This is a genomic window from Ruegeria sp. BF12, assembly GCF_056538705.1.
Map to the genome: position 1 here is coordinate 1 of NZ_JBQFTP010000009.1, position 221,604 is coordinate 221,604.

The 221,604-nt window shown below is 58.3% G+C and carries 225 protein-coding genes, 2 tRNA genes, 1 pseudogene and 1 riboswitch; of the genes and pseudogenes, 123 read left to right on the forward strand and 105 right to left on the reverse strand.

What is annotated here, in order from left to right; translation table 11 throughout:
- The coding region (locus tag ACR0J0_RS14410; protein ID WP_480664850.1) for a transposase at positions 1-360 on the forward strand (360 nt) is incomplete at its 5' end.
- A 156-nt stretch (positions 361-516) separates the two neighbouring features.
- Here ACR0J0_RS14410 and ACR0J0_RS14415 read toward each other — a convergent pair.
- Together ACR0J0_RS14415 and ACR0J0_RS14420 are read right to left on the reverse strand one after the other, a co-directional pair.
- A complete protein-coding gene (locus ACR0J0_RS14415) occupies positions 517-2,907 on the reverse strand; it encodes a 1-deoxy-D-xylulose-5-phosphate synthase N-terminal domain-containing protein (protein ID WP_480664851.1) in 2,391 nt (796 codons plus the stop codon).
- Positions 2,908-2,917: 10 nt separating this feature from the next.
- A complete protein-coding gene (locus tag ACR0J0_RS14420) occupies positions 2,918-4,120 on the reverse strand; it encodes a methionine gamma-lyase (protein WP_480664852.1) in 1,203 nt (400 codons plus the stop codon).
- Between the two features lie 114 nt (positions 4,121-4,234).
- Between ACR0J0_RS14420 and ACR0J0_RS14425 the strand changes: the two genes are divergently transcribed.
- Positions 4,235-4,693, forward strand: coding sequence for an Lrp/AsnC ligand binding domain-containing protein (locus ACR0J0_RS14425; protein ID WP_170758992.1), 459 nt, complete (start codon positions 4,235-4,237; stop codon positions 4,691-4,693).
- A 292-nt stretch (positions 4,694-4,985) separates the two neighbouring features.
- Here ACR0J0_RS14425 and ACR0J0_RS14430 read toward each other — a convergent pair whose 3' ends face one another.
- Together ACR0J0_RS14430 and ACR0J0_RS14435 are read right to left on the reverse strand one after the other, a co-directional pair.
- Positions 4,986-5,999: a zinc-binding alcohol dehydrogenase family protein gene (locus ACR0J0_RS14430; protein WP_480664853.1), complete on the reverse strand. Its 1,014-nt coding sequence runs from the start codon at positions 5,997-5,999 to the stop codon at positions 4,986-4,988.
- A gap of 81 nt (positions 6,000-6,080) precedes the next feature.
- Positions 6,081-6,371, reverse strand: a complete 291-nt coding sequence (locus ACR0J0_RS14435; RefSeq protein WP_480664854.1) for a putative quinol monooxygenase — start codon at positions 6,369-6,371, stop codon at positions 6,081-6,083.
- Positions 6,372-6,475: 104 nt separating this feature from the next.
- On the opposite strand from ACR0J0_RS14435, the gene ACR0J0_RS14440 reads away from it, so the two are divergent.
- The gene (locus tag ACR0J0_RS14440) at positions 6,476-7,369 is read left to right on the forward strand and encodes a LysR family transcriptional regulator (RefSeq protein ID WP_480664855.1); all 894 of its coding nucleotides are present in this window, start codon (positions 6,476-6,478) and stop codon (positions 7,367-7,369) included.
- A 136-nt stretch (positions 7,370-7,505) separates the two neighbouring features.
- Here the strand turns inward: ACR0J0_RS14440 and ACR0J0_RS14445 are convergent, their stop codons facing one another.
- Positions 7,506-8,165: a TetR family transcriptional regulator C-terminal domain-containing protein gene (locus tag ACR0J0_RS14445; RefSeq protein ID WP_480664856.1), complete on the reverse strand. Its 660-nt coding sequence runs from the start codon at positions 8,163-8,165 to the stop codon at positions 7,506-7,508.
- A gap of 190 nt (positions 8,166-8,355) precedes the next feature.
- Between ACR0J0_RS14445 and ACR0J0_RS14450 the strand changes: the two genes are divergently transcribed.
- The 7 genes from ACR0J0_RS14450 (at position 8,356) to ACR0J0_RS14480 (ending at position 17,160) form a co-directional block, all read left to right on the forward strand.
- Positions 8,356-9,219 carry an ABC transporter permease gene (locus tag ACR0J0_RS14450; RefSeq protein ID WP_480664857.1) on the forward strand — a complete coding sequence of 288 codons (864 nt, stop codon included), beginning with the start codon at positions 8,356-8,358 and terminating at the stop codon, positions 9,217-9,219.
- A complete protein-coding gene (locus tag ACR0J0_RS14455) occupies positions 9,216-10,010 on the forward strand; it encodes an ABC transporter permease (protein ID WP_480664858.1) in 795 nt (264 codons plus the stop codon). Before ACR0J0_RS14450 ends, ACR0J0_RS14455 begins: the two co-directional genes overlap by 4 nt.
- A gap of 20 nt (positions 10,011-10,030) precedes the next feature.
- Positions 10,031-11,146 (forward strand): ABC transporter ATP-binding protein, encoded by a 1,116-nt coding sequence (locus ACR0J0_RS14460; RefSeq protein ID WP_480664859.1) that lies wholly within the window; start codon positions 10,031-10,033, stop codon positions 11,144-11,146.
- Positions 11,143-12,198, forward strand: a complete 1,056-nt coding sequence (locus ACR0J0_RS14465; RefSeq protein ID WP_480664860.1) for an extracellular solute-binding protein — start codon at positions 11,143-11,145, stop codon at positions 12,196-12,198. The genes ACR0J0_RS14460 and ACR0J0_RS14465 overlap by 4 nt, the downstream gene beginning before the upstream one ends.
- 93 nt (positions 12,199-12,291) lie before the next feature.
- On the forward strand, positions 12,292-14,358 hold the full coding sequence (locus ACR0J0_RS14470) for an oxidoreductase (protein ID WP_480664861.1): 2,067 nt from the start codon (positions 12,292-12,294) through the stop codon (positions 14,356-14,358).
- An 8-nt stretch (positions 14,359-14,366) separates the two neighbouring features.
- On the forward strand, positions 14,367-15,566 hold the full coding sequence (locus ACR0J0_RS14475; RefSeq protein ID WP_480664862.1) for an aromatic ring-hydroxylating oxygenase subunit alpha: 1,200 nt from the start codon (positions 14,367-14,369) through the stop codon (positions 15,564-15,566).
- A 25-nt stretch (positions 15,567-15,591) separates the two neighbouring features.
- Complete coding sequence (locus ACR0J0_RS14480) at positions 15,592-17,160, forward strand: trimethylamine methyltransferase family protein (protein ID WP_480664863.1); 1,569 nt, start codon at positions 15,592-15,594, stop codon at positions 17,158-17,160.
- A gap of 64 nt (positions 17,161-17,224) precedes the next feature.
- On the opposite strand, the gene ACR0J0_RS14485 is transcribed toward ACR0J0_RS14480, so the two are convergent.
- Positions 17,225-18,619, reverse strand: coding sequence for an aminotransferase (locus tag ACR0J0_RS14485; protein WP_480664864.1), 1,395 nt, complete (start codon positions 18,617-18,619; stop codon positions 17,225-17,227).
- Between the two features lie 172 nt (positions 18,620-18,791).
- On the opposite strand from ACR0J0_RS14485, the gene ACR0J0_RS14490 reads away from it, so the two are divergent.
- Entirely contained in the window at positions 18,792-19,394 is a 603-nt protein-coding gene (locus ACR0J0_RS14490) for a TetR/AcrR family transcriptional regulator (RefSeq protein ID WP_480664865.1), read from the forward strand.
- Between the two features lie 36 nt (positions 19,395-19,430).
- Here the strand turns inward: ACR0J0_RS14490 and ACR0J0_RS14495 are convergent, their stop codons facing one another.
- The 8 genes from ACR0J0_RS14495 to ACR0J0_RS14530 form a co-directional block, all read right to left on the reverse strand.
- Complete coding sequence (locus ACR0J0_RS14495; protein WP_480664866.1) at positions 19,431-21,242, reverse strand: BCCT family transporter; 1,812 nt, start codon at positions 21,240-21,242, stop codon at positions 19,431-19,433.
- 269 nt (positions 21,243-21,511) lie between these two features.
- Positions 21,512-21,946: a hypothetical protein gene (locus ACR0J0_RS14500; RefSeq protein ID WP_480664867.1), complete on the reverse strand. Its 435-nt coding sequence runs from the start codon at positions 21,944-21,946 to the stop codon at positions 21,512-21,514.
- Positions 21,947-22,113: 167 nt separating this feature from the next.
- Positions 22,114-24,042 (reverse strand): 1-deoxy-D-xylulose-5-phosphate synthase, encoded by a 1,929-nt coding sequence (dxs, locus tag ACR0J0_RS14505; protein ID WP_480664868.1) that lies wholly within the window; start codon positions 24,040-24,042, stop codon positions 22,114-22,116.
- A 14-nt stretch (positions 24,043-24,056) separates the two neighbouring features.
- Positions 24,057-24,923, reverse strand: a complete 867-nt coding sequence (locus ACR0J0_RS14510) for a polyprenyl synthetase family protein (protein ID WP_480664869.1) — start codon at positions 24,921-24,923, stop codon at positions 24,057-24,059.
- Positions 24,924-25,166, reverse strand: coding sequence for an exodeoxyribonuclease VII small subunit (locus ACR0J0_RS14515; protein ID WP_058272726.1), 243 nt, complete (start codon positions 25,164-25,166; stop codon positions 24,924-24,926).
- A complete protein-coding gene (locus tag ACR0J0_RS14520; RefSeq protein ID WP_480664870.1) occupies positions 25,163-26,089 on the reverse strand; it encodes a histone deacetylase family protein in 927 nt (308 codons plus the stop codon). The genes ACR0J0_RS14515 and ACR0J0_RS14520 overlap by 4 nt, the downstream gene beginning before the upstream one ends.
- Before the next feature lie 69 nt (positions 26,090-26,158).
- Complete coding sequence (locus ACR0J0_RS14525) at positions 26,159-26,860, reverse strand: response regulator (protein ID WP_480664871.1); 702 nt, start codon at positions 26,858-26,860, stop codon at positions 26,159-26,161.
- On the reverse strand, positions 26,857-27,369 hold the full coding sequence (locus ACR0J0_RS14530; protein ID WP_239340233.1) for a MarR family winged helix-turn-helix transcriptional regulator: 513 nt from the start codon (positions 27,367-27,369) through the stop codon (positions 26,857-26,859). The genes ACR0J0_RS14525 and ACR0J0_RS14530 overlap by 4 nt, the downstream gene beginning before the upstream one ends.
- Positions 27,370-27,528: 159 nt before the next feature.
- Between ACR0J0_RS14530 and ACR0J0_RS14535 the strand changes: the two genes are divergently transcribed.
- From ACR0J0_RS14535 to ACR0J0_RS14550, 4 genes are all read left to right on the forward strand, one after another.
- The gene (locus tag ACR0J0_RS14535; RefSeq protein ID WP_480664872.1) at positions 27,529-28,395 is read left to right on the forward strand and encodes a branched-chain amino acid aminotransferase; all 867 of its coding nucleotides are present in this window, start codon (positions 27,529-27,531) and stop codon (positions 28,393-28,395) included.
- 127 nt (positions 28,396-28,522) lie between these two features.
- Entirely contained in the window at positions 28,523-29,473 is a 951-nt protein-coding gene (locus tag ACR0J0_RS14540) for an AraC family transcriptional regulator (RefSeq protein ID WP_480665054.1), read from the forward strand.
- A 109-nt stretch (positions 29,474-29,582) separates the two neighbouring features.
- On the forward strand, positions 29,583-29,948 hold the full coding sequence (locus ACR0J0_RS14545; RefSeq protein WP_480664873.1) for a hypothetical protein: 366 nt from the start codon (positions 29,583-29,585) through the stop codon (positions 29,946-29,948).
- A 126-nt stretch (positions 29,949-30,074) separates the two neighbouring features.
- On the forward strand, positions 30,075-31,643 hold the full coding sequence (locus ACR0J0_RS14550; RefSeq protein WP_480664874.1) for an alkaline phosphatase D family protein: 1,569 nt from the start codon (positions 30,075-30,077) through the stop codon (positions 31,641-31,643).
- 439 nt (positions 31,644-32,082) lie between these two features.
- Here the strand turns inward: ACR0J0_RS14550 and cobO are convergent, their stop codons facing one another.
- From cobO to ACR0J0_RS14575, 5 genes are all read right to left on the reverse strand, one after another.
- Positions 32,083-32,682, reverse strand: coding sequence for a cob(I)yrinic acid a,c-diamide adenosyltransferase (gene cobO / locus ACR0J0_RS14555; RefSeq protein ID WP_480664875.1), 600 nt, complete (start codon positions 32,680-32,682; stop codon positions 32,083-32,085).
- Positions 32,683-32,739: 57 nt separating this feature from the next.
- A complete protein-coding gene (locus ACR0J0_RS14560) occupies positions 32,740-33,675 on the reverse strand; it encodes a DMT family transporter (protein ID WP_480664876.1) in 936 nt (311 codons plus the stop codon).
- 44 nt (positions 33,676-33,719) lie between these two features.
- Positions 33,720-34,382 (reverse strand): HD domain-containing protein, encoded by a 663-nt coding sequence (locus tag ACR0J0_RS14565; RefSeq protein WP_480664877.1) that lies wholly within the window; start codon positions 34,380-34,382, stop codon positions 33,720-33,722.
- The gene (gene aroC, locus ACR0J0_RS14570) at positions 34,366-35,466 is read right to left on the reverse strand and encodes a chorismate synthase (protein ID WP_480664878.1); all 1,101 of its coding nucleotides are present in this window, start codon (positions 35,464-35,466) and stop codon (positions 34,366-34,368) included. The genes ACR0J0_RS14565 and aroC overlap by 17 nt, the downstream gene beginning before the upstream one ends.
- A gap of 94 nt (positions 35,467-35,560) precedes the next feature.
- A complete protein-coding gene (locus tag ACR0J0_RS14575; protein ID WP_480664879.1) occupies positions 35,561-36,001 on the reverse strand; it encodes a 6,7-dimethyl-8-ribityllumazine synthase in 441 nt (146 codons plus the stop codon).
- A gap of 129 nt (positions 36,002-36,130) precedes the next feature.
- A riboswitch (FMN riboswitch) is annotated at positions 36,131-36,330 on the reverse strand.
- A 53-nt stretch (positions 36,331-36,383) separates the two neighbouring features.
- Here ACR0J0_RS14575 and ACR0J0_RS14580 point away from each other — a divergent pair.
- Complete coding sequence (locus ACR0J0_RS14580) at positions 36,384-37,013, forward strand: FMN-binding negative transcriptional regulator (RefSeq protein WP_480664880.1); 630 nt, start codon at positions 36,384-36,386, stop codon at positions 37,011-37,013.
- Between the two features lie 56 nt (positions 37,014-37,069).
- Positions 37,070-37,678 carry a glutathione S-transferase gene (locus tag ACR0J0_RS14585; protein ID WP_480664881.1) on the forward strand — a complete coding sequence of 203 codons (609 nt, stop codon included), beginning with the start codon at positions 37,070-37,072 and terminating at the stop codon, positions 37,676-37,678.
- 54 nt (positions 37,679-37,732) lie between these two features.
- On the opposite strand, the gene ACR0J0_RS14590 is transcribed toward ACR0J0_RS14585, so the two are convergent.
- From ACR0J0_RS14590 to ACR0J0_RS14600, 3 genes are all read right to left on the reverse strand, one after another.
- A complete protein-coding gene (locus tag ACR0J0_RS14590) occupies positions 37,733-38,176 on the reverse strand; it encodes a c-type cytochrome (protein ID WP_480664882.1) in 444 nt (147 codons plus the stop codon).
- 187 nt (positions 38,177-38,363) lie between these two features.
- Positions 38,364-38,897: a GNAT family N-acetyltransferase gene (locus ACR0J0_RS14595; RefSeq protein ID WP_480664883.1), complete on the reverse strand. Its 534-nt coding sequence runs from the start codon at positions 38,895-38,897 to the stop codon at positions 38,364-38,366.
- Positions 38,894-39,454, reverse strand: a complete 561-nt coding sequence (locus ACR0J0_RS14600) for a helix-turn-helix domain-containing protein (protein WP_480664884.1) — start codon at positions 39,452-39,454, stop codon at positions 38,894-38,896. Before ACR0J0_RS14600 ends, ACR0J0_RS14595 begins: the two co-directional genes overlap by 4 nt.
- A 420-nt stretch (positions 39,455-39,874) precedes the next feature.
- Between ACR0J0_RS14600 and petA the strand changes: the two genes are divergently transcribed.
- The 4 genes from petA to ACR0J0_RS14620 all read left to right on the forward strand — a co-directional run bounded on the left by petA (position 39,875) and on the right by ACR0J0_RS14620 (position 43,168).
- Positions 39,875-40,459: a ubiquinol-cytochrome c reductase iron-sulfur subunit gene (gene petA / locus ACR0J0_RS14605; protein WP_170349660.1), complete on the forward strand. Its 585-nt coding sequence runs from the start codon at positions 39,875-39,877 to the stop codon at positions 40,457-40,459.
- Between the two features lie 11 nt (positions 40,460-40,470).
- Positions 40,471-41,802 (forward strand): cytochrome b, encoded by a 1,332-nt coding sequence (petB, locus tag ACR0J0_RS14610; protein ID WP_480664885.1) that lies wholly within the window; start codon positions 40,471-40,473, stop codon positions 41,800-41,802.
- Positions 41,803-41,819: 17 nt separating this feature from the next.
- Entirely contained in the window at positions 41,820-42,605 is a 786-nt protein-coding gene (locus tag ACR0J0_RS14615; RefSeq protein ID WP_480664886.1) for a cytochrome c1, read from the forward strand.
- Positions 42,606-42,754: 149 nt separating this feature from the next.
- Entirely contained in the window at positions 42,755-43,168 is a 414-nt protein-coding gene (locus tag ACR0J0_RS14620) for a nuclear transport factor 2 family protein (RefSeq protein WP_480664887.1), read from the forward strand.
- Between the two features lie 12 nt (positions 43,169-43,180).
- Here ACR0J0_RS14620 and mtaB read toward each other — a convergent pair whose 3' ends face one another.
- The gene (gene mtaB, locus ACR0J0_RS14625) at positions 43,181-44,437 is read right to left on the reverse strand and encodes a tRNA (N(6)-L-threonylcarbamoyladenosine(37)-C(2))-methylthiotransferase MtaB (RefSeq protein ID WP_480664888.1); all 1,257 of its coding nucleotides are present in this window, start codon (positions 44,435-44,437) and stop codon (positions 43,181-43,183) included.
- Positions 44,434-45,276 (reverse strand): diaminopimelate epimerase, encoded by an 843-nt coding sequence (gene dapF, locus ACR0J0_RS14630; protein ID WP_480664889.1) that lies wholly within the window; start codon positions 45,274-45,276, stop codon positions 44,434-44,436. The genes mtaB and dapF overlap by 4 nt, the downstream gene beginning before the upstream one ends.
- A gap of 210 nt (positions 45,277-45,486) precedes the next feature.
- On the opposite strand from dapF, the gene ACR0J0_RS14635 reads away from it, so the two are divergent.
- The 10 genes from ACR0J0_RS14635 (at position 45,487) to ACR0J0_RS14680 (ending at position 53,660) form a co-directional block, all read left to right on the forward strand.
- Positions 45,487-45,562, forward strand: a tRNA-Lys gene (locus ACR0J0_RS14635).
- A gap of 384 nt (positions 45,563-45,946) precedes the next feature.
- Positions 45,947-46,609 (forward strand): lipopolysaccharide biosynthesis protein, encoded by a 663-nt coding sequence (locus ACR0J0_RS14640; protein ID WP_480664890.1) that lies wholly within the window; start codon positions 45,947-45,949, stop codon positions 46,607-46,609.
- A gap of 666 nt (positions 46,610-47,275) precedes the next feature.
- Positions 47,276-47,548: a hypothetical protein gene (locus ACR0J0_RS14645; protein WP_480664891.1), complete on the forward strand. Its 273-nt coding sequence runs from the start codon at positions 47,276-47,278 to the stop codon at positions 47,546-47,548.
- Between the two features lie 58 nt (positions 47,549-47,606).
- Entirely contained in the window at positions 47,607-49,091 is a 1,485-nt protein-coding gene (locus tag ACR0J0_RS14650) for a glycoside hydrolase family 9 protein (protein ID WP_480664892.1), read from the forward strand.
- Positions 49,092-49,295: 204 nt separating this feature from the next.
- A complete protein-coding gene (locus ACR0J0_RS14655) occupies positions 49,296-49,730 on the forward strand; it encodes a hypothetical protein (protein ID WP_480664893.1) in 435 nt (144 codons plus the stop codon).
- Positions 49,727-50,392: a MotA/TolQ/ExbB proton channel family protein gene (locus ACR0J0_RS14660; RefSeq protein ID WP_480664894.1), complete on the forward strand. Its 666-nt coding sequence runs from the start codon at positions 49,727-49,729 to the stop codon at positions 50,390-50,392. Before ACR0J0_RS14655 ends, ACR0J0_RS14660 begins: the two co-directional genes overlap by 4 nt.
- 31 nt (positions 50,393-50,423) lie before the next feature.
- Entirely contained in the window at positions 50,424-50,750 is a 327-nt protein-coding gene (locus ACR0J0_RS14665; protein ID WP_480664895.1) for an ExbD/TolR family protein, read from the forward strand.
- A complete protein-coding gene (locus ACR0J0_RS14670; protein ID WP_480664896.1) occupies positions 50,747-51,124 on the forward strand; it encodes an ExbD/TolR family protein in 378 nt (125 codons plus the stop codon). The genes ACR0J0_RS14665 and ACR0J0_RS14670 overlap by 4 nt, the downstream gene beginning before the upstream one ends.
- Positions 51,121-52,266 (forward strand): energy transducer TonB family protein, encoded by a 1,146-nt coding sequence (locus ACR0J0_RS14675; RefSeq protein WP_480664897.1) that lies wholly within the window; start codon positions 51,121-51,123, stop codon positions 52,264-52,266. The genes ACR0J0_RS14670 and ACR0J0_RS14675 overlap by 4 nt, the downstream gene beginning before the upstream one ends.
- Before the next feature lie 380 nt (positions 52,267-52,646).
- Positions 52,647-53,660: a porin gene (locus ACR0J0_RS14680; protein ID WP_480664898.1), complete on the forward strand. Its 1,014-nt coding sequence runs from the start codon at positions 52,647-52,649 to the stop codon at positions 53,658-53,660.
- A 61-nt stretch (positions 53,661-53,721) separates the two neighbouring features.
- On the opposite strand, the gene ACR0J0_RS14685 is transcribed toward ACR0J0_RS14680, so the two are convergent.
- Genes ACR0J0_RS14685 through ACR0J0_RS14705 form a run of 5 tightly spaced genes read right to left on the reverse strand, consistent with a single transcriptional unit; the run spans position 53,722 to position 57,928 of the window.
- Positions 53,722-54,264: a DUF3833 domain-containing protein gene (locus ACR0J0_RS14685; RefSeq protein ID WP_480664899.1), complete on the reverse strand. Its 543-nt coding sequence runs from the start codon at positions 54,262-54,264 to the stop codon at positions 53,722-53,724.
- Positions 54,261-54,878, reverse strand: coding sequence for a DUF3833 domain-containing protein (locus ACR0J0_RS14690; protein ID WP_480664900.1), 618 nt, complete (start codon positions 54,876-54,878; stop codon positions 54,261-54,263). Before ACR0J0_RS14690 ends, ACR0J0_RS14685 begins: the two co-directional genes overlap by 4 nt.
- Positions 54,875-56,098, reverse strand: a complete 1,224-nt coding sequence (locus tag ACR0J0_RS14695; RefSeq protein WP_480664901.1) for an MFS transporter — start codon at positions 56,096-56,098, stop codon at positions 54,875-54,877. Before ACR0J0_RS14695 ends, ACR0J0_RS14690 begins: the two co-directional genes overlap by 4 nt.
- Complete coding sequence (locus ACR0J0_RS14700) at positions 56,098-56,643, reverse strand: hypothetical protein (protein WP_480664902.1); 546 nt, start codon at positions 56,641-56,643, stop codon at positions 56,098-56,100. The genes ACR0J0_RS14695 and ACR0J0_RS14700 overlap by 1 nt, the downstream gene beginning before the upstream one ends.
- Positions 56,597-57,928 carry an NAD(P)/FAD-dependent oxidoreductase gene (locus tag ACR0J0_RS14705; RefSeq protein ID WP_480664903.1) on the reverse strand — a complete coding sequence of 444 codons (1,332 nt, stop codon included), beginning with the start codon at positions 57,926-57,928 and terminating at the stop codon, positions 56,597-56,599. The genes ACR0J0_RS14700 and ACR0J0_RS14705 overlap by 47 nt, the downstream gene beginning before the upstream one ends.
- A gap of 229 nt (positions 57,929-58,157) precedes the next feature.
- Here ACR0J0_RS14705 and ACR0J0_RS14710 point away from each other — a divergent pair, with 229 nt between their 5' ends.
- Positions 58,158-58,883 (forward strand): SDR family NAD(P)-dependent oxidoreductase, encoded by a 726-nt coding sequence (locus ACR0J0_RS14710; protein WP_480664904.1) that lies wholly within the window; start codon positions 58,158-58,160, stop codon positions 58,881-58,883.
- A 16-nt stretch (positions 58,884-58,899) separates the two neighbouring features.
- Here the strand turns inward: ACR0J0_RS14710 and ACR0J0_RS14715 are convergent, their stop codons facing one another.
- Together ACR0J0_RS14715 and ACR0J0_RS14720 are read right to left on the reverse strand one after the other, a co-directional pair.
- Positions 58,900-60,552, reverse strand: coding sequence for a DUF6504 family protein (locus ACR0J0_RS14715; protein ID WP_480664905.1), 1,653 nt, complete (start codon positions 60,550-60,552; stop codon positions 58,900-58,902).
- 61 nt (positions 60,553-60,613) lie between these two features.
- Entirely contained in the window at positions 60,614-60,901 is a 288-nt protein-coding gene (locus tag ACR0J0_RS14720) for an I78 family peptidase inhibitor (RefSeq protein ID WP_480664906.1), read from the reverse strand.
- Between the two features lie 130 nt (positions 60,902-61,031).
- On the opposite strand from ACR0J0_RS14720, the gene ACR0J0_RS14725 reads away from it, so the two are divergent.
- Positions 61,032-62,144 (forward strand): S-(hydroxymethyl)glutathione dehydrogenase/class III alcohol dehydrogenase, encoded by a 1,113-nt coding sequence (locus ACR0J0_RS14725; protein WP_480664907.1) that lies wholly within the window; start codon positions 61,032-61,034, stop codon positions 62,142-62,144.
- A gap of 63 nt (positions 62,145-62,207) precedes the next feature.
- On the opposite strand, the gene ACR0J0_RS14730 is transcribed toward ACR0J0_RS14725, so the two are convergent.
- The 3 genes from ACR0J0_RS14730 to ACR0J0_RS14740 all read right to left on the reverse strand — a co-directional run bounded on the left by ACR0J0_RS14730 (position 62,208) and on the right by ACR0J0_RS14740 (position 66,692).
- Positions 62,208-63,164: a DMT family transporter gene (locus ACR0J0_RS14730; RefSeq protein ID WP_480664908.1), complete on the reverse strand. Its 957-nt coding sequence runs from the start codon at positions 63,162-63,164 to the stop codon at positions 62,208-62,210.
- Between the two features lie 147 nt (positions 63,165-63,311).
- A complete protein-coding gene (locus ACR0J0_RS14735; RefSeq protein WP_480664909.1) occupies positions 63,312-63,725 on the reverse strand; it encodes a group III truncated hemoglobin in 414 nt (137 codons plus the stop codon).
- A gap of 48 nt (positions 63,726-63,773) precedes the next feature.
- Positions 63,774-66,692: an error-prone DNA polymerase gene (locus tag ACR0J0_RS14740; RefSeq protein WP_480664910.1), complete on the reverse strand. Its 2,919-nt coding sequence runs from the start codon at positions 66,690-66,692 to the stop codon at positions 63,774-63,776.
- Positions 66,693-66,801: 109 nt separating this feature from the next.
- Between ACR0J0_RS14740 and ACR0J0_RS14745 the strand changes: the two genes are divergently transcribed.
- Entirely contained in the window at positions 66,802-67,266 is a 465-nt protein-coding gene (locus tag ACR0J0_RS14745) for a DUF1203 domain-containing protein (RefSeq protein WP_480664911.1), read from the forward strand.
- Here the strand turns inward: ACR0J0_RS14745 and ACR0J0_RS14750 are convergent.
- Entirely contained in the window at positions 67,263-68,255 is a 993-nt protein-coding gene (locus ACR0J0_RS14750; RefSeq protein ID WP_480665055.1) for an ABC transporter ATP-binding protein, read from the reverse strand. The two genes, ACR0J0_RS14745 and ACR0J0_RS14750, sit on opposite strands and share 4 nt — an antisense overlap.
- An 87-nt stretch (positions 68,256-68,342) precedes the next feature.
- On the opposite strand from ACR0J0_RS14750, the gene ACR0J0_RS14755 reads away from it, so the two are divergent.
- Entirely contained in the window at positions 68,343-68,519 is a 177-nt protein-coding gene (locus ACR0J0_RS14755; protein ID WP_480664912.1) for a zinc-finger domain-containing protein, read from the forward strand.
- A gap of 7 nt (positions 68,520-68,526) precedes the next feature.
- Here ACR0J0_RS14755 and ACR0J0_RS14760 read toward each other — a convergent pair whose 3' ends face one another.
- Positions 68,527-69,018, reverse strand: coding sequence for a hypothetical protein (locus ACR0J0_RS14760; RefSeq protein WP_480664913.1), 492 nt, complete (start codon positions 69,016-69,018; stop codon positions 68,527-68,529).
- A gap of 27 nt (positions 69,019-69,045) precedes the next feature.
- Between ACR0J0_RS14760 and polA the strand changes: the two genes are divergently transcribed.
- Complete coding sequence (gene polA / locus ACR0J0_RS14765; RefSeq protein WP_480664914.1) at positions 69,046-71,847, forward strand: DNA polymerase I; 2,802 nt, start codon at positions 69,046-69,048, stop codon at positions 71,845-71,847.
- A gap of 43 nt (positions 71,848-71,890) precedes the next feature.
- Here the strand turns inward: polA and ACR0J0_RS14770 are convergent, their stop codons facing one another.
- Both ACR0J0_RS14770 and ACR0J0_RS14775 read right to left on the reverse strand, forming a co-directional pair.
- The gene (locus ACR0J0_RS14770) at positions 71,891-72,121 is read right to left on the reverse strand and encodes a DUF2798 domain-containing protein (protein WP_480664915.1); all 231 of its coding nucleotides are present in this window, start codon (positions 72,119-72,121) and stop codon (positions 71,891-71,893) included.
- Positions 72,122-72,183: 62 nt separating this feature from the next.
- Positions 72,184-72,939 (reverse strand): hydroxypyruvate isomerase family protein, encoded by a 756-nt coding sequence (locus ACR0J0_RS14775; protein ID WP_480664916.1) that lies wholly within the window; start codon positions 72,937-72,939, stop codon positions 72,184-72,186.
- Between the two features lie 176 nt (positions 72,940-73,115).
- Here ACR0J0_RS14775 and ACR0J0_RS14780 point away from each other — a divergent pair, with 176 nt between their 5' ends.
- Complete coding sequence (locus ACR0J0_RS14780; RefSeq protein ID WP_480664917.1) at positions 73,116-74,060, forward strand: DMT family transporter; 945 nt, start codon at positions 73,116-73,118, stop codon at positions 74,058-74,060.
- Here ACR0J0_RS14780 and ACR0J0_RS14785 read toward each other — a convergent pair.
- Positions 74,057-74,635, reverse strand: a complete 579-nt coding sequence (locus tag ACR0J0_RS14785; RefSeq protein ID WP_480664918.1) for a DUF1285 domain-containing protein — start codon at positions 74,633-74,635, stop codon at positions 74,057-74,059. The genes ACR0J0_RS14780 and ACR0J0_RS14785 overlap by 4 nt on opposite strands.
- Before the next feature lie 64 nt (positions 74,636-74,699).
- Between ACR0J0_RS14785 and ACR0J0_RS14790 the strand changes: the two genes are divergently transcribed.
- The 4 genes from ACR0J0_RS14790 to ACR0J0_RS14805 are packed head-to-tail and all read left to right on the forward strand — an operon-like array spanning position 74,700 to position 81,377.
- Positions 74,700-75,707 (forward strand): AAA family ATPase, encoded by a 1,008-nt coding sequence (locus tag ACR0J0_RS14790; protein WP_480664919.1) that lies wholly within the window; start codon positions 74,700-74,702, stop codon positions 75,705-75,707.
- Complete coding sequence (locus ACR0J0_RS14795; protein ID WP_480664920.1) at positions 75,704-76,579, forward strand: DUF58 domain-containing protein; 876 nt, start codon at positions 75,704-75,706, stop codon at positions 76,577-76,579. The genes ACR0J0_RS14790 and ACR0J0_RS14795 overlap by 4 nt, the downstream gene beginning before the upstream one ends.
- Entirely contained in the window at positions 76,576-79,338 is a 2,763-nt protein-coding gene (locus ACR0J0_RS14800) for a DUF4159 domain-containing protein (protein ID WP_480664921.1), read from the forward strand. Before ACR0J0_RS14795 ends, ACR0J0_RS14800 begins: the two co-directional genes overlap by 4 nt.
- The gene (locus ACR0J0_RS14805) at positions 79,335-81,377 is read left to right on the forward strand and encodes a hypothetical protein (RefSeq protein ID WP_480664922.1); all 2,043 of its coding nucleotides are present in this window, start codon (positions 79,335-79,337) and stop codon (positions 81,375-81,377) included. Before ACR0J0_RS14800 ends, ACR0J0_RS14805 begins: the two co-directional genes overlap by 4 nt.
- A gap of 1 nt (position 81,378) precedes the next feature.
- Here the strand turns inward: ACR0J0_RS14805 and ACR0J0_RS14810 are convergent, their stop codons facing one another.
- Positions 81,379-82,224, reverse strand: coding sequence for a 2-keto-4-pentenoate hydratase (locus ACR0J0_RS14810; protein WP_480664923.1), 846 nt, complete (start codon positions 82,222-82,224; stop codon positions 81,379-81,381).
- Positions 82,225-82,339: 115 nt separating this feature from the next.
- Here ACR0J0_RS14810 and ACR0J0_RS14815 point away from each other — a divergent pair, with 115 nt between their 5' ends.
- Positions 82,340-84,553, forward strand: coding sequence for a response regulator (locus tag ACR0J0_RS14815; protein WP_480664924.1), 2,214 nt, complete (start codon positions 82,340-82,342; stop codon positions 84,551-84,553).
- Between the two features lie 9 nt (positions 84,554-84,562).
- Entirely contained in the window at positions 84,563-85,024 is a 462-nt protein-coding gene (locus tag ACR0J0_RS14820) for a VOC family protein (protein ID WP_480664925.1), read from the forward strand.
- Here the strand turns inward: ACR0J0_RS14820 and yaaA are convergent.
- The 3 genes from yaaA to ACR0J0_RS14835 form a co-directional block, all read right to left on the reverse strand.
- Positions 85,015-85,785 carry a peroxide stress protein YaaA gene (gene yaaA / locus ACR0J0_RS14825; protein ID WP_480664926.1) on the reverse strand — a complete coding sequence of 257 codons (771 nt, stop codon included), beginning with the start codon at positions 85,783-85,785 and terminating at the stop codon, positions 85,015-85,017. The two genes, ACR0J0_RS14820 and yaaA, sit on opposite strands and share 10 nt — an antisense overlap.
- Positions 85,786-85,818: 33 nt before the next feature.
- Positions 85,819-87,858, reverse strand: coding sequence for a DNA helicase RecQ (recQ, locus tag ACR0J0_RS14830; protein WP_480664927.1), 2,040 nt, complete (start codon positions 87,856-87,858; stop codon positions 85,819-85,821).
- A 78-nt stretch (positions 87,859-87,936) separates the two neighbouring features.
- On the reverse strand, positions 87,937-88,224 hold the full coding sequence (locus tag ACR0J0_RS14835) for a YggT family protein (protein ID WP_239343434.1): 288 nt from the start codon (positions 88,222-88,224) through the stop codon (positions 87,937-87,939).
- 130 nt (positions 88,225-88,354) lie between these two features.
- On the opposite strand from ACR0J0_RS14835, the gene ACR0J0_RS14840 reads away from it, so the two are divergent.
- The 10 genes from ACR0J0_RS14840 to smpB all read left to right on the forward strand — a co-directional run bounded on the left by ACR0J0_RS14840 (position 88,355) and on the right by smpB (position 96,571).
- A complete protein-coding gene (locus tag ACR0J0_RS14840; protein WP_480664928.1) occupies positions 88,355-89,722 on the forward strand; it encodes an MFS transporter in 1,368 nt (455 codons plus the stop codon).
- Positions 89,719-90,582 (forward strand): penicillin-insensitive murein endopeptidase, encoded by an 864-nt coding sequence (gene mepA, locus ACR0J0_RS14845; RefSeq protein WP_480664929.1) that lies wholly within the window; start codon positions 89,719-89,721, stop codon positions 90,580-90,582. Before ACR0J0_RS14840 ends, mepA begins: the two co-directional genes overlap by 4 nt.
- On the forward strand, positions 90,555-91,439 hold the full coding sequence (locus ACR0J0_RS14850) for an esterase-like activity of phytase family protein (protein WP_480664930.1): 885 nt from the start codon (positions 90,555-90,557) through the stop codon (positions 91,437-91,439). The genes mepA and ACR0J0_RS14850 overlap by 28 nt, the downstream gene beginning before the upstream one ends.
- A 91-nt stretch (positions 91,440-91,530) precedes the next feature.
- On the forward strand, positions 91,531-92,175 hold the full coding sequence (locus ACR0J0_RS14855; protein WP_480664931.1) for a queuosine precursor transporter: 645 nt from the start codon (positions 91,531-91,533) through the stop codon (positions 92,173-92,175).
- Between the two features lie 264 nt (positions 92,176-92,439).
- Entirely contained in the window at positions 92,440-92,859 is a 420-nt protein-coding gene (arfB, locus tag ACR0J0_RS14860) for an alternative ribosome rescue aminoacyl-tRNA hydrolase ArfB (RefSeq protein WP_480664932.1), read from the forward strand.
- 60 nt (positions 92,860-92,919) lie between these two features.
- Complete coding sequence (locus ACR0J0_RS14865; RefSeq protein ID WP_480664933.1) at positions 92,920-93,666, forward strand: SDR family oxidoreductase; 747 nt, start codon at positions 92,920-92,922, stop codon at positions 93,664-93,666.
- Between the two features lie 81 nt (positions 93,667-93,747).
- Positions 93,748-94,758, forward strand: a complete 1,011-nt coding sequence (locus ACR0J0_RS14870) for a P1 family peptidase (protein ID WP_480664934.1) — start codon at positions 93,748-93,750, stop codon at positions 94,756-94,758.
- Between the two features lie 118 nt (positions 94,759-94,876).
- The gene (locus ACR0J0_RS14875; RefSeq protein ID WP_480664935.1) at positions 94,877-95,290 is read left to right on the forward strand and encodes a c-type cytochrome; all 414 of its coding nucleotides are present in this window, start codon (positions 94,877-94,879) and stop codon (positions 95,288-95,290) included.
- 208 nt (positions 95,291-95,498) lie between these two features.
- Complete coding sequence (idi, locus tag ACR0J0_RS14880) at positions 95,499-96,041, forward strand: isopentenyl-diphosphate Delta-isomerase (protein ID WP_239343416.1); 543 nt, start codon at positions 95,499-95,501, stop codon at positions 96,039-96,041.
- A gap of 47 nt (positions 96,042-96,088) precedes the next feature.
- The gene (gene smpB / locus ACR0J0_RS14885; protein WP_170382128.1) at positions 96,089-96,571 is read left to right on the forward strand and encodes an SsrA-binding protein SmpB; all 483 of its coding nucleotides are present in this window, start codon (positions 96,089-96,091) and stop codon (positions 96,569-96,571) included.
- Between the two features lie 13 nt (positions 96,572-96,584).
- Here smpB and glpK read toward each other — a convergent pair whose 3' ends face one another.
- From glpK to panB, 3 genes are all read right to left on the reverse strand, one after another.
- On the reverse strand, positions 96,585-98,063 hold the full coding sequence (gene glpK / locus ACR0J0_RS14890) for a glycerol kinase GlpK (RefSeq protein ID WP_480664936.1): 1,479 nt from the start codon (positions 98,061-98,063) through the stop codon (positions 96,585-96,587).
- A gap of 66 nt (positions 98,064-98,129) precedes the next feature.
- Positions 98,130-98,972, reverse strand: coding sequence for a pantoate--beta-alanine ligase (panC, locus tag ACR0J0_RS14895; protein ID WP_480664937.1), 843 nt, complete (start codon positions 98,970-98,972; stop codon positions 98,130-98,132).
- Positions 98,969-99,808 carry a 3-methyl-2-oxobutanoate hydroxymethyltransferase gene (panB, locus tag ACR0J0_RS14900; protein WP_480664938.1) on the reverse strand — a complete coding sequence of 280 codons (840 nt, stop codon included), beginning with the start codon at positions 99,806-99,808 and terminating at the stop codon, positions 98,969-98,971. Before panB ends, panC begins: the two co-directional genes overlap by 4 nt.
- Before the next feature lie 170 nt (positions 99,809-99,978).
- On the opposite strand from panB, the gene ACR0J0_RS14905 reads away from it, so the two are divergent.
- From ACR0J0_RS14905 to ACR0J0_RS14930, 6 genes are read left to right on the forward strand one after another with little or no spacing between them, the layout of a single operon-like run.
- Positions 99,979-101,466 carry an ABC transporter substrate-binding protein gene (locus ACR0J0_RS14905; RefSeq protein ID WP_480664939.1) on the forward strand — a complete coding sequence of 496 codons (1,488 nt, stop codon included), beginning with the start codon at positions 99,979-99,981 and terminating at the stop codon, positions 101,464-101,466.
- A 59-nt stretch (positions 101,467-101,525) separates the two neighbouring features.
- Positions 101,526-102,596 (forward strand): ligand-gated ion channel, encoded by a 1,071-nt coding sequence (locus ACR0J0_RS14910; protein WP_480664940.1) that lies wholly within the window; start codon positions 101,526-101,528, stop codon positions 102,594-102,596.
- Positions 102,597-102,636: 40 nt separating this feature from the next.
- The gene (locus ACR0J0_RS14915) at positions 102,637-103,584 is read left to right on the forward strand and encodes an ABC transporter permease (RefSeq protein WP_480664941.1); all 948 of its coding nucleotides are present in this window, start codon (positions 102,637-102,639) and stop codon (positions 103,582-103,584) included.
- Positions 103,581-104,396, forward strand: coding sequence for an ABC transporter permease (locus ACR0J0_RS14920; protein ID WP_480664942.1), 816 nt, complete (start codon positions 103,581-103,583; stop codon positions 104,394-104,396). Before ACR0J0_RS14915 ends, ACR0J0_RS14920 begins: the two co-directional genes overlap by 4 nt.
- Positions 104,393-105,991 carry an ABC transporter ATP-binding protein gene (locus ACR0J0_RS14925; RefSeq protein ID WP_480664943.1) on the forward strand — a complete coding sequence of 533 codons (1,599 nt, stop codon included), beginning with the start codon at positions 104,393-104,395 and terminating at the stop codon, positions 105,989-105,991. The genes ACR0J0_RS14920 and ACR0J0_RS14925 overlap by 4 nt, the downstream gene beginning before the upstream one ends.
- Positions 105,992-106,025: 34 nt before the next feature.
- Positions 106,026-107,477 (forward strand): aldehyde dehydrogenase family protein, encoded by a 1,452-nt coding sequence (locus ACR0J0_RS14930; protein WP_480664944.1) that lies wholly within the window; start codon positions 106,026-106,028, stop codon positions 107,475-107,477.
- Between the two features lie 3 nt (positions 107,478-107,480).
- On the opposite strand, the gene pncB is transcribed toward ACR0J0_RS14930, so the two are convergent.
- Positions 107,481-108,773, reverse strand: a complete 1,293-nt coding sequence (gene pncB / locus ACR0J0_RS14935; protein WP_480664945.1) for a nicotinate phosphoribosyltransferase — start codon at positions 108,771-108,773, stop codon at positions 107,481-107,483.
- Positions 108,774-108,938: 165 nt separating this feature from the next.
- On the opposite strand from pncB, the gene ACR0J0_RS14940 reads away from it, so the two are divergent.
- Complete coding sequence (locus ACR0J0_RS14940) at positions 108,939-109,472, forward strand: hypothetical protein (protein WP_480664946.1); 534 nt, start codon at positions 108,939-108,941, stop codon at positions 109,470-109,472.
- Here the strand turns inward: ACR0J0_RS14940 and pncA are convergent.
- Entirely contained in the window at positions 109,469-110,062 is a 594-nt protein-coding gene (gene pncA / locus ACR0J0_RS14945; protein ID WP_480664947.1) for a bifunctional nicotinamidase/pyrazinamidase, read from the reverse strand. The genes ACR0J0_RS14940 and pncA overlap by 4 nt on opposite strands.
- 96 nt (positions 110,063-110,158) lie before the next feature.
- Here pncA and trhO point away from each other — a divergent pair, with 96 nt between their 5' ends.
- On the forward strand, positions 110,159-111,064 hold the full coding sequence (gene trhO / locus ACR0J0_RS14950; protein ID WP_480664948.1) for an oxygen-dependent tRNA uridine(34) hydroxylase TrhO: 906 nt from the start codon (positions 110,159-110,161) through the stop codon (positions 111,062-111,064).
- Between the two features lie 75 nt (positions 111,065-111,139).
- Positions 111,140-111,643 carry an ion channel gene (locus ACR0J0_RS14955; RefSeq protein ID WP_480664949.1) on the forward strand — a complete coding sequence of 168 codons (504 nt, stop codon included), beginning with the start codon at positions 111,140-111,142 and terminating at the stop codon, positions 111,641-111,643.
- Positions 111,644-111,647: 4 nt separating this feature from the next.
- Here the strand turns inward: ACR0J0_RS14955 and ACR0J0_RS14960 are convergent, their stop codons facing one another.
- Complete coding sequence (locus ACR0J0_RS14960; protein WP_480664950.1) at positions 111,648-111,977, reverse strand: hypothetical protein; 330 nt, start codon at positions 111,975-111,977, stop codon at positions 111,648-111,650.
- Positions 111,978-112,169: 192 nt separating this feature from the next.
- Between ACR0J0_RS14960 and betB the strand changes: the two genes are divergently transcribed.
- The 3 genes from betB (at position 112,170) to ACR0J0_RS14975 (ending at position 117,538) form a co-directional block, all read left to right on the forward strand.
- The gene (gene betB, locus ACR0J0_RS14965) at positions 112,170-113,624 is read left to right on the forward strand and encodes a betaine-aldehyde dehydrogenase (protein ID WP_480664951.1); all 1,455 of its coding nucleotides are present in this window, start codon (positions 112,170-112,172) and stop codon (positions 113,622-113,624) included.
- A gap of 129 nt (positions 113,625-113,753) precedes the next feature.
- Complete coding sequence (locus ACR0J0_RS14970) at positions 113,754-116,198, forward strand: GcvT family protein (protein WP_480664952.1); 2,445 nt, start codon at positions 113,754-113,756, stop codon at positions 116,196-116,198.
- The gene (locus ACR0J0_RS14975; protein ID WP_480664953.1) at positions 116,195-117,538 is read left to right on the forward strand and encodes an MmgE/PrpD family protein; all 1,344 of its coding nucleotides are present in this window, start codon (positions 116,195-116,197) and stop codon (positions 117,536-117,538) included. The genes ACR0J0_RS14970 and ACR0J0_RS14975 overlap by 4 nt, the downstream gene beginning before the upstream one ends.
- A 105-nt stretch (positions 117,539-117,643) precedes the next feature.
- Here ACR0J0_RS14975 and ACR0J0_RS14980 read toward each other — a convergent pair whose 3' ends face one another.
- The 5 genes from ACR0J0_RS14980 to ACR0J0_RS15000 are packed head-to-tail and all read right to left on the reverse strand — an operon-like array spanning position 117,644 to position 122,238.
- Complete coding sequence (locus tag ACR0J0_RS14980; RefSeq protein WP_480664954.1) at positions 117,644-119,779, reverse strand: hypothetical protein; 2,136 nt, start codon at positions 119,777-119,779, stop codon at positions 117,644-117,646.
- Complete coding sequence (gene motA / locus ACR0J0_RS14985; protein ID WP_480664955.1) at positions 119,776-120,645, reverse strand: flagellar motor stator protein MotA; 870 nt, start codon at positions 120,643-120,645, stop codon at positions 119,776-119,778. The genes ACR0J0_RS14980 and motA overlap by 4 nt, the downstream gene beginning before the upstream one ends.
- 46 nt (positions 120,646-120,691) lie before the next feature.
- The gene (locus ACR0J0_RS14990; RefSeq protein WP_480664956.1) at positions 120,692-121,267 is read right to left on the reverse strand and encodes a MotE family protein; all 576 of its coding nucleotides are present in this window, start codon (positions 121,265-121,267) and stop codon (positions 120,692-120,694) included.
- A complete protein-coding gene (locus ACR0J0_RS14995; protein ID WP_480664957.1) occupies positions 121,264-121,731 on the reverse strand; it encodes a hypothetical protein in 468 nt (155 codons plus the stop codon). The genes ACR0J0_RS14990 and ACR0J0_RS14995 overlap by 4 nt, the downstream gene beginning before the upstream one ends.
- A 9-nt stretch (positions 121,732-121,740) precedes the next feature.
- A complete protein-coding gene (locus ACR0J0_RS15000) occupies positions 121,741-122,238 on the reverse strand; it encodes a flagellar basal body-associated FliL family protein (RefSeq protein WP_480664958.1) in 498 nt (165 codons plus the stop codon).
- A 119-nt stretch (positions 122,239-122,357) separates the two neighbouring features.
- On the opposite strand from ACR0J0_RS15000, the gene fliF reads away from it, so the two are divergent.
- From fliF to fliP, 4 genes are read left to right on the forward strand one after another with little or no spacing between them, the layout of a single operon-like run.
- Positions 122,358-123,947, forward strand: coding sequence for a flagellar basal-body MS-ring/collar protein FliF (fliF, locus tag ACR0J0_RS15005; protein WP_480664959.1), 1,590 nt, complete (start codon positions 122,358-122,360; stop codon positions 123,945-123,947).
- Complete coding sequence (locus ACR0J0_RS15010; protein WP_480664960.1) at positions 123,947-124,543, forward strand: FliH/SctL family protein; 597 nt, start codon at positions 123,947-123,949, stop codon at positions 124,541-124,543. Before fliF ends, ACR0J0_RS15010 begins: the two co-directional genes overlap by 1 nt.
- Positions 124,536-124,823: a FliM/FliN family flagellar motor switch protein gene (locus ACR0J0_RS15015; RefSeq protein WP_480664961.1), complete on the forward strand. Its 288-nt coding sequence runs from the start codon at positions 124,536-124,538 to the stop codon at positions 124,821-124,823. Before ACR0J0_RS15010 ends, ACR0J0_RS15015 begins: the two co-directional genes overlap by 8 nt.
- Complete coding sequence (gene fliP, locus ACR0J0_RS15020; RefSeq protein ID WP_480664962.1) at positions 124,823-125,554, forward strand: flagellar type III secretion system pore protein FliP; 732 nt, start codon at positions 124,823-124,825, stop codon at positions 125,552-125,554. Before ACR0J0_RS15015 ends, fliP begins: the two co-directional genes overlap by 1 nt.
- A 4-nt stretch (positions 125,555-125,558) precedes the next feature.
- On the opposite strand, the gene ACR0J0_RS15025 is transcribed toward fliP, so the two are convergent.
- Positions 125,559-127,001 carry a sensor histidine kinase gene (locus tag ACR0J0_RS15025; RefSeq protein WP_480664963.1) on the reverse strand — a complete coding sequence of 481 codons (1,443 nt, stop codon included), beginning with the start codon at positions 126,999-127,001 and terminating at the stop codon, positions 125,559-125,561.
- On the reverse strand, positions 126,998-127,729 hold the full coding sequence (locus tag ACR0J0_RS15030; protein ID WP_480664964.1) for a response regulator transcription factor: 732 nt from the start codon (positions 127,727-127,729) through the stop codon (positions 126,998-127,000). The genes ACR0J0_RS15025 and ACR0J0_RS15030 overlap by 4 nt, the downstream gene beginning before the upstream one ends.
- A gap of 217 nt (positions 127,730-127,946) precedes the next feature.
- Between ACR0J0_RS15030 and ACR0J0_RS15035 the strand changes: the two genes are divergently transcribed.
- From ACR0J0_RS15035 to ACR0J0_RS15050, 4 genes are read left to right on the forward strand one after another with little or no spacing between them, the layout of a single operon-like run.
- Entirely contained in the window at positions 127,947-129,191 is a 1,245-nt protein-coding gene (locus tag ACR0J0_RS15035) for an ABC transporter substrate-binding protein (RefSeq protein WP_480664965.1), read from the forward strand.
- 57 nt (positions 129,192-129,248) lie between these two features.
- Positions 129,249-130,121, forward strand: coding sequence for a carbohydrate ABC transporter permease (locus ACR0J0_RS15040; protein ID WP_170807033.1), 873 nt, complete (start codon positions 129,249-129,251; stop codon positions 130,119-130,121).
- Positions 130,114-131,013, forward strand: a complete 900-nt coding sequence (locus ACR0J0_RS15045) for a carbohydrate ABC transporter permease (RefSeq protein WP_480664966.1) — start codon at positions 130,114-130,116, stop codon at positions 131,011-131,013. The genes ACR0J0_RS15040 and ACR0J0_RS15045 overlap by 8 nt, the downstream gene beginning before the upstream one ends.
- A gap of 3 nt (positions 131,014-131,016) precedes the next feature.
- Positions 131,017-132,114, forward strand: a complete 1,098-nt coding sequence (locus ACR0J0_RS15050; protein WP_480664967.1) for an ABC transporter ATP-binding protein — start codon at positions 131,017-131,019, stop codon at positions 132,112-132,114.
- Positions 132,115-132,171: 57 nt separating this feature from the next.
- Here the strand turns inward: ACR0J0_RS15050 and ACR0J0_RS15055 are convergent, their stop codons facing one another.
- Entirely contained in the window at positions 132,172-132,786 is a 615-nt protein-coding gene (locus ACR0J0_RS15055; protein ID WP_480664968.1) for an MlaC/ttg2D family ABC transporter substrate-binding protein, read from the reverse strand.
- Complete coding sequence (locus ACR0J0_RS15060) at positions 132,776-133,558, reverse strand: MlaA family lipoprotein (protein ID WP_480665056.1); 783 nt, start codon at positions 133,556-133,558, stop codon at positions 132,776-132,778. Before ACR0J0_RS15060 ends, ACR0J0_RS15055 begins: the two co-directional genes overlap by 11 nt.
- 337 nt (positions 133,559-133,895) lie before the next feature.
- On the opposite strand from ACR0J0_RS15060, the gene ACR0J0_RS15065 reads away from it, so the two are divergent.
- From ACR0J0_RS15065 to ACR0J0_RS15080, 4 genes are read left to right on the forward strand one after another with little or no spacing between them, the layout of a single operon-like run.
- Positions 133,896-134,351 carry a RidA family protein gene (locus ACR0J0_RS15065; RefSeq protein WP_480664969.1) on the forward strand — a complete coding sequence of 152 codons (456 nt, stop codon included), beginning with the start codon at positions 133,896-133,898 and terminating at the stop codon, positions 134,349-134,351.
- Positions 134,348-135,115, forward strand: coding sequence for a glycerophosphodiester phosphodiesterase family protein (locus ACR0J0_RS15070; RefSeq protein ID WP_480664970.1), 768 nt, complete (start codon positions 134,348-134,350; stop codon positions 135,113-135,115). The genes ACR0J0_RS15065 and ACR0J0_RS15070 overlap by 4 nt, the downstream gene beginning before the upstream one ends.
- Before the next feature lie 45 nt (positions 135,116-135,160).
- Positions 135,161-136,348 (forward strand): GNAT family N-acetyltransferase, encoded by a 1,188-nt coding sequence (locus tag ACR0J0_RS15075; RefSeq protein WP_480664971.1) that lies wholly within the window; start codon positions 135,161-135,163, stop codon positions 136,346-136,348.
- On the forward strand, positions 136,345-136,638 hold the full coding sequence (locus ACR0J0_RS15080) for a 4a-hydroxytetrahydrobiopterin dehydratase (protein ID WP_239343345.1): 294 nt from the start codon (positions 136,345-136,347) through the stop codon (positions 136,636-136,638). Before ACR0J0_RS15075 ends, ACR0J0_RS15080 begins: the two co-directional genes overlap by 4 nt.
- On the opposite strand, the gene ACR0J0_RS15085 is transcribed toward ACR0J0_RS15080, so the two are convergent.
- The 4 genes from ACR0J0_RS15085 to ACR0J0_RS15100 form a co-directional block, all read right to left on the reverse strand.
- The gene (locus ACR0J0_RS15085) at positions 136,635-136,943 is read right to left on the reverse strand and encodes a hypothetical protein (protein WP_480664972.1); all 309 of its coding nucleotides are present in this window, start codon (positions 136,941-136,943) and stop codon (positions 136,635-136,637) included. The genes ACR0J0_RS15080 and ACR0J0_RS15085 overlap by 4 nt on opposite strands.
- Before the next feature lie 34 nt (positions 136,944-136,977).
- A complete protein-coding gene (locus ACR0J0_RS15090) occupies positions 136,978-137,325 on the reverse strand; it encodes an EF-hand domain-containing protein (RefSeq protein ID WP_480664973.1) in 348 nt (115 codons plus the stop codon).
- A gap of 11 nt (positions 137,326-137,336) precedes the next feature.
- The gene (locus ACR0J0_RS15095; RefSeq protein WP_239343339.1) at positions 137,337-137,582 is read right to left on the reverse strand and encodes a glycine zipper 2TM domain-containing protein; all 246 of its coding nucleotides are present in this window, start codon (positions 137,580-137,582) and stop codon (positions 137,337-137,339) included.
- A gap of 102 nt (positions 137,583-137,684) precedes the next feature.
- On the reverse strand, positions 137,685-138,170 hold the full coding sequence (locus ACR0J0_RS15100) for a redoxin family protein (RefSeq protein WP_480664974.1): 486 nt from the start codon (positions 138,168-138,170) through the stop codon (positions 137,685-137,687).
- Between the two features lie 99 nt (positions 138,171-138,269).
- Between ACR0J0_RS15100 and ACR0J0_RS15105 the strand changes: the two genes are divergently transcribed.
- From ACR0J0_RS15105 to ACR0J0_RS15120, 4 genes are all read left to right on the forward strand, one after another.
- Positions 138,270-139,481 carry an NAD(P)/FAD-dependent oxidoreductase gene (locus ACR0J0_RS15105; protein ID WP_480664975.1) on the forward strand — a complete coding sequence of 404 codons (1,212 nt, stop codon included), beginning with the start codon at positions 138,270-138,272 and terminating at the stop codon, positions 139,479-139,481.
- On the forward strand, positions 139,478-140,038 hold the full coding sequence (rsmD, locus tag ACR0J0_RS15110) for a 16S rRNA (guanine(966)-N(2))-methyltransferase RsmD (RefSeq protein ID WP_480664976.1): 561 nt from the start codon (positions 139,478-139,480) through the stop codon (positions 140,036-140,038). Before ACR0J0_RS15105 ends, rsmD begins: the two co-directional genes overlap by 4 nt.
- A gap of 86 nt (positions 140,039-140,124) precedes the next feature.
- Positions 140,125-140,760: an HAD family hydrolase gene (locus tag ACR0J0_RS15115; protein ID WP_480664977.1), complete on the forward strand. Its 636-nt coding sequence runs from the start codon at positions 140,125-140,127 to the stop codon at positions 140,758-140,760.
- A 23-nt stretch (positions 140,761-140,783) separates the two neighbouring features.
- Entirely contained in the window at positions 140,784-140,963 is a 180-nt protein-coding gene (locus ACR0J0_RS15120; protein ID WP_480664978.1) for a hypothetical protein, read from the forward strand.
- On the opposite strand, the gene map is transcribed toward ACR0J0_RS15120, so the two are convergent.
- Positions 140,951-141,763 (reverse strand): type I methionyl aminopeptidase, encoded by an 813-nt coding sequence (gene map / locus ACR0J0_RS15125; RefSeq protein WP_480664979.1) that lies wholly within the window; start codon positions 141,761-141,763, stop codon positions 140,951-140,953. The genes ACR0J0_RS15120 and map overlap by 13 nt on opposite strands.
- 191 nt (positions 141,764-141,954) lie before the next feature.
- On the opposite strand from map, the gene ACR0J0_RS15130 reads away from it, so the two are divergent.
- Positions 141,955-143,610 (forward strand): tetratricopeptide repeat-containing sulfotransferase family protein, encoded by a 1,656-nt coding sequence (locus tag ACR0J0_RS15130; protein ID WP_480664980.1) that lies wholly within the window; start codon positions 141,955-141,957, stop codon positions 143,608-143,610.
- A 112-nt stretch (positions 143,611-143,722) separates the two neighbouring features.
- Here the strand turns inward: ACR0J0_RS15130 and sfsA are convergent, their stop codons facing one another.
- Together sfsA and ACR0J0_RS15140 are read right to left on the reverse strand one after the other, a co-directional pair.
- Positions 143,723-144,418 (reverse strand): DNA/RNA nuclease SfsA, encoded by a 696-nt coding sequence (gene sfsA, locus ACR0J0_RS15135; protein WP_480664981.1) that lies wholly within the window; start codon positions 144,416-144,418, stop codon positions 143,723-143,725.
- A 39-nt stretch (positions 144,419-144,457) separates the two neighbouring features.
- Positions 144,458-145,213 carry an SDR family NAD(P)-dependent oxidoreductase gene (locus ACR0J0_RS15140; RefSeq protein ID WP_480664982.1) on the reverse strand — a complete coding sequence of 252 codons (756 nt, stop codon included), beginning with the start codon at positions 145,211-145,213 and terminating at the stop codon, positions 144,458-144,460.
- Positions 145,214-145,314: 101 nt separating this feature from the next.
- Between ACR0J0_RS15140 and ACR0J0_RS15145 the strand changes: the two genes are divergently transcribed.
- The 6 genes from ACR0J0_RS15145 (at position 145,315) to ACR0J0_RS15170 (ending at position 149,635) form a co-directional block, all read left to right on the forward strand.
- Positions 145,315-145,878: a TetR/AcrR family transcriptional regulator gene (locus tag ACR0J0_RS15145; RefSeq protein WP_480664983.1), complete on the forward strand. Its 564-nt coding sequence runs from the start codon at positions 145,315-145,317 to the stop codon at positions 145,876-145,878.
- A 69-nt stretch (positions 145,879-145,947) separates the two neighbouring features.
- Complete coding sequence (locus tag ACR0J0_RS15150; protein WP_480664984.1) at positions 145,948-146,670, forward strand: competence/damage-inducible protein A; 723 nt, start codon at positions 145,948-145,950, stop codon at positions 146,668-146,670.
- Positions 146,667-147,395 carry a GNAT family N-acetyltransferase gene (locus ACR0J0_RS15155; protein ID WP_480664985.1) on the forward strand — a complete coding sequence of 243 codons (729 nt, stop codon included), beginning with the start codon at positions 146,667-146,669 and terminating at the stop codon, positions 147,393-147,395. The genes ACR0J0_RS15150 and ACR0J0_RS15155 overlap by 4 nt, the downstream gene beginning before the upstream one ends.
- The gene (locus ACR0J0_RS15160; protein ID WP_480664986.1) at positions 147,392-147,964 is read left to right on the forward strand and encodes a peroxidase-related enzyme; all 573 of its coding nucleotides are present in this window, start codon (positions 147,392-147,394) and stop codon (positions 147,962-147,964) included. The genes ACR0J0_RS15155 and ACR0J0_RS15160 overlap by 4 nt, the downstream gene beginning before the upstream one ends.
- Positions 147,961-148,863 carry an OmpA family protein gene (locus ACR0J0_RS15165; RefSeq protein WP_480664987.1) on the forward strand — a complete coding sequence of 301 codons (903 nt, stop codon included), beginning with the start codon at positions 147,961-147,963 and terminating at the stop codon, positions 148,861-148,863. Before ACR0J0_RS15160 ends, ACR0J0_RS15165 begins: the two co-directional genes overlap by 4 nt.
- Positions 148,864-148,915: 52 nt before the next feature.
- The gene (locus ACR0J0_RS15170) at positions 148,916-149,635 is read left to right on the forward strand and encodes an SDR family NAD(P)-dependent oxidoreductase (protein ID WP_480664988.1); all 720 of its coding nucleotides are present in this window, start codon (positions 148,916-148,918) and stop codon (positions 149,633-149,635) included.
- A gap of 75 nt (positions 149,636-149,710) precedes the next feature.
- Here ACR0J0_RS15170 and ACR0J0_RS15175 read toward each other — a convergent pair whose 3' ends face one another.
- Positions 149,711-150,616 (reverse strand): LysR family transcriptional regulator, encoded by a 906-nt coding sequence (locus ACR0J0_RS15175; RefSeq protein WP_480664989.1) that lies wholly within the window; start codon positions 150,614-150,616, stop codon positions 149,711-149,713.
- 229 nt (positions 150,617-150,845) lie between these two features.
- Here ACR0J0_RS15175 and ACR0J0_RS15180 point away from each other — a divergent pair, with 229 nt between their 5' ends.
- Entirely contained in the window at positions 150,846-151,286 is a 441-nt protein-coding gene (locus tag ACR0J0_RS15180; protein ID WP_480664990.1) for a DUF4399 domain-containing protein, read from the forward strand.
- Positions 151,287-151,293: 7 nt separating this feature from the next.
- Here the strand turns inward: ACR0J0_RS15180 and ACR0J0_RS15185 are convergent, their stop codons facing one another.
- Positions 151,294-152,577: an MFS transporter gene (locus tag ACR0J0_RS15185; RefSeq protein WP_480664991.1), complete on the reverse strand. Its 1,284-nt coding sequence runs from the start codon at positions 152,575-152,577 to the stop codon at positions 151,294-151,296.
- Between the two features lie 86 nt (positions 152,578-152,663).
- Positions 152,664-154,691, reverse strand: a complete 2,028-nt coding sequence (locus ACR0J0_RS15190) for an FAD-dependent oxidoreductase (RefSeq protein WP_480664992.1) — start codon at positions 154,689-154,691, stop codon at positions 152,664-152,666.
- Between the two features lie 138 nt (positions 154,692-154,829).
- Here ACR0J0_RS15190 and ACR0J0_RS15195 point away from each other — a divergent pair, with 138 nt between their 5' ends.
- From ACR0J0_RS15195 to ACR0J0_RS15215, 5 genes are all read left to right on the forward strand, one after another.
- Positions 154,830-155,315 carry an RNA pyrophosphohydrolase gene (locus tag ACR0J0_RS15195; RefSeq protein ID WP_480664993.1) on the forward strand — a complete coding sequence of 162 codons (486 nt, stop codon included), beginning with the start codon at positions 154,830-154,832 and terminating at the stop codon, positions 155,313-155,315.
- A gap of 6 nt (positions 155,316-155,321) precedes the next feature.
- Complete coding sequence (sigZ, locus tag ACR0J0_RS15200) at positions 155,322-155,861, forward strand: RNA polymerase sigma factor SigZ (protein ID WP_480664994.1); 540 nt, start codon at positions 155,322-155,324, stop codon at positions 155,859-155,861.
- 64 nt (positions 155,862-155,925) lie between these two features.
- Positions 155,926-156,636: a glutathione S-transferase family protein gene (locus ACR0J0_RS15205; RefSeq protein ID WP_480664995.1), complete on the forward strand. Its 711-nt coding sequence runs from the start codon at positions 155,926-155,928 to the stop codon at positions 156,634-156,636.
- Between the two features lie 72 nt (positions 156,637-156,708).
- Entirely contained in the window at positions 156,709-158,082 is a 1,374-nt protein-coding gene (locus ACR0J0_RS15210; protein ID WP_480664996.1) for a radical SAM protein, read from the forward strand.
- Positions 158,079-158,918 (forward strand): DUF547 domain-containing protein, encoded by an 840-nt coding sequence (locus tag ACR0J0_RS15215; RefSeq protein WP_480664997.1) that lies wholly within the window; start codon positions 158,079-158,081, stop codon positions 158,916-158,918. Before ACR0J0_RS15210 ends, ACR0J0_RS15215 begins: the two co-directional genes overlap by 4 nt.
- 7 nt (positions 158,919-158,925) lie before the next feature.
- Here ACR0J0_RS15215 and ACR0J0_RS15220 read toward each other — a convergent pair whose 3' ends face one another.
- Complete coding sequence (locus ACR0J0_RS15220) at positions 158,926-159,915, reverse strand: adenosine kinase (RefSeq protein WP_480664998.1); 990 nt, start codon at positions 159,913-159,915, stop codon at positions 158,926-158,928.
- Positions 159,912-160,556: an endonuclease III gene (gene nth / locus ACR0J0_RS15225; RefSeq protein ID WP_480664999.1), complete on the reverse strand. Its 645-nt coding sequence runs from the start codon at positions 160,554-160,556 to the stop codon at positions 159,912-159,914. The genes ACR0J0_RS15220 and nth overlap by 4 nt, the downstream gene beginning before the upstream one ends.
- Before the next feature lie 118 nt (positions 160,557-160,674).
- Between nth and ACR0J0_RS15230 the strand changes: the two genes are divergently transcribed.
- Both ACR0J0_RS15230 and ACR0J0_RS15235 read left to right on the forward strand, forming a co-directional pair.
- Entirely contained in the window at positions 160,675-161,526 is an 852-nt protein-coding gene (locus tag ACR0J0_RS15230; RefSeq protein WP_480665000.1) for a methylated-DNA--[protein]-cysteine S-methyltransferase, read from the forward strand.
- A 53-nt stretch (positions 161,527-161,579) separates the two neighbouring features.
- The gene (locus ACR0J0_RS15235) at positions 161,580-162,488 is read left to right on the forward strand and encodes a cation diffusion facilitator family transporter (RefSeq protein ID WP_480665001.1); all 909 of its coding nucleotides are present in this window, start codon (positions 161,580-161,582) and stop codon (positions 162,486-162,488) included.
- A gap of 32 nt (positions 162,489-162,520) precedes the next feature.
- Here the strand turns inward: ACR0J0_RS15235 and ACR0J0_RS15240 are convergent, their stop codons facing one another.
- Both ACR0J0_RS15240 and ACR0J0_RS15245 read right to left on the reverse strand, forming a co-directional pair.
- On the reverse strand, positions 162,521-162,832 hold the full coding sequence (locus ACR0J0_RS15240; protein ID WP_480665002.1) for a hypothetical protein: 312 nt from the start codon (positions 162,830-162,832) through the stop codon (positions 162,521-162,523).
- A gap of 12 nt (positions 162,833-162,844) precedes the next feature.
- On the reverse strand, positions 162,845-164,284 hold the full coding sequence (locus tag ACR0J0_RS15245; RefSeq protein WP_480665003.1) for an aldehyde dehydrogenase family protein: 1,440 nt from the start codon (positions 164,282-164,284) through the stop codon (positions 162,845-162,847).
- Between the two features lie 205 nt (positions 164,285-164,489).
- On the opposite strand from ACR0J0_RS15245, the gene ACR0J0_RS15250 reads away from it, so the two are divergent.
- Positions 164,490-165,140, forward strand: a complete 651-nt coding sequence (locus ACR0J0_RS15250; RefSeq protein ID WP_170408508.1) for a peroxiredoxin — start codon at positions 164,490-164,492, stop codon at positions 165,138-165,140.
- Positions 165,141-165,196: 56 nt separating this feature from the next.
- On the opposite strand, the gene ACR0J0_RS15255 is transcribed toward ACR0J0_RS15250, so the two are convergent.
- The 4 genes from ACR0J0_RS15255 to ACR0J0_RS15270 form a co-directional block, all read right to left on the reverse strand.
- On the reverse strand, positions 165,197-165,919 hold the full coding sequence (locus ACR0J0_RS15255) for a glycosyltransferase family 25 protein (protein WP_480665004.1): 723 nt from the start codon (positions 165,917-165,919) through the stop codon (positions 165,197-165,199).
- 70 nt (positions 165,920-165,989) lie between these two features.
- Complete coding sequence (locus ACR0J0_RS15260) at positions 165,990-166,679, reverse strand: outer membrane protein (protein ID WP_480665005.1); 690 nt, start codon at positions 166,677-166,679, stop codon at positions 165,990-165,992.
- 140 nt (positions 166,680-166,819) lie between these two features.
- On the reverse strand, positions 166,820-167,341 hold the full coding sequence (locus ACR0J0_RS15265; RefSeq protein ID WP_480665006.1) for a helix-turn-helix transcriptional regulator: 522 nt from the start codon (positions 167,339-167,341) through the stop codon (positions 166,820-166,822).
- A 23-nt stretch (positions 167,342-167,364) separates the two neighbouring features.
- Positions 167,365-167,637 (reverse strand): PepSY domain-containing protein, encoded by a 273-nt coding sequence (locus tag ACR0J0_RS15270; RefSeq protein ID WP_480665007.1) that lies wholly within the window; start codon positions 167,635-167,637, stop codon positions 167,365-167,367.
- Between the two features lie 237 nt (positions 167,638-167,874).
- Here ACR0J0_RS15270 and ACR0J0_RS15275 point away from each other — a divergent pair, with 237 nt between their 5' ends.
- Positions 167,875-168,510 (forward strand): DUF1326 domain-containing protein, encoded by a 636-nt coding sequence (locus tag ACR0J0_RS15275; RefSeq protein ID WP_480665008.1) that lies wholly within the window; start codon positions 167,875-167,877, stop codon positions 168,508-168,510.
- Positions 168,511-168,513: 3 nt separating this feature from the next.
- Here ACR0J0_RS15275 and ACR0J0_RS15280 read toward each other — a convergent pair whose 3' ends face one another.
- The 3 genes from ACR0J0_RS15280 to ACR0J0_RS15290 form a co-directional block, all read right to left on the reverse strand.
- The gene (locus ACR0J0_RS15280; RefSeq protein WP_480665009.1) at positions 168,514-168,903 is read right to left on the reverse strand and encodes a nuclear transport factor 2 family protein; all 390 of its coding nucleotides are present in this window, start codon (positions 168,901-168,903) and stop codon (positions 168,514-168,516) included.
- 93 nt (positions 168,904-168,996) lie between these two features.
- On the reverse strand, positions 168,997-171,147 hold the full coding sequence (pnp, locus tag ACR0J0_RS15285; protein ID WP_480665010.1) for a polyribonucleotide nucleotidyltransferase: 2,151 nt from the start codon (positions 171,145-171,147) through the stop codon (positions 168,997-168,999).
- Between the two features lie 195 nt (positions 171,148-171,342).
- Complete coding sequence (locus ACR0J0_RS15290) at positions 171,343-172,245, reverse strand: LysR family transcriptional regulator (protein ID WP_480665011.1); 903 nt, start codon at positions 172,243-172,245, stop codon at positions 171,343-171,345.
- 149 nt (positions 172,246-172,394) lie between these two features.
- On the opposite strand from ACR0J0_RS15290, the gene ACR0J0_RS15295 reads away from it, so the two are divergent.
- Positions 172,395-173,963: an arylsulfatase gene (locus ACR0J0_RS15295; protein ID WP_480665012.1), complete on the forward strand. Its 1,569-nt coding sequence runs from the start codon at positions 172,395-172,397 to the stop codon at positions 173,961-173,963.
- A gap of 254 nt (positions 173,964-174,217) precedes the next feature.
- The gene (locus tag ACR0J0_RS15300; RefSeq protein WP_480665013.1) at positions 174,218-175,819 is read left to right on the forward strand and encodes a BCCT family transporter; all 1,602 of its coding nucleotides are present in this window, start codon (positions 174,218-174,220) and stop codon (positions 175,817-175,819) included.
- An 84-nt stretch (positions 175,820-175,903) separates the two neighbouring features.
- Here the strand turns inward: ACR0J0_RS15300 and ACR0J0_RS15305 are convergent, their stop codons facing one another.
- From ACR0J0_RS15305 to rbfA, 8 genes are all read right to left on the reverse strand, one after another.
- Positions 175,904-176,554, reverse strand: a complete 651-nt coding sequence (locus ACR0J0_RS15305) for a sulfotransferase family 2 domain-containing protein (protein WP_480665014.1) — start codon at positions 176,552-176,554, stop codon at positions 175,904-175,906.
- A gap of 113 nt (positions 176,555-176,667) precedes the next feature.
- Complete coding sequence (locus tag ACR0J0_RS15310) at positions 176,668-177,306, reverse strand: outer membrane protein (protein ID WP_480665015.1); 639 nt, start codon at positions 177,304-177,306, stop codon at positions 176,668-176,670.
- Positions 177,307-177,634: 328 nt separating this feature from the next.
- Positions 177,635-177,904 carry a 30S ribosomal protein S15 gene (rpsO, locus tag ACR0J0_RS15315; RefSeq protein WP_170613058.1) on the reverse strand — a complete coding sequence of 90 codons (270 nt, stop codon included), beginning with the start codon at positions 177,902-177,904 and terminating at the stop codon, positions 177,635-177,637.
- 143 nt (positions 177,905-178,047) lie between these two features.
- Positions 178,048-179,070 carry a calcium-binding protein gene (locus ACR0J0_RS15320; RefSeq protein ID WP_480665016.1) on the reverse strand — a complete coding sequence of 341 codons (1,023 nt, stop codon included), beginning with the start codon at positions 179,068-179,070 and terminating at the stop codon, positions 178,048-178,050.
- Positions 179,071-179,165: 95 nt separating this feature from the next.
- On the reverse strand, positions 179,166-179,669 hold the full coding sequence (locus ACR0J0_RS15325; RefSeq protein WP_480665017.1) for a DUF1643 domain-containing protein: 504 nt from the start codon (positions 179,667-179,669) through the stop codon (positions 179,166-179,168).
- A gap of 21 nt (positions 179,670-179,690) precedes the next feature.
- Positions 179,691-180,596 (reverse strand): tRNA pseudouridine(55) synthase TruB, encoded by a 906-nt coding sequence (gene truB / locus ACR0J0_RS15330; protein WP_480665018.1) that lies wholly within the window; start codon positions 180,594-180,596, stop codon positions 179,691-179,693.
- 60 nt (positions 180,597-180,656) lie between these two features.
- A complete protein-coding gene (locus ACR0J0_RS15335) occupies positions 180,657-181,394 on the reverse strand; it encodes a phosphodiester glycosidase family protein (RefSeq protein ID WP_480665019.1) in 738 nt (245 codons plus the stop codon).
- A complete protein-coding gene (rbfA, locus tag ACR0J0_RS15340) occupies positions 181,391-181,786 on the reverse strand; it encodes a 30S ribosome-binding factor RbfA (protein ID WP_010438628.1) in 396 nt (131 codons plus the stop codon). Before rbfA ends, ACR0J0_RS15335 begins: the two co-directional genes overlap by 4 nt.
- An 89-nt stretch (positions 181,787-181,875) precedes the next feature.
- Here rbfA and dapB point away from each other — a divergent pair, with 89 nt between their 5' ends.
- Positions 181,876-182,685 (forward strand): 4-hydroxy-tetrahydrodipicolinate reductase, encoded by an 810-nt coding sequence (dapB, locus tag ACR0J0_RS15345; RefSeq protein ID WP_480665020.1) that lies wholly within the window; start codon positions 181,876-181,878, stop codon positions 182,683-182,685.
- 3 nt (positions 182,686-182,688) lie between these two features.
- Here dapB and ACR0J0_RS15350 read toward each other — a convergent pair whose 3' ends face one another.
- The 3 genes from ACR0J0_RS15350 to ACR0J0_RS15360 all read right to left on the reverse strand — a co-directional run bounded on the left by ACR0J0_RS15350 (position 182,689) and on the right by ACR0J0_RS15360 (position 184,622).
- Positions 182,689-183,057: a hypothetical protein gene (locus tag ACR0J0_RS15350; RefSeq protein ID WP_480665021.1), complete on the reverse strand. Its 369-nt coding sequence runs from the start codon at positions 183,055-183,057 to the stop codon at positions 182,689-182,691.
- A gap of 34 nt (positions 183,058-183,091) precedes the next feature.
- The gene (locus tag ACR0J0_RS15355) at positions 183,092-183,949 is read right to left on the reverse strand and encodes a hypothetical protein (RefSeq protein WP_480665022.1); all 858 of its coding nucleotides are present in this window, start codon (positions 183,947-183,949) and stop codon (positions 183,092-183,094) included.
- A 61-nt stretch (positions 183,950-184,010) separates the two neighbouring features.
- Positions 184,011-184,622 carry a TetR/AcrR family transcriptional regulator gene (locus ACR0J0_RS15360; protein WP_480665023.1) on the reverse strand — a complete coding sequence of 204 codons (612 nt, stop codon included), beginning with the start codon at positions 184,620-184,622 and terminating at the stop codon, positions 184,011-184,013.
- Positions 184,623-184,721: 99 nt separating this feature from the next.
- Between ACR0J0_RS15360 and ACR0J0_RS15365 the strand changes: the two genes are divergently transcribed.
- Complete coding sequence (locus ACR0J0_RS15365; RefSeq protein WP_480665024.1) at positions 184,722-185,609, forward strand: DMT family transporter; 888 nt, start codon at positions 184,722-184,724, stop codon at positions 185,607-185,609.
- A 72-nt stretch (positions 185,610-185,681) separates the two neighbouring features.
- Here the strand turns inward: ACR0J0_RS15365 and ACR0J0_RS15370 are convergent, their stop codons facing one another.
- Genes ACR0J0_RS15370 through tmpA form a run of 3 tightly spaced genes read right to left on the reverse strand, consistent with a single transcriptional unit; the run spans position 185,682 to position 188,070 of the window.
- Positions 185,682-186,350 (reverse strand): ureidoglycolate lyase, encoded by a 669-nt coding sequence (locus ACR0J0_RS15370; protein ID WP_480665025.1) that lies wholly within the window; start codon positions 186,348-186,350, stop codon positions 185,682-185,684.
- On the reverse strand, positions 186,347-186,937 hold the full coding sequence (gene tmpB / locus ACR0J0_RS15375) for a (R)-1-hydroxy-2-trimethylaminoethylphosphonate oxygenase (RefSeq protein ID WP_480665026.1): 591 nt from the start codon (positions 186,935-186,937) through the stop codon (positions 186,347-186,349). The genes ACR0J0_RS15370 and tmpB overlap by 4 nt, the downstream gene beginning before the upstream one ends.
- A complete protein-coding gene (tmpA, locus tag ACR0J0_RS15380) occupies positions 186,934-188,070 on the reverse strand; it encodes a 2-trimethylaminoethylphosphonate dioxygenase (protein ID WP_480665027.1) in 1,137 nt (378 codons plus the stop codon). Before tmpA ends, tmpB begins: the two co-directional genes overlap by 4 nt.
- A gap of 98 nt (positions 188,071-188,168) precedes the next feature.
- Here tmpA and ACR0J0_RS15385 point away from each other — a divergent pair, with 98 nt between their 5' ends.
- Positions 188,169-189,023, forward strand: coding sequence for a LysR family transcriptional regulator (locus ACR0J0_RS15385; RefSeq protein ID WP_480665028.1), 855 nt, complete (start codon positions 188,169-188,171; stop codon positions 189,021-189,023).
- A gap of 4 nt (positions 189,024-189,027) precedes the next feature.
- Here the strand turns inward: ACR0J0_RS15385 and ACR0J0_RS15390 are convergent, their stop codons facing one another.
- Complete coding sequence (locus ACR0J0_RS15390) at positions 189,028-189,210, reverse strand: DUF1674 domain-containing protein (protein WP_170326393.1); 183 nt, start codon at positions 189,208-189,210, stop codon at positions 189,028-189,030.
- Positions 189,211-189,300: 90 nt separating this feature from the next.
- Between ACR0J0_RS15390 and ACR0J0_RS15395 the strand changes: the two genes are divergently transcribed.
- The 7 genes from ACR0J0_RS15395 (at position 189,301) to ACR0J0_RS15425 (ending at position 197,765) form a co-directional block, all read left to right on the forward strand.
- Positions 189,301-190,557, forward strand: a complete 1,257-nt coding sequence (locus ACR0J0_RS15395) for an RsmB/NOP family class I SAM-dependent RNA methyltransferase (protein ID WP_480665029.1) — start codon at positions 189,301-189,303, stop codon at positions 190,555-190,557.
- An 88-nt stretch (positions 190,558-190,645) separates the two neighbouring features.
- Complete coding sequence (locus ACR0J0_RS15400; protein WP_480665030.1) at positions 190,646-192,385, forward strand: heparinase II/III family protein; 1,740 nt, start codon at positions 190,646-190,648, stop codon at positions 192,383-192,385.
- A 22-nt stretch (positions 192,386-192,407) separates the two neighbouring features.
- A complete protein-coding gene (gene purH, locus ACR0J0_RS15405; RefSeq protein WP_480665031.1) occupies positions 192,408-193,997 on the forward strand; it encodes a bifunctional phosphoribosylaminoimidazolecarboxamide formyltransferase/IMP cyclohydrolase in 1,590 nt (529 codons plus the stop codon).
- A complete protein-coding gene (lspA, locus tag ACR0J0_RS15410; RefSeq protein WP_480665032.1) occupies positions 193,997-194,467 on the forward strand; it encodes a signal peptidase II in 471 nt (156 codons plus the stop codon). Before purH ends, lspA begins: the two co-directional genes overlap by 1 nt.
- Positions 194,468-194,517: 50 nt before the next feature.
- Positions 194,518-195,036 (forward strand): DUF3035 domain-containing protein, encoded by a 519-nt coding sequence (locus ACR0J0_RS15415; protein WP_480665033.1) that lies wholly within the window; start codon positions 194,518-194,520, stop codon positions 195,034-195,036.
- Between the two features lie 81 nt (positions 195,037-195,117).
- Complete coding sequence (locus ACR0J0_RS15420) at positions 195,118-196,458, forward strand: M16 family metallopeptidase (RefSeq protein ID WP_480665034.1); 1,341 nt, start codon at positions 195,118-195,120, stop codon at positions 196,456-196,458.
- On the forward strand, positions 196,455-197,765 hold the full coding sequence (locus ACR0J0_RS15425) for a M16 family metallopeptidase (RefSeq protein ID WP_480665035.1): 1,311 nt from the start codon (positions 196,455-196,457) through the stop codon (positions 197,763-197,765). Before ACR0J0_RS15420 ends, ACR0J0_RS15425 begins: the two co-directional genes overlap by 4 nt.
- A 20-nt stretch (positions 197,766-197,785) precedes the next feature.
- Here the strand turns inward: ACR0J0_RS15425 and ACR0J0_RS15430 are convergent, their stop codons facing one another.
- The 3 genes from ACR0J0_RS15430 to deoC form a co-directional block, all read right to left on the reverse strand.
- Complete coding sequence (locus ACR0J0_RS15430; RefSeq protein WP_480665036.1) at positions 197,786-198,595, reverse strand: SDR family oxidoreductase; 810 nt, start codon at positions 198,593-198,595, stop codon at positions 197,786-197,788.
- A gap of 24 nt (positions 198,596-198,619) precedes the next feature.
- Positions 198,620-200,953 carry an aldehyde dehydrogenase family protein gene (locus tag ACR0J0_RS15435; RefSeq protein WP_480665037.1) on the reverse strand — a complete coding sequence of 778 codons (2,334 nt, stop codon included), beginning with the start codon at positions 200,951-200,953 and terminating at the stop codon, positions 198,620-198,622.
- Positions 200,954-201,028: 75 nt separating this feature from the next.
- Positions 201,029-202,027, reverse strand: a complete 999-nt coding sequence (gene deoC, locus ACR0J0_RS15440; RefSeq protein ID WP_480665038.1) for a deoxyribose-phosphate aldolase — start codon at positions 202,025-202,027, stop codon at positions 201,029-201,031.
- A 197-nt stretch (positions 202,028-202,224) separates the two neighbouring features.
- Between deoC and ACR0J0_RS15445 the strand changes: the two genes are divergently transcribed.
- From ACR0J0_RS15445 to ACR0J0_RS15470, 6 genes are all read left to right on the forward strand, one after another.
- Entirely contained in the window at positions 202,225-203,178 is a 954-nt protein-coding gene (locus ACR0J0_RS15445; RefSeq protein WP_480665039.1) for a metal ABC transporter solute-binding protein, Zn/Mn family, read from the forward strand.
- Positions 203,179-203,181: 3 nt separating this feature from the next.
- Positions 203,182-203,985, forward strand: a complete 804-nt coding sequence (locus ACR0J0_RS15450) for a metal ABC transporter ATP-binding protein (protein ID WP_480665057.1) — start codon at positions 203,182-203,184, stop codon at positions 203,983-203,985.
- A 3-nt stretch (positions 203,986-203,988) separates the two neighbouring features.
- Positions 203,989-205,194 carry a metal ABC transporter permease gene (locus tag ACR0J0_RS15455; protein WP_480665040.1) on the forward strand — a complete coding sequence of 402 codons (1,206 nt, stop codon included), beginning with the start codon at positions 203,989-203,991 and terminating at the stop codon, positions 205,192-205,194.
- Complete coding sequence (locus tag ACR0J0_RS15460; protein WP_480665041.1) at positions 205,191-206,120, forward strand: metal ABC transporter permease; 930 nt, start codon at positions 205,191-205,193, stop codon at positions 206,118-206,120. Before ACR0J0_RS15455 ends, ACR0J0_RS15460 begins: the two co-directional genes overlap by 4 nt.
- A gap of 282 nt (positions 206,121-206,402) precedes the next feature.
- Positions 206,403-208,253: a DNA mismatch repair endonuclease MutL gene (mutL, locus tag ACR0J0_RS15465; protein WP_480665042.1), complete on the forward strand. Its 1,851-nt coding sequence runs from the start codon at positions 206,403-206,405 to the stop codon at positions 208,251-208,253.
- Positions 208,254-208,305: 52 nt separating this feature from the next.
- Complete coding sequence (locus ACR0J0_RS15470; RefSeq protein ID WP_239343204.1) at positions 208,306-209,535, forward strand: DNA recombination protein RmuC; 1,230 nt, start codon at positions 208,306-208,308, stop codon at positions 209,533-209,535.
- Positions 209,536-209,538: 3 nt separating this feature from the next.
- Here the strand turns inward: ACR0J0_RS15470 and ACR0J0_RS15475 are convergent, their stop codons facing one another.
- Genes ACR0J0_RS15475 through ACR0J0_RS15485 form a run of 3 tightly spaced genes read right to left on the reverse strand, consistent with a single transcriptional unit; the run spans position 209,539 to position 211,319 of the window.
- Entirely contained in the window at positions 209,539-209,943 is a 405-nt protein-coding gene (locus ACR0J0_RS15475) for a hypothetical protein (RefSeq protein ID WP_480665043.1), read from the reverse strand.
- Positions 209,944-210,001: 58 nt separating this feature from the next.
- The gene (locus ACR0J0_RS15480; protein ID WP_480665058.1) at positions 210,002-210,652 is read right to left on the reverse strand and encodes a ChrR family anti-sigma-E factor; all 651 of its coding nucleotides are present in this window, start codon (positions 210,650-210,652) and stop codon (positions 210,002-210,004) included.
- 10 nt (positions 210,653-210,662) lie between these two features.
- Positions 210,663-211,319, reverse strand: coding sequence for a sigma-70 family RNA polymerase sigma factor (locus tag ACR0J0_RS15485; RefSeq protein ID WP_480665044.1), 657 nt, complete (start codon positions 211,317-211,319; stop codon positions 210,663-210,665).
- 149 nt (positions 211,320-211,468) lie between these two features.
- On the opposite strand from ACR0J0_RS15485, the gene ACR0J0_RS15490 reads away from it, so the two are divergent.
- The 4 genes from ACR0J0_RS15490 to ACR0J0_RS15505 all read left to right on the forward strand — a co-directional run bounded on the left by ACR0J0_RS15490 (position 211,469) and on the right by ACR0J0_RS15505 (position 214,180).
- Entirely contained in the window at positions 211,469-212,242 is a 774-nt protein-coding gene (locus ACR0J0_RS15490; protein ID WP_480665045.1) for a DUF1365 domain-containing protein, read from the forward strand.
- 87 nt (positions 212,243-212,329) lie between these two features.
- A complete protein-coding gene (locus tag ACR0J0_RS15495; RefSeq protein WP_480665046.1) occupies positions 212,330-212,647 on the forward strand; it encodes a DUF3775 domain-containing protein in 318 nt (105 codons plus the stop codon).
- Between the two features lie 151 nt (positions 212,648-212,798).
- Positions 212,799-213,878: a hypothetical protein gene (locus ACR0J0_RS15500; RefSeq protein ID WP_480665047.1), complete on the forward strand. Its 1,080-nt coding sequence runs from the start codon at positions 212,799-212,801 to the stop codon at positions 213,876-213,878.
- A 212-nt stretch (positions 213,879-214,090) separates the two neighbouring features.
- Positions 214,091-214,180, forward strand: a tRNA-Ser gene (locus ACR0J0_RS15505).
- Positions 214,181-214,284: 104 nt separating this feature from the next.
- Here the strand turns inward: ACR0J0_RS15505 and ACR0J0_RS15510 are convergent.
- The 3 genes from ACR0J0_RS15510 to ACR0J0_RS15520 all read right to left on the reverse strand — a co-directional run bounded on the left by ACR0J0_RS15510 (position 214,285) and on the right by ACR0J0_RS15520 (position 217,185).
- Positions 214,285-214,638, reverse strand: coding sequence for a PepSY domain-containing protein (locus ACR0J0_RS15510; RefSeq protein WP_480665048.1), 354 nt, complete (start codon positions 214,636-214,638; stop codon positions 214,285-214,287).
- 400 nt (positions 214,639-215,038) lie between these two features.
- Positions 215,039-215,422, reverse strand: a complete 384-nt coding sequence (locus tag ACR0J0_RS15515; protein WP_480665049.1) for a hypothetical protein — start codon at positions 215,420-215,422, stop codon at positions 215,039-215,041.
- A gap of 812 nt (positions 215,423-216,234) precedes the next feature.
- A complete protein-coding gene (locus ACR0J0_RS15520) occupies positions 216,235-217,185 on the reverse strand; it encodes a helix-turn-helix transcriptional regulator (protein ID WP_480665050.1) in 951 nt (316 codons plus the stop codon).
- Positions 217,186-217,263: 78 nt separating this feature from the next.
- Here ACR0J0_RS15520 and ACR0J0_RS15525 point away from each other — a divergent pair, with 78 nt between their 5' ends.
- Positions 217,264-217,761, forward strand: coding sequence for a DUF1579 domain-containing protein (locus tag ACR0J0_RS15525; RefSeq protein ID WP_480665051.1), 498 nt, complete (start codon positions 217,264-217,266; stop codon positions 217,759-217,761).
- Positions 217,762-218,632: 871 nt separating this feature from the next.
- On the opposite strand, the gene ACR0J0_RS15530 is transcribed toward ACR0J0_RS15525, so the two are convergent.
- Positions 218,633-219,184 carry an orotate phosphoribosyltransferase gene (locus tag ACR0J0_RS15530; RefSeq protein ID WP_480665052.1) on the reverse strand — a complete coding sequence of 184 codons (552 nt, stop codon included), beginning with the start codon at positions 219,182-219,184 and terminating at the stop codon, positions 218,633-218,635.
- A gap of 286 nt (positions 219,185-219,470) precedes the next feature.
- On the opposite strand from ACR0J0_RS15530, the gene ACR0J0_RS15535 reads away from it, so the two are divergent.
- Positions 219,471-220,817 carry a leishmanolysin-related zinc metalloendopeptidase gene (locus ACR0J0_RS15535; protein WP_480665053.1) on the forward strand — a complete coding sequence of 449 codons (1,347 nt, stop codon included), beginning with the start codon at positions 219,471-219,473 and terminating at the stop codon, positions 220,815-220,817.
- A gap of 226 nt (positions 220,818-221,043) precedes the next feature.
- Here the strand turns inward: ACR0J0_RS15535 and ACR0J0_RS15540 are convergent.
- Positions 221,044-221,204: pseudogene (locus ACR0J0_RS15540) on the reverse strand (two-component system response regulator); the annotation flags it as partial.
- A gap of 180 nt (positions 221,205-221,384) precedes the next feature.
- Between ACR0J0_RS15540 and ACR0J0_RS15545 the strand changes: the two are divergent.
- The coding region (locus tag ACR0J0_RS15545; protein ID WP_480665059.1) for a DUF2652 domain-containing protein at positions 221,385-221,604 on the forward strand (220 nt) is incomplete at its 3' end.

Sequence of the window (221,604 nt, forward strand, 5' to 3'; positions counted from 1 at the left end):
CACGCCATCTGCGACAGTCAGGGACGCACGCTGAACCTGTTTATAACCGCCGACTACATCGGTGCTCGGGCTCTGTTCAGCGGCATACCGATGTCGATTGGCTACTCGGAGATCGCGGATACGATGCCGATTGGTTCCGAGAAGCGTTACAAGACAAAGGGATACGCTCGTATCCCCGGCCGGAAGCAGCGCAAGACAACGGTGAAGCACGACAAGCGCCGATACAAACGCCGCAACCGGATCGAGATCATGTTTGGCAGGCTCAAGGATTGGCGCCGCGTGGCAACCCGGTACGACAGGTACCCGAAGGTCTTCCTCTCAGCAATCGCCCTCGCAGCTCTCGTCATCTATTGGCTATGAGTCCTGACCCTAGCGCCTGCGTGGCGAGCGCCACATTCCGGACATTCGCTGCGGTCGCTAAATTCGTGCTGTGAGTGAGAGGTTACCTCACGGAAGGTCGGGCAGCCGCCATTCGCCGCACCAGCGTCGAATGACGGCTTTGGTGCGACGTTAGTTTTAGACCGAGGGCACCAAGTTGGCGCGGCACACATGCTTCCCTACCGTCAATCCGTTTACCTTTTCGACGATGGCATCGGCGTCAATGCCGTGATGGCGGTAGAGGTCACCGATCGTGCCGGTTTGACCGAAATGTTCGACACCCATCGGGATGGTCTGATGGCCAGCAACAGAGCCAAGCCAGGACAGCGTCGCCGGGTGACCATCGATGACCGTGATGACTTTGCAGTGGGGCGGAAGGTCCCCCATCAGGGTCTCGATGTGGGACTGCGCGGACTTATTCCCGCGAGACCGGGCACGTTGGGCTGCGGTCCAGCCTGCGTTGAGTCGATCGGCTGAGGTCACGGCCAGCACTCCGACGTCCTTGCGCCCCTCTCCGATCATCCCGGCCGCCTTGATCGCCTCGGGGGCGACGGCGCCTTGATAGGCGATCACGATCTCGCAGTTTGGTCCGGGTTCGCGCAACCAATAGGCCCCGTCGATGGCCCCTTGTTTGAACGCGTCGTCATGGCGCTTGCCGGGTTGCTCGATCGGGTTGGTGGTCAGGCGCAGATACACCGAGCCTCCTGTTTCGTCTCGTAACCATGTGCGCTCACAGGGATCGCCCTCTCCATCGCGCTGAAGATAGTCGAAGGCCCATTTCATGATCACCGCAAGCTCATCTGCATAGGCAGGCTCGAACGAGGCAAGCCCGTCCTGGCTCATCCCGATCAGAGGCGAGCCGACCGATTGGTGCGCTCCGCCTTCCGGGGCCAGCGTGACGCCAGAGGGGGTGCCCACCAAGATGAACCGGGCATCTTGGTAGCAAGCGTAGTTCAGCGCATCGAGGCCGCGCGCCACGAAGGGATCATAGACGGTGCCGATGGGGATTAGCCGCTTACCGAAGATCGAATGTGACAGGCCTGCGGCGCCTAGAAGCAGCATCAGATTCATCTCGGCGATACCCAACTCGATATGCTGTCCTTCCGGCGTGAATTCCCATTTGGCGGTCGACGGGATGCGATGTTCGATAAAAGCATCTGCCTGTTCGGACCGGGCGAAAAGCTTGCGCCGGTTCACCCAAGGTCCAAGGTTGGTGGTCCCCGTTACATCCGGGGACGTGGTGACGATCCGGGCAGCCAAATCACTGTTCCCCTTCGAGAGTTCGTCGAGGATCTTGCCAAAGGCCATCTGGGTCGAGGTCTCACGGGAGGTATCAATTTCGATGGCGGGCACGGCAAGCTTGTCATCGTGATACCGCCGGATGCCTTTGGCAAAAAAGGGAACCTTGGTCAGGAAGTCACGCAGTGCGGAGGGGTTTTCGACCGTGGCCAGAGGCTCCCACTCGTCACCCGTCGCTACACCCATGTGCTTTTGCCAGGCGGCGAACTGCGTGTTGTTCATCAGCCCCCCGTGATTGTCCTTGTGGCCAGCAATGGGCGTACCCCAGCCTTTCACCGTATAGGCCAGGAAGCAGGTGGGGCGGTCGTGATCGATGGCATCAAAGGTTTCCGCCATGGTCTGGACGCAGTTACCGCCGAGGTTTTCCATCAGGGCTGCCAGTTCGTCGTCGCTGTGCCTGTCGATCAGGGCAGAGACATCGCCCTGGTCTCCAAGATCATCCATTAACCGCTTGCGCCAGACTGCTCCGCCCATAAACGTCAGCGCCGAATATTCCTGGTTGGGACAGGCGTCGATCCAGTCGCGCAATTTGTCGCCGCCCGGCTCCTCAAAGGCCGCGCGCTGCAATGCCCCGTGCTTCACCCGCACCACGTCCCATCCGAAGGCATCGAAAATCTTCTCGATCCGTGCAAACAGCCCCTCGCGCACGATCCCGTCCAGCGACTGCCGGTTGTAATCGATGATCCACCACGTGTTACGCAGGTCGTTCTTCCAGCCTTCCTGCAGGGCCTCATAGATGTTGCCCTCATCCAGTTCGGCATCGCCCACCAACGCAACCATGCGCCCCATCGGGGCATCGCTTCCCCAGTTCTTGGCATTGATGTAATCTTGGATGATCGAGGCGAAAGAGGTGATCGCAACGCCTAGTCCGACCGAGCCGGTCGAGAAGTCCACATCGTCTGTATCCTTGGTCCGACTGGGATAGGACTGCACCCCGCCAAAGCCCCGGAAGTTCTCCATTTTCTCGCGTGTCTGGTTGCCCATCAGGTATTGCATTGCGTGAAAGACCGGTGATGCATGAGGCTTGACGGCCACGCGGTCCTCAGGCTTCAGAGCCGAGAAGTAGAGCGCCGTCATTATCGACACCATCGAGGCCGACGAAGCCTGGTGCCCACCGACCTTGATACCGTCCACCTTTGGGCGCACGTGATTGGCGTGGTGGATCATCCAATGTGAAAGCCACAAAAGGCGTTGCTCGATGGTCTTCAGATGGGTGATGTCCGTGGGCATGAGGCTCTCCTTATTCGGCGGCGTGATGCAGGGGGCGAGGCAAGGCTTGATCCAGGTCGGCAATAATATCCGCGACATCCTCCAACCCGACTGACAGGCGGATCAGCCCGTCACTAATACCGTGTTCGGCGCGCTCTTCGGGCGTATAGGTCGAATGGGTCATCGAGGCCGGATGCTGGATCAGCGTTTCGGCATCGCCCAGAGACACGGCCCGCTGGATCATGTTGAGATTGTTCATGAACTCAACGCCAGCCGCCATGCCACCGTCGACTTCGAAGGCAATCATCGCACCGGGTTTGGACATTTGGCGCGTGGCAAGTGCATGTTGGGCAAAGCTTTCCAACCCGGGGAAATGCACGGCCCGCACCGAAGGGTGATTTTGAAGGTAGTCGGCAACGACTTGGGCCGAAACGCAATGGCGCTCCATCCGCAGCGACAGGGTTTTCAACCCGCGCAGGATTAGCATTGCGTTGAACGGCGCCATGACAGCGCCTGTCATGTCTTTCATTCCTATTAGTCGGATCTCGGCGATCTGTTCGGTTTTTCCAGCTACCAGCCCCGCGACCACGTCGCCATGTCCACCAAGGTATTTGGTGGCCGAATGCACAACGAGATCGGCACCCAGCTCAATCGGCCGTGTCAGAAAGGGGGTGGCGTAGGTGTTGTCGACGACCACCTGTGCCCCGGCCTCATGCGCGATCGCGGCGGTGGCAGCGATGTCAACAAGTCGCATATTCGGGTTGGCGGGGGTTTCGAAATAGATCGCTCGCGTCCGCTCCGAAATCGCCGCGCGCAGGTTTTCAGGGTTGGTCATATCCACATGGGTGATTTTCACTCCCCATTTTTCCAGCCCATGCCGCATGAAGGCGAAGGTGCAGCCATAAAGGGTTTTGTCCACGATCACCTCGTCCCCAGGCGACAACAAGGTCCACAGCACAGCGGTGATCGCCCCCATGCCTGATGAAAGCGCAAGCCCGGCCTCGGCTCCTTCAAGTGTTGCAATACGGCTTTCAAGCAGATCACAGGTCGGGTTCGAAATCCGGCTATAGATATGCCCCTGGCGTTCACCAGCGAACATCTCGCCCCCGGCCTCTGCGGTCTCGAACACGAAGGTCGATGTCAGGTGCAGGGGCGGCGTCAGTGCACCATCGTTCTGCTGGGGGTCATAGGCGTAGTGGATGGCTCGGGTGGCGAAGCCTTTGGGTGAGTTCATGGCAACCTCTCTCATAGTGTTTGAGGCAGGATGCGATGTGTTGGCAGGCAAAAGATTGCAAGTTATGCTGAATTTGGTAATGATTTTGGCATTATCTGCCAATGAGTGAGGGAAATGGACGCTAAAGACCGACAGATCATCCGCGCCCTGCAGGCAAACGGGCGTATGACCAATCAGGATCTTGCGGCTGAAGTTAACCTGTCGCCTTCGCCCTGCCTTCGCCGATTGCGCAATCTCGAAGACAGCGGCACGCTCAGGGGTTACAGCGCCGAGGTGGACGCGAAGGCCTATGGTCTGCCGATAACGGTCTTCGTACGTGTTCGGCTGGAACGGCACAACGAAGACGATGTCCGGCGCTTCGAGAGCCGCATTCATGCGATCGATGAAGTGCTTGAGTGTCATGTCCTGACCGGTGCTTCAGATTATCAGTTGCGTGTGGTGGTGCCCGGGCTGGATGCCTATGAGGATTTCATCCGCCATCGCATCCATCCCATCGGAGGCATTGCCTCGATCGATACCAGTTTCGTTTATTCTACCGTGAAGAAGACCAACGTGTTTCCGGCAATCGACTGACTGCCCCTGTACCGTCTGTATTCATTCAATGCAGTTGGCCCGGGGAAGTGAGCACAATCTATTCCGGTAGAAGGCACACCTTTTTTGATCGCGTCTACTTCGGGGCGCAGGTGGGTCGCATAACGGATCATCCGGTGCAACGGCCACCTTGGGCGATGCCAGACAGTGCTCAGGTTCTTTGCGCAGGTCCCCATGTTCGTCGTCTCCGCGGGCGATCGTTTTCGTTCATTCTTTGGCGGCGAAATCGAAGGCCTGTTTCCTTCAGCCTGCCGTCGAACTCCGCACCTGCATTTCAGAAGCCTTCCAGCACGATCTTGCCCTTGGCCTTGCCACTTTCCAGCAGTGCATGGGCGCGGGTCAAGTTGGCAGCATTGATTGTGCCGTAGGTCTCGGTTGCCGTGGACTTGACCTTGCCGATGTCAATCAGCTCGGCGACTTCGTTCAGAATGTCGCTTTGCCGCGCAATATCGCCCGTCTCGAACAACGACCGCGTGTACATGAACTCCCAATGGATCGAGACCGACTTCTGCTTGAATGGCTTGATGTCAAAATTCTCGGGATCGTCGATCAGGCCGAATCGACCCTGGGGGGCAATGAACTCGGCAACTTGCTGGACATAGTTTTCCGAGTAGTTGGTCGAAAAGACAAAGGCTGGCGCCCCAATGCCAAGGGCTTCGATCTGTTCGGGCAGCGGTTTGGAGTGGTCCACTACATAGTCGGCGCCCAAGCCTTTGACCCAGTCCCGCGTTTCAGGGCGCGAAGCTGTTGCGATGACGACCGTATCGGTCAGCGCCTTCAAAAGCTGAATGGCGATCGAGCCAACACCTCCGGCGCCACCGATGATGACAATGGCGTTGAGCGCGCCAGAATTTGGTCGGATGACGTCTAAACGGTCGAATAGCATTTCATAGGCTGTCAGCGTCGTCAGAGGCAGAGCCGCTGCCGACGCCGTATCGACAGAAACTGGTGCCTGCCCAACGATGCGTTCGTCAACAAGATGATATTCGGAATTCGTGCCTGGGCGATTGATCGCACCCGCATACCAAACCTTATCGCCCACATTGAAGCGGGTAACGTCCGCTCCAACGGCAACGACCTCGCCTGCAGCATCCCAACCCAGAATGCCGGGCGTGTCGCCTTCGGGAGCGTGGCGCTGCCGGATCTTGGTGTCCACCGGGTTGACAGAAACCGCCTGCACCTGGACCAGCAGGTCGTGGCCAGCGGCAACAGGGTCTGCAGCTTCGAAATCAATTAGCGCATCGGAGCGGTCTATCGGGCCAGCGCTGTTGTAACCTACGGCTTTCATATTCATTTCCTCTTGAGTGCGGCGTCGGAGTTTGCCGTTGTTTTTTGTTGGCGGAGGGCCTCGCCCGCAGCCTGAGCGGCCTTAGGCGATCACGCTCATTTCGTTCAGCGTGAATTTAGCAACGGCACCCTCTGTGGCTGCCATGTAGGCCGCCAGATGCGGTGCGCTCATGTGGATCTGCCACAGTTCACGGCTCTCCCAGTTTTCATAAAACATGAAATGCGCCGGGTTTTCGTTGTCCTGATGCAGATCGTAGTTGATGCAGCCATCTTCGGCGCGGGTGATATCAACCAGCTTTTCAAGCTCGGCCTTCACAAGATTGATCTGGTCCGGATTGGCTTTGATGTTGGCGACGATGGTCAGTTTCGACATTTAATATTCCTTTCGGTGCGTCGATTGCTTGAGCGGAATATACTGCTGTGATAAATCCGGATAAACGCGTAGATCGAAAAAATATAATCCGGAAATTTCGTATAATGCTGATCGACAATATCCGCTTGTTTTTGAAGATTGCCGAGAAGGGCAGCATGGTCGCAGCTGGCCGGGAAGTTGGGCTGTCGGCGACGACCGTGTCCGAGCGGCTTGCAGCACTCGAAAACCACTATGGAGTTGTTCTGTTCAATCGAACGACGCGTTCCCTCAGCCTGACTGATGAAGGGCGCACCCTCATCGAAGGCGCAAAGGCCGTATTGGCAGAAGTGGATGATCTGGACACACGCATTCGCTATGGCGCGGAGGCCATTTCGGGGCCCATCCGTGTCAGCGCACCCGTTGATCTTGGGCGAAGCATCATTTCCGAGGTTATCGCCCGTTTCACCGAGAAGCACCCGGCGGTTTCGGTCGAGTTGTCCTTGTCAGATGGATACGTGGATATGGTTGGTGAAGGGTTCGATCTGGCCCTCAGATTTGGAACAGTAACCGATAGCACTCTGCGCGCAAGAAGGTTGGGTGAGTACAGGCGCGTTGTGTGTGCAGGTCCGTCATACCTCGAAGCGCACGGTATTCCTCGGAAGCCGTCCGACCTAGCGGATCACAATTGCCTAGTTATGCGGTTTGGTAGAACCTTGGACAATGTTTGGCGTTTCGGGACTGGCAAGGCGTCACAAGTCGTGACGGTGCGTGGAAACAAGATCGTCAATGACGGCTCATTGGTGCGCCACTGGGCCTTGGCGGGGCATGGCATTATCCTGAAGTCGGAGCTTGATGTGGGCGCCGATCTGAAAGCAGGAAAGTTGATCGCCTTACTGGAAGATCATGCCTCGCCCGCGAACCCCTTGCAGATGATGTATCCCCCAGGCCGTGCACAGCCACGGCGTGTACAGGCACTTGCCGAAGAGCTGAGTAATGCCATGGCACGAGTTTCGGTTTAAGCCCTCTGGAACAGACCACAATTGCGATGTTTGCCGCAGTTACACCGAACCATCCCAGGGGCCGGTTGCTTGCCTTGCCTGTTATGGCGGTGCCTTTTCGAAATGTACTTGTCTCATGGCGCGCAAAAGCGTGAACTCAAACCTGCCGCAAATTCTGCGCATGTATCAAGGCGCCGCTCAGGTCAAAATGCTGAGGGAACATTGCGCGCAGAAATCGAAAAACAATTCTCATTGCTTCGTCGCGATCAAATGAATCCGGGTGGAGTAGGTAATCGGTCCACATGCCTTCCAACATGGCGAGTGTGCCGTGCGTAGCGTCCCTAGCAACTTGATTAGGGTGTTCGGTTCCGGCTTCTTTCGCTATTCGAACGAAAGCGTTGAAAACCAGATTACGAAGCTTAGCATCGCGGGTATCTGAAAACGCAGCGATTGCGGCTCTGTTTCGGGCTTCGCCGCGAAATGCGTACCAAATTGACACGTTCTTCTTGTTGAGGATGGCTTCACTTAAGTCTCCTCTAACAATCATCTCAATATGTTCCTGACCCGTTTGTCCGGTCGTTTCCAGCAAAGCGTTGATACCGTTGTAGTATTGCTCGGACGAATAGCGGGCGGCTTCGTCAACCAGATTGTCCTTGCCGCCAAAATGAAGGTGAATCATGCCACGGGACAGCTCGGCGCGTTGAATGATTTCGCTGACTGAGGTCTCGGAAATCCCTTTTTCTGCAACCGAGTCGAGTACTGCCTCGATCAGGGAAAGGCGATTTCGTTCGCGTATTTCTTGGCGTCTTCCAGTCATAGGATTAGGCGGCTCTGTTTGTTTTCAGTCTCTTGCGGTGTCTTCTAGTGGCCAGTGTGAAATTGGCCATCTCCAGATGCGAATTTATCAGTTGACACAGCTAGTCCAAAAATTCCAGATTTAAATGGACGATTGTCCATTTTGTGATCGAAATTGTCGCGCCACCGAAAGTACAGTTAAGCAGGGAAGCATGGCCGGAGTACTACGAAGTGAAACGGGCAAGGGCCTGGCACTGAGCGCGCCTGCGACGCTCTACGTCGGCCTGCTTGTGGCTGTGCCTCTTTGCATTCTTGTCGCCTATAGCTTTTGGACCCAGACCTATGTCGAGATTGACCGCACGCTGACATGGGCGAATTACCAAGAGGCGTTCACTGACCCATTGGTCCGACACCTGATGATCCGTTCCGTTGCGATTGCGGGAGCGGTGACACTAGCGACGGTCTGTCTTGCCTATCCGATCGCCTATTTCATCGCATTTCGGACACAGAAGAAAACCCTCTGGCTATTGCTGATCACCATTCCCTTTTGGAGCAGCTACCTGCTGCGGGTGTTCAGCTGGAAATTGATCCTTGGCTTCAATGGGGTGATGAACTCAGCATTGATTTCGCTGGGGCTGATACAGGAGCCGCTTACATTCCTGCTCTACAATGAATTCGCCGTTGTCCTTACACTTGCACATGCCTGGGCGCCGTTTGCGATCCTGCCGATTTATGTGTCGCTGCAAAAGATCGACCGCAGCCTGTTAGAGGCGGCAACCGACCTTGGTTGCAGCAAGTTGGAACGGTTTGTGCGCGTAACTTTGCCCCTGACGGTGCCAGGGATCATCGCCGCTTGCTTGATTATCTTCATCCCCACGGTTGGCGACTATGTCACGCCAGCCCTGGTCGGCGGATCGCAGGGGAAAATGGTGGCCAATTTGATCCAGGTTCAGTTTGGCGCGGCCAATAATTGGCCATTGGGTGCAACCCTGTCTCTGCTTGCCATGCTTTCGGTCGGCTGCGTCGCAATCCTGTTTGTGGTGGTCGTCACCGCACTGGGGCGGAGGATCAGATGACCAAGGCGTTTCGTATCCCATGGTTGCTTGTTTACGCGATCGCCTATCTGGTGTTTCTGTACCTGCCAGTTCTGCTGTTGCCGCTGTTTTCATTCAATGACGGAACCATCGTGGCTTTCCCGCTAAAGGGGTTCACGTTGAAGTGGTACGCGCAGTTGGGTCAGCAAGACACGTTGCTGCAGGCGATGGTCAATTCGCTGATCGTCGGCAGCGTGACTGCCTTGATGGCGACGTCTCTGGGCCTGTTCGCCGCCCGCGCCTATGTCCGGTACCGTTTCAAGGGTCGGGAATTCTCCGAAGGTCTGGTCATGCTCCCGCTGGTCGTGCCCGGTATCATTGTCGCCAGTTCGATGCTGGTACTGTTCATCAGCGTCGGGCTGAAGCCATCGCTGACGACGGTGATCCTGGGCCATGTCTTTGTGGCTTTGCCCTTTGCCGTATCGATCATGAAATCCGCCTTTGACGATTTCGACCAGTCGTTGGAAGAGGCCGCCTTTGACCTCGGCGAAAGCGTTGTGGGAACATTTAGGCGTGTCACACTACCAATCGTTGCGCCGGGGATCATCGCCAGCCTTCTGGTCACGTTCACCGTGTCGTTTGACGAGTTTGTCCTGGCCTTCTTCCTGTCCGGGAACAGCCCGACATTGCCGGTCTATATCTGGAGCCAGATCCGCTTCCCGGCAAAATTGCCCAACACACTGGCGCTTGGGTCGTTGCTTTTGCTGTCTTCGGTCCTGCTGCTGTTGATTGCCGAATACTTCCGCCGCCGTTCCATCCAATCCTCCGATTGAAGCCAAAGGAAACGAGTAAGATGAGCGAACAGAACATCATCGAAATTCAGGGCGTCGAAAAACGCTTTGGTTCCTTTGTTGCTGTGTCTGATCTGAACCTGACCTTGAAAGAGGGTGAGTTCTTTTCGCTGCTTGGGCCTTCGGGCTGCGGTAAGACAACAGCGTTGCGCATTATTGCGGGTTTTCAAGATCACGAAGAAGGCGAGATCCGGATCGATGGTCGTACGATGGGAGAGGTGCCTGCCAACAAGCGTCCCACTAATATGGTGTTCCAAAGCTATGCGATCTTTCCGCATCTCAATGTCGGCGACAATGTTGGGTTCGGTTTGCGCAAGACAAAGCTATCGCGCAAGGAAATCAAGGAGCGCGTTGCCGAGGCGCTTGAGATGGTTGAGCTTGGCGGCTTGCAGGACCGTAAAGCCAATGAGCTGTCGGGAGGTCAGAGGCAACGTGTAGCGCTCGCCCGAGCGCTGGTCATGCGGCCTAAAGTGTTGTTGCTCGATGAGCCTCTATCCGCATTGGACAAAAATTTGCGCGAAGCGATGCAATTGGAAATGCGCCGTCTTCAGCAGAAGCTTGGAATTACTTTCGTCATGGTCACGCACGACCAGTACGAGGCGATGACCATGTCTGACCGCATCGGCGTCATGTTTGCGGGGCGGCTCAAGCAGGTGGATAAGCCAGAGGTCCTGTATTCCCAACCGTGTAACCGGGAAGTGGCGTCTTTCATCGGTGGAATGAACTTTCTGGATGCCGAGGTGACAACAGAGAGTTCTGAAGTGCTGGAAGTCAATGTTCAGGGCTTTGGGCAGATGAAAATCGGGGTGAACCCCAATGTTCAGGTGCATGACAAGGAACTTCTTGTCGGCGTTCGGCCTGAGCAATTGGAGATCAGCGCCGAAAAACCGGATGGTTACGACGCTCTTGTTCAGGGCGAGGTGTCGGACGTCGCCTTCTATGGTGAGAGCGTCCACTATTATGTGCGCGTCGATGGCCTGAAAGATAGCATCGCCATCGCAGTGCCTAACTACTTTCACACAGTTGATCACAGCCGGGGCGATACCGTCTGGCTTGGCGTTCAAAGCGCCTCGGTGATCGACTTGGGCAAACGTGAATCTTTGGGAGGAGAGAAATGATTAAAACAGCATCACTTACAGCAGCAGTCGTTGCTACCTTTGCCGCCGGCCAGGCTCTGGCAGACGCGGCTGATCTGACTGTCTTCGACTGGTCCGGATATGAGGATCAGGGGTTTTACGGCGACTATGTCGAAAAGTACGGCGGGGCACCCAGCTATACTTATTTCGGCAGCGTGGAAGAGGCGTTTACCAAGCTTCAATCCGGGTTTGAGGCTGATCTGGCCCACCCCTGCACAGACGCCCTGAGAAAATGGGTGGCGGCAGACATGATCAAGCCGATCGACACCAGCAAGCTGGAGTACTGGGACAAGCTGATGCCCCAGATCAAAGAGGTCGATGGCATCACGATCGACGGGCAGACCTACATGGTGCCGTTCGAATGGGGCAACACTGGCCTTATCTATCGAACCGATATGATTTCGGCAGACGATGTTTCGCTACAACTGCTTGCGGATCCTGCTTATCAGGGCAAGGTCGCCGTTCCGGACGCTGCGTCCAGCGCGTTCGCTATGGCCGCATTGGCCACTGGTGCCTCCAGCTATACCGATATGAGCGACGAGGAATTCCAGAAAGCGGCGGACTACCTGCGGGCGATTCATCCAAATGTGCGCTTTTACTGGTCTGACGCTGGCCAGCTGGACCAGGCAATTGCCAGCGGCGAGGTGACACTGGGCTGGGGCTGGAACCAATCGGAACTGAACCTGATCTGGAACGAGACCCCGGCCGTCATGATGCGGGATGTGGACAAAGGCATCGCAACTTGGGTCTGCGGTTACGTGCATCTGAAATCCGCCAAACAATCGGATGAGCAGGTCTATGACATGCTGAACGCGCTCAGCTCCGCGGCAAGCGGCAAATACATCATTGAAAGCTGGGGATACGCCCACGCCAACGAAGAGGCATTTGCACAGGCAGATCCGGAGTTGATTGAAACTTACGGGTTCTCGGATGTGGACAGCTTCTTTGAGGGCAGCCTGTTTTTTGACGCTGTTAACCCTGAGCTGGAAGCTAAAATGTTGAAGGAGTTTGAGCGCATCAAGGCTGGCTTCTAGGCGCACCTGAACAACACAGCCGGGTGTGGAGGGACTAAGAAACCCCTCCGTTCCCACGAAACTATTTCCGATATTTTTGGAGGAAGCGCGGCAATGTCAGGCGCTGACGGATACTCTGTTCTCTTCGAACCGGTTCAGATCGGGCCAGTGACGGCTCGAAACCGGTTCTATCAGGTGCCCCACTGCAACGGATTGGGGCATTTGCGACCTCAAGCCGAAGCCGCCATGCGGGCGATGAAGGCCGAGGGCGGTTGGGCCGTGGTGTCTACCCAGGAGGCCGAGATTCATCCAACTTCGGACCTGTCTCCCTATTCGGAGAACCGGATTTGGGACGATCGGGATATTCCTGCACTGCGTCTGATAACCAACTCAGTTCATGAAAAAGGGTCGCTGGCTGCAATCCAGCTGGCGCATAACGGCCACCATGCGCAGAACCACCTGAGCCGCGCCCCGTTGTTGGCCCCGTCGGAACTCGCCCTGCAAACCGCGTATCCCAAACAGGCTCGGGCAATGGACAAGTCGGACATTCGTGAGTTCCGAAAATGGCACCGTGCGGCGGCCCGGCGCTCGCGCGAAGCGGGCTTCAATATTGTTTATGTCTATGCCGGCCATCACATGACTTTGCCGCATCATTTTCTGCTGCCGCAGTTCAATGACCGTACAGATGAATACGGCGGCTCGTTAGAGAACCGGGTGCGCCTGACTCGTGAGCTTCTGGAGGAAACCAAAGAAGAGGTCGGGGATGATTGTGCCATCGCCCTTCGGTTTGCGGTCGATGAAATGCTCGGGTCAGACGGGATGCAGGCGCAGGAAGAAGGTCGTGCTGTAGTCGAATTGCTGGCCGAGCTTCCGGACCTTTGGGATGTAAACGTGGCGGATTGGAGCAACGACTCTGCAACGACCCGCTTTGAGCCACAAGACGGCTTTCAAACCTCATATATCGAATTCGTCAAACAGGTGACTTCCAAGCCAGTCGTGGGCGTCGGGCGCCTGACTTCTCCGGATTTGATGGTGTCACTGGTCAAGCAAGGCATTCTTGATTTTATAGGCGCGGCGCGACCATCCATTGCTGATCCATTTCTTCCGAACAAAATCAAGGAAGGTCGCATCGAAGAAATCCGCGAATGCATCGGCTGCAATATCTGTGTTTCATCCGATACGTTGGGCGTTCCAATCCGCTGTACCCAAAACCCGACGATGGGCGAAGAGTGGCGGAGGAAATGGCATCCTGAGATCATAGAAAGCCGCGCGAATGAAGAAGCCGCGCTTGTTGTCGGCAGTGGACCAGCCGGACTTGAATGCGCCATGCAATTGGCGCGTCGTGGCTATGAGGTGACGTTGGCCGAAGCCAAGCAAGAGCTTGGTGGACGTGTGTTGCAGGAATCCAGCCTGACCGGTCTATCCGCCTGGAGGCGTGTGACAGATCACAGGATTTATGACCTTCAGCAACGAGGGAATGTCCAACTGTTCACCGACAGCCATTTGTCAACAAGCGAGGTGGTCGAGTTGGGCATTCCAAATGTCTTTCTGGCCACCGGCACGACATGGCGGCGAGATGGTCGCGGAAAATCCGCGTTTCAGGGCGTTTCGATAGATCCAAGCTCTCAAGTATTGACTCCGGACAACATTATGTCGGGCACAATGCCTGGGGACGGTCCGATCATGGTCTACGATGATGACCAAGCTTATCTCGGAGGAGTTTTGGCGGATCATTTGGCTCAGTCCGGTCGAGAGGTCGTCTTTGTGACGCCGGCCTCAATGGTTTCGCCGTTTACCGAATTGACGTTGGAGCAGACCAAAGTGCAACGAAGTCTGTTGGAAAAAGGCGTTCATCTGAACCTGTCGCAGACCTTGGTCAATATCGCGTCCGGTCAGGCGACCTTGCAGTGCGTCTACACGGGACGAGAGAATTTCATTGAATGCGGCTCCGTCGTGCTGGTGACGCAGCGAATGCGAGAAACCACCCTTTACGACGAGCTTTGCGGTTTGACTGCAAGTCCGCTGAATACGTTGGAATTGATCGGAGATGCCGCAAACCCAGGCTTGATCGCGGACGCTGTATATGCGGGCCACATGGCTGCCCGAAATTTCGAACGTAACGCGGAAGACATCGACCGTGAATTCTTCCGCCGGGAAGTCGTTTCCCTTGAATCTGTATGAGGTGCGCTATGCCAAAAGATGACTTGCAAGTAATGCGCGATTTGATGGAAGCACAGCGGAAAGGGTTCGCCTTGCCGCGTCACTTCTATACGTCTCAGGCGGTTTACGAAAACGATATCAGCACGTTCTGGAACCGCAACTGGATCTGGGTCGGCCATGTCAGCCAGATCGCTGAACCCGGTGACTATTTCTTGTTCGACTATGGGACCGAGTCCATCATTGTTGTTCGGGATCGTGAGGGCGAGGTGCGAGCGCATCTGAACGTATGCCGCCACCGTGGATCGCGGGTTTGCATTGAACAGAAAGGCAAGGCGCGCAACTTCATATGCCCTTATCATGCATGGACTTTTGACCTGAACGGCAAGCTACGAAACGGGCGATCGATGGGGCAGGACTTTGATCCAGGCCAGTACGGGTTGTTCCCGGTGCAGGTGAAGATTTTTCAGGGTCTGATATTTGTCTGCGCCGCAGAAGATGCTCCGCCGCTGGATGCTGCCTTGGAAAGGCTGGGCCCACTTTCAAAGCCTTTCGATTTTGAAAACCTGAAGGTCGCGCATGAGGCGTCATACCCGGTTCCAGCGAACTGGAAGCTGGCCCTTGAGAATTACTTGGAATGCTATCACTGCGCGCCGTCCCATCAGGATTATTCGCGCAGCCATTCCCTGAAAGACCCCGCCCAGGTTCTGGAGTTTAGCGGGGCACTTCATGAGCGGATGGAAGAGGTTGGAGTACCTGCTGAGGAGCTGGACCTGACCGGAGAAAATGCGGTCGCGCCAGGTGCGGATGTCTATTGGCGGCGTTACCCGCTGTTCCCGGGGTATCTGACAGGCAGCAAGGATGGTGCGCCACTTGCGCCACCTTTGGGTGAGCTAAAGGGCCATGACGGTGGCGCTACTGATCTGGGGATCGGGACGCTGAACTACTTCCTCGTCTACGCAGATCATGTGGTTGGGTATCGGTTCGTGCCGCGTGCCCTACAGGACACGGATATTCAGATCGTCTGGTACGTGCGCGGCGACGCCAGAGAGGGTCGAGACTACGATAAGGACGCCCTGACATGGCTCTGGCATGTCACGTCGCTCGATGATGAGCGGATCATCCGTCACAATCAGGAAGGCGTGAATTCCCACCATTTCGTCCCTGGACCGCTGTCCGAGATGGAATGGAGTATTCCAGGCTTCTATCGCAACTACTTCAGCATGATCTGACACGCTCAGTATTCGGAGATTAAACATGACAGAATTTACGCAGCGCAGATCAAGGCGGCGCGGGGGCGGGCGTGAAGCACGTGCAGCAGTACGAACCAGCAACGCCGCCTCGCAGGCAATCTGGCCCGGTATCCCGGGTGGTCGGTATAAGCCACTGTCAGACGCCGATATGGTGCGCATTCACGAAGCCGCGCTCAACATTCTGGAACGGACTGGGGTAGGGGACCCCACGCAAGAAGTTCTTGATCTCGTGTTGCCCAAGGGGGCGACGGTGAACGAGCACGGCAGGCTGTGCTTTCCTCGGGCGTTAATGGAAGATCTGTTGGCCAAGGCGGCCAGCGAATTCTATGTCCACGCACGCGGTTCACGAGCCGGCAAGGACGACATGCATTGCACCAAGGACAAAGTGTACTACGCAAATTCCGGTACGGCAGTGACCACGTTCGACGCGCAAACGCGCAGTTACCGACCGTCAACACTAAAAGACATCTACGATTTCACACGTCTGGTAGACCGGCTCGACAACATTCACATGACCGGCGACACGGTTCTGGCAACGGATGTCCCGCAGGATTACGAGCATGACATGAGCATGCTCTACGCCATTCTGGCGGGTAGCGAGAAACCATCCTGTCTGACGTTCCGCACGCGCGAGCACATTAAAGACGCGATCCATCTGTTCGATTTGGCGTCGGGCGGTGAGGGTAAATTCCTCGAGAAACCCTCGGTCATCTTCGGTGGCTGCCCTGTCGTTTCACCGCTCCGTTTCGGGCGAGAAAATCTGGAAATCCTGATTGATACAGCGAGGATGGGCCTTGTCTGCGATCTGGCTGTTCCGCCGCAAGCCGGGGCTACCTCTCCTGCGCCGTTGGCCGGTACGTTGGCGCAGGCGGTGGCCGAGACCCTGTCATGTGTCGCCATTGCCAATTTGATCAATCCGGGAACCCCGGTGGTCTTTGCGGCTTGGCCATTTATCACCGACCTGCGTACCGGCTCGTTCACGGGCGGCAGCGGCGAACAGGCGTTGATTTCGGCTGCGGCCATCCAGATGGGCAATTTCTACAATCTGCCGACCAGCGTCGGATGTGGTATGACGGATTCCAAGATACCCGACGCGCAATATGGTTTGGAAAAGGCGCTGACCTTTGCGTTGGCGGCCCATGCCGGAGCTAACCGGCTCTGCGAGTTTGGTGGAATGCTTGGCAGCCTGATGGGCTGTAGCTTTGAGTCAATGGTCATCGACAACGAGGCTGCGGGCATGATCTCGCGAACGCTCCGGGGTATTGAGGTGAGCGACGACACGCTTTCGGTCGACGTCATCCATGAATGTGCTATCGACCCCGGACATTTCCTCGGGAATCCTCAAACCTTGCAGTACATGGAAACCGAGTATGTCTACCCGACACTGATGGACCGAGAGTTGACCGACACCTGGGAGAAAGCCGGTCGTCAGGACATGTTCGAACGGAGCCGATCCGTTGTGGATGACATTCTGTCCAATCACTACCCGAACTACTTTGGCAGCAAGGTGGACGAAGAGGTTCGGTCCAGATTCCCGATCAAATTGCCCCCCGAGGCAATGCGCGCTGGGTAAGCGCCGCGGAGCGTAGGGCAGGCTTCGTAACGTAAAAAGTTGCGAAGCCGCGCCGAGGTTGTACCTAAGATCTAAACGCGCCCTGGCGCGCAAGGTCGTCGGTCGCCAGCCGGATGCCTTTTTCAAGGATGTCAAACATCTGGTTCAACTCACCTTCCGTGATAATCAGAGGCGGCGAAAACACGCACATATTGATGATGGGCCGCAGGATCAGCCCGTTCTCCTGACAATGCAGGTCAATCAATGCGCCAACGGATTTATCCAGGTCCAATAGGTTCTCAGCCTCGGCGTCCGCAACGCACTCAACGCAGCCAACGAGGCCCATGCCTCGGGCATCGCCGACCAGCGGCAAGTCTGCCAGAGCCTGAAGACGCTCTTCGAACAAGGGCGTGATCGCGCGGACATGTTCCAGAATGCCGTCGCGCTCCATGATTTCGATTGTTTTCAAACCTGCCGCTGCGCTCACAGGATGGCCTGAATACGTGAAGCCGTTTGAAAAAGTAGCGTTCCGCCCGTTGTTTCCGCTCACATCTGCAATCAGTCGATCAGAGATGATACAGGCCCCCATAGGTATATACCCGGACGTCATGCCTTTGGCGCAAGTGATTATGTCAGGCTGAATTCCAAAGACGTCTTCGGACGCAAACCAATGTCCTAGCCGCCCAAATCCGGTTACGACCTCGTCTGAAATATACAGGACATCGTATTTCCGGCAGATTTCCAAACAGCGTTGATGATAACCCTGCGGAGGCACAATGACACCACCTGAGCACAGTATAGGTTCAGCGATGAAGGCAGCGACCTTGTCTGCTCCGGTCTGCAGGATCATGTTTTCCAGATCCGCTATTTTTTCGTCCAGAAAGTCGTCGACAGTCTGATCGCAGCGACGCGTATGCGGATTCACATTCGGCAGGAAACGCGTCAGGTGACTTGCCTGATCCAACCACCCCTTGTCACGTTCCTTTCCAGATACCGAGGCGGCCAGGTACGTCGATCCGTGATAGGCCTTCTGCCGCGAGATCACGATCTTCTTTTCGGGATTCCCCAGCAGGTTGTTTCGGAATTGGACGAAGCGAAGCGCGCTGTCCACCGCTGTCGACCCACCGGTTGTAAAAAACACATGGTTCAGGTCACCCGGGGTTCTCTTGGCAATCTCATGTGCCAACCGGGCCGGGGCCGAGTTGGCATTATTGAAGGGCGAAAAATACGCCATTTCTTTCGCCTGCCGGGCCATTGCGTCGGCAATCTCGGTGTTTCCATAGCCCAGTTGAACGCACCACATGCCGGCAGGCCCGTCTATCAGGCGCTTTCCGTCCTCTGTCACGACGTGGATACCAAGACCGCTTTCGGCAAAGGTTCGGTCATTTTGACCCAGATATGCCATGCCCTCCCACGGGTGCAGAAAGTTCTCGTTGTCCCAATTGCGTATGGATTGAAAGTCGGAGTTCGAAAGGGTCATAGGGCACCGTGATGTAACACATATCACAAAATGAACAATCATTCATTCAAAGTCAATCCTTGAACCCCCGCTCTTTAAAATGCGAGAAGATCAAGATAGAGCACCCCAGCGAAGGACAAGCAAAATTACTCTCGAGCCCGATACTCCGACCAACGCCCGGGAGCTCAGCAGGTTGCAGAACCGAAATCAGCTGATCCACGCGGCTGCAGAAGCTATCCATATATTCGGAATACGCGGAACAACCACGGCAAGAATTCAAGAGTTGTCGGGATTGTCGAGAGGGATGGTGAACCTGCACTTTGGTTCCAAAGAGATGCTGTTGCTTGCGGTGGCTGAGGAACTCTCAGCCCGCTATGCCGGGCAGTGGAAGGCAATCTCAAACGATCCAGAGTTAAGCCCTGCAGAAAAGTTGATTTCCATCGTAGAAGCAGATTTCGACCCCTTGGTCCTTAATGCGAGAGACGTTGCGATATGGTTTTCTTTTAGGGCCGAAGCACTCTCGAACCCACACATATTTCCCTTCATCGACTCTCGAGACAATCGATTCCGGGCGGTAATTCTGAAGCTGTTAGAACAAATAAAGAGCGACGGTGATTACGAGGATGTAGACACCAAACTTGCAACAGATGCATTGATTGCTTTGCTGGAAGGGCTCTGGACCGACTTCCATTTGCATTCGGATACCTTCAAATCCGAAGATGCATTGAAGATCTGCCTGTTTGTCCTGCAGTCAATGTTTCCCAAGCACTTTGTGACACAGTCGTTTCACATGTGACCGCGACTGAAAAGATCGGGAGCGGACAACGGTTAATCACAAACCAGTTCGGGTTTCGCGGTTCAATCGGCGCAGGTCGTTTATCATTGCTTTGGCCAGAGAGATGCACATGAGCAGCAAGACGACACTGAACGGCAGTGCGCCGATTATCATGGAATTGGTCAAAGCCTCTAACCCGCCGCCGCCCGCGATAAGCAAAGTTCCAATGACAAGAGTCAGAAGAACGCCCCAGATGATGCGATGAAGCAAACCGGTCACTTCAGACCCTCCGGACATGATCGTGTTCATCACAAGGATGCCAGAGTCGGCGGATGTAACAAGGAATGTCATAGTTAACAGAACACACATGACGCTCACTACCGTGAGCAAGTCACCCGATATCATTTCCCCTAAGGTGACGAACAGTGTTGCCGTTGTTGATGCGGCAAGGATCGATCCATTGGCATCTCCATTCAATTCCAAATCAATGGCGGCCCCGCCCAGAATGGCCATCCAGGCGAAACAAACGAGGGACGGGGCAATGACCGCTCCAAGAATAAACTCGCGTACGGTTCGCCCTCTGGAGATACGCGCTAGAAAAAGGCCGACAAAGGGTGAAAACGCGATCCACCATGCCCAATAGAATGTAGTCCACCCGGCCTGCCATCCGAACAACCTGCCTCGTGTGCCCGCGTCGTAAGCTGCGGTCTTGGTTGCATCGGGAAGGCCGGCGGTATCGTTACTCAAACCTTCAAGAAAGGCTGCTTTTGTTCCCCAAGGATCAGTTGCACCTGTGAAGAGCTCTCCGACGTAGGGGGCCGCCTCAGCCGGTAAAACTGATGCAAACTCGACTTCGGAAATCGGGCGAAATGTTTGGAAACTAAGGGGGATGAAGTTTTTTATGTAGTCAACCAGCGCCGTAGCATAGGTCGTCGACGCAAAAGCGAATGAGCCATAAACAATGAAAACTGCCAGCAAAACCAGTGAAAATAGAAGATTAATATTGGACAAGTATTTGACACCGCGCCCAACGCCAGAGACTGCAGAAAGTGTCGACATCAACATGACAACTACTAACGCCGAAATCAGGCCGGTGGTCGACGGTTTCTTTGTGGTTGTCGCATTCTCCACAAGCCAATTCGCACCGGTAATCAGAAACGCACCATCCACCAATTGAGAAACGCCATATCCGATTGTTACCGCCACGCCGAGTATCGTCGCCACGACCCCGAGTATATCGATTGCATGACCTGCAACACCGTTTGAGTATTCGCCCAGTAACGGGGTCAGCGCAGTGCGTATCGTAAGCGGCATGCCTCTGGTAAATGCGTAATAGGCAAGGCTCAGACCGGTGACGACGTATATTGCCCAGGCGTGAAAGCCAGTGTGCAAAAACGTATAGCGATAAGCTCCTTCAACCGCCTCCTCGCTCTTGGGTGTGACTTCCCCGGAAACGGTCAATGGATTGGTTTCCCAAAGGCCAAGTGGTTCAGCGGTTGCATAGACCATGAGACCCACGCCAAGCCCCGCTCCAAACATCATTGAAAACCAGGAGAAGTTCGAAAATTCGGGTTTCTCATCTTCTGCGCCCAGCCGCATTCGTCCGGTTGAAGGAATGAGCGCGATAAGAAACAGGAAGATTACAAACAATCCAACGGAAAGGTTGTAGAAGGTATTGAACTCGGCCAACAACCCTGACTTCCAAGATCGCAGTGTATCGTTCGCAGATAGAGGCCACACCAGTGCCCAGAGGATCAGCAGGGAAACCGAAAATTTGCTCACCACCGCAATCGGCAGATTGTATCCTTTGTAAAACCCAGTCCGCTGAGTTTTTATTTTGAGGTCTGTGAAGGGATCCTCAAGCGCCATATTATCCCGGTCTTACAAAGATAGACTGCCTTGCGCGCCTCGCTGCCAGTCGTCAGCATTCGCGAGGACGTTTACGATGCTTTTAGCATCCAAAGAATAGACATGAACTGCAACATTTTTCCACTGCACTGCCTTTGATACGCCGGATGAACCAAATAAGTTTCTGAATGTTTGGCGGTTGGATGTTGCCCGAAACAAGTGGAGTTTGGCTGCCTCAAAGGCGTCGAAATTCTGCCTATGTGTCTGTCACAACCTGAGAGCACAGAGCCCTAAGCGCATTCCTTTATGCCGAGCCCTATCAGGTGCTCTCCGGAAACAAACAAAAGCTCATCCGGTCCCACAAATCTCGCTTTGGACATAAACCAGCTTCGTATCGGATGAGGGTAGTACTGGGAAAGAGACGCGCTTTGTCTGTCGAATTCATCGACCGTCATTTTGGCCCGTTTGAAACGGTGGGGGCCATGGAAGCCAAACATTGTTTCGGGTGAGATGCAGACATCATCCGCGCCCAGCAACATGGTGCAGCTGGAATGGCAATACTCTCCGATGATTTGGAACTGCGCGTTGGTCTTGTTGGCAATTTCAATCTGCACCATGCGGTCCACAATGCGACCGCCGGGATCATCGACAACCTGTATCTCTTTCGATGCCGCCGGCACACTCATCAGGAAGAGCGCTGCCAACGCTGCTATAGTGCCTCTCATCCGCCCGCCTGCTCAAAGGGTGGAGTTTTTTGGTTTTCAGGCCATTTAACAGAAAAATTGAGACACAGAAAGATACGCCAGAGACGAGCAAAAAACCTGTGGGAACAAAACCTCACCCGGCGGATAGGAAAAGCGCGCAGCCCGATTGCGCGCTCTGAACAGGCCTCTTAAGCTCGCTTCTCGCCGATTGTTGCGACACCCAGAACGGATAGCACTTTGGCTTCGATCTGCTCGGCATTCAGGCCTGCGACCGCATACATATCGGCCGGGCTGGCCTGATCGATAAACGTGTCAGGCAGCACCATCGAGCGGTACTTCAGCCCGTGATCAAACACGCCTTCATCCGCCAACAGTTGGGCAACATGGCTGCCGAATCCACCAACTGCGCCTTCTTCGATCGTGATCAGGGCTTCGTGGTTGGCCGCTAGGTCCAAAATCAGGTCGCGATCCAGCGGTTTGGCAAAACGGGCGTCCGCGATGGTGGGGGTGATGCCCCGCGCAGACAGAGCTTCGGCCGCTTTCTGAACTTCGGCCAGCCGTGTTCCAAAGGACAGCAGCGCGACGCGTGCGCCTTTCTGGATGACCCGTCCTTTGCCGATCTCCAGAACCTCACCGCGCTCGGGCAGGTCGACGCCGACGCCCTCGCCTCGTGGATAGCGGAAGGCAATCGGGCCGTCGTTATGCGCGGCGGCTGTGGCCACCATGTGCACCAGTTCGGCTTCGTCCGCAGCGGCCATGACGACCATGCCCGGAAGGTTGGCCAGATAGGCGATGTCAAACGATCCCGCATGGGTCGCGCCGTCTGCGCCAACCAGACCCGCGCGGTCGATGGCGAACCGCACCGGCAGGCGTTGAATGGCCACGTCATGTACGACCTGATCGTAGCCACGCTGCAGGAAGGTGGAATACATCGCACAGAAAGGTTTCATCCCACCGGCTGCCAGAGCCGCGGCGAAGGTCACACCGTGCTGCTCGGCAATCGCCACGTCAAAACAGCGAGATGGATAGCGGTCGGCAAACAGGTTCAGCCCGGTTCCGTCCGGCATGGCGGCCGTCACGGCAACAATCTTGTCATCCCGCGCGGCTTCTTCGACCAGTGTTTTACCAAAGACCGAGGTGTAAGAGGGCGCATTTGACGGTGCCTTCTTTTGCTCACCGGTAACAACGTCGAACTTCGCCGTAGCATGGCCCTTGTCGCGGGCCTGCTCGGCGGGTCCGTAGCCTTTGCCCTTCTTCGTCAGCACATGGATCAGGATGGGTCCGGTCGCCCGCGCCTTGACCGTGCGCAGAACCGGCAGCAGCTGATCCATGTCGTGGCCGTCGATAGGCCCAATGTAAGAGAACCCAAGCTCTTCAAAGAACGTCCCGCCCATCGCCATGCCCTTGAGCATTTCCTTGGCGCGCTTGGCCCCCTCGCGGAAGGGCTCCGGTAGCAATGAAACCGCGCCCTTGGCAGCGGCTTTCAGATCGTGGAACGGTGCCTCGGTGTAAAGCCGGGACAGATAGCTGGACAACGCGCCAACCGGCGGAGCAATGCTCATTTCGTTGTCGTTCAGGATGACGATCAGGCGCTTTTTGAGGTGGCCGGCGTTGTTCATCGCCTCAAAGGCCATACCGGCGGACATCGAACCGTCGCCGATTACAGCAATCGCATCGCCCAATCCTTCGGGCGTGACGCCACCCAGATCGCGCGCGACCGCAAACCCCAACGCAGCGCTGATCGAGGTCGAGCTATGCGCCGCGCCAAACGGGTCATAGGGGCTTTCGCTGCGCTTGGTGAAGCCGCTTAGCCCTTCTTTCATCCGCAGGGTGCGGATGCGATCCCGCCGCTCGGTCAGGATTTTGTGCGGATAGCACTGATGGCCAACGTCCCAGATGATCTTGTCGCGTGGCGTGTCGAATACCGCATGCAGCGCAGTGGTCAGTTCGACCACACCCAGACCTGCGCCCAGATGCCCGCCAGTGACAGACACGGCCGAGATCGTCTCTGACCGCAATTCCTGTGCCACCTGATGCAATTGCGCGTCCGAAAACTGCTTGAGGTCCGCAGGGCGGCTCACAAGGTCCAGCAGGGGTGTGTTCGGGCGGTCAGACATTTGGCGTTCCTGGCTTAGCTGTCCCGGGCAATAACGAAGCGAGCCGCGTCCTTCAAGGTTTCAGCCCCGGAACCGTATCCATCCAGCGCCGCACAGGCCTGATCCACCAGATCAGCGGCGCGGGATTTTGCGGCGTTCAGACCCAAAAGCGAAACAAACGTGGCCTTGCCGGCCTCGGCATCCTTTTGCAGTCGTTTACCGGCCTTCTCGGCATCACCTTCAACATCCAAAATGTCATCAGCGATTTGAAAAGCAAGTCCAAGCGCTTGGGCATATTGGCGCAAGGGTTCAGGGTCGGCCTGCGCCAGACGGGCCCCTGCGCAGGCTGACCATTCGATCAGCGCGCCGGTTTTGCCGGCCTGCAGCTTGGTGATCTGCTCAAGCGTCAGTGGATCAGGTGCCGTCTCGGCCGCAATGTCCAGCGCCTGGCCCAATACCATCCCCTGTGCTCCGCCGGCTTTGGCCAGTGTTAGAGCCAAATCGGCGCGAACGTCGGCATTTCCAACTTCTGGTCGGGTGCACAGTTCAAATGCCAGTGTCTGCAGGGCATCACCGGCCAGAACTGCAGTGCCGTCATCCCACTTCACATGCACCGTCGGGCGTCCGCGTCGCAGATCGTCGTCATCCATGCAGGGCAGGTCGTCATGAACCAGCGAATAGGCATGCAAGGCTTCGATCCCTGTTGCAGGCCAGATCGCTTGCGCGGCGTCGACGCCATGCATCCGGGCGCTTTCCAGCACCAGAAAGCCGCGCAACCGCTTGCCGCCTTCGGTGGCATAGGCCATCGCCTGGGTCACATCCAGATCGTCCAGCGCGCTCAGGACCAGATCGAACTGAGCCTGAATCCGCGCGGCGTCCTGCGCCAGAACTTCCTTGAACATTTACTGACCTTCGACAGGGGTCGTCCCGGTTGGCTGTCCATTAGCGTCCAAAGTGATCGCCGCCACTTTTTCCTCGGCCCGCTTCAGTTCGTCTTCGCAGCGTTTCTTCAACGCGGCACCGCGCTCATACAGGGCAATGGACTGATCCAGAGCCACGTCACCACGCTCCAACTGGCCGACAACGGCCTCAAGCTCTTTCATCGCTTGTTCGAATGTCATCTGATCAACTGGAGTATCGGTCATCGGGCTGCCTTCATCAGTTCTTCCACATGGGCGCGAGTGGCCTCGGCAAGTGCGTTCAGATCATACCCACCTTCCAAAGTCGAGACGATACGGCCTTCACACAGCTCGTCGGCGATTTTGCACAGCTCGGCGGTGATCCAAGCAAAATCGCCTGTGGACCAGTTCAGATTGGCCAGCGGATCGTCCTGATGCGCGTCAAAGCCTGCCGAGATGATGATCAGTTCCGGCTTGAACGCGCGTAGGCGCGGGAAGGCCTGCGCCTCATATGCGGCGCGCATCTCGGCCCCGCCCGAACCGGGGGTAAGCGGGATGTTCAAAACGGTGTCATAAGCACCGGTCTCATCCGGACGACCCGATCCGGGCCATAGCGGCATCTGCTGGCTGGTAACCACCAGAGCGCGGGCTTCGTCCCACAGCAAATCCTGCGTGCCATTTCCGTGGTGCACGTCGAAATCCACGACGGCCACGCGGTTCAAGCCGTGATGATCCAGCGCGTGTTTGGCGGCCAGCGCCGCATTGCCGAACAGGCAGAACCCCATTGCTGTTTCCGTTTCGGCATGGTGCCCAGGTGGGCGAATGGCGCAAAAGGCGTTCGGGGCCTCGCCGCCCAAAACCATATCCACCGCGCGCACAACTGCTCCGGCGGCGCGATAAGCCGCATCGACCGAACCCGGCGACATGAACGTGTCACCGTCAATCTGCGTAAAACCGTCCGACGGCCGGTTGTCACGGATATCCCGGATGTGGCTTTCGGGGTGGACGCGCAGCAGATCGTCATCTGCGGCCAAAGGGGCCGTTATACGGGCAATGTCCAGCCCTTCCAGCGCGTGAAGGATGTGTTCCAACCGCGCTACCCGTTCGGGGTGTCCGTCAGGCGTCACGTGGCCAAGGCAATCGGCGTGGGTCAAAAGGGCGGTCTTCATCGTGATCCCCAGTTCATCTTGCTAAAAATACCTTCGCCGAAAGCGCGAAAACGCCGCGTAGCGGCAGGCTTAATCCGGCGCCAACATATATCCGGCCCCGCGAACAGTCTGCAAATAGCGCGGCTGCTTGGGGTCCTGTTCGATCTTGCGGCGCAGACGCGTGATCTGAACGTCTACCGCGCGCTCCTGCGCCTGACCCTTGTCGCGACCCAGATCCTCGACCAGTTTGGCCCGGCTGATCGGCTCGCCGGGTTGGGCCGAGAAAATCTTCATCAACTGGCTTTCCGTCGCCGTCAGGCGAACCGGTTCCTCGCCCTGCCACATCTCGCCACGCTCGATGTCGTACCGGATCGGACCGAGATGCAAAATTTTTGCAGCCGTATCCTGCGCCGGAGTTTCTGGCATCCGCCGCAGGATCGCGTTGATCCGCAACAACAGCTCTTTCGGCTCGAACGGCTTGGCCAGGTAGTCATCGGCACCGGCCTCAAGCCCGGCAATGCGGTGCTCGGTCTCACCGCGCGCGGTTAGCAGCAGGATCGGTGTGGCATGGGTCTCGCGCAGGGCTTTGGTCAGGCTGACACCATCTTCGCCCGGCATCATCACGTCCAGAACGATCATGTCGAAATCCAGCCCGGACAACACCCGTCGCGCATGAGCAGCATCCCGCGCGGCCGTCACCAAAAAACCGCTCCGCATCAGGAACTTCTTCAACAGGTCACGAATGCGTTCGTCGTCGTCGACGATCAGCAGGTGGGCGTCCATATCGCTCATGAGGTGGTATCCCGCAATTTCGTATATGCATGACGCATATCAGCATCCATCATCGCTTCAAGCACTTTACGAAACCCTGACACCGCCTCAGGACCCGCCTCTTTATAAGCCGCGCGCATCCGCACGCGCTGGGCCTCAGAGAGTTTGGCTTCAAGCGCCTTGCCTTGTTCCGTCAGAAATAGGTGTCTTTCGCGTTTGTCCACCGATCCGACCCGGCTTTCGACAAGACCATCCTCGATTAGCGTGCGCAAAACACGGTTTAGAGACTGTTTTGTGACGCCGAGAATGGCCAGCAGGTTGTTGACCGTTGTCCCCGGCGCACGGTTGATGAAGTGGATCGCCCGGTGATGCGCCCGACCATAGGCCATCTGTGTCAGGATTCGGTCCGGGTCGGCGGTAAAGCCGCGATAGGCGAAGAACATCGCCTCGATCCCCTGTCGCAACTGCTCGTCGGTCAAAAACAGCAGGCTCTCGCCGCCGAAGACTTGGGCGGGGCGCGTATCCGACATATTATGCCTCATTCGTTACACCGAGCCGAGTTTATGTCAGCGTTATTGACATTCCAAGGGTGGACAGGTATCGAATCTCAGTTTTTGCGCAATAATATGTCCGGTTCGGACTTAAGTCGCGCAACAATCGGAAATTGATCCCGGGTCAGGAGGATTCGTATGGCGGGGTATGATGATCGTGATGGAGTCATCTGGTTGGATGGCAAACTGGTGCCCTGGCGCGAAGCCAATGTGCACATCCTGACCCACGCGATGCACTACGCGTCTTCGGTGTTCGAGGGTGAGCGCGCCTATAACGGCAAGATCTTCAAAAGCCGCGAACATTCCGAGCGTCTGATCGCCTCGGCCGAGGCGCTGGACATGCCGATGCCCTATTCGGTTGATGAGATCGAAGCGGCCAAGGAAGAGGCGCTGAAGGCCAGCGGTCTGCAGGATGCTTATGTCCGTGCGCTGGTCTGGCGCGGGTCCGGGGAAGATATGGGTGTGGCATCGGCCAAGAACCCGGTTCGGATGGCCGTCGCCGTCTGGCCCTGGGGGGCCTATTATGGCGATGCCAAGATGCAGGGCGCCAAGCTGGACATCGCGGAATGGAAACGCCCCAGCCCAGAGACCATCCCGGTTCACGCCAAGGCGGCCGGTCTTTATATGATCTGCACGATTTCGAAGCATAAGGCCGAGGCCAAAGGCTGCTCGGACGCGTTGTTTATGGACTGGCGCGGCTACGTGGCCGAGGCCACCGGGGCCAATGTGTTCTTTGTAAAAGATGGCGAGGTCCATACGCCTCTGGCCGACTGCTTCCTGAACGGCATCACGCGTCAGACAGTGATCCAGATGCTGAAAGACAAGGGCATCACCGTCCATGAGCGCCGCATCAAGCCCGAGGAAATGGCCGATTTCGAACAATGCTGGCTGACCGGCACGGCGGCTGAGGTCACTCCGGTGGGTCAGATCGGCGACTACACGTTCGAGGTCGGAGACCTTACGCGCGAGATCGCCGCAGATTACGAGGCTCTGGTCCGCGTCTGATCGCATCCAAAAACGTAAACCAGAACCCTCGCGTATTCGCGGGGGTTTTTCTTTGCCGAGCGTTCAAGTTTCTGTGCAGATCGTTCAGGTGACTGGACGACTGCGCAATCGCGTATACGTTACGACCATGTTGGACCTGCTCAGCGATATTCTCACCCGCCTGTCCCTGCGCGGGACATTCTACTTCCGAACCTCGTTCACGCCGCCCTTTGGCATTCAGGTGCCAGCGTTACAGAACGTCGCCCGGTTTCACTTTGTGCAGCGTGGGGAATTGAAAGTACATGTCTCTAACACAGGCGAAACGCTGCGTTTGAAGCAGGGCGACCTGATCCTGATTCCTCACGGCACCGCCCATGCGTTGCTGTGTAATGAGGTCAAACCGCTGGATGCGTTGCCGCTGGAGCAAGTGCTGGAAGATGCCGGGTATCAGGGTGATGGCGTCCTGATATATGGCGGCGAGGACAAAAGCCGCGACACCCAGCTGATCTGCGGCCATTTCTCGTTCACCGGTCCGCCCGGACGGCAAGGCACCGGGCATATGCTGATCGACCGACTGCCCCCATACATCCTGATCGAAAACTACGGCGAAGAAGCGGGGTCGTGGATTGAGGCCACACTGCGCATGATCGGGTCCGAGATCAACGGCGCACGGATTGGAGGCGACCTGATTGCCCTGAAGCTGTCCGAAGTGCTGTTTGCCCAGGCCATTCGCGCGCATCTAGAACATCAAAGCCCCAGCGACACCGCTTTGGCCGGGTTCGCTGATCCACGAATCTCACGCGCGTTGACCGCCTTTCACAAGGCTCCGGCTGAAAATTGGAGTGTTGAGACACTGGCGCGCGAGGCCGGGATGTCGCGCACTGCTTTTGCACAACTGTTCGCCGAGAAGATGGGGACGACACCGATTCAGTATCTGACCGATTGGCGAATGCAGATTGCCTGCCATGGTCTGACGGAAAGCCGCTGGAACGTCGCCGATGCAGCCGCTGAGGTTGGATACGCGTCCGAGGCAGCGTTTTCACGGGTGTTCAAGAAACAGATCGGCCTGTCGCCGGCCGCTTATCGATCAATGCACTGATCCAACCCGGTTCTGAACGATCTGCAATTTTTTGCGGACGATGCGGAGTTAAACGTTCGGGCTCTCCGACCTAGCTTGAGGCTATGCCAAGCAAGGAAAGGAAATTTAAATGTCCGTTCGTTTCGTTACCCGCTCTGTTCACGCCTATCTGGACTACCCCGTTGCCCTGGCCCTGATGGGGCTACCCTTTGTGCTGGGCTTGGGGCAGTCCAACCCGATAGCCTTGTGGCTGTCCGTCGCTACAGGGGTAGCCGCCTTTGTGCTTACGGTCCTGACAGACCATCACTTGGGGATCTGGAGGGTTCTGCCCTACAAGTTTCACCTGGCGGTCGATCTGCTGGTCGGCGTTGTTTTTCTGGCCGCGCCCAGCCTGTTTGGGTTCTCGGGGTTGGACGCGATATATTACTGGCTGAATGGCGTGGCGGTCGTGGCCGTTATTTCGCTCAGTGCGCCGGAAGAGGGCGTGACAGCCTAAGCCATCCGGTGTCACAAATTCATCGTGATAGTTTCAAGAATCTGAGCCGCTTGTTTTACAAACAGGCGGCTCACTGCCGCTCACCAATCGCGTGACCCCGATGGGTCGCAAGTCAGGAGAGCTTTAATGACACGAATCCTTCGCCCCAACCGCCGTGCCTTTCTGGCCGGCAGCACCGCATTTGCCGCGTCTTTGTCGATGCCTGCGATCAGCCGAGCATCGTCGCGCCCGGTGTTCACCCACGGTGTCCAGTCGGGCGATGTGGATATCACTTCGGGTATGATCTGGACCCGAACAGACCGCCCCGCCCGCGTGACGATGGAGGTGGCGACAACCGAAAGCTTTGCCGATGCCCGCAAGCTGGCTCCGCTGGACGCAATCCCGAACAGCGATTTCGCCGTAAAGCGGCTTGTTGACGGGCTGCCATCCGATCAGGACATATTCTACCGGTTCGTGGCCGCCGATCTGAGCGATATCAACGTCACATCAGACCCTATTGTAGGTCAGTTCCGCACTGCACCGACCTCGCGTCGCAATATCCGCTTTGCCTGGTCGGGTGACACGGCCGGTCAGGGCTGGGGCATTGATGACGAGGGTATGCGCACTTACGCCACAATGGCGCAGCATAAGCCGGACTTTTTCATCCACTCTGGCGACACGGTCTATGCAGATGGTCCGATGAAGGACGAGGTCGAAAAAGACGGGCAGGTGATCTGGAAAAACACCACTCTGATTGACGAGAAACGCAAAGTGGCCGAAACGCTGGACGAATTCCGCGCCCAGTGGAAATACAACATGATGGATGAGCATGTGCGCGCGATGAACGCCGGCTGCCCGACCTTCTTCCAGTGGGACGACCATGAGGTCGTCAACAACTGGTCGGACGCCAAGGATCTGATCTCGGATGACCGTTACACCGAGAAATCGGTGCATGTGCTGCAATCCCGTGCCGGCCGCGCCTTCCATGAGATGACGCCGCTGCGTTTCACACCGGCTGAGCCGGGGCGAGTGTATCGCAAGATCTCGTACGGCCCGATGCTGGACATATTTTTCCTTGATCTGCGCAGCTATCGCGGACCCAACGGGCCGTCCATGGAAGAGGGCATCACTGATCAATCCCGCATTCTTGGGGCCAAGCAGCTGGCATGGCTCAAGCGCGAGCTGGCATCGTCGCAGGCGACATGGAAAGTGATCGCATCGGATATGCCGATTGGACTGATTGTCTGGGACAACTGGAAGGAACAGGCCGGAGCAGAGGCGATCTCGAATGGTGACAGTGGACTGGCTAGGGGGCGTGAGTTGGAGATCGCCGATCTGCTGCAATATATCAAAACAGCCAATGTCACCAATACGGTCTGGTTCACTGCCGATGTGCACTACACAGCTGCGCATTACTATGACCCTAACAAAGCGCAATTTCAGGATTTCGTGCCATTCTGGGAGTTCGTTTCAGGCCCACTGCACGCCGGAACATTCGGTCCGAATGGGCTGGACGGAACGTTCGGCCCCGAGGTGAAATTCATCAAGGCACCGACCGAAGAGCAGGGCGCGAACCTGCCACCAAGCGCTGGTCTGCAGTTCTTTGGTCTGGTCGACATCGACGGAAGGACCCAGCAGATGACCGTGCGCCTGATGGACCGGGCTGATAACGAGCTCTGGTCGATCACTCTGGACCCGCAGACCAAAGCCATCTGATCGTTTTGGTCGATTTCTACGCGCCCCGACAGTTAGGTCGGGGCGTGTCCGTTTTCACTTGAAATTTCCGACAAAAATAATCAGATAATGGCCAGGGCCAGATGTGTTGACATCCAGCACAGGATTTCGAGGCGGTCTGCGGGCTTAGCGCAAATTTGGTGAGGGCGCGCCACCGCCTCGGAAACGACGCAGATAACAGAGGTTGATGATGGGCGATCCGCTCGACGAAATCATGGCGCGACACGAGGCTGCAACCGCGTGCGGATGTTGCTGTGATGACGACTATTGCGCCTATGTCGATACACCCAAAGCCATAGGTCCTGACAAAGAGGATCTGTCGCTACCCCACAGCGCCGCAAGCAGACGCGGGTCGGTTAGGTTTCTCAACGAACATCCGCCGGCATAGCAGCCCCATTTGGGGCTGTTTAGGCTCTGACCTTCAGAAATCCACGCCGCGCTGGGCTTTGATTCCAGCTTGGAATGGGTGTTTCTCTTCGGTCATTTCGGTGACCAGATCGGCATAGTCACGCAACGCCTGCGGGGCGTCTCGCCCGGTCAGGAACACGCTGGTTTTTTCAGAGCGTTCGTTCAGCCCGTCGATCACTTGTTCGATCGACAGGTATTCATAACGCAAGGCGATGTTGATCTCATCCAGCACCACAAGATCGTAGTCGCCGCTGGACATCAGGGCGCGGGCCTTGTCGAAGGCGGCATTTGCGGCGGCGATGTCCCGCTCGCGGTCCTGCGTGTCCCAGGTAAAGCCTTCGCCCATCGTGTGCCAGGTCACCAGATCGCGCTCTTCGAAGAAACGCCGCTCACCGGTTTTCCATTTACCTTTGATGAATTGCACAACGGCGACCTTCTGGCCCCACCCCAGCGCGCGGATCACAACGCCGAACGCGGCCGAGGATTTGCCTTTGCCCTTGCCGGTGTTGATCAGAACAAGCCCGCGTTCCGGATCGACGGCCTCGGACACTTTCTTGCGGTGCTGGGCTTGCACCTTTTGCATCTTTTCCTTGTGATCTTGTGCGTCGCTCATGGGAAACCCTCATCTTTTGTTGGGCACACCCTAGGGGAAGTTCCGCAAAGGTAAAGGTCAGGCTTTGGGATCCGTGACCGCGCGGGCCTTTCCGCGTTCCAACCCCAACTGATGTTCGCGCCAGATCACCACGATGTTGCCTGCGATCACCAGCGCTGCACCGGCCAGCATCACCAGAGTCGGCAACTCGCTGAACCAGACATAGCCAATGATGATGGCAAACAGCATGGATGTGTAGTCATAGGGCGCCAGCATCGAAGCCTGCCCAAAACGATAAGAAGAGGTCACCAGAATTTGGGCAACGCCACCGACCAGACCAGCCAGGATCAAAAAACCAGCTTGCTCCCACGTCGGTAAAACCCAGCCCCAAAAGAAGGTCAGCCCGGACAGAATGGTCGCGGTCATCGAGAAATAGAACACGATAGCGGCTGGATGATCGACCTGCACCAACTGCCGGATATGGATCTGCACAAAGGCGCGGGCGACGGTCGCGCCCAGAATGCACAATGCGCCGATGGTTGCCGCGGCTTCCATGTTGTTGCCGCCCAGTCGAGGCCAAATCATGATCAGAACACCCAACAGGCCGATGGCCACGGCGGCGATTCGGATTGCTCGGATGCGCTCACCCAACATGATTGCTGCCAGGATTAGAGTGAAAATCGGCGTGGCGTATCCAATCGCGGTGGCCTCGGGCAGAGGGATCAGGCCAAGGCCGGTGAAGGTCAGCCCCATCGCGGTGGTCCCCAGCACGCCGCGCCAGAAATGGCCCATGGGTTTGCGCACAACGAATCCCCGCGCCAATTCTCCGCGTGCGATCAGCCAAATCATAATCACTGGAATGGCAAAGAGGGACCGGAAGAACACCATCTCGCCCGGTGGAAAATGATCAGACTGCGCCTTGATTATCGCCGCCATGACCGTGAACAGAAACACCGCGCTCGACTTCAGAGCGACGGCCAATATGGGTCGATGCGATGTTAAGGGTTTTGCCATCGGCGCGAACCTGCGCTTTTGGCCGGGAAAGATCAACGCGTAGTTTACAGATTCGTCCAATCAGGCGGCAGAGGACTGCCGATCTCTTGCGCGAATTCTTCGAGAAACCGGATCATCCGTTGGATCCTCCGCTCGGCGATCTCTTTACCGGTTTCCGTCAGCATGTCGCCGGGCAGGCGCAACAGTTTGACCTTCCAGTGATCGATTGAAAAATGCAGATCGTCCAGCGGGCGATTGGCGGCAAACGGGTCCGCCGGGTCATACAGCGACCGCCCCAATGCTCCGGATACCGAGAAGTTTCTAGCCACCCCTATGGCCCCCAGCGCATCCAGCCGGTCCGCATCACGCAGGATACAGGCCTCGGGCGTTTCCGGCGTGATATTGGCCGAAAAACTATGTGCCTCGATCGCGTGTTTGATCGCTTGGACCTGATCTTCAGAATAGCCGAGATTACCAAGAATAGGCTCTGATTCTTCGGCTGATCGGCGCGATGCCATTTGGCGATCCGGGTCATCTTTGGACAGGTTGACCAGATCATGCAGATAAGCCGCAGCCAGCAGCACAGGCATGTCGGTTTGGTCAGTGGCTATGGCCTGGGCGTTCACCCAGACCCTGTCCAGATGGGCCAGATCATGTGCTGGGTCGGTTTCCATGCGCTGCACGACAACGGCGCGCAGGCGGGTGCGCAGATCAGCCGATCCGTCCACGGTTTTCTCCGATCTGGCCACGGTGCAGCAGCAGGTGGTCTAGGATCACACAGGCCATCATCGCCTCACCCACAGGCACGGCGCGAATGCCAACGCAGGGGTCGTGGCGGCCTTTGGTGATAATCTCGGTTTCTTCGCCGGATTTGGTGATGGTTTTGCGGGTTGTCAGGATCGACGAAGTCGGTTTGACCGCAAAGCGCACGACGATGTCTTGCCCGGTTGAGATACCGCCCAAGATGCCGCCCGCGTGGTTCGAGCTGTATTGCGGGCCGTTCTGACCCATAAAGATCTCATCCGCATTGGCCTCACCTGTTAGTTCGGCGGCGGCCATCCCTTCACCGATCTCAACGCCTTTCACCGCGTTGATCGACACCATCGCAGCAGCCAAATCAGTGTCTAACTTGGCATAAACTGGTGCTCCGATCCCGGCGGGTACACCGCGCGCCACGACCTCGACCACCGCGCCAACCGAGTTGCCGGACTTGCGCAATTCGTCCAGATAAGCGGCCCAGTCCGCAGCAGCCGTAGCATCAGGGGTCCAGAAAGGGTTCTGTTCGATCTGGGACCAGTCGAAATTGCCCCGGTCAATCTTGTGGGGTCCGATCTGAGTCATATACCCGGTGATCTGAACGTTGGGTGCGATCTGCTTGATCGCTTCTCGAGCCAACCCGCCAGCTGCTACACGCGATGCGGTTTCCCGTGCCGAGCTGCGCCCGCCGCCCCGATAGTCCCGGATGCCGTACTTTTGCCAGTAGGTAATATCAGCGTGCCCTGGACGGAACTTGTCCATGATATCGCCGTAGTCTTTCGAGCGCTGATCCGTGTTCTCGATCATCAGCTGCACCGGCGTACCCGTTGTCTGGCCTTCAAACACGCCGGACAGGATTTTCACCTGATCAGGTTCGCGCCGCTGGGTGGTGAATTTGTTCTGACCCGGTTTGCGTTTGTCCAGCCAGTGCTGAATCATGCCCTCGTCGATCGTGACGCCCGGGGGGCAGCCATCGACGGTCGCACCCAAAGCGGGCCCGTGGCTTTCACCCCAGGTGGTAACGCGGAAGAGGTGGCCAAAACTGTTCATCGACATGGGGCATGCTCCTTTGAGCGTCGTGATTAGCGGGCAAGGCCCTTGGCCTCAAGCGGATTTGCAGTTGGGGCGTGTTGGCCCCAACCCAATGAACTTACGCAGCGGTGGCCAGTTGTGCGCGTGTCGCGTTGATTTTCAGCGCAGCTTGAGCAGCTTCGCGGCCTTTCTCCACAAAATGCGCGCGATAGATTGCGTTGTGGTGATCTGTCTCCTGATACTGATGCGGCGTCAGGGAAACAGACAGGACCGGTACACCGGTATCAAGGCCGGCGCGCATTAACCCGTCCACAACGGCCTGAGCCACGAAATCATGCCGGTAAATGCCACCGTCGACGACAAATGCGGCGCAGGCGACAGCCGCATAGCGGCCGGTTTCAGCAAGATCGCGGGCGAGCAGCGGCATCTCGAACGCGCCGGGGACGTCGTATACGTCGACCTGATCGGCAGGGATGAGTTCAAGAAACCCTTCGAGAGCCTGGTCAACGATATCGGAATGCCAGTTGGCTTTTACAAAAGCATAGCGGGTGTGTGTCATCGTGATCTCCTTTCAGTTTGGTGGCCTGCTGGCGGTCGCGAAAAACCGGTTCCCACTTTTCGCTGCCAGCCCGGCATGACACGTCACCCAAGGCGATCACGGGCAAGCGCACGGCAAGGCCGACGCGCTGCACGTTCTCTTTCATCCGGACTGTAACCGTCGGCTCTGGCCTCTCACCAGATCTGCTGACACCCTTCCATGGTTCCACAATTCCTCCGAAAACCGGTTCCCACTTTTCGGATCGTGGATACGGCAGAGCCGCTCGCGGGCTTACGGGTCGTAGCCCGCATACCGCCGGTGGGGAATTGCGCCCCGCCCTGAGAACGGGCGGACCTTGCCAAGGTGCGGGCAGTTCTGCAAGAGATTTTGCAGGAGGATTCCCATGCATCCCAATCCAGCCTTTCGCGCGGAAGAAACCGCGCGCCACATCTCCTTTGCACGTGACCGGGCATTTGGCGTTTTGGCCGTGTCGACAGAGTCCGCGCCGTTGATCAGCCATGTCCCGTTTCTGCTGTCCGAGGATGGGTCACTGGCGGAACTGCATCTTGTCCGGTCTAACCCGATCGTACGCGCGATAGCAGGCTCTAAACAGGCCCGGATCGCCATAAATGGTCCGGATGGGTATGTTTCGCCGGACTGGTATGGTGTCGAAGATCAGGTTCCGACCTGGAACTATGTTGCTGTTCATCTGACAGGCCAATTCGAGCAGCGCCCGCAGGAGGAGCTGTTGGACCTTTTGGATCGCCAGTCGGCGTTCTATGAGGCGCGGCTGTTGCCGAAAACCCCGTGGGTCACCAGCAAGATGAGCCCGGGCGCGCTGGAGCGGATGATGCGTATGATCGTGCCGTTCCGCCTTCGAATAGATGATATTCAAGGCACCTGGAAACTGAACCAGAACAAACCGGATACGGCGCGTAGGAACGCTGCAGAGCATATCGCGCGCGATGGATTCGGCTCTGAACTGCAAGCCCTGCGGGCGTTGATGGCCGCCACCGGACCTGACACCAACTGACGGGTTTTGTTTTGCATTTCGTCGTGTAGAGTTCGGGCAATTCAGGGAGATCGCTAATGAAGCTCTATTTCAGCACAACCTCACCATATGTACGCAAGGTCATGGTTTTATTGCATGAAACCGATCAATTGCAGGACGTGGAGTTGTTGTCCGTGGCGACGACACCCATGACCCCTGCCGAGACATTGCTCGCCAAGGCACCCTTGACAAAAGTTCCGGCGTTAGAGCGCCCGGATGGGCCAACCCTGTTCGACAGCCGCGTTATCTGCGCCTTTCTGAACGACCGCGCGCTGGCCGGGTTGTATCAAGAAGGGGCCGCGCATTGGGACGTGCTGACATTGGAAGCACTGGCTGATGGTATTCTGGATGCGGCGCTTCTAATTACCTACGAAGGCAGGATGCGACCCGAAGACAAACAATGGGACGGCTGGGCCGACGCGCAGTGGGACAAGATCGAACGTGCCTGTGCGGCGTTGAACCAGCGCTGGATGGCCCATCTGTCTGGGACATTGGATATGGGGCAGGTGGCAGTAGCCTGTGCGCTGGGCTATCTCGACTTCAGGCACGATGCGCGCGGCTGGCGCAAAGGAAATGATGCGTTGGCCGCCTGGTACGAGAAATTTTCGGAACGCCCAAGCATGGTCGCGACACAACCGCCAGCCTGATCCGGGTATTTAAGGTGCTTGCCGCTCTGGAATCAGAGCGGCCAACGGACGAAGTTACTCGCTGAAGGTCGCCAGATAGGCCGCGATATCCTCGGCGCCCTTTTTCAGTTTGACGCTCATGTTCGGCCGCGCGGTTTCGTCGTCCAAATACTCCTGAATGAAGCCAATCGGGTTTTTGGAGTAAGTGGCGATGTTCTCCTCGGTCCAGACCAGACCTTCCTGACCGGCCCGGATCATGTCGTCGGTGAACATTCCGACCGGCAGACGCTCGCTTCCGTTCAGGTAATCGTATTCGGTTCCGGCGGCGCGACCGACTACTCCATAAAGATTCGGGCCGGTGATGCCACCTTTGACCAGAACCTCGCCATCTTTGATGATCGCATGGCACGAAGAACAGCGGTTATAGAGCTTTTCGCCTTTCGCCGGATCACCGGCTGCAAATGCCTGAGACGAAACGGCAAGCGTGAAGGTCAGAAATGTTGCACAGAGCTTTGACATGGGTGACGTCCTGCTAAGGTTGTATTACCCTGGGCTTTCGATCATTCGCGTCGAAAGTGCAATCAAAATCAGGCTCGTCTAAGTGCTTGTAAAATATCTATTTTTAACTCAGGTTTTCCGCACCTTTGCGATTTGAGGGCGCTGCAAGCTGCGAAACGTAAATCGCTGTTTCATTTTTGGAACCGAACTAAAGATACCGGTACATGTAGGTCGTCGCGTGGCGGGATTTACCATCGGGGTCGAATGCGAAATCGGGGATGACGCCTGCCGGTTGGAAGCCGACGGACTTGTATAGGGTTTCTGAGACGTCGCCCGTGCGCGTGTCCAAAGTGACGAGCGTCTTTCCCGCTTGTTGCGCGGATGTCAGAGCTTCACTCATCAGTGCCTTTCCCAAACCACGGCGTCTGGCCTGGGGGTGCACGATCATCTTCGAGATTTCTGCCCGGTGGGGTTGATTAGGGGGCATGCTGAGCAAAACCTGAACCGTGCCGATCAGCGAACCCTCCCCAAACGCACCGAACAGATGCCGCCCACCCTTTTCTACGGCGGGTTTGACGTCATCCGTCCAGAATCGTGCGGCGGTCTCGTGGTCGAGGGGCATCATGAAGCTGATCGCGGCGCCGTCGGCAACACTGTCGACAAGCAACCGGCACAGGTCTTTCAAGTTTTCGTCGATGTCCGTTGCGGTAAGGCGGGAAACGCGAGGTGGCTGATATGTCATGACAGGGCGATCATATAAGTGCAGGGCGTTTGGGTCGTTTTGAAAACGGTCTCGCCGAACAGGATGTAACGAAGACAATCCCCTTGGCGAAGGTCATGCGATTTCCCCTCGACCGTGATTTCGATCTGCCCGGACAGGACATACACATGATGCTCTTGCCCCGGGATCGCGGGAGCGTCGTAGGCAATGCGCTGCTGCGCACCCAGAGTGCCTTCGATCAGCTCAACCGAAAGCTGCCCGCTGGGAGGCGACACGTTGCGGCGTTCAAATGCTTGAGCGGGATCCGTCCAAACCGGTTGGTCTTGCCGCCGGACGATCGGTTGGAAACTCTGCTCTAAAGGCGCAAGAAGCTGAGAGATTGGCAGCGCATAGGCTGCGGCCAAACGTCCAAGCGTCTCGGCGGTTGGGCTGACTTCGTTTTTTTCAATACGCGACAGGGTGGCGCGGCTTAATCCCGTTTTGCCGGCCAGCGTATCGAGTGTCATGCTGTGATGCTCTCGCAATCCACGCAAATGTGCAGCCAGTTTCTCTGTGGTGGGGTTTAAAGCGTTGCTCATATATGGGAATATTCCCGAATATGATCGATTGATCAAGAGGCATCAGTGGAGTTTTCAATCAGGAGCTAAAAATCGGAAAGCGGCACACCCTTTACCGCCGGCAAATTTCGCAGAGGGTTGGCATATGCTTGAACTGTAAAGAGCTGGATCACCCCAGCATCCAGGTATCCCGCCGGTGCAAACCGAATCACATTGTCAGCGAGTTGGGTGACCGGCGTGTTTTTCCCGAAATTCAGGTCCGTATCTTGAAATTTTAGCCCCTCGTTGTGACATGAATGCCCGGATGTGGCGCACTGCGCGCCTATGACCGCTGGACGAACCGATTTCTCCCGGCTAGATAGCCGCGATGAGACGCCGCTTTGATGCGGTGCTGATGCATGTTTGCCCGCAACCGCGGGCGCCGGAATCGGAGAAAACCTCGTGTCCCACGCAGAAGACCACGAAGGCACCCGCAGAGATTTCCTCTACTACGTCGCTGGCGGCGCAGGTGTCGTTGCGACGGGTGCAGCCGTATGGCCCCTGATCAACCAAATGAATCCCTCGGCAGACGTTCAGGCGCTGTCCTCGATCCGTCAGGACGTAAGCGGGGTCGAGCCGGGCACGCAGCTGACCGTTAAATGGCTGGGTAAACCCGTATTTATCCGTCACCGCACCGGTGCTGAGATTCAAGAAGCTCAGGAACAGGACGCCGAAGGCGTAGACGCACTGCCTGATCCGCTGGCGCGCAACTTCAACCTGCCCGCCGATGCGCCGGCGACCGACGCCAACCGCGTAATGCCGTCGCCCGAAGGCGAAGCACCAGGTGCATGGATCGTTCAGATGGGTGTTTGTACCCACCTAGGCTGTGTGCCGCTGGGTGATGCCGGGGACTTTGGCGGCTGGTTCTGCCCCTGCCACGGTTCGCACTATGACCTTGCCGGTCGTATCCGCAAAGGCCCCGCGCCTGAAAACCTGCCCGTTCCGCCCGTTGAATGGGTGGATGCGACAACCATCAAGCTCGGCTAAGGGAGACCCAGATGTCCGGAATTCCCCACGATCATTACGAGCCGAAGACAAACGGCGAAAAGTGGCTGAACAGCCGCCTTCCCATCGTCGGCCTGATTTACGACACCATCATGATCCCCACCCCCAAGAACCTGAACTGGTGGTGGATCTGGGGCATCGTCCTGGCGTTCTGCCTGGCGCTGCAGATTGTCACCGGTATCGTTCTGGTGATGCACTATACCCCGCATGTTGACCTGGCCTTCGCCAGCGTCGAGCACATCATGCGCAACGTGAATGGCGGCTACTTTATCCGCTACCTGCACATGAACGGCGCGTCGCTGTTCTTTGTTGCGGTCTACATCCACATGTTCCGCGGCCTGTTCTACGGCTCGTACAAAGCCCCGCGTGAGATCACGTGGATCATCGGGATGCTGATCTACCTGATGATGATGGGCACCGCGTTCATGGGCTACGTTCTGCCCTGGGGTCAGATGTCCTTCTGGGGCGCGACCGTGATCACCGGCCTGTTTGGTGCCATCCCGTTTGTGGGTGACGCGATCCAGACTTGGCTGCTGGGCGGACCGGCGGTGGACAACGCCACGCTGAACCGCTTCTTCTCGCTGCACTACCTGCTGCCGTTCGTTATCGCGGCGCTGGTCATCGTGCATATCTGGGCCTTCCACACTACCGGCAACAACAACCCGACAGGCGTTGAAGTGCGCCGCGGTTCAAAAGCCGAAGCCGAGAAAGACACACTGCCGTTCTGGCCGTACTTCGTGATCAAGGACCTGTTCGCCCTGGCTGTGATTCTGGTCGTGTTCTGGGCCGTTGTTGGCTTCATGCCGAACTACCTGGGCCACCCGGACAACTACATCGAAGCCAACCCGCTGGTGACCCCTGCGCACATCGTGCCCGAATGGTACTTCCTGCCGTTCTACGCGATCCTGCGTGCCTTCACTGGTGAGGTCTGGGTCGTACAGTTCGCCAGCTTCATCACCGGCGGCATCGTCGACGCAAAGTTCTTTGGTGTTCTGGCGATGTTCGGCGCGATCCTGGCGATGGCTCTGGCCCCCTGGCTGGACACCTCGACCGTGCGTTCGGGTAAGTACCGTCCGCTGTTCAAATGGTGGTTCTACCTGCTGATCATCGACTTCTTTGCCCTGATGTGGCTGGGTGCGATGCCTGCGGAAGAGCCCTATGCAACCTTCTCGCTGATCGCGTCCGCCTACTGGTTCGCCTATTTCTTCGTGATCCTGCCGATCCTTGGTGTGATCGAGAAGCCTCTGGCCCAGCCGGAAACCATCGAAGAAGACTTCAACGCGCATTATGGCAAGGCTGACGCCGACGCCACGCCGGCCGAGTAAGAAGAGGGACCGGAAACATGTTCAAGAAACTTGCAATCGGTGCAGCGTTTGCTCTGGCCCTTACCCCTGCTGCGTCCTTCGCAGCGGGCGGCGGCGAACAGCACATCGAAGACTTCCACTTCTCGTTTGAAGGCCCCTTTGGCACCTGGGATCAAAACCAGCTACAGCGTGGACTTCAGATCTACACCGAAGTCTGCGCGGCCTGCCATGGCCTGCGCTATGTGCCTCTGCGTGATCTCGAAGCGCTGGGATATTCGGAAGAAGAAGTCATCGCATATGCGGCGGGCAACTTCGAAGTGTTCGATCCTGAGCTGGACGATTTCCGTCCGGCCATCCCGACCGACCACTTCCCGGTCAACGACGGTGTTGGCGCACCGGACCTGAGCCTGATGGCCAAGGCCCGGGCCGGTTTCCACGGCCCCTATGGTCTGGGGATCAACCAGTTGTTTAAAGGCATGGGTGGTGCAGAATACATCGCCTCGCTGCTGGACGGTTACACCGGTGAGGAAAAAGAAGAAGCAGGCACCATCCTGTATGAGAACAAGGCCTTCCCCGGAGGCTGGATCTCGATGGCGCCGCCGCTGGCTGACGATCAGGTCGAATTCGCCGACGGCCACCCGGCCACCGTCGAAGCTCTGTCCGAGGACGTCGCGGCCTTCCTGATGTGGACCGCCGAGCCCAAGATGATGGAGCGCAAGTATTCCGGCTTCGTCGGCGTCATCTTCCTGACCCTGTTGTCGGTGCTGCTGTACCTGGTCAACAAGCGTCTGTGGGCAGGCGTGAAGGGCAAAAAGACCGTCTGATCGGTCTCTGACCACTACATTCCGAAAGGCCCGGTGCTTAGCGCCGGGCCTTTTTTCGTTCTGAGGCCGCACAGTGTTATACTGGTGCCGCGCCTCTCCTCTGCAGGGGGGCGGATATTTTCACAGAAATCTATTTGGGAGGGCGGGTCATGGACACGCAAAGCAATGTTGAAAAGCTGCGGGCTGCTTTCGAGGCATGGAACGACAGCAAAGCGTCTGACATCGGGATGTGGGAAAAGTACACCACCAAGGATTTGTGCATACGCTCGCTTGGGCGGGGTCAGTATGGGTTGGATTTCAGTTGCTCGCGGGACGGGCACGCCGAGTTGAAGGAATACCTTGAGGACCTGACAAGTGCGTACCAGATGGAACATTGGACCCTGAAGGACACCGTTGCCCAGGATGACCGTGTCGTCGGCATAGGCGTCACTGCCTGGACGCACAAGAAAACCGGTAAGACGGTGGAATCACCGATTGTCATTATCTGCCGATTCCGCGACGGGCTTGTCTGCAAATACGAAGAGTTCTACGACACGGCCGCATTTGCCGCCGCCGCTACCTGATTTAGTTCTGCCTCAGGCCGTCAGCTGGGTCGCGGTTCGGCCCGAGACCGTGGCGGTCACGATCTGACCTTCGGTTTGCGGGCTATCGAATGTGACTTCGGTAAATTGCTCAGTCCGGCCCATATGCGGATTTTCCATCAGAATGTGATGGGTTTTGCCGATCTGCGCTGTCAGGTGCTTTGCCACCTGGGCTTCACCAGCAGCACGCAGGCGGGCGGCGCGGTCCTTGATGATATTGCCATTGATCTGCTGCGGTATCCGGGCCGCTGGCGTACCTTCGCGCTTGGAATAGGGGAAGACGTGCAACCAGGTCAGGTCGCACTCGGAAACCAGCTTCAGCGAGTTCTCGAAATGCGCATCCGTTTCGGTCGGAAAACCCGCGATGATATCAGCGCCAAAGGTCATCTTGGGGCGCAGCTTGCGCGCCTCTTCGGTAAAGCGGATGGCATCGTCACGCAGGTGGCGTCTTTTCATCCGTTTCAGGATAAGGTCGTCACCATGCTGCAGTGACAGATGCAGGTGGGGCATCAGGCGCGGCTCGGTCGCAATCGCCTGCATCAGGTTCTCATCCACCTCGATCGAATCGATCGAGCTGATCCGAAGGCGCGGCAGGTCGGGCACCAGTTTCAGAATCCGCATCACCAGGTCGCCCAGTTTGGGCTGTGCGGGCAGGTCGGCACCCCACGAAGTCAGGTCAACACCGGTAAGCACGACCTCGTTATACCCCCGGTCCACCAACCGCTTGATCTGGTCCACCACCACGCCCGCAGGGACGCTGCGCGAATTGCCGCGGCCATAAGGGATGATACAGAACGTGCAACGATGATCACAGCCGTTCTGGACCTGCACATAAGCGCGTGAACGGGTGCCGAATCCATCGATCAGGTGCCCGGCGGTCTCAGTAACGGACATGATGTCGTCGACCTGCACCGCCTCGGTCTCGCCGATGAAATCTGCCGCCATACCTTTCCAGGTGTCCGGCTGCATCTTTTCGGTGTTGCCGATGACCGCGTCGACTTCATCCATCTGAGTGAATGTTTCAGGTTCGGTTTGCGCTGCGCACCCGGTCACGATCAACCGCGCATTGGGGTTTTCCCGCCGAAGCTTACGAATCTCCTGCCGTGCCTTACGCACCGCCTCGGCTGTTACCGCACAAGTATTCACCACGACCGCGTCGGTCAGGCCTGCCTGCTGCGATAGCTCCTTCATCGCCTCGGTCTCATAGGCGTTCAGGCGACAGCCCAGCGTGGTGAATTTGGGGGTGCTCATCCCAACGACTCCAGAAACGCGGGCGTCAATGTGCCCGAGAAGACATGGCAGGTGGGTCCGGTCATCCAGACACCATCCTCACGCCAGTCGATCCAAATGGTTCCGCCATCCAGCTCGATTTGGACTTTGCGCCCGGTCAGTCCGCGACGGGCCGCGGCGACGGCGGTCGCACAGGAAGACGAGCCCGAGGCCAGCGTGATCCCCACACCACGTTCCCAGACGCGCATGCGGATATGATCCGGCCCGATGACTTGCGCCACCTGCACATTGGTACGCTCAGGATACAGCGGATGGTATTCGTACCGGGCGCCAAACTCGGTCAGTGGGACGGCTTCGGCATCTTCCACAAAAAATGTGCAATGCGGGTTGCCCACCCCGGTTGCCGTAGGCGCACCTTCAATCGGCAGTTCCAGCGTGTCGAATTCTTCGGCCAGCGGAATCTCGTGCCAGTTCAGTTGCGGCTGCCCCATATTGACCGAGGTCAGCCCATCCCCGGCTTCGCGGGCGTAAAGCGTGCCGCGCTCAGTCGTCAGGGTCAGTTCCGATACCCCCGATTCTTCCATCAGGAAGCGGGCAATGCAGCGCGTTGCGTTTCCACATGCAGCCGAGGTCGACCCGTCCGCATTGTAGAACACCAGATGTGCATCCGATTCGCCGTTCTCGATAACCGCTAGCTGGTCGAAGCCGACCCCGAACTGTCGATGCCCGATTCCCTTTGCCAGGGCGGGCGTAATCTCAACAGATTGCGCGCGCGCATCCACAATGACAAAGTCATTGCCCAGCCCGTGCATCTTCATGAAGGGCAAACCGGTGTTCTGTAATCCTTGCATGGCGGGCATATAACCCTGCGCCGGAAAGGAATCCAGCCTGCGGTGAAGATTCCTGAAAAAAGGGGTTGACCCCCCCGCGCCACCTGCCTAATTAGGCCGCCTATCGGGTCGCCTGAAACAAGTTAAGTGACGGTGAAACGAGGTGCAAATAAGGTCTTGAACCTGGTTGGGAAAATGCCTTAAAGAGCGCCACGGATCGACAAGATCCAACAAAAGAGTGGGCCGTTAGCTCAGTTGGTAGAGCAACTGACTTTTAATCAGTGGGTCGCAGGTTCGAATCCTGCACGGCTCACCACTTTTTTAGCTAAAACAATACGTTACACAGACCTCTGAGGTGGGCTTAGATGACGACAGATCCGTGTCCGTCTTGTGTCCGCAGATTCAACGTCGTTGAACATAGTCTCGCGCGGTGGCCGATTTCCCATAATTGGCACTGTTTCATATGCCGGGTATCGAAGTGACACTCTAAGTGTTGCCAATCATGTGAAGCACAAGACCAACTTTTGGACGACCCCAAAACTAAACAGTGATCTCACGTTTTCGATCAGGCATTTGTCAACGCTTGCTAAGAGCGAAGCTGTCGGTCAACCAATAAAGGTCGCTCATGTTACCGCTCCTTTTTACGAGCCGTGAAAATCAATGCATCCTGACCCTAGCACTTCGGCTGTGAAACCTACCTGTGGTTCGGTTTCCCGCTGGCGGTAGTATCGTCCGGCTCGCCCTTCTTTGCGATGTCGACACAGCCCCACTTGCCCTTTTGGACGGAATGAATTTCACCGGGTATTTTGCTGCCGCCCAGTCGCTGGCGACCCGGACACTTAGGCTGCCGATGTCGACCTTGTCGCGCGTTGTAGAACCGTCCGTGTTCCAGGCACAGGAAGTAGAGGGCACAAAGTCTCCGAATGCCGTTTTGCACTGCTATTTTTCGTTTGTGATGCTGATCTCGTTGCTTATTGTCGCCGCGCTGATTTGCGCTGCAGATGTGTTTTCCAGACCGTTGTTTGACCGCGACTTCGCCGGTCAAACGGCAGGGTATCTGCGGGTCATGGCGCTCGCATCCTTCCTTCCGGGGCTGCAGGGCGCGTATTTCAGCTATTCGTTTTCGCGGTCAAGGAAGACCGCATTACAGTTGGGCATCCCACTCTACTCACTGGTCGTGCACATCATATTGTCCTTCGGAATTATCTACCTTTTTGGCGCGCAAGGAGCCTCAATCGCGTTTTTGATCGACGCGGTGCTCAGCTTCATGGCCTATTATCTTATCGGCAGAAAGATCGCCCGATCAGCATTCCGGAAAGGGAAATTCCCAAGGCAGTTGCAGGCGTTATCGCTTCTCGACTGAACTGCCGGTGCAGTTTTCTCTACTTCTCCTGAGGGCGACAGCAATGTTTCTTACTCTTGTCGGAGTTCGCCAAACCGCTGCTGTCGCGGTGTGGCAAAAAACCAAACGAATACTGGTCTAGCGTGAATTAGAAGGTGCGGTTTTACTGCGCGGTAACAGTCAGGTAACAACATTATTGCACCGTTTTTCCCAAAGCGCAGCGATATCTTGCCAAGCGGTATTGTGTTTTCCGACTTGGTACCACAGATATGTCAGTGTCTGGCAGATGTGGCGTTATGGTGAAACTGCGTTCAAATCGATGCGCTGGCAAAAGGCGGATGGAACCAAGCCAACAGGGTTCTGGGATGGCCGCCTAAAAAAGCGCACAATTTGAAAGCAGAGTAGACAAACGCAAGAACGTTGCGAGAAACCGAGAGCAAGAGCTAAGTACGAAATGGTCGTAGTCTATTTACTGTCGGGTCCATTGGTCGCTGCGATTTGTTTTGTGGCACTTTTATATTCCGGAGCAAGCATTGGTACGGCTGTGGTCGGCGCAATGCTTATTAGCAGCTGTGCGTCGGTTTTGATCGCCGGGCTTTACATTGTTTGCGACAGCAAGCTCCGGCCGAAGATCATTAGTAAGTTGCCACTGAAGACTGACGGAACCAGCTGAAAAGCCCGTTTCGGATGGCCTTCAGCGAAGCCCTGCATTTCTGTCAGGCGGGCTACCCGCTGACAGACCCTAAGAAGGCGTGTGTCGGCGGTTGGTGGGGCCAAACCGTGAATGGGCAGGTGGGTGGCACGGATGGCCTATTGTCCGAAGCCACGGGCTGGCGTTTGATTGCAGTTCAGGACGATGCCGAGGTGCTCTCGGGCTCACTGACCTTGGCCAAACCCGCATCGCAAAGACCTGAACTTCAACGGGTGCGATATCTACGAAGCCGATTTCACGGGGCTTGATCTGGAAGGTGAGTTTCGCCTGCAAGCCGACGGTCTTGGCGTATCCTTTCCCTTTGCCGTGTCACCGGCACCCTATGTCGAGCCGCTGAGACTGGCCGCGCGGTGGTACTACCACCAAAGGTCGGGTTGCGCGATTTCCGAACCGTATGGAGAGGGTCGAACGCGACCCCGCAACGGCCATCCCAAAGATGGGCTGACCGTTTGGCAAACAGATGTGCAATTGGGCGAGACCGGTAAGGGTTATGGCAAAAACAATGCCGGGAAACTGTTGACCGAACGTGCCGATGGAACGGCGGAGAACCCTGACGCATGGGGCGGCTGGCATGACGCGGGGGATTGGGACCGGCGCATTCAGCACATGGATGTCGTCTATCACATGGCGGATCTGGTCGAGACCTTCGAACATGTCCGCTTATTGCACCTGAACATTCCCGAAAGTGGAAAACCGTTTTCGCACCCCGACATTGAAGCCCGAAAAAACGATCTGGATCAGGGCGACGGAGAAACGATTCTGCCGGACCTTATTCACGAAGCCCTATGGGGCATTTCCCTGTGGCGCAGAACCCAGGGCGCAGACGGCGCGATCATCGGTGGTGTCGCGTATTCGGTCAGCGGGAATCTGGGGTCTGTTTCCTGGAATCCGGTTCAGACAACCTATGCCTATGGCCCCGAAGCCTGGGCGGCTTACCAGTTTGCCTATGCGGCGGCAAAGCTGGGCTATGTGATCGGGACCGTTTGCGGCGATGTTGCGCTGGGCATTACGCTGACCGCCGAAGCATTGCAGGCATGGCAATGGGCCGAAGGCCAGACGTGGGCGCAGACCGACCCGAACGAGGTGGTCTCGCGAGCCCGAGTTGCGGCGGCGGCCATGGTGTATCGGGCCAGTGGCGACATCAGCGCCGGCGCCGTGTTCGAGGATCACAACCCATTTGCGCCGCAGTCTGAAAACCCGTTGCCGGGGATCAAAAAAGAGGTGCTGTCCAACGCATATCTGGAATATGTCCAGGCAGGCCGCGAGGGGCGCGCGACGATGCCGGTGATCGCCGAGTCGATAAATACATGGATCAAGAACCGCGCTTTGAACAGGAAACGGATGGGGCGCGATTTCGGATTACATAACACCACCGCCTACCCTTGGGGTCGGGGTTGGCTGCGGTTCGGCCCGGGCTCAAACTGGCGCGCAAATCACTTTGCGCTGTATTACGCCGCAAACCGCATGTTGCCGCCTGAGATGCGTGACGCAGCAATTGAAGGCATGTGGTTCGGTCTAGGTTGCAATCCTGCCAATGTCAGCTTTGTGCAGGGGCTTGGTCACGGCAGGTTCGCCGACCCTCTGCTGACGGATGCCCACGGCAATGCGCCTATCCCGGGGCAGATCAGCTTTGGCGTGACCGGGGAGAAGATGCATGGCTGGGAGAAACGAAAGACTTCAGGAGCCTTCTACCCGTTCAAACAGGATGATTGGCCGATTTACACGCAGGTATTTGAAAGCCGCAGCATCGCGATCTCTGCCGAGCACGGCATAAAGTCAAATGCGATGTAATGGCTGATTGCCCGGCCGTGGCCACATCGCGCTGAACCTGTATTGATCGGCGCGTTTCAGGCTTGGCTATGTACGCTGCTGGCCTATTTTCACAAAGGTGTCGGTCCCCCTTTCGCCTGTTTCCTGCATTTACTATGTGTAGCTGAACGCCAGCGGAGCTTCGCCGGCCCTTGATGTCCGTGTTGAACAATCGGGAGCGCGTCAATGTTCTTTCTCCGTCCGGCCCTTGCCGCATTATGTGTTTGCTTATTGCCATTTTCCGCGCTTGCGCAGTCTGAAGAGGCTGCCCCGTCTGGTCTTCTTGTTGAACTGAATACGGTACAGGATGTCGAACAGGCCTGTCGGCTGACCTTTGTCGTCGAAAACGGGACCGGCTCGGCCATCGACGTTGCCAGCTATGAGGCGGTTATTTTTGATACGTCAGGCGGTGTTGTCCGACTTACGCTATTTAATTTTCGCGACCTGCCAGAAGGCCGCCTGCGTGTGCGCCAGTTCGATCTGCCAGGCATCGCCTGTAACACGGTCGGGAAGGTTCTTTTCAACGGTGCAAATGCCTGTACCGTAGCCGAAGCGGACAGTCTGGTCTGTCACAAAGCCCTGAAGCTAAAAAGCCGGACAGAAGTGGAGTTGATCGGATGAGCCCCTTGGAAGCGCTGCGAGAAATTCTTGATCTTGGTGGGCCTGTCGTTGCGATCCTGATCGCGATGTCGGTCGTGACCGTCGCGGTCACGCTTTACAAACTCTGGCAGTTCGCGGCCTCGGGCGTTGGGCGTCACCGGGTGCTGTCGCAGGCGCTTGCGGCCTGGGACGCAGGTGATCCGCAAACCGCTCGTGCGCGGCTGGCCAAAAGCCACAGCTACCTTGCCCCCCTTGTTCAAGTCGCGATGGAGGCACCGGATACGCCCGGTCTGGACCAGAGGCTGGACGCCGAGGCCGGTCTTGCGCTCGCGGGGCTTGAACGCGGTTTCCGGTTGCTGGACACGGTGGCACAGCTTGCACCCTTGCTGGGATTGTTTGGCACGGTTCTCGGCATGATCGAAGCATTCCGAAGCCTGCAGGCGGCGGGATCCTCGGTTGATCCCTCGCTGCTTGCGGGGGGGATCTGGGTGGCGCTGATGACAACGGCCGTGGGCTTGGCGGTGGCAATGCCGACCTCGATGGTTCTGTCCTGGTTCGAAAGCCGCACGGCGCGCGAGCGGGTGTTTGCGGACAAGGCGCTACGGACGATTCTGGTGCCGGGTCAGGCGGTTCCGCAGGCCGAAGACGCCTCAACAATGGTGACCGCGCAAGGACATGCGTAACCCAGCCCCCTTTGTCCGGCGTCCTATGTCGATGACTCCGCTCATCGACGTGATATTCTTGCTGTTGCTGTTCTTCATGCTGTCCTCGACTTTTTCGAAATACGGCGAGATCGAATTGAGCAACGCAGTGGGCGGTGGCGCTGCTTCAGGGGCACGTTCCGAGCGGCTGTTCGTTCAGTTGGGACCGGAACGGCTGGTTCTGAATGGACAGGCCGTTACTCTGAATGATCTGGAAGCCCAATTGGAGACCGGGCAGGTTCTGGTCAGTCTGGACCCCGACACAACGGCCCAACGTGTAATCGACCTGCTTGTGCGGCTGCGCGGGCGGGACGGGCTCAGCGTTCTGGTGCTGGAATGATCAAGTATCGTCGCCCCAAACGCAAACGTGACTCGACGATTGCTCTGATCAATGTCGTGTTTCTGATGCTGATCTTTTTTCTGATCACCGGCACGCTGGCCCCGCCGCTGGACCCTGATCTTGAACTGGTGAACACGTCGGAACTTGAAGGGCGCGAACCGCCGAATGCGCTGGTTCTGCACAAGGACGGAACGCTGACGTTTCAAGGTATTCCGACCGACCCCGAGACCCACATGCTGGGGCGCAGATCGGAAGCCGTGCGCATTGTTCCCGACCGGCAGGTCCCCGGTCTCCGGTTGATCGAAGTGACCGGCGCCTTGCGGCGTCTTGGCGCCACGTCGGTCCTGGTAGTGACTGAGAAAGCTCTGGAATGATCCGGACGTCGGCCATCATCGCAGCAGCGGCCATTCTGGTGTCGCTGATCCTGCACCTCATGGGTCTGAGCTACACTGGCCCGCGGCTGTCCGAAGACTTGCCGGGCAGCAGCGCGCCTGACGCGATTGAGCTGAGCACAACGTTCGAGGATATTGCTGATGTCGTCGCGGATCCTGTTGAGCCCGAACCGGCTGAAGCACCGGAACCGCCATCGGAAACGCCGCCCGAAACGCCCGAAATCCCGGTCAGCGAAGCCCTCGTGGCATCTGATAACCCGCAACAGGTATCTGCACCGGATATCGGTGAGGCCGAAATTGTCGAGCCGGTCGCAACTGAGCCAGTCGAGCCGGATGCGGTGGACACCGACAACACTTCGGAGGGGGATGCTTCGGCCAGCGAAACCGTGGACGAAACGCCTCCGCCGGAAACGGAGACCGCGACTGAAATTCCAGAGGGAAATCCGGACGCTGACACCCCCCTGCCCGAGGTCGCAACCGAGGTTCAGCCAGTGCCCCTCGAGCCGCAAGAGCTTGCGGCGCTGCCGGTCACGCCCTCGCCCGAAGCCGCTGTTCCTGTCGTTCCGCTGGAAACCGAGGCCATCGATCCCGACGCCTCCGTCGCACCGGCCGAACCTGCGCCTGATTCCGACACTGCCGACGAGGGATCAGAGCTGGCTGTAACGTCGTCGATCCGTCCTCGGGTTCCGGACAGGCGACCAACGCCAGAGCGGCAAGGGGTGCTGAGCGGTTCGCGTGATTTCAGCGAATTGGCGTTCCCGGAGGAAATTGAATCGCCGCTTTACGCCTACAGGCGCGAAGGATTGGATGCCTTTACATCGGGCAACAGCGGCAGCCGTTCCGGCGGGCGCGGCCCCGGAAATTCGGACACCACCAATTACGCCGGCAGGGTCTTGGTCCACCTGAACAGAGCGCCTGTGGTTTTTGTGTCCGCCCGGGGATTTGCCAAGGTCTTTTTCGAGATCAACCCTGACGGAACACTGGCCTGGGTGGACATCGTGGACAGTTCCGGATCATCCGAAGTCGATCGTGCCGCCCGTGCACAGGTGCAGGCGGCATCGCCGTTTCCGCTGCCGCCCGGAGGCGTCAGCCGCAAGCTGTCTTTCTTCTACACAAGTAATTGATTGGCGCGCGCTGGTGCTCCATTTGCACTTAAAAAGAGCAGTTTTGAGCGGAAATCCGCCCGAATCCGCGCTTTGGCAATGTCCGGTCATACTCCTTGGGAAGTCTCAATTGTGGACATGTAAGATTTTTGGCATTTAAAGGGGCATCGTTGCATTTCTGTGATCAAATCTTTGTAACGAAACCCGGCTGACTGCGAAAACACACGTAAATACTCGGGAAATTGGGCCACCGGTCGAGTCCTGCATTTGCAAAGATGCAACAAGAAACTGACCCGGCCCCAGAGAAATGCTGCGAAACCATTGCGTGCGCTCGGAAATTGTCCGAGTAGGCCAGCAGTCGCTTTGGCGGCTGCACTCCTCTCAAAGCTTATGGGTTTACCATGAAAAAACTTCTCATTGCATCGACGGCACTGGTCGCAACCGCAAGCGTTGCAGCAGCTGACGTCCGTTTCAGCGGTTACGGCCGTTTTGGTATTGGTTACCAAGAAGACCGTACCGGCACCGTAACAAACATCGACACCGCTACTGGTACAACTGGTACCGCGACCGTTGATACCGACAACACCATTCTGGTTTCGCGTTTCCGCCTGAACATCGACGGCACCGCCGAAACCGATGGCGGCGTTGAGTTCCAGGCACGTGTCCGCCTGCAGGCTGACGACAATTCCGGCAACGGCGAGCAGGAGCGCGCTGGTCTGAACGGTGCACGTTTCTCGGTCATCTACGGTGGTCTGCGTGTTGACGCCGGTAACGTTGCTGGTTCCTTTGACAACCTGGCAAACTACTTCGGTAATGAGCCCGGTCTGGAAGAGTTCCTGGGTCAGTATTCGGGCGTGAACTACGAGTTCCTCGAGTACACCTCGACCGGTTCGGGTGCCAACGCTGTGTTCTTCCAGTACGCAGTCGGCGACTTCGCCTTCGGTGCGTCGTATGACCAAGCGACTTTCGCAGTCGATGGTGTTCCGCAGGATGGCGACCGTTGGGACGTCAGCGCAACCTACACCTTCAACAACATCACCGCTGCTCTGGCCTATGGTGAAACCAAAGCGTCTGTGAATAGCAATAGCGAAAAGCAGTCGCTGACCGTTCTGACCCTGGGTGCCGAGTTCGGCGACTTCTCGGGTACTCTGTTCGTCGCAGACGATGACGTTGTGAACGACGCCGAGAACGGCACTGCATACGGTCTGTCGCTTGCCTACAATCTTGGCGCTGCTACCACCCTGCAGTTTGCTTACGGTGACGGTTCGGCGGATAACGACGAGCGCAACATCGGTATCGGCGCGATCTACGACCTGGGCGGCGGTGCATCACTGCGCGGCGGTGTCGGTGAGATCAAAGAAGGCGACGCGGACGGCAAAATCCGTGCTGACTTCGGTGCTCAGTTCAACTTCTAAGTTGATTTGAACCGCAAGGTACAAGGGCAGGTCTTCGGACCTGCCCTTTTTTGTTGGATGCTCACTTCTTTTCGAAGAACAGAATGACTTCGCCCAGCCGTACGCCATAGCGCGAGACATAGGCCCGGTTCAGCAGGCGGTCATCCTCGAGCAGCCACATCCAGTCATCGAAATTGACCCGCATGGTGCCCTCCTTGACTGGCAAGTCGATCTTGTATTTCCAGTTGAACGTATCGCCCCGTTCGATCCCGGTTGCGGTGCCCAGAACGCCCGGGGCGGAGCCGGTCCACGTATCCTCGCCCGTTTTGGTCAGGGTCCAGACGCGTTGCTCGGTCGCTCCGTCATCGTAAATGAAGTCTTCGACAAGGGTCAGGGTTTCGCCATTCCAGGTGCCGTCGATGTCGACCGTAAAGCGGCGCGGTACATTACCCAATACGTCCTGAAACTGACCGTATGCCACGGTTTTGCCTTCAAAGAACTCTTCGAGGTTCAGTTGCCTGTCAGACAGGAAGGTTTTGGGAACCCGCGGCTTGGCCGAACAGGCGGCCAGAGCGGCAAGCCCGGCGATAGCAATCGCAGAAATCAGAACCCGGCGCGAGATCATTGCAACGGCCTCTGTTCAGCATCCGCGTCATATCCGTTTGCGCCATTCAGATGTGCAGATTTGACCTCGGGAGCAGGGCGCATGCTCGCGACAAGCTCGGCGACCTTGATGCCCCATTTGCGCATCTCGGACCGGTTCATGATCACACCGTTTTCGGTGAGGTACATCCAATCGGTGACGTCCAGCGTGTGGCGACCGGCGTCTTCGGGCAGAATGATCCGGTAGGACAGTTTGACGGTCGAGCCTGATATCGTCCCCTGACCTTCGCCCACAATGTCGTCGGCCATGGCAGTGAACGTGTTGCCGGTGCCCAGCGTCAGGTACCATTTGCGCGTCATCTGTTTGCCGTTGGAATAGGTGAAATACTCGGCCAACGTGCCGGAGTTACCGTCCCATTCCCCGACCATTCGGGCGACAAAGCTGTTCGTCACCTTGCCGTTTGGGCCATAGATCAGACCCTCGGACAGGATCTCTCCGTTCAGGGTTTCTTTCATACGAAACGCGGGACCCGTCCCGGCGTAATCCTTGGGGGACTGGGACCGGAAGCTTAAGAACCGGCCTTTGGCCGCAAGCAGGGCGAGGATGGCGAGCAGTATGATCAATGTGATCGTCATTTGGCTGTGACCTCACTGGGCAGCGTCAGAACCATTCCGAACGCGCCGAGTTTCAGGATGCAGGGCAGTACCGCATAAGCCAGGTTGAGTGTTTCCAGCGCCTGTGCGGAATTTGACTGTCCGGGGTTGAAGCCGCTGCGTTCAAGCAGGGGCAGAGTGAAAAAGGCGGCGAGCGCAAGGCCCAGCTTGCCGGCAAAAGACCAGATGCCGAATGCGGCCGAAGCATTCAGGCCCGCGCGCGTCAGAACGACCGAAAACATGGCCGGCAGGACGACCATGTCGGCCCCAAGTGCGGCACCTGAAGCGAGGCAGATTACAGCAAAGCCCAGCAGTTCACCGGCAGGCAACATTGCTGCCCCGATGAAGCTGGCAATCGACAGCGGCATGGCGATTATCAGAGTCTGTTTCGGGCCAATTCGATTACTGAGCTTGGCCCAAAGCGGCACGCTGGCCCCGGCGCTGAGGAAGAACAGGATCAGCAGAGGACCGGCTTTGCCCGGCAATTGCAGCCTGTCCTCGACAAAGAACAGGAACAGGGTTGAAGTGATGGCGACCGGCAGGCTGTTCACCAAAGCCAGCACCAGCAGGCGTAGCGCTCCGGCCTGACCGAGGCCCGAAAAGGACAGGCCCTCACCCGTGATCGGCGTACGCCGCCACATCGGGTATGTCAGAACGATGGTCACGATGGCAAGCACGCCAAGGAACAGCCCGAAGGCGGGATAACCCTGCGCTCCGGCTCCCAAAGCGACGAGCAAGGCAGGCGCGCTGGCGGCGATGACAACACCTGTCAATTGTCCGCCCTCGCGGAAGGCGGCCAGCGTCATCAGTTCCTTTGCATCAGGTGTCTTGGCCAGAGTCGCACTGCGCCCATACAGCAAGATGGTCCCCAGACTGTAGGCGGAGAACAGCAGGATCAGGATGAGGATCAGCGACGTCACGCTTGCACCCTCTGACAGAGAGAAGAGCAGGGGAAAGCCGACTGCCAGCCCAAGCGACGCCGCAAAAGCAAACAATAACTGGCCACCCGGCCAGCGATCGATTGCCCAGCCAATCAGCGGGTCCTGCACCAGATCGACCAACCGTATCACCAGCAAAACCGTCCCCAGCACCCCGAGGCTGATGCCAAGGTTGACCGAAGCAAAGCGCGGCAAATGAATATAAAGCGGTATACCCGCCGCTGCGAGCATCAGCGCATAGAGGCTGACCCGGGGATACAGCATCACCGACCCTTCAGTTGCCGCGTAAAGCTTGCGGATCTGGTGTTGTTACCGAGGAAGATCGACATGAACGACTTTTTCACGCCCGGGTGGGTCAGAGTGCAGGCCTTGCGCCCGTTGCGCCAGAACCCGACCTTGTTTGGCCCTTCCGAGATGGCGAGATAGCTGTCGCCTTTGCCGACGGCCTGAAAGCATTGCTCCAGCTGTGCCTGTGTTGGTCCACTATTGCCCTGCCGCGCCATCTCATCGAGCGTCGATTCAACCAGCGCCTTCTGTTTCAGGTTTTTTCGGTAGGTCAGTTGCAGCCCGAAATCCTCATTCCAGCTGAACGGCGCACCTGCTGGCGTGTAGAGCTTTGCGTCATAGATCGGCAGGCCCAAGTAGCGAAAGGTCGCTGTTCCCCGAAGCTCAGCGTTGGGCAGCTGGTTCGTCACCGTTGATGCCGCCAGCCCGCCAGGGGCCAGCAAGGTCAGTGACACAAGCGCCGCGCGCCATGTTCCTTTATTCGGCCGGGACAGGGATGGCCGGGTCTTTTTCAAGATTGCCATTGTCAGCTCCGATGGTTTGCGGGGTGCCTTTCAACCGCTCGACAATGTTCATCGCGCTGGCAATCCCGTCTTCGTGAAAACCGTGCCGGTTATATGCGCCGGCAAACCACGTTCTGTTTTGTCCCTGCATTCCGCGAATTTGCCCTTGTGCCTTCAGGGCTGCCTGATCGAATACCGGATGCGCAAACTCGACCTCGTCGTAGATCTTATCCTTGGGGATGTCTGCCGAGACATTCAGCGTCACAAACATCGGGTCCGAGTCCGGAATGTTCTGCAACCGGTTCATCCAATAGGTGACCCCGACATTCCCGGCCTGCGAGCGATAGGTCCAGCTGGACCAGCAGGCGCGTCGTTTGGGCATCTGGCCCGGATCGCAATGCAAAACGGCCTTGTTAGGCTGATATTTGATTGCGCCAAGCGCTGATCTCTCCTCGGCCGTTGCGCTATCACCTAAAATGGCCAGCGACTGATCTGAGTGGGTGGCGAGGATAATGTCGTCATACAGGTCGACCTGTCCATCGCTGTGCACGGTGACCCCAAGCTCGTCTCTCTGAATGTGCTGTACTGGCGAGGCAACGCGGATTTCGCTGCCGCGTGCGCGCAAGGCGGACTCAATCCGGCGAACATATTCGATACTGCCGCCTTTGACCGTCCACCACTGATGCTGTTTCGAGCGGTCTCCGGCCAGCAAGGCGTGATTTCGGAAGAACTGCACCAGAGAACGCGCCGGAAAGCGATCGATGAACTCGACCGGTGTCGACCAGATGGCCCCGCACATGGGCATCAGGTAGTTGTGACGGAACCAGTGACCCAATCGCAATTCGTCGATCAACTCACCAATGGTGGTATCGTCATCCTTGGCCGCTTCGGGGGCTTCTTTCCCGAACCGCAGAATATCTGCGATCATTTTATAGTACGCCGGGCGCGCCAGATTGCGCTTTTGCGCTGTCAGGGTGCGCAGGTTGTTTAACCCGTACTCGATGCGGCCATTGTCGATCGTGGCCCCAAAACTCATTTCGCTTTTGATAACGGGTACGTTCAGTTCGTCGAACAATCTGGTGAGGTTCGGGTAGGTGGCATAGTTGAACACGATGAAACCGGTATCGACTGGTTGATCCCCGTTCTTGCCAGCCATCACTGTTCGGGCGTGACCACCAAGCCTCGGTTCGGCCTCATACACCGTTACGTCGTGGTCTTCTGAAAGGTAGTATGCTGCGGATAGACCGGAAATGCCTGCACCTACTATTGCGATTTTCTTACGTACGCCCCGTGATTCGTCGAACATGTGATCCTCTTAGTGCGACATTTTACAGAGGATTACGCAGCAGGTTCGAATGCGGATCAATCACGTTGGATTATTTTTGCAACTGCCCTAGATTGTGCGGTCTGGCCTGATTTTCTTGTGCGTTGACGTGATCCGTCTTTGTCGCCGCTCCGTAAACTCCTTAGCATGACGAAATCGACGCAACCCATGTCCCGGGCCGGTGGTCCCCGACATTCCGGATGACCAGAGCATGAGCAGTTTTGAGGGAAAAACCTATTGGATTATCGGTGCCAGCGAAGGGCTGGGCCGGGCTTTGGCCGAGGCATTGAGCCGTCAGGGTGCCACCCTGATCCTGTCGGCCCGCAATACCGACCGTCTGGCCGAGATCTGTGCGGCCCTGCCCAATGCAGAGGCCGTTCCCTGCGATGTGACCGATCTGGATTCGGTGCGTCGTGCCGCGGTTGAGGCCGGAGAGGTCGACGGGCTGGTCTACAACGCCGGCGCTTATGAGCCGATGCGCACGGGCGATTGGGATACCGAGGCAGTTTTGGCGATGACGGATGTGAATTATGTCGGCGCGCTGCGGGTTCTCGGCGAGACGGTGCGCAGGTTCGTGCGTGCAGGCCAAGGGGATATCACTCTGATCGGGTCTCTGTCCGGCTATCGCGGTCTTCCTGCGGCGGTGGGCTACGCGGCCAGCAAGGCGGCGCTGGTTTCTCTGGCCGAGACGATGCGGTTCGATCTGGCGGGCACCGGGGTGACGGTGCGCATCGTCAATCCGGGGTTCATCAAGACGCGCCTGACCGAAAAGAACAATTTCAAGATGCCGATGCTGATGACGCCTGAGGTTGCAGCGGATCGGGTGGTCAAGGCAATGTCGCGCCGCCGCTTCCGCACCGATTTTCCGGCACCTTTTTCCTGGGTGATCCGGTTGCTGGACTACCTGCCGGATTTTCTGGTTTATCGCGGAAAATAGACTCTAATTTGGTGATCTAGCCAAACTGCCCCTGACAAAACCAGCCAGCCGACATGGTGCCGCCATGGCCGTAGAACAGCCAGAGACGCTCACCCTGTTCGGTCACCACCACCCAGTAATCGCGCACACCGCTGCGCCAGTTGGGGTCGTCCAGCCACCATTCCGGTGCGATGCGTTCCGGGCCGGTGGCCTGCGCCAGTTGCCAGTCGCGCCCGCGCCAGCGAAAGGCGGTTGGAACATCCGGAGTTTCCGGTGCCATCACCGGCTCGGGTTGCCACATTTGCAAGGGGCGTGGACGCGGCGGGGCAGGCCAGTCGCGCGCGGGTTCCGACCACGCAGCGGCCAGTGTCTGCGCCGTTTTCTCGGGGATATGAGAGGCCGCCGGGTGACGCCTTGTGATTGCTTCCAACCCCACCCGCGCACCCAGTTTGCCGATCAGGTCATCCACGGCCGTATTACCCGCCAACCGGTCACGTACGGCGCGGCCAGCCTCGGCATGGCCGGCCATGGTGCGGGCATGGATGGGTTCGGTCTGTACCGCCTCGAGCCGCAGCATGTCGATGCCATAGCCCGCATCAATCTTGTCGATTTTCATCTCTAACAAAGGACGAATACGGTGTTTGTCATGGGTTGGACGTGCCAGACCAACCTCGACAATCTCAGCCGCCTGATCGGCGCGATGCGCCTCAAGCCGCAGGGTGCGGACGCCGCGGCCTTTCTCCTCAAGCTTCGTGCAAAGCGTGGGCAGAACCCGGTCGATGGCGGCCATCACATCCTCGATCAGGCCAATCGGGTTGGGCAGGGTCATCCGTACCGCAAAGTGATGCGGCGGACGGGCGGGTGAAACCGGCTCGGGGGCGCTGCCCATCGCCTGATCCAGCCGCAGCACCAGCCCCCGCCCGAACCGCCGCGCCAAACTGGCGCGCGGCTGGCCCAGCAGATCGCCGATCCGGCGCAGACCCAGGCGGTTCAGCTGCGCCACGATCTGATCCTCAAGCCGCAGCGCTGCGATGGGCAGGGGGCTGAGGGCGCCATAGGATTGCCCTGGTGCTGCGATCCGCGCGCCACCACCCAGGGCCATCACCTGCGGCGCAGCCCCGCCTTTGGTCCAGTGCCGTCGCTTTCCCGCCCGGGCGCGGGTGGCGCGGGCCTCCTGGCTGATGGCGTCGCCGTTGCGGTCGGATGTGGCCTCTTGTCCCGCATAGCGCGCCAGTGCCCATGCGGCCCCCAGCGTGTCCGCGATGCCCATCTGCACGCTAAGCCCCATATCGGCGCAGTCGGTTTCAAGGACGCTCAGCAAGGCCTCTTCGCCACCGAACAGATGGGCACAGCCCGACAGGTCAACGATCAGGCCATCCGGCGATTCCTCGGCCACCCAGGGGCTGAACTTGCCCGCCCAACGGCGCAAAGCGGTCAGGAACGCGGCCTCAGCCGGGGCGTTACGCGGGCGTGTCACCAAGGTGGCGCACATCGCATGAGCGTCCCGCACCGGCTGACCCACGCGCAGACCGGCGGCCTGCGCTTCGGCGTTCAGAGAGGTGACGACCTGCATGTTCGACTGCTCGGCCACCACGGCCAAAGGCCCATCCTGCAGGCCCCGCGCAGCGCGGACCAGCCGTTCAGCCCCCAGACGGGGAAACCAGAGCGAGAGTATTCGGCGTTTGGGCATCGGCAGACATCAAAGTGTTCCCATTTTGTTCTTATCGCAGAATCAGCGCCCGAGTCCACGCTTACCCGCAGGTCAGGCGCTGAATGATCCCAGACCCGGTCACATAAACGTTCAGACGGTCAATGCGGTAATCCTGTGTGGCAATGTCATCCGGGCCCAGAACGCGCGACCGTTCGGGCAGCTGGGCCTGAATGGTCGAAACCGGCTGGCCAATGGAATCCGCAAAAGCCTCGCCCTGACAAAAGGCCAGATCAACAGGGGCGGCGTCCGTCGAAGTCGGCGTTTCCACAGGCGCGGTTGTCTCGGCGCAGGCTGCCAGCAGGACTAGCGCTGGAATAAAACGATACATTGGCGTTTCTCCTTCTGACAATGTCGTTACTGCAATATCAAACAATTAGCCAACCTGTCACCAAAGCGCAGTTGAAAACGCCCTGCAATTGACGCAGGGTCGGGGCAAATAAGACAGGGAGACAACGACCATGCGTACCCGTGCCGCCGTCGCCGTTCAGGCGGGCAAACCTTTGGAAGTGATGGATGTGAACCTCGAAGGCCCCAAGGCGGGCGAGGTTCTGGTCGAGATCAAAGCCACCGGCATTTGCCACACCGATGAGTTCACCCTGTCGGGTGCCGACCCCGAAGGCCTGTTCCCGGCCATTCTGGGCCATGAAGGCGCAGGCGTCGTGGTCGAGGTCGGTCCGGGCGTAACAAGCCTGAAGCCCGGCGATCACGTGATCCCGCTCTACACCCCGGAATGCCGCGAGTGTGAATACTGTCTGCACCCCAAGACCAACCTGTGTCAGGCGATCCGCGAAACGCAGGGCAAGGGCCTGATGCCCGACGGCACTTCACGTTTCTCGACACTGGATGGCGATCCGATCCTGCACTACATGGGCTGCTCGACCTTCTCTAACCATACGGTTCTGCCTGAAATCGCGTTGGCAAAGGTGCGTGAGGACGCGCCGTTCGACAAGATCTGCTATATCGGTTGCGGCGTGACCACCGGTATCGGTGCGGTGATCAACACCGCCAAGGTCGAGATCGGTAGCCGCGCTATCGTGTTCGGTCTGGGCGGCATCGGCCTGAACGTGATCCAGGGCCTGCGTCTGGCCGGAGCAGATCAGATCGTTGGTGTCGACCTGAACCCATCGAAGGTCGAAATGGCCACCAAGTTCGGGATGACCGATTTCGTGAACCCGAAAGAGGTCGAAGGCGATTTGGTTCCCTATCTGGTCAACCTAACCAAAGGCGGAGCAGACTATACGTTCGACGCCACCGGCAATGTCGGCGTGATGCGCGACGCACTGGAATCGGCGCATAAGGGTTGGGGTGAGTCGATCATCATCGGCGTGGCACCTGCCGGCGCTGAAATCTCGACCCGTCCGTTCCAGCTGGTTACCGGCCGGTCATGGCGCGGCACCGCGTTCGGCGGCGCGCGTGGCCGGACCGACGTGCCCAAGATCGTTGACTGGTACATGGAAGGTAAGATCGAGATCGATCCGATGATTACTCACACCATGGGTCTGGATGACATCAACCACGGCTTTGACCTGATGCATCGGGGCGAAAGCATCCGGTCTGTGGTCGTTTACTGACCGGAAACAGGCTCTAAAAAACTGAAAACGAATTGATCGGCGCGCTTTCTTGAGCGCGCCGTTTTAGTTTTCGGCGTCCGTATTTCGGTTGGGTCTTGCCGATGCACCAGTATCGACCCGGGGCGAGCGCACGCGCAGAACCGGTTTGTTGGGGGATACGTTCGTCCGGCTTTCGCGCCAAACGACAAAAACGCCCGACGCGATAATGATACTTGCACCCACCGCGACCCAGACATCCGGGCGTTCGCCAAAGAAAACCATACCAAAGATCGTGGCCCAGATGATCTGGCTGTACTGGCTGGGGGCGACAACACCGGCAGGTGCCGCGCGATAGGCCAGGATGATCAGATGTTGGGCGATGACGGAGAACAGGCCGACCAGGGCCATCATAGCCAGATGCAGTAGGGACGGGGGTTGGTACACGGCGGGTTGCGCGGCGCTCATGACGACGATGGCCAGAAGCATCGGATAGAGGATCAGGACAGCGGATCGCTCCTCATTCCCGATCTTGCGTACCAGAACCGACCCGAACGCACTGCAGAACGCAGCCGTCAGCGCGGCCAGATGGCCCAGAGTGATCTCAGTCGTGCCGGGGCGCAGCACGATCAGGACGCCGATCAGGCCGACGCCGACAGCCGCCCATCGCTGAACTCGCACGACTTCGCCCAATATCGGTATCGACAGAACGGTGACGATCAGGGGAAATGAGAACAGCAGCGAATAGACTTCGGCCAGTGGCAGGACCGAAAAGGCATAAAACGCACAGGACATGGCAGTGACCACAAGGGCCGAGCGCAACATCACCAGCCAGGGATGGTGCGGGCGGAAGTTGCTGGGCGTCCGGTCGGCCAGCATGGAAACCGCCATCGGCACAAAGGAAAACAGCGTGGCGAAAAAGATGATTTGCATCACCGAATAGGTGGCACCCAGCGTCTTGATCAGCGCGTCATGACTGGCAAAGACCGCAAAGCCCACAAATGCATAGCCAAGTCCCCGGAGGGTGGAGTTCTGAGTGCTCATCGGTGCGGCCTCGGGTGATGTGTCGGTGTTGTGACGTGCCACCACATCGCGGGCGCTGCGGCTGGCTTGCCTTTGAGTAAACCGATTTTGGCGGGGCGCATAGCCCCTAATTTACCGCTAACATCGCATGGCCGCTATGATGCGGGTTCATCGCAGGATCGGCGGAGCATCCTTGGGTTGGCGCGCCGATTGCACACCGGCCTTCATCCCCACACCGATACGCCGGGCCAAAGCGACCCATGGCGTGGCGGTCTCGGGCGGCAGGGTCTGGGTCGCGACTTCTTCGAACAGGTCCAGCCAGTGGGCGAAGAATTCGGGCTTTACATCGGGACGTTCGATATGAACGCGTTGCGGATTGCCGTCATAGCTGCGCTCGAACAGGATCGCATTGCGCCAGAAGGCGGCGATCTTTTCCTCATGCGCGGGCCAGTCGGTGACGTGTTTGTTGAAGACAGGCCCCAGTATCGCGTCGTCTCGAACACGGGCGTAAAACGCGCGGACCTGCGCGTTGATCTGGTCTGGCGTTGCGGGAAAGCGCGGTGGTAGGGTTGGTCTGGTCATTTCGGGCCTGATTTCGACTCTGTTCTGGGCGGATACCCGGTTCAGGCGTCAGGCAACAGGCGTGGTTTTGTCGCGCTGCCCGGGCGTCAGAATATGCCGCAGCAGGGCCACCGGATGCGCCTTGAGGCTGAGGCGGGTGGCGACGTAATCCTCGACCACCTGCTCGCCCAATGTCATTTTCGGCAAATAGGCTTGGGGTTCGTCTAGCGCCTCGCCCTCCAGATCCTGCGAGAACAGCGGCAGCGGTTTGGTGGTGGCAATCGCTTTGGCCTGCCACAATGCCTCGCGCCGGGTCAGGCCGCAGGCGGCAAAGGCATCGGCCTCGGCCAGACGCTCGATCACCGAGGGGCCAAGGCCCGCGCGGCGCCAGACGTCGTCAACCTGGTGGTAGCCGTTTCCGCGCGCGGCGGTCAGCCAGCTGGCGTCCTCTTCGCTCAGCCCCTTGATCTGACGAAAGCCCAGCCGCAGGGCCAGCCCGCCCTGGCCGTCTGGCTCCATCACATTGTCCCAGAAGCTGGCATTGATGCAGACCGGACGCACCTGCACGCTGTGTTCGCGAGCATCGCGCACGATCTGGGCCGGGGCGTAGAACCCCATGGGCTGCGAGTTCAGCAGGGCGCAAGCGAAGATGCCCGGGTGGTGGCATTTGATCCAGGCCGAGGCATAGACCAGCAGCGCAAAGCTGGCTGCGTGACTTTCGGGGAAACCGTAGGAGCCGAAGCCTTCGATCTGAGAAAAACAGCGCTCGGCAAAGTCATCCTCGTATCCGTTGCGCTTCATACCGCGCAGGAACAGCGCGCGGAACTCGCTGACGGACCCATGCTTCTTGAAGGTTGCCAGCGATCGCCGCAGCCGGTCGGCCTGTTCCGGGGTGAACCCCGCGCCGACGATGGCGATCTGCATGGCCTGTTCCTGAAACAGGGGCACGCCCAGCGTCTTTCCCAATACCTCACCCAGCTCGTCCGAGGGGAAGCTGACCTCCTCCTCTCCGTTCCGGCGGCGGATATAGGGGTGGACCATGTCGCCCTGAATGGGGCCGGGGCGGATGATGGCGACCTCGATCACCAGATCATAGAAATTGCGGGGCCGCATGCGGGGCAGGAAGTTCATCTGCGCCCGTGATTCCACCTGGAATACACCGACACTGTCCGCCTTGCACAGCATGTCATAGACCACCGGGTCCTCAGGCGGCAGGGTGGCCAGCGTATAGCTGGTCTGGTGGTGCTGGCCGATCAGGTCGAACGCCTTGCGGATGCAGGTCAACATCCCAAGGCTGAGGACATCGACCTTGAGGATGCCCAGAGAGTCGATATCGTCCTTGTCCCAGCAGATGACCGTACGGTCCTCCATCGTGGCGTTTTCAATGGGGACAAGCTCGTCCAAACGCCCCTCGGTGATGATGAAGCCGCCGACATGCTGAGACAGATGCCGGGGGAAGCCGTCGATCTCATAGACCAGCATTAGAGTCTGCTTTAACCTCCGGTCCTCTGGATCAAGGCCGATTTCACGCATGCGCTGGGCTTCAAGACCAGAGGCCGAGAAGAAGCCCCAAAGTTGCGAGGAGAGGGCCGAGATTGTGTCTTCGGTTAGCCCCATAGCGCGGCCGACCTCGCGGATGGCGCGCTTGCCGCGGTAGTGCACAACTGTAGCGCAGAGACCCGCGCGTTCGCGGCCATAGCGGTCATAGATGTGCTGGATTACTTCCTCGCGGCGTTCATGTTCGAAATCTACATCGATATCGGGTGGTTCATCCCGTGCCTCGGATACAAAGCGTTCAAAGACCATCGTGCCCATCTCGGGGCTGACCTCGGTGATGCCGAGACAGAAACAGACCACCGAATTGGCTGCCGAGCCGCGCCCCTGGCAGAGGATACTGCGGGAGCGGGCGAAATGGACGATGTCGCGGACGGTCAGGAAATAGGGTTCGTATTTCAGCTTACCGATCAAGGTGAGCTCATGCGCCAGCATCTTTTTTGCTTTCTCGGACGCGCCCGCCGGATAGCGCCATTTCAACCCTTCATGCGCCAGCCGATGCAGGCGCTGGGTCGGGGTTTCCTGTTCACTGCCTTCGCTGGGATATTCATAACGCAGCTCGTCCAGCGAGAATGTGAGCTGTTCGCTGAGCTCATGCGCGCGGGCGACGGCCCCCTCATGGTTTTTGAATATCCGCAGCATCTCGATCTCGGATCGCAGGCGCTGTTCGCCATTGGCCAGTGCGTCGCGGCCCAGATCGTCGACCTTACGGCGCAGGCGGATGGCGGTCACCACATCGGCCAGTTTACGGCGGCTCCCGTGATGCATAATCGGCGTGGCGCTGGCGAGGGTGGGGATGCCGAGCTGTTTTGATTTAGTCTCTAACACGGAGAAATATGTGCTATCTGCGCCATCATACCGGGGGTGCATCAACAGATGCATCCGCCCGGAAAAGCGGCGCGTCAGCTGTTGCGCCTGTGTCCGCCACACACTCGCGCCGCCCTGGGACCGATCCGCTTGTGGCCAGAGCAGCAGGTGAAGGCCGTCGGAGAACTCCAGCAGGTCTGACAGGTGCAGGATGCAGTCGCCTTTTTCGGCGCGCAGACGGCCCGCCGACAAGATACGGCACAGATTGCCCCAGCCCTGCCGGTTTAGGGGCAGGGCAGTGACAGTGGGCGCATCGGTGAAGATCAGCCTTGCCGCCGGGATCAGGCGGGGCACCGCGTGGATCGGATAGGATGGCGGTTTGGGGATGTGATCGGGGCAGGGCGGGCCAATCGACGTGTTCTGTGCCTCCCACTCCAACCGTTCGCGCACCTTGCGGGCGATTTCGCGCCCCTGCGTATGGGCGCGGACGATGCCGGCGACCGAGTTGTCATCGGCGATGGCGATAGAGGGCAGACCGAGGGTGACAGCACGCTCCATATACTCCTCGGGGTGGGACGCCCCGGTGAGAAAGGTGAAATTCGACGTGATCGATAGCTCGGCATACATGGCGATTCCATATTATATTCACGTTTTGTTCTTTTTCGAGTCCTTTCCGCAGGAAACGGGTCGCGCGGGCCGGGACACATGGGCATGGTCACGAAAAAGGAGACCTGAGATGTTCAAGATCACTGCACTACCCACAGAAGAGGTGCGCGCACTGCAGGCGGGCGGCCCGGATGCTTATGGCGCGGCACCCGAGCGCGCCGTTTCGAAAGGTGCAGGCAATCCCTGCCGCCATTGTCTGCAGAATATCCCCGAAGGCGCTGAGATGCTGATACTGGCGCATCGGCCCTTTTTAGAGTCACATCCTTATGCCGAAACCGGCCCGATCTTTCTGTGTGCCAAGCCATGCGACCGGTATGAGGGTGGCGCGATGCCTGAGGTTCTGACCACCTCACCGGACTATCTGGTCAAGGGCTATGGCGCGGATGACCGGATCGTGTATGGCACCGGTTCAATAACGCCTAAGGATCAGATCGGCGCGGCGGTCCGGGACATATTTGCCCGCTCCGACGTCGCCTACATCCACGTTCGGTCTGCGCGGAACAACTGCTATCAGGCCCGGATTGATCGCGTCTAAAGCTTGACCCGATGCATCCCCCGGTGCGGCTGATCCTGATCACCCGCCGGGAGGTCTTCGGCACGGCTGGAGGTCAGTTCGAGGAATACATCCTCAAGATCCGCTTCTTCGGTGCGGACGTCGCGAATGCGGATGTTGGCAGCCCGCACAGCTTCCAGAACCCGCTCGGCACTGGTCAGGGTGCTGCGGTATTGCAACACAAGGTTGCCATCGTCGCGCAGGGCGGCCTCGACGCCGTCGGTGGCGGGCAGATCGGAAACGGGGCCGTCGGGAACAATGACCATCGTGCGGCTATCCATGCGGGACAGCAGGTTGCTGGTGCTGTCCTGCGTCACCTTTTCACCGTTGTTGATGATGGCGATTTCATCGCACATCTCCTGCGCTTCTTCCAGGTAGTGGGTGGTCAGGATGATGGTCATACCCTGTTCGTTCAGCTTGCGCACATTGGTCCAGAGCATCTGACGCAGCTCGATATCCACGCCCGCGGTGGGTTCATCCAGCACCAGAATTTTGGGGTGATGCACCAGCGCTTTGGCCAATAGCAAGCGCCGGCGCATGCCGCCCGACAGGGTGCGGGCATAGGCCTCGGCCTTGTCGCTGAGCCCGACCAGTTCAAGGATTTTGTCGCTGCGGCGTTGCGCTTTAGGCACGCCATAAAGTCCTGCCTGAACCTCCAGCGCGCCGCGCGGGGTAAAGAACGGGTCAAGGTTCAGTTCCTGCGGCATGACCCCAATCGAAGCGCGGGATTGGCGCGGATTTCGGTCCTGATCGAAACCCCAGATCGAAACGCTGCCCGCCGATTTCACCACCAGACCGGCCAGGATGTTGATCAGAGTCGACTTGCCAGCCCCATTCGGACCCAGCAGGCCAAAAACCGACCCGCGCGGAATGGTCAGATCGATGCCCTTCAGCGCATGCTTCTCGGGCTGACCTTTGCCACCACGATAGATCTTGCGCAGTCCTTCGATCCTGATTGCCGCATCTGCCATGTGGCTCTTGCTCCCGGTTTGCTCATCGCTCATAAACGCACCTAATGCATGCCCGCGAGGCCGACAACCAGTGAAGGATCGCCAGCCGTGACCATCGAAGCGCCGGAAATCAAGATCGTCGAAACCGCCCGTGTCGCCTGTGACGGTGGCGAGGGTTCATTGGGCCATCCGCGTGTCTGGTTGCAGATCCCCGAGGATGCCGGTTGGGTCGAGTGCCCCTATTGCGACTGCAAATATGTTCTGAAGGGTTCAGAGCAGGGTTGATCGCCCGTCAGGCACCGGGTTTGGAAAAACTCTGACAGAGCGCACCTGCATCGACGTCGCCGTACTTGTTGATCAGGAACTGATCGACATTGGCACCGGACCAAACGCGAAACGATTCACCATTGCTAAGCTTGCCTAAACCGCTGGCCGTGCCGGTTTGCGGGTGCTGGTAGGTGAAAAAGGCGCGCCCGGTCAAGCCATTGTCGCATTCGATCGTGGCTTCGCCGAAACCGAAGCTTCCTTTTGCCGTCCACTCGCCATTGCACGCGAAATCGGCACTGGTGCGTCCGGCGTGCGTGCCGCTTCCCCACCCTATGGCACGTCCGGTGAAGTAAATCCCATTGTCGCCCAAACAAGCCAGAATCGGCGCGCAGTTAGAGGTGCTGCTATGTGCGCCAACGCAGTCGGATGGCAGTTTCGGGCCTGCCGATACGGTTGTTGCCACGAGAGTGATTGCGGTTGCGGGCGCGATGACCGATAAAACGTGCAGATTGACCATGATCATGATCTTATGAGGCGCACCAGCATGAGCAAGAGCGAATTCGGAAAAGGGTGCCACCTGCATCTGATCGATGGATCGGCCTTTATTTTTCGGGCCTATCACGCTCTGCCACCGCTGACGCGGAAATCGGATGGCCTGCCGATTGGGGCCGTTTCGGGCTTCTGCAACATGCTGCAGAAATATGTCGAAGGGAACGAGGGGCCGGATGCGCCGACTCATGTGGCGGTGATCTTTGACAAGGGCTCGCACACTTTCCGCAATGATCTGTATGACCTCTACAAAGCCAACCGCGAGGCGATGCCCGAGGATCTGCGCCCGCAGATGCCGCTGACCCGCGAGGCGACCAAAGCGTTCAACATCGCCTGTAAAGAGCTGGAAGGCTACGAGGCCGACGACATCATTGCAACTCTGGCCGTTCAGGCGCGTGAGGCGGGCGGGCGTGTTACCATCGTCAGTTCAGACAAGGACCTGATGCAGCTGGTCGGTGACGGGGTCGAGATGCTGGATGCGATGAAGAACAAGCGCATCGACCGCGATGGGGTGTTCGAGAAGTTCGGCGTCGGGCCGGAACGCGTTGTGGACGTACAGGCACTGGCCGGGGACAGCGTGGATAACGTGCCTGGTGCGCCGGGGATTGGGGTCAAAACGGCGGCCTTGTTGATCAATGAATATGGTGATCTGGAAACGCTGCTGAACCGCGCGGAAGAGATCAAGCAGCCCAAGCGTCGCCAGACCCTGATAGAAAAGCGCGATCAGATCGAGCTGTCGAAAAAGCTTGTGCAGCTGGATGAGAACACGCCGCTGGATTTCACGCTGGATGACCTTGAGGTGAAAGATCCCGAGCCGGAAACCTTGATGAACTTTCTGGCCGAGATGGAGTTCCGCACCCTGACCAAACGGATCGCTGACAAGCTGGGCGTTGAGACACCGGTCATTCCTGAAGCGCCCGCCGCTGTTGCCGAACCCGAGGCTGAGGCGACCCCGTTCGACGCGTCTAAATATGAATGCGTGCGGGATGCGGCGGCGTTGCAGAAATGGGTCGATCAGGCCTATGAGCGCGGCTGGGTGGCGGTTGATACCGAAACCACCGGTCTGAACGAAATGATCGCCGATCTGGTGGGTATTTCGTTGTCCGTTGAGCCGGGTGAAGCCTGCTATATCCCTCTGACCCACCGCGATGGAGCGGTGGATGACCTGTTCGGCTCGGATGCGCTGGCCGAAGGGCAGATGCCGTTGGATGAGGCTCTAACGCTGCTGAAACCGATGTTCGAGGATCCGTCGATCCTGAAGATCGGGCAGAACATGAAGTATGACGCCAAGATATTTAAGCGTTACGGGGTGTCTGTTGCGCCGATCGACGACACGATGCTTATGTCCTACGCGATGCACGGCGGTGAGCATGGTCACGGTATGGACACGCTGTCCGAGCGGTATCTGAGCCATACGCCGATCCCGATCAAACCGCTGCTGGGAACAGGCAAATCCGCCATCACCTTCGACAAGGTTCCGATTGACGTGGCGACTGCCTATGCGGCCGAAGATGCCGACATCACTTTGCGTTTGTGGAAGCTGTTCAAGCCGCAGCTGCATCAAGTGCAGGTGACGACGGTGTATGAGACGCTCGAACGTCCGCTGGTGCCGGTTCTGGCCGAGATGGAAATGCACGGTATCAAGGTCGACCGCGATGTACTGAGCCGCATGTCCAACGCATTTGCGCAGAAAATGGCTGGATTAGAGGCTGAAATCCACGAATTGGCTGGTGAGAATTTCAACGTCGGTTCGCCTGCGCAGCTGGGTGAGATCCTGTTCGACAAGATGGGTCTGGAAGGTGGCAAGAAGGGCAAGACCGGCAAGTATTCGACCGGTGCGGATATCCTAGAGGATCTGGCGACCGAGCATGAGTTGCCGCGCCGGGTGCTGGACTGGCGGCAGCTGTCCAAGTTGAAATCGACCTACACCGATGCGTTGCAGACCCATATCAACCCCGATACCGGGCGCGTGCATACGTCTTACTCCATTACCGGAGCCAATACGGGTCGTCTGGCTTCGACCGATCCGAACCTGCAGAACATCCCGGTGCGCACCGAGGAAGGGCGGCGCATTCGCGAGGCGTTCATTGCCGAACCGGGGAACGTGCTGGTCAGTCTGGACTACAGCCAGATCGAGCTGCGGATTCTTGCGCATATTGCGGATATCCCGGCTTTGAAACAGGCGTTTGCCGATGGGCTGGACATTCACGCCATGACCGCGTCCGAGATGTTCGACGTCCCGCTGGACGAGATGACGCCGGATATCCGCCGTCAGGCCAAAGCGATCAACTTTGGTGTGATCTATGGCATTTCCGGCTTTGGCCTGGCGCGCAACCTGCGCATCCCTCGGGCCGAAGCGCAGGGCTTTATTGACCGCTATTTCGAACGCTTCCCGGGCATTCGGAAATACATGGATGACACGGTCGCATTTGCCAAAGAGCATGGCTATGTGCAGACGCTGTTCGGGCGGAAAATCCACACGCCAGAGATCAACGCCAAGGGACCGCATGCAGGGTTCTCGCGCAGGGCGGCGATCAACGCGCCGATACAGGGCACGGCGGCGGATGTGATCCGACGCGCGATGGTACGGATGCCGGATGCCATCAACGGGTTGCCTGCAAAGATGCTGCTGCAGGTGCATGACGAATTGTTGTTCGAAGTAGCCGGAGATGCGGTGGATCAGGTGATCGACGTGGCGCGAGGCGTCATGGAAGGCGCTTCTGACCCGGCGGTGAAGCTGGATGTGAAGCTGAGCGTGGATGCCGGAAAAGGTGCCAACTGGGCCGAGGCGCACTAAGGCGCGCTGCTCATCAGGCCCGGCGAGGCCTCTTCGCAGCGGGTCAGTCCTGTGGACTGACCATGCGGTCGACCAGCCGTTGCACGGATGGGCCAAACAGCAGGATGACGGAGAAGGCGATGGGCCAGCTGAAGGCCCAGGACGCCATCCAGTCACCGAGGGTGTCGGGGCCAAATCCAATGGCTTTCACGGTCGCGATGCCGGTCACGATGCAGGACATCAGGCCGGACATGATCAGGCTGAACACGGCGCGGGCATAACGGGCAGAAATCATTTTGGGCATCCTGAGTGTCGAGACGTTCCCGATGTGCTGTATTTTCAATCAAAAGGCCAGAGCTAGACCCGCATCCAGCCAAAACTGTCAGGTGTGCGTGGCGTTGAGGGCGTGTATTCGGCGCTGACCCAACCGGCATAGCCTGCGGCATCCATCGCGGTGAACAGGCTAGCGAAATCCGTCGGACCGCGTCCCGGTTCGCTGCGATCCGGGGCCGCACCGATCTGGGCGTGGACGACCCGAGGGTGAAAACGATCCCAGATCGCCTGCGCATTGCCGTGGATCATATGGGCGTGGAAACTGTCAAATTGCAGGCCGACATTAGGGCGATCCACCCGGTCCAATACCTGCGCCGCCAATTCATAGTCGTTCAGGTAGTAGCCGGGCTGCGACACGGGGTTGAGCGGTTCAATCGTGAATTGCTGCTGGGGTGCCTGGTCGGCTGCCCATTGCAGGTTCCGCACCATGCAGTCAAAGGCATCCGGCCCAGCGGAATAGCCTGACATGATGTGGATCAGTTCAGGGCGCAGGACGTCGGCATATCGCAGAACGCGGCGGATATCTGATTGAAACCGTGCCTCGCCACCGGGGATGGCGGCATAGCCGGGGTCGCCGCCCGTGTAATTGGGCGGCGGCGCATTGATCAGAACCAGATCGAGCCCGCTGGCCAGCAAGGCGCGGCGTGTTTCTTTGGCGGCCAGATCGTAGGGGAACAGTATCTCGACAGCCTTGAACCCGGCATCTGCTGCGGCCTGAAACCGGTCCAGATAGGGAAGTTCGGCAAAGAGCAGGGATATATTCGCTGCGAATTTTGGCATTGGTGGCCTTTGGATAGCTGATGGGCCGACCTTATCCGCGAGCCAATTTCAGCGAAAGAGACTGAAAACGACAGTTTGTCGAAATTCGACCAGATCGCGCGGATTGAATCAGAGACGTTCATTGCGACGCGGCGAATCATTTCAACGGTGCCGTGCCAACAGAAGGTTTGATCACGATGGCGATGAGCCCAGACCCCGTGCGCGGGAACACTCTTTCTGCGCCTGCAGGACAGAACTCTGCATTGTCCGGCAACGGTTTGGCGGTGGCGTCGATGTTGACGTGGGCGGCCGGTTTTCCGGCAGCCGAGGTGTTGTTGCAGACGTGGCCTCCGGTCGCTTTGCTGGCTGCGCGACTGGCATTGGCCGTTGTTGTCATGGTGCCGATCTGGATGCTGATCGATGGGCCGCGCCGCGTCGTGTCCGCGCGGTGGGGGCACGCGATGCTGGTCGGGGGATTTGGGCTTGGTACGGCCATGCTCCTGATGATCGTGGCGCAAAAACTGACTGACCCGGTGACGGTGGCGATCATCGCCTCGTGCGCGCCATTGATGGCCACGCTGCTGGAACTGGCAGCGGGAACGCGCCGGCTGAAGTGGAACTTTGCGCTGGGGGTACTTGTGTCGATTGTCGGCGGTTTGATTGCCACCAGCGCTCTGGCACCGGCGCAACTGGGGTTGGGGGCGGCCTGTGCCGTTGTATCAACGGCCTTGTTCTGCTGGGCGAGCATGGCGACGGCCCGGGATTTCCCCGAGCTCAGCCAGACCGGGCGTACAACAATAACCTTCGTCGGCGGGCTGGTCATGGCGACGCTGATGATACTGGGGGCAACGCAAATTGGCATGGATGTGATGCCTGCGACCCCGTTTGACCTTCAACAGGCGGGGATGCTGGTCATCTACGCGCTTGTTGCGATGGGGCTGAGCCAGGTTTTGTTCATCGCGTCGATCGGTAGGCTGGGTGTTGCGCTATCGTCCTTCCACATCAATATCGCGCCATTCTACGTGATGCTGATCATGCTGGTGCTGGGTGAAGAGTGGAACTGGACCCGGGCGCTGGGCGCGGGGATCGTCGCAATGGCCGTTGTACTGGCGCAGGAACGGCGATCCGCGCAGTCTGCCTAATCCGGCAAATCATCCGATCGGATAAGCGGGAAAAACTGCCCGCTGGACCAAACGCCGAACCAGTCGTCCTTATGCATGGCGATGTCGACAAGCCGATAAAAGCTTTTGCGATCTATCCGCGCCTCAAGGTTTGCGCGAACCAATACATAGGGAGATGGTTCATCTGTCTCGGGATCAATGACAATTCGGATCGGGTGGTCAGGTCCGGCAATCGCAGTATCGCCGACATGGGTCGTGAAAGTCAGGGTTTGCGCCTGCCCTTCGCCGCTCGTATCGAAATCAACGGCAACAAAGGGCGCATCCTCGACAGTGATTCCCACCTTCTCGACCGGGGTCACCAGATAGTATTTCCCGTCTTCTTTCTTAAGAATTGAGGAAAAAAGCTTCACAAGCTCGAACCGATTGATGGGCGAACCTAAATAAGTCCAGGTGCCATCTTTTGCGATCTTGATGTCCAGATCGCCGCAAAACGGAGGATTCCATAGGTGAACAGGGGGTAAACCCCTGGTTTTGGCCGCCTTGACCGAGGCCGCCAGCCCGTCCGGAGAGGGGGTCACAGGTTTTTGTCCGCTCATTGCTTTTGCCATTTCCTTTTCGCGCGATACACTTCAACCATATTAGTCCACGGAAGGGAAAGTCATGACCGAACCTGCCGACCTCGTGTCCGAGATCGAAGCGCTGGAAAATAAGCTGCAAGAGGCCAAGTCCTCGATCACCCGTCGCTTTATCGGACAGGAAAGGGTTGTGGACCTGACTCTGACCGCGTTGCTGTGTGGTGGTCATGCCCTGCTGATCGGTCTGCCGGGGTTGGGCAAGACGCGATTGGTCGAGACTTTGTCGACCGTAATGGGGCTGCATGGCAATCGCATCCAGTTCACGCCCGACCTGATGCCCGCCGATATTCTGGGCTCCGAAGTTTTGGACACCGCCGAGGATGGCAGCCGCCACTTCCGCTTTATTCCCGGCCCGATCTTCTGCGAATTGCTGATGGCGGATGAGATTAACCGTGCCAGCCCGCGCACCCAATCAGCGCTGTTGCAAGCGATGCAAGAGCGCACCGTGACTGTCGCCGGTGAAGATCGCGCATTGGATGAGCCGTTCCACGTATTGGCGACGCAAAACCCGATCGAACAGGAAGGCACCTATCCGCTGCCCGAGGCGCAGCTTGACCGTTTCTTGGTGCAAGTCGACGTGGAATACCCCGACCGGCAGACCGAACGTGATATTCTGCTGGCCACGACGGGCGTAGAGGAAGACGCGGCGCATCAGATATTCGCCAAAGAGGAACTGCTGGCCGCGCAGGTGTTGCTGCGCCGGATGCCGGTCGGCGACTCGGTTGTGGAACTGATCCTCGATCTTGTTCGCGCTTTCCGCCCTGAAGAGGCTGGCGTTTCCGAACGCGTTGCCGAAACCGTTGCCTGGGGTCCTGGCCCTCGCGCGGCGCAGGCGTTGATGATGACGGTGCGGGCGCGGGCGATGTTGCAGGGGCGTCTGGCACCGAATGCCGAGGATGTGCTGGACATGGCGCGCCCGGTCCTCAGCCACCGGATGGCGCTGAACTTTGCGGCGCGGGCGCGTGGTGACAGCCTGGCTGACCTCATTGACACCACCGCCGCAGGGTTGGTCCGCACCGAGGCTGCGGCGTGAATGCCGCGCTGACCCTTCGCGAAAGATCCGAGGCCGAGGCGTCCCGGCTGCCGCCCCTTTTGGCCAGAGCGGAACATTTGGCGGGAACTGTCCTTCTGGGTGACCACGGACGGCGCCGCTCGGGCCTTGGCGATGACTTTTGGCAATACCGCCCTGCCCAGATTGGGGACAGCCGCCGAATGATCGACCACCGCCGGTCGGCGCGAGGCGATCAGCAGTTTGTGCGCGAGCGCGAATGGCAGATTGCTCAATCGGTTATGCTGTGGGTCGATCAGGGCGCGTCGATGCGGTTTGCGTCGGACAAGAACCTGCCCACCAAGGCCGACCGCGCTCGCTTGCTGGGTATGGCGACGGCGATCTTGTTGGTGCGAGGTGGCGAACGTGTGGGCCTGACCGGTACGACCCTGCCGCCGCGGCGTGGCAATGCCCAGATCATCCGGCTTGCACAGGCATGGTCCGAGGATGCCGAGGCAGACTACTCCCCACCTGAACACCGCGCCATGATCCCACACGCGCGGGCCGTATTCATTTCCGATTTTCTCGGTCCGATGGACGAGGTTGAACTGGCCCTGACCAAAGCCGCCGACCGGGGCGTACGGGGTCTGGTCCTGCAGGTCCTCGACCCCGGGGAAGAAACATTCCCCTACCGGGGCCGCACGATTTTTGAAAGCGTCGGCGGATCCGTTCGACACGAAACGCTCAAAGCCGGAGATTTGCGTGAACGGTACCTGGAGCGGCTTGCCAAACGCAAAGATGCGTTGACGCAATTGTGTCGTGCAACGGGCTGGCAACTGGGGCTTCATCACACCGGTGACAGCGCACAAGCGGCTCTGTTGTGGCTCTACCGCGCGCTGGATGGGGGAACGGGATGACGGTTCTGGCGGGCATCGGCTTTACCGCACCATGGGTGTTGCTGGGTCTTCTGACCCTGCCGATCCTGTGGTTGATCCTGCGTGCCGTACCACCTGCACCGATCCGCCGGTTGTTCCCGGCGGTGACGCTGTTGTTGGGCCTGAAAGATGATGAGAGCGTTTCCGACCGTACCCCGTGGTGGTTGTTGCTGCTGCGGATGCTGGCGGCTGCCGCGATTATCATCGGATTGGCCGGGCCGGTCCTGAACCCATCGCGTGATCAGACTGGAACGGGTCCGCTGTTGCTGGTGCTTGATGCCAGTTGGGGCGGGGCCACGCGGTGGTCCTCAACTCTGGACCAGATCGACGCGCAACTGACCGAGGCTGGCCGCGCGGGGCGTACGGTTGCAATCCTGCGTCTGACCGAACCCGAAGCCCCGGTATTTCAGGCAGCTGAGGCATGGCGCGGTCGCTTGCCAGGGCTGGTCCCGATGCCGTGGCAACCAACAAATGTACAGATCGACCAGACACTGGCCTCGCTGGATCAGGTGGAGGGCGAGTTTGATACCCATTGGTTCAGCGATCGCCTGAGCTATGAGGGGCATGATAACATCCTGTCCGCGCTGCGTGCACGCGGGGCGGTCACGGTCTACCAGGCTCCGACGCCTGCAGTTGCCATCCTGCCCGCCGCCTATCAGGACGGTGTCATTCAATTGACAGCCCAGCGGGCAGAACCCGGACCATTCGAGCGCATCACTATTCTGGCGCAGGGCCGCGATCCGGCCGGTGCCATGCGGATTCTGCAATCGGTTGATATGGAGTTTGCAAGTGGCGAGACGCTGGCTGAGGTTGAATTGGCCCTACCATCAGAGCTACGCGCGCGGATCACACGCTTTGAAATTCAGGGGCAGCGTTCGGCAGGGGCTGTGACGCTGACCGATGACAGCCTGCGCCGGCGCGAGGTCGCCTTGATTGCCGGAACACTGAACCGCGAAGGGTTGGAACTGCTGTCACCGCTGCATTATCTGACGCAGGTTCTGATCCCCACAGCGGATTTCGTCGAAGGTGGATTGCTTGAAATCCTGCCCGCAAACCCCGACGTGATTGTCCTGGCCGATGTGGCGAAACTGGCCGGATCAGAACAGGCGGCGCTGGTCGAATGGGTCGAACAGGGCGGTCTTTTGCTGCGCTTCGCCGGCCCGCGCATGGCTGCCAGCGATCTGGGCCGAGATTCCGAAGATGCCCTGCTGCCGGTGCGCCTGCGCAGCGGCGGCCGCTCGGTCGGAGGTGCGATGAGCTGGGGAGAGGCCAAAGGTCTGGCACCATTCCCCGAAAGCTCACCTTTCTATGGGTTGCAGGTGCCTGAGGACGTGACGGTCACGACCCAGGTCATGGCGCAACCAGACCCTAATCTGGCGGATCGCGTCATTGCTTCGCTGTCGGATGGCACGCCTCTGGTGACACGCAAGGCACTGGGTTTGGGGCAGGTCGTGCTGTTCCACGTGACTGCAGATGCCGAGTGGTCCAGCCTTCCCTTGTCCGGCCTGTTTGTTGAGATGCTGGACCGGCTTGCGGTGGCATCGGCGGCCAAATCCCGGCAGGAGTCACAGTTGCAGGGCACTACTTGGGAGCCAATTCAAGTCATGGACGGCTTTGGCACCCTGTCTGATGCGGGCAATCTGGCGGGCGTCGATGGGGTGGAACTGGTGTCCGGCAAGATCGGCCCTGACCTGCGACCGGGTTTGTACGAAAGCGGCAAGCAGAAATTGGCGCTGAACGTGTTGAATGACGAGGCGGTGCTCAACCCTGCGATCTGGCCGTCGGATGTTCCGATCAAGGGGCAAGAGGTCAGCACCGAAACCCCCATCGGGGGCATTCTGCTCAGTCTCGCGTTGCTGTTGCTGACTATTGACGTGATCGCTTCACTGGCGTTGTCGGGTCGGCTTGGTCTGGCCAAGGCGGCGGCCGTTGCGCTGGGCGCGATTCTGCTGGTGCCCGAGGCTCAGGCTCAGACGCCCGAGGAAACGGATTTTGCGTTGAATGCGACAAAGGAATTGGTGCTGGCGCATGTTCTGACCGGAGATGCGCAGGTCGACGACATCGCCGCCGCCGGGATGCGCGGTTTGGCGCAGACGCTGTTCTATCGCACCTCGGTGGAACCCGCCGAACCCTTTGGCGTTGATCTGGAACGCGACGAACTGGCGTTCTTCCCGCTACTCTACTGGCCAATCTCGCCGGATCAGCCACAACCATCGGTCGAAGCTTACGCCAAGCTCAACGCCTATCTGCGGTCGGGCGGCATGATCCTGTTCGACACACGCGATGCCGATGTCGCCCGGTTTGGGGCCGCGAGCCCGAACGGGCGCAAGTTGCAACAGATTGCAGCGCCGCTGAATATCCCTTCGTTAGAGCCTATTCCCAGAGACCACGTTCTGACCCGAACCTTCTATCTGTTGCAGGATTTCCCAGGGCGCTATGCCGGCACCGAGGTTTGGGTCGAGGCCGCTCCGATGGATGCTGAGCAAATCGAAGGAATGCCGTTCCGCAACCTCAACGACAACGTGACGCCGGTGGTGATCGGCGGCAATGACTGGGCCGGGGCCTGGGCCGTGGATCGTAACGGGCAGGCTTTGCTGCCGGTCGGACGCGGTTATGCTGGCGAGCGCCAGCGTGAACTGGCCAACCGCTTTGGCGTCAATCTGGTGATGCATGTGCTGACCGGGAACTACAAATCCGATCAGGTGCACGTGCCTGCGCTGCTGGACAGGTTGGGACAATGACTGGAACCGTCATCTTCGATCCGCTGATCCCATGGCCCATTCTGGCCATCGTAGCTGCTATTGCGGTGGGCGGTGTCATTTTGGCCCTATGGCGGGGCCTGTCGGGATGGGCTTTGCGCGGGCTTGCGGCCTTGGTCGTGATCGCTGCACTGGCTGGCCCGGTCTACCAGATCGAGGATCGTGCGCCGCTGACAGATATCGTGCTGATGATCGAGGATGAGAGCGCCAGTCAGACACTCTCGGACCGGACGGATCAAACCGCACAAGCGGCCGAGGAACTGTCGGCCGAAATCGAATCCCGCGACAACACGGAATTGCGTCGCATTCGCGTGGGGGACGGCGACGGGGACGAAGGCACGCAGGTGATGGCTGCGCTGAACGAAGCGCTGGCCGAAGAACCTCGCGCCCGGATCGCTGGTATTCTGGTTTTGTCGGACGGTATCGTGCATGACGCCGATCAGGCGCCGGACCTGCCTGCGCCCATGCACTTACTGCAAACAGGGCGAGAAACGGATTGGGATCGCCGTCTGATTGTCCGCAATGCGCCAGCATTTGCCATTATTGGTGAACCTGTCACTCTGACCCTTCGTGTCGAAGACAGCGGTGCCGCGCCTGCGGGGGCCACAACTGCGCCGCTGGAGATTTCTGTAGACGGGGGCGAGGCCGAGCAATTCAATATTCCCATCGGCATCGATGTCGAACTGCCGATCACTCTGCCCCACGGCGGGCGCAACGTGATTCAGTTCACGGTGCCAGAGGCCGAAGGCGAACTGACTGACCGCAACAACACCGCGTTGATACAGATGAACGGTGTGCGCGACCGGCTGCGCGTTCTGCTGGTCTCGGGTGAGCCGCATCCGGGCGGGCGGACGTGGCGCAACCTGCTGAAATCCGACAGCTCGGTCGATCTGGTGCATTTCACCATTCTGAGGCCACCGGAAAAGCAGGACGGGGTGCCGGTGGACGAGCTGTCTCTGATCGCTTTCCCGACGCGTGAGCTGTTTCTGGAAAAGATCAACGATTTCGACCTGATCATCTTTGACCGTTACAAGCGTCGCGGCATCCTGCCGGCGATCTATCTGGACAACGTCACCAACTATATCAACGAAGGCGGTGCTGTTCTGATTGCCGCAGGACCGGATTTCGCAAGCGCCGACAGCATATTCCGCTCGCCACTGGCCCCAATCCTGCCCGCACAGCCCACTGCGCGCGTGATCGAGGAGCGTTATGTGCCGATGGTCACCGATCTGGGGCATCGTCATCCGGTCACAACCGACCTTGGCAATTCCGAGGATTGGGGTGCGTGGTTGCGCCAGATCGACGTGAACCACCGCACAGGTGAAGTGTTGATGACGGGTGTTGATGATCGGCCGCTGCTTGTGCTCAACCGGGTTGGTGAAGGCCGCGTGGCGCTTTTGGCATCGGATCACGCCTGGCTTTGGAGTCGGGGTTTTGAGGGCGGCGGTCCGCAACTGGAACTGCTGCGCAGGCTTGCCCACTGGATGATGAAAGAACCCGAGCTTGAGGAAGAGGCCCTGTGGGCCGAAGCCAACGGTCAGGTGATGCGCATCATCCGCCAAACGCTGGGGGACAAGGTCGGGCCAGTTACCGTAATTCGCCCGAACGGCGAAACGCAGGAAGTCACGTTAAACGAGGTCTCTCCGGGGCGGTTCGAGACCCAGTATTACGGGCCCGAGATTGGCCTCTATCGCCTGCAGGAAGGCGATCAGTCCACTGTCATCGGCCTGGGTCCGGCAGCACCTAAAGAGTTCGAGCGTACAATTGCCACGCCTGACGTTCTGGAGCCTGTAGTGGCCGAGTTGCGTGGTGGCGCACTGCGGTTGGAGGACGGCTTGCCGTCAATCCGAAACGTGCGTTCCGGGCGTCCCGCAGCAGGGCGCGGATGGATCGGGCTGACACCGCGGAATGCGTATGAAACCCGCGATGTGACTCAAGCCGGGCTGCTGCCGCCCTGGTTGGTTTTGTTGCTAGCGGGTGGGTTCCTGCTGGCGGGCTGGCTGCGCGAGGGGCGGCGCTAGGTCAGTCGAACACGACGCTGACCGTTGGATCACCGGGCAAACCTTCGTATGTGACAGATGCCCCGCCTTCGCCTTTGGCGGGCGGAAACAATGGCCCGAAGGACCCTACTGAAATTAGGTCGCCCGGTTCGAATTCGATCCCTTTGGACATCAGCCAAAGCGCCGCGTTGGCCGGGTGACCCAACACCGCCGTACCCGGCGCTTGGGCCAGAACCTCGCCATTTGCCGTGCGGAGTGTGACGGTCATATCTGCCAGGGCCCGCGACATCGTCGCCGGGTCCGTCACCGGAATTTCAGCGCCCAGAACACCCAGCTTGGGCGCAACACCGATGGCCGTCAGGGTGACCGGGGTAATCGGTTCGCCTTCGGCGAGGGTCAGGTCCGGCAGCTCGATAAAGGGGCGGATGGCCGAGACATTCTTCAGAACGCCCTCGGGTGTCGTGGCCTGGTTGATCCCTTCATCGCCTACGACCAGGATCAGGTCGGCCTCGAACACGGGTCGCGCGCCCCAGCCATACGGAACGGACGCACCATCTTCCAGCATCATGTCGCGGAACAGCACACCCTGCACCGGCTCGGATGCACCAAACCTTTCCTGTGCCGGAGCACTGGTCAATCCGGCCTTATAGCCGATGATGGGGCCCATATGTGGCTCTAACGCTACTACTATGCGCTCCTGCGTGCAGAATGCGTCCTCTATCGTGCCACCCGTCGACAGAGCTACAGTGGGCGTATTGGAAATGTAATCTGCGACAAACCGTTCGATCTGAACATCCGTGGCACACTTCGCCGCCACGGGTTGGGCAAACACTCCAAAAACCATCAAAGCGCCAAGAAAAACCCGCATGTTACACCTCCGTTTTGCCAAGACTGGCACGGGCTTTGAACTTTGGGCAACGGTTTAAACAGTTCTTCACGCTCTGCCGGGATGCTGGGCGCGGATTACTCCGGGATCACCACAGATGAGTCTTGCAGGAAAACTGGCACAGGAACGGCGCGCGCGCCTTGCGGCAGAACGGTTACTAGAAATGAAACAGGCGGAATTGTCTGCCGCCAACCGCAAACTGGGCCTGCACGCGATGGCGCTGACCAAGCGGATCGGAGAAACTCAGGCCGAGGTCGAAACGGTTCGGGATGAAAACGAAAAGGTCAAATCCGATCTGACGGTCGCAAACGCCAAAATCGAGGTGGCCGAGCGCCGGTTGTGGCATTCCATTCAGACTATTCAGGACGGGTTCGCATTTTTTGACGAGGAAGGCCGTCTTATTGGAGCCAATGCGGCATACCTGAGTGTGTTTGACGGGTTGGAAGAGGTCGCGCCGGGTGTCACCTATCCCCGGCTTCTTGAAATTCTGACGACCGAAGGGCTTGTCGATATCGGATCGGAAACTGCCTCCAGTTGGTGCGACAGGTTGCTGAAACGGTGGGCTGTTTTGAATCCTCAGCCCGAGGTCATACGATTATGGAACGGCCACTACATCAAGCTGATCGACCAACGGGGCCATGGCGGCGACGTCGTGAGCCTGGCCCTGAACATCACCGCATCAGTGCGCCACGAGGCCGAGTTGACCGCCGCCCGCGAACGGGCCGAGGCGGCAAACCGTGCCAAATCGGCTTTTCTGGCCAATATGAGCCACGAAATCCGAACCCCGATGAACGGCATCGTAGGCATGACCGAACTGATGTCCGAAACGCCTCTGGACGAAGAGCAACGGCTTTACCTGAACACCATCCGCAATTCGGGCGAAGCGCTGCTGGTCATCATCAACGACGTCCTGGATTACTCGAAGATCGAGGCTGACAAGCTGACCCTGCATCCGGAACAGTTCGATTTTGAACGCTGCATTCTTGAGGTCGCGATGCTGTTGCAACCCAGCGTTCGCGACAAAGGGCTGACGCTGCTGGTGGACTACGACCTGTTCCTGCCCACTTTGTTTGTGGGTGATCCCGGACGGGTCCGGCAGGTTCTGACCAATCTCGTCGGCAATGCGGTCAAATTCACCTCTGAGGGTCACGTCCTGATCCGTGTCACCGGCGTGCCCAACGCGGACACGCAGCCCTGCGACGTGCATGTCGCGATCGAGGACACGGGCATTGGCATCGATGAAGACAAGATCGGGCACATCTTTGGTGAATTCAATCAGGTCGAGGATGAACGAAACCGGGCGTTCGAGGGAACAGGTCTTGGTCTGGCCATCACCAAACGGCTGATCACGCTGATGGGCGGGTCCATCTGGGTAGAAAGCGATCCGGGTCAGGGCTCCTGTTTCGGGTTCCGGGTCTCGCTGCCTACAGCGGAGGGCCCGCAACCCGCTCCACCGGATCTCGATGGTCGCCTGCGCCACGTCATGATCGTCGAGAACCTGGCTGCCAACAGGGCGATATTGTCGAAACAACTGGGCCGGTTGGGATCGCAGGTGACGGTCTGCGCATCGGGTCGCGAGGCATTGGCCGAACTGGATGACAGCGTGGATCTTCTGCTGTGTGATCATGATCTGCCTGACATGGATGCGCTGGAACTGGCCGTCACGCTCAGAGATCGGGGATGGAGCGACCTACCGGTTGTGGTGATGTCGGCCAATCCCGGTGTCATTCACGCCCACCCGGCGCGTCATCTGATCGAAGGCGTTCTGCAAAAGCCGATTCCTCGGGCCGAGTTGTATGCGCGACTGATGGCGCTCGGAGGGCCGTCGCATGACACGTTTTCAGAAGGTATTCCGGTTATCAACCAGCCAAACCGGGCCGTGCAGGCGGCAAGCGCGCGTAAAATGCGCGTGCTTGCCGCCGAGGATAACCGGACCAACCAGTTGATCCTTCGAAAAATGGTCAAGGATTTGCACATCGACCTGCGGTTTGCCGGTGACGGAATCGAAGCGGTGCAAGAGCATCAGGACTTTGACCCCGACCTGATCTTCATGGACATCTCGATGCCGAAAATGGACGGCAAACAGGCGACGGAGGAAATCCGGCGGCGCGAGATTGAGACCGGTCGGCACGTTCCGATCGTTGCTTTAACAGCGCATGCGATGGCCGGGGACGATCAGGGTATTTTGTCGGCCGGACTGGATCACTACCTGACCAAGCCGTTGCAAAAGCAGAAGATTCATAAAATGATTTTGACGCACAGACCGGACGGTTGCTCTTCGGTCATTGCCGACGGCAGTCAGCCCGAATAGGGTGCGCTCATGACTGAAGATCGAGGTTTCCAGCCCCGCGCGTTGGGTGAGATTGCTATCCGCTGCGCCGATATGGGTACGATGGTTGAATTTTATGAAAACGTGATTGGGCTAAAGCGCCTGAGCGGGGATCATAACAGCGCGATTACCTTTTTTCAGATTGCACCGGGATTCGGCGGGCACACGCAGGTTCTGGCACTGTTTCATTACACCGCTGCGCCGCGGCCCGGGCTGCACCCAACAGGCCGGCAGAAACCGGCAACGGGCGGAGGGTCGTCGCTGCATCATATCGCCCTATCGCTGCCCTTTGACGAGCAGGAAGCGGTGATGCGCTGGTACGACAATATCGGCCAGCCGTACCGCGTCGAGCAGTTCGGCTGGATCGGCTGGCGTGGCATCTTCACCGAAGATCCCGAGGGCAACACTGTCGAACTAGTTGCCTACGACCCATCGATGCTGGATCAAGCCTGATAGGGGCGGAGAAAGACCGGTTTGTCCTCTTCCGACAGCTCGGGGCGGTACTCGTAGCCGCCGGTGTCGAAGTCCAGCAACCCTTTCGGATCGGTTAGCCGGTGCTGGATAATGTAACGCGCCATGGCTCCGCGTGCCTTCTTGGCGAAAAAGCTGACGATCTTGGGTGTGCCCCCTTTGTCTTCCATGAAAACAGGTGTGATGACCCTCAATTTCAGCGATTTAGGGTCTACTGCGCCGAAATATTCCTGGCTGGCGCAGTTCACCAGTACATCCGATCCGATCTGATCACCCTGCGTGTTCAGCGCTTTGCTCAACTGGTCGCGCCAGTACTCATACAGGTTCTTACCGCGCCGCGTTTTTAGTTTGCTGCCCATCTCCAGACGATAGGCCTGAATCGCGTCCAGCGGCCGCAGAACGCCATAAAGCCCAGACAAAATGCGCAGATGATCCTGTGCCCAAGCCATTTCTTCGGCGTCCAGCGAGGTCGCTTCAAGGCCCTGATAAGTGTCGCCGGCAAAAGCCAATGCCGCAGGGCGGGTTACTGCGGCTTCGGGCTCATCGGAAAAGGCGCGATACCGGTCGCGGTTCAGGCGCGCCAGATCATCGCTCAGATCCATCAGTTTTTTCAGATCACCCAGAGTCAGGTTGCGGGCGGTTTTCGACAAGCGGATGGCATCGTCCTGAAAGTCGGGCTGCGTGACCTCAACGTCCCGCTCTGCCCAGTCCAGCCGTTTGGCCGGGGAAATCACTACCAGCATATCCGCCCTCTTTCCTTGCCTGCTTCGGGGTATCTAGCCCGCCATGCGCAGCACGTCCAGAAAGGCGGCCCCAAACCTTTCGTGACGACGGTCGCCCAACAGTTTTTCCATCGCCTGGGGATCGTCCGTGCGCAACTGTGCGACTTTGGCAAGCTGCGAGGCCGAGCAGGTGAGCGGTTTGTCGATGCCATCCGGTCCGCGCGACAGTTGCGACTGCACTTCGAGCAACCGGTCATAGATCTCGCCCTGATCCCGACCGGCCAGTTTGCGTCGTGCGGGATGAACGGCCTCGACCGCGCCGGCGACGACTTCAAGAAACGTGTCGCCATAGCGTTCCAGTTTTTTTGCACCGACGCCCCCGATGCGGGCCATGTCGTCCAACGTTGCCGGGCGTTTCTCGGCCATCTCAATCAGTGTTCGGTCGGGGAAAATGACATAGGCCGGCACACGCGCGGATTCCGCCAGTGCACGCCGCTTGGACTTGAGCGCGGAGAGCAGCGGCGCGTCTTCTTCCGACACCATCATCTTGACGGCCGGTCGCCGTCCCGCTTTGCGCAGCGTGTCTTTGCGCAGATTGATCTGCGCCTCGCCTTTCAGGATCGGTTTGGCCGTCTCGGTCATGCGCAGCGCGCCGTGGCGTTCTGGGTCAGGTCGTACCAGATCGTGCCCCATCATCTGCCGGAAGATTGCCTGCCATTGGGGCCGCGACCAGTCCTTGCCGATCCCATAGGTCGAAAGCTCATCATGGCGGCGCGCGCGGATCTTGTCGGTTTCGTTTGCCAACAGGATATCGATCAGATGACCTGTTCCGAACCATTCCTCGGTGCGCAGGATCGCGGACAGGGCCATGCGGACCGGCGTGGTGCCGTCAAAAATCTCGGGTGGGCTGTCGCACAGATCGCATTTGCCGCAGGGCGTGGCTTCCTCACCAAAGTAACCCAGCAGAGTCTGACGGCGGCATTCCAGCGCCTCTGCCAATCCCAGCAGGGCGTTCAGCCGCGCATGGTCGGCCATGCGCCGTTCGGGTGGGGCCAGCCCTTCGTCGATCTGCGAGCGGCGCAGGCGGATATCGTCGGGCCCGAACAGGGTCAGGGTTTCGGCCGGCCCACCATCGCGTCCAGCGCGGCCGATTTCCTGATAATAGGCCTCGATGGATTTGGGCAGGTCGGCATGGGCGACCCAACGAATATCGGGCTTGTCGATCCCCATGCCGAAGGCCACCGTGGCGACCACGATCAGGCCGTCTTCGCGGGCAAAGCGGGTCTCGACGATGCGGCGATCTTCGGCCTCCATGCCGCCGTGATAATGGCAGGCTGAGTGTCCCTCGGCACGCAGGGCCTGCGCCAGAACTTCGGTCTTGTTGCGGGTCCCGCAATAAACAATGCCGGACTGGCCTTTGCGGGCTTCGGCGAAATCGAGGATCTGCTTGCGGGGGCCATCCTTGGCGGCAAACGCCAGGTGGATGTTGGGACGATCAAACCCGCGCAAAAATTTGTTGGGCGGAGCACCGTCGAACAGCTTTTCGACGATCTCATCCTGCGTCTCGGCGTCAGCCGTAGCTGTGAAGGCTGCCAAGGGCACGTTCAAAGCACGGCGCAGCTCTCCGATCCGCAAGTAATCGGGGCGAAAGTCATGGCCCCATTGGCTGACACAATGCGCCTCGTCCACGGCGATGAGGTTAACGTTGATCCGGCGCAGCATCCCCAGCGCCGACCCGGCCGCCAGGCGTTCAGGCGCCATGTATAGCAGTTTCAACCGTCCAGCTTCCAACGCCGCCCAAACGGCATCGGTTTCTTCCGGCGTGTTGCCCGAGGTCAGCGCCCCGGCCTCAACCCCAGCCTCCTGCAGTCCGCGCACCTGATCGCGCATCAGGGCGATCAGCGGTGAGATCACTACCGTTACGCCGTCGCGCATCAGTGCAGGCAGTTGATAACACAGGGATTTGCCGCCACCTGTCGGCATGATCGCCAACACATTTTCGCCAGCGGTCACGGCATCGACGATCTCTTCCTGACCGGGGCGGAAATCGTCGAATCCAAAGACATCTCGCAGCATAGGTGCGGCGTCGAACATGTGCGGGGTGGCCCTGTTTTAAGGTTTATCTGCTCTTAAGACAGGACCATCACATACTAAGAATCCGTGAACAAGGCCTCAGACGAAATACACCGCATTGTTGATCAGGATAATCCGCAGGGCATAAACGGCCACCAGTACGACCAGAGGTGTTAGGTCGAGCCCGCCCATATTGGGCAGCACCCGGCGGATCGGACCATAGATAGGCTCTAATATGCGGTTCAGCCCGTACCAGATTTGCGCAACCAGCTGCTGATGCAGGTTGAGAACCTGAAAATTGATCAGCCAGCTCATGATCACATGTGCCAGAATAATGAACCAGACAATGTCCAGGATCAGCAGAAGGATTTGGATCAGCGACAGCATGGGCACTCCGATTTCTAACTAGCTGAGACCTAAGCGCCTCTGTGGCAAAGAGCAAGTGCGCAACAATAGAACGCTTGCGAATTGGCCTAAAGACCCGTCTTATGACGGCAACGATAAAACAGGGGCAGGCATGGCAGAGATTTCCAAGCGCAAGCGCATCTGGGGCTGGTGGTTTTTCGATTGGGCCAGCCAGCCGTACCACACTCTGCTTGTCACCTTTGTTTTCGGTCCATACTTCGCCGGGGTAGCGGCCTGGTATTTTGCGGAAACCGGTCTGGATGCCGAAGCTGCAGCCGCGCGGGCGCAGACGGTCTGGGCCAACTGCCTGACGATCACCGGGCTGATCATTGCGTTTGGCGCGCCTTTACTGGGGGCCATGGCCGATGTCTCGGGTCGGCGCATCCCGTGGATTTTTGCCTTTTCGGTCATGTATGCGGTGGGCTCTGCGGCATTGTGGTACACGCTGCCGGACGGGTCGAACATGTGGCTGATGCTGTCGGCTTTTGGCCTGGGCTTTGTCGGTGCCGAATACGCGCTGATCTTCATCAATTCGCAGTTGCCCGATCTGGGCGACGACAACGAGGTTGGTGAGATTTCAGGTTCCGGCTTTGCTTTCGGCTATTTTGGCGGGCTGATTTCCCTCGCGATCATGCTGGCGCTGTTCGTTGAGCAGGCCAACGGCAAAACCCTGATCGGGATGGATCCGATGTTTGGGCTGGATGCCTCAACCCAGCAGGGCACACGTTTTGTCGGCCTGTTCACGGCAGGGTGGTTCGTTCTTTTCATGATCCCGTATTTCCTGTGGGTCCGGGACGATGAACCCACGGACAAGAAAGGCAGCGTGGGGGAAGCGCTGAGCCTGCTGGCCAAGTCGATCTCAAACCTGCGTCACCGGATTAGCCTGGCCAGCTATCTGGGTTCGTCGATGTTTTATCGCGACGCGCTGAACGGGCTTTACAGCTTTGGCGGCGTGTATGCGCGGCTGGTGCTGGAATGGGATCTGATCAAGATCGGAATCTTTGGCATTGTCAGCGTGCTGGCCGCCGCCGCGTTTTCCTGGGTTGGCGGTAAGCTGGACAAGAAGTACGGCCCTAAACCGGTGATTTTGGTGGCCATCTGGGTGTTGATCTTTGTCTGCACAACCATTGTGTCGATGGACCGGACGCAGATCTTTGGCATTTCCCTGCCCGAAGGGTCCGGCCTGCCGGATCTGGTGTTCTTCGGTTGCGGCGTTCTGATTGGCGGCATGGGCGGTATTTTGCAGTCGGCCAGCCGTTCGATGATGGTGCGGCATACCGATCCTGAGGCACCGGTTGAAAGCTTCGGCCTCTATGGCCTGTCGGGTCGTGCGACCGCGTTTGCCGCCCCTTTGCTGATCGGGATTGCCACAACGGCGACGGGCAGCGCGAGACTGGGGGTGTCACCAATCGTTCTGTTGTTTATTCTTGGACTATTCCTGATGCGCTGGGTGAAACCGGAAGGGGATCAGAGCAGATGATAATACTACGTTTTTTAGCAATACTGGCAACAATTGCCCTGGCGAACACAACCTCGGCACAGCCCTTGGCAAAGCAGTTGTTCGGGGCTCAGAAGGCAAGTTCACAGCAAAAACCGGCCGCCTTCGGCAGTTATTCGCGCGGATGCGCGGCGGGTTCGGTCCAATTGCCCGAAACCGGGCCGACATGGCAGGCGATGCGGCTGTCGCGCAACCGCAACTGGGGACATCCGGCAGCGATTGACTATGTACAGGACCTCAGCCGGTTTGCGGCCAACCAGCCGGGGTGGAATGGTCTCTATATTGGGGATATCAGCCAACCGCGCGGTGGGCCGATGACCTCGGGCCACCGCTCGCATCAGTTGGGTCTGGACATCGATATCTGGATGCTGCCCGGCGACAACATGCGCCTTTCGCGGAAGGCGCGCGAGAATATCTCATCCATTTCGCTGCGCCGGTCCAACGGGGCATTCGTGAACCAAAACTGGACCAAACAGCACCATGCGGTGCTGCGCGAGGCGGCCAAGGACAAACGGGTCGCGCGGATATTCGTGTTTCCCGGTGCCAAGGTCGAAATGTGCAAGAATGAGAAGGGCAATCGCGCCTATCTGCGCAAGATCAGGCCCTGGTGGGGGCATCACTACCATTTCCACGTGCGGCTGAAGTGCCCGCGGGGATCCGGCGGTTGCGTTAACCAGGATCCTCCGCCAAAAGGCGATGGCTGTGCCGAGGCGCAGCAATGGGTGAACAACATTCTCAACCCGCCCCCGCCTGACCCGAACGCCCCTGCACCTAAGCCACGACGGGAATACCGATTGGCCGATCTACCTCAGCAATGCGCACAAGTTCTACAATCCAACTGATCGTCGCAGTACTGCTGGCCAGTGCAGTTTGGGCCGTCGATAACAGGGCGGCCAGCCCACTGAGCAGTTTCACCTGGCGTCACACGGCCGAGTGGTTTGGCGGGTTCTCCGCCATCCACCTCGCGAATGGCGGTCGCGACATGATCGCCGTGACCGATCGGGCGAAACTGGTAACCGCCCGAGTGGATCGCGAGGATGGTAGAATTGTAGACATCCAAATCACCGGGCACTGGCCGCTTCTTTCCAGCACAGGTCGGAAGCTGACCAAACGCAATGGAGACTCTGAGGGCATAGCCGTTGCGCCGGATGGTGGTCTTTTTATCTCGTTCGAAGGTACGCACCGCGTGGCCTATTACTCGGCTCCGGGTGCATGGGCGCAGGTTTTACCACGCCCCAAAGTGTTCGACGGCTTTGAAGTCAACGGGTCGCTCGAAGCTTTGGCAATCGATAAATCCGGTCATCTTTTCACGATGCCCGAGGAAAACCGCACGAACGACGGCGATATTCCGGTCTATCGATGGGACGGGCAATCATGGTCGACACCTTTTGTCTTGCCGCAACGGGGAAAATTCCTGCCGGTTGCTGCCGATTTCGGCCCCGACGGCAGGCTTTACGTACTGGAACGCGACGTCGGCTGGACCGGATTCCGCTCGCGACTTCGCCGATGGCAGGTCGACGGAGATACCCTGCGCGCTGAAGAGGTTGTGTTTCAATCGGGAACCGGCGCGCATGACAATCTTGAGGGGGTGTCGATCTGGCGCGACGATCAGGGCAGTTTGCGCGCGACGATGGTGTCAGATGACAACTTTCTGGCGCTGCAACGCACAGAACTGGTCGAATTTCTTCTGCCCGATTGACTTGGCAAAACCAAAGGTCTAAACGCACGGCTTGCCTTGGGATGAGCCCGGGGCCAAGTCGCCGCTACCTTGTCAAAACGGGCATCTGAAAATGCAACGCGCTTACATACCCGGCATCATTGCCATGGCCGCCATTGTTGTGGCCTCGAACATTCTGGTCCAGTTTCTGCTGCTTGATGGTCTTTTGACCTGGGGCGCATTTACCTATCCGTTGGCCTTCCTCGTCAACGACATAATGAATCGCGTCTATGGTGTAGGCCCGGCCCGCAAAGTTGTGTTTGCCGGTTTTCTGACAGGTGTCGTCTGCTCGCTGATCGGAACGCAAATCATGCTTCAGGGCGACGGATTTACCTATGCCGCTGTGCCTTTGCGTGTCGCCGTTGCATCCGGTACCGCATTCCTGATCGCACAGCTGACTGACATCACGGTATTCAATTCCCTGCGTGGCGGTCGCTGGTGGCGTGCCCCGTTGGCGTCGACTCTGGTAGGGTCTGCGCTGGACACCACGCTGTTCTTTGTCATCGCCTTTTCGGCCTCGGTCACGATTTTCGGCGCAGATGCTGACGCGGCAATCAGCTGGGCGTGGGAGCCTGTGCCCTTCATGCTGACCGGCCCGATGGCACCCTTGTGGGTAACGCTGGCTTTTGCGGATTGGCTGGTGAAACTGTCGCTGGCCCTGATCGCGCTGATCCCGTTCAAGCTGATCGTTGCGCGGTTGACCGCCCAGCCCGCGTAAAAAAAACGCTTTGCGTTTTGCGCAACTCGTGGCACGATTCCGGGTAACGGAAACAGTTTGAAAGGAGGTGATCCAATGTCGAGAAAGGGATTGGAGAGAGGTGTTGGAACAACCGGGGGGATCGCCTGTTAAGGCAGCCCTTGGCGGAGCGCTCGCTCCGGCTGGTCGATTGATCTAACCGACCCAACCTCCTGAGCTTTCGAAGGGCCGTCCCATATGGGGCGGCCCTTTTTGTTTTTCTTTCAAGACTGTAAAGTCACGCTTATGTTGCGCATTACCGACGATATCACCCTGCAGGACTGGGAAATGACCGAGAGCTTTATCCGCTCGTCGGGCCCCGGCGGGCAGAACGTGAATAAGGTGTCTACTGCCGTCGAACTGCGGTTCGAGGCGGCGCGCTCGCCCTCATTGCCCGATCCGGTCAAGTCGCGGCTGAAACGGCTGGCAGGGCGGCGCTGGACCAAAGAGGGCGCAATCATCATTCAATGCGACGAAACCCGCAGTCAGGCGCGCAACCGTGAAATAGCCCGCAACCGGCTGGCTGAGCTCATCGTCCGCGCTACGGTTAAACCCAAGCGCCGTATCGCCACCAAACCCACATATGGTTCGGTCAAGCGGCGTCTGGCTTCCAAAAAGGCTCGGTCGGACGTCAAAGCCCTGCGTGGCAAGGTCTCCGAAGATTGATCTGGTATCTTTGCGGTGCTTCGCTACTTTGATCTGGCGCAGCTGTAAGAGGACAAGATCATGAGGTTAGAGGGAAAAACCGCAATCGTAACCGGTAGTGCTTCTGGTTTTGGTGCCGGTATCGCACGGAAGTTCCTGTCCGAAGGCGCACGCGTCATGATCGCAGACATCAACGGCGATGCGGCCGAAGTGCAGGCCAATCAGCTGGGCCCGAACGCTTTTGCGCACCAGGTCGATCTGGCCAATGGCCCGTCGGTACAAGGCATGGCGGACGCGGCTTTTGACCGGCTTGGGCATCTCGACATTCTGGTGAACAACGCCGGGGTCACTCATATGCCGACCCCGCTTGAGGATGTGAGCGAAGAGGATTTCGACCGTGTGTTCAACGTGAACATGAAGTCCGTTTACCTGACTGCGCGTGCACTAGTGCCACATATGAAATCTCGGGGCTCTGGGGCGATCCTGAACGTTGCCTCGACTGCTGGGCTGTCGCCGCGTCCGAACCTCAACTGGTACAACGCCTCCAAGGGTTGGATGATCACCGCTACCAAGACCATGGCGGTTGAATTGGCCCCATCGGGGGTCCGGGTGAATGCGATCTGTCCGGTGGCAGGGGAAACGCCGCTGCTCAAATCCTTTATGGGAGAAGACACGCCAGAAATGCGCGCAAAATTCCTTTCGACAATCCCACTGGGCCGCTTTTCAACGCCCGAAGACATGGCAAATGCGGCCTGCTTCCTATGTTCCGATGAGGCCAGCATGATCACCGGCGCCGCGCTAGAGGTCGACGGTGGCCGCTGTATCTGATCCGCTCTTCATCTGGCCAAAAATACCTCCGCCGGGGGCAGCGCGCCCGCGCGCTTTCCGGCCCCAACGTCAAAGATAGCGATGACCCCCGGACCCCGAAACCTAATCACCGATGTCCCTGGCCTGCTGGTCGGGAACGCACAGGACGACACGCTGAAATCCGGAACCACGGTACTCACGGCGGAGGACCCCTTTATGGCGTCTGTTCACGTCATGGGCGGCGCGCCCGGAACGCGGGAAACCGACTTGCTGGCTCCGGACAAATCGGTCTCGCGGGTTGATGCGATTGTTCTGTCGGGCGGTTCGGCATTTGGATTGGACGCCTGTTCCGGGGTATCCGAGGGATTGCACGGGCAGGGTCGCGGTTTTCAGGTTGGCAACGCGGTTGTTCCCATCGTGCCCGGCGCGATCCTGTTTGATCTGCTGAACGGCGGTGACAAGGCATGGAGCAAAAACCCCTATCGCGCCCTTGGACGCAAGGCCTTCGACGCCGCCGCCGAAGTGTTCGATCTGGGAACCGCAGGTGCAGGCACCGGGGCACTGGCCGCTATGCACAAAGGCGGGCTGGGGTCGGCCTCGATCGTGATGGAGAACGGCGTCACAGTTGGCGCATTGGTTGCAGCCAATCCGCTGGGCAGCGTTACCACTCCCGGAGACCGCCATTTCTGGGCAGCCCCGTTTGAAATCGGGGATGAATTCGGCGGATTAGGGTCTGATTCCGCCACCGGTCTTGGTCGCACGGTCGACAGCCGCAAGGCGAAGGCGATGCGACCTGCCGAACCGGATAAGGGCAACACTACCATCGCCATTGTTGCCACGGATGCGGCATTGACCAAACCGCAGTGCCAGCGGCTGGCCGTGGCGGCACATGATGGCATCGCGCGGGCCATTGTTCCCGCGCACACGCCGGGCGACGGCGATCTGGTGTTTGGTGTCAGTACCGGTGCACGGAAAATTGAGACGGACGCGAATCTGGGCCTTCTGGGACATGCGGCCTCACTGTGCCTTGCGCGGGCCATTGCGCGGGCGGTGTATCTGGCCTCGCCGGCAGCGGGCGATCTTTTGCCCTGTTGGTCGGATTACATGACTTAAGTTAAGGACGGCCTATATGCCGCAGTGGCACAGTGCCCTCGCGCGGCAATCTGCGCGTTGACTCTTTTTTGCGCCGACGGTCCATTCGGTGCAGCCAATTCGTATCGGAGCAAAAGCTATGAATCGCATCCTCGCGACCGCAATCGTCGGCCTTCTGGCCCTTCCCGCATATGCAGAAGGTGACGCTGACGCCGGCCAGAAGACCTTCAACAAGTGTAAATCCTGCCACCAGATTGCTGACCCGGAAGGTGAAGTAATCGTCAAAGGCGGTAAGACCGGTCCAAACCTCTACGGAATCGCCGGCCGGACTGCCGGAACCGTCGAAGGGTTCAAATATGGCGACAGCATCGTTGCCGCAGGCGAAAACGGCCTGGTCTGGGACGAGGCCACCTTTGTGGAATATGCTCAGGACCCCAAAGCGTTCCTGAAAGATTATCTGGGTGAAACCTCGGCCAAGTCCAAGATGACATTCAAGCTGAAGAAGGGTGCCGAAGACGTCTACGCCTATATCGTCAGCGTTTCCGGCGAATAACGCCTGAGATTTCGCACCTCATGAGGTTACAAAAGGCCGCAGCCCCTGCGGCCTTTCGTGCGCTTGATAACCTTGTGGATCAGCGCCACCTTGGTCGCGCGCAGTTTTTCATGCATCGCACGCATGGCTTCGCAGAGCCAAGCCGAACCGGCCGCAGCCAATTTCGAAGGTCTGGCCCTTCAGGCGGATCGGCAGCAGGAGACGACAGATGGGAATCATGATCCCGGCCTGGGTTGATGGCGAGTTGACCCCCGTAGACAAGCTTGAGGCGCATGAAAAGGGCCTGCGGCACAAGGCGGTGTCGGTCTTCGTGGTGCGCGGCACCGAGATTCTGCTGCAGCGCCGGGCCATGGGCAAATATCACACCCCGGGTCTTTGGGCGAATACGTGCTGCACCCATCCCGACTGGGGTGAGACGCCCTCGGAATGCGCGGTGCGGCGTTTGAAGGAAGAATTGGGGATCACCGGCCTTTACCCGGAATACCGACACCGGCTGGAATATCACGCCGATGTCGGCAACAACATGATCGAGCACGAAGTGGTCGACATTTTTCTGGCGCATGTCCGTGGCCCGTTGAAAATCGAGCCTAATCCGGAAGAAGTCATGGATATCCGATGGACCGACTACCACGATCTTCTGGCCGAAGTGCAGCGCCACCCCGAGCGCTTTACGCCGTGGCTCAAGATCTATCTGCACAATCACGCCGACACGATTTTCGGCCCCGATCTGATTATCTCGGCCAAGTCCTGACGGCTACGCCTTGCAAGGGCCGCCCAAGCGGCATAAATCAACGCGTCATGGCCAAGCAAAAGCAGAAGACTGACCCGAATTACAAAGTCATCGCCGAAAACCGGCGTGCCCGCTTCGATTATGCGATCGAAGAGGATATCGAGTGCGGCATCGTGCTGGAAGGGTCCGAGGTCAAATCCTTGCGCGCAGGCGGGTCGAACATTGCCGAAAGCTATGCCTCGGTCGATGACGGAGAGCTGTGGCTGATCAACAGCTATATCGCACCCTATGAGCAGGCGAAGGTCTTCAAGCACGAAGAACGTCGCCGTCGCAAACTGCTGGTGTCCCGCAAAGAGCTGTCGAATCTGTGGAACGCGACCCAGCGCAAAGGCATGACGCTGGTACCGCTGGTTTTGTATTTCAACCACAAGGGCCGGGCGAAGCTGAAAATCGGCATCGCAAAGGGCAAGAAGCTGCACGACAAGCGCGAGACTCAGGCCAAGCGCGACTGGTCACGTCAGAAACAGCGGTTGATGAAGGATCACAGCTGATCCTTCATTTCTCTCAGAACGCCATTGCGGCGGAAACGGCGCGTTTCCAGCGATCATAGGCGGCGTCACGTTCTTCGGTGGATAGTTCTGGTTTGAACCGGCGGTCCAACTTCCAGGTTTCCGAGAAACCTTGTTGGTCCGGGTAAATGCCGGACTGCATCCCGGCCAGCCACGCCGCGCCCAGAGCCGTTGTTTCCTGCATCACCGGCCGGTCGACTTCAGCCCCCAGGTAATCTGACAAGCCCTGCATAGCCCAATCCGAAGCGCTGGCGCCCCCGTCTACACGCAAGGTGACGTCGGTATCCGCGCCCCAGTCGCCCTGCATGGCATGCCACAGGTCGCGAGTTTGGTAGGCGATGCTTTCCAGTGTGGCTTTGGCGAACTCGGCGCGGCCCGAGTTGCGGGTCAGTCCGAAGACCGCACCACGGCAGTCGGGTTTCCAATAGGGCGCGCCGAGGCCGGTGAACGCGGGCACAAGAACAACATGCTGGTTCGGGTCGGCCTGCTGCGCCAGCTCGCCGCTTTCCGGGGCGGTTTCGATGATTTGCAGCGCGTCACGCAGCCATTGCACCGCAGCGCCCGCCACAAAGATCGAGCCTTCCAGCGCATAGGTCCGTTTGCCGTCCAGCTGATAGGCAATCGTGGTCAGCAGGCGGTTTTTCGATTCAACCGGCTTGTCGCCCGTGTTCAGCAGCGCGAAACACCCCGTGCCGTAGGTCGATTTCATCATGCCGGGTTGGAAACAGGCCTGCCCGATCGTGGCCGCTTGCTGATCCCCTGCCACGCCCAAAATCGGGATATTTCCCCCAAATAGAGTCGTTTCTCCGAAATCCGAGGCGCAATCATGCACCTCGGGCAGCATGCTCATCGGCACGTCCAGTAGGTCGCAAATCTCGTTGCTCCACGTGCCTTTGTGGATGTCGAACAGTAGGGTCCGGGCCGCGTTGGTCGCGTCGGTGGCGTGACTGCGGCCTTCGGTCAGGCGCCAGATCAGAAAGCTGTCGATGGTGCCGAACAATAGCTCTCCGGCCTCGGCCCGTTCCCGTGCGCCGGGAACAGTGTCGAGCAGCCATTTGACCTTGGTGCCCGAGAAATAGGGGTCCAGAAGCAGCCCGGTCTGGCCGGTCACATCATCCTCGCACCCGGCCTGTTTGTAGCGGGCGCAAATCTCGGCGGTCCGGCGGTCCTGCCAGACGATGGCATTGTGAACGGGCTCACCTGTGGCGCGATCCCAGACCACAGTGGTTTCGCGCTGGTTTGTGATGCCGATACCGGCGATCTGATCGGGTGTGACGCCAGTGGTTTCCATCACCTCGCGGCAGACGGCCAGCACACTGGTCCAGATTTCCTCGGCGTCGTGTTCGACCCAGCCTTCTTGTGGGAAGTGCTGGGTGAATTCCTGCTGCGCCGTGCCTGCGCGCTGCATGTCTGCGTCGAACAGAATTGCCCGCGATGATGTGGTGCCCTGATCAATGGCAAGAATATAGGTCACGCCTGCGCCCCTCCCGTGTCGTTTTGCGGGACTTTAGCGCAAACAATGACAGACGTGCCAGTGCGTTCATACAGGAATATTGTCGATCAGCCGCACACCATCTGCCCAGGCTGCGGCAAACAACCGGGCAGGCTGGGTTACATGGGTCAGAGGCTCCAGCGTTTCGGCGCAGCGCAGTTGCACATACTCCACCTGCGTGAATCCGGCGGCCAGCAGATCGGCCTCGGCTTGTACCGCCAACTGATCGAACTGCGCGCCATCTTTCAGGGCATTGGCTAGGTCCCGCATGATGCGGTGTTTGTTGGCGGCGATATCCAGCCCTTCGGGCGACAGGCGCAGATTGCGTGAGGACATGGCCAGACCGGACGGCTCGCGCACCGTGGGGCAGCCGACAACTTCGGTCGGAACGTTCAGATCGCGGGCCATGCGGGTCACGATCATCAACTGCTGATAGTCTTTTTCCCCGAAATAGGCTCGATCAGCCTGCGTTTGCAGGAACAGCTTGGCCACGACCGTGGCGACGCCGTCAAAATGGCCGGGGCGGAATTCACCCTCCATCACATCGGTCAGCCCTGCGACGGAGACGGTGGTGGCAAAACCCTGCGGATAGATTTCTTCGGGTTCCGGAACATAGATCGCGTCGACACCGTAAGGCGCCAATTTCTGCGCATCCTCGTTTTCGGTGCGTGGATATTTCTCAAGATCTTCGGGGTTGTTGAACTGTTTGGGGTTCACGAAGATCGTCACCACCACGCGGTCACAACCTGCCTTGGCGGCCTCGACCAGAGACAAGTGGCCCTGATGCAATGCACCCATGGTCGGGACAACGCCGATCACCTCGCTCTGGCGCTTCCAGTCCGAGGTCAGAGCACGCAGGTCGGCCAGACGGCGCAGAATTGGGGCAGTCATGTATTGGGTCCTTTGGTCGGGGCCTGATCGGCAAAGACATGTTCGTCCGCCGGAAAGCTTCTTGCGCGCACCTCGGCGGCGTATTCGGCAATGGCGGCTTCGGCCAAGGGGCCAAGCTCCGCATAGCGTTTGACGAATTTCGGTTTGAAGGCGGTGAAAAAGCCGACCATGTCGTCCACGACCAGAATCTGTCCGTCGCATCCGGCCGATGCCCCGATGCCGATCGTCGGGATGGCGATTTCAGCCGTGATCTGATCAGCCAGACCTTGCGGTACTTTTTCCAGCACCACCGAGAACGCACCCGCGTCCGCAACGGCCCGGGCATCGGCAAGAACGGCCTCGGCCTGATCGTCGCGACCCTGAACCTTGTATCCACCCAGCGTGTTGATCGATTGCGGTGTCAAACCAATATGCGCCATCACCGGGATACCGCGCTTGACCAGAAAGCGGACAGTCTCGGCCATTTCGACGCCGCCCTCCAGCTTGACCGCACCAGCGCTGGTTTCCGACATCAGCCGGGCGGCGTTGCGGAAGGCCTCAGAGGGTGAGTGCTCATAACTGGCAAAGGGCATGTCGATGACCATCATCGCCTTGTTCAGGCCACGGGAAACGGCCTGACCGTGCATCACCATCATCTCCATCGTCACGCCCAGCGTTGATTCCAACCCATGCAGCACCATGCCAACGCTGTCGCCCACCAGGACAAAATCGCAGTGGTCATCCATCAACCGCGCCATCGGTGTTGTATAGGCGGTCAGGCTGACCAGAGGATCGCCACCTTTTCGGGCGCGAATATCCTCGGCGTTCGGGGCTTTTTTGCGGGCCGTGGCGCTCATCGTCGCTCCTCCGGTTGTCATGTTGCAGCGCGGCATAGCAGAAGGGAACGGGCTATAGAAACCCCGGTTGCGCGAACATTTCCTTGAATGACCTAAGGTTTAAAGGGAAATTGGTTACAGAAAGGCCCAAAAAATCACAGGGTTCCATGATTCAGTGGGGAGATATTTACATGACAAAGCAGACATTTCGGTCCTTTGCATCGGTGCTGGCAGTCAGCGCCAGCCTGTTTGGCACACAGGTTTTCGCCAAATCCGACATTACGATCGCGATGCAGCTTGAGCCGCCGCATCTGGACCCGACCAGCGCCGCAGCGCAAGCCATCGATTCGGTGGTTTATACCAATATCTTCGAAGGCCTGACCCGCTTTATGGGCGACGGATCGGTGGTCCCGGGCCTGGCGGAAAGCTGGGAGATTTCGGATGACGGCACAGTCTATACCTTCAAGCTGCACGATGGAGTGACTTTCCACGACGGCACCACGATGGACGCCGAGGACGTCAAGTTCAGTCTGGATCGCGCCCGGTCAGAGGACAGCGCAAACGCGCAAAAAGCCCTGTTCGCCGGGATCGAAAATGTCGAGGTCGTCGACCCGCTGACCGTTAAGGTGACCCTGTCTGAACCGAATGGCAATTTCCTGTTCAATCTGGCCTGGGGTGACGCGGTGATCGTTGCGCCCGAGAGTATTGAAAACATCAAGACCAACCCGGTTGGAACCGGAGCCTTTACCTTTGGTGAATGGGTGCAGGGCGACAGCATCACGCTGAACCGGAACCCGGAATATTGGGGTGAACAGCCTGCGTTAGAGACTGCTACGTTCAAATTCATCTCGGACCCGACGGCGGCTTTCGCGGCGATGATGGCTGAGGATATCGATGTGTTCGACAATTTCCCGGCCCCGGAAAACCTGCCGCAATTCGAGGCGGATCCGCGCTTTCAGGTGCTTGTCGGCTCGACGGAAGGAGAGACCATCTTGTCCACCAACAACAAGATGCCGCCCTTCGATGACATCATGGTGCGGCAAGCGTTGGCCCACGCCATCGACCGCCAGGCGATCATTGATGGCGCGATGTTTGGCTATGGCACGCCCATCGGCACCCATTTCGCGCCACACAATCCGGCCTATGTCGATCTGACCGGGAATTCGGCCTATGATCCCAAGAAAGCAGCGGAATTGCTGGCCGATGCGGGCTATGCCGACGGGTTTGAAACCACACTGCACCTGCCGCCCCCATCTTACGCGCGGCGCGGAGGTGAGATCGTGGCAGCGCAGCTTGCCGAGGTTGGGATCACGGCCAATATCATCAATGTTGAATGGGCCCAATGGCTTGAGACTGTATTCAAGGGCAAGGATTTTGGCCTGACCATCGTCAGCCATACCGAGCCGATGGATATCGGTATCTATGCGCGGCCTGACTATTATTTCCAGTATGACAGCACCGATTTTCAGGCGCTGATGGATACGTTGAATTCGACCACGGACCCCGAAGAACGCACCCGCCTGCTGGGCGAGGCGCAGCGTCTGATTTCGGACGACTACGTCAACGGGTACCTGTTCCAGCTGGCCAAGCTGGGCGTGGCCAAAGCCGGAGTGCAGGGGCTTTGGAAAAACGCACCTACGGCAGCAATTGACCTGACACAGATCAGCTGGTCCGAGTAATCTGGGGCAGGGACCCATAGTTCAGGGTCCCTGCGTCTTGTGTATTGAGTAAACTAGCGATGACTTTGTTTCGTGCCCTGACCCTGACCATTTTGACCGCCGCGATGATGGCAGCGTCGCTGGGGCCGGTCAGAGCGCAGAACATTCTCGACAATCGGTTGGACGTTCTGGTCGGCACACCCGAGAATCCATTGGACGTCGGGATCGGCATCAAGATCGATCAGATCACCAGCGTCGACCAGAAGGCCGAGAATTACGGCGCTGTTGTCGTGCTGCGTGTGGAATGGACCGACCCGGCGCTGGCTTTTGATCCACAAGAAGTGGGGCGGGATATTCGGGTGTTTAATCCCCCGGCGCTGGCCGATCACGCCGCAGAGATCGGGACTGTGGTGCCCGCCTTCGTTATTCACAATCAACAATCCAACAAGTGGATTCACGAATCCGCAGCCTCATTGCGGTACGATGGGCGTGTGCTGTACGTCGAAAAATCCTCGCTGACATTGCAGGCACCGCATTTTGATTTTCGCAAATACCCCTTCGACACACAGGAATTCCATTTCGAGGTCGTCTCGATCTTTCCGTCCCAATATGTGTCCTATTACCCGCTGGAAGAGTTCTCGGGCCTTGGGGATTTGCTGGGCGAGGAGGAGTGGATTCTTGAAAATGCGCGAATTGAGACCTCTCAGGTGACCGGCTTGTCCGGACAGGACAGCGATCAGGTCGCTCTGGTGTTTGAGGGGCACCGGCACCTGACCTACTACGTTATCCGAGTGTTCCTGCCGATGCTGGTGCTGATCACGGTCGGTTGGGCGCTGTTTTTTCTGGATGAATATCGTCGGCGGATCGAAATCGCGGGGGGCAATCTGCTGGTGTTTGTGGCCTTCAACTGGGCCATATCCGCGGACCTGCCAAAGTTGGGCTATCTGACTTTTCTGGATTTCATTCTTCAGTGCATGTTCCTGATGACCGGGGCGCTGATCGTGTTCAATGTCGCCCTGCGCAAGCTGAAGGTCTCGGGCCGCGAGACAGGCGCGCGCAAGCTGGACAATTACGCGATCAAGTGGATCTATCCGCTGGGCTATGCCGCGATCGTCGGTTACGCGGTATTTGCCTATCTTCTGGTGCCATAGGTGCTGGACCCGCGCCACATGTGACCCTAACGTGGCCTCAATGCTTCGCTATGCCCTCAAACGTCTGATATCGCTGATAATCAGCCTGGCTGTTGCCTCGGTGGTGATCTTCGCCGTGATTGAGGTGGCACCGGGTGATCCGGCATCCTTCATGCTGGGTGTCAACGCGCAGGAAGATACGCTGGCCGCCCTGCGGGCAGAACTGGGTTTGGATGTTTCCAAGGTTCAGCGTTATTTCAATTGGATCGGCGGGATGGTTGTGGGGGATTTCGGTACGTCCTACACCTATCGCACACCTGTTTCGCAGATGATCGCGGACCGGATGTGGGTCTCTTTGCCCTTGGCGCTGTATGCTCTCACGCTCTCTACTGCGATCGCATTTCCGGTGGGCATCTACGCCGCCGCGCGTCGGGGAAAACCGGGTGATCTAACGGTGATGGGAGCGACACAGCTGGGGATCGCGGTGCCAAATTTCTGGTTCGCGATGATGCTGGTCCTGATCTTCGCGATCAACCTGCGCTGGTTCAACGCCGGAGGGTTCGCAGGCTGGGACAAGGGCGTCTGGACAGGACTGCATTCCTTGACGTTGCCTGCCGTCGCGCTGGCCCTGCCACAGGCCGCCATTCTGGCGCGGGTCATGCGGTCGTCCCTTCTGGATATCCTGGGCGAGGATTTCATGCGCACCGCGCGGGCCAAAGGGCTTTCGCGCCGTCAGGCGCTGTGGCGGCACGGGGTGCGCAATGCGCTGATCCCGGTCCTGACCATCATAGGGCTGCAGTTTTCCTTCCTATTGGCGGGATCGATCATCATCGAACAGGTCTTCTATCTGCCCGGCCTCGGACGGCTGGTGTTTCAGGCGATCTCGGCCCGCGATCTGATCGTGGTTGAATCCGTGGTCATGCTGTTGGTCTTTGCCGTTATCACCGTGAATTTTCTGGTCGATCTGGCCTACGCTGCCGTTGATCCAAGGTTAAGGAGCCGGACATGAGCCGCAACCTGATCCTTGGCGCATGCCTGTCATCGCTGGTCCTGCTGGCAGCGCTGGTGTCATTTGTCTGGACACCCTACGACTACGCCGCGCTGAACATTCCTGACAAGCTGAAACCGCCAAACGCGCAGCACTGGTTCGGCACGGATCATTTTGGCCGCGACATGTTCTCGATGATCATGGTCGGCGCGCGCACCTCTATTGCGGTGGCACTGGTGGCGGTTGGTATCGGCATGGCGCTGGGCGTGCCCCTTGGCCTGACAGCCGCCGCGCGCAAGGGATCCTGGCTGGACGAGTTGATCATGCGCGGAAACGATCTGGTCTTTGCCTTCCCTTCGCTGGTCATTGCAATCCTGATCACTGCCGTGTTCGGCGCCGGAGCCATCAACGCCATCATCGCAATCGGTATCTTCAATGTCCCTGTCTTCGCGCGGATCACCCGTGGTGCTGCCCTATCTTTGTGGGAGCGCGAATTCATCCTTGCAGCGCGCGTCTCGGGCAAAGGGGCTGCACGGATATCGGCCGAGCATATCCTGCCCAATGTGGCCAACCTGCTGATCGTTCAGGGGACTATCCAGTTCTCACTGGGAATTCTGGCGGAGGCTGGCCTGTCCTATGTTGGTCTGGGGGCGCAACCACCGACGCCCAGCTGGGGCCGAATGCTGGCTGACGCGCAGACGATGTTCAGTTTTGCCCCGCATTTGGCTCTGATTCCCGGTCTGGCGATTATCGTCACGGTCCTGGGGCTGAACCTCTTGGGCGACGGATTGCGCGATTGGCTGGACCCCCGGATCAGGGTGGCGCGCGTATGAGTTTGCTTCAGATCGAAAACCTGTCGCTGTCCATTCACGGGACGGACATCCTGAACCAGGTTAACTTGTCCATCGCACCGGGTCAGATCGTGGCGGTGACGGGGGAAAGTGGATCGGGCAAGTCGATGACGGCGCTCGCGGTGATGCAGCTTTTGCCGAACGGGGCTGAAACGGATGGCACCATTCGATTGAACGGCCTTGATCTGCTGAAACTTCCTGAGGATGATATGTGCGCCCTGCGTGGCGCCTCGATTGGCATGGTGTTTCAGGAACCGATGACCGCCCTGAACCCTGTCAAAACCATCGGAGATCAGGTGATGGAAACCATCCTGATCCACAAGGCCATGCCGCGCGCGCAGGCCCGCGACCGAGCTGAGGAAGTTCTGACCCGCGTCGGATTGCCAACGGATCGGTTTCCCCTGTCACGCTTTCCGCACGAATTGTCCGGTGGCCAGCGCCAACGCGTCGTGATCGCCATGGCCATCGCCTTGCGCCCCAAACTTCTGATCGCGGACGAACCGACCACCGCGCTGGACGTGACAACGCAGGCGCAAATTCTTGATCTGCTCAAAGGATTGGTTTCAGAATTTGGCATGGGCCTGCTGATGATCACCCATGATCTGGCCGTCGTTGCGGACATGGCCGATCAGATCGTTGTGATGCGTCATGGCGAAGTGGTTGAATCCGGTGCGACCGGTCATCTGTTGCGCCACATGCAGCATCCATACACTCGCATGCTGTTCGAGGCCTCGGGCCATCAGGTGGCGTTGCCCGAAACCGCGCAATCGCAACCGCTGCTTGAGGTGACCAATGTCGTGCGCGACTACCGATTGCCTCGGAAACGTCTGTTCGATATGCCACAGCAACACCGGGCCGTGGATAGCGTCAGCTTTACCCTCAACCGAGGCGAGCGCCTGGGGTTGGTCGGAGAATCTGGATGCGGAAAATCGACCCTAACACGGGCGATTTTGGGGCTGGAGGAAGTTCAGGGCGGCGATATTCGACTGGACGGCCAACCAGTATTTTCCGGCCACAAGCCCAATCTGGCGGTGCGCCGCAAGATGCAGGTGGTCTTTCAGGACCCCTATGGCAGTTTCAACCCGCGTCATCGCGTTGCCCGCCTGGTAACTGAGCCGTTTCACCTGCTCGACTCCCCACCAAAAGGAAGGGAAATGGAGGACCGGATCGCAGAAATGCTGACGGCCGTGGGTCTGAGCCCGGATGACATGGGAAAGTACATCCATGAGTTTTCGGGCGGTCAACGGCAGCGGATCGCCATCGCGCGTGCCTTGATCATCCGCCCGGAACTGATCCTGTTTGATGAGGCGGTCTCGGCCCTGGACGTGTCGGTCCGGGCGCAGATCCTCGATCTGTTGGCCGAATTGTGCGAAGCCTATGACTTGACCTACCTGTTCATCAGCCACGATCTGAGCGTCGTTCGTACCATTACCGATCGCGTTATGGTGATGCGGGCTGGTAAGATTGTGGAAGAAGGGAACACGGAAACCGTCTTTTCTGATCCGCAACACCAATACACGAAAGACCTGATCAATGCTGCGCCGGTTTTGCCGGATATTGGTCAGGACGTAGCATGATAACCCTGTTTTAGAGCCGAATTAGGAGTGTCACATGTCCAGCCCTCTTTGGTTTGATCCCAGCCTTTGTCTGATTGGCGGCAATTGGATTGCGCTTGCGTCGCAAAAGACTTTGCCGCTGATCAACCCTTCGGACGGTTCGGAAATCTCCCGGATCGCAGCGGGTGATACGCAGGATGTGGACGCGGCCGTCACCGCGGCACAGGCCGCGCTTGATGGTGAATGGGGGCGCATGACGGCGCTGGAACGCGGCCGCATCCTGACCCGACTGGGGCAGTTGGTGACCGCTCGCGTTGATGAATTGGCGGCGCTTGAGGCCATGGATGTGGGCAAGCCGCTGACTCAGGCGCGGGCAGATGCCGTGGCTCTGGCGCGGTATTGTGAATTCTACGGTGGCGCTGCGGACAAGGTCATGGGCGAGACCATTCCGTACTTGGACGGTTATACCGTCTATACTTTGCGTGAGCCGCACGGCGTGACAGGGCATATCGTGCCGTGGAACTATCCAATGCAGATCATTGGCCGTTCAGTCGGTGCCGCGCTGGCGATGGGCAATGCGTGTGTTCTGAAACCTGCGGAAGAGGCCTGCCTGACCGCGCTGGCCTTTGCGCATCTGGCACAAGAGGCTGGTTTGCCCGCCGGCGCCTTGAATGTTGTACCCGGTTTGGGGGCCGAGGCCGGGGCTGCGCTGTCGGGTCATCCGGGCGTGCACCATATCTCGTTTACCGGTTCGGTCGCCACTGGGGCGTTGGTCCAGCAGGCTGCGGGGCGAAACGTCGTGCCGGTGACGTTGGAGCTTGGAGGGAAGTCGCCGCAGCTGGTCTTTGACGATGCCGATTTGGATGCCGCCCTGCCATTTCTGGTGAACGCCGGGATCCAGAACGCAGGACAGACCTGTTCGGCCTCGTCGCGCATCCTGGTGCAGCGGGGTGTATATGAACAGGTCCGGCAACGAATGGCTGAAGCCTATGTGGGTCTGACCGTTGGCCCTGCGCAGGACGATCTGCGGGTTGGCCCGTTGATATCTGCCCGTCAAAAGGACATCGTTTCTGGCTTTCTGGCCAAAGGCGCGAATCTGGCGGTTGCCGGACAAGGGCGGATCGTCGACGGAGCCCCGTCAGAGGGGGCATATGTTTTACCCACCCTATTTGCTGACGTTCCGCCCGACCACACACTGGCCAAAAATGAAATCTTTGGCCCGGTTCAGGTTCTGATCCCGTTTGACACCGAAGATGACGCGATCCGAATAGCCAACGGTACCGATTACGGGCTGGTCGCCAGCATTTGGACCCGCGACGGGGCACGGCAGATGCGGTTGGCAAAACGTCTGCACTCGGGGCAGGTGTTTATCAATAACTATGGCGCAGGCGGCGGGGTAGAACTGCCGTTTGGTGGCGTGGGCAAATCCGGCCATGGCCGCGAAAAGGGTTTTGAGGCGCTTTATGGGTTCTCACAGCTCAAAACGGTCGCAGCTTACCATGGTTAGAGCCTAAACGATGACCTTGATCGCCTCTTGTGCACCCACTCCAAACACGCGTTTATAGCGTTCGATCTCATCCTTGGGACCCATCGCCTTTTCGGGGTTGTCCGACAGTTTCACAGTTGGCCGACCATTGGCGGAAACCGCTTTGCAGACCAGAGAGAACGGCGCCAGCGCATCATTTGGCACAAGCCCACGGAAATCGTTGGTCAGCAATGTGCCCCAGCCAAATGACACCTTGGTCCGTTGGGCAAACTGCGTGTGCAGTTCGCGGATCTTGTCGACATCCAGACCGTCCGAGAAAATCACGCGCTTTTCCATCGGGACTTCGCCGCGCGATTTCCACCATTTGATTGCTGTTTCCGCGCCCGCAGCCGGATCGCCGCTGTCGATCCGGATACCGGTCCATCCCGCCAGCCAGTCTGGCGCGCGATCCAGAAAACCTTCAGTCCCATAGGTGTCAGGCAGAATGATGCGCAGATTGCCGTCATGTTCCTCGTGCCAATCGCTGAGAACGTCATAGGGCGCTTGCGCCAGTTCAGAGTCGTCTTCGGCCAGGGCGCTATATACCATGGGCAATTCGTGTGCATTGGTGCCGATGGCCTCAACTTCACGCCGCATGGCGATCAGACAGTTCGATGTGCCGGTAAAGGCCGGACCCAGCCCTTCGATCATGGCCTGGACGCACCAGTCCTGCCACAGGAAGCTGTGTCTGCGGCGGGTCCCGAAATCGGCGATGCCAAGTCCGTCAATTTCCCGGAGATTCTCGATTTTCTCCCAAACGCGGGTCATGGCGCGGGCATAAAGCACCTGCAGCTCGAACCGCCGCATGTCGTTCAGCACCGCGCGCGAGCGTAACTCCATCAAAACCGCCAGGGCAGGGATTTCCCACAGCATGACCTCGTGCCACTTGCCCTCGAATGTCAGCTCGTACTGATCACCCTTCCGTTCCAGGTGATAAGGTGGCAGGCGCAGGTTTTCGAACCATTCCATGAAATCCGAGCGGAACATCTGGCGTTTGCCATAGAACGTGTTCCCCCGCAGCCAGGTACTTTCCCCCCGGCTGAGGCTGAGCGAGCGGATATGGTCCAGCTGCTCGCGCAACTCGCCTTCGTCGATGAGTTTGGCCAATGGAATGTGATTCGACCGGTTAATCAGCGAAAAAGCCACGTCCGTTTGGGGCTTATTTCGAAACACTGACTGGCACATCAGCAGTTTGTAGAAATCTGTGTCGATTAAAGACCGTACAATCGGGTCAATCTTCCATTTATGATTGTACACACGCGTCGCAATATCGACCATGGGGAACTCCTGCGATTTCCAGTGTTAGATCAATCGGTGCGTGGATTGGCAAGAGTCGCTAGAATGATGACAATGACAAGGTCAGGTCACAATCCGAGCATATTGTGTGATCTTTTCACCGTTTAGTGAAAAGAAAGGGATGGTTGAACGAGGTTAAGTTGGTGAATGGTTCTCGAGTACGATTTTGACATCGTTGTTGGTGAACAGCGGGATATAGACCCCAATTCAGGGCAATCCGACGCGTCGAGCGGCGCGGGGGTACGCGCGCGGTTTCGGAATGTCAAAACCGCAGACGCCCTGAGAGCTGCGTCGCCGAAAATCCGTAAGATCTTTCAGGATGCCGGTTTCGATCTGGAATCCACTGGCAGTGACCAGAGCCATGGGTTCTATCCTCCCCGGGATGCAGCCGAACGTGAGCGGATTTTACGCGCGTTATTCGCCAATATTCGCGAAATGGGAATTCAGGGCGAGTATTGCGGCGAGTTCGATTTCCATGGCTTTTTGGACGACGTCAGAACGGCCAAACCGCGCAATGGTCAACGCCAGACAGTCGAAAATTGGACACCTAACCCACGCTATAAATCACCTGCGACGCCGGAGCGCCGGACATTGCCGGGACGAATTGGCATCGCATTAGGACTGGCGGTGATCTTGTTTGCAGTGCTCAGGTATCTTGCCGAAAAAGGTTCCGCGCCTTAGATCAGCTTAACGCCAGCATCACGCATCGCAGCCTCTGCCGCTGCCAAAGAACCGTCGAGGTCAATCGCCCGGCAAGCATCCAAACGAACGGTGACGTCAAAACCCAGCCGGGCTGCATCTACGGCTGAGAAATGCACGCAGAAATCCGTCGCCAGACCAACAAGGGTCAGCTTGGTGATGCCGCGTGATTTCAAATACCCTTCCAATCCAGTCGGTGTCTTCTGATCGTTTTCGAAAAACGCCGAGTAACTGTCGATGCCGGGCCGAAACCCTTTTCGAATGACCAGATCAGCGTGCGTTTTCAGGTCCGGATGAAAGCTTGCGCCTTCGGTGCCCTGAACACAGTGATCCGGCCACAGAACCTGTGGTCCGTAATGCATGTCGGTCACGTCAAAGGGGCCCTTGTCGTCATGTTCGCTGGCGAAGGATGAATGCCCGGCCGGGTGCCAGTCCTGCGTCAGGATCACGGTGTCGAACTCGTCCATCATCGCGTTGATGGGCGCTACGATTTCGTCGCCTCCGGGTACGGCCAGCGCTCCGCCGGGGCAAAAGTCGTTTTGAACGTCGACTACAATCAGGGCATGGGTCATCGGGGTCTCCTCGCATTGTCTTATCGGTAGGGGGCTGGGCGGTAGGCGTCAATCCGGTCCCTTGCGACTCTTGATCAGCAGGTTTAGACCGCGCGCATGTATACGATCGCTGCTCTTTATCACTTTACCCGTTTCGCGGATCACGTTGCCTTGCGCGAACCGCTGCTGGATCTTTGCCGTGCGCAATCGGTGAAAGGTACACTGTTGCTGGCCGCCGAGGGAATTAACGGCACCATCGCCGGACCCCGCGCCGGGATCGATGCGGTTCTGGCCCATATCAAGGCTCTGCCCGGATGCGCCGATCTTGAGTGGAAAGAGGCGACTTCCGACCACCCGCCCTTTGGCAAGATGAAGGTACGCCTGAAGAAAGAGATCGTTACCATGGGCCAGCCGGATGTCGATCCGCGCGCCCGCGTCGGCAACTATGTCGAGCCCGAGGATTGGAACGATCTGATCCGATCCGATGATGTGGTGGTGATCGACACACGTAACGACTATGAGGTGGCGATTGGTACGTTTGAGGGCGCGATAGACCCTGAAACGGCCAGTTTCCGCGATTTCCCGCAATGGTGGGAAAAAAACAAGGACCGCTTTCACAACAAGCGCGTGGCCATGTTCTGCACCGGCGGCATCCGCTGTGAGAAATCGACCAACTACCTGCTGGGGCAGGGGGTCGAGGACGTGTATCACCTAAAGGGCGGCATCCTACGCTATCTCGAAGAGATGCCTGCCGAGGACAGCACCTGGCAGGGTGAGTGCTTCGTCTTCGACAACCGCGTCTCCGTCGGGCACGGGCTGGTCGAAGGGCCGCACAATCTGTGCCACGGCTGCCGCCGTCCGATCCTGCCCGAGGACATGAAGCGGCCGGAATACGAGCATGGCGTATCGTGCCATCAATGTATCGATGAGACCTCGGAAGCCGACAAAGCCCGTTTTCGCGAGCGTCAGAAACAGATCCTGCTGGCGCGTCGGCGCGGTCAGGAACATCTTGGGACCGAATAGTCGCCAATTGTTAAGGGTTGCGGGCGCAAGCCTGATTCCTGATGATCCTGTCAGGCCTTAAACACCGGAGAGTCCATGCACAGCGACCCGAAAACCCTGGATGAATGGAAGTCGACACTGGTCGCAGCTCTTGGTCTGGTCATTGTCAGCTTTCTGGCATGGTATGGGTTTTCACGGCTGAGCGAGGCCACCGCGGGTGACAGGATCGGTACAGCGACAACCGTGTTGCTGGTGCTCTGGCTGATTTCGCAAACCTGGTACTACATGACTCAGGTTAAATCGCCCAAGCGGCAGCTGTTGCTGATGGGAATCTCTTTTATTCAGGTCGTCCCGTTCCTGTTCGCGGCTGTTTACGGATCGTTCGGGTACTACGATCTATGTGTTGTCGGCGCAAAGGGGCCATCGGATGTTCTGTACTTCTCGTATGTAACCTTCACGACCGTCGGCTTTGGCGATCTGCACCCCGCGGGTCTGTGCCGGGGGCTGGCCGTGGCCGAGGCGATCACCGGATATATTCTGCTTGGATTGTTCGTTGCGGCCGCAGTCGGAATCTATGCCCGCAGCCACACCCGAACGTGACAGGCTATTTGTTGTGGTCGATCCACAGGGACATCGCGTGCTTGTCCCGAAAACACTCTGACGGAATCGGTCGACGTTTGGTGCGGGAAATCCGCTCGGCAAAGGCAACCTGCTTACCGGTCGGGTAATTCGCAAAGGGGGACGTGTCGACGGATTTATGGGCGGAAATCCAGGCGGACATCGACCTGCGATCCCGTTGCGCTTCGACCGGGATTTCCAAAGCTGACTGCTGCGCGATGGCGCGGGCATAGCGCATTTGCCGGTCCGTAACAGGCAGCAGGTGGTAGTCGTTTGTCGGTCCGCCAAGGACGGATTCTCGGGTCGTATGGGCCATCGGGTGATCCTCTGACTATGTAGAACATAAATGGAACATTAACCTTTTGTTTCAAGAGGGGGCCGTTATGACTCGGCAGGAATTTGCCAGCTAATGGCTTTATTGACTGGTCAATCAATAAAAGATAAACGCGATTTGAACCGTATCAGCGCCCGGCTCAGACGGCGCTTTCGAAACAAAAAAGGACCCGTCATGAAATTCCAGCCCAAGGCGAGCCATTTCATCAACGGCGAGTATGTCGAAGATACCAGCGGCGCACCAATCGACGTGATTTACCCCGCCACGGGTGAAGTCATTGCGCGCCTGCACTCGGCAACGCCTGATATCGTGAATCAGGCTCTAAGCAGCGCAAAAAACGCGCAAGCAGAATGGGCCGCCATGTCCGGAACCGAACGCGGACGGGTTTTGCGTCGCGCTGCGGACATCATGCGCGACCGCAATCGCGAGCTTTCGATCCTTGAGACCCACGACACCGGCAAACCGTTGCAGGAAACTCTGGTGGCGGATGCAACCTCGGGCGCGGACGCGCTGGAGTATTTCGGTGGCCTGGCCGCGTCGCTGACAGGTGAGCATATCCCGCTGGGGGGTGGCGACTTTGTCTACACCATTCGTGAAGCGCTGGGCGTTTGTGTTGGTATCGGCGCATGGAACTATCCGACCCAGATCGCCTGCTGGAAAGGCGCCCCGGCGCTGGCCTGCGGTAATACGATGGTTTTCAAACCCTCCGAGACTACGCCTTTGTCGGCCCTGCAAGTGGCAGAGATTCTGATCGAGGCCGGTGCGCCCAAAGGTGTTTACAATGTCGTGCAGGGCTATGGCGACGTCGGTGCATCGCTTGTGACTGACCCGCGCGTGGCCAAGGTGTCGCTGACCGGCTCGGTGCCGACGGGCCGCAAGGTCTATGCTGCTGCCGCCGACGGCATGAAACATGTGACGATGGAGCTGGGTGGTAAATCCCCGATGATCGTGTTCGATGACGCAGATATCGAAAACGCTGTGTCGGGCGCGATTCTCGGCAACTTCTATTCTTCGGGACAGGTGTGTTCGAACGGTACCCGAGTCTTTGTACAAAAAGGTATCAAGGAAGCCTTCCTCAAGCGCCTCTCGGAACGTCTCGCAACGGCGAAAATTGGCGATCCGCTGGATGAGGACGTCAATTTTGGTCCAATGGTCAGCGAAAACCAGATGAACATCGCGCTGAGCTATGTCGAAAAGGGCAAGGCCGAGGGCGCGCGTCTGGTCTTTGGCGGCGAGCGAATTGATGGCGACGGTTTCTACATGCAGCCAACCGTGTTCGCGGATGTGGCGGACGACATGACCATCGCGCGGGAAGAAATCTTTGGCCCGGTCATGTCCGTGCTGGATTTCGAAACCGAAGAAGAGGTGATGGCCCGTGCGAATGACACCGAATTCGGTCTGGCCGCCGGTGTATTCACCAACGACCTGACCCGTGCGCACCGCATCGTGGCCGGGTTCGAGGCAGGCACCTGCTATATCAACACCTATAACCTTGCACCGGTGGAGGCTCCGTTCGGTGGTTCTAAAATGTCAGGTGTCGGGCGCGAGAACTCGAAACTGGCGATCAATCACTTCAGCGAAATGAAGACAGTCTACGTTTCGATGAACAACGTCGAAGCGCCGTACTGACCAAAACCGGCTATCAGGGTTCTGTTCCCGACATTTGACGTCGGGAACAGAGCATAAGCTGCTTTCGACCTGTGGCTGACTTCTGCCAAGGGGCGCTGATTTCGGCGCCGGCGGCAGGAGATCAAGTTCATGAAAACGCACGCACAGGCCGTAGTGATCGGTGGAGGCTTGGCTGGTTGTTCGATTCTGTACCATCTGGCCAAGCTCGGCTGGCGGGACGTTGTCCTGCTTGAGCGGGACGAACTGACGTCAGGTTCGACCTGGCACGCGGCGGCCAACATTCACGGGCTGCACGACAACAACAACATCACCCGGATCCAGCATTATACGATGAACCTGTATAAGGAGCTGGAGCAGGAAACGGGCCAAAGCTGTGGCGTTTTCCAACCCGGGTCGCTGTATCTGGCGCAGACTGAAGATCGAGAGCACCAACTGCGCCTGCAAGAGGCGAAGGCTCGGTTCTACGGCCTGAATTTCTATGAGGTCAGCCGCGAACAGGCGATGGAGTTGCACCCTCTGGCGCAGTTCGACGATATCCGCTGCATCATGTACGAACCCGACGGCGGCAATGTGGATCCGTCGGGCGTGCCACATGCCTATGCGGCCGGTGCACGTGCCATGGGTGCCACGATCGAGCGTTTTTGCCCTGTGTTTGGCACTGAACAACAGCCCGACGGATCTTGGATCGTGCGCACCGAAAAAGGTGACATTCATACGCAGTGGGTGGTGAACGCCGCCGGTCTCTGGGGTCGCGAAGTGGCGGCCTTGGCCGGTTTGACCTTGCCGCTGCAGCCGACAGAACACCAGTATTTCGTGACCGAATCCATCGACGAGGTCGCCAATCTGGGTCGCCGTTTACCCTCGATCGCGGATCGGGATGGCGAGTACTATTTCCGACAGGAAGGCAACGGGCTGCTGATTGGCGCCTATGAGAAGGACATGAAGTTCTGGGCCGAAGATGGCACGCCGCTGGATTTTGCCCACGATCTGTTCCCCGACGATCTGGACCGGATCATGGAAAACGTGATCCGCGCTACCGAACGTGTGCCGGTTGCTGCCACCGCCGGGGTCAAACGGGTAATCAACGGTCCGATGATCTGGTCGCCCGATTCCAGCGCGCTTTGGGGTCCGGTACCCGAGCTGAAGAACTATTTCCTTTGCGGTGGCCTGATCCCCGGCTTCTCGCAATCGGGTGGTCTTGGTCTGCTGGCGGCGCAATGGATGATTGAGGGCGAGCCGCAATACGACATGTTCGCCTGGGATCTGGCCCGGTTTGGCGACTGGGCGGACAAGAAGTTCACCAAGGCGCGGGTCGAGGATCAGTATACCCACCGTTTCGCCATCCATTTCCCGAACGAAGAACGCAGCGCAGGCCGTCCGGCCCGCGTGCGCCCCGCGTACCAGATGCAAAAGGACATGGGCTGCGTCTTTGGTCTGAACTGCGGCTGGGAACATCCGCTGTGGTTTGCCGATCAGCCGGGTACGGAAGAGACAATCGGCTTTACCCGCCAAAACTGGTGGGACCCGGTGGGTCGCGAGGTAAAGATGCTGCGCGAGAGCGTCGGCGTGATCGACATCTCGAACTTTGCCAACTACGTGATCAAGGGACCGGGTGCGCATGAATGGCTGGACCAGTTGGTTGCCAACCGGGTTCCGACCGTGGTTGGACGCTCTTGCCTGACACCGCTGATCTCGGTGCGCGGTGGCGTAGCTGGCGACTTTACAATCACCAAGGTGGCCGAGGACGAGTACATGATGATCGGCTCCGGCATGGCCGAGCGTTATCATCAGCGGTTTTTCAACATGATCGACCTGCCCGAGGGCACCACGTTCGAGGTGGCAACGGATCGGATCGCGGGCTTCAACATCGCAGGACCCAGATCGCGCGACCTGCTGCAGCGGCTGACCAATGCGGATCTGTCGAACGAAGCCTTCCGCTTCATGCGCTCGGCCACGATTGAGGTCGCGGGCGTGACCTGTCTGGCAATCCGCGTCAGCTTTACCGGCGACCTGGGGTGGGAGCTGCACTGCGCCGAAGAAGACCAGATCAGGCTCTATTCCGTGCTTCTTGAGGCGGCGAAGGAGTGCGACGGTGGTCCGGTTGGCGGTCGCGCACTGGGATCGCTGCGGATCGAGAAGGGCTATGGCTCATGGGGCCGCGAGTATTCTCAGGAATACTGGCCGCAGGAGGTCGGGCTGGCGGGGCTGATCAAGTTGGACAAGGATTTCCTTCACAAGGAAGCTTATCTGGCTATCAAGGACAACGCCGCGCGCGAGGTCCTGTCGATCTTCGAAGTCGACGTGACGGATGCTGATGCAACGGGGGGCGAGCCGGTCTTCACGCCAGGCGGCACTCCGGTGGGTCGCGTGACCTCGGGTGCCTACGGTTATTCGGTCGGCAAGTCCCTCGCCATCGGTTACGCCAATCCTGCTGTCGCCAAGCCGGGTGATACGGTGGAAATCTTCATCCTCGGTAGGCCTCATAAAGCCAAAATCCTCGCCGAACCGCCCTTTGATCCATTGGGACATCGGTTGCGCGACGTGGAACCCAAAGTCATGGAAACAGCCAAATGACCGGGACATTCGAGCGCGTCGCAGAGTTTGCCCTGAAAAGACCGGCGCATGAGATACCTGAAAGCGCCAAGGAATCCGCCGCCCTGATGATGCTGGACACAATGGGCATCCTGATTGCGTCCGGTCCGATGGAGGCTGGCGTAATCGCCCGGGATACGGCCGCGCTGCTCTATGGCAGCACCGAAGCGGCCTTTAGCACGCCGATGATGTTTGACGGCCGGTCAGTCAGCATGGCGGGCGCAGCTTATGCGGCGGCGACGCAGACCGACAATCTGGATGGGCATGACGGATACAACCCGACCAAAGGACATATCGGTGTTGTTGTGCTGCCCGCGTTGGTTTCACTTGGGGCGCATTGTCCTGAATTGTCCGGGCCCGAAGCTCTGGCTGCGGTTGTAACCGGATACGAAGTTGCGGGGCGCGCGGGTCTTTCGCTGCACGCTTCGGTCAGTGACTATCACACATCCGGCGCATGGAACGCGCTTGGGGTGGCGGCCATGGCGTCCCGGCTGCGCAAACACACAACCGAACAGTTTCGACAAGCTCTGGGGATTGCCGAATATCACGGCCCGCGCAGCCAGATGATGCGTGAAATCGCAAACCCAACGATGCTGCACGACGGATCGGGCTGGGGGGCAATGGTCGGCATCTCCTCTGCGATCCTGGCCGAGCGCGGTTTTACCGGCGCGCCAGCCATCACAATTGAGGCCGACGAGGTTGCGCCGCATTGGGCAGATCTGGGTCAGTTCTGGCAGGTCGAGCACCAGTATGTGAAACCCTATCCGATATGTCGTTGGGCCCATGCGGCTATTGACGGCGTTCGGGCGGTGATGATGGAGCATGACCTAACTCACGACCGGATCCAATCGATGCAGATCAACAGCTTTCACGAGGCTGCTTGCCTGTATGATGGGATGCCGGACACTACATCGCAGGCCCAGTATTCGCTGCCTTTTGCGGTGGCCGTTCAGGCGATCTATGGCCGGATCGGGGTCGAGCATATCTCGGGCGAAGGTCTAGCTGATCCGGTTGTGGCTGATTTGGTGCCGCGCATTAACGTCTCAGAGAGTGATCGGCACAGCATGAGATTTCCGAAAGGACGATGGGCGGATTCCAGTCTGAAATTGACCGATGGGTGTGTGTTAGAGTCTGGTGACATTCACGCGCGCGGTGGGCCCGAGGCGCCAATCAGCAGGGATGAGGTGATTGCCAAGTACACCGAGTTCGCGGCACCAGTCGTTGGCTCGGAACGTGCCGACGCGATCCGAACAGCAATTCTAGGTTGGACAGATCCCGCCTCCAGATTGTCAGACCTGATGCCCTTGGTCTTTGATCCATAGACCCCGAGGGCGACGGCTGTCAGGGTGTTTATATGACCAAGTTAACGCGCAACCAGCAGTTATGGGGCGGGAATCTGAGCGCTCCGGATTGGCGGGTCGGCTTTCCTATTGGCTTACCGCCGCCAGCAACTCAGAAATCCGTCGCCGCGTTTCTGAACTGTCCGCTAGCAAATTGTGCGCATCGGCCAAGGGTTTGTCCGGCACTCGGCCGGGTGCATCGGACAGGTACATCGTCGTTCGGTTTACCGCAGAATATTTTGTGCCCCGATCATCGTCGATCTCTTCGATGCGATCTGCCAGCCAGAAGAACCGATCGGCATCTTCGTCCTCTCCCGCAGCGCGCCAAAGCTCACCCGCGGACGCATAGTCGCCTATAGCCTGCATCGCCTGCCCTCTTAACAGTTGGGCGGTGTCCGACGGATCGTCGGCCAACTCCAGCATCGCTTGATGCGGCCTGGTTTGCAGCAAGGCAGCGCGGGCGCGCAACCGGGCCCTTTCGGCGCGCCGCGTTTTGTCTTGCGGCCGACCGGCAAGGTCCAGTGCAGCCTCTGCAAAGCCAAGCGTGACAAACCTCTCGGCCAATTTCACTGCGGTTTCGGTCGTCAGGTCCTGCCTTTGGCTGGTCGAAAAGGTCAAAGCCCGGCGCAGGAATGTCTCGTCGTCGGCACGTTCGGTCAGGATCTGAGCGACCCGGTTCAATGTTTCAATGCTCTCAACCTCTGACGGGTGGGGCACCAATAGATCCACCGCTTCGTCGAACTCATGGCTCAGGCTTAAGGCGACGATTTGCGTGCGCCACATGAGCGGCCCAAGGTCTGACCGGCGAAACTCCACTACGTACGCCGCCGCAAGATCAAGCTCCTGTGGGGATATCGACCCACGCTCTGACCATCGCTTGTCTACAAGACGCGCAAGAGCAAGTGGTGCCTCCATATCAGCATCAGAGGAGTTGATGACTTCGTTCAGCAGAGATTCGACCCTGGGACCATCGCCTTCAGCCGCCGCGACCTTGGCCTTGGCCTGCGACGTGTCGGTACTGACCACAGATTCGATCCGGTCGACTGCGCGCAAAACGCGTCGCGCGGCTTCCAGTTTGCCTGCATCCGTCAGAATTTCGGCCAGTGTTGGTCCGACGTGACGCCGTAGATGGTCTGGCAAACGTGCGAAGGACTGCTCGATCGACCGCAACTGAGCATTTTTTTGCAAAACCCCTTCGATCAAAAGTGCCCATAGCGCCGCGTCACTTTCGCAACGTTGAAGGCTGGTGAAGGGGTTTGACACCGTGAGCTTACGGCCATCCAGAAAGCGTGCGATTGCTGCAACCCGATCTGCCTCCGGTGGTTTCTGCCCAAGTAGGTCCAGCGCCTGAAGGGCTTCGGCACCGAATCCGGAATGGGCATAAAGACGAGCCAGTTCCAGCGCCTTTTCTTTGTCTATGCGGTCGAACTCTTGAAACAAATCGCCCCGAAGTGAGGCCACTTGTTCCGGAAAAGAGCCACCTCCGGACCATCGGTCAAATCCAAGCTCAGCGTTGGAAATGCAAGGAGGGCGTTTTTCAAGTTGCGGCAGCGACGGCCCGAGAAGGTCGTTCAACCCGTCCAGCACTGATGTTACATGGATGTTTGTGTTCAAGCCTGGCGGGATGGATGGCCCGTCTTCCGGAACCGACATTCTTGGCCCTACGGGTGCGAGGTTCAGATCAACAAGTTCCCGGTCGGCCCCGCGCAGCAGCAGAGTCGAAAGTTGATCTTCGAAGCGCTGCGCGGTGAGGCTCAGCAACGGCAACTCCAGCCCCTGCAGCTCCTGCACCTCTGCCAGCGGGCTTTTCTCTTTAGGCGCTTTAGGCAAAACAGGCGGAGCGATTTCGGCGCGGATTGGGGGGAGTGCTTTTCCCGGTGCAATATCCACGACGATCATCGTGTTCTTAAACAGAAAAGCCGACGCAACACAGTCGCAGCCGAACTGCATCTCAAGGGCGCCACCCGGCTCTGACTGCGAAACTGCGGCAAGGCGGTTTTGTGTGAGGCGACGAAAAACAGAACCCGTATTGAATGTCACTTTGTCCAGTTCGACATTCAAGTGCGCGCCGTTTTCGGACTGTACCAGAACCCAGCCGGTACCGGGCGGAACCTGAGCGACCAGGCGCGTGTAACCGTCATGTTCACCCGACCGCACTGGAATATCCTGGGCCTGTGCCGCGGCCGCGCTCAGCACGAACGCAATGAAAATGGTTCGGATCATGCCGCTGCCTGCTTGAGTTCCTTCAACGCGTCTTCAAGCTCGGAAAATCCCGGTCGGTTGTGTGTCGGTGTGTTCTGACGGCCGACTTCAATACACATGGCCGCGTTGTGATTGTGCAGGTTGGCAACCAGAACCTCTTTGATCAGCTGGTAAAAATGGTTGTCCTCTTCCACCACGGCTTTCAGCTTGCCAGCGAAGGGGCCAACCAGACCATAGGCCAGAAACACGCCCAGAAAGGTGCCGACCAGAGCGCCACCGATCAGTTTGCCCAAAACTTCGGGCGGTTGATCAATAGATCCCATCGTTTTGATAACACCCAGAACTGCGGCCACGATCCCCAGCGCGGGCAGACCATCGGCCACCGTTTGCAAAGCGTGGCTGGAATGCATGGCGTGATGAAAGTTCGCCTCCATCCGCTTTTCCAGCACCTCTTCTACCTGATGTGGATCGTCGTAGTTCATGGTTGCCGATCGCATCGTGTCGCAGATCAGGTCGACGGCTTCCTTATCCGCCTGAATTTTCGGATAAGCAGAGAACAGAGACGAATTTTCCGGGTCTTCGATATGCTGTTCCACCTCGACCGGGCTTGCCTTGGCAATGCGGATCAGCGAAAACAGAAGACATAGCAGATCGCGGTAATCCTCGGGCTTCCATTTGGGGCCCTTGAACACTTTGCCCATATCTTTGATCGTGTGTTTGACGGCGCTCATGTCGTTGCTGATCATAAATGCGCCGACGGCGGCGCCGCCAATCATCATCATTTCGAACGGGAGCGATTTCAAAATGATCGCCATCTTTCCGCCCGCAGCAAGATAGCCGCCGAACACCATTGCAAAAATCACGACGATTCCAATTATTCCGATCATGGGCGATCTCCGGCAAAGTCCGATGCGAGGGTGAAAATCATGAGCGTTATTCCTGTGGGGCTGCGGCGTTGCGGCCGGCCATGATCACGCTGATCGTATAGGCTGCTTCAGGGCTGAGACCGGCCAGAACGCCTGCGGCGGCATCAGGCGGCATTCGCGACAGAAATCCAGCTGCAAAACCGGGATCCATCGTTTCGAACAAGGCTGCTGCGTCTTTGGGTTTCATGCTTTGGTACACATCCGTCAGACGCGTCAGGTCGGTCTCGGCTGCCTTTTCTGCAAACGCCAGTGTTTCGCGTAGCGAGTCCTCGGCCTCCTGCAAGGCGGCCAGGCGGGTCCCGATCGCCTGATCCGCGATACTCAACGCTTTTTCCTTGTCCACCACGGCGGCTTCCCGCTGCTTCAGAGCCTCTTCTCGGCGCAGCAATTCTGTCAACAGCACTTGCGCGCCGGGTCGTTGCGGTTGGCTTTGTCCGGATTCCGGAGGGAGGGGGTCGCCGCTCTTGGCCAGTGCGGGCCCGGCCTCAAACCCCAATCTGATCGCGGCAGAACCGATCATCAGCATGGATATCACCGCAAGAACGCCGCCCTTGGGTCGCTTGTCTGCGCGCTTCCTGGTCATGTCGGGGCCTCGCTGCGATTGTGGCGCAGGAACATCAGACCACCGGGTCGTTTTGGCTGAGCCTTCACCGAGGGTTCTTCATCCGCCTTGGGCTCGGCGTGTGCTTCAACTTCATCTTCAGAAACCTCTTCGACGGATTCTGGTTCCGAAACAGAAGATTCGGCAGGTGCATCTTCGTCCGGCACAACGTCATGCATTGAGGCCATCATCAGTTCCAACCGCTGGGCAACCGTTTCGGCGCGTGCGGTCAGTTCTTTCAGGGCCACTCCTGATTGATCCGAGGCGTCCCGAGCGGAATCCAGCGATCTTTTCAGCTCATCGGCCTGCGATGACAAAACAGCCACTGCGCCACCGACGCCTTTTTCAAGGTCGGTAAAACGTTTCAACCGCCGGGACAGAACGAAACAATAAAGACCCGCACCCAGCGCGCCGGCTACCAGCAAAATATCTGCAATCAGCTCCAACTTCGCCTCCTAGTTCAGTACGAATTCCATGACCAGAACGTCGCGCACGCGACCTTCACCGACGACGATTTCAATGCGCCGCAAAAGGTGACCGCGGATGCGCATAAGCGCGAGCGAATCCTCAAGATCCGCCACCTCGATCGCGCGCAGATATCCATTCAGCACGTCCATGATTCGCGGTTTCATCTTTTCCACGTCCGCGATGTACGGGGCGTTCACCTCGAGCTGGGCGTGAAATTTCAGATGCCGCGAATCGCTGGTGTTTACCGCGACAATGACCGGGGCAAGATCTACAAAACCCACCTTTGGCAACGCCTTGGCGGGCTTGTCTTCGCCCGTTTCCTGTGACTCTTGCGCCGCGGGTGTTCCGCCAATTGGCAACAGCCCTGACACTGTCAGGAAATACCCGCCCACGGCCCCGGCAGCCGCCAGAATCATCCCGATTATCAATCCCTTTTTCCCAGATTTTTCTGAGACTTCTGCCTGTTCTGCAGTCGCGTCGGTCATGACGTCCTCATTCATGCATTTCGCAGCCGTCATAACCCGGCAGGGACTAACCGATTGTTAAGGGCAATCGTTCAAACAGGGGCTGCGCCGGGCAGAATGTCGGCGAGTCGGAGGTGAGCGTGCAGCAGATCGGAACTGTCTGGGCAAGTTTGGACAGGCGTAAACAAATCATCGTCGCCGGCGCAGTTGTGCTGGTACTTTTGGGCATTCTTGCGATGTCGCGGCTTGTGACGGCGCCGTCGATGACCCTGCTCTATGCCGGGCTCGAGAGCGGTGCTGCAGGGGATATCGTCCGCTCATTGGACCAGCGCGGTGTGCAGTATGAGATTCGCGGCGGATCTATCTATGTTCCTGGTGCGCAACGGGATGAGCTGCGCATGACACTGGCCAGCGAAGGCCTGCCCGCGAACGGAAACCGAGGGTATGAGTTGCTGGACTCGCTCAGCGGATTTGGCACCACATCCCAGATGTTTGACGCTGCTTATTGGCGCGCCAAAGAAGGTGAGTTGGCCCGAACCATTGTTGGCAGCCCGCATATCAGCCAGGCGCGCGTTCATATCGCCAACGGATCATCGAATCCATTTCAGCGCAGCGTCGCACCAACAGCTTCTGTTTACTTGGTCGCTTCGGGCGCTGACATCACCTCGGATCAGGCAAAGGCAATTCGGTTCCTGGTGTCTTCGGCAGTCAGTGGTCTGGCCCCTGAGAATGTCGCGGTCATCGATTCCAACGGTGCGGTGATCGGCACGCAGGATAACCCTGTGGCAGCCGATACAGCAGATGATAAATCCCGTCAGTTGAGGGAGCGGGTTCTGCGCCTCGTCGAGGCCCGAGTCGGAGCCGGAAACGCCGTGGTCGAAGTCAGCGTCGACACTGTGACCAAGACCGAATCCATCCGCGAGCGTCGATTTGACCCCAATGGCCGTGTCGCCATCAGTACCGATGTCGAGGAGCGGTCAGACAGCGCCCGTAACCAGTCTGCGGACGTCACCGTGGCATCAAACCTGCCGGACGGAGATGGTGCAGGCGGGGACGAATCCAATTCAAACGCCACCCAAACACGCGAGCGTATCAACTACGAGGTCTCGGAAACCGAGCTGGAGGTCCATAACGGCCCCGGCGCAATCAAGCGCCTGACCGTGGCAGTGCTGGTGAACGGAACCCGGTCTGTGACCACAGAGGGCGCTGAAACATTCACGCCGATGCCGCAGGCGGAGCTTGATGCCTTGCAAGAGCTTGTGGCCTCGGCCGTGGGGTACAATGGCGAACGCGGCGATGTGATAACGCTGAAGTCGCTGGACATGCCAGTCGTCGAACCGCAGGGCACATTGGCGACCGCCTCGCTGTGGCAAAAGATACATTTCGACGCGATGTCAATGATCCAGATGGCTGTACTGGCGCTTGTGTCCCTGGTGCTCGGCCTGTTTGTCATTCGCCCGATCCTAACCCAGCCCGCCACGGCACAGGCCTTGTTGCCCGCGGGTGGGTCGCCTGAGCCCGAATCTTACCTGACCGGGGAAATTGCAACCGAAGAAGGCGGGCAGTTCACTAAACTCCCGGGGCAAGTACCCTCCGGGAATGTTCCGGCGCTGGCTTCCCAAGCCGGTGCAGATCCAGTCGATCGGCTGAGGGCGATGATTGGCGACAAGCAGGAAGAAACGGTCGAAATCCTTCGCAGCTGGCTGGAAGAAGGTGAGGAGCGTGCGTGATGTCGATAGCCCATCTTCTTGAGGATTTCACCTTGCAGGCTGGCGGCACCAAACTGCACGTTCTGGACGAAGACGCGCTGGAGGAACAGAGGTTGGCCGCCTTTGAACAAGGCTATAGCGCAGGTTGGGAGGATGCCGTGCAGGCGCAGGCGCAAAGCCGGAGTCAGATAGCGGCGGAACTGGCCAAATCGCTTGAAGACATGTCTTTCACATATCATGAGGCGGTCAGCAGTATGGCCCAGTCGCTGGAGCCTATGTTTCAGAGCCTAACAAAGGCAGTTTTGCCCGAAACGTTGGATCGAGGGTTTGCGGTTCGTCTGGTCGAACAGCTCACCGACATGGCTCGCACGCAGATCGGTCAGCCCATGCAGATTTTTGTGCCCATCGGTCGCGTGGATGAGGTGGAAAACCTGATCCCGAATGAGTTGTCATCCCCTGCGCAAGTGATTGAAGATTCGACGCTGGAGCCGGGGCAGGCGCGGTTGAAAGTCGGAATTTCCCAGCGAGAGGTCGATTGCAGAGCTTTGCTTGCTGCGATCGACGGTGCCTTTCAGGCGTATGTTTTTCAGGCAAAAGAGGCAGTGAACAATGATTGACCCGCGGACACCAAAACCGGAAAAACCCAACCCGTTCGAGTCCGTTCCAATCGAAGTCACCGTATCGGTCGGTCGGGCGCGCCCTCTGATCCGGGATTTGCTGAACATGGGCGAAAACGCAGTGTTGACCCTGGACAAACGCATCGAGGATCCGGTCGACCTGTATGTCGGAGACCAACTGGTCGCCCGGGGTCTGCTGGAAGAGATGGAAGGAGATCAGGCCGGGCAGTTGGCCGTGCGACTGACGGAAATCGCGGATTTGCAAAACGGAATCGGTTGATGCTCCGACTTCTATTGTTGGCTGTCGCGCTGGCTACCCTGACTCCGTCTCTGGCAGCGGCACAGGAGCTGTCCGTATCGCTTGGCGAGGGTGAGTCTATTTCGGCCCGGACGATCCAGCTGATCCTGTTGATCACGGTGCTCAGCCTCGCGCCCGGTTTGGCGATCATGATCACCTGTTTCCCGTTCCTGATTACCGTTCTGGCGATTTTACGGCAGGGTATCGGGTTGCAGCAATCTCCACCCAACATGCTGATCGTCAGCCTGGCCCTGTTCCTGACGTATTTCATCATGGAGCCGGTTTTCACCGAGGCCTGGACGACCGGTATCCGGCCGATGGTTGACGAAACGATGGAGGTTGAACCGGCGCTGGAACGCGCTTTGCATCCGTTTCGCGCCTTCATGGCCGCGCGGCTGGACCCCGATACCTTTCATGCCATGGCCGCCCTGCGACCCGGCGGCGACGCTATCGCGTTGTCCTCCGAGGCACCGCTGTCTGTTCTGATGCCGTCCTTCATGCTGTCTGAAATAGCGCGTGCTTTTCAGATTGGGTTTCTGGTCTTTCTACCGTTCCTGATCATCGACCTTGTGGTGGCGGCCGTGCTGATGTCGATGGGAATGATGATGGTGCCGCCTGCCACGGTGTCGTTACCGTTCAAGTTGGCATTTTTTGTCATTGCCGACGGTTGGTCCCTGATCGCCAGCGCCTTGGTGCGAAGCTATGCGACATAGGCCGTTATTGACGGGCGATTTGCAGGCGGGCGCGCAGTCCGCGATCCCCGGCCTCGAAGCTCATGGCGCCGCCATGTTGTTCAGCGACCGTGGCGGCAATTGTCAAACCCAAACCATACCCGTCGGATGAACCGGTATTTGATCCCCGTCGAAACGGAGCCATCAGGTTTTCGATATCCGACACGGACAGATCGGTGCCCTTGTCCTCGACCGTGATCGTGGCGGTCGTCGCATCGGTTTCCAACTGTACGTCAGCGTGTCGTCCGTATTTCAACGCGTTGTCAATCAGGTTGGTCAACGCGCGTTTCAGTGAGATCGGCCGCGCCATGACCAGAATGCGCCGCGTTTCCGGCAACTGACCGTGGCCGCGCCGTGACATGAAAACGGATGTTGCCCCCTCAACTGCAACCGGCTCGATCTTTTTCAGCGTCACTGGCAGGTCCATGTCCTGATAATCGGCCACCAGAGCTTCTACCAATGACGTCAGGGAAATCTGGCGAGGCTCCTCAACATCAAGTTCGGACCGCGTATAGGTCAGCACGCTTTCGATCATGCCTGTCATTTGATCCACATCAGCTTCAAGCTTTTCGCGAAGCTCATCGTCGGCGATCAGGGCGGCACGCAGGCGTACTCGGGTGGCGGGAGTGCCCAAATCGTGGCTGACGCCGGACAGAACTGTCGCACGCTTTTCCAACTGAGCGCGTTCGGCCTCAAGATGCGCATTCACTGCGGATACGATGTCGCGTAGCTCATCCGGGCCGTCTGCTTCGTAGCTTTCCGGCCCGCCGAGGCGCTGGCGTTCGCGCAGGGCGTGGGCAAAGCGGGTAAACGTATCCGACACATTGCTAACCGAAGACAGGATGATCGCAAGCGCGACGATCCCAAATAGAATGCCGGGCAGGCGCAAATCCATGGGGGCCGCTTGGCAGCCCCAGATTTGGGTTCCGTCAACCTGATACCAGGACTCGCGCCCAAACTTCGCAATCAGGATCGGTTCGCTGCAGTATGTTGCCAGCAACCGGGTCAGGTTGCCCATCTTCTCGGGCCCGGTCTGATCGATACCCGATACGATGTCCGACACCGGGTAAACCAGCCGGTCAGACAGGATTGCAACGGTCAGTTCACGCCCGCTGAGCGGCGCGGAACTGTCCGTCAGGATCGAAAGGTTGGTGACAAATCGACGGCCCGAGAATCCGGGCAATCGCTGGAACTCGCCATTTTCGGCCAGCGCAGCATCTAGCGGCGACAAGGGAGTGATCGACAGCCCTTCGGAGGGGGCCATGCCTGTCCGCAACTCTTCATAGACCGTGAAACCGGAAACAAAGGACTGCAGCAGATACTCGTTCCAGGCGCGGGCAGACGCAAACCACAACCCGGCGGACGTGAGGCCTGTGGCAAAAGCCGAGAGGGTCCACAGCCACCCCAGATTGCGCAGGCGCAGCGTCATTCTTCGACCGAGATATCGGCGGCAAAAATGTAGCCGACCCCGCGTTCCGTGCGCAGCATCTGCGGATCTTTAGGGTTGGTTTCGATTTTGGAGCGCAGGCGGCCCACCAGCATATCGATGGCACGGCCCTGGGCCTCGGGTTTGTCGCTGTCTCCTGTGACATCCAGTGCCGCAACGATTTCATCGCGTGTCAGGGGGATATGCGGGTTGGCCAGCAGAACCTTGAGCAGCGCGGTTTCCCTTTGCGACAGGGACACCAGATACCCTTCGGGCGAATGCAGATCATCCCGTTTGCCATCAAAAACCCATCCGTTGAACCGGAAGGTGCGTGTGCGGCGCCGATAGGCCAGCGAGGACGACCGACGGGCGCGTTGCATTACCGCGCGGATGCGGGCCAGCATTAGTTGGGGGTTGAATGGCTTGGCAATGTAGTCGTCCGCGCCTACCTCATAGCCTGCCATGCGCTGATGGTCGGCAGACAGGGCCGAGACCAGAATGATCGGCACATCCTGTTCGCGCCGCAGCCGGGCACAGATATCGATGCCGTTTTCATCCCCAAGCATGACATCCAGCAGGATCAGGTCGATCCGGCCATTGGACAGATGTGCGCGGATTTCCTTTTCAGAACTGGCGGGCAGAGCGATAAAGCCGTTCTTTTGTAATAACTGTGTCATCATCGACCGCATGTCCGGGTCGTCATCCACCACCAGAAGCCGCGGAATGCTCACTCTGTCTGTCCTCCCAATTCTCTCGTCCCGTTACTGTCCATTGTAACGAACGGAAACAGATTCAATGTCAACGTAACACGCTGTAACAGAAGTGGTGAAAATTTGGGCGGTATCCGCGTCTTAACGCGATTTCTACGTTGTCAGAAGGGCATTTGATCTCGGTAATAGCGCCATCGCTGCTTTGGCAGTCACTGAGTTCTCAGGGAGGAGACAAGAAATGAAGCGTTTTGCATTTGCCACCGTTTCGACTCTGGCCGTTGTGGCCGGGTCGTCCGTTGTGGCGGAACCGCAGGCTGAGGTTCTGCATTGGTGGACATCGGGCGGTGAGGCCAAGTCGGTCGCCGTTCTGCAGGAAGAGTTCGCCTCGAATGGCGGTACCTGGACCGACATGCCCGTTGCGGGTGGCGGCGGTGATGCGGCTATGACCGCACTGCGTGCCCGCGTTCTGGCCGGTAACGCGCCGACCGCCGTTCAGCTGAAAGGCCCCGCCATTCAGGAATGGTACGAAGAAGGCGTTCTGGCCGATATCTCGAATGTGGCCGAGGCCGAAGGCTGGGCGGATGTCCTGCCCGCATCGATCGCCGGTCACATGATGTGCGAAGGCACGTGGTGTGCCGCACCTGTAAACGTGCACCGCATCGACTGGATCTGGGCGAATGCCGATGTTCTGGCAGCAAACGGTATCGAAATGCCCGCCACTTGGGAAGAATTCAATGCAGCAGCTGAAAAACTGCAAGCTGCTGGTGTGATCCCTCTGGCCCACGGTGGTCAGGCCTGGCAGGACGCAACGGTGTTCGAAGCGGTTGTCATGGGCATTGGCGGGCCAGAGTTTTACCAGAAAGCACTGGTCGATCTGGACCCCGAGGCGCTGACATCGGATACAATGGTACAGGTCTTTGACCAGATGCGTACCATGCGCGGATATGTCGATGAGAACTTCTCGGGCCGCGACTGGAACCTGGCCACTGCCATGGTGATGAACGGCGAAGCGGCATTCCAGATCATGGGCGACTGGGCCAAAGGTGAATTCCTGGCAGCTGGCAAAAAGCCCGGCGAAGATTTCCTGTGCGCCTCGACCCCCGGCGACGGATATCTGTACAACGTTGACAGTTTTGCAATGTTCGAAGTCGAAGGTGACGACAACCGCGCCGGTCAGGAATTGCTGGCCAAGCTGATCGTCGCACCGAACTTCCAGGAAGTGTTCAACCTGAACAAGGGCTCGATCCCTGCGCGGACTGACGTCGCACTGGATGCTTTTGACATCTGCGCCAAAATCTCGGCCGAAGACATGGGCACGACCTCGGCTGGCGGTTCGCTGCTGCCGTCGTACGCTCATGGTATGGCGCTGCGCGGGTCGCAGGCCGGTGCGATCACCGACGTTGTGACCGCGCATTTCAACTCGGATATGTCCTCGGCTGACGCGGTTCAGCAACTGGCGGACGCAGTGGCAAACAGCTACTGATCCAATACGCTCTGCCCCCAATAGTGAGGGGCAGAGCATCTTTCCCCGGAGGCTAAAATGTCCGAATGGCTGGAAAACCACCTGCCCAAGGTGGTGCTGGCACCGTCGTTCATCGCCGTATTGATCTTTGTCTACGGCTTTATCGGATGGACCGCATGGGTGTCGCTGACCCGATCGAAACTACTGCCGAAATACGAGATCAAGGGCTTCATCCAGTATGAACGTCTGTTTGATTCTCCCCGCTGGGACACGGCAATCAATAACCTGTATATTTTTGGCGCGCTGTTCATCGTGATCGCGATGGTGCTGGGCCTGCTGCTGGCTATCCTGCTGGATCAGAAGATCCGTGTCGAAGGCGCGATCCGCACCATTTACCTGTACCCGATGGCGCTGTCGATGATCGTGACCGGTACTGCGTGGAAGTGGATTCTAAACCCGGGTCTGGGAATTGAGGCCATGGTGCAGGGCTGGGGCTTTCCGAATTTCGAATTCGACTGGCTGGTGAACCCGGATTACGCGATCTACACCATCGTGATTGCCGCAATCTGGCAGAGCTCGGGCTTTGTCATGGCGTTGTTCCTGGCCGGCCTGCGGTCAGTCGATGGAGAGATCATCAAGGCCGCTCAGGTCGATGGTATTCCGACATGGCGCATCTACACGGCAATCATCATCCCTTCGATGGCCCCGATCTTCCTGTCCGCCTTTATCGTGCTGGCCCACCTTGCGATCAAGAGCTTTGACCTTGTCATCGCCCTAACGGGTGGTGGTCCGGGCTACGCGACTGACCTTCCGGCCACATATATGTACGCCATGGCGTTTTCGCGCGGCGATATCGGTCAGGCGGCTTCGTCTGCGATGATCATGATGCTTGTCGTCTTTGCGATCGTGGTTCCCTATCTTTACTCAGAGCTGAGGGCGAAAAATGACTGATCTGTCGATGCCCCAAACCCAAACCCGCACGCAAAGCGCCTCTGGCAAGATTGCCCTACGTTGGCTGCTCTATGTCCTGCTGGGCCTGTTTGCGCTGTATTACCTGATGCCGCTTTTCGTGATGTTGACCACATCGCTGAAAAGCCTTGAGGAAATTCGCACCGGGTCCCTGATCTCGCTACCACGCGAAGTCAGCTTCGATGCCTGGAAAACTGCCTGGTCCGGCGCTTGTACTGGCATCCAGTGTGAAGGCCTGCGGCCCTACTTCTGGAACTCGGTCCTGATCGCGGTGCCTGCGGTGGCCATCTCGACGCTGTTGGGCGCGCTGAATGGCTATGTCGTGGCGCAGTGGCGGTTCAAAGGTGCCAACATCATCTTCTCACTGATGCTGTTCGGCTGCTTCATCCCGTTTCAGGTTGTCCTGCTGCCGATGGCGCGTCTGCTGGGTATGATGGGGATTGCCGGAACCATTCCGGGCCTGATCTTTGTCCACGTGATCTACGGACTGGGTTTCACCACGCTGTTTTTCCGCAACTACTATGTCACCATTCCGTCCGAGCTGACCAAGGCTGCCCGCGTCGATGGGGCCGGGTTCCTGCGGATTTTCTGGTCGATCTTCCTGCCGCTGTCGCTGCCCATCATTGTGGTGACTGTAATCTGGCAATTCACACAGATCTGGAATGACTTCCTGTTCGGTGTGTCCTTCAGTCAGGCGGGAACGCAGCCTGTGACCGTTGCGCTCAACAACATCGTAAACTCCACCACCGGCGTCAAAGAGTACAACGTCGACATGGCTGCCGCGATCATCGCGGGGCTGCCGACGCTGCTCGTCTATGTCGTTGCCGGTAAGTATTTCATCCGCGGTCTGACCGCTGGTTCCGTGAAGGGATAACCCATGGCTCCCATCCTCGATATCAACAATCTCTACAAGAATTACGGCGCGACCGAGATTCTGAAGGACATCAACATCTCGATCGAACCGGGCGATTTCCTGGTGCTGGTCGGCCCCTCGGGTTGCGGTAAATCCACCCTGCTGAACTGCATCGCCGGGCTTGAGCCTATCACCGGTGGGACACTGGCCATTGGCGGCAAGGACATGACCCATGTCAGCCCCAAGGATCGTGACATCGCGATGGTGTTCCAGTCATACGCTTTGTACCCCACCATGTCGGTCGCCAAGAACATCACCTTCGGCATGAAGGTGCGCGGGGTCGATCAGGCGACGCAGGACGCCAAGCTGAAAGATGTGGCCTCGCTGCTGCAGATTGAGCAACTTTTGAACCGCCGCCCCAGCCAGCTTTCGGGTGGTCAGCGGCAGCGGGTGGCGATGGGCCGGGCGTTGGTGCGCGATCCCAAGCTGTTCCTGTTTGACGAGCCGCTGTCGAACCTCGACGCCAAGCTGCGGGTCGAGATGCGGACCGAGATCAAGAAGCTGCACCAGACGCTGGATGCCTCGATTGTCTACGTCACCCATGACCAGATCGAGGCGATGACGCTGGCCACCAAGATTGTGGTGCTAAAAGGCGGCATCGTGCAGCAGATCGGCAGCCCGGCCGAGATCTACAACAACCCGGCCAACCTGTTCGTGGCCGACTTCATGGGCTCGCCTGCGATGAACCTGATACCTGCCAAAGCCACAAAGAACGGTGCAGGCACAAATATTACCATCTCGCGCCCCTCGGGTGAGACGCTGGTTCTGACCGACGCGCGCGATCTGTCGTTGCCACAGGATGTCATCCTGGGCCTGCGCCCCGAAGATATCGCCGAGGCGGGTTTCCGCGCTGGCGCAGGCGTGCAGGAGGCCGAGTGCCTTGTCGATATGGTAGAACCCGCAGGGGCCGATACCTACGTCGTGTCGGAACTGGGCGGCAAGCAGGTCACTGCGCGTCTGCACGCGGAAACCAGCGCACAGGCGGGCAAGATGCTGAACCTGGCCTTCGACATGAGCAAGGTGTCGTACTTTGCCAAGGAAACCGGTGAGCGCTTAAACTAACAAAAAAAGCGCCGCGCGAACCCGATCGCGCGGCGCTTTTTCAAACTGAAAACCAGGTTAGCCGACCTTGTTCTGGTTCATGTCCTTGATCAGACGGTTCAGGTCTCCGCCCCTTGCATCCAGCATCGCCCCGATTTCGGTCCGTTCGGTCAGCAGCATATTCACACCTTCGATGAACATATTGAAGAACTTGTCGCGGCCCGATTTGTCCGACACCAGGAACGTCACTTCGAACGGCGACGATCCCTGCAGCTTGACCGAAGTGCGCACCTCGTATCCTGCCTTGATCTTGCGGGCATTGCGCACGGTCACCTGACCGCCTATGAATTCGCGGAAACGACGGCCGTATTTGGTCGAGATATAGCCCTGAAACGCTTTGGTGAATTGTTTCAGCTGCGACGGGCTGGCCGAGCGGCCATCGGCCCCAAGCACATAGCGCGCCATGATCGGCACATCTGCGTATTGCACGAAGATTTTTTCGAAATCGCGGATCATGGCTTTTTCGGATTTGCCCGAGGCAATGACACGGTTGATGTCGTCCACGACGCTGACAACCAGTGCCTTGGCGCTGGCTTCGGTTTGGGCAAAGGCGGAAAGGGGCAGGGCGGTCAGTGCCAAACCGGCAAGGCCGGAGGCTACAAAGCCGCGACGGTTCAAATGATTACTCGGCATATGGGTCCTCATATGGGTCCTCGTAGGGGTCAAGGTAGGGGTCCCTGACAGGGTCGGTCCCGGTGTCTGCATAAGGGTCATCATACAGACCCAGATAGGCTTCTTCATCGTCCCTCGCCAGTTCAAAGCGGCGATTTTGTAGGTAGATGGTGCGTGCCTGCGCGTAACTGTCTGCGCTTTCATACAAGATCGAGTCGACCGTGTCCGAGAAACGCCCCCGATCGCCCATCCGGCGCACGACCTCGGCATAAACGCCGATGTTGTCGACAGGCCGGACAGGAGAGAAGTTGATCGGATTCGAGAAGAGGTTGACGATAACGCCAATTGAATCGCGCTGGGTGGACGGGCCATAGAGGGGCAGCTCGACATAAGCGCCCTCACCCACGCCCCAGACGTGAAGGGTTTCCCCGAAATCGGTGTCCACGGGCGGAAGATTCAGTTCGCTGGCTGGATCGGACAGACCCGCGCCGCCCACAGTGGTGTTGATCACAAACCGCAGCAGCGCGTTGCCCGATTGCTTGATATTGCCCTGCAACAGGTAGTCCAAAGCCTGGCCGGGCATTGTCAGGTTCTCTGCAAAGTGGTTGAAGCTGGTCACCATCGGGTCGGGGACGATTTTCACGTACCCTTTCGACGCCGGACGGAACAGAAACCGGTCGACACCAAGGTTGAACTTGTGGATGCCCCGGTTGTTTCTTTCGTACGGATCAAACACTTCGCTCTGCGGCGCCCCTTCAGGAGGTCGCGTCGTGCAAGCGCTGAGGACTGCCATCAGGGACAGGACGACCAGGGACTTTCGGCTGATTCTGCTCAACACGGTCTTTGCCACTCCAAACCGTTCGGAAGCACATTGCCCGAACTCTCAATCAATACTGCCTGTGGCCGTTTCGACCGGCCCAATCCGATGTCACATAGGCGTTTCACAACCAATATGAAACAGATAGCGTTTAACCCGCCCGATGGGCCGAGGTAAAGTGACACAAGTTCAACAGTTCGGAATAAGAAAAGTTACGCCCACGTTTCGTGCGGGTCACATCGCTGTTTTCTCACTTTCCGATCCCGGCCTTCCCGGTTAGCTTCGCCCCGACTCAAATTTGGGAGGAAACTTCATGAGCATCGCGGCGAAACTGGAAAGCCTGGGCGTCACCCTGCCGGACGCACCTGCGCCGGCTGCAAACTATGTGCCGTTCGTGCGCGTCGGAAACATCGTCTATGTTTCGGGCCAGATCTCGAAGGATGATGACCTGATCACCGGTAAACTGGGCGACGACATGGAGGTCGAGGCAGGCGCCGCAGCGGCCAAAGTTTGCGCCATCAACCTGCTGGCGCAGGTAAAGGCAGCTTGTGGGGGTGATATCGAAAAGCTGGTGCGCGTGATCAAGCTGACCGGTTTTGTGAACTCGACCGCCGATTTCACCGCGCAACCGCAAGTGATTAACGGGGCTTCGGACTTTCTGGTCGAAGCGCTGGGCGATGCGGGGCGCCACTCGCGGTCGGCTGTCAGTGCGGCGGCGTTGCCGTTGGGCGTTGCAGTCGAGATCGAAGGCATTTTCGAAGTTCAATGACGCCTTCGCTGCCTGAAGTCTTCCTTCAAGTCCCGCTGGCGCATCGCGCGCTGCACGACAAAGAGGACAACCGCCCGGAAAACAGCCGGGCGGCCATTCGTGCCGCTGTTGAGGCGGGATATGGGATCGAGATTGATCTGCAACGGACCTCGGACAACCGGGCGATGGTGTTTCATGACTATGACATGAAACGCCTGACCGGGCAGCCTGGACCGATCCAGCAGATTACGTCTGCTCAGGCTTCGGACACGGCACTGCTGCATGCGGATGACGGCATCCCAACGCTGGATGAGGTGCTGGACATCGTGTCGGGCAAAGCCCCGCTGTTGATCGAATTCAAGGATCAGGACGGTGCCATGGGCACATCAGTCGGCCCGCTGGAGCAGGATGCGGTGCGCGCGTTGCGGGGTTACGACGGGCCGGTGGCTTTGATGTCGTTCAATCCCAATTCGGTGGCCGAACTGGCGCGGCTGGCCCCGCATTTGCCACGTGGCATCGTAACGGGATCTTACCAGCCCAAGGTCGAGCTGCTGCCTCAGAGCGTCTGTGACCACCTGCGTGACATCCCGGATTTCGATCGCGTTGGAGCCAGCTTCATCAGCCATGAGGTGGAAGACCTGGACCGCTCCCGCGTCGCCGAGCTGAAGGCGCGTGGCGTACCGATCCTGTGCTGGACGGTGCGGTCGCCCGAACAAGAGGCAAAGGCCCGCGAGGTTGCCGATAATGTGACCTTCGAAGGGTATCTCGCCGCGCATCCGGGTTGATCCCACCCCACGTCGTCACAGATAAAGATCAGACGCGGAGGGCACATGGATCAGGCGCAGATCGAGGTTCGGGTACTGGGCTCTTTGTCGCAGATACCTGCGGCAGAGTGGGATAGTTGCGCCTGCCCGGAGGTTGCCGATGGTGGCCGTCCGTTGGACCCCTTCACGACCCATCGGTTTCTGTTCGCGCTGGAAAACAGCGGTTCCGTCGGGCGCGGCACCGGTTGGCAGCCGCAATACCTGACGGCCTACCTGGACGGTATGCTGATCGCGGCAGCCCCGATGTACGCAAAGTCCCACAGTCAGGGCGAGTACATCTTTGACCACAACTGGGCGCATGCTTACGAGAACGCGGGTGGGCGCTATTATCCTAAGCTGCAAATCGCGGTGCCGTTCACGCCCGCGACAGGTCGCCGGTTTCTGGTGCGGCCCGGCTATGACGCGATCGGACTATCGGCGCTGGTGCAAGGTGCCGTACAACTGGCTGCCGATAATCAGGTGTCATCGATCCACGCGACTTTCTGCACCGAAGAAGAGGCGCTGGCCGGGGAACAAATGGGTCTGATGCTGCGCCATTCGCAGCAGTTTCACTGGCTGAACGATGATTACGCTGATTTTGACCGGTTTCTCGCGGCACTATCTTCGCGCAAGCGCAAGAACATCCGCAAGGAACGCGCGCAGGCCAACGGATTTGGTGGCGAAATCCGAACGCTGACGGGGGCAGACCTGCGCCCGGAACATTGGGACGCCTTCTGGCAGTTCTATCAGGATACTGGGTCCCGTAAGTGGGGGATGCCTTATCTGACCCGCCAATTCTTTAATATTGCCCATGAAACCATGGCCGACGACATGGCGTTGGTGCTGGCGGAAGGGGACGGATACCCCATTGCCGGTGCGCTTAACTTCATTGGGCGTGAAACGCTCTACGGCCGATACTGGGGCTGTATCGAACATCATGCCTGCCTGCATTTCGAACTGTGTTATTATAGGGCGATCGACTTTGCCATTGCGGAAGGTTTGGCACGGGTCGAGGCTGGTGCGCAGGGCGAACACAAGCTTGCGCGCGGTTATCTGCCCACGCGCACGCATAGCTTGCATTGGGTCAGCGACCCGGGCTTTGCTGATGCGATCAAGAAATATCTGGACGCCGAGGCTCACGCAGTGGGAGAAGAGATCGAGATTCTGACGGATTACGGTCCGTTCAGAAAATCGAACCCGGAGGAACAGCAATGACGGAATTACTGTCGACCGAGACTCGCGGCCCCCTTCTGGACCCGCTGTTCAAGAACGGCTGGACCATGGTCAAGGACCGGGACGCGTTGACCAAAACCTTTATTTTCGAGGATTTTGTCCACGCATTTGGCTGGATGACTCAAGTGGCGATCTTTGCCGAGAAATGGAACCACCACCCAGAATGGTCAAACGTTTACCGCACGGTTGAGGTGGTTCTGTCGACCCATGATGTCGGAGGCCTGTCGGCACAGGACGCCAAGCTTGCGCGCAAGATGGACAGTCTCGTTTAACGGTCCCCTCTGGACCCCATTCCCCCTGCCAGGGCGGCGATTTCCCCAAGACGGCGGAATTCGGCGGGTGTGAGCGTGCCGCTACTGACGTCGATGTTGCCTGGGATGCGGGTCGTTCGATTGCCTATGGATCGAACACTGCGCGCTGATGGATTGATGTCCAGACAGCGGGTGTCATAGCAGGTCAGGCCCGACGTGTTGATTTGAATCCGGGCCTGTCCGTCCGGCCCGGTCACCACAGGCGCCTGGGGTGCGTCACAGGCGGCAAGAAAACCAAGAATGCCGAGGGTAAACCACTTTTTCATTCTACGCTCCTGTCTGTACCGCCTGGCGCTGAGTTCAATCCAGCTGGCCGTTTCCGTCCTGATCGGCTGATGAGAAGTCAGCATTCATTTGCGCGTCATACTCTGGCCGAGAAATAACGTCATCGTTGTTGCGGTCAATGTTTTGGAACTGCTTTATGTCCAGAAACGGCTTGGCCTCTTCCAGCCCGAGTGTGCCGTTCTTGTCTTCGTCCATTTCCTGAAAGGCATAGTCCGAAAACGCGTTGAACTCATCCTTGGACAGGAAACCGTCATTGTTCGCATCAATGGCGTTAAGTTGCTTTTCGTGCAGTTCCGCAGCGGTTTCCGCGGAAACTGCGCTGGCCAACACAACGACGGTTGCGGTCAAAACACCTAATTTCATCGCAAATCTCCTTAGCACGCGTAACGCTGGCCCGAGGCGCCGCCCGCCACGGCACCTGCTGCGGTCAGGATATCCCGGCCCGAACCGCCGCCGAACTGATTGCCAATGACGCCGCCGACAAGCGCACCACCTAACGTGCCGCTGAGGCAGGCAATTTCATGCTGACGTGCCTGTTGTTGCTGGGGCGTTGGGGCCGGACCGCAAGCGGCCAATGCGCCCGCTGAACCCAGAACAAGTGTGATTACTTTCAGTTTCATCAACGAACTCCCTGATTTAATGGGGCAAGTATCGGCCCATCAGGGGGTTGCATCAAGTTAAATAGGTTTCAAAAGGCCCCGGCCGCTCCGGGGCCAATTGCCTCAGATAGCCTCCAGCAGACCTTCGCCCGCCGATGTCTCGCAGGCACCGGGGTTTTCTTCCAGGTTCAGAGCTGTGACCTTGCCGTCTTCTACCAGCATCGCATAGCGTTTCGACCGGGCGATCAAGCCCACGGGTGGGGCGTCGAAATCCATGCCAATGGCCTTGGTGAATTCGGATGCGGCATCGGCCAGCATGGTCAGGCCTACACCGGTCGCGCCCGTTGCTTCGCCCCACGCGCCCATCACAAAGGGGTCGTTGACTGAGACGCAGATGATCTCATCCACGCCCTTGGCGTCGAACTGTTCCTTGGTGCGCATGAAGCTGGGTACATGGGCCGAATGGCACGTGGGCGTGAACGCACCGGGCACGGCGAAGATCACGACTTTGCGGCCTTTGGTCTTGTCTGAAATCCGAACCTCTTCGGGGCCTTCCGCTCCCATTTGAGTCAACGTTGCGTCGGGAAGCATATCACCTGTTGAAATCATCTTGTTCCTCCTGTCGATTGGATTTGCAGAGTCGGGCTCAGCCGCAATATAGGTGAGCGGGTGAATGAAACCACGGGTATTTGACAGGGCAGGAAGAAGATGAGCCAAATTGTTGTGATCGGAGCCGGGCAGGCGGGATCTTCGCTTGTTGCGCGGCTGCGCAAGGACGGGTTTGAAGGCGACATCACATTGATCGGGGCCGAGCCGCATCTGCCTTATCAGCGCCCGCCGCTGTCCAAGGCCTATCTGCTGGGTGAGATGGAGCTTGAGCGTCTGTTCCTGCGTCCCGAGAGCTTTTATACCGACAACAACATCACTCTGCGCCTGGGCCAGCGCGTGACCGCGATTGATCCAACAGCAAAGACTGTGACCGTGGGCGATGAAGTCATTTCCTACGATGAGCTTGCCCTGACCACCGGGTCCGACCCGCGGTATCTGCCAGCGGCCATCGGTGGTGATCTCGAAGGTGTCCATGTCGTGCGCGATCTGACCCACATTGACGAGATGGAGCCACGCGTGAAAGAGGGCGCCCGTGCCCTGATCGTCGGCGGTGGTTACATCGGGCTTGAGGCGGCTGCCGTTTGCGCCAAGCGTGGCGTCAAGGTCACTTTGGTCGAGATGGCCGATCGCATCCTGCAGCGGGTCGCAGCGCCGGAAACCAGCGATTACTTCCGCGCTTTGCACACCGAATACGGTGCAGATATCCGCGAAGGGGTCGGGCTGGATCGTCTGGTGGGCAAAGACGGCATAGTCACCGGTGCCGTCCTGACCGACGGCACCGAGCTTGAGGTCGATTTTGTCGTGGTTGGCGTAGGCATTGCCCCATCGACTCAGCTGGCCGAGATGGCCGGGCTGGAGCTGGACAATGGGATCAAGACAGACGCCCATGGCCGCACCTCGGACCCGTCGATCTGGGCCGCAGGCGATTGTGCCTCGTTCCCGCATAACGGTGGCCGTATCCGTTTGGAGAGCGTGCCAAATGCCATCGACCAGGCCGAGATCGTTGCGCAGAACATGCTGGGTGCGGCTAAGGACTATGTCGCGACGCCGTGGTTCTGGTCGGATCAATATGACGTCAAACTTCAAATTGCGGGTCTAAACACCGGGTATGACCGCGTTGTTACCCGCAAGGGTGAGGGGCAAACGGTGTCCTACTGGTACTATAAGGGTGACCAGTTGATCGCCGTTGATGCGATGAACGATCCGCGCGCCTACATGATCGGCAAGCGCCTGATCGAGGCAGGTAAGACCGCTGATCCCGCGATGGTGGCGGACCCAGGAGCGGACCTGAAACCGTTGCTCAAAGCGTGAGGATCATCGCCGGAGAGTTCCGGGGCCGTGCTCTGGCCTCGGTCGGCAAAGGCGATGCCGGGGCGCATCTGCGCCCCACAACGGACCGGGTCCGCGAGAGCCTGTTCAACGTTTTGTCTCACCAGATCGACTTTGACGGACTGCGCGTGCTGGACCTGTTCGCAGGAACCGGAGCGCTGGGGCTTGAGGCCCTGTCGCGCGGTGCGGCGCATGTCACCTTTGTCGACGACGGCCGTGTCGCGCAGGGGTTGATCCGCAAGAACATTGATCTGACGCGCAGCGCTGACCGCACGGACCTAATCCGTCGGGACGCAACGCGCTTGGGCGACAACACAAACGCGGCCTATGATCTGATTTTTCTGGATCCACCCTACGGAAAGTCTCTGGGTCAAAAGGCCCTGACCAAAGCAGTCGAAGGCGGATGGATAGCTGACGACGCGTTGGTCGTGTGGGAAGAGAATGCACCTATGGTCGCGCCCAACGGCTTTACGATGCAAGATACCCGAAAGTTTGGCGACACACATATCTCATTGATGTGGAACAGTGTTTCAGACTGAAACAGGGTGCGCGAATTGACGCTTGCCGGAAATTTGTCAATGCGTTCCCCCTCGGATACGCAAAGCAAAAACAGGCTGAGGTGCCTATGCACGATCTGGTGATTTTCGATTGCGACGGCGTTCTGGTCGACAGTGAGCCGTTGTCTAATCAGGTGATGATTGAAAGCCTTGCGGGCTACGGCCTGCCTCTGACGATGGATGAGTGTATGGTGCTTTTCGTCGGAACGACCATGGCCAAGGCTCAGGAAATTGCCCGAGAGATGGGTGCAAATTTGCCCGATGCATGGATCGACGAGGTGTACCTGGAAACCTACGCCCGTTTGCGCGCTGGTGTACCTCTTGTTCCGGGTGTGCGTGAATTGCTGATCTATTTGGAGGCAAAAGGTACTCCGTACTGCGTGGCTTCGAACGGGCACATTGAGAAAATGCAGATCACGCTGGGCCAGAACGATTTGTGGGACCGGTTCCGGGGCGCGATGTTCTCTGCCTATACCGTGGGTGTTGGCAAGCCCGATCCAACCATGTTCCAGACCGCGGCGCGCCACTTCGGGGCCAAATCGCCGGTCGTGATCGAAGACAGCGCCAGCGGTGTTACCGCAGCAATCCGCGCCAAAATGCGCTGTCTGGCCTATGTGCCTCTTGGAGACGGTAAAAAACTGGCGGATCTCGGGGCCGAGGTCTTTTCCGATATGGCCGAGGTTCCGGCCCTTTTGGGAATTTGACCCGACCATGGTAAGCTCGGCCCATGGACCGCGCTTTGACCTCACCTCTCTGGACACCTTCGAACGACGCCGAAGCCCGCACGGGCCCTGAACCTAAGCCAATGCGCGCGCCGGTTTTCATCCACGATGCAATCACACCGTGGGGGTCAGAGACACTTCTGCTGAAACTCCTGCGCGAACAGGTCGCCGATCAGGACGAATAGGTCGGGTGGAACTTGTCGCCCGGCGACAGAGTGAAGATCTCAACACCATCTGCAGTCACACCGACCGAGTGTTCAAACTGTGCCGACAGCGACTTGTCGCGGGTCACGGCAGTCCAGTCATCGGCGAGTGTCTTGGTCTCGGGACGGCCCAGATTCACCATCGGTTCGATGGTGAAGAACATGCCCTCTTCCAGCACCGCGCCGGTACCGGGGCGGCCGTAATGCAGTACGTTCGGCGGCGCGTGGAAGACCCGGCCAAGGCCGTGTCCACAGAAGTCGCGCACAACGCTCATCCGGTGCGCTTCGACATAGGCCTGAATTGCGTGGCCGATATCGCCGAAGGTGTTGCCCGGCTTGACCGCTTCGATTCCCTTGAACAGCGCATCATGGGTCACCTGGATCAGCCGCTCGGCCTTGCGGGGCAGTTTGCCCGCCACATACATGCGCGAAGTATCGCCGAACCAGCCGTCGACGATGACTGTGACGTCGATATTCAGGATATCGCCGTCCTTCAGTCGCTTGTCGCCGGGAATGCCGTGGCAGACCACGTGATTCACACTGATGCAACTGGCGTGCTGATAGCCCTTGTAGCCAATCGTCGCCGATGTCGCGCCTGCATCTTCGACCATCTGCGTGATGAGGTCGTCAATCGCGCCGGTGGTCTGGCCGGGAAAGACATGCTCTGCAATATCGTCGAGTATCCGCGCGGCCAAGGCCCCTGCCGCGTGCATGCCGGCAAAGTCACCCTGTTCATAGATGCGGATGCCGTCCTTGGTCAGGCGGCCACGATGTTCTTTCATCGACGCTAAGCTCCAAATGTTTCGCGCAGCACTCCTTTTACGCTGCTTGCGCAGAAAGTACCAGAGGGTGTTGGGTCGCGGTTGCCATATCTGTATTTGCAGGCCGCATATCTCAGGTGGACCCGCAAGGTAGAATGAACTAGCACAAGACAGATTTTATTCGGTTGATTAAGAAAAAAGGGAGGCAGGCAATGCAAAAAGCTGACCAGTTGAAAGCCGAAATTTCCGGCATTGCGGAACTGCTTCAGTCCGGCAAGTACGAGCGGGCATTCAAAAGGGCAACCAAGGCCGCGAAAAAGTGGCCGAAGGCTGCGGCCTTGCCCCGGCTGGCGGGCCTTTGCGCCGTGCAGCAACAGAAGTTCAAGCTCGCTCAGACGTTTTTCGAACGCGCCTGGCGCCTCGAACCGGGCAACCCGGATCTGATCCAGAACTACGGCCTGAGTCTTGTTCAGGGTGGCGAGTCTGAGGCCGCCTTGCGGTTTATCGACATAATCGAGGCAAAGGGTCCCTTGGCCCCAGGCCAGCATCTGATCCGGGCGCTGGCCGCGCTGCGCGGGCATCGTGCTGCTGAGGCGCTGGCCGCCATCGAGCAAGTCTTGGAGCATCAGCCCGAAAATCTGCAAGCCTATTGTCTAAAGGCGGATATTCTGGACGAAATGCACCACTGGGACCACGCGCTTGACGTTTTGACCGCGCTATCCAATCAGAATCCAAAGTTCCAATATGGGCAGTTGCGTTTGGCCAAGGCGCATGTCGGGTTGGGGCAGCTGGATCATGCGCTGACCCACGGTCGCGCCGCGATGGAGCTGGATCCGGATAATGCCGAAACCCTGCAATTCATGGCGTCGCTTCCCAACCTGTCGGATCAGGAAAAAAAGGCGCTGAAAGCGCGTACAGCGAAGCTGATCGCGGCTGAACCGGCAAATCGCGAAGCAGCAGCCATGCTTCATTTTGCGGCGGCAAGTCTTGCGAAATCTGAAAAGGATATCCCGCAAGAGATGCAGCATTTGAACCAGGCGCATAAACTCACGCGCAAGGGGTTCGACGGGTGGGAAGATCGCAACGCACAGCAGTGCCGCGCCATATTGTCGGCACCTCTGCCGGTTAAGGCCGCCCTGCGCTCAGACCTGCCGCGCCCCATATTTGTCATTGGTCTGCCCCGGTCAGGCACAACATTGGTCGAGCGCATATTGTCGTCACACACAGATGTGCAGGGTCTGGGTGAGCTGCCGACTGTCCATCACTGGGCCAGGAAAACAGTGCCATCAAACTGGAGCGATGCTCAGGCGCTGTCGGATTTCTACTTTCAGAGCCTGCCTGAGCTTGGCGAAGGCATCACGGCATTTGTCGACAAGGCACCGGGTAACTATGCCTATGTCGGTTTGATGGCGCAGGCTTTCCCCAATGCCGTCATCCTGAATGTCGAGCGCGATCCCAGAGACATCGCCCTTTCGATGTGGCGCGCGCAATTCGGTGCAGGAGGGCTGTATTTCACTCATGACTTGAAATGGATGGCGGCCGAGGCGAACCGGTATCAACGCTACATGCACCACTGGCGTGATGTTCTGCCCAACCGCGTTCACGACATTCGCTATGAAACTCTGGTCAACAATTTGCGGTTCACCGCTGAGGAGCTGGCGCAGGTCTGCGATCTGCCCTTCGAAGACGCTATAGTGTCCCCGGAAAAGTCCGGAAACGCGATTAAAACGGCCAGTAACTTGCAGGCGCGACAGGCGGTGAACACATCTTCAATTGGTGGGTGGCAGGCCGTAGCGGATCAGTTGGAGCCATTTGTGAAAGGATTGGATTTGAATTTGTGGCCAGAGGTTTCTGGGGGCCAGCCTTAAGCTCACTTGAGGCAAATCGCGGCACGGGTGAGACCCAAGTCAGCGGGTGTTCTACTCCGTGTGTTTGATTGCGATCTGTAAAGGGCGCATCCAAATGCCTGGCGACTCGCCCTTACTGCAATCGCGTTCCGACCCAGACCCCCTCCGGTGAAATTCGAGTGTCATAGACCAACCGTTCGACACCCTTGGCCTGCGCATCCTCAAATGCCGCCGCGTAGGTCGGGTCGATATCCACGGCCAGCGCCAGCCGGTCGCAGTCGGTGCGCTGCACCAGATACAGCATGATTGCCCGGTGGCTCTGCGCCGCCATCGCGGCCAACTCGCCCAGATGCTTGGTGCCTCGCGCTGTGACGCTGTCGGGGAACTCTGCCAGTCCGGGTTCGCGGGACAAGGTGACGCTTTTGACCTCGACATAGGCGTCCGGCAGGCCGGGTTGGGTCAGCAGAAAGTCGATACGGCTGTTCTCGCCGTACTTCACCTCGGGGCGGACGGTTTCATAGGCGGCAAGCTCGGGAATTTCTCGTGCCTCCAGCGATGCACGCAGGGCTTTGTTTGGGACCGAGGTGTCGACACCGGTGAAATGTCCATTTTCATGATCGACCAGCCGCCAGCCGTATTTCAGCTTTTTCTTCGGATCGTCATTGGGTTCAAGCCAGATTTTCTCGCCGGGTTCGGCCAGGCCCATCATTGAGCCCGGATTGGCACAATGGGCGGTCACCTCGCGTCCGTCTTCCAGCTGGCAATCAGCCAGAAAGCGTTTGTAGCGTCGGATCAGGCGGGCGGGGATTAGTGGGGTGGCAAATTTCATGCCACCCGGATTATCGCGCGCGCGTCCGCAAGGGAAGTGTCAGACGAGGCCTGCCATCACGCCACCGTCCACGTCCCAGATCGCGCCGGTGACCCACGCGGTTTCGTCAGACAGAAGATGCGTAACCGTATGCGCAACATCCTCGGGACGGCCAACGCGGCCGATCGGATGGAACGCGTCGAATGCTTCGGTCAGGGTTTCTTCGATCTTGCCCGGATCGATGAAAGCGCCATAGATGGGAGTCACCACCACGGCCGGAGAAACCGCATTCACGCGGATGCCGTACTCTGCCAGCTCCATCGCAAGGTGCTGGGTCAACGAATGAAGCCCCGCTTTGGCCATGGAATATGCCGAAGAGGGCGTGGCTCGAACCGCCTGTTTCGCCCACATAGAGCCTATGTTCACGATGCTGCCGCCACCATTGGCCTTCATGTTTTCGGCTGCCGCTTGCGTTATGAAAAAGGTCGCGCGGTTCAGGTCCATGTAGCGGTCATAGTCCTTTCCGGTATGTTCCAAAAACGGTTTTGGCGCAAATGTCCCGGCCGCATTGACCAGTCCATGGATGTGGTCTTTGGTCGATTTGATCTGGGCAATCAACGCGTCGACGTCCGCCATGTCACGCAGGTTTGCGCGGTGCGTGCCTGCGGCTGCCCCCAGTTCCGCCTTTGCGGCTTCCAGCTTGTCGGTGGACGAGCCGACCAGCGTCACGTGCCCTCCGCCTGCTACGATCTGGCGTGCCGTAGCCAGACCCATTCCGCTGGATCCACCGATGATAAGTGTTGTTGGCTGTGTCATGATCAAGCTCCCTATCTACTGATAGGTAGATATATTGGGCTGGCAAATGCCAGTTCAACCCCCTATCTAATGATAGGTAGAAAAACGGACCCTGAGCGTTTATGGCCAAAACAGAAAAACCACTGTCGGAAACCGCCAACCGAATTTTGGACGTGGCCGAGCGTATGGCGCGGCAGGGTGGATATTATGCCTTTAGTTTCCGCGATATCGCCGCGGAAATCGGCATAAAGTCCGCCAGCATTCACTATCACTTTCCAACCAAAGAAGCGTTGGGCGAAGCGCTGGTGACCCGGTACACGGATCAGTTTCTGGGTGCGTTGGGCAGGTTGGATGAAGCGACACCATTGGAATCACTAGAGCAATATGTAGCGGCTTACAGACGGGCATTGATTGAACAGGATCTGATGTGCCTGTGTGGAATGTTCGGTGCTGAAATCGCTAGGCTGCCAGACCCTGTGGCCAGGCGTACGCGTGAGTTCTTTGAACGCAATCTGGTGTGGCTGGAAACGGTGTTCCGGGCGGCTGGTGCCGCCAACCCTCAGGCGCGGGCAGGTGAAACCATTGCCCGGCTGGAAGGCGCGATGATCCTGGCGCGATCGATGAACGATATGGACCTGTTCCATCGCGTGACGGAAGATTTGCCCGCCGAAGCCCTGCGCGATTGACAAACGGCCTTGCGAGGCCCGGCAGGAACGATATCTTGCGGCCTGTGCCATAGCAGGAAAGGACAGGTTATGCCGAACCCAACCGCAGCGATGCTTGTGATCGGGGATGAAATCCTGTCGGGCCGCACCCGGGATGCAAATATGCACTACCTGGCGCAGGAACTGACCAAGCACGGGATCGACCTGAAAGAAGTTCGGATGGTCAGCGACGATGCCACTGCAATTGAACAAGCCGTTCGGGCGCTTTCGGGCAGTTGCGATCACGTCTTCACCAGTGGAGGTATTGGCCCGACTCATGACGACATAACGGCGGATTGCATTGCCCGGGCTTTCGGTGCGTCAATCGACGTCAGGGCCGATGCGCGGGCGCTGCTGGAGCGGCACTATGAGAACTCGGGACTGGAACTTAATGCTGCGCGTCTGCGTATGGCACGGATTCCGGATGGTGCGGACCTGATCGACAATCCGGTCTCGACCGCGCCGGGATTCACGCTGGGAAATGTGCATGTGATGGCGGGGATCCCGATGATCTTTCAGGCAATGGTCGCGAGCGTTCTGCCGGGCCTAACCGGCGGCGATCCTCTGTTGTCGCAAACGCTGCGGGTCAACAGGGGTGAGGGGGATATTGCATCGATCCTCTCCGCTCTCGCGGATGATTTCCCCGAACTTGCCATCGGCAGCTACCCGTTCCAGTTGAACGGCGTTTTTGGCTCTAACGTTGTGGTTCGGGGGACAGACGGTTCAAAGGTCGACGCGGCCACAACCCGGTTGGCGAAAGAGTTGAAGCTTTGAGTCCGAACTGGCCCGACATCGTCGACGGGACCTGGCCAGCGGCCCGATATGACACGCTGGGTCCGTTCCGCCTGCGGCAGGGGTTGGGTGGCGGCTCGCGCGTTTCTGCGGCCAGCGCCCTAGGACCAGCAACCAACGGCGAGGTCAAGGCTGCAGAAGAGGCGATGCGCGGCTTGGGCCAGCGGGCCATATTCTGCCTTCGTCCCGACGACGAAACGCTGGACCAACAGCTTGCAGATCGTGGCTATGACATTCTGGACCCGGTCAACATTTACGAATGTCCGGTGCAACACCTGACCGATAAACCGATCCCCCGGGTCACGGCCTTCACGATTTGGAGCCCGCTGGCCATCATGAACGAGATTTGGGCGCAGGGCGGTATTGGGCCGGAACGGCTGGCCGTGATGGAGCGTGCTCAAGGGCCGAAAACGGGGATCTTGCTGCGCCGATCCGATCAGCCAGCCGGAGCAGGGTTCGTCGCAATTCATGACAAGGTTGCGATGGTGCACGCGCTGGAGATTCTACCGGCACATCGCCGTCAGGGGCTTGGCCAATGGGCCATGCGGGCGGCGGCGTTCTGGGCACGGGATAACGGCGCGGAAACGCTGAGCGTGATCTGTACCAAAGCCAATGACGGGGCAAATGGTCTCTACAGCGCGCTCGGGATGGCGATCACCGGGGAATACCATTATCGTCAGCTTGTCCAAGGAGATAGCTCGCTGTGACCGACCAAACCCTGCCCACCGCACTGGACCTGCCGATGGTGGACCCGCTGCCGCCCGAGACGCAGAAGTACTTTGATATCTGTGTCGAGAAACTGGGTTTTGTACCCAATGTTCTGAAGGCGTATGCCTTCAACATCGACAAACTGAACGCATTCACGGCCACGTATAATGACCTGATGCTTGGTGACAGCGGGTTGTCCAAGCTGGAGCGCGAAATGATTGCAGTGGTCGTCTCGGCGATCAACAAGTGCTTTTACTGCCTGGTGGCCCACGGGGCGGCTGTCCGGCAATTGTCGGGTAACCCGCAACTGGGCGAGATGCTGGTGATGAATTACCGCGTGGCCCCATTGGGCGACCGTCAGCGCGCCATGCTGGACTTTGCCGCGAAGATGACCACGGCCAGTACCGAGATCGAAGAGCCCGACCGCCAGCGCCTGCGGGATGTGGGTTTCAGCGACCGGGATATTTGGGACATCGCCAATGTCACCGGCTTTTTCAACATGTCGAACCGGGTGGCCAGCGCGACGGCGATGGCGCCGAACGACGAATACCACGCACAGGCCCGATGATCCGAACCGCTGCCCTTTGTCTTTTGTTGCTGGCCGGTCAGGGTGCCGCGCAGAACCTGACCATGCCTTCCGGGGCGCGGCTTGTCAGCGACCGCACAAGCGCATTGGACAGTTACGAACTGCCGATCGGTCCCTTTGCCGACGGTGCCGTTCCCGCGCGCGAGGTTGAGGGGAAGGTGGAGCGGTTCACGTGGCGCCTTCAATCCGGGTCCAGCACGACGCTGCAGATACTGGCCCCGTTGCGCGATCAGATTGCCGCTCAGGGGTATGAAATCCTGCTCGATTGCCAGGCCAGTGTTTGCGGTGGTTTCGACTTCCGCTTTGGCACCGAGGTGGTGCCCACACCGGATATGTACGTTGCCATTCAGGATTATCGTTTTTTGTCCGCCGCCAAGGGGGACGCCGTGGTCAGCCTGTTGGTCAGCCGAAATCCACCCGACGGATATGTGCAGATGATCCGGGTGACTCCGGTCGGGGTAACGGCCCCGCCGCCACTGGTGATCGAAGAAACGGTCAATCCGTCGGGTGGCTTGCTCGCCGGTCTTGAACAGAACGGCCATGTGATTCTGGATGACCTGCATTTCCGCACCGGAGAGATCACTTTGGGCGAGGGGCCATTCTCTTCGCTGGAATTGATTGCGGACTTCCTGGCCAAAAACCCCGATACCCGTTTGGCGCTTGTGGGTCACACGGATGACACCGGCGCGCTGGAGGCCAATATCTCGGTCAGCACAGGCCGGGCACAGGCTGTGCGCGTTCGGTTGATCGAAAAACATGGGGTCGCGGCGGATCGGGTCGAGGCCCGGGGGATCGGGTATCTTGCCCCTCTGACCTCGAATGCTACACCAGAGGGTCGCGACCTGAACCGCCGTGTCGAGGCTGTTTTGTTGGTAAACTGACTTCTGCACCTTAGATCAGCTTAAGATCTGACTACAAACACAGGAGTCCCCCATGCCGGATCAGACCCACGCCCCTCAGGCATTGATCATTGGAGCGGGGGCCGGGTTGTCGGCCTCATTTGCGCGGGTATTGGCAAAGGATGGGTTCAGCCTGCATTTGGCCGCGCGCAATATTTCGGATCTGGGCCAATTGGCGGCCGAGACCGGGGCAGAGCTGCATCAGGTGGACGGCACTAACGCCGAAGCCGTGGCCGCACTGGTTGCCGGGCTGCCGGGTGAGTTGCGCGTCGCCTGCTACAACCCTTCCGCACGACAGCGGGGGCCGATTACCGAACTTGATCCGGAAACCGTGCGTAAGGCGGTCGAAGTGACCGCCCACGGAGCATTCCTGTTGGGGCAGGCCGCTGCCCGCCGGATGTTGGCGCAAGAGATGCGGGATAACCGCCGCGGCACCATCCTGTTCACCGGTGCGTCGGCAGGGGTCAAAGGGTTTCCGATGTCGGCCCCCTTTGCCATGGGCAAATTCGCCCAGCGTGGTTTGGCGCAATCCATGGCGCGCGAGCTTCATCCCAAGGGCGTTCATGTCGCATGGATCAATATCGATGGCGGAATTCGCAACGCATCGCGTCCCGAACGGATCGAGGCCGAAGACAACCCCGACAGTATGCTGGACCCCGACGCCATCGCACGGGAATATATGCATCTGATCCATCAGAACCGCTCGACCTGGAGCGATGAGCTGACCCTGCGCCCATGGGTCGAACGGTTCTGAACGTGTCCGGCATATCGGTCACAAAAAAAGACCCGCGCAGTTTGGCGCGGGCCGTTCTAGGTCACCGAGGTAAATTCACCAGTCCATCGGACCTTTCTCGTGAAAGGCATCGACAAGAAAATCTATGAAAGCCCGAACCTTGGGCTGCGTAAAGCGCCCGGGTGGGTAAACGGCGTAGACGCCCTGAACCTCATCGGGCAGCGATGGCATCGCGTCCAAAACCGCGCCGGATTTCAGTGCGTCGGCATACAGATAGCTGGGAAGATATGCGATCCCCAACCCGGAAATGGCTGCGTTCAACAGCGACTGGCCGTCATTGACGCTCAGCCAGCCGGCGGTGCGCACCTGCCGTTTCTCGCCGGACGGCGCGGTCAGTTTCCACACGTTACCGGACGACTGGCTGGAGTAATGCAGCAGCTTGTGTTCGTTCAGATCGTCGATTTTCTGCGGGCGTCCGAATTTCTCGATATAGCTGGGTGCCGCAACCATCCGCTTGACGGTTTCCGTTAGCTTGCGCGCGCGCAGGGTGCTGTCTTCCAGTTCACCAATCCGCACGGCCACGTCGAAGCCTTCGGAAATCAGTTCCACATAGCGGTTGTTCAGAACCATGTTCACGGTGATATCCGGATAGGCCGCAAGAAACTCGGACAAGACCGGCGACAGGTGATTCACGCCGAAATCCGTGGCCACGCTGATCCGAAGCAGACCCGAGGGGGCGGACTGCATCGAAGTGACAAGCGCATCGGCCTCACCTGCGTCATTCAGCACGCGGCGCGCGCGGTCATAATAGGCCAGACCAATCTCGGTCGGTGAGACACGCCGGGTCGTTCGGTTCAGCAGCCGTGCGCCCAATCGGGCCTCAAGGCTGGAAACATGCTTTGACACGGCCGATTTGGAGATGCCCATTTTTTTTGCCGCGTCGGTAAAGCCACCCTGGTCCACCACATTGGCAAAGGCTTCCATTTCGGTCAGTCGATCCATTCTAGTACCCCAGGAATTCTGTTCTTTGGCTAACTGTGGCCTCCAATCTGGGCGGAAACTAGGCAGACATTGGATAATATCAGGGATTTAAATCGGATCGTTTGCAGATGGGAAACGCGGAAACGATGGTTTCCGAGATGGCCACAAAGCCTGTAACTCAAGGATTTTAGGCGAAGTTGGCGGAATATGTTAACATGAGAATGGCAAATTTGTGTCCACGGAGGAGAACATGAAAGCCATTTTCACCATCGCAGCCCTCTGCCTGTCCGCATCCCTTGCAATGGCCGGGGGGGAAACGCCCTCGAACCCGGATGCGAGGGTCTATTTTGCAAATCTGTCGGACGGTGACACCGTGTCGTCACCGGTAACCGTGGTCTTTGGGCTTAGCGGTATGGGCGTGGCACCTGCCGGAACCGAGGCCGAGAATACCGGTCACCACCACCTTCTGGTTGACCGCCCGCCACTGGGTGAGGGTGAGGACGGAGTGGATGAGCTGGCCTATGGTCTCCCCGCCGACGACAACCATCTGCATTTCGGTGGCGGTCAGACTGAGGTGACGTTGGAACTGGCACCGGGCGATCATACGCTGCAACTGGTGCTGGGCGATGCAGGCCATGTCCCGCACGCGCCGCCTATCGTGTCGCAGGTGATCACGATCACGGTGGAATAAGGTGCTTTCAGGCTGATGTTGTGTTCTGCGCTGCGTCACCTTTGGGCGGCGCACCCACAAAGGACAGAATCGCAACGATTGCCAGCAGACTTCCGATTGAGATCGCTGCAATCGCCCACAAGACCGCGCCATGATGCGCAATGGCGGCCAACAGCATCGATATCGCGATAATCGCCAGCCTCCCGAGTGTTTTTGAAACCGCTTGCGCGGCAATCCTTTGCTCTTTCGGGGCGATGTCCATGAAATACAGCGTCCGTGCGCTGCCCAGCCCTGTGACCGCGACGGTTGCCACGAACAGGGATACCGCGTGCAGGTGCACCGTATGATCCAGCCCCTGGCTGTGCAGTGCGATCAGGCAAATGCCGGATACCGCGATCATCGCCGCTCCGGCGATCATGACCGAACGGTTGGAATAGCCTGACAGAGCACGCCAAAGCGGCGCAGCCACCATCAGGGCGGCCGCTGATGACACCACCAGCGCCGTCAGCCCCTGCTCCGAACTGTGATGTGCCTCAGCGGCGATCAGGGCGAAGAACGGCACCGATAATCCTGCCAAGACAAAGGAAAGCCGGACAAACATGTACTTTTGAAACCATGGCTCGACAAATAAACGCGCCGCATCTCGCCAGAAGGCGCGCATCGACTCAATGCGCGTCTCTTTGGTTGCCTGCTGCGCTTCACCAGGGCGCTCTTGCAACGCCATCACCAGTGCCGCCGACACGGCAAAGCACAGCGCACCGAACCCGATCACCATACTGTGGCGCGTCAGGGCCGGAGCGTCCTGAAAGATCTGATGCAGCACCAGAACAGCCGCTATCGTGGCCGCCCCGCCGATGGCCTTTTGCGAATAGCTCACACGCATCCGGTCGCGGGACGGAAGATTGCCACCCACAAACTCGATGATCAGCAGGCTTTTGACCTCTTCCAGAAACCCGATCAGGAAAATCCCAACGACGAACGCCCCGATCACGAAGGTCCGGTCGCTATGGGTCACGGCCAGTATAACGGCAGCGAAACACAGTCCGACCACGATATCGATCCGGGCAATGGCGGCTTTCTTCTGCGCCAGACGCCCGATGGGTCCGGCAGCGCAGATATCGGCCAAGGTTCCGGCTGTATGGCGGATCGCCACCAGCGCAGCGGCCAAAAAGACTGGTAAATTCATCGACACTGCCAGAAACGTCAGCACGACCGAGGGGCTGGCCATCGACCACGCCATGACAGAAAAAGCCCCCTGTCCCGCCAATAGCGGAACATTTCGGGACGGGGGCTGGAGCGTCTCGTGGGTCATTCTCTCGCGCGGTTTCTCCGGAACGGAAGGCTATCGCGCGAGTTCACGATATGTCGGCGCGCAACGCAAGGCGCAGGGCGGTGCGCCTAGAATGTTGCAGCCAGCCGCGTGCCCTGATTGATAGCGCGCTTAGCATCCAGTTCGGCGGCCACATCTGCACCGCCGATCACGTGCGGGGTGATGCCTCGCTCGATCAGAGCATCGGCAAGGCTGCGTTCGGACACCTGACCGGAACACAGAACGATTGAGTCCGCCGCAATCACGGTCGGGTCGGCACGTTCCTCGCCAAAGCTGATATGCAGGCCGTCCTCGTCTATGCGCTCGTAGTTCACGCCGCCAACAAAGTTGACGTCTTTCATCTTGAGAGTGGCGCGGTGAATCCAGCCGGTTGTTTTGCCCAGTCCTTTGCCATGAGCCTGCTTCTTCCGCTGTAGCAGTGTAACGTCACGCGCAGGTGCCGCCGGTTGCGGACCTTCTGGCGCAAGGCCCGAGCGGTGTTCAGCCGGATCGGTCACGCCCCATTCCTTCATCCATGCGGGCAGGTCGGTCGTGATGCTATGGCCGTTCTCCAGTAGGAACTCGGACACGTCGAAACCGATACCGCCTGCGCCGATGACGGCGACGGATTTGCCAATCTCGGCCTTGTCGCGCAGCACGTCGATATAGTTGACGACGTTGTCACGATCCTGCCCCGGTATCTGCGGGTCGCGTGGCGTGACGCCGGTGGCGATAACCACTTCGTCAAAGCCGTTCAGGTCGTCCGCGCCGACCTCTCGGTTCAACTCCACCTTCACACCCAGATCGGTCATCATGGTGCGGTACCAGTCGACCAGTCCCCAGAACTCTTCCTTGCCCGGCACCTGCTTGGCCATGTTCAACTGGCCCCCAATCTCGGCGGCGCGGTCGAACAAGGTCACGTTGTGTCCGCGCTGGGCTGCGGTCATCGCAGTGGACAAACCCGCAGGACCTGCGCCGACGATCGCAACCGTCTTTGGCGTTTCTGCTGCGGTAATTTCCAGTTCGGTCTCATGGCAGGCACGCGGGTTCACAAGGCACGACGTCAGCTTGCCGCTGAACGTGTGGTCCAGACAGGCCTGGTTGCAGGCGATGCAGGGCGCAATCTTGGCCCCTTCACCTGCAATTGCCTTGTTGACGAATTCCGCATCGGCCAGCATTGGCCGGGCCAGAGACACCATGTCGGCGCAGCCGGTCGACAGGACCTCTTCAGCGACCTCGGGGGTGTTGATCCGGTTCGACGTGATGACCGGAATCGACACCTTACCCATCAGCTTTTTCGTCACCCAGGCGAAGGCCGCACGGGGAACACTGGTGGCAATGGTTGGAATCCGAGCTTCATGCCAGCCGATACCGGTGTTGATGATCGTGGCACCGGCCTCTTCGATGCGCTGGGCCAGTTCAACGACCTCTTCATGGGTCGAGCCGTTGGGGATCAGGTCAATCATCGACAGGCGGTAGATGATGATGAAATCGGTACCCACGGCCTCGCGCGTTCGACGCACGACCTCGATTGGCAGGCGCATGCGGTTCTCATAGGACCCGCCCCATCGGTCGGTGCGCTTGTTGGTGTGAGTCACAAGGAACTGGTTGAGGAAATACCCCTCGGACCCCATGATCTCGACCCCGTCATAACCCGCCTTCTGGGCCAGTACCGCAGCGTTGACGATATCGGCGATCTGCTTCTCGATACCCTCTTCATCCAGCTCATTCGGAGGGAAGGGCGAGATCGGGGATTTCACCGGGCTGGGGGCCACGCATTTCGGACCATAAGCATACCGCCCTGCATGCAGGATCTGCATCGCGATCTTGCCGCCGGCCTCATGCACGCGCTGGGTCACGATGGAATGGTTCGCCACCTCTTTGTCATTGGTCATCATCGACGCGCCGGGCAGGACCGAGCCTTCAAGGTTCGGACCAATCCCACCTGTCACCATCAGAGCCACGCCTCCGCGCGCGCGGTCGGCATAGAATTCGGCCACACGGTTCCAGTCACCGGTTTCTTCGAGCCCCGTGTGCATCGACCCCATCAGGACGCGGTTCTTCAAAGTGGTAAAGCCCAGGTCCAGCGGGGCCAGCATGTTTGGGTACGCAGTCATGGCGAACTCTCCCTCCCGATTTCTCGACGCTAGATTGACGTTCGCGTCAATGTTGTCACGCGAAACCTAACGTCAAACTCTTTGCGAGGGCCTTGGGGCTTGATACAGACGTCTCAAAGCACATTAGTGAGGCCGCGCATGACCCCCGAAGAAATCGCCAAACTGCCCTATCGACCCTGCGTGGGACTTATGCTGATGAATGCCGAGGGCAAGGTTTTTGTCGGCCAGCGCAATGACCGCCACAAGGACGCTTGGCAGATGCCTCAGGGTGGAGTGGACAAAGGCGAGGACCCACGGGATGCGGCGCTGCGTGAGCTTTGGGAGGAAACCGGCGTAACTTCGGACCTCGTTGAGGTCGTTGCCGAAACAAACGGCTGGCTGCCCTATGATCTGCCGCATGACATCGTGCCCAAAATCTGGAAGGGTCGCTTTCGCGGGCAGGAACAGAAATGGTATCTGCTGCGGTTTACCGGTAGTGACGACCAGATCGACATCCAGACAGAGCATCCGGAATTCACTCAATGGAAATGGCAGGACCCCGGTAAGCTGATCGAAGAGATCGTGCCGTTCAAACGTGAGGTTTACCAGCAGGTGGTTGCCGCCTTTGCCGATCACCTGTCATAAGACGGCATGCAAATAGAAGATATCTGGCCCAAGTACCGCGCACGCCTGAAAGCGTTTCTGCATTCGCGTGTGTCCAACGCGGCAGATGTAGATGACCTGCTGCAGGAAATCTTGGTCAAAGTTTTCACCGGTCTGCCAAACCTGAAGGACCCGGCGAAACTGCAGCCGTGGTTGTTTCAAACCGCCGATCGCACGATCATCGACTATTACCGGAAATCAGGCCGTGCCGAGGCGCACCCGGATGACCTTTGGTATCACCGCGACGATCCGGAAACACGTCAGGACTTGGAGGGCTGTGTCGAACCTTTCATTCGTGGATTGTCGCAGGAAACCGCGGACATGCTGATGGCGATCGACATCAATGGCATACCCCAACAGGATTACGCACAGGCGCAGGGGCTGGCGTATTCAACTCTGAAATCCCGCGTTCAGAAGGGGCGGGCAGAATTGCGAAAAGCGTTCGAAGATTGCTGCAATATCTCGATGGATGTGCGGGGTAATATCTCGGACGTTCAGGAAAAACCGAAATCCTGCAAAAAATGTTGATCTGATCGTCGTCTTTTTGGCGCGGGCTTCGTCTGACAGATGAAACCAGCAAAAGGAAAGACCAATGATCCGTATCATAAGTTTCAAAATCTGCCCTTTCGTTCAGCGCGTCACCGCGCTGTTGGAAGCCAAGCAGGTGCCTTATCAGATCGACTATATCAGCCTCAGCGACAAGCCGGACTGGTTTCTGGAATTGTCGCCGACAGGTCAGGTGCCGGTTCTGGTGACCGAGGGCGGCACCGCGCTGTTCGAGTCGGACGCAATTGCCGAATTCCTCGACGAAGTGACCGCGTCGCTGCAGCCCGACCTGACGCCCGAACAGCGCGCCCTGAACCGCGCGTGGAGCTATCAGGCAAGCAAACACTATCTGGTTCAGTGCAGCGCGATGCAAAGCGCGGATCAGGCGATCTTCTCTGATCGGATGACCAAGCTAAACGCCTCTTTCGCAAAGGCTGAAAAGCAGCTGGGCGATGGGCCTTATTTTGCGGGCGAGGCGCTGGGCAATGTCGATATGGCGTGGTTGCCGTTGCTCCATCGCGCTGCAATCGTGGCCGAACACAGCGGGCACGATATGTTGGTGGACTACCCCAAGGTGAAGGCTTGGCAACAGGCCTTGCTGGCGACAGGCATCCCGCAGAAAACCGTGTCCGAGGATTTTGTCGCGCGATTTGCCGAATTCTATCTGGCCGAACGGACGTGGCTTGGGCGGGGTGCGAACCTGAACGAAGCGCCGGCAACCGCTCCGTTGAAACAATCCGGCGGGTGCTGCGGGTGATTTACTCACCAAGCCGCACGTTGGCGTGAGGGGGCGTGGTCGCATCTGGTCGACCTGTCTAGCTTGACGGGTATGAAGGACACACCCCCATCTCCCTCTTTCGTACAACCCGCCGGACGCAAGTTCACGGGTGCAGACCGCCGCGCGCCGTTGCGCGGCGGTCTGCAAGGCTGCGCGGAATATAGCGCCGGTCAGACCGCAGGCCGGTTCTATCCCATTGCCTGTGTTGCGCTTGAAGTCACCCAGCGTTGCAATCTGGATTGCACGCTGTGTTATCTCTCGGACCGGGCCGAGATGACCTATGATCCGCCGCTTTCGGTTCTGTTCGCGCGGATTGCCACGATCCATAGCCACTATGGCCCCGGTGTCTCGGTCCAGTTGACGGGCGGAGATCCGACGCTGCGCAAGGTCGAAGATCTTGAATCGCTGTGCCGCGAGATCCGGCGATTGGGCATGCGGTCCTGCCTGATGACCAACGGTATCCGCGCCAGCCGGGCGTTTCTGACGCGGCTTGCGGCAGCGGGGTTGGATGACGTGGCCTTTCATGTCGACATGACTCAGGAGCGCAAAGGGTTTGCCAGCGAGGCCGAGCTAAATACCGTGCGTTGTGCCTACATCCGTCGTACGCGCGGGTTGGGCTTGCGGGTCTTGTTCAACACAACGGTCTTTGGCGGTAATTTCGACGAGCTTCCTACGCTGGCGCGGTTCCTGCGTGACCGCCTGGAGGTCGCCTTTGTTTCGTTCCAGATGCAGGCCGATACTGGCCGAGGGGTGCTGCGGGAACGACCCGACGCGATCACGCAAGACAGTGTAATGCGTGCGGTTGAGGCCGGGTATGAAACACCCCTGCATTTCGACACTGCAGCCGTAGGGCATTCGAAATGCAACCGCTATGCCAGCGTCGTCACCGCCGGAGGGCGCGCGGTATCGCTTCTGTCGGCCCGGCGATTGACGCATCGGGTGATTGCCGCGCTGGAACGGGCGGATCGGTCGACAGACGGCCATATCGACATCCGCGATGGTGTGCGGCGCATGGCGTTGCGCAACCCCCTTTTGGCTGCGCGGGCCGGTCTGCATCTTCTGGGGTGCGTTCTAAGTCTGGGGCGCGGTCTTTTGCGCGGACCGGTCCGCAGGCAATCCGTGTTCATCCATAACTTCATGGCCGCGGATGCGCTGGAAGAAGGTCGTTGTGCGTCCTGCGTGTTCATGGTCGCAACGGCAAACGGCCCGCTGTCCATGTGCGCCCACAACGCGCAACGCGACCTGCATCTGGCGGCGCCTGACCAGATTGACGGCCCGTTTGGTCCAAGCTGGTGGAACGCCGCAGCGCCACGCCTGTCAGGAACCCCCGATCTGCCGGACCTGAGCGATCCCGCTTTGGCTCCTCTCAAGCGGCTCAAGGGTCAGATGCGTGCATTGCGCCGGAACCGAAAGGACGCGTCATGAGAAACCTTCTGTTACTTCTGCTATTTCCGATACTGGCGGCCTGCGCCAGCGTGGAGCGATTGGCCCTGCCTGCGCCCGAAGCCCTGCCGGGGCAGACCCTGACCCGTTTCGCGGCACCTCCGGGAGAGAAGGTAGATCATCGGGATTGGGACAGCTTTCTGAACCGCTATGTCGCAATGGATACGCACGGTGTGAACCGGGTGGCTTATGGGCAAGTGACACAAACAGATCGAACGCGTCTGAAAGGATATCTGGCTGATCTGCAGGCTGTTGATCCGGTGCAGCTGACCAGCGACCAACAACTGGCTTACTGGATCAATCTGTACAACGCGCTGACGGTGGATGTCGTTCTCGACAACTACCCTGTAGCCTCGATCCGGGACATCAAGGACGGACCGCTTTCGATTGGGCCGTGGAACCGTCCTTTGGCACGGGTTGGCGGGGAAACCCTGACTCTGAATGACATCGAACATCGCGTCATCCGACCCACATTCAACGAGCCGCGCATCCATTACGCGCTGAACTGTGCCGCTGTGGGCTGCCCCAACCTGATGGACCGCGCCTGGCGGGCTGAGACGCTAGAGCGCGATCTCGCGACCGCCGAACATGCCTATGTCAACGACCCGCGCGGCGTGCGGTTCGACAACCGCGGCGGGCTTATCCTCTCGAAAATATATATCTGGTTCCGCGAGGATTTCGGTCCGAATGAAAAGGCTGTTCTTGCTTACATCGAAACGGTGGCGAAACCCGAGCTGCGCGCCCGCCTGCAGCATACGCCGCGTGTCAAAGCATATCAGTACGACTGGGCGCTGAACGACGCGGCGGCCGGATCGTAGCTGGCGGTTACAGCAACCCTTCGGCGCGCAGCAGTTCCTGCATGTTTGCCTCGGGGCGGGGGCCGATATGGCTGATGACCTCGCGGGCGCAGACATTGCCGATCCGTGCGCAGGTCTCATGATCGCGACCTGTGGCCATGCCGAACAGGAAACCAGCCGCGAATTGATCGCCTGCACCGGTCGCATCCACTGGCACCACTTTTTCAACCGGCACGTCGATGCGCTTGCCTTCGTTCAGAACCGTCACCCCGTCGCCCGAACGTGTGCATACGACCAGAGGGCAGATCGCGGCGGTTTTGGCCAGCGCCTCTTCCAGATCGTCAGTTTCGAACAGCGACTTGATCTCTGCCTCGTTGCCGATGACGAAATCCAGTTCGTTTTCGATCAGCAACAGGAAGTCGACACGGTGGCGTTCCACGCAGAACGGGTCGGAAATGGCGATACCAGCCTTGCCGCCGCCCTTGTGACACGCGCGTGCGGCCTCAAGGAAGGCAGCCTTGCCCTTTTCCTTGTCGAACAAATAGCCCTCAAGGAACATGATCTGGCTGTTGCCTGCGACCTCATCCGATACGTCCTGCGACGACAGTTCAGACGAAATCCCCAGATAGGTATTCATCGATCGTTCGCCATCGGGTGAGACAAAGATCATCGATCGCGACGTCGGCAGCTCTCCACCCGGAACCGGCGGGTTCACGAAGTCCACGCCATCTTCGTTCATCGCGTCCGCATAGAACCGGCCCAGTGCGTCATCGTGTACGCGTCCGATAAACGCCGAATCCAGCCCCAGCGCGCCTGCACCCGCGATCGTGTTGGCAACCGAACCGCCCGGCGTCTGAACCCGACCTTCCATCGAGGCATAAAGCACTTCGCCACGCTCCTGCTCGATCAGTTGCATGATGCCCTTTTCGATGCCCATCAGCTCCAGAAAGCTGTCATCGGCCTGAGAGATTACGTCCACCACGGCATTTCCGATGCCGACAAGCTGGTAGGTTTTCATAGGTTCTTGTCCTCAAATTCGCAGAGATCGCGGATGATACAGGTCGGGCACATGGGTTTGCGTGCCTTGCAGTGGTACCGGCCATGCAGGATCAGCCAGTGATGCGCATGCAGCTGAAAATCAACTGGGATATTGTCCTCGATGGCGCGTTCGACAGCGTCGACGTTTTTGCCGGGGCAGATACCAGAGCGGTTGCCGACGCGAAAGATATGGGTATCCACGGCCTGCGCCGGATATCGCCACCACATGTTCAGCACCACATTGGCCGTCTTGCGACCCACCCCCGGCAGCGATTGCAGGGCTGCGCGGGAATTGGGCACCTCGCCGCTATAGTCTTCGACCAGAATTCGGCTGAGCTTGATGACGTTCTTGGCTTTTTGCCGGAACAGGCCGATGGTCTTGATATGCTCGATCAGCCCCTCTTCACCCAGATCCAGCATCTTTTGCGGCGTGTCAGCGATCTTGAACAGCTCGCGCGTGGCTTTGTTTACCCCGGCGTCGGTGGCCTGCGCAGACAGCGCCACGGCCACGACCAGGGTATAGACGTTCACGTGATCCAGCTCGCCCTTGGGTTCGGGGTCGGCGTCCTGAAAACGTGTGAAGATCTCGCGGATCGTGTGATAATCAAGTTGTTTTGCCATCCGCGCCTTAATGCCGGTCGGGGCGCGTTGATACAAGTCCAAAGCCAATGCGCAAGTTCCGGGTCGCGAGGCCGTGACCTGCGCGCTATGGTTTGGACAAGACAATGAGGTGAGAACCATGAACGTCCAGACCCCGGAAAGCGGATACCATTACAACGTCATGCGTCGTGCCATTGATTTGATCGATCAGGGTGGCGAGAACCTGAGCCTCGACGAACTGGCGTGCCAGATGGACATGAGCCCCGCGCATTTCCAGCGCCTGTTCTCGCGTTGGACCGGGGTGTCGCCGAAACGGTATCAACAGTATCTGACATTGGGCCACGCCAAGGCGCTGCTGCGGGAACGGTTCACCACGTTGGAAACCGCGCATAACGTTGGCCTGTCCGGCAGTGGCCGCCTGCACGATCTGTTCCTGAAATGGGAATCCATGAGCCCCGGCGAATACGCCCGCAAGGGTGACGGGCTTACGATCTATTGGGGTTGGTTCGAATGCCCCTTTGGCCCGGCGCTTGTGATGGGAACGGACAAAGGCATCTGCGGCATGGCATTTGGCGCGGAGACCGGTGAGGAGGCTGCAATGGAGGACATGATCTCGCGCTGGCCTAAGGCGGAATTCGTCGAAGACCCGATGCGCCTGCGACCCTGGGTCCTCAGCGCGTTTGGCGCGGCCAGTGACCGGTTGGAGCCGACGCCGCTCTATCTGATCGGGTCACCTCTGCAGATCAAGGTTTGGGAAGCCCTGATGCATATTCCGTCGGGGCAGGTGACGACCTATTCGGAAATCGCACAGCGGGTCGGGTCGCCTCAGGCTGTTCGAGCCGTCGGGACAGCGGTGGGTCGCAATCCTGTCAGTTGGTTGATCCCCTGCCATCGCGCGTTGCGCAAATCCGGAGGATTGGGCGGCTATCATTGGGGACTGCCGGTGAAACGCGCGATGCTTGCTTATGAGGCCGCTCAGGCGGATGCGTAACCGCAGTCAAAAAGTAAGATCGTAAACCTGCTTCATGTGCTAGGTGAGTCTCTATGAGGCAGGACACCGGACAGACAACCCAGACATTCGCTGCATGGGCCATCCCCGTTTCGCTTGCAGTTTTATTGCTGAAACTGCTGGCGTGGTGGGTGACCGGCTCGGTCGCGTTGCTGTCGGATGCTTTGGAATCGGTTGTGAATGTGTTGGCGGCCTTGCTCGCATACTTTGCGGTCCGAATTTCAGGTATGCCGCCGGACAAAAAGCACCCGTTCGGACACAAAAAGGCCGAGTATCTGTCGGCCGTGGCCGAAGGAACCCTGATTGTTCTGGCCGCGCTTCTGATCATTCGCGAGGCCGTTTTTGCATTGCCCAATCCAGAATTGGCAGGCGCACCCTTTCTCGGCATCGCTATTAACGTGGGCGCGACCTGTCTGAACGGTATCTGGGCCTTTCTGCTGTTGCGGATCGGTCGACGCGAAAGTTCTCCTGCACTGGTAGCGAGCGCAAAGCATATTTTCACCGACCTGATAACGTCGGTTGGTGTCGTCGTCGGGCTGCTGATTGCGATGGCTACCGGTTGGCTGATCTTGGACCCTCTCATCGCGATCCTCGTAGCCCTCAACATTCTGTGGGAGGGTTGGAAAGTCATCCGCAGCTCGGTCGATGGGCTGATGGATGCCTCTTTGTCCGACAGGGATTTGAAGTCTGTGCGGGAAATGATCGAGGCCAATCTGGGCTCGGCGCTGGAATACCACGACCTACGGGGTCGCCGGTCAGCCAACATGATTTTCGTCGAATTCCACCTTGTCGTCGATGGCAGTATGTCGGTCGCCGATGCGCATGACATCTGCGATGATATCGAAGGGGCGTTGGTTGAAAAGTTCCCCGGATCTGTCTTTGTGATTCATCTGGAGCCGGACACCGAACTTAAAGAACCCGCCCGTGTCGTCGCTGTGGAGTAAAGTGTGTCCATGCCCTCAAAAGCGGCAGGGCTTTACCGCTTTTGTTTGGCTTGTTGATTGAGATGCCTTAACTCCTTACCGCCCCGAGGCACATGCTCACGAGTGGATAGTTCGGCCTTCAGCTCTAACCAGGCACGTTGCCAGTTCTCTCTGTCCTTGAATGCGATAAGCCCCTTTGCGACGACGGCTTCCCTCTCTTCATCGCTCCAATCGCTTTGGGAATAGAACTCCTGCAGACCTCTGAGAGCCATTAGGCGCGTCAGAAGTGAACCCGTGTGCATCTCAGCCAGCTGTTCAGTGCTCACGGGCTCAACAGTGTTCAAAAGGTCAAAATCGACCGTCATTGGGAAACTTGGTTACTCCGCCGCCCATCCCCCAACGGCTTTGACCTCAAGGAAATCTTCCAGCCCCCAAAGACCACCTTCGCGCCCGTTGCCCGACTGTTTCATCCCTCCAAACGGGGAGCCCGCAGAACGGGACTGGCCGTTCATTTCAACCATACCGGACCGAAGGACCCGCGCCATGCGGTTGGCACGTGCGCCATCCTGCGTCTGGACATAGTTGGTCAGGCCGTAGGGCGTGTCGTTGGCGATCTCGACCGCCTCTTCTTCGGTGTCGAAGGGGATCATGGTCAGGACCGGGCCAAAGATCTCTTCGCGCGCGATGGTCATCTGGTTGTTGGCATCGGCAAAGACGGTGGGGCGTACGTAGTAACCCTTGTTCAGACCCTCGGGGCGGCCAGTACCACCCGCAACCAGACGCGCGCCTTCGTCGATGCCCTTCTGGATCAGATCCTGAATTTTGGTCCACTGCGCCTCGTTCACGACGGGGCCGATGTGACGCCCTTCTTCCTGAGCACTTCCGACTGAGACCATGTTGGCCACTTCCGCTGCGGTCTCGACGGCCTGATCGTAGATCGGGCGCTGCACCAGCATGCGGCTGGGGGCGTTACAGCTTTGGCCGGTGTTGTTCATCATGTGCAAGACACCGCGTTTGACTGCCTTTTCATCAGCATCCGCAAAGACCACGTTTGCGCCCTTGCCGCCCAACTCCAGATGCACCTTTTTCAAGGTATCGGCTGCGCTTTTCGAAATCGCTGTGCCGGCACGGGTCGATCCGGTAAAGCTGACCATATCCACATCCGGATGCGCCGACAGTTGCGAACCGACCCCGACCCCGTCGCCATTCACCAGATTGAAGACACCGGCTGGGAAGCCCGCCTCATTCATCATCTCGGCAAAGATCATCGCGTTCAGCGGGCTTTGCTCGGACGGTTTCAGTACCATCGTGCATCCGGCGATCGCCGCGGCACCAACCTTGAGCGTGATCTGGTTCATCGGCCAGTTCCACGGCGTGATCAGGGCGGCCACGCCGACGGCTTCGTAGATGATCCGATCATTAGGCGCATGCTCGCCAAGCGGGCGTTCGAACTGGAACGCTTTGGCTGCGCGTACAAAGTTCGCAAGGTGATACATACCCGCACCGGATTGCTGAGTGCGCGCCATGTCGATGGGGGCCCCCATTTCAAGCGACATGGCTTGCGCCAGATCTTCGGAGCGGCTCTGGTAAATCTCGATCAGCTTTTCGACCAACGCGATGCGCTCTGCGACGGGGGTCGCCATCCAGCCGGGCAAGGCGGCCTTTGCTGCGGCAACGGCGTCGTCGGTATCGGCCTGCGCGCCGAGCGAGATCACTGCGCAGGGTTCTTCGGTCGAAGGGTTGATCACCTCGAAATCATTGGGTGCGGATGGGGCGACCCATGTTCCGTTGATGTAGAAATTGCGCTTCTCGATCATCGCGTATCCTCCTGATCCTTCAGCCCGGATGCCGGGAATTTGCGCCACTCTGGCACCGGCAAATTGGTGTGGCAAGGGATAATTTGATCAAATTATTTTCCTCAAAAATGAATACCCTTTAAGCCGGTGGATGGTTTAACAATGGCGCAGAGTAATTAGGTTTCTCCCAACCGACTCGGATATTTCAAAGAAAAGGAGATGTACCATGGGTTTGCGCATCAACGACACCGTTCCGAATTTCACCGCAGAAACGGATCAGGGCACCGTTCAGTTCCATGACTGGATTGGTGACAGCTGGGCGATCCTGTTCTCGCACCCCAAGGATTTCACTCCGGTCTGCACCACCGAGTTCTCGGCCGTTGCACAGCTGAACGATGAATGGGCGGCACGCAACACCAAGGTGATTGGTGTGTCGGTCGATGGTGTCGAAGACCACAAGAAGTGGAAGAAAGACATCGAGGCATACGGCAATGCCAACCCCGGTTTCCCGATCATCGCCGATGACGGGCTGGCCGTGTCCAAGGCGTTCGACATGCTGCCGGCCGAGGCCTACCTGCCCGATGGCCGCACCCCCGCCGACAGTGCTACCGTACGTTCCGTCTTTATCATCGGCCCGGACAAACAGCTGAAACTGTCGATGACCTACCCGATGACCGTGGGCCGCAACTTTGCGGAAATCCTGCGCGCACTGGATGGCCTGCAGATGAGCGCCAAAGGCGTTGCCACCCCTGCGAACTGGGTGCCGGGCGAAGACGTGATAATTCCGCCCGCCGTCTCGAATGATGAAGCAAAAGAGAAGTTTGGCGAGTTCGAAACGATCTTCCCGTATCTGCGAAAAACCAAAGCGCCCAGTTAAAACAATGCGGGCGGGGCACAAAGCCCCGCCCGTTTTCAATTTGGCCGAGTTTTCTGTCAGGCCGCAGATCGTTGCGGAAACTGGTACAGTTTCCTGCGATACGAAGCTCGCTTAAACTCACGCGTCAGTTTGTCGGCCAGAGGCGGGCTTGTCTGAATGGTCGAGCCCCCGATTTCGCCAGCCACTTCCTTGTTACCGCTTCCCTGCAATGAAAGAATTGGCTGTCCTGTCACCCAATGCATCTGCAGGAACGTATCAACCGGTCGGTCGATCTGATTGGTTACGGCTAGCAACCGCTCGGCCGCACGGCGTCCGACCATCTGGCAAACACATTGCAGGCCAATCACCCTGGGCAGGATCAGGCGCAGCCCGTTATGCTGGGCCAGGGTTTGCGACGGTTCTTCGCGTTGCTTTACCGGAATGCGGATATAGTGATCCGGGGTGGCCAGCGGTTCCAGCATTTCCAAGGCTTCGGCCATGCGGCAGGCGTCCACGCGCAGATCATCCTCGGTGATGATCGCCCGATCGATTTTCTCATCCACCATCTTGCGCCAAATGCGACGGTGACTCTCGAAGACGCCAATCTCGGCCGGCTTCAATGCGAAGGGGTATCTGGGGCGATACAAATCGCCGGGAAACAACTGAATGCCCGCGATCTGTTCGGGGTCTTTGCCGTTTACGGCTTCGAACAACTCGGCGTTGGGCAGTTCAGAGCATAGCCTTTCGGCGTTGGGACGCCGGGCTGCGCTTGAGGTCATATGGATCACAAAAGACTTCATGCCACAGTGCATAGAACACGGGGGGCAGAGGGGGAAGAGAAACCAGACAGAAACCCTTCCGCCCAGTCAATCAGAAGCCGTAGCGCAGGCCAAAGTTGACGCTGAAGGCGTCGATGTCGTCCTCAACTGTACCAGTTGAGGTGCCATTTGGGGCCAAACGCGCAGAAGAAACGTCGAATGCGCGAGTATAACGAGTGTCCAGAGTCAGGTCGGTGTTCGTGCTGACCTCGTAGGCGACACCGGCAATAACTTGCGCAGCAAAGGTCGTGTCGGTGTCGTTCAGCGCGACGCCCGGTCCGTACGCAAAGTCCAGATCGGAATAGGTGGCCCCCAGACCCAGGCCGACATATGGGGTGAACGCTCCGGCTTGCTTGAAATCGACCAGCACATTGGCAAACAACGATGTTTGCGTCACGTCGCCCGAAATGTTGGCTTCGGCGCCGGGACCGTTGCCCGAGAAGTTCACGCCATCCACATCATTGTCACGATAGGACAGCTCAAGCTCGATCCGGGTGCCGATCTGGTCGTTCGACCATTGCGGGATCTCTTTGCCGACGGCGATACCCAGCCCGTAACCGCCATCAAAGTCTGCATCCACGGATTGGGTCGATCCGTTGATCGTTCCGCTGAAGTCGCTGTCCTGCAACTGGCTGTACCCGGCGAAGCCCTGAACGTAGAGGCCGTCCGACAGGCTTTGCGCGGCCAGCGCGGATGCGCTGATTGTCAGGGCCGCTGAGGCGAGAATAAGACGCTTAACCATAATCAAGTCCTTTGTTCCGTGGTCTGTCTTGCGCAGATGTGGGAACCGCGGGGACGAAAGGAAGGTGGCGGGCCTTCACTTCGCTTCACAGGTTATTTGGGCAGTGTGAATGAATAACCCGGAGACTGTAAGTCGTCAGTTCAGACCGCCGAACCCGCACTGTCATCAGGGTTTTTGATCAGCGGTTCAGACAGAAGTTCTTCGACGAAGTAGCTCAGCAACTGCAACCGCCCAGAGACGCCCGCCTTGCGGTAAACCGCAGCGCACTGTGCCTTGATCGTGCCCTCTTTGGTCTGTCGCAGTTCAGCCATTTCAGCTATGGTCAGGCCCTTGATCGACAACATCGCGACGTCCCGTTCAGCATCGCTTAGCTGCCATTCATCGAACTGGTGTTCAATGATCCGGGCGAATGCGCCTTGCGCGATGTGCAATTGCCGCTGCAAGTCGTATACCCGTCTGACCTGAGAGCGGATCAGGGCGATTGTGGCGGTCAGCCCTCCGACCAATGCCAGCGCCAGAACCAGTTCGAACGCGTGCAGGTGGCGAAAACCGGCGCTTTCCCCTCCGGTCCAGTCCAGAGCCGCGTCGGTCATGAAAAAGGCGGCGCAGAGGGCCTGCACCACCAGAAGAAGCCAGAGCAAAGACGTTTGTGAAATCTTCATACGGCCCCTTTGACATCACGTGTTCAGTCGTCGTCCTCTTCCAGTTCGATGGCGGTCACCACGCCATCGGTCTCGGACAGGACCAGTTCAGTTTCCACGCCATCCTTGACGAGTTCAACCTCGATCTCGCCATCTTCGAATTCGATCTCTTCGATCTGGTATCCCTGCCCCTCCAGAGCGGCGCGGATATCGGCCTCGGTGGTGCCCAGCTTGTCACCCAGCCCAACATTGGCCAGCGCAAGGACCGGTGCGGTCGCAATCAGGCCGGTCAAAGTCAGCAGTTTCAAGGTTTCCATATCGCATCTCCTTTTTGCGTTGTGGCGATGTGATCGAACTGGGGGGCTGCGGGACGCTCTGCGATTGGCTTTTGGTTGATTTGGGTCGAATTGAACCAAGGTTTATGCCTCAAAAACGGTGGATTCGGGCGTCTGGTTCAGGATTTGAGCATTTTGTGATAGGGTGTCGTGGGGGAAAATCTACAGGCAGCAACCAACGACGTCGGGATTTCACACTGTGCGTAACAGGAGATGACGATGGCATTTACTGATTGGTATGTTGAAGGCGATGCTTTTGGGAACTGTAACTGCGGCTATGCATGTCCATGCCAGTTCGAAGAGTTGCCCACTCATGGGCATTGTCGCGGGTTCGAAGTGCTTGAGATCAAAAAAGGACATTTCGGCGATACGGATTTGAGCGGCACAAAAGCTGCCCTGATTTACGCCTGGCCGGGTCCGATTTTCGAAGGTGGCGGCGAGATGCAGGTGATCATCGATCCCAGCGCGTCAGAGGCGCAGCGCGCAGCATTGGAAAAGGTTTTTCACGGCGAAGAAACCGAAGAAATGGCAACACATTGGTTCGTGTTCAGGGCCATGTGCGAGAGGGTTCACGACACCCTGTTTTTGCCGATTGATTTCGAAATGGACATGGAAGGGCGCACGGCCAATGTCTCAATCGGTGACGTACTTCAATCAACAGGAGAGCCGATTCAGGCCCCGCATGGCGGCGGCCCGCATCGTGTACGGATCGATATCCCCGGCGGTATTGAGTTCACCCTGGCTGAGATCGGTAGCGCTTCGACCAAGGCAGACGCAGCAATCAAATTGGATCTGAACGATAGCTACGGCCAATGGCATGTGATGAAGCACGGACCGTCGGGGGTTGCGCACTGACGATCACGCTTCATCAATGTCCACAAGAACCGGGGCTGTGTCATAGATGATCGTTACAGATTTGAACCGGCTCTGATCTTCGGTAAGTTCGAAAAGGGCCACACACTCGATGGTTTCGGGGTGACCGTCATGGATGATGCGTGTGTAGTCAAAATGCACCGCCATTTGCAGTGCGCTGGACGTATCGGCGAATGTGTTCTTGTGTACGGTAGACCGGTCCTTCGTAATCTTCATGACATGGGTATAAAAATCCCGCGCCTGTTGCTTGCCGGAAATTGGTGAGGTCGCGGTTGCGTCATTGGCAAACAAGCTCAGCATCTGAGAGACATCATCGCTTTCGATAGCCTGCAAATATTGCCGCGCCAGATGGTCAATTCGATCTTTGTCTGACATCGCTTTCCCTCCTGCTGGATCAGGTTGCAATGTAGCACAAAAAAAGGCCCCGGCGTTTCCGCCGGGGCCTCGGTCATTGGAAAGAAGAACAGATTACTCTGCGCTTTCCTCTTTCTTTTCTTTCTTCTCGGGAACGATCTCTTCGCCGGTTTCTTGATCGACGACTTTCATCGACAGGCGGACCTTGCCGCGATCGTCAAAGCCCAGCAGCTTGACCTTTACTTCCTGACCTTCTTTCAGAACATCCGACGGATGGTTCAGGCGGCGGTTTTCGATCTGGGACACGTGGACCAGTCCGTCGCGCTTGCCAAAGAAGTTCACGAAAGCGCCGAAGTCGACGATCTTAACCACTTTACCGGTGTAGACCTGACCTTCTTCCGGCTCGGCCACGATCGAGTAGATCATGTCGTAGGCCTTCTTGATCGATTCACCATCGGGCGAGGCGATCTTGATGACGCCATCGTCGTTGATGTCGACCTTGGCACCCGAGGTTTCCACGATCTCGCGGATGACCTTACCGCCCGAGCCGATCACTTCGCGGATCTTGTCGGTCGGGATGTTCATGGTCTCGATACGCGGAGCGTGGACCGAGAATTCGTTGGTCTCTGACAGGGCTTTGCCCATCTCGCCCAGAATGTGCATCCGGCCTTCTTTGGCCTGTGCGAGAGCGGTTTCCATGATCTGCGGCGTGATGCCTGCGACCTTGATGTCCATCTGCAGCGAGGTGATGCCGTTTTCGGTACCCGCCACTTTGAAGTCCATGTCGCCCAGGTGGTCTTCGTCACCCAGAATGTCAGTCAGAACAGCGTATTCGCCGTCATCTTCCAGGATCAGACCCATGGCCACACCGGCAACCGGTGCTTTCAGCGGAACACCTGCATCCATCATCGACAGCGAGCCGCCGCAGACAGAAGCCATCGAGGACGAGCCGTTGGATTCAGTGATCTCCGACACCACGCGGATAGTGTAGGGGAAGTCGGTCGGCGCAGGCAGAACAGCCTGCAGAGCGCGCCATGCCAGCTTGCCGTGGCCGATTTCGCGGCGACCGGGCGAACCAACGCGGCCAACTTCACCAACCGAGTACGGAGGGAAGTTATAGTGCAGCAGGAAGTTCGATTTGAAGTTGCCGTGCAGCGCGTCGATGAACTGTTCGTCGTCACCGGTGCCCAGCGTGGTCACAGCCAGCGCCTGTGTTTCACCACGGGTGAACAGGGCAGAACCGTGGGTACGCGGCAGCAGCGAAGTTTCAGCCTCAATCGCGCGAACATCGGTGGTCGAACGACCGTCGATGCGCTTGCCGCCTTTGACGACGTCGCCGCGCAGGATGCCGGCTTCCAGCTTTTTCATCGCCGAACCCAGGTTGCCGTCTTCCAGCTGTTCCTCGGTCAGCGCTTCCTTGATCGCTTCACGGGCAGCGGCAACAGCGGCGGTGCGCTCTTGCTTGTCGGTGATTGCGAAAGCGGCGCGCATCTGCTCTTCACCGGCGGCCGCAACGGCGGCGTACAGTTCCGAGTAATCGGGCGCTTCAAACTCAAACGGCTCTTTGGCGGTTTCTTCGGCCAGATCGATGATCAGGTCCAGAACCGGCTGGATCTGCTCATGCGCGAAATTCACGGCGCCCAGCATCTCTGCTTCGGACAGCTCGTAAGCTTCGGATTCAACCATCATCACGGCGTTCTTGGTGCCGGCGACAACTAGATCCAGACGCTGTTCAGGATTCAGGCGCAGGTCCTGCATGTCGTCCACGGTCGGGTTCAGGACGTACTCGCCATCCACGAAACCAACCCGGGCACCGGCGATCGGGCCGCGGAACGGTGCGCCCGAAATGGTCAGGGCAGCCGAAGCGGCGATCATAGCGACGATGTCGGGGTCGTTGACCAGATCGTGGCTCAGCACGGTGCACATCACCAGAACTTCGTTTTTGAAGCCGTCAACGAACAGCGGGCGGATCGGACGGTCGATCAGACGCGCGGTCAGCGTCTCTTTCTCGGTCGGGCGCGCCTCGCGCTTGAAGAAGCCACCCGGAACCTTACCGGCGGCATAGTATTTCTCTTGGTAGTGCACGGTCAGCGGGAAAAAGTCCTGACCGGGCTTTTGCTGCTTGGCAAAGGTCACGTTCGCCATAACGCTGGTTTCGCCCAGCGTGGCAATCACGGTGCCGTCGGCCTGGCGCGCAACTTTGCCAGTTTCCAGTGTGAGCGTCTCTTCGCCCCACTGCATCGATTTCTTCGTTACATCAAACATATGCGTATCCTAGATGAGAGCACTCCCGCCCCTGCGGGTCTCCCGTTTGCATGGCGGCCCCATTGCCGCCGACCCCAATTTATCTTCCGTTCGAGTGCCGGGGTCAGGGCACAACGTCTCAGATAGCGCGCGCATACATGAGATTGCGCCCAAAGGAAAGCGAAACCGACCGCTCCGTTGGGGCTGACAATTTGGTCACGCAGCAAGTCCGCACAACTTTTGCCAAAGCAGTTCGATGGCAATGTGATCCTGATCCGCCTTGCGTGCAGCGCAAATGTTCCAAGTGATCTGCGGGTCGGTCTCGATCAGTTTGATCCGGCCAGTTTCGACAAGCTCAGCAAAGGTTTCGGGCATCCCACCGACGATCCATTTTCCGTCGCCCAAAAGAGAGGTCAGAAACGCATAGTCGTCACTTTCGATCTGCGGCAATGTCTTGACCTTCTGGGCCGCGCCATCGTCGCCACCAAGGGCTTTGGTCAGCGCCGCGCGCCAGTGTTTGTGCAAATGCGGCGAGGCAAAAGGATAGGTGAACACGTCGCTGAGGGTGCACACAGGAACGTCGTGCAGCGGATGGCTGACATGGGCGCCGAAGACCACGGCCCGTTTTTCGAACATCATCAGTTCGATATTCTCGGTTTCCGGCGTGTGGGTCAGATCGCCGACGTAGATGTCAATCTCGCCGCTTTCCAGCATCTCGATCGGTGCCTGTCGCGCGCTGACAGAAACGCGAACGCGCAACCCGGGCGATACCTGCAAAGCTGCCTGTATTGCAGGCTTGATCAGCGTTCGAGGCGTCAGTGGCCCACAGCCGATGCGTACCGTCTGCCCCGCATCAGACCGGATAAATTCGATTTGACGTTCGCAAGTCTGCAAGTCCGTTTGGAGCTTTCTGGCGACCGGCAGAAAGTCCCGCCCTTCGCGGGTCAGACCACTGTTGCCGCGTTTGCGGTGAAACAGCGGAAATCCAACCTGGCTTTCCGCCATCGCGACATAGCGTGACAATGATGCGTTCGATACGCCCATGCGTTTTGCGGCCTCCTGAAAGTTTCCGGTTTCAGCAAGGTTCAGGAAGGCAGAGAGGGATTTTTCGTTCAGCATCGCGGCCTCTGAAGTTTCAGATATCGCGTATTACGTTCCAGAAATTGCAAGAATGTAAACCCATGTTGCGAGCCAATCAGGCCAGCCTCTAGGAACATATCATGCGGGCCGTTTTGGCCAATATTCATCGTTCTCAGGAGGTTAACCTGGTGTTTCAGATCAAATCGATAGCGGTTAGCGCCGCCACCGCACTCTGGGCGGTCGCGACAGCGGCCATTGCAGAAACCGAAAAACCCAACATCCTTGTCATCATGGCCGATGATGTCGGTTGGGCCAGCCTCGGCAGTTATCATCAGGGTGTCAAAAGCATCCAGACGCCCAATCTCGATCAGCTTGCCGCCCAGGGTGCGCGCCTGACGGACTACTATGCGCAGCCCAGTTGTACAGCAGGTCGGTCCGCTTTCATCACGGGCCAATACCCGGTGCGGACCGGCATGCACACAGTTGGCCTGCCCGGCGATCCCGTTGGCCTCAGTGATGAAGACCCGACATTGGCCAATATCCTGAAATCTCTGGGCTATACGACCGGTCAGTTTGGCAAGAACCACCTGGGTGACCTCAATAAGTTCCTGCCAACGGTCAAAGGGTTTGATGAGTATTGGGGGTGGCTCTATCATCTCAACGCGATGGAATACACGTCCGACCCGGATTGGCCAAAAGATCCGGAGTTCGCGCAGCAGTTCGGCCCGCGCAACATCATTCACTCGTTTGCAACGGACACCATGGACGAAACCGTCAATCCCCGTTGGGGCGTGGTTGGGAAGCAGCGCATCATCGATGACGGCCCCGCCCCACCAGAACGCCAGAAGACGCTAGATGACGAGGTCACGGCCCATACCCTCGACTTCATTGATCGCGCGGTCGAAAGCGAAACGCCGTTTTTCGTCTGGATGGCCCCCGCAAGGGCGCATGTCTGGACCCATCTCAGCCCGGAATACGAGGCGATGCTGGGCGACGGTCGTGGGCTGCAGGACGTTGTGATGAAAGAGTTGGACGATAATGTCGGCAAAGTCACCGCTCATCTGGAAGAGCTCGGTATCACCGACAATACCATCGTCATTTTTACGTCTGACAATGGCCCCGAGACGATGACCTGGCCCGATGGCGGCACGACGCCGTTCCACGGCGAAAAAGGCACGACCTGGGAGGGCGGATTCCGTGTGCCCGCCATCATCCGCTGGCCCGGCCAGATTGCCGAGGGTCAGGTGCTGAACGGTATCTTTGATGGCATGGACTGGATGCCGACACTTGTTGCGGCGGCCGGAGGCTCTCAGGATTTGCCAGCAGAGCTGCTGGACGGGTTCGAAGGGTACAAAGTGCATTTGGACGGTTACAATCAGCTTTCCTACCTGACTGGCGAGACAGGCAGCAACCGGAAGGAAATCGTTTATTATGAAGGCACTGACCTGCAGGCGGTGCGCTATAACGACTGGAAGGCGCACTTCACCATTCAGGAGAAAGGCTGGGCTGGTCCCAAGGAAGAACTGAACGCGCCGCTTCTGTTCAATCTGCGCCGTGATCCGTACGAAAAGGCGGCCGAGGAATCCGGCATGTATACCCGCTGGATGGGCAACAAGATGTGGGCTTTTGGCCCGGCAGCCCGTCTGGTTCAGGCGCATCTGGCCACGTTCGCCGAGTTTCCACCGCGCGGCGCAACCGTGGGCAATGAGACACACGTTCAGGAGCAGGTCAGTAGCGAAGGGGGGATGTCGCAGTAGCGTCTCAGGCGATTGCGTACCGGCTAACAAAAGGTTGAAACGCCCGCTACTCGGTGGGCGTTTTCCTTTCAATATGTTTGCCGCTAACATGCGGTAAAGTGAATGCATTTTGTGAAATTTTGGTGTCAGTGTAATATGTTAACACTTCCCCCAAGGTCGACATGACGGGAGCGCGCCAAGGGAGTCGATAACTCAGAACCGTCATCCGGCAGAATACCTTGGCGTTTGCATTGCGCGAACAGAAGGGCAGTCGAATGGCTGACACCAAGAAAATGCTGGATCCGGATCCGCGGATCTATGATTTTGAGACCGAATACGAGCTTGGGCAAGACAACGTCCGGCCCTTCGGTCTGGATATCCACAACCCCGTTTTCCTGATCTCGAGCATCGTGATTTTTGCGTTCGTTCTGATCGCACTGGCCAACCAAGAAGCGGCCGCCACGTTCTTTGGGTGGCTCAGGCCATGGCTGACCAGCACGTTTGACTGGTTCCTGGTGCTATCGGTCGATGCGATCACCCTGTTTTGCCTCGTTCTGATCATTCTGCCGGTGGGCAGCGTTCGGATCGGAGGCAAGGACGCCAAGCCTGACTACTCCTACGCCGGATGGATCGCGATGATGTTCGCCGCCGGTATCGGCATTGGGCTGCTGTTCTTCGGCGTGATGGAGCCGGTTTATTACAACTTCGCGGAAGATGGTAATGCCGTTCCGTTGGGTATCGACATCGCAGTGCCGGGCAATGAATACGCCGGTGTCGTTGGCACCATTCACCATTGGGGCCTTGAAGGCTGGGCGGTCTATGCCGCAGTCGGTCTTAGCCTTGCGATCTTCAGCTATAATCTGGATTTGCCACTGACCCTCAGATCCGCTTTCTACCCAATTTTGGGCGAGCGCGTCTGGGGATGGTGGGGTCATATTATCGACACGCTGGCGGTCTTTGCCACATTGTTCGGTCTGACCACCTCACTTGGTTTGGGCGCACAGCAAGTTGCAGCGGGGTTGAACGAAGTCTTCGGTATCGAACCCAGTCCGACAGTCGTCGTTCTGTTGATCATCGGTATCACCATGATTGCCCTCGGCTCGGTTCTGCTGGGTATGGATGCAGGCGTCAAAAGGCTGAGCGAGATCAACATGGTCATGGCCGTTGGCCTGTTCCTGTTCGTGATTGCCGTGACCGGAGTCGGCACTGCGATAGCGCGGTACTTCAACGTGATGACGGACTATGTGTTGCACTTACCGGCGCTCTCGAACCCATTTGGTCGTGAGGACACCAGCTACTTCCACGGCTGGACGACGTTCTACTGGGCATGGTGGATCGCATGGTCGCCATTTGTGGGCATGTTCATCGCCCGCATTTCCAAGGGTCGCACGGTGCGTGAATTCGTCATATGTGCATTGCTGGCCCCCACAGCGGTATGTGCCCTGTGGATGTCGACATTCGGTGGCGCAGCCATCGATATGCTGAACGCAGGCGGTGCCGAAGGTGTCCGTGCAACGGTGATCGAAAGCTACGCCCCCGAAGGCGCGCTGTTTGGGTTCCTGAAAGAGCTTCCGCTCTACGGTATCGTGGCCCCGATCGCGTTGATATTGATCGTGATCTTCTTCGTGACCTCGTCGGATTCCGGATCGTTGGTGATCGACACGATCACTGCGGGCGGCAAAATGGATGCCCCGGTGATCCAGCGCGTGTTCTGGTGCACTCTGGAAGGTCTGGTGGCCATTGCGTTGCTGCTTGGCGGAGGGTTGGCGGCGTTGCAGGGCGCGGCGGTATCGACCGGCATTCCGTTCACGCTGGTGGTTCTGATCATGTGCTACTGCCTGTGGCTGGCGCTGAAATCGGAACGGGCTAAGATGTAAGCTGACATCGCATGAACTGAAAATGCCCGCCAATTCGGCGGGCATTTTCAGTTTTGACCTGGTATCTTGATCGTGCCTCAGAGGCTATTTCAGAAACCCGAGAACCCCGGACTTTTGTCTCCGGTTTCCGTCCTCGAACTCATACCCCAACAGGTCGATGTCCCGTTCGTAAACCCGCGCGATCACTGCGCGGCTTTCATCGTCATAATAGTCGCGGAAATCAGAGCGTTTCGTTTGCTTTCTCCGGCGTACGAGCGAGCGCCGCAGCCCTATCTTTTTCAGCACCACCTTGAGATCGTCTTCGAACCTTTCCAACCGACCGACAAAATCCAATGGCACCGCACCGGTGGCGTCTGTCAGATAGGTCCATTGCGGTCTGAAATAGCGGATATGCAGGAATGCCTCGGGGTCAGCTGAGAATGCGGAGGTGAACTCTGCGAATGATCCGTGTGACGTCACCTGAGTCAATTCCGGGCGCCTCTGGCAAACATAGTGATAAGCCGAGACAAACCGATCCCAGGGGTTTCTTGCAAAGCTGAACTTGAAGTAGTCGGCGGCCTCATCCCCAAGCACATCGAGATATTGCGAGACAAATTCACAATCATCGCAACGGGGGTCTGTATTGTTCACCCGTCGTCCCAGAAAACGATTGCGTTTCAGCACCGTTGTCAGCGTTGATCCACCGTTTTTCGGAATGTTCACGAATATCGCGCGGTGATTTGGGTAAACTGGCATCTTTCTTCCTCGAAATCACAAACCCTACAAGCCTGTGGGTCAAATGGCACGAAAAACCTGAACTTCGGCACACTCACCTGAATGAGTTCACGCCAAAACACTCTCGGCGTTCTTCAGAACCGATACGCAACCCGGGCGGTGATTGTGCTCAGATCGATGTCCGAGTCGCTGGAGGCGTCGTCGAAACTGCCGCTAAGGTCGCGATAGGTATAGTCCGCGCCTACGAACCAACGTTCCGAGACATTGTACTCCATACCCAGGCCGATGTTGAAGCCATTCAACGTGGTCTGACTGTCACGGGGTTTGAAAGTTCTACTGGGATGAACGCGGAAACGCGACCAGGACCATCCCAGCGCGCCGTAGAACATAAAATCGCCGGTCACATAACCCACCCTTCCGCGCAGGTCGGAAAAGTCCAAAACCTCGCGCCGCTCGGGATCGGGGGCGTCGTTTTGCAGAACGTGGGACATGTTCGAATACCGAAACTCGGCACCGTAAATCCAATCGCCACGTTGCAGGTTATAACCGGCCAAGGCACCAAAGCTGCGCCCATTGTCCGGGTCAAAGGACGCGTTCACATTTCCGCCGGACAAAACAGGGTAATCCGTCGTGCCATCTGACGTTGCTGCGCCGAGTTCCAGACCCACATACGCCCCATCAAATGCGCTGCCGGTCGCGGTGCTCTGCGCCAGCGCCAAGTTCGGTATGAACTGGACCAACGGCAAAAAATACACAAGCGCGACTGCTTTCATCGAAACTCTCCTAAAACCCAAAAAACTGACGTCATAAATGCGCATGTATAGAAAGCATAGGGGATTTGGTAGGGCGGGCAAATATTAAGTAAATTGTGCGGGCATTTAGCCGCTTATGGCTGGCAAAAAATCACCATCGAATTCCAGTTGGTTTGAAAGACGGAAGCCAGCTTTGTTTTTGACCTCTTCCAAGGATAAGCGTGTTCGGAATTGAAAGTCCGGTAATACGTTTTGTTCGAAACATGAAACAAAAAACGCCCGCCAGGATGGCGGGCGTTCCAATCAGCAAACCGGGTCTCAAACCCCGTCCAATGCGCACAAATGGCGCTTAGCGACGGATGCCCAGCTTTTTGATCAGGTCCTGGTAGCGCGCTTCTTCTTTGCCCTTCAGGTAGTCCAGCAGCTTGCGGCGCTGAGCAACCATCTTCAGCAGACCACGACGACCGTGGTTGTCTTTCTTGTGGGTCTTGAAGTGCTCGGTCAGGGTATTGATGCGCGAGGTCAGGATTGCAACCTGGACTTCCGGGGAACCGGTGTCGCCCTCTTTGGTTGCGAATTCTTTCATGACGCGTGTTTTTTCAGCGGCAGTAATCGACATCGGGGTCTCCTTTAAAGGTTAGAGTTGATGGCGCAGGCCGGGATGTCGTCCAGCACAGGCCCATGGAGAAAACCGCACCGAATCCGATGCGGATGGGCGCGTATAAGCGCATTTAGGGTAAATGGCAAAGGGATTCTGGTGGTTCAGCTAAGTGCGCTGAGCTGCGACAGGTCCTGACCGTTGATCAACTGGATATCGTCCAGCGTCAACCCGTCAGCGCCCAGCAATTGGGCGACGTTCTGTCCGTTGACCATTACGCGGGTCAGGTTTTCGTTATCGGCGTCGGTTTCGATCTGAATGTCGGGGTCTTCCTCACCTTCCCAGGATACCAGCAGCTTGTCCTGACCCGGTTCGAAATCCATGATTTGGACCGCCTCATCGCCATCCTCCGGGGCGACCTGGATGCTGTCCGCACCTTCGCCTCCGGTCACGATGTCTCCGCTATCTGCCAGGATCGTATCGTCGCCAGCACCTCCATTCAGAAAATCCATGGACTCGTCACTTTCGCCGTCGTCGCCGGTCAGCACATCGTTGCCGTCACCGCCAAGCAACACGTCCTCGCCCGCGCCGCCATCCAGCACGTCGTCGCCATACCCGCCGTGCAGCGCATCCTTTCCCGCTCCTCCGGTCAGAGTGTCGTTGTCCTGGCCGCCGAACAGATCATCATCGCCTTCGCCGCCGTCCAGTTTGTCCGCGCCGAAATGCCCGTAAAGCGCGTCGTCGCCAGCATCACCGGACAGATCGTCATCGCCGTCCTCACCATGCATCACGTCATCGCCTTCGCCGCCTTCCAGCGTATCGGCCCCCTCTCCACCGTGCAGGGTGTCGTTGCCCACGCCCCCGATCACCGTGTCGTCACCGCCATAGCCGTTGATCTGGTCGTCCCCATCCTGTCCGGTCAGGACATCCGTGTCTTCGCCGCCGGCAATGACCAGATCGCCCTCGAACTCCGAAATTATGGTCCCGGTCGAAAGCTCGGGTACTTCGGGCGGCTCGGGGTCGTCGACGTTTTCGCCGACGTCCAGAAAGTTCCCGTCGGGCACTTCATGAGGTTCATCATCGATGACATAGTCCTCTTCGGAGTTTTCGTCAGAGTCGAATATGTCGCCCATCGCGTAGGCCGCACCGCCTACCGCGGCCAGACTCAGAAATCCAATCAGAAACATGGGAACCCTCCGCGAACGCACTGCTCCGAGGGTGAAATATCCCATGATGTCAGTCAGTTGGTCAAAGCCAAGCTGGACTCGTGGTTAACCTTTGGTCACCAGCGTTCGGGTTGTTGAGTGTATGCGATATAGAGCGGATGCTTGGGATGCCCGCCCTTGGTCAGCCCCAGATGGAACAGCGGCTGGCCGGTGCCGCGCAGCAGGGCTTCCACGGCGGGCCCGCGATCAAGATGTGCACCATGCGTGCCCCAGGCGGCGATGACCTGATCGGCCCATTCGACGCCGTCCAGTATGGCCGCATCATTCTCTGGCCCAACCGGATCGCCAGCGGCGCGCATCTTGCGTGGGTCGGTGTCGCGCCAGGCAAAAATGTTGGTCACCTGAAACGCGCCGAACCCTAAAGCCCGCGCGCGACGCTCGCAACGTTCGACCGTTGGGTCGTTCTGCACTTCGGTCGCAGTGGATGGGTTCAGCATCACGAATAACGCCTTGCGCCCATCCGGATCCCAGATGCGGGTCAGGCTGTATCGATACTTCTCGCAATCGGAATAGATGGCGGTCGAGGGCGCGTCGCCCTTGGTGTGGGAACGGGTGATCATGCCACCGGCCTAGCACGCTGTTTAGGCAACGAAAACCCGGCTGGGATGCAATTCGCCGGATTTGTAGATACCCACGGCCACAGCCTTGCCATCCAGCGAAGCCCAGGCCTCATCGCCGTATTCGACTTCCGACGCCAGAACCATACCCGGATTGCCATTGCGCAGGCGAGTGGCACCTTCGGGGGTGCATTTCAATTCAGGCAGGTCGGCGAGGCCGGTTTCCAGCGGATGCAGGTATTCGTCCAGTGCGGTGGTCTTGGCCATCTCGTCGATCTGTTCGATGTTCAACCCATCTTCGACCTCAAAGGGACCTGACCAGATGCGACGCAGCTCTTTAACGTGGCCATGACACCCCAGCGCCGCGCCCAGATCGCGCGCGATAGAGCGGACATAGCCACCCTTTCCGCAGGTCATTTCCAGCACAACGTGATCTTCGTCGGGACGGTCGACCAGAATCAACTCCTCGACCCATAGCGGGCGGGCCGACAGTTCAACGTCCTCGCCATCGCGGGCTAGCTTATAGGCGCGCTGGCCGTCGATCTTCACGGCTGAGAATTTGGGTGGCACCTGCATGATGTCCCCCAGAAACGGCGCCAGCGCCTGCTTGATATCATCATCTGAAGGGCGCGCATCGCTTTCAGCAATCACCTCGCCTTCGGCGTCGTCGGTGTTAGTGGCCTGACCCAGTCGCACGGTGAAGGTGTATGCCTTGAGCGCATCGGTGATGTAGGGAACAGTTTTGGTCGCTTCTCCCAGCGCCACGGCCAGAACGCCCGTCGCTTCGGGGTCCAGCGTGCCCGCATGGCCCGCTTTCTTGGCGTCCATCGCCCAACGCACCTTGTTGACCACCGCGGTTGAGGTCATGCCCGCGGGTTTGTCCACCACCAGCCAACCGGAAATGTCGCGACCCTTGCGTTTGCGTCCCATATTACACCTAGAATCTTGCCGAGGCGCGCGAGTTAGCGGATCACTCTGCCCCTGTCAATTTCAGGGTGCGTCTTCGACCACGCCGACGATCGGTCCCAGCGAAAACCCGACATCTGATCGATTGTTCGCCCGGTCATACATACGAGAGATATTGCCATCGAAGAACAACGCATTCGGAGTGTTCAGCACGTCCCGGAACAGGCTGCCGAATTCGTGGAATGTCACGTAGTCATCCGAGATTGCGAACACAGCGCGCGCGCCGTCATCGCTGGTGCCCACACCGTTGCGCACATAGCGCGAGGTCGAATCGAGCAGAAAGCGTGGGTGCAATTCGCCATCAATGACCAGCATCGGGCCGGATTGAGTGGCGAAACGGCACTCTGGAGCCTGCTCAACGTAGTTCAACGTTTCGAACACATCGGCGCGGCCTTCCCGGATGCAGAACACGCCGTTCGGAAGCAGCCCGAAATTGCCCGGCCCGGCGTTCGGGATCACGCGCATCTGCTCTTGACCATTTTCGACGTAGTGGCCAACCGGCGAGCGGTCGTCGTGATACATCCCTGCGTTCATCGCAAAGGCCAGACGTTTGTCATCCGCGTTCAGGGCTTCATTCACCGAAGAAAAATGCCCAAGCAAGGTGCCGTCTTGGTCATTCAGGAACAGGCGCAAGTCTTCGTTCGCGGCATCCACCTCGCAGACAGTGTACCGCTTGTCCTCATGGGTCAGCTTCTCACAGGTAACCGCAGAGGCTTGCGCCGCCCAGAGGACAGCGCCCAGAGTGACAATTGCGCGGATCACTCGTCCAGATCGCGGCGCACCGCGTCCTGTTCGAACATGCGGCGGGTGTCGTCCAGACGGTCAAACGTGTCATCCAGACGGAAGCGCAGATCGGGCGAGAATTTCAAACCGACTTTCTTTCCGACCATGCGCCGTAACTCGCCCTTGTTGCGGGCGAGCAGTTCGATCACGTCCTCCTGCCCTTTGCCACCCAAGGGCAGCACATAGGCGGTGGCAATCTTCAGATCGGGCGAGGTGCGCACCTCACCCACGGTGATCGACATGCGGTTCAGGTCGGGGTCGTGGACATCTCCGCGCGCCAAAACCTCGGACAGGGTGCGGCGGATCAGTTCGCCGACGCGTAGCTGTCGTTGGGACGGGCCGGGGCCATCGTGGAATTTGTTCTTAGCCATATCCCCGATCTAAGCGCAAAGCAGGGCTTTGCCAAGCGGGCGCGAACGGGGTAGGAGGCTTTGAGCCGACTTTAGAAAGGACCAGCGCAATGACCCATATTCCGGGGATCGTCATCACAGGGGCTTCAGGCCGTATGGGGCAGATGCTGATCAAGACCGTGACCGACAGCGATAAGGCGCGTTTGGTCGGCGTCGTCGAGCGTAAGGGCCATGATTGGATCGGTCAGGATGTCGGCGAAGCAATGGGCGGTCAGGCGCTGGGCGTGAAAGTCACCGATGATCCGCTGGAGGCGTTTTCGCAGGCGCAGGCGGTGATCGATTTCACCGCGCCCGAAGCGACCTTGGAATTTGCCGCTCTGGCCGCGCAGGCGCGCTGCGTGCATGTGATCGGGACGACCGGAATGACCGAAGAACAGATCGCCGCGCTGGAACCGGCTTCGCGCCATGCGGTCATCGTGCGGGCCGGCAACATGAGCCTCGGGGTGAACCTGCTGGTGCAACTGACCAAAAAGGTTGCGGCTGCACTGGACGAGGATTTCGACATTGAAGTGATCGAAGGCCACCACCACCACAAGGTCGATGCCCCGTCGGGCACCGCCCTGATGCTGGGCGAGGCCGCTGCAGAAGGCCGCGGCGTGAAACTGGAAGATGTGTCCGACCGGGGCCGCGACGGCATCACCGGCGCGCGCCAGCGCGGCAATATCGGCTTCCACGCCATTCGCGGCGGTGACATCGTCGGCGAACACGATGTCCTGTTCGCCGCCCCCGGAGAACGCATCGTCCTGCGCCATCTGGCTACCGACCGCGCCATTTTCGCCCGCGGCGCATTGAAAGCGGCGCTGTGGGGGCAGGGTAGGGCGCCCGGTCAATATGACATGGTGGATGTGCTGGGGCTGTAGGGGCTAAAACAGCGACCTCAGATAGCTGTATGCGACAAACACCGCGATCCAGAACAGTGCAGCTGTTATCCAGGACACGATCCCCAAGGCGAACCAAAGGAAGAAATTCCTATTGGGTACAAGGCGTATCGCATTGGGTTTGTGCTGATCCCAGCATTTCTCGACCATGAAAAAATAACTTCCCGCTCCATAGGCGTTCAAAATGATCCGTCTGCGCGAGGGCGGTCTGCCGCGCGTGCTTATCCAATACTCAACAAACTCATCCTTGAAGTTGAATACTGGAAAGACCGACGTGAGAAAAACCATGGCGACACAGAACGAAAGGCCTAGGAGGGCGAAGCAGCCGAGTATGAAAAACAGCTCAGTCAGCAAATCTGTCTCCTGCAAATGTCAAAAATATTCTGTTTCAGCGAAATGAAACCAGACCGGGTGGTTCCATACCCGACTGTTCGACCTGCGTAAACAAGGCACCCAGCCGCTGATCCCAGGTCGGGAACTGGCCGGTCACCGCATAGGTGAGGCGCTCGGCCCCGATTGAGATGCCAAGGGGCGCGGCGGTGCCGTCGATCACGATCTCGCCGATCTCGGTCCAGTTGGGTGACGGAGGATAAACCTTAGGCACGGACTCATCGGTTTCGCCTACGCGGTAATAGACGCCCATGGTCACGATGTAGTCTTCGCCAAACGGATCGGGAAAGAAATAGCCCGAGGCATCGCGGGCTGCCAGAGCCTCGGCCTCATTCCGCAACAAGACTTTCTCCGCAAAAGGCAGGCCGATCTCGTCCAGAACCGGGCGGATGTTGTCCGCTTGCGGCACGCTGACAAAGGCGATGCGGGACGGGTCGAGGCCAAACGTGTCGGTCAAAAGGCCTATCATCAGGCGGGTTGTGGCCTGACCGTCAGCATCTGAGGGATGGCAGCCGACCTCATGAAACAGGGGCAGCACATCCGGGCGCTGCTTTTCCTCTAAATCCGCGACCCGCGCCAACGGCTGGATCACAAAGGCACTTGAGGACAGCTCGGCCTGATCGAAATCGTGTCGCAGGCCGCCATTATAGTCGTCCGCGCCGGTCACAACTGAAAGTGGCGTAGCCTGGTTATAGCCGAGTTCAGTAAACGCCGCTTTCAAACGGTTTAGTGTGTCGGCAAATTCCTGTTCGAACGGGTCGTTTTGATTGGATGCCGAAAGTCCCAGTCCCGGCAGTATCGATCCGACGGTAGCCGCTGTTCCCAGTTGAACAACTCTGCGTCTGTTCAAGCCCATAAGGTGCCTCCCTGACATAACTTTTTCGACGAGCCTGTCGAGAGTAACACAGAAGAAACGGTCAGGTGTTACGGGATTCTAAAGCTCTCGCGGCCAGCCCTGCGAACAGGTAGTCAGTTGCCGTTTCGGCATAGATTGCCAGTTCTTCTTCATTCGGAATGCCTTGTCCGAGCATCGCGGCTTCTTGATGAGCAAACAACATGGTCGTCCACAGGCGCATCGGGATTTCCGGTTGATCTACGCCCAGCCTGTTTTTGAAGAACTCGCGCAGATGCTCCTTGGTTTCGCTCGGTCCCATCGAAAAATATGACCGTACGATTTCAGGCGCTTTTGGCGCCTCGGCAATCAGCAGGCGGATTGTATCCAGATACTCCTGCCTCAGGTGAGATCGCATGAAACCGGTGGCGAATTCGATAAGGGCTTTGCGCATATCTGGCACCTCCAGTCTCTCCAGATAATCCGCCTTGGGCCCTGGGGCCATGTGCCTGAGCGTAGCTTCAAACAGCTCGAGTTTCGATGGAAAGTACCGGTAGATCGTCTGTTTCGTGACCTGCGCCCCAGCTGCGATCGTGTCCATGCTGGCCAGGACGTAGCCTTTTGTCAGAAAGACAGATTTCGAGGCATTCAGGATTGCTTGGCGGGTCTTTTCTTTGCGTGCTTCCTGCTTGCTCATACTTGCACCATCAAATCATACTGCATGGTGTGATAGCCTTAAAATCTTCGCAAGCGCACAATAATCACACCGGTCAGTATGATTCTATTGTCGGCTGACATGGGGCCTTCCTCTACCCTCGCTCTGCGACCCCAAAACCCACGTATAACCGGCATTGCGATTGCCCTTCTTGGCACCTTGCTGATGAGCTTTGATCCCATCTTTATCCGTCTCTCGGGTGTCAGCGGATTTGACACTGCCTTTCTGTTCGGATTGTTCACGGCGATCTCGATGTCGGCGTTCATTCAGTTGCGGGATCAGCGTGGATTGATCGAAGTCCTAAAAGCCGGCGGCTGGCCAATCTTGCTGTCGGGCCTGTTGATATTGGGCAGCACTTCGGCCCTTGTTCCGAGCATCAAGAACACGTCGGTCGCCAATACGTTTGTGATCCTCAGCACATCGCCAGCGCTGGCCGCGCTGATTAGTTGGTTCTTTCTGAAAGAAATCACACGACGGTCAATGTGGATCTCGATCGTGTTCGTTATGCTGGGGATCGCGATTGTGGTGTCGGGGTCATTTGGCTCCGGTAACCTCAAGGGCGATTTGCTCGCGTTATTTGCGGTAATCTGCCTGTCGCTGAACCAAACTCTGTTGCGCAAGTATCAGGACGTCAGCCGCATGGCGAGCGTCGGGCTGGGCGGGTTGTTCCTCGCACGTGTGATGGCGATAGTGGCGGAACCTTCGGGGTACAGCCTCAGCACATGGGTTATCATGGGGGCCATGGGACTGTTTACAGCGCCGTTTGGCCGTGAGATGTCAGCGGTCGCAACCCGCGATATTACGGCACCAGAAGTTGGCATGATCCTGATGACTGAAGTGGTCTTTGCTCAGTTATTTGCCTTCGAGTTCTTCGGAGTAATCCCACCTGCCGCAAACTTTGTCGGAGGTGCAGTTATCATAGTGACGGTGCTGATCTACGCAGAGTTGTCCGCCAAGCAGGAAAAGTGACCGGCCAGTGAAAATCCGATCGTTTGCAGGGCCGGTTCCAAGCGGAGTCGGCCCTGCCAAGACTTTGTGTTGTCAAAGGTCCCGAACCTTGTCCGCGCGCAGCGGACAGGCAAGATATACGCCAAACTCATTGCCGATATCCGCGCTGACGCGGGCATGCACCCGGCCTTGCCGGTCCAGGAAACGCTGGTTGTCTTCGACGGGGAAAATCCCCTCATGCCAGATGCCGGGATGGATATAGAGACCGCGTGAGCCATCGCACCAGAACGCGACCACCTTTTCGGGTGTCAGGTTGTCACCCGGCAAAGCGGCGGGGACGATGAAGGGTTTGTTATCCAGCGGCCAGAACATCTGCCCGCCGTCGGGGTGATAGTTCATGTGCCACAGCAGCACCTGATCGCGCGGCCCGGTTTGATGGTCTGTCTGCGCCTTCTGGGGATCAGCGGACCAACCCAGCACATAGTGGCCTTTGACCGCCTCATTCTCACCGAAGAGCACATCGCCCTGCCAATCGCATTTGAACGTGCCTTCGACCCAGCCACCCTCGTCGCCGGTTCCTTCGTCAATTGGTCGCCAGCCCTGTTGGGGCCAACGGACGATCTCGATTTCAAAGCTGTCGGGGTCATCGACCAGACAGCCGTATCCTTTGACCGATGCGTCCGTGGCGCGGATCAGGGGAACCTCGTGCCACGGCAGCGACGGCTTCGAGCTGGCTTCAAAGATATATTCAGGTGCGCTCATGACGTTCCCAGATGTTTGTCGACCATGCGCTGAACCATCGGCGCGAAATGGTTGAAATCCGGTGTTTCCATGTCGGCGCGCTTGCCCGCCTCGTCCAGATACCGCACCTGAATGATCTCTTTCAGGTTCGGATTGGCTTCGAACGCGGCCACTTCATCGGCATTCATCGGCCCGCCCTGCAGTTCCAGCGTATGGACCGAGGCGGCCGACAGACGGTTGAAGTACTCGGGCTTGGTAGCGCAGAGATACCGCTTGGCTGCCACGTGATAGCGGCAGCAATCGGTGATGACCGAGGGGAAGAACTTTTCCAGCACCTCCGCGCCCGCGTCCTCATGGTGACGATCCTCAGTATCATCTGGGTGGTAAGTGCCAAACTCGGACGTGAAATGCCCGATATCGTGCAGCAGGGCACCGACGATGATCTCTTCGGGTTGACCGTTCTGTTCGGCGATGGTGGCGCCTTGCAGCATGTGTTCTGCCATGGTGACGGGCTCGCCCAGATATTCTTCGCCGCCGCGACGCTCGAAAATATCACCGATGAAGGCCACGATATTGTCCCGGTTCAGGGTCGAAAAATCCGGTTTCATTCCGCTGCCTCCGGCTGGGCCATTTCCATCGCGGCCAATGTGGACAGCAACCCGTCCTTGTCGGCATAGCACCCCTGCAACCAGCGTGAACCCGCGCCGGAATAGCCCAGACGCGCGTGCAGAACGCGGGTGTTGTCGACGATGAAGCTCTCGCCCGGTTCAAGCTTGAACGACACGCCCATGGCCGGATCGTCGATGATGTCCCCCAGTTGGCGATAGGCGGCGTAGTAGGCCTCCATCTGGTCAAAGGGCACATCAACGAAGGGTGCGGACGAGCGGTTGTTGAAACGGATGCCGATCAGTTCACCGTCCGGCGACAGTTCGATCATCGGGCGGCGAGAGCGCAGGCAGACACCGTCCGAGCCCTTATATTCGAAACGCGCGGGGTAGCCTGCCAACAGAGCAAACCCATCCGGGTTCTGTTCGCGCAGCTTTTCGGCGGCACGGAAACCATCGACCACAATGGAGTCTCCGCCTTCGGCGCTGTTTTCGAGGCAATACAGAATTTGCAGAGTCGGAACCGGATCGCGGTAGGGGTTGTCCGTATGCGCCTGCAAACCAAGGCCGGTATAGGCGAGGTTAGTTGGGTTTACCTCGGTGCGGACCTCGAAATAGGAACCGTAGTTGGTTTGACGGACATAGCCGAACAGATCCGCGACCTTCAGCAGGGATTCCGGTTCGGTCGGGCCGCCGGTCAGCTTGGCAAAACCAAACTCGGCCACTGAGGCCAGCCAGCCACGCTTGGAGGCGGGATTGGCATGAACTTCGCCCCAATCGGCGCTGGGCGCGTCGATCCCGCGTTCCCAGGTGGTGATGCCGGGGGCAATACGCCCGGTTGCGAGGCCGTGTTCACGATCATAGCTGTGTTCGGCCAGCCAATCGGCGGGGAAGGTGACCGTCTTGTCTTCGGGCTGGAACGTGACGCTGAGGTCACCGTTGCTGACCTCAGTGGCACTGACCGAAATGTCCGAGGGTATATCACCGATGGTGATCAGACGTTGGCCGTTTCCGGGCGCGCGGGTTTCAGGTTCCAGCGCATTGTCGCGCAGCCAGATGGCGTGAAAGCGAGCCTTTGTGCCGGTGTCGAATTCAACGGTCACGACCGAGGCGTCATGGGTGGCAGAGCGCAGCATGGGGGTCTCCTGTTCAGCGCGGGCTTTGGTTGAGGAGATACGCCCCTTCTGGCATTAAGACAATTAATCCTTCTTTCTGCTGAGGCTTGGAAAAACTTATGGCTAAGGAAAAGATCGGTTTACCGCCTTTGGACTGGCTGCGCGTGTTCGAAGCGGCGGGGCGTCTGGGCGGTTTTTCGGCGGCGGCACGGGAATTCGGGCTGACGCAGGCTGCGGTCAGTCAGCGCATCGGCAATCTTGAGGCATGGCTGGGGCGGACGTTGTTTGTGCGTGAGGCACGTGGTGTCTCGCTGACGGTCGAAGGCGAAAGCTATCTGCCCTTGGTGCAGGACAGCCTGCAGGCACTAGAGCGTAATACTGAAGATCTGTTCGGCAAATCCCCGCGCGAGCTGCGCGTGGCCGGTTTGTCATCGAATATCCATGCGCTTGTGGTGCCCAGTCTTGCCCGCTTTCAGGAGATGCGCCCGAAGGTGCGCGTGATGACGGATTCCGTGGCGCGGCGGTCGTCGCTGGATGAAGAGCGGACATCGCTGCAGATCCGCTATGGTCGGGGCGCTTGGCCGGGGCGGGATTCAGAGCTGATCGCACGAGAAGTGCTGGTGCCAATGGCAGCTCCGGGCGTGGAATGGGGTGCACCTTTGATTGATCTGCGCGGAGAGCGGCCGGGATGGCGGGATTGGGCGCGGAAGACGGATCAGGGCGACGTGACGACGTCGAACGTCAGTTTCGATTCAATGGAGCACGCGCTTTCGGCGGCGCGTCAGGGAATGGGTGTGGTGTTGGGGTCGATGCCCTTGGCCAAGGCGGATCTGCAGGCCGGGCGGTTGCACAGGCTGAACCTACCAGAGTTAAAAACGCGGGATGGCTATTGGCTGACGTGGCCTGAAGATCGCGCGAAATCGAAAAAACAACGCGCTCTGATCGCAGATTTTCTGGAAGCTTTGCGGGGATGAGCAATCAGAAATCGATTGCGATGCCCTTCTTCTCCCAATCACCGTAACGGGCCGGGTCGGGACCGTCGCGCCCGCCCAGTTCCTTGGGCATCTCTTTTGCCTCAGCTTCCGCTTTTTTGCGACGCTCTTCGGCTTCGGCCAGCGCGCGTTGGGCGGCGGGGGGCAGGTCTTTGCGGTCGTCACTCATGACATCGGGTTCCTTTCCGTGCATTCGCTTGATATACGCCCCCGTCCGCCCTTGGCAATGCGGGCGACGGTCACATCAAAGGCGGTTTTCATGTCCGACAACGCAACAGCGGCGCGACGCAGCGCGATCTATCTGCTGGATCAGATTCTGGGGGAAGGGCGGTTGCTGTCCGAATGTCTGGCTACGGGCGCGCTGGATCGGCTGGAGCCTGAGGATCGTGCGCGGGCGCAGCGGCTGACGCTGGAAACCCTGCGCGGGCTAGAGCGTGCCGACCGGTTGCTGGACAACCACCTGAACCGAACCCCGGCGCTGACCGTGCATAACGCGCTGCGCCTTGGCGCAGTGGAACTGTGCCACGGTGAAGCCGCGCATGGGGTAGTCAATTCCATGGTCGAGATCGTTGGTCGTTCCCGCAAGCATGGGCGGCTGAAAGGTCTCGTGAACGCCGTACTGCGCAAAGTAGCGGCTGAAGGTCCAGAAGCATGGCCCAAGATGCGGGTTCCGCGTTTGCCGGATTGGCTGCGCGAGCCGCTGATAATGGCGTGGGGCGCCGAGGCTGTTTCGGGAATGGAGCAGGCGCAATTTGCGGGTGCGCCGCTGGATATCTCGCTGAAACCCGGCGCAACCGGCCCCGGTGAAGCGCTGCCGACGGGATCACTTCGGGTCCAGGATGCGGGGCAAGTCTCGGCCCTGCCGGGTTTCAACACGGGCGACTGGTGGGTGCAGGATGCTGCAGCCGCCCTGCCTGTGCGTATTCTGGCACCCAAGGCTGGAGAAAAGACTCTGGACCTCTGCGCGGCACCTGGCGGCAAGACGCTGCAAATGGCGGCCGCTGGGGCGGAGGTCACGGCGTTGGATATCTCGGACACGCGGCTGGAACGCGTGCGCGAGAACCTCAAACGCACCAGACTCAAAGCAAATGTCATCGCAGGAGATGCGCTGCAACACCGGGGCCAATACGATGCCATCCTGCTTGATGCACCTTGCTCGGCCACGGGAACCATCCGTCGCCATCCCGATTTGCCATTTGCCAAGGACGGGTCTGAATTCGGCAGCCTGATCGAACTGCAGGCCCAAATGCTGGCGCACGCCTGGACCCTGCTGAAACCCGGTGGACGGCTGGTCTATTGCACCTGTTCGCTGCTGCCGGACGAAGGCGAGGTGCAGGTCGAAGATGCGCTGGAACAATATCCGGATATGGCGGTGGATCGTGATGCGCTGAATGTCCCCGGTGTTGAACAAGAGTGGATCACCCAAGAAGGTGGCCTGCGCCTGCGGCCTGATTATTGGGCGGATCGGGGCGGGATGGACGGCTTCTACATCGCCTGCCTGAACAAATCGACGTAACAAGACGCTTTTCGATGACTTGACGATCGCCGCGGTCTATCGTTGGTTCAGGCGCCAGCAGAGCGCAAGGGGCAGAGTAACGAGCGTCATGTCAAAGACAGATACCATGACCAATCGGTGGACACGGTTTCAGAACCGTCTCTACGCACGGCTTAGCCAGCGACGCAAGGCGGTTTCGGGATTTGTCGGCGAACCTGAGCCGCGCACGGTCGGTTCATTTGCGCGTGGACGTCAGCTTGTCGCCGGAAACCTCCTGTTCGCGGGGTATCTTGTCGAGGCTCAGGACACCGAGTTGTGGGACGTTTCCGCCCCCAGCGCCGGGTTCGACAATGAACGCCACGGATTTGCCTGGCTCGACGATCTGGCAGCCGTCGGCGATATGCGTGCGCGGGAAAAAGCCCAGCGGTGGGTCTGGGGTTGGATCAAGGCGCATGGCCGGGGGCATGGGCCTGGCTGGGCGCCGGACCTAACCGGGCGCCGGGTCATGCGCTGGACCAACCACGCAATGTTCCTGTTACGTGGCATGGACGAAAAGCAAAGCAAGATATTCTTCCGCTCTTTGGCGCAACAGACATGGTTTCTGTCCAAGCGTTGGAAGGCCGCAACACCGGGCCTGCCCCGGTTCGAGGCGCTGGCCGGACTGGTTCAGGCCGGTCTGGCATTGGAAGAATTAGAGCAACTGGCGGACCCCGCTTTGCGGGCGCTGGCGCGCGAATGCGACGGTCAGATTGACCAGCAAGGCGGTATTCAGACTCGTAACCCCGAGGAACTGCTCGAGGTCTTTACCCTGCTGGCGTGGACGTCAGCGGCACTCAGCGATCTGGGGCGGGGAACGCCCGGCGCGCAGGCAAACGCTATCAAACGTTTGGCCCCCACATTGCGCAGCTTACGCCATTCGGACGGTGCCCTGGCCCGCTTTCACGGAGGCGGGCGCGGCGTCGAAGGGCGTCTGGATCAGGCGCTGGCGCAAAGCGGTGTAAGGCCACAACATGCCGCGGGGTTGTCCATGGGTTTTGCCCGGATTTATGCGGCCCGGACCAGTGTCATTGTCGACGCGAGCCCGCCGCCGAAGGGGGCCGCGTCGTATAATGCGCATGCGTCAACCCTGGCGTTCGAGTTGACGTCAGGCCGGCGACCGCTGATCGTCAATTGCGGCTCGGGCGAGAGTTTCGGGTTGGATTGGCGCCGCGCCGGGCGGGCCACGCCGTCGCACTCGACGCTGTGTCTGGATGGGTATTCCAGCGCGCGATTGACCACTCCGACCCCCGGGACCGAGCGCGAGGCGCTGGTGGACGCACCGCAAGAGGTTCCGGTTGAGTTCGAAGAAGCGTTCGAAGGCACGCGCTTCATGGCCGGTCATGATGGCTATACCAAGGTTTTCGGCCTGACCCACGCCCGCACGCTTGAACTGCGCTTTGACGGGCGCGAACTGACCGGCGAAGATATTCTGCTGACCGCCACCGACAAGGCGAAACGGCAATTTGACAAGGCATTGGACGCCTCGGGCCTTAAAGGCATCAACTTTGATATCCGGTTTCACCTGCATCCGGACGTGGATGCGGCCATTGATCTGGGCGGTGCGGCGGTGTCGATGGCGCTCAAAAGCGGCGAGATCTGGGTTTTCCGTCACGATGGTGTAGGAAAATTATCAGTTGAGCCAAGCGTTTATCTTGAAAAAGGTCGATTAAAGCCTCGCGCGACAAAACAGATCGTTCTATCCGGGCGCGCAATGGAGTATGCGACCCGCATCCGGTGGACGCTGAGCAAGGCACAGGATACAGCCTATGCCGTGCGCGATCTGCACCGGGACGAGCCCGAGTTTGACTGACGCCAAAAGGACCTTTGGACCCATGACCGACCTTCACCCCGTGCGCCGCGCGTTGCTTTCCGTTTCCGACAAGACCGGGCTGATTGAGCTGGGCAAGGCGCTGGCCGAGCGCGGCGTTGAATTGCTATCGACCGGTGGAACCGCCAATGCGCTACGTGATGCGGGACTGGACGTGAAGGACGTCAGCGAGGTGACCGGCTTCCCCGAGATGATGGATGGCCGGGTAAAAACCCTGCACCCGAAGGTGCATGGCGGCTTGCTGGCGCTCCGTGACAACGACACTCATGTCGCTGCCATGGAGGAACACGGCATCGGTGCCATCGACCTGCTGGTGGTGAACCTCTACCCGTTCGAAGCGACCGTGGCCAAAGGCGCGGGTTATGACGAATGCATCGAGAACATCGATATCGGCGGACCTGCGATGATCCGCGCGGCCTCCAAGAACCACGCCTTCGTGAACGTGGTTGTGGATGTCGAGGATTACTCTTCGCTGTTGGATCAGTTGGAAGAGAATTACGGCAAAACGTCCTATGGTTTCCGCCAGTGGTTGGCGCAGAAAGCATATGCCCGGACCGCCGCCTATGACACCGCTGTGTCCAACTGGATGGCCGACGCGCTGCAGCTTGAGGCCCCCAAGCGCCGTGCCTTTGCCGGAGAGCTGAAACAAACCCTGCGCTATGGCGAGAACAGCCATCAGCAGGCGGCGTTTTATACGGACGGCACCAACCGCCCGGGCGTGGCGACCGCCGTTCAGCATCAGGGTAAGGAACTGAGCTACAACAACATCAACGATACAGACGCCGCGTTTGAGCTGGTGGCCGAGTTCAATCCGGCGCAAGGCGCGGCCTGCGCCATCATCAAACACGCAAACCCTTGCGGTGTTGCCACAGGCGCGACCTTGCTGGACGCGTATAAGTCGGCTTTCGACTGCGACCGGACCTCGGCCTTTGGCGGGATCGTGGCTCTGAACCAGCCGCTGGACGCCGAAACCGCGCAGGAAATCACCGGGATTTTCACCGAAGTCGTGATTGCGCCGGGCGCGTCGGACGAGGCCAAAGCGATCTTCGCCGCCAAGAAGAATCTACGCTTGTTGACGACTGAAGGCCTGCCGGATGTGACCGCAGGCGGCAAAACTGTGCGTCAGGTGGCCGGTGGCTTGCTGGTGCAGGACAAGGATAACGGTTTCGTCGGGATGGATGACCTGAAAGTTGTCACCAAAAAAGCTCCGACCGAAGAGCAGATGCGCGACCTTCTTTTTGCTTGGAAAGTGGCGAAACACGTCAAATCCAATGCCATCGTCTACGTCAAAGACGGTGCGACCGTGGGCGTTGGTGCCGGTCAGATGAGCCGTTTGGACTCAGCCATGATCGCTGCCAAGAAAGCCGAACGCATGGCCGACGCGCTGGGCCTGCCGCAGCCATTGACCATCGGCTCGGCAGTGGCGTCTGACGCGTTCTTCCCGTTCCCCGACGGTTTGATGGAGGCGGCTGAAGCTGGCGCCACCTGCGTTATTCAGCCGGGTGGTTCGATGCGCGATGACGAGGTGATCGCAGCAGCGGATGAGGCCGGGTTGGCCATGGTCTTCACCGGCATGCGCCACTTCCGCCACTGATGCGTTACCGACTGCTTCTCTGGGCTGGTCTGGCCGCGTTTCTGATCGACCAGATCAGCAAGTATCTGGTCGTTCACGTGATGCGCGTGGCCGAAGGGAATATCGATGTCCTGCCGCCGTTGCTGGTGTTCAAGTATGGCGAGAATCGGGGCATCAATTTCGGCCTGTTTCAGGGCAATACCGATGCTGCCCGCTGGGTATTGATCGGTGTTTCGATGGTAATCTCGGTCGGCGTGCTGATCTGGCTGATGCGCACAGTCCCGTCGAAACTCATGCTGGTTTGCGGCGGGCTGCTGATCGGTGGTGCGCTGGGCAATGTCGTGGATCGCCTGCTTTATGGCTATGTTCTCGATTTCCTGAACATGTCCTGTTGCGGTATCAACAATCCTTTCGTGTTCAACCTGGCCGACGTGTTCATTTTTGCGGGAGCCATCGGTTTGGTGCTGTTTGATGGAAAAAAGCCCTCGTGACGCGCCATTTGAAATGCGATAAAAGCGCCTGAAACTGGCTGGAGACTATGATGCGGCTGCCGCGTTCCATAATTGCTTTGACATTGGCCTTTGCGGCTGCTGGGTGTTCCGATATCGGATTGCGCCATCTCGAAGCGCCGGGGCAGGGGCCGGATGAATTTTCGGTTATGCCTGTCAAACCGTTGACCCAGCCCAAGGATTACAAGTTCTTGCCTGCGCCCACACCGGGCGGGGCGAACCTGACCGATCCGAACCCCAACGCAGAGGCGGTCGTCGCCCTTGGTGGCAATGCCTCGTCGCTGAGCCCCAACACGGCGATCCCGTCCTCGGACGCTGCCCTTGTGACCGCGTCCAGCCGCCATGGCGTTCCGGCAAACGCGCGGCAGGTCGTCGACACCGAAGATGCCGAGTTCCGCAGAAAGCAGGGCCGTCTGACACGCCTGCGTTTGTTCAAGGTAGATCGCTATTCGCAGGTTTACCGCCGCGAAACTCTCAATCCTGACATACAGAACGAAGCGGCACGTCGCGCGGGCATCGAGACGCCCTCATCGCCGCCGGTAGATGAATAATCTTTAACTTTCCGTCATCGGCCTTGAACCTGCGCGGCGTCACCGTAGTTTGAAAACCATAAATCAAACGGAGGACGCCCTATGGTTCGGGCTCTGGCACTGTCGGCTGCCCTGATGGCCGCGACCCCTCTTGCCGCAAGTGAGGGGCACGAAGCGGTGACTACATTTACGTTGGACAACGGCATGGATGTTGTGGTGATCGAAGATCATCGCGCGCCGGTAGTGCAGCACATGGTCTGGTATCGGGCCGGCTCGGCGGACGAACCGGTGGGATCGTCCGGCGTGGCACATTTCCTCGAACACCTGCTGTTCAAGGGTACTGACACTTTGGCCCCGGGCGAATTTTCCGCCACCGTCGCGGCCAATGGTGGTAATGACAACGCATTTACGTCTTACGATTACACTGCGTATTTCCAGCGCGTAGCGGCTGACCGGCTTGAGCTGATGATGCGTATGGAAGCCGACCGGATGCGCAACATCCGGCTGTCCGAAAACGATATCGTTACCGAGCGCGACGTGATCCTTGAAGAGCGCAACCAGCGCACCGACAACAGCCCCCGCGCCCTTTTCGGCGAGCAAATGAGCGCGTCGCAATACCTCAACCATCGTTATGGCGTCCCGATCATCGGCTGGCGGCATGAGATGGAGACGCTGGATATGGAGGACGCGCTGTCGTTCTACCAAACCCACTATGCGCCCAATAACGCCATTCTGGTCGTCACGGGCGATGTCGAGCCGGACGAAGTCAAATCGCTGGCCGAGCAATACTATGGCGTGATTCCCGCCAACCCGGACCTGCCCGAACGTGTCCGCTCGCAGGAGCCGCCACAAACCGCGGAACGTCGTCTGACCTACAAGGACGCGCGCGTCTCGCAGCCATACGTTCAGCGCAGCTATCTGGCACCTGAACGAGATCCGGGCGAACAGGAGAAAGCGGCAGCCCTGTTCCTGTTGGCGGAACTTCTGGGTGGCAGCACGACATCTTACCTGAACGAGAAACTGCAGTTCGAACAGCAGAAGGTCGTTTATACCGGCGCGTTCTATCGGGGCGTTTCGCTGGACGACACCACTTTTGATCTGATCGTTGTGCCGGCGGCAGGTGTCTCACTCCAAGAGGCCGAGGATGCCATGGATCAGGCGATTGCCGATTTCGTCGCCGAAGGTGTGAACGAAGAAGATCTTGACCGAATCAAGATGCAGCTGCGTGCGGCGCAAACCTATGCGCGCGACAATGTGGACGGGATCGGAAACCGCTATGGACGCGCCCTGACCAGCGGCCTGACCGTCGAAGACGTGCAGGCCTGGCCCGATATTCTGCAGGCGGTGACCGGGGATGAGATCATCGCCGCAGCGCGCGAGGTTTTGCAGCCTGAAGCGTCAGTTACCGGCTGGCTGATGAAAGACGATGAGGTGACGCAATGAAACGGATTTTCGCGACGCTGATCGCCTTTGTCATCGCTCTGCCCGCATGGGCCGAGATTGAAATCGAAGAGGTCACCTCACCTGGCGGCCTCAAAGCCTGGCTGGTCGAGGATCACTCGATCCCTTTCACCGCACTGGAACTGCGTTTTCGTGGCGGAACCTCGCTGGATGACCCGGACAAGCGCGGCGCGGTCTACCTGATGAGCAGCCTGATCGAGGAAGGCGCAGGGGATATGGATGCCCGCACCTATGCGCGCGAGTTGGAGTCTCTGGCGGCCTCGTTCCGGTACAACGCAACGGATGACACGGTGTCGATTTCCGCGCAGTTCCTGACCGAGAACCGCGACGACGTGATTGATCTGCTGCGCACCACGATACACGAGCCGCGCTTTGATCAGGATGCGGTGGATCGTGTTCGGGCGCAGATCCTGTCCAGCCTCCAATCGGACCAGACCGACCCGAACGACATTGCCGGTCGCAGCTTTGCGCAGATGGCCTATGGTGATCACCCGTATGGCACGGAAGGCAAGGGCACGATTGAAAGCGTGACGGCCCTGACGCGGGACGACGTGGTCACCGCCTTTGAGGATGTCTTTGCCAAGGATCGTCTGTATGTGGGCGCAGTGGGCGACATCACCCCGGAAGAACTGGGCGCGCTGCTGGACAAGCTGCTGGCGGACCTGCCGGAAACCGGTAAACCGATCCCCGGTCGCGCGGATGTAAACATCTCTGGCGGCGTCAGCGTGGTCGAGTTTGACACACCACAATCCGTCGCCCTGTTTGGACATGCTGGCATTGACCGTGACGATCCTGATTTCTTTCCGGCCTATATCCTGAACCACATCCTTGGTGGCGGTGGGTTTGAAAGCCGCCTGATGCAGGAAGTGCGCGAAAAACGTGGCCTGACTTATGGCATCGCGACCTATCTGGTGCCCAAGGATCTGGCCTCGGTCTATCTGGGGTCGGTGTCTTCGGGCAATGATCGCATCGCCGACGCCGTCGAAGTGATCCGTGCCGAATGGGCCCGCGCCGCGTCCGAGGGCGTGACCCAGAAGGAACTGGACGACGCCAAGACCTATCTGACCGGTGCTTACCCGTTGCGCTTTGACGGAAATGGGCAGATTGCGGGGATCATGGTCGGGATGCAGATGGAAGATCTGCCGATTGATTACATTGCCACCCGCAACGACAAGGTAAACGCGGTCACGCTGGAAGAGGTCAACCGGGTCGCAGCAGAACTGCTGGACCCGGAGGGGCTGCATTTCACTGTGGTTGGTAAACCCGTGGGTCTGGAAACAACGAACTGAGAATAGGGGCTGAGCGTTGCTCAGCCCTTTTTCATTCTACGCAGCATCTGCCCCATCATCTGACCGAACTTGCCCGATCCGCGCTGATACAGCGCGCCGTCAACGGCCAGAACTGTACCGCTGATATAGCTGGCCAGATCAGAGCTAAGGAACAGGCAGGCGTTTGCCACGTCTTGCGGCTGACCCCAGCGACCCAAGGGGACGTCCTTGCGCAAAGCTTCTCCGGCATCTGGGGTAGGAGCCAAACGTTTGGCCCCCTCGGTGCCCTCGATAAAGCCTGGCACGACCGAGTTCACGCGAATGCCTTCTACACCCCATTCCATCGACAGGGTACGGGTGATCTGATCAACACCCGCCTTGGCGGCGCAGACATGAGCCTGACCTTCGTAAGGCAGATATGACTGCGGGGCCGAGATGTTGATGATGCTGGCTCCGGGGCGCTTCAGGTAAGGATAGGCCCCCTTCATCACGTGGATCGTGCCCATCAGGTCGATGTCGATCACGGTTTTGAACGCATTGACCGACATTTCCGCTGCCAGCGCCGGGAAATTACCCGCCGCGCCCGACACCAGAACGTCAAAGTCACCGAATGCATCGTGGAATTGCTTGAGGCCCTCGGCCACAGCCTCAGGGTCGCGCACGTCGAACGCGGCACCGATGGCATCCTGTGCGCCCGCAGCTTTCAGTGCGGCAACGGTGTCATCGACCTTTTCCTGCGATCGGCTGGCAACGGCCAGTTTGGCACCCGAGGCCGCAAAGGCCTCGGCAATGCCGCGATTGATACCGCTGGTTCCGCCAATGACGATGACGGTTTTACCTGAAAAATCCATGTAGGCCTCCCTTGGAGGGGAGCCCTACTCGCCGTAGGGCACCCAGATGTTTTTGACTTCGGTCGCAGCCTGCAGGAAGCGGCGAGAATGGTCCACGCCCCAATCAAATGCCGTCGCGTTATTCACCCAAGTCCGTTTCAGGTTCCCGGCCGAGACAACCTCGATCTCTTTCGACAGGTCGGTGGACGAGAACGACCAGACCGCATCGACGTTCAGATGCGAGGCCAGCGGTTTCGCCAGTTCCGCGTGGCTGCCGGTCAGGATGTTGACCACGCCAGCGGGCACGTCGGAGGTTTCGAGGACCTGGTAGAAATCGGTGGCCGCCAGCGGATAGGGTTCGCTTGCTGCCAGTACCACCCGGTTGCCCATCGCAATCGCAGGTGCCATGGCCGAAACCAGACCCAGCAGAGGTGCCTCATCCGCACAGAGCGCACCGATCACGCCGACCGGTTCCTTCATGGCAATGGCAACACCACGGATCGGAACGCCGTGCACCTGACCGTCATACTTGTCGGCCCAGGCGGCGGCGGCGAACAAGCGCTGGATCGAGGCTTCGACCTCTTTCGCGCCGTCCTTTTTGCCGGTCATCGCGTCGATGCGAGCGGCAAACTCGTCGGCGCGGGCCGAGAGGTTTTCGCCGACGTAATACAGGATCTGCGCGCGCAGGTGGCCGGTGGTCGTGGACCAGCCTTTGGCACCCGCCGCTGCCTCAACCGCGTTGCGGACGTCCTTGCGGTTGGCGAGCCCCACATGGCCCAACAGCCCGGACTTGCCCCAAACGGATTTTGAATAGCCGCTATCGGGCCGCGCCTGCTTGCCGCCGACATACATCTTGGCGGTGCGGTCAATCGGATCGACCGGGGCACCTTCGCCCACGATCACCTCGACCTTCGCCAGCGGCTTGGCCTTGCCTTTGGGTTTGGTGTAAGCAGCCAGCCCTTCCCAGCCGCCTTCACGGCCAAAGCCGCTTTCACGCACACCGCCGAAACCAGCAGCGGCGTCGAACAGGTTGGTGGCATTCACCCAGACCACGCCCGCAACCAGCTTGGGCGCGATATCCAGCGCGAGGTTCACATTCTCGGTCCACACGGTCGCGGCCAGCCCGTAGCGGGTGTTGTTGGCCAGCTCGACCGCCTCCTCCGGCGTCCGGAAGGTTGACGACACCAGAACCGGGCCAAAGATCTCTTCCTGCATCAGCGGGTCGGATGTTTCGAGGCCCGAGATCAGCGTCGGCGGGTAGTAGCAACCGTTCGCAGGCAGATCGCAAGCTGCCTGATGGACGTGACCAACCGTGTTGCTTTCGACCATGCCCTTGATGGTCTGCAGTTGAACCGGGTCCACAACCGCACCCACGTCGATGCATTTGTCCAACGGATCGCCAACACGCAGCTTGTCCATCCGGGCACGCAGTTTCTCGTGGAAGCGATCGGCAATGCCTTCCTGCACCAACAGGCGCGAGCCCGCACAACAGACTTGACCCTGATTGAACCAGATCGCATCGACCAAGCCTTCGATAGCTGAATCAATATCGGCGTCGTCAAAGACGATGTAGGCGGACTTGCCACCCAGTTCCAACGTCAATTCCTTACCCGATCCAGCGGTCGCCTCGCGAATGCGCCGACCGACAACCGTCGAACCGGTAAAGGCGATCTTGTCGACGTCCGAGGACACGATCATCTCACCCACGGCACCGTCACCGGTAACGATATTGACTACACCTTTGGGCAAGCCAGCCTGCGAGCAGATGTCAGCGAACAGCAGTGCGGTCAATGAGGTGTACTCAGCCGGTTTCAGGACCACCGTGTTGCCCATTGCAATCGCAGGCGCGACTTTCCACGCCAGCATCAGCAAAGGGAAGTTCCACGGGATGATCTGACCGCAAACACCCAGCGCCTCAGCATCGGGCATTTCGCTTTCCATCAACTGCGCCATGCCTGCGTGGTAATAGAAGTGCCGCTGCACCAGAGGGATGTCGATGTCGCGCGATTCACGGATCGGCTTGCCGTTGTCGAGGCTCTCGAGCACCGCAAACAGGCGGGAATGCTTCTGCAACAGGCGCGCGATGGAGTAGAGATACCGTGCACGGCCTGCGCCGCCCAGCTTCTCCCACTTGGGCTGTGCCTTGCGCGCGGCGTTGACCGCCGCGTCCACGTCGGCCTGTTTCGCCTGTGTCAACTTGGCCAGAACCTCTCCGGTCGCGGGGTTGCGGCTTTCGAACCCTTTGCCCGGCTTGGTGAAGGCTCCATCGATATAGTGACCGAACTTGTCACCCTGATCGACCAGCCAGGCCAAAGCCTCGGCAGCGCTTTCGGGGGCAGGGCCGTAATCCATGGTTTCGAAAATCTCTTTGACTGTCATAGTTTTTGTCCTTTTCCCGGGGCTTCGCCCGTTCAGCGCTGAAATCGCTCCACTGGAGTGATTTCCGGGCGCGCCTCACCCCATAGAATGACGGTAGCCAGCCGAGTAGGACCCGGTGACGTAGTGTTCCAACTGCCGCTCGATATCGCCCAGCAGCGACGACGCTCCAAAGCGGAACAGATCCGGCTCCAGCCAACGGTCGCCCAGTTCGTCCTTGATCAGCGACAGGTAGACCAGCGCGTCCTTGGCTTTCGAGATGCCCCCAGCAGGCTTGTACCCGACCCGATACCCTGTGCGGTCATAATAGTCTCGGATCGCACGGATCATCACCAGCGATACGGGCAGGGTAGCGTTGACGCTTTCCTTGCCGGTCGAGGTCTTGATGAAATCCGCACCGGCCATCATGCAAACCAGCGATGCACGTGCGACATTGCGCAGGCTGCCCAGTTCTCCGGTGGCGAGGATGGCTTTGACATGCGCATCGCCGCAGGCGACGCGGAAGGCCTTCATCTCTTCGTACAGCGCCTGCCAGTCGCCTGACAGGACATGACGGCGCGAGATCACAATGTCGATTTCTTCGGCCCCGGCCTTAACGCTTTCTTCGATCTCTGCAACTCGCAGGTGGAAGGGGGACAGGCCAGCCGGGAAGCCGGTCGACACAGCCGCAACCGGAATGCCCGTGCCATGTAGCGCGTCCACGGCGGTTTCGATCATGTCGTGATAGACGCAGACAGCGCCTGTCGTGATCGCTGGCATATCCAGCGCCTGCAGAACCGAAGGTGCCACGGGTTGCCGAGCCTTGGCGCAAAGGCGGCGCACGCGGCCAACCGTGTCATCACCCGACAGGGTGGTCAGATCGATCATCGTGATCGCCTTCAGCAGCCACGCGGCCTGATACTCTTTCTTAACGGACCGCCGACCGGGCAGGGTCGCGGCTCGGCGTTCAATGGCCGAAGTATTGACCTGCACGGCGCGCACCCAGTCCAGATCAAGATCCATACCGGGGTTTCTGGGCTCGGTCACTTGCGGCAGATGCGCTGTGCGCACGGGGCTTTCTGAGCTCTGCGTATCCATTTTCACATCCTTTGGGAGGTTTGCGCCAAATTCGCATGGCTTGCGACTGAATGGAAGGCATACCGGCCTCGCCAATGCAATTTTTTTGACCAAATGGACAAAATTGGTGTTTTCTTGCGAATAATTCGCAATAGCGTTGACTTAGTTGCGAATGGTTCGCATATTCATTCTCAACAAACACCAGAATGGGGTCAGCAATGATTCGTCGTAGTTTTCTTGCGGCTTTGGCTTTCGCCGCCGCATTGCCGGTGGCGGCCTGGGCAGAGGCACCGCTCAAGGTTGTTGCCACCACGGGTATGATAGCGGATACGGCGCGTCAGATCGGTGGCGATCAGGTCGACGTGAAGGGTCTCATGGGACCCGGCGTCGATCCGCATGCCTATCGACAGACCCGCAGCGATATCGTGGCGATGACCCGCGCGGACCTGATCTTGTGGCATGGTCTCTACCTTGAGGCGCAGATGGAAGAGTTCTTCCACGACCTCGGGCGTAAACGGCCCGTCGTGGCTGTTGCTGAAGGTGTGGATAAGTCCAAGCTGCGCGCGCATGACGACTATGCCGACAAATACGACCCACATGTTTGGATGAGCCCGGCTCTGTGGCGCGATGTGGCGGTTGAGATCCAGAAAGCCCTGACCGAGGCACGCCCCGAAGCTGCAGATGAGTTTCAGGCCAACACTACGGCGTTCCTGACCGAGATTGATCTGCTTGAAGCCTATGGTAAGCAAGTCTTGGCCAAGGTGCCTGAAAACAACCGGATACTGGTAACGGCCCATGATGCCTTTGGCTATTTCGGTGCGGAATATGGCTATGAAGTGCTTGGCATTCAGGGCATTTCGACCCAATCCGAGGCGGGTCTGAACAGGATCGGAGAGTTGGTCGATACTCTGGTCGATCAGGAATTGACGGCCGTGTTCGTAGAAAGCTCGGTCTCCGACCGGTCGATGCGAGCGCTGATCGAGGGCGCTGCGGCCAAAGGTCATGATGTCGGGATTGGTGGAGAACTGTATTCCGACGCTATGGGAGAACCAGGCACCTATGAGGGCACCTATATCGGTATGCTGGACCACAACATCACTGTGATCGCAGGCGCGCTGGGCGCCGATGTGCCCGAGCGAGGCATGAACGGCAAGCTGTCGGCGGGGTTTTGAGTGATGTTGGAGCTGGCCGCTAATCAGGGTGTTTCGGTTGCCGAGAAAAGCATTGAGAGCAGCCCTCTGGCCATTCGCGGATTGACCGTATCCTACGGCCAGAAACCGGCGGTGTTTTCAGTGGACATGACCGTCGAGCCGGGGGCGATGACAGCGATCATCGGGCCAAACGGTGCCGGAAAATCAACACTCCTGAAAGCGGCGCTGGGTATTGTCTCGCCCTTGTCCGGACAGGTGTCCGTCTTTGGCGACCCGCTGGAAAAACAGCGTGCCCGGATTGCCTATGTGCCACAACGCGCGAGCGTGGACTGGGATTTCCCGACCCGCGTGATTGACGTGGTTCTGATGGGCCTGTCGCGTGAATTGGGTTTGCTGGGCCGCGTGCGCGCCCGCCACATGTCCCGTGCAATGGATTGTCTCAACCGGGTCGGGATGCGCGATTTCGCGGATCGTCAGATCGGCCAGCTTTCCGGTGGTCAGCAGCAACGTGTCTTTCTTGCCCGCGCACTGGCGCAGGATGCTGATCTGTATCTGCTGGATGAACCGTTTGCCGGCGTCGATGCGGCCACGGAAAAGGCGATCATTGCCGTGCTCAAATCGCTGAAAGAGGCGGGCAAGACCGTGGTTGTCGTTCATCATGATCTGGCCACTGTCACCGATTACTTCGACCACGTGTTCCTGATCAACACGCGCAAAGTCGCCGAAGGGCCGGTTGCCGAGGCGTTTACCGCCGAGACTCTGCAATCCGCTTATGGCGGACGTCTGGCCACTGCCCAGATCGATCAGATCTCGCGCGCGCTGGGGTAAATCATGCTTTGGGATGCTCTGACGCTGCAGCTTGGCTATAACGCCACGCTGGTTGCCATTGGTGCCACGTTGCTTGGCATATCTGCCGGTGTGACCGGTACGTTTCTGTTTTTGCGTAAGCGCGCGCTGGTCAGCGACGCGATCAGCCATGCGACGCTGCCGGGTGTCTGCCTTGGGTTCATGGTGCTGGTGGCGCTGGGCGGGGACGGGCGCAATCTGATCGGCCTGCTGGCCGGATCGGGGATATCGGCCTGGATCGGACTGCTGTGTATGAACTGGCTGACACGTCACACGCGGCTCGCCGAAGATGCGGCTATTGGCGCTGTTCTTTCGGTGTTCTTCGGTTTTGGCATCGTGTTGCTGACCGTGATTCAAACGATGGGCGTGGGCCGTCAGGCGGGGCTGGAAGGGTTCCTGCTGGGGTCCACCGCTGGGATGCTTTGGGCGGACGCTTTGATTATCGCGGTTGGCGGGGCAGCAACCCTGTTGCTGGTGATCATCATTCGTCGTCCCATGACAATGGTGGCCTTCGATCCCGAATATGCTGCAGCCCGGGGATTGCCGGTTCATCGAATTGACCTTGCAATGATGGGATTGGTCATGGCGGTGACGGTCGTGGGGCTGAAGATTGTCGGGCTGATCCTGATCGTGGCACTGCTGATCATTCCTCCCGTCACCGCTCGGTTCTGGTCAGAACGTTCTGACCGCGTCGTGCTGCTGGCCGGGCTGGCCGGGGGAGTGGCGGGGTATTTGGGCGCGGCACTGTCTGCATCGGCCCCGAACCTGCCGACCGGTCCGATTATTGTTCTGGTCAGTTTTGGTTTCTTTGGCCTGTCCCTGCTTTTGGCGCCTGTTCGGGGTGTACTGGCTGCCGTAATGCGGCATCTGCGGTTCCAGCGTCGGGTCCACATTCGGCAGGGCTTGCTGGCGCTGGCACAAGGGCAGAAAATCTATGAGCCGCTGACCCTGCGTCTGTTGCGCCGTGCCGGATTGGCCAGGGCCGACGGAGTGGCGACTGAAACGGGCAAAGCCCGCGCCGCCAAAGCCTTGCGCGATGAAAAACGTTGGGAAATCGTCCGCGCCGATCAGGCGCATGAGTCAACGGCGGCGCTTTACGACGGACTGCGCGATATCGAAACCGTCCTGACCCGCGATCAGATCGCCGAGATCGATCGTCAGATTGGCGGCCCGCAGGAGGTTCCTGCATGAACGGTGAAGAATTCGTCCCCCTATCGTTGACGCCCCTGCTGATTGGCACCTTCGCTGCCATCGCCTGCGCACTACCGGGGAACTTTCTGGTGCTGCGCAAGCAGGCCCTGATCGGCGACGCAATCAGCCATGTGGTGCTGCCCGGCATCGTTGTGGCCTTTCTGCTGACAGGTGCGATTTCAACCTGGCCCATGATGCTGGGTGCGGCCGGTGCAGCCGTGGTCGCAGTGGTGATGATTGAGGCGATCAGAAGGCTGGGCCAGATCGAGCCAGGCGCCGCGATGGGCGTGGTCTTCACGACCATGTTTGCGGCGGGGGTGTTGCTGTTGGAACAGACCGATACCTCGACCGTGCATCTGGATGTGGAACATGCGCTTTACGGCAACTTGGAAAGCCTGATCTGGCTGGAGGCCACCGGATGGGCCTCGCTGTTGGATGTAGAGGCTCTGGCGGGTTTGCCGCCCGAATTGCCCCGCATCGCGCTGACGTTGCTCGTCGTCAGCCTGTTCATGTGGCTGTTTTGGCGGCCGCTGAAGATTTCCACTTTCGACGAAGGGTTCGCGCGCACGATTGGCATACGCACCGGAGCTTTGGGGTTTGCCTTGGTGATTACTGCAGCCATCGCAGCGGTCGCGGCGTTTGATGCAGTGGGGTCGATCATCGTGATCGCCATGTTCATCTGTCCCCCCGCAGCTGCGCGCATGATGACCAACCGGCTCGAAACGCAGATCACGTGGAGCGTTGTTTTCGCAATTGTTTCAGCAGTGAGCGGGTATGTTTTGGCCGGATACGGGCCTTTGTGGCTGGGTGCGGCGGATGCGGTCAGCGCTGCGGGAATGATCGCCACCATGTCCGGCCTGATTTTGGCATGTGCAGCGATCTGGGGACCATGCCGGACGCGGGCAGGCGCACCGAGTACAGCTTAACCCGGCGTCTTCCCGCCACCGGTGACCGCAGGTCATCGGCCAAACTTCGCCACCGGAAATGGCGTCGGGAGAGTCCTGACGCCATGCGGGGGGGATTCGTGTTACACACTTCTGCATTGATTACTGAATGACCACCACTCACCCGGATCGTTCGAGCAATCGCGACCAGACTGGCTGTTTGTCAGACGGGCACGGCGCGGTTGTTCGAACGCCCCCTCTTCCTGAACTTTAGTGCGTCAAACCGGTGGCAGAATCGCGAACGTCTGTGCTAGGTCTGGTGGTATGGCGCAGGCAAACCCCAATATCAGCGAAAACCGACCCGTAATCCGGCAACTGGACGATGCGGCCATCAATCGTATCGCGGCGGGCGAGGTTGTCGAGCGTCCGGCCTCGGCCGTTAAAGAGCTGGTGGAAAACGCCATCGACGCCGGGGCAACCCGCATCGCCATAGATATTGCTGACGGGGGAAAGACGCTAATTCGCGTCACCGATGATGGATGCGGGATCGCTACGGACGATCTGCCTTTGGCATTGTCGCGCCATGCGACCTCGAAGATCGACGGATCCGACCTGCTGAACATCCACACATTTGGCTTTCGTGGTGAGGCGTTGCCATCGCTGGGCGCGGTTGGGCGTCTGACCATCACCAGCCGGGTTCCGGGGGGTGAGGCGGCTTCGATCCATGTTGCAGGCGGTCGGATGGAGGCGGTTAAACCTGCCGCCCTGCGCGCGGGTACGGTGGTCGAACTGCGCGATCTCTTCTTTGCCACGCCTGCGCGACTGAAATTCATGCGCACCGACCGAGCTGAGGCCCAGGCGATTACCGACACTGTCAAGCGCCTGGCTATGGCGGAACCGTCCGTCACCTTCACACTACGCGATGTGTCCGGCGGCGGAGAGGGACGGGTGACTTTCCGCGCCGATCGTGAAAACGGCGATCTGTTTGATGCGTTGCATGCCCGTCTGGCCCGCGTGATCGGCCGCGAGTTTGCCGAGAACGCGCTGCAGATCGATGCCGCCCGCGATGGGATCAGATTGTACGGCTACGCCGCCTTGCCAACCTATTCGCGGGGTGCCGCGGTGGCGCAGTACCTGTTTGTGAACGGGCGCCCTGTGCGGGACAAGATGCTGACGGGTGCGCTGCGGGCGGCCTATTTCGATTTCCTCAGCCGGGACCGCCACCCGGCGGCGGCGTTGTTCATCGATTGTGATCCGACTTTGGTGGACGTGAACGTGCACCCCGCCAAATCCGAAGTACGTTTTCGCGATCCGGGCGTGGCGCGTGGTCTGATTGTTTCAGCATTACGGCACGCGTTGGCTGAAGCAGGCCACCGAGCCTCGACCACGGTAGCAAATGCGACCTTGGGTGCGATGCGGCCAGAACCGGCACAGCCCGCACCCGCGCGTGTCTACCAGATGGATCGTCCTTCACCCGCTGCGCGGCAAATGGCGTATCAGGCTCAGGCACCGGGATTTGCCGAGATGTCCCGGGATTATAGCGGCAGTGTGGTCGATCCGACCCCGGCGCCGATCGTTGAGGCTCCGGTCGAAGACCTGCCTCTGGGTGCTGCGCGCGGTCAGGTGCACGAGAATTACATCATCGCTCAGACCGCCGATGGCATGGTGATTGTCGACCAGCATGCAGCGCATGAGCGGCTGGTCTACGAAAAGCTCAAAAACCAGATGGCCGAAAACGGGGTCGCTGCGCAGGCGTTGCTGATCCCTGAGATTGTAGAACTGTCCGAGGGGGATTGCGCCCGTTTGATGCAGGTGGCTGATGATCTAACGAGATTGGGTCTGACCCTGGAACCTTTCGGTGGTGGCGCTGTCGCGGTGCGTGAAACCCCTGCCATTCTGGGCGAGGTGGACGCGAAGGCGATGATCCTGGACATTCTCGACGAGCTTTCCGATCAGGGTGAAAGCCAGACAGTGCAGGCGCGGATCGAAGCCATCCTAAGCCGGGTGGCCTGTCACGGATCGGTCCGGTCTGGTCGACGTTTGCGTGCCGAAGAAATGAACGCCCTGCTGCGCGAGATGGAAGCCACGCCCCATTCGGGTCAGTGCAACCACGGGCGGCCGACTTACGTGGAACTGAAGCTGAGCGATATCGAGCGATTGTTCGGGCGCAGTTGATCCCAGGGCCCGGCGGGGCTATGAAGAATAAAACAAGAACACGCGAGTTGAGATGATTGAGATTGCAGGCACCCAATATGCATTGAATGACCCGGTCTTGATGATCGGCGGCGGGGTTGTCCTTTTGATCCTGCTGTTGCTGTTCCTGTCTTTGCGCGCAGCCAACCGGTCGGCCCGTATGGCGGAACCACTGGCGCGGCAGATGGCGCATTTGGGCCAGCACGTGCAGCAGTTGGGGCAGGGGCAGGAGCAGCTGCGCGGCGGATTGCAGCATGTCTCGGACACGCAGGCGAATGCGCAGGTGCAGGTGATCCAGACGGTGGAATCCCGCCTGTCTTCGGTGCAGCAGCAGATGAACGACCGGCTGGCGGACAATGCGATGAAATCGGCGCGGGCGTTGGCCGAGATGCAAGAGCGGATGAAGGAATCCTTGCATGGGTCCTCTAAACAGACGGCGACCTCACTAACGCAATTGCAGGAGCGTCTGGCCGCCATCGACAAGGCACAGGACAACATCACCAAGCTGTCCGGCGATGTGCTGTCGCTGCAGGACATCCTGTCGAACAAGCAAACCCGCGGCGCGTTTGGTGAGATTCAGCTGAACGACATCGTCTCCAAGGCGCTGCCTTCGGACAGTTTCCAGCTGCAGGCAACGTTGTCGAACGGGCGGCGTGCGGACTGCCTGATCCACCTGCCGAACCCGCCGGGGCCGATCGTGATCGACAGCAAGTTCCCGTTGGAAGCCTATGAGGCACTGATTGGATCGACCAACGACATGGAGCTGAAGGCGGCCGTGCAGATGTTCCGCAGCACGGTGCGCAAGCATATTACAGATATCTCCGAGAAATACATTCTGGACGGTGAAACCGCCGATGGCGCGCTGATGTTCCTGCCGTCCGAGGCGGTTTACGCGGAATTGCATGCCAAGTTTCCCGAATTGGTGCAGGAGAGCTTTTCGAAACGTGTGTGGATCGTTTCCCCGACCACCTGCATGGCAACGCTGAACACCATGCGCGCGATCCTGAAAGATGCGCGGATGCGGGAACAGGCCGGTGCAATCCGCAAGGAATTGGGGATGCTGCACAAGGATGTCGATCGTCTGGGCGACCGTGTTTCCAACCTGGACCGCCATTTCGGACAGGCGGCCAAGGACATCTCGGAAATAAAGATCAGCGCGGAAAAAGCGGGTCGCCGGGCGCAGCGGCTGGACAATTTCGATTTCGAAGAACTTGCCCCCGAAGATCATACCAACGTGGTACCGCTGGGCAAATCTGAGGGCTAAATCTTACTGAATCGACAGGTCGAGGTTGTAACCGACCGTCTTTCCGGTATCCCGGTCATTGCCCATCAGGTAGACGCGTATCGTGTAATCCCCGTCCTCGGGTAACTCGATCCGGGCGGTGTTCCCGTTTATAGAGCCATTGTAGATTGCAACTCCATCACTGTCCGGCGGCAGGATGTTGAAATAGATCACGCCATTGCCGTTGGTATCGCTGACCTTTAGATCGGCAAACATCTCCTGTCCGGCCTTTGCACCCAGCTTGTAGTCGAAGTATTCATTCCCAGTAACGGTGCCGTTGACCATGGTCCCGAAATTGCCGGGTTCGAATTTGACGTCGGCAACCCTTTGGGCCGATGCCAATGATGCAAAGCCCAAAAGGACACATGTGAGGATCAAAAATCTCATCATTTTATGCATCTCCACCAATCCGTTTGCCGAGTCAATGTAGCGCGATCTTGCGACCCGATCAGATACGCAAGAACGGCTGGAACAGGCGCGGCATAAGTTTGTTGAACTTAAGCGGTGCATCGGTCACAGCCAGGCAAATGCAATCTTCGGTGATATCGGCCGTTGGCGTGTGATGCAGGTCTTCGTCCGCGATTTCGACATCGCCTCGGGCGAAATGGTCAACTTCGTCCGAAAATGCGCCTTGTAATACCATGGTAAGCTCGATGCCATTATGGCTGTGGTCGGGCACAGCTGTTCCGGCCGGAATAAACAGCAATCGGGCGGTCGCTTCACCAGTCGTCGGCAGGATTGCTTGTTTTACACCCATTCCGATGGGACGCCACTTGATGTCGTTTACGTCACCGCCCACGTAATCCTGCAGCGGAGTTGGCAGCACGGAACAACTCGGACGGTTCGGCTTGGCCATCGGCGCACCGTTTGCGATCAAGGCCATCGTCGCGGCTAAAGACGTTTCAGCCATGGCAACCGCGTCGTCCTGTTCTTCCAGAACATAACCACCAACGGCGTCAAAGCTCTCCGCCCGCGCGCGGCAATGATCGCACAGAGACAGGTGCGTGGCGACCATCAGGTCAAAAGCCTCGGGTAGCGCACCCGCTGCATAAGCCATCAGCAGGTCGTCTGTAAGGTGATGTTTGATCTTGTTGCTCATCATCGTCATCTCAATTCATCGCATGGCGCAAGCGGTCCAGCGCCAGCCGTATCCGTGATTTGATCGTACCCAGTGGCAGTCCGGTCTGAGACGCGATTTCTCGATGGCTCAGATCGCCGAAATAGGCTTTCTCGATCAGCTCTCTTTGCGCCTCGGGCAACGCGGTCAGAGCGTCGCGCAGCTGCGCGGTTTCCTGTTGCAGCGCAACAACGTCGGCCTGTTCAGGTTCCGCCTCTGGTCCCCATCCAAGATCCTCGGGTTCAGGGCGGCGCTGTTTGCGCAGGACGTCGATGCGCTTGTTCCGGGCAATTGTGAACACCCATGTGGCCACAGTCGCCCGTGTCGGGTCGAACAGGTGGGCCTTGTGCCAAAGCGTGGCCATCACCTCTTGCGCGCACTCTTCCGCCAAAGCGCCGTCAGAGCCGGACTTGATCAGGAATGCCTTGATGCGCGGCGCAAAGTGCTGAAACAGTTCGGCAAAGGCTGCCTGATCCTGCGCGTCACGTATGCGCCTGACGTGGTCCACCCACTCAGCTCTGACGTCCTGACAATCTTCCGCTCGGTTCACCGGTCTGCCCCTGCTGCGTTTCTTTGCGAGCCGAGGCTTCGTTGACAGCCTTTCGGCCACCGGTTCATCCAAGGTCGCGGTATCGATCTCGGTAAACATAACAACATTACGTGGTGTGGCCCAAGCCGGATCACTTTGTGCGACTATTTTAATCCAAACCGCGCTAGGGTTCGTATCGTTTGTAGTTACATAATCAGGAAATCGATGCCGTTTGAACGGTTTGCAGGCAGAATGGAATACCGCCCGGAATGAACCAGATCGACCATATTTCAGGCCACACCTATCACGGGCGCAAGGGCGCTATTGATAATGCGTTCCGCTATTCCATCGACTACATCCTGCTGGACCCCGAAATCCAGCCGGACACACCCGCGCTGTTTTCGATGAACCGCGCCAACGTGATGAACTGGCGAGACCGCGATCATGGGGGTGAGCCCGGCAAGGGGAGCGGAGCGGCATGGCTGCGAGACAAGTTCAATCAGATGGATGTGGCACAACCGATGAGGATTGCCCTACTGACACAGCCACGAGTACTGGGACATGTCTTTAATCCGGTCAGCTTCTGGTTCTGTTTCGACCACGGGGATCAGCTCTACGCGGTCGTGGCCGAGGTCACCAATACCTATGGAACGCGTCACAGTTATCTGTGCCACAACGTCGGTTTTACCCCGATCCAGCCATCGGACCGCATTGTTGCGGACAAGTTGATGCATGTCTCTCCTTTCCAGAAAATCGAAGGAACCTACATGTTCCGATTCGACTATCGGCCGGAACGTGTTGGGGTGTGGATTGACTACGGTCGCGAGAGTGGCGGTTTGATCGCCACGCTGACCGGACCAAGGGCTCCGCTGACCAACCGGGGTATCCTGTGGTCATTGCTGCGGCGCCCGTTCGGCGCGCGGCGCGCCTTTTTCCTGATCTTATGGCAGGCGCTGAACCTTAAGGTCAAAAAGGCTCGGTTCGTCCCGTTTCGCACCGCCCCTGTTCCAGATCACCCCATTTCCCGCAGTCGCAGACGCTAGGCGCGAACTTTTTGCTCAAGATCAAAGACTCAGCCCGATCCCCATGGTTGTGCTACTATGGAAACCGCGAACACGAGGAGTTGGGTCATGTTGGAAATTTCGGCAAGGAAAATCGCTCAGGTCGCCATGATGGGGCGCGAACTGGGGCGCGCCGAAGGTGAATTGCGCGCTTTTATCGACCGGATGAGCGAGGACGAACAGGCCGAACTGGTTGCCGTTATGTGGGTTGGGCGCGAAAGCTTTTTCGCCGAAGACCTTGCCGAAGCCATTGCAACCGCCAAGTCCGAGGCATCGACCCCCTGCGCCGACTATCTGATTGGTACGCCGCATCTGTCGGATCACCTTGAAAACGGTCTGGACGCGCTTGGTATCTCGGCCGAGGACGTGGAAAACGACTTGATGTAAACTCTAAGGCGGGCCGAAAAAAATGCTTTGTCGCCCGCCTAGCCACCTACCAGGCCAAGAATTCGCTGATTTTCCGATTTTGGGATAAACTGCTTGTGAAACCCTAATGCGACCCTGTTCTGGCGGGGCCGCAAGGAACGGAGCACGACCCATGCGGCGCGTCTTACACATGATTGCGGTTCTGGCGCTGAGCTTTGGCAGCGGGCTGGCCCCTGGTCCGGCCCTTGCCTGTGGTGTATGCGTTTCGCTTCCGGAATACTCTTTGGCGGATCGCATCCTTTCGGCCCGCGTGATTGTGTTGGCGGCCCCTGCGCCAGACAACCCGTTCAAATTCACGCACGTCTCGGTTTTGAAAGGCACGCCCGAACAGGTCGCCGCGCTGCCCGAGATTCCCTTTCTGGTCGACAGCGTCACGCGATCTGCCTTTCGCGCTGATCCCGATAGAACCGTTTTGATGGTCTACGGGGCCGGGTACCGGGACAAGGCCGGTCGCAGCTTGTCCAACGAATGGAGCAAGGGCTTCCTGATGACAGCAGAGCGTGCGCGGTTCGTGGAAACACTGCGTTCGCAAGGAGAGGGTTGGGCAATTGGTGCGACAGGCGGTGCGGCGCGTGTCGACTATTTCGATGACTATCTCGCGCATGAAGATCGTCTGCTGCGCAATGCGGCACTGATTGAAATCCATCGCGCGCCTTACACTCTGGTGTCGCATCTGTCAGATGCCTTGCCCACAGAGCAGTTGTTGCAAGAGATGCGCGATCCGAATCGTCTTGCTTACGCGCCTGCATATATTCGGTTGCTGGGGCTTCGGTCCGATAGCAAGGCAAAGGAGTTCGTCAGCCAACGCTACCAACGCGTCGTTCGAAACGGGGGCCTCAATTTGTACGATTGGGGATTGGCGGGTATCGAAGTTGACGGTGCTCTGGCGGTTACGGAAATCGCCAAGGCGCTGGAACAGCCCGACCGGTTAGCTGAGGAAAAACAGGTTCTGGTTCGTGTCCTGGCGGATAGCGGCACGGCCCATCCGGAACTGCAGCCGCAGATATTGAACATCTACAAGCGTCAGCTAGAGAACGGCGGCGCTTTTGCGATCTGGATAGCGCGCGCAGTCAAAGCCTGGAACACCACAGCATTGAATCCGGCATTCGAGGCCGTGTTGACCAGCGAGTCTGTGGACCCGGCAACTCTGTTCGTTATTCGCACCACACTTGAGGGCAACGAACCAGGGTAAATCTGTGTTCTGCCAAGCGGCACATTTACATGCCGCGCCGAGTTCTGTGAAACAAACCCCGCAGAACGCTTGCCACCATATTGTTGGTTTGCCATTCATTTGTAGATGCAATTGCAGCCTAAATGTCACCTGTGTGTTTGATTTCAGAAAAATAGCAGCGTTGAACAAAATCGCCTTGTATCTGGTCGACAGGCAAGGATATACCGGCCAGCGGAGACGTGGCCGAGTGGTCGAAGGCGCTCCCCTGCTAAGGGAGTAGGCCCGGAAGGGTCTCGAGGGTTCGAATCCCTTCGTCTCCGCCATATATCATTGATTTTAGATGATATTTTTCGACTATAGTTGCGGTACCCGCCAAAAAGCCCGCCATCCCAAATGCGCTTGGTTGCCACTTCGTGCAACGGGTGAATCAGCTATGCCCAACAGCAATCCATTGGCCGCATCGTACATCGCCATCGTCGCTTCCATCGTGATCGAGTTCTTCCAGCATGGCATGCAATGCTTCCGAGGACGCTGCCGTAATCGTATTGTTCGCAAGCACCTCGCCGGACACGCCGTTAATCTGTAGCATGGTGTGTGTTGTGTTGCCCTCGAGCTCGGCAACATAGACCGGGCTGTCGCCATAATGGTCTACTTCGAGCGCCACTAGGTTGCCCTCTGCAGCGCCAGTTGCAATCTCCATTGCTTTCGCGAAGGGAACCGAAGGCGCAATCACCTTTTCAGATCCCGCCGGTTCAGCAAACGCAAGGGTGGACAGGGCCAAAAAAAGACAGGCTAGCTACAGCGCCAATGCACAGTTTGTTTGTTTTTAACGAATTCACGGTGTTTTCCTTTCTTGTCAGCGAGGATCATCCCCTCGCATGACAGAAATAGGCGCCTGACGTTTCATACAGATTCGTTGAAGATTACGTGTGTATTACAATTTGGCTCGAGTGCCCCATTTGATTTGGACCACCGTTGTGTTCGAGTGCAGCGAAGGCCCTTTTAATTCGCTCACCTACCATTTCCCACCTGGTTCTAACGTCAGGAACGCGCGGTTTGCTACGCTCTGCCCATGCAATGGGCTGAAGCCTTGTAGACGGCGGCTTTGGGCTCAATCTGCTTGCCCGAGCTCGCCGCAGAGAAAGTCGGTAGTGAGCCCAAAGCGGACAGTTGAAGCAGCATTACTTCGCCAAGTCTCCTACGATGCCTACGGCATCAACAACAGTCGAGAGGTCATCCGTAACTTCCAAAATTTCATCATTGACGCGAATATAGCGATTTCCTTTTCCCGGCGGTTTCAATTTCCACTTCGACAGGTCGCCGACGTTTGAGTAGTTTAGGTCGCTGGGAAGCTTTGCACCGCGCGTGTATCTCTTGATTTGCCCTGGCGGCACCGCCTTTTTACCCTTGCTTGGCTTACCGTCCACTTGCACTTTCTTGTCTTTGGACTTGCCTCCCTTGTCTTTGGCTAACGCTAAATCAACCCCGCCAATTGATAATGCCAGAGCAAGAACCCAAACAAATCCAGTACTAACTCGCATATTCATTCCCTTCACTCGAACCATACCCAGACGCTCATGCTGGCGACTAGAAAGATTAACCCCTGATAAAGTCTTCAAAGGTGGAAACGCAGGTTACCACTTCAAAAGTAACAGCCTTATGTTACATCAGGACCGATAAGTAGCGTGCGACCGATGCGTCTTTAAGGCAATAGACCAAAATACAAGTCCAAAAAACAAACGCGCCTGCTGGCTCAATAATCCTACTAAAGTTCGACAGGGAGCCATTCCCTTTAGCACCGTGGGCCACGACGCTACTGCCACTTAGCGAAGGGAACAGGTCCCTTTTGTTTTGCTTAACCATGTTCAACTCACAAAATTTACTACAAGGTTTATATTTTCCCCCACATTAACCCATTGTTAACATCAGAGTATTTTGTGTTTTTTCGCGTATTTGAGGCAATTTTCGAACACAATGTTGTTGAATGTTTTGATATTGTAGAGCCAGAACCGATCGCCCCCATTGAATTGATCCGAACCTATAGTTGGGAAACGGAGGATCAAAGATGGGGAGCAAGCGAACGAGCGCATTCGGACTGTTGCAACTTTTCGAACTGCGTCGCCAAAGCCAGTTTCGTCCGCAATGCCGACCTTACTGCCGTCTGATCCGGTACCATGTTCTACCAAAAAATGCCCGATCTGAGGCCAAACCAGTCATTGCCCCACAGTTGGGTTGCTGCAATTGCACTGGATTGCTCCCAGCCCTATGCGGGCATTCATGACTAGACTTTGCAGATTCCGATTTGCGGGACAAAGTGTAACTTTGCCGCGGGCGCAAACGCATTTCGCTCTAAAAACGAGCTTGGATTTCCTCGCTGTCAGGAAGAGTAGTGACCAGCTATCCTATGAATTTCAGCGATTACATTTTTCCGAAGACTCCTAGGGGAAATAACCTCGACCTCTTTGCCCAAGGAGAGGATACTGCGGATGGTAATTGCTCCGTATTCCATTTGCACTGTCACGATATGCAATCCATCAACTTTATGGGTAACTGTTTGGGTGTCCGGTGCGACGCCCATCTCGCTTAGCAAGCGCAACCCTTCGGACGTCACCTTAAGCGTAACAGTTTGAGATTTCAGCCGGCGCTCGAAATCGGTTCTCCAAACGTCCCAAAACTCGCGAATATTGAAGTTTTCAGGTCGAGAGAAAACTTTGTCCAATGCCTCAATGCTCTGGATTTTAGCAATTTTGTAAACTCGGGGAGTATCGACCAAGGCCACAAGATACCAACTCCCTGCTTTGAGAACGATTGCTAGAGGTGACACTATACGTTCCACGACGCCCCTCCAACTCTCGTATCTTATGGAAAGCTGTTGTTGTGCCCATACAGCGGTAGCGACTTGCCGGACAAAAGGGGCATCTTCTTTTTTCCGATACCAACTCACCGGATCCAGAAAAAATCGCTCGGAAACGATGGCGGCATGGTCGCGCGTTTCATTCGGAAGCGAGGCCAGAACCTTCAACTCGGTCTGGTTCGCTGCTTCCAACAACCCCAGATCGTCTAAGACCGCACCTAGTCCGGAGAGAAGAAGGCTGCTGGCTTCGTCGGCGTCTAGGCCTGTTAAACGTGTTTGATAGCCGTCCAGCAACTTATACCCGCCATTGCGACCTCGTTCGGCAAACACAGGGACGCCGGCATAGCTCAACTGATCGATGTCTCTGTGAATCGTACGCGGGCTAACCTCTAGTTCCTCTGCCAATTGATCAGCCGTCATTTGGCCGCGCGTTTGAAGACGTATCAGGATTGAAAGCAAACGCGACGATTTCATTCCACCCTCAAAAAACATGACACATGATGGCAAGTTATCTCCGGTAATAGTGTGCATGTCACGCACAACGGAGAGACCATGTACACAAAATTGAACCAAAGAGGGAGCGAGCAAGCTCAGGATGATTTCGACTTCATGTTTGGCTCCTGGACTGTACAGCACCGAAGATTGCGGGAACGTCTTGTAGGGTGCCAGGATTGGGATTCTTTCGATGGAACCTCCCGAACCGCCCCGATCCTGGCGGGCAACGGAAACGTTGAAGACAATTTTGTAGATCTTCCAGAAGATCCCTATCGCGCAATTGCACTGCGTAGCTTTGACATCAGGTCGGGTCAGTGGGCGATCTGGTGGCTCGATGGCAGATCACCACATACTCTTGATACGCCTGTTAAGGGCCGGTTTGATGGTGAAGTCGGTGAATTTTTTGCCGAAGACACTCTGGATGGTAAGGCCATTATGGTACGTTTTCTCTGGAAAAAAGGCATAGTCCCACGATGGGAACAGGCCTTCTCAACGGATGGAGGCGTTAACTGGGAGACCAATTGGACGATGGACTTCACACATATTCCACGTTGACATGCGATAATCTACCAAAAAAACCTGCCCAAGTTGTTGGACACTGAATGAGCGTCATTGGGCAGGGCATTCATTCTTAAACGACGCCAAGGTCTGGCTGGGGCAGGTTTTTCTGCCTAAACCTAGACCAACAGCACCAATTGAACGATGCTCTTTAATAGCCTCACAAGAACCAAGCACCGAGTTAGAGGAAGCGGTCTGGCAGCTACGCTAATCTGTACTTGCCGTGAACGCCGCTTAGAAGGGCCGCAGCGCAGCATTACGCGGCTCAGTCAGCGGCGGCTTTGGGCCGACTCGTCAAACTTTGTAAAGTCCGGTTTCCGCGCAAAACTGCCCTTGGCGCTCCTCAGTCTCGCTACTGCGGCGAACGGTAACTCTGTCCGCAGAGCTGACATCAGTCGCTCCTATTTGTCGTCTACAGAATCTACCGCACTTAATCCCGCTGCAACGGGCACACTAATTAGGCAGTGGCGCACCTTAAGCTTGTGGCTAACTCGCAACAAGAATGACGTAATCTGAACGCCGTGTTCACGTTGAGTTCACCAACGGTCAAGTAATCTCTCTCTAGCTTCTTAGCGATTTTAGTTGTGTACGTTGGGAGATGAAAGCCATGACAATGAGGCTAGATGGAGAAGTCGATGACGGCCAAGCAAAATGGTCTGAATGGACCATGTATCCTAAAAAGCGCACGCTTAAGCTGACAGACTACGCCTCCGGATTCGTCATCGCACTCTCTGCGTTTGTTGCGAGTGACGGACACAACTACTTATTATTCTGAGCATACCGACGCAGCCAGCCCGCCTCGTTATAGTTGACTTCGAATTTCCGCTGCGAACCCGTGTTCCGGAAAACCTCTGGCACCAGATGTTCTTTAGCGCTCCAATTCAGCACGTAAAAATACTGGATAAACAGCGAGAGTGGGAACGCCCTGAATGGTCGGCACGCTTTCTCCCCGCCAAATAGCGCAGACAACCGCGAGGACGTCAGCACCTTCCTGCACTGCTAGCTGATGAGCATCAGCAACTGCACCACCCGTGGAAATGACATCCTCAACGAACGTTACCTTTTTCCCGGCGATATCCTGGCCTTCTATTGCGCGACACGTTCCGTAGGTTTTCGCTTCCTTTCGAACGAACGCTGCTGGCAACCCCGTCTCAAGGGAAATCGCTGTAACCAAGGGTATTCCTCCCAACTCAAGCCCTGCGATAATTTCCGTATCCGTGGGCAGAAGCGAACTCATTGCTAGCGCCAACGGCTTCAGTATGAGCGGATCGCCCTCAAAACGATACTTATCGAAATAGCGATGAGAAATTTCTCCGGAACGCAGCAGGAATTCGCCCTCAAGCGTGGCAATGTCGGCAACGCGACGAGCGAGTTCAGATTTTGAAAGATTGTTCAGGCTAGCCATCACGTCCTCCGGCATGCAAACATCCTAGAAGTAGAGGAATAACAAAGCGTTGTCAGCCCTTGGTTGCGGAAATGACCGTAACGTCCGCCCGGCCGTCATTCGCTCCTTATTTTGGACTTCGAGTGTCCGTTGCGAGCCCATTTTAGACCTTTACGGGGATAAAATTGTGCGACGGTTTTTTTTAAGAGCTACCGTTCAATACATAAACTAGACATAAACAGCATATTCAACACACATTTAATCGCGTTATTTTATTCTGATAATCAGATGTATGGGGGGCTTCAATTCGGAGATAGGTAATATGCACGCAAAACGTTTGGATCGAATTCTGTTTGACGATTTTTTTGATGCCATTGATGAATTTGTTTGGGAGCATGTTGACACTCCCAACGGACCCCAACCGGGTACACCTGCAGATGGCCCGGCATCGCATGCACTCCTTCAGCCAACCGCCCTTGACAGTCATGCTGGTGAGACCTCCGACGTATCCGTCAATGATTACAAAGTGTTAAACACGGGCGATCCGGTCGGCGGATCTAATGGTGAAGGCGGAGATGGCCTTGATCCAATTATTGAATTTATCTTGGAGCGGGCTGACGCTCCCAACGGGCCCGAACCGGTTGCGTCGGCAGATGGCCAGGCGCTGCGCGCACTCCTTCAGCCCAACGCCTTCGAAAACCAAACCAGCGTAAGCTCCGATGCAAACTTCGTTGACTACCAAGAGTTCAACATGGGCAATCCCTTCGGCGGCGGCGGCGGTGGTCGACCGGGCGGTGGCGGCGGCGATGATGGAGGCGGCGGCGGCACTGTGGAAGCTACCTACACTTCGGGTACTCTCGATACTGGGTTCGACGATAAAATCACTGTAGATACCAATCGCGGCACAAGTGATCCGTTTAATTTTCAGATCGAATTTGTGGGAAACGGGTCAGATTGGAACACTTCGATCGCGACAACCATACAAGGCTATGTCGAAGCGGCAGCGGAATTTCTTTCTTCGGTCATTGCATATGGCTTTACGGACGATGACAACGGCTTGAAATCAGATGGTACGGAGTTCGTGCTTGATGACCTCTATGTCGAAGTCAAACTTGAAACCGGAGCGCTGGGTGGAGAGGTTGCATCGGCAAATATCTACGCCGCAAACGATTGGGACGGCAATGGTACGGCTGAAACACCGGCTGGCGCTACCCTTACCATCGACCTTGCCGATGCGGCCTCTCTCGATGCGCTCGGCGTGCTGGATGACACGATACTTCATGAGATGATCCATGCGCTGGGATTTGGTACCCTTTGGGATGTTGCGGGCAACGATTTGACAACTAAGTCGAAGCGTAATCTCGTATACACTGGGACAGAAGCCACGACCTTGTATGGTGATAATATTCCGGTGGAAGGCGGTGGCGGGCGCGGCACTTCCGGAGGTCATTGGGACGAGGTAGCCTTGGATGCCGAACTAATGACCGGGATCGTTGAACAGACCGATACCATGTATCTGGCAGACTTTTCGCTCGCGTCTCTAGAAGACCTGGGGATCTATGAACTCGCTGCCGGATGGGAGGACGAACTGGCTGCCCTGAATGGCTCAAACGCTACGGGCGACGGAATCGATCTTATGGCCTGGCACGACGGTTTTCTTACTGCTTGAACAGCATCAAACTAATTCACAGCGGTGCCAGTTGGTTCTGGCGCTTCTGTTTTCTTGGAAGCCAAGTTCGCAGCACATTGTGATAGCTAAAGCCGGCTAGTATGCAGCCCCTTTTCCGGCTAGCTGCGTAAATGTTACTAACGGTCGCTTTGTCCGCATTGCCGCCTTAAAGAATATCCTCTGAACAGAGTCCTGATTCAGATTGAACCCAATTCGCTGCCCATTTCCGAGGACTAAGCTTCACCAAATTCCCCTGCAGCGTCCGGCGGTGCGTGTTCAGGCGGCAGGCGGTCTCGGACACACTCCGGTCACACAGCTTGTAGACCCGCTGGATATGTTCCCAGCTCACGCGGTCCGCGCTCATGGGTTTTCCGGGGGCGGTCGCAGACGCGCTTGTCCGGTACTGTGGCCGAAGTTACAGTCAAGGGAGGGAGGGCAAAGGGGAAAGCTCGGATGTCTGTTCAAAGCGGTTACCTGCTAATCGCCGATATTACCGGTTATACCGAATACCTGACCCGGTCAGAGCTGGAACACGCCAACCCAATCATCCGTTCTTAGCTTGAAGCAATTGTAATGGGACTGAAGGACCCAATGAAGTTGCGTGGTCTAGAAGGTGATGCTGTTCTCGCTTATTCGAGTGGGCCGTTCCCTTCAGGTGAGACTTTCCTCAATATATGCGAAAGCCTTTATCGGGGTTTCGCCGAACGTCGACGGAACATTGTGCAAAACACGACTTGCCCCTGCAACGCGTGCCGCAACGTAGCCGATCTCGATCTGAAGATCCTTG

What these genes read in the sequence shown, in the direction of transcription:
- ACR0J0_RS15245 (WP_480665003.1), bottom strand. Translation starts at nt 164,284, where the DNA reads ATGATCGAGAAGCGCAATTTCTACATCAACGGAACATGGGTCGCCCCA.
- ACR0J0_RS15240 (WP_480665002.1), bottom strand. Translation starts at nt 162,832, where the DNA reads ATGACGGTCGATTTTGACCTTTTGAACACTGTTGAGCCCGTGAGCACT.
- ACR0J0_RS15430 (WP_480665036.1), bottom strand. Translation starts at nt 198,595, where the DNA reads ATGGATTTTTCAGGTAAAACCGTCATCGTCATTGGCGGAACCAGCGGT.
- ACR0J0_RS14690 (WP_480664900.1), bottom strand. Translation starts at nt 54,878, where the DNA reads ATGACGATCACATTGATCATACTGCTCGCCATCCTCGCCCTGCTTGCG.
- rbfA (WP_010438628.1), bottom strand. Translation starts at nt 181,786, where the DNA reads ATGGCTAAGAACAAATTCCACGATGGCCCCGGCCCGTCCCAACGACAG.
- ACR0J0_RS15520 (WP_480665050.1), bottom strand. Translation starts at nt 217,185, where the DNA reads ATGAAATCGTCGCGTTTGCTTTCAATCCTGATACGTCTTCAAACGCGC.
- ACR0J0_RS15095 (WP_239343339.1), bottom strand. Translation starts at nt 137,582, where the DNA reads ATGAAACTGAAAGTAATCACACTTGTTCTGGGTTCAGCGGGCGCATTG.
- ACR0J0_RS15250 (WP_170408508.1), top strand. Translation starts at nt 164,490, where the DNA reads ATGGGTTTGCGCATCAACGACACCGTTCCGAATTTCACCGCAGAAACG.
- ACR0J0_RS14415 (WP_480664851.1), bottom strand. Translation starts at nt 2,907, where the DNA reads ATGCCCACGGACATCACCCATCTGAAGACCATCGAGCAACGCCTTTTG.
- ACR0J0_RS15390 (WP_170326393.1), bottom strand. Translation starts at nt 189,210, where the DNA reads ATGAGTGACGACCGCAAAGACCTGCCCCCCGCCGCCCAACGCGCGCTG.
- ACR0J0_RS14735 (WP_480664909.1), bottom strand. Translation starts at nt 63,725, where the DNA reads ATGACCAGACCAACCCTACCACCGCGCTTTCCCGCAACGCCAGACCAG.
- ACR0J0_RS14760 (WP_480664913.1), bottom strand. Translation starts at nt 69,018, where the DNA reads ATGGTCAATCTGCACGTTTTATCGGTCATCGCGCCCGCAACCGCAATC.
- ACR0J0_RS14550 (WP_480664874.1), top strand. Translation starts at nt 30,075, where the DNA reads ATGACACGAATCCTTCGCCCCAACCGCCGTGCCTTTCTGGCCGGCAGC.
- ACR0J0_RS14785 (WP_480664918.1), bottom strand. Translation starts at nt 74,635, where the DNA reads ATGAGCGGACAAAAACCTGTGACCCCCTCTCCGGACGGGCTGGCGGCC.
- ACR0J0_RS15460 (WP_480665041.1), top strand. Translation starts at nt 205,191, where the DNA reads ATGAACGGTGAAGAATTCGTCCCCCTATCGTTGACGCCCCTGCTGATT.
- ACR0J0_RS14540 (WP_480665054.1), top strand. Translation starts at nt 28,523, where the DNA reads ATGTTGGACCTGCTCAGCGATATTCTCACCCGCCTGTCCCTGCGCGGG.
- ACR0J0_RS14740 (WP_480664910.1), bottom strand. Translation starts at nt 66,692, where the DNA reads ATGTATGCCGAGCTATCGATCACGTCGAATTTCACCTTTCTCACCGGG.
- ACR0J0_RS15385 (WP_480665028.1), top strand. Translation starts at nt 188,169, where the DNA reads ATGGCTAAGGAAAAGATCGGTTTACCGCCTTTGGACTGGCTGCGCGTG.
- ACR0J0_RS14750 (WP_480665055.1), bottom strand. Translation starts at nt 68,255, where the DNA reads ATGGCAGATGCGGCAATCAGGATCGAAGGACTGCGCAAGATCTATCGT.
- ACR0J0_RS15455 (WP_480665040.1), top strand. Translation starts at nt 203,989, where the DNA reads ATGCTTTGGGATGCTCTGACGCTGCAGCTTGGCTATAACGCCACGCTG.
- ACR0J0_RS15220 (WP_480664998.1), bottom strand. Translation starts at nt 159,915, where the DNA reads ATGAAAACCTACCAGCTTGTCGGCATCGGAAATGCCGTGGTGGACGTA.
- ACR0J0_RS14420 (WP_480664852.1), bottom strand. Translation starts at nt 4,120, where the DNA reads ATGAACTCACCCAAAGGCTTCGCCACCCGAGCCATCCACTACGCCTAT.
- ACR0J0_RS14855 (WP_480664931.1), top strand. Translation starts at nt 91,531, where the DNA reads ATGCAACGCGCTTACATACCCGGCATCATTGCCATGGCCGCCATTGTT.
- ACR0J0_RS15255 (WP_480665004.1), bottom strand. Translation starts at nt 165,919, where the DNA reads ATGAAGTCTTTTGTGATCCATATGACCTCAAGCGCAGCCCGGCGTCCC.
- ACR0J0_RS14660 (WP_480664894.1), top strand. Translation starts at nt 49,727, where the DNA reads ATGAGCCCCTTGGAAGCGCTGCGAGAAATTCTTGATCTTGGTGGGCCT.
- sfsA (WP_480664981.1), bottom strand. Translation starts at nt 144,418, where the DNA reads ATGAAATTTGCCACCCCACTAATCCCCGCCCGCCTGATCCGACGCTAC.
- ACR0J0_RS14615 (WP_480664886.1), top strand. Translation starts at nt 41,820, where the DNA reads ATGTTCAAGAAACTTGCAATCGGTGCAGCGTTTGCTCTGGCCCTTACC.
- ACR0J0_RS15435 (WP_480665037.1), bottom strand. Translation starts at nt 200,953, where the DNA reads ATGACAGTCAAAGAGATTTTCGAAACCATGGATTACGGCCCTGCCCCC.
- ACR0J0_RS14770 (WP_480664915.1), bottom strand. Translation starts at nt 72,121, where the DNA reads ATGATTTCTGCCCGTTATGCCCGCGCCGTGTTCAGCCTGATCATGTCC.
- ACR0J0_RS15055 (WP_480664968.1), bottom strand. Translation starts at nt 132,786, where the DNA reads ATGCCGAGTAATCATTTGAACCGTCGCGGCTTTGTAGCCTCCGGCCTT.
- deoC (WP_480665038.1), bottom strand. Translation starts at nt 202,027, where the DNA reads ATGGATACGCAGAGCTCAGAAAGCCCCGTGCGCACAGCGCATCTGCCG.
- ACR0J0_RS15530 (WP_480665052.1), bottom strand. Translation starts at nt 219,184, where the DNA reads ATGCCGGAGGACGTGATGGCTAGCCTGAACAATCTTTCAAAATCTGAA.
- ACR0J0_RS15470 (WP_239343204.1), top strand. Translation starts at nt 208,306, where the DNA reads ATGATTGAGATTGCAGGCACCCAATATGCATTGAATGACCCGGTCTTG.
- polA (WP_480664914.1), top strand. Translation starts at nt 69,046, where the DNA reads ATGAGCAAGAGCGAATTCGGAAAAGGGTGCCACCTGCATCTGATCGAT.
- mutL (WP_480665042.1), top strand. Translation starts at nt 206,403, where the DNA reads ATGGCGCAGGCAAACCCCAATATCAGCGAAAACCGACCCGTAATCCGG.
- dapF (WP_480664889.1), bottom strand. Translation starts at nt 45,276, where the DNA reads ATGCCCGCCATGCAAGGATTACAGAACACCGGTTTGCCCTTCATGAAG.
- rpsO (WP_170613058.1), bottom strand. Translation starts at nt 177,904, where the DNA reads ATGTCGATTACTGCCGCTGAAAAAACACGCGTCATGAAAGAATTCGCA.
- ACR0J0_RS15190 (WP_480664992.1), bottom strand. Translation starts at nt 154,691, where the DNA reads ATGACTGCGTACCCAAACATGCTGGCCCCGCTGGACCTGGGCTTTACC.
- ACR0J0_RS14525 (WP_480664871.1), bottom strand. Translation starts at nt 26,860, where the DNA reads ATGAGCGATATGGACGCCCACCTGCTGATCGTCGACGACGACGAACGC.
- ACR0J0_RS14905 (WP_480664939.1), top strand. Translation starts at nt 99,979, where the DNA reads ATGACAAAGCAGACATTTCGGTCCTTTGCATCGGTGCTGGCAGTCAGC.
- ACR0J0_RS15180 (WP_480664990.1), top strand. Translation starts at nt 150,846, where the DNA reads ATGAAAGCCATTTTCACCATCGCAGCCCTCTGCCTGTCCGCATCCCTT.
- ACR0J0_RS14955 (WP_480664949.1), top strand. Translation starts at nt 111,140, where the DNA reads ATGCACAGCGACCCGAAAACCCTGGATGAATGGAAGTCGACACTGGTC.
- ACR0J0_RS14465 (WP_480664860.1), top strand. Translation starts at nt 11,143, where the DNA reads ATGATTAAAACAGCATCACTTACAGCAGCAGTCGTTGCTACCTTTGCC.
- ACR0J0_RS14580 (WP_480664880.1), top strand. Translation starts at nt 36,384, where the DNA reads ATGCATCCCAATCCAGCCTTTCGCGCGGAAGAAACCGCGCGCCACATC.
- ACR0J0_RS15495 (WP_480665046.1), top strand. Translation starts at nt 212,330, where the DNA reads ATGTTGGAAATTTCGGCAAGGAAAATCGCTCAGGTCGCCATGATGGGG.
- ACR0J0_RS14535 (WP_480664872.1), top strand. Translation starts at nt 27,529, where the DNA reads ATGGCGGGGTATGATGATCGTGATGGAGTCATCTGGTTGGATGGCAAA.
- ACR0J0_RS15490 (WP_480665045.1), top strand. Translation starts at nt 211,469, where the DNA reads ATGAACCAGATCGACCATATTTCAGGCCACACCTATCACGGGCGCAAG.
- ACR0J0_RS14730 (WP_480664908.1), bottom strand. Translation starts at nt 63,164, where the DNA reads ATGAGCACTCAGAACTCCACCCTCCGGGGACTTGGCTATGCATTTGTG.
- ACR0J0_RS15260 (WP_480665005.1), bottom strand. Translation starts at nt 166,679, where the DNA reads ATGGTTAAGCGTCTTATTCTCGCCTCAGCGGCCCTGACAATCAGCGCA.
- ACR0J0_RS15525 (WP_480665051.1), top strand. Translation starts at nt 217,264, where the DNA reads ATGTACACAAAATTGAACCAAAGAGGGAGCGAGCAAGCTCAGGATGAT.
- ACR0J0_RS15175 (WP_480664989.1), bottom strand. Translation starts at nt 150,616, where the DNA reads ATGGATCGACTGACCGAAATGGAAGCCTTTGCCAATGTGGTGGACCAG.
- ACR0J0_RS14530 (WP_239340233.1), bottom strand. Translation starts at nt 27,369, where the DNA reads ATGTCGGATACGCGCCCCGCCCAAGTCTTCGGCGGCGAGAGCCTGCTG.
- ACR0J0_RS14520 (WP_480664870.1), bottom strand. Translation starts at nt 26,089, where the DNA reads ATGAAGACCGCCCTTTTGACCCACGCCGATTGCCTTGGCCACGTGACG.
- dapB (WP_480665020.1), top strand. Translation starts at nt 181,876, where the DNA reads ATGACCCATATTCCGGGGATCGTCATCACAGGGGCTTCAGGCCGTATG.
- tmpA (WP_480665027.1), bottom strand. Translation starts at nt 188,070, where the DNA reads ATGCTGCGCTCTGCCACCCATGACGCCTCGGTCGTGACCGTTGAATTC.
- smpB (WP_170382128.1), top strand. Translation starts at nt 96,089, where the DNA reads ATGGCCAAGCAAAAGCAGAAGACTGACCCGAATTACAAAGTCATCGCC.
- ACR0J0_RS14440 (WP_480664855.1), top strand. Translation starts at nt 6,476, where the DNA reads ATGCTGATCGACAATATCCGCTTGTTTTTGAAGATTGCCGAGAAGGGC.
- ACR0J0_RS14655 (WP_480664893.1), top strand. Translation starts at nt 49,296, where the DNA reads ATGTTCTTTCTCCGTCCGGCCCTTGCCGCATTATGTGTTTGCTTATTG.
- dxs (WP_480664868.1), bottom strand. Translation starts at nt 24,042, where the DNA reads ATGTCTGACCGCCCGAACACACCCCTGCTGGACCTTGTGAGCCGCCCT.
- ACR0J0_RS15050 (WP_480664967.1), top strand. Translation starts at nt 131,017, where the DNA reads ATGGCTCCCATCCTCGATATCAACAATCTCTACAAGAATTACGGCGCG.
- ACR0J0_RS15230 (WP_480665000.1), top strand. Translation starts at nt 160,675, where the DNA reads ATGAACGTCCAGACCCCGGAAAGCGGATACCATTACAACGTCATGCGT.
- ACR0J0_RS14450 (WP_480664857.1), top strand. Translation starts at nt 8,356, where the DNA reads ATGGCCGGAGTACTACGAAGTGAAACGGGCAAGGGCCTGGCACTGAGC.
- ACR0J0_RS14480 (WP_480664863.1), top strand. Translation starts at nt 15,592, where the DNA reads ATGACAGAATTTACGCAGCGCAGATCAAGGCGGCGCGGGGGCGGGCGT.
- ACR0J0_RS15045 (WP_480664966.1), top strand. Translation starts at nt 130,114, where the DNA reads ATGACTGATCTGTCGATGCCCCAAACCCAAACCCGCACGCAAAGCGCC.
- ACR0J0_RS15010 (WP_480664960.1), top strand. Translation starts at nt 123,947, where the DNA reads ATGTCGATAGCCCATCTTCTTGAGGATTTCACCTTGCAGGCTGGCGGC.
- ACR0J0_RS14710 (WP_480664904.1), top strand. Translation starts at nt 58,158, where the DNA reads ATGAGCAGTTTTGAGGGAAAAACCTATTGGATTATCGGTGCCAGCGAA.
- recQ (WP_480664927.1), bottom strand. Translation starts at nt 87,858, where the DNA reads ATGTTCGACGCCGCACCTATGCTGCGAGATGTCTTTGGATTCGACGAT.
- petB (WP_480664885.1), top strand. Translation starts at nt 40,471, where the DNA reads ATGTCCGGAATTCCCCACGATCATTACGAGCCGAAGACAAACGGCGAA.
- ACR0J0_RS15090 (WP_480664973.1), bottom strand. Translation starts at nt 137,325, where the DNA reads ATGAAATTAGGTGTTTTGACCGCAACCGTCGTTGTGTTGGCCAGCGCA.
- cobO (WP_480664875.1), bottom strand. Translation starts at nt 32,682, where the DNA reads ATGAGCGACGCACAAGATCACAAGGAAAAGATGCAAAAGGTGCAAGCC.
- ACR0J0_RS15425 (WP_480665035.1), top strand. Translation starts at nt 196,455, where the DNA reads ATGAAACGGATTTTCGCGACGCTGATCGCCTTTGTCATCGCTCTGCCC.
- ACR0J0_RS14665 (WP_480664895.1), top strand. Translation starts at nt 50,424, where the DNA reads ATGACTCCGCTCATCGACGTGATATTCTTGCTGTTGCTGTTCTTCATG.
- ACR0J0_RS15035 (WP_480664965.1), top strand. Translation starts at nt 127,947, where the DNA reads ATGAAGCGTTTTGCATTTGCCACCGTTTCGACTCTGGCCGTTGTGGCC.
- ACR0J0_RS14815 (WP_480664924.1), top strand. Translation starts at nt 82,340, where the DNA reads ATGAGTCTTGCAGGAAAACTGGCACAGGAACGGCGCGCGCGCCTTGCG.
- fliP (WP_480664962.1), top strand. Translation starts at nt 124,823, where the DNA reads ATGCTCCGACTTCTATTGTTGGCTGTCGCGCTGGCTACCCTGACTCCG.
- ACR0J0_RS15130 (WP_480664980.1), top strand. Translation starts at nt 141,955, where the DNA reads ATGCAAAAAGCTGACCAGTTGAAAGCCGAAATTTCCGGCATTGCGGAA.
- ACR0J0_RS15370 (WP_480665025.1), bottom strand. Translation starts at nt 186,350, where the DNA reads ATGAGCGCACCTGAATATATCTTTGAAGCCAGCTCGAAGCCGTCGCTG.
- pncA (WP_480664947.1), bottom strand. Translation starts at nt 110,062, where the DNA reads ATGACCCATGCCCTGATTGTAGTCGACGTTCAAAACGACTTTTGCCCC.
- ACR0J0_RS15145 (WP_480664983.1), top strand. Translation starts at nt 145,315, where the DNA reads ATGGCCAAAACAGAAAAACCACTGTCGGAAACCGCCAACCGAATTTTG.
- ACR0J0_RS14670 (WP_480664896.1), top strand. Translation starts at nt 50,747, where the DNA reads ATGATCAAGTATCGTCGCCCCAAACGCAAACGTGACTCGACGATTGCT.
- betB (WP_480664951.1), top strand. Translation starts at nt 112,170, where the DNA reads ATGAAATTCCAGCCCAAGGCGAGCCATTTCATCAACGGCGAGTATGTC.
- ACR0J0_RS14940 (WP_480664946.1), top strand. Translation starts at nt 108,939, where the DNA reads ATGGTTCTCGAGTACGATTTTGACATCGTTGTTGGTGAACAGCGGGAT.
- map (WP_480664979.1), bottom strand. Translation starts at nt 141,763, where the DNA reads ATGAAAGAACATCGTGGCCGCCTGACCAAGGACGGCATCCGCATCTAT.
- nth (WP_480664999.1), bottom strand. Translation starts at nt 160,556, where the DNA reads ATGGCAAAACAACTTGATTATCACACGATCCGCGAGATCTTCACACGT.
- ACR0J0_RS14820 (WP_480664925.1), top strand. Translation starts at nt 84,563, where the DNA reads ATGACTGAAGATCGAGGTTTCCAGCCCCGCGCGTTGGGTGAGATTGCT.
- panC (WP_480664937.1), bottom strand. Translation starts at nt 98,972, where the DNA reads ATGACTGCCCCAATTCTGCGCCGTCTGGCCGACCTGCGTGCTCTGACC.
- ACR0J0_RS15195 (WP_480664993.1), top strand. Translation starts at nt 154,830, where the DNA reads ATGACCCCCGAAGAAATCGCCAAACTGCCCTATCGACCCTGCGTGGGA.
- ACR0J0_RS14470 (WP_480664861.1), top strand. Translation starts at nt 12,292, where the DNA reads ATGTCAGGCGCTGACGGATACTCTGTTCTCTTCGAACCGGTTCAGATC.
- ACR0J0_RS14790 (WP_480664919.1), top strand. Translation starts at nt 74,700, where the DNA reads ATGACCGAACCTGCCGACCTCGTGTCCGAGATCGAAGCGCTGGAAAAT.
- ACR0J0_RS14590 (WP_480664882.1), bottom strand. Translation starts at nt 38,176, where the DNA reads ATGTCAAAGCTCTGTGCAACATTTCTGACCTTCACGCTTGCCGTTTCG.
- ACR0J0_RS14500 (WP_480664867.1), bottom strand. Translation starts at nt 21,946, where the DNA reads ATGAGAGGCACTATAGCAGCGTTGGCAGCGCTCTTCCTGATGAGTGTG.
- yaaA (WP_480664926.1), bottom strand. Translation starts at nt 85,785, where the DNA reads ATGCTGGTAGTGATTTCCCCGGCCAAACGGCTGGACTGGGCAGAGCGG.
- ACR0J0_RS15040 (WP_170807033.1), top strand. Translation starts at nt 129,249, where the DNA reads ATGTCCGAATGGCTGGAAAACCACCTGCCCAAGGTGGTGCTGGCACCG.
- ACR0J0_RS15310 (WP_480665015.1), bottom strand. Translation starts at nt 177,306, where the DNA reads ATGAAAGCAGTCGCGCTTGTGTATTTTTTGCCGTTGGTCCAGTTCATA.
- sigZ (WP_480664994.1), top strand. Translation starts at nt 155,322, where the DNA reads ATGCAAATAGAAGATATCTGGCCCAAGTACCGCGCACGCCTGAAAGCG.
- ACR0J0_RS14915 (WP_480664941.1), top strand. Translation starts at nt 102,637, where the DNA reads ATGCTTCGCTATGCCCTCAAACGTCTGATATCGCTGATAATCAGCCTG.
- ACR0J0_RS15280 (WP_480665009.1), bottom strand. Translation starts at nt 168,903, where the DNA reads ATGTCAGACAAAGATCGAATTGACCATCTGGCGCGGCAATATTTGCAG.
- ACR0J0_RS15210 (WP_480664996.1), top strand. Translation starts at nt 156,709, where the DNA reads ATGAAGGACACACCCCCATCTCCCTCTTTCGTACAACCCGCCGGACGC.
- aroC (WP_480664878.1), bottom strand. Translation starts at nt 35,466, where the DNA reads ATGTCGATGAACAGTTTTGGCCACCTCTTCCGCGTTACCACCTGGGGT.
- tmpB (WP_480665026.1), bottom strand. Translation starts at nt 186,937, where the DNA reads ATGAAACCGGATTTTTCGACCCTGAACCGGGACAATATCGTGGCCTTC.
- ACR0J0_RS14485 (WP_480664864.1), bottom strand. Translation starts at nt 18,619, where the DNA reads ATGACCCTTTCGAACTCCGACTTTCAATCCATACGCAATTGGGACAAC.
- ACR0J0_RS15015 (WP_480664961.1), top strand. Translation starts at nt 124,536, where the DNA reads ATGATTGACCCGCGGACACCAAAACCGGAAAAACCCAACCCGTTCGAG.
- ACR0J0_RS15515 (WP_480665049.1), bottom strand. Translation starts at nt 215,422, where the DNA reads ATGGTTCGAGTGAAGGGAATGAATATGCGAGTTAGTACTGGATTTGTT.
- ACR0J0_RS14870 (WP_480664934.1), top strand. Translation starts at nt 93,748, where the DNA reads ATGACCCCCGGACCCCGAAACCTAATCACCGATGTCCCTGGCCTGCTG.
- arfB (WP_480664932.1), top strand. Translation starts at nt 92,440, where the DNA reads ATGTTGCGCATTACCGACGATATCACCCTGCAGGACTGGGAAATGACC.
- ACR0J0_RS14725 (WP_480664907.1), top strand. Translation starts at nt 61,032, where the DNA reads ATGCGTACCCGTGCCGCCGTCGCCGTTCAGGCGGGCAAACCTTTGGAA.
- ACR0J0_RS15485 (WP_480665044.1), bottom strand. Translation starts at nt 211,319, where the DNA reads ATGTTTACCGAGATCGATACCGCGACCTTGGATGAACCGGTGGCCGAA.
- ACR0J0_RS14840 (WP_480664928.1), top strand. Translation starts at nt 88,355, where the DNA reads ATGGCAGAGATTTCCAAGCGCAAGCGCATCTGGGGCTGGTGGTTTTTC.
- ACR0J0_RS14695 (WP_480664901.1), bottom strand. Translation starts at nt 56,098, where the DNA reads ATGCTGTATCCCCGGGTCAGCCTCTATGCGCTGATGCTCGCAGCGGCG.
- truB (WP_480665018.1), bottom strand. Translation starts at nt 180,596, where the DNA reads ATGGGACGCAAACGCAAGGGTCGCGACATTTCCGGTTGGCTGGTGGTG.
- ACR0J0_RS14545 (WP_480664873.1), top strand. Translation starts at nt 29,583, where the DNA reads ATGTCCGTTCGTTTCGTTACCCGCTCTGTTCACGCCTATCTGGACTAC.
- ACR0J0_RS14685 (WP_480664899.1), bottom strand. Translation starts at nt 54,264, where the DNA reads ATGATCTCGCGCCGGGTTCTGATTTCTGCGATTGCTATCGCCGGGCTT.
- ACR0J0_RS15265 (WP_480665006.1), bottom strand. Translation starts at nt 167,341, where the DNA reads ATGAAGATTTCACAAACGTCTTTGCTCTGGCTTCTTCTGGTGGTGCAG.
- ACR0J0_RS15325 (WP_480665017.1), bottom strand. Translation starts at nt 179,669, where the DNA reads ATGATCACCCGTTCCCACACCAAGGGCGACGCGCCCTCGACCGCCATC.
- lspA (WP_480665032.1), top strand. Translation starts at nt 193,997, where the DNA reads ATGCGTTACCGACTGCTTCTCTGGGCTGGTCTGGCCGCGTTTCTGATC.
- ACR0J0_RS15235 (WP_480665001.1), top strand. Translation starts at nt 161,580, where the DNA reads ATGAGGCAGGACACCGGACAGACAACCCAGACATTCGCTGCATGGGCC.
- ACR0J0_RS15355 (WP_480665022.1), bottom strand. Translation starts at nt 183,949, where the DNA reads ATGGGCTTGAACAGACGCAGAGTTGTTCAACTGGGAACAGCGGCTACC.
- ACR0J0_RS15205 (WP_480664995.1), top strand. Translation starts at nt 155,926, where the DNA reads ATGATCCGTATCATAAGTTTCAAAATCTGCCCTTTCGTTCAGCGCGTC.
- ACR0J0_RS14515 (WP_058272726.1), bottom strand. Translation starts at nt 25,166, where the DNA reads ATGACCGATACTCCAGTTGATCAGATGACATTCGAACAAGCGATGAAA.
- ACR0J0_RS14560 (WP_480664876.1), bottom strand. Translation starts at nt 33,675, where the DNA reads ATGGCAAAACCCTTAACATCGCATCGACCCATATTGGCCGTCGCTCTG.
- ACR0J0_RS15120 (WP_480664978.1), top strand. Translation starts at nt 140,784, where the DNA reads ATGGACCGCGCTTTGACCTCACCTCTCTGGACACCTTCGAACGACGCC.
- ACR0J0_RS14705 (WP_480664903.1), bottom strand. Translation starts at nt 57,928, where the DNA reads ATGTTCGACGAATCACGGGGCGTACGTAAGAAAATCGCAATAGTAGGT.
- ACR0J0_RS15290 (WP_480665011.1), bottom strand. Translation starts at nt 172,245, where the DNA reads ATGCTGAACGAAAAATCCCTCTCTGCCTTCCTGAACCTTGCTGAAACC.
- motA (WP_480664955.1), bottom strand. Translation starts at nt 120,645, where the DNA reads ATGATCGGAATAATTGGAATCGTCGTGATTTTTGCAATGGTGTTCGGC.
- ACR0J0_RS14850 (WP_480664930.1), top strand. Translation starts at nt 90,555, where the DNA reads ATGCGCACAAGTTCTACAATCCAACTGATCGTCGCAGTACTGCTGGCC.
- ACR0J0_RS14970 (WP_480664952.1), top strand. Translation starts at nt 113,754, where the DNA reads ATGAAAACGCACGCACAGGCCGTAGTGATCGGTGGAGGCTTGGCTGGT.
- ACR0J0_RS14810 (WP_480664923.1), bottom strand. Translation starts at nt 82,224, where the DNA reads ATGCGGGTTTTTCTTGGCGCTTTGATGGTTTTTGGAGTGTTTGCCCAA.
- ACR0J0_RS15140 (WP_480664982.1), bottom strand. Translation starts at nt 145,213, where the DNA reads ATGACACAGCCAACAACACTTATCATCGGTGGATCCAGCGGAATGGGT.
- ACR0J0_RS14510 (WP_480664869.1), bottom strand. Translation starts at nt 24,923, where the DNA reads ATGTTCAAGGAAGTTCTGGCGCAGGACGCCGCGCGGATTCAGGCTCAG.
- ACR0J0_RS14680 (WP_480664898.1), top strand. Translation starts at nt 52,647, where the DNA reads ATGAAAAAACTTCTCATTGCATCGACGGCACTGGTCGCAACCGCAAGC.
- panB (WP_480664938.1), bottom strand. Translation starts at nt 99,808, where the DNA reads ATGAGCGCCACGGCCCGCAAAAAAGCCCCGAACGCCGAGGATATTCGC.
- ACR0J0_RS14645 (WP_480664891.1), top strand. Translation starts at nt 47,276, where the DNA reads ATGGCCTTCAGCGAAGCCCTGCATTTCTGTCAGGCGGGCTACCCGCTG.
- ACR0J0_RS14925 (WP_480664943.1), top strand. Translation starts at nt 104,393, where the DNA reads ATGAGTTTGCTTCAGATCGAAAACCTGTCGCTGTCCATTCACGGGACG.
- ACR0J0_RS15100 (WP_480664974.1), bottom strand. Translation starts at nt 138,170, where the DNA reads ATGATTTCAACAGGTGATATGCTTCCCGACGCAACGTTGACTCAAATG.
- ACR0J0_RS14920 (WP_480664942.1), top strand. Translation starts at nt 103,581, where the DNA reads ATGAGCCGCAACCTGATCCTTGGCGCATGCCTGTCATCGCTGGTCCTG.
- ACR0J0_RS14430 (WP_480664853.1), bottom strand. Translation starts at nt 5,999, where the DNA reads ATGAAAGCCGTAGGTTACAACAGCGCTGGCCCGATAGACCGCTCCGAT.
- ACR0J0_RS14875 (WP_480664935.1), top strand. Translation starts at nt 94,877, where the DNA reads ATGAATCGCATCCTCGCGACCGCAATCGTCGGCCTTCTGGCCCTTCCC.
- ACR0J0_RS14475 (WP_480664862.1), top strand. Translation starts at nt 14,367, where the DNA reads ATGCCAAAAGATGACTTGCAAGTAATGCGCGATTTGATGGAAGCACAG.
- ACR0J0_RS15165 (WP_480664987.1), top strand. Translation starts at nt 147,961, where the DNA reads ATGATCCGAACCGCTGCCCTTTGTCTTTTGTTGCTGGCCGGTCAGGGT.
- ACR0J0_RS15170 (WP_480664988.1), top strand. Translation starts at nt 148,916, where the DNA reads ATGCCGGATCAGACCCACGCCCCTCAGGCATTGATCATTGGAGCGGGG.
- ACR0J0_RS14990 (WP_480664956.1), bottom strand. Translation starts at nt 121,267, where the DNA reads ATGACCAGGAAGCGCGCAGACAAGCGACCCAAGGGCGGCGTTCTTGCG.
- ACR0J0_RS14980 (WP_480664954.1), bottom strand. Translation starts at nt 119,779, where the DNA reads ATGATCCGAACCATTTTCATTGCGTTCGTGCTGAGCGCGGCCGCGGCA.
- ACR0J0_RS14775 (WP_480664916.1), bottom strand. Translation starts at nt 72,939, where the DNA reads ATGCCAAAATTCGCAGCGAATATATCCCTGCTCTTTGCCGAACTTCCC.
- mepA (WP_480664929.1), top strand. Translation starts at nt 89,719, where the DNA reads ATGATAATACTACGTTTTTTAGCAATACTGGCAACAATTGCCCTGGCG.
- ACR0J0_RS15480 (WP_480665058.1), bottom strand. Translation starts at nt 210,652, where the DNA reads ATGAGCAACAAGATCAAACATCACCTTACAGACGACCTGCTGATGGCT.
- ACR0J0_RS14745 (WP_480664911.1), top strand. Translation starts at nt 66,802, where the DNA reads ATGTTCAAGATCACTGCACTACCCACAGAAGAGGTGCGCGCACTGCAG.
- ACR0J0_RS15080 (WP_239343345.1), top strand. Translation starts at nt 136,345, where the DNA reads ATGACGGAATTACTGTCGACCGAGACTCGCGGCCCCCTTCTGGACCCG.
- ACR0J0_RS15535 (WP_480665053.1), top strand. Translation starts at nt 219,471, where the DNA reads ATGCACGCAAAACGTTTGGATCGAATTCTGTTTGACGATTTTTTTGAT.
- ACR0J0_RS15445 (WP_480665039.1), top strand. Translation starts at nt 202,225, where the DNA reads ATGATTCGTCGTAGTTTTCTTGCGGCTTTGGCTTTCGCCGCCGCATTG.
- trhO (WP_480664948.1), top strand. Translation starts at nt 110,159, where the DNA reads ATGTATACGATCGCTGCTCTTTATCACTTTACCCGTTTCGCGGATCAC.
- ACR0J0_RS15395 (WP_480665029.1), top strand. Translation starts at nt 189,301, where the DNA reads ATGTCCGACAACGCAACAGCGGCGCGACGCAGCGCGATCTATCTGCTG.
- ACR0J0_RS15500 (WP_480665047.1), top strand. Translation starts at nt 212,799, where the DNA reads ATGCGGCGCGTCTTACACATGATTGCGGTTCTGGCGCTGAGCTTTGGC.
- ACR0J0_RS15420 (WP_480665034.1), top strand. Translation starts at nt 195,118, where the DNA reads ATGGTTCGGGCTCTGGCACTGTCGGCTGCCCTGATGGCCGCGACCCCT.
- ACR0J0_RS15060 (WP_480665056.1), bottom strand. Translation starts at nt 133,558, where the DNA reads ATGGCAGTCCTCAGCGCTTGCACGACGCGACCTCCTGAAGGGGCGCCG.
- ACR0J0_RS15360 (WP_480665023.1), bottom strand. Translation starts at nt 184,622, where the DNA reads ATGAGCAAGCAGGAAGCACGCAAAGAAAAGACCCGCCAAGCAATCCTG.
- ACR0J0_RS14780 (WP_480664917.1), top strand. Translation starts at nt 73,116, where the DNA reads ATGGCGATGAGCCCAGACCCCGTGCGCGGGAACACTCTTTCTGCGCCT.
- ACR0J0_RS15415 (WP_480665033.1), top strand. Translation starts at nt 194,518, where the DNA reads ATGCGGCTGCCGCGTTCCATAATTGCTTTGACATTGGCCTTTGCGGCT.
- ACR0J0_RS14715 (WP_480664905.1), bottom strand. Translation starts at nt 60,552, where the DNA reads ATGCCCAAACGCCGAATACTCTCGCTCTGGTTTCCCCGTCTGGGGGCT.
- ACR0J0_RS15320 (WP_480665016.1), bottom strand. Translation starts at nt 179,070, where the DNA reads ATGTTTCTGATTGGATTTCTGAGTCTGGCCGCGGTAGGCGGTGCGGCC.
- ACR0J0_RS15475 (WP_480665043.1), bottom strand. Translation starts at nt 209,943, where the DNA reads ATGATGAGATTTTTGATCCTCACATGTGTCCTTTTGGGCTTTGCATCA.
- ACR0J0_RS14835 (WP_239343434.1), bottom strand. Translation starts at nt 88,224, where the DNA reads ATGCTGTCGCTGATCCAAATCCTTCTGCTGATCCTGGACATTGTCTGG.
- idi (WP_239343416.1), top strand. Translation starts at nt 95,499, where the DNA reads ATGGGAATCATGATCCCGGCCTGGGTTGATGGCGAGTTGACCCCCGTA.
- ACR0J0_RS14445 (WP_480664856.1), bottom strand. Translation starts at nt 8,165, where the DNA reads ATGACTGGAAGACGCCAAGAAATACGCGAACGAAATCGCCTTTCCCTG.
- ACR0J0_RS14585 (WP_480664881.1), top strand. Translation starts at nt 37,070, where the DNA reads ATGAAGCTCTATTTCAGCACAACCTCACCATATGTACGCAAGGTCATG.
- ACR0J0_RS15450 (WP_480665057.1), top strand. Translation starts at nt 203,182, where the DNA reads ATGTTGGAGCTGGCCGCTAATCAGGGTGTTTCGGTTGCCGAGAAAAGC.
- ACR0J0_RS14910 (WP_480664940.1), top strand. Translation starts at nt 101,526, where the DNA reads ATGACTTTGTTTCGTGCCCTGACCCTGACCATTTTGACCGCCGCGATG.
- ACR0J0_RS15000 (WP_480664958.1), bottom strand. Translation starts at nt 122,238, where the DNA reads ATGACCGACGCGACTGCAGAACAGGCAGAAGTCTCAGAAAAATCTGGG.
- ACR0J0_RS14930 (WP_480664944.1), top strand. Translation starts at nt 106,026, where the DNA reads ATGTCCAGCCCTCTTTGGTTTGATCCCAGCCTTTGTCTGATTGGCGGC.
- ACR0J0_RS14620 (WP_480664887.1), top strand. Translation starts at nt 42,755, where the DNA reads ATGGACACGCAAAGCAATGTTGAAAAGCTGCGGGCTGCTTTCGAGGCA.
- ACR0J0_RS15085 (WP_480664972.1), bottom strand. Translation starts at nt 136,943, where the DNA reads ATGAAAAAGTGGTTTACCCTCGGCATTCTTGGTTTTCTTGCCGCCTGT.
- ACR0J0_RS14805 (WP_480664922.1), top strand. Translation starts at nt 79,335, where the DNA reads ATGACTGGAACCGTCATCTTCGATCCGCTGATCCCATGGCCCATTCTG.
- pncB (WP_480664945.1), bottom strand. Translation starts at nt 108,773, where the DNA reads ATGGTCGATATTGCGACGCGTGTGTACAATCATAAATGGAAGATTGAC.
- pnp (WP_480665010.1), bottom strand. Translation starts at nt 171,147, where the DNA reads ATGTTTGATGTAACGAAGAAATCGATGCAGTGGGGCGAAGAGACGCTC.
- ACR0J0_RS15070 (WP_480664970.1), top strand. Translation starts at nt 134,348, where the DNA reads ATGACGCCTTCGCTGCCTGAAGTCTTCCTTCAAGTCCCGCTGGCGCAT.
- ACR0J0_RS15150 (WP_480664984.1), top strand. Translation starts at nt 145,948, where the DNA reads ATGCCGAACCCAACCGCAGCGATGCTTGTGATCGGGGATGAAATCCTG.
- ACR0J0_RS14700 (WP_480664902.1), bottom strand. Translation starts at nt 56,643, where the DNA reads ATGGCAATCTTGAAAAAGACCCGGCCATCCCTGTCCCGGCCGAATAAA.
- ACR0J0_RS14800 (WP_480664921.1), top strand. Translation starts at nt 76,576, where the DNA reads ATGACGGTTCTGGCGGGCATCGGCTTTACCGCACCATGGGTGTTGCTG.
- ACR0J0_RS14435 (WP_480664854.1), bottom strand. Translation starts at nt 6,371, where the DNA reads ATGTCGAAACTGACCATCGTCGCCAACATCAAAGCCAATCCGGACCAG.
- ACR0J0_RS14425 (WP_170758992.1), top strand. Translation starts at nt 4,235, where the DNA reads ATGGACGCTAAAGACCGACAGATCATCCGCGCCCTGCAGGCAAACGGG.
- ACR0J0_RS14675 (WP_480664897.1), top strand. Translation starts at nt 51,121, where the DNA reads ATGATCCGGACGTCGGCCATCATCGCAGCAGCGGCCATTCTGGTGTCG.
- ACR0J0_RS15075 (WP_480664971.1), top strand. Translation starts at nt 135,161, where the DNA reads ATGGATCAGGCGCAGATCGAGGTTCGGGTACTGGGCTCTTTGTCGCAG.
- ACR0J0_RS15400 (WP_480665030.1), top strand. Translation starts at nt 190,646, where the DNA reads ATGTCAAAGACAGATACCATGACCAATCGGTGGACACGGTTTCAGAAC.
- ACR0J0_RS14720 (WP_480664906.1), bottom strand. Translation starts at nt 60,901, where the DNA reads ATGTATCGTTTTATTCCAGCGCTAGTCCTGCTGGCAGCCTGCGCCGAG.
- ACR0J0_RS14455 (WP_480664858.1), top strand. Translation starts at nt 9,216, where the DNA reads ATGACCAAGGCGTTTCGTATCCCATGGTTGCTTGTTTACGCGATCGCC.
- ACR0J0_RS14865 (WP_480664933.1), top strand. Translation starts at nt 92,920, where the DNA reads ATGAGGTTAGAGGGAAAAACCGCAATCGTAACCGGTAGTGCTTCTGGT.
- ACR0J0_RS15115 (WP_480664977.1), top strand. Translation starts at nt 140,125, where the DNA reads ATGCACGATCTGGTGATTTTCGATTGCGACGGCGTTCTGGTCGACAGT.
- ACR0J0_RS14960 (WP_480664950.1), bottom strand. Translation starts at nt 111,977, where the DNA reads ATGGCCCATACGACCCGAGAATCCGTCCTTGGCGGACCGACAAACGAC.
- purH (WP_480665031.1), top strand. Translation starts at nt 192,408, where the DNA reads ATGACCGACCTTCACCCCGTGCGCCGCGCGTTGCTTTCCGTTTCCGAC.
- ACR0J0_RS14460 (WP_480664859.1), top strand. Translation starts at nt 10,031, where the DNA reads ATGAGCGAACAGAACATCATCGAAATTCAGGGCGTCGAAAAACGCTTT.
- ACR0J0_RS14495 (WP_480664866.1), bottom strand. Translation starts at nt 21,242, where the DNA reads ATGGCGCTTGAGGATCCCTTCACAGACCTCAAAATAAAAACTCAGCGG.
- ACR0J0_RS15300 (WP_480665013.1), top strand. Translation starts at nt 174,218, where the DNA reads ATGGCTGACACCAAGAAAATGCTGGATCCGGATCCGCGGATCTATGAT.
- ACR0J0_RS15025 (WP_480664963.1), bottom strand. Translation starts at nt 127,001, where the DNA reads ATGACGCTGCGCCTGCGCAATCTGGGGTGGCTGTGGACCCTCTCGGCT.
- ACR0J0_RS15105 (WP_480664975.1), top strand. Translation starts at nt 138,270, where the DNA reads ATGAGCCAAATTGTTGTGATCGGAGCCGGGCAGGCGGGATCTTCGCTT.
- ACR0J0_RS15365 (WP_480665024.1), top strand. Translation starts at nt 184,722, where the DNA reads ATGGGGCCTTCCTCTACCCTCGCTCTGCGACCCCAAAACCCACGTATA.
- ACR0J0_RS15185 (WP_480664991.1), bottom strand. Translation starts at nt 152,577, where the DNA reads ATGACCCACGAGACGCTCCAGCCCCCGTCCCGAAATGTTCCGCTATTG.
- ACR0J0_RS14600 (WP_480664884.1), bottom strand. Translation starts at nt 39,454, where the DNA reads ATGAGCAACGCTTTAAACCCCACCACAGAGAAACTGGCTGCACATTTG.
- ACR0J0_RS15305 (WP_480665014.1), bottom strand. Translation starts at nt 176,554, where the DNA reads ATGCCAGTTTACCCAAATCACCGCGCGATATTCGTGAACATTCCGAAA.
- ACR0J0_RS14975 (WP_480664953.1), top strand. Translation starts at nt 116,195, where the DNA reads ATGACCGGGACATTCGAGCGCGTCGCAGAGTTTGCCCTGAAAAGACCG.
- ACR0J0_RS14575 (WP_480664879.1), bottom strand. Translation starts at nt 36,001, where the DNA reads ATGACACACACCCGCTATGCTTTTGTAAAAGCCAACTGGCATTCCGAT.
- mtaB (WP_480664888.1), bottom strand. Translation starts at nt 44,437, where the DNA reads ATGAGCACCCCCAAATTCACCACGCTGGGCTGTCGCCTGAACGCCTAT.
- ACR0J0_RS15270 (WP_480665007.1), bottom strand. Translation starts at nt 167,637, where the DNA reads ATGGAAACCTTGAAACTGCTGACTTTGACCGGCCTGATTGCGACCGCA.
- ACR0J0_RS15065 (WP_480664969.1), top strand. Translation starts at nt 133,896, where the DNA reads ATGAGCATCGCGGCGAAACTGGAAAGCCTGGGCGTCACCCTGCCGGAC.
- ACR0J0_RS15275 (WP_480665008.1), top strand. Translation starts at nt 167,875, where the DNA reads ATGGCATTTACTGATTGGTATGTTGAAGGCGATGCTTTTGGGAACTGT.
- ACR0J0_RS15215 (WP_480664997.1), top strand. Translation starts at nt 158,079, where the DNA reads ATGAGAAACCTTCTGTTACTTCTGCTATTTCCGATACTGGCGGCCTGC.
- ACR0J0_RS14595 (WP_480664883.1), bottom strand. Translation starts at nt 38,897, where the DNA reads ATGACATATCAGCCACCTCGCGTTTCCCGCCTTACCGCAACGGACATC.